General features: G+C 63.5%; 201 protein-coding genes, 1 tRNA gene and 2 pseudogenes (1 of these 204 only partly in view). 98 read left to right on the forward strand and 106 right to left on the reverse strand.

The window, feature by feature from the left end; translation table 11 throughout:
- Positions 1-192 (reverse strand): hypothetical protein (locus LU493_RS01525; RefSeq protein WP_275286021.1); only part of this gene is annotated, 192 nt, incomplete at its 3' end.
- 193 nt (positions 193-385) lie between these two features.
- Here LU493_RS01525 and serS point away from each other — a divergent pair.
- Entirely contained in the window at positions 386-1,666 is a 1,281-nt protein-coding gene (gene serS / locus LU493_RS01530) for a serine--tRNA ligase (RefSeq protein ID WP_275286022.1), read from the forward strand.
- A 4-nt stretch (positions 1,667-1,670) separates the two neighbouring features.
- Here serS and queG read toward each other — a convergent pair whose 3' ends face one another.
- Positions 1,671-2,780, reverse strand: a complete 1,110-nt coding sequence (gene queG, locus LU493_RS01535; protein ID WP_275286255.1) for a tRNA epoxyqueuosine(34) reductase QueG — start codon at positions 2,778-2,780, stop codon at positions 1,671-1,673.
- Between the two features lie 103 nt (positions 2,781-2,883).
- Between queG and LU493_RS01540 the strand changes: the two genes are divergently transcribed.
- The 12 genes from LU493_RS01540 to LU493_RS01595 all read left to right on the forward strand — a co-directional run bounded on the left by LU493_RS01540 (position 2,884) and on the right by LU493_RS01595 (position 16,126).
- Positions 2,884-4,395, forward strand: a complete 1,512-nt coding sequence (locus tag LU493_RS01540; RefSeq protein ID WP_275286023.1) for an NAD(P)H-hydrate dehydratase — start codon at positions 2,884-2,886, stop codon at positions 4,393-4,395.
- Positions 4,396-4,397: 2 nt separating this feature from the next.
- Positions 4,398-4,901, forward strand: coding sequence for a tRNA (adenosine(37)-N6)-threonylcarbamoyltransferase complex ATPase subunit type 1 TsaE (tsaE, locus tag LU493_RS01545; protein WP_275286256.1), 504 nt, complete (start codon positions 4,398-4,400; stop codon positions 4,899-4,901).
- A 23-nt stretch (positions 4,902-4,924) separates the two neighbouring features.
- On the forward strand, positions 4,925-6,349 hold the full coding sequence (locus LU493_RS01550) for an N-acetylmuramoyl-L-alanine amidase (protein ID WP_275286257.1): 1,425 nt from the start codon (positions 4,925-4,927) through the stop codon (positions 6,347-6,349).
- 123 nt (positions 6,350-6,472) lie between these two features.
- Positions 6,473-8,458, forward strand: a complete 1,986-nt coding sequence (gene mutL / locus LU493_RS01555) for a DNA mismatch repair endonuclease MutL (RefSeq protein WP_275286024.1) — start codon at positions 6,473-6,475, stop codon at positions 8,456-8,458.
- A 15-nt stretch (positions 8,459-8,473) separates the two neighbouring features.
- Positions 8,474-9,412, forward strand: a complete 939-nt coding sequence (miaA, locus tag LU493_RS01560; protein WP_275286025.1) for a tRNA (adenosine(37)-N6)-dimethylallyltransferase MiaA — start codon at positions 8,474-8,476, stop codon at positions 9,410-9,412.
- A gap of 125 nt (positions 9,413-9,537) precedes the next feature.
- Entirely contained in the window at positions 9,538-9,789 is a 252-nt protein-coding gene (gene hfq / locus LU493_RS01565) for an RNA chaperone Hfq (RefSeq protein ID WP_275286026.1), read from the forward strand.
- Between the two features lie 8 nt (positions 9,790-9,797).
- Positions 9,798-11,114, forward strand: coding sequence for a ribosome rescue GTPase HflX (gene hflX / locus LU493_RS01570; RefSeq protein WP_275286027.1), 1,317 nt, complete (start codon positions 9,798-9,800; stop codon positions 11,112-11,114).
- A complete protein-coding gene (locus LU493_RS01575; protein WP_275286028.1) occupies positions 11,102-11,245 on the forward strand; it encodes a hypothetical protein in 144 nt (47 codons plus the stop codon). The genes hflX and LU493_RS01575 overlap by 13 nt, the downstream gene beginning before the upstream one ends.
- On the forward strand, positions 11,232-12,452 hold the full coding sequence (hflK, locus tag LU493_RS01580) for an FtsH protease activity modulator HflK (protein ID WP_275286029.1): 1,221 nt from the start codon (positions 11,232-11,234) through the stop codon (positions 12,450-12,452). Before LU493_RS01575 ends, hflK begins: the two co-directional genes overlap by 14 nt.
- Position 12,453: 1 nt before the next feature.
- Positions 12,454-13,335 (forward strand): protease modulator HflC, encoded by an 882-nt coding sequence (hflC, locus tag LU493_RS01585; protein ID WP_275286030.1) that lies wholly within the window; start codon positions 12,454-12,456, stop codon positions 13,333-13,335.
- A gap of 232 nt (positions 13,336-13,567) precedes the next feature.
- Entirely contained in the window at positions 13,568-14,764 is a 1,197-nt protein-coding gene (locus tag LU493_RS01590) for an ATP phosphoribosyltransferase regulatory subunit (protein WP_275286031.1), read from the forward strand.
- 66 nt (positions 14,765-14,830) lie between these two features.
- Positions 14,831-16,126, forward strand: coding sequence for an adenylosuccinate synthase (locus tag LU493_RS01595; RefSeq protein ID WP_275286032.1), 1,296 nt, complete (start codon positions 14,831-14,833; stop codon positions 16,124-16,126).
- A 185-nt stretch (positions 16,127-16,311) separates the two neighbouring features.
- Here LU493_RS01595 and LU493_RS01600 read toward each other — a convergent pair whose 3' ends face one another.
- The 5 genes from LU493_RS01600 to LU493_RS01620 all read right to left on the reverse strand — a co-directional run bounded on the left by LU493_RS01600 (position 16,312) and on the right by LU493_RS01620 (position 21,575).
- On the reverse strand, positions 16,312-17,973 hold the full coding sequence (locus LU493_RS01600) for a BCCT family transporter (protein ID WP_275286033.1): 1,662 nt from the start codon (positions 17,971-17,973) through the stop codon (positions 16,312-16,314).
- Between the two features lie 45 nt (positions 17,974-18,018).
- Positions 18,019-18,198, reverse strand: a complete 180-nt coding sequence (locus LU493_RS01605) for a hypothetical protein (protein ID WP_275286034.1) — start codon at positions 18,196-18,198, stop codon at positions 18,019-18,021.
- Between the two features lie 376 nt (positions 18,199-18,574).
- On the reverse strand, positions 18,575-19,447 hold the full coding sequence (locus LU493_RS01610) for a glycine betaine ABC transporter substrate-binding protein (protein WP_275286035.1): 873 nt from the start codon (positions 19,445-19,447) through the stop codon (positions 18,575-18,577).
- 86 nt (positions 19,448-19,533) lie between these two features.
- The gene (locus LU493_RS01615; RefSeq protein ID WP_275286258.1) at positions 19,534-20,367 is read right to left on the reverse strand and encodes an ABC transporter permease; all 834 of its coding nucleotides are present in this window, start codon (positions 20,365-20,367) and stop codon (positions 19,534-19,536) included.
- A 5-nt stretch (positions 20,368-20,372) separates the two neighbouring features.
- Positions 20,373-21,575, reverse strand: a complete 1,203-nt coding sequence (locus tag LU493_RS01620; protein WP_275286036.1) for a quaternary amine ABC transporter ATP-binding protein — start codon at positions 21,573-21,575, stop codon at positions 20,373-20,375.
- 657 nt (positions 21,576-22,232) lie between these two features.
- On the opposite strand from LU493_RS01620, the gene LU493_RS01625 reads away from it, so the two are divergent.
- Complete coding sequence (locus LU493_RS01625; protein WP_275286037.1) at positions 22,233-22,451, forward strand: hypothetical protein; 219 nt, start codon at positions 22,233-22,235, stop codon at positions 22,449-22,451.
- 79 nt (positions 22,452-22,530) lie between these two features.
- A complete protein-coding gene (locus LU493_RS01630; protein WP_275286038.1) occupies positions 22,531-22,893 on the forward strand; it encodes a hypothetical protein in 363 nt (120 codons plus the stop codon).
- Positions 22,894-23,025: 132 nt separating this feature from the next.
- On the opposite strand, the gene LU493_RS01635 is transcribed toward LU493_RS01630, so the two are convergent.
- The 8 genes from LU493_RS01635 to LU493_RS01670 all read right to left on the reverse strand — a co-directional run bounded on the left by LU493_RS01635 (position 23,026) and on the right by LU493_RS01670 (position 32,296).
- Positions 23,026-24,435 carry a sigma-54-dependent transcriptional regulator gene (locus LU493_RS01635; RefSeq protein WP_275286039.1) on the reverse strand — a complete coding sequence of 470 codons (1,410 nt, stop codon included), beginning with the start codon at positions 24,433-24,435 and terminating at the stop codon, positions 23,026-23,028.
- Complete coding sequence (locus tag LU493_RS01640) at positions 24,432-25,874, reverse strand: sensor histidine kinase (RefSeq protein ID WP_275286040.1); 1,443 nt, start codon at positions 25,872-25,874, stop codon at positions 24,432-24,434. Before LU493_RS01640 ends, LU493_RS01635 begins: the two co-directional genes overlap by 4 nt.
- A 42-nt stretch (positions 25,875-25,916) precedes the next feature.
- Entirely contained in the window at positions 25,917-27,074 is a 1,158-nt protein-coding gene (locus LU493_RS01645; protein ID WP_275286041.1) for a PQQ-dependent sugar dehydrogenase, read from the reverse strand.
- Between the two features lie 65 nt (positions 27,075-27,139).
- The gene (locus LU493_RS01650; protein ID WP_275286042.1) at positions 27,140-28,015 is read right to left on the reverse strand and encodes an AEC family transporter; all 876 of its coding nucleotides are present in this window, start codon (positions 28,013-28,015) and stop codon (positions 27,140-27,142) included.
- 62 nt (positions 28,016-28,077) lie between these two features.
- Positions 28,078-30,129, reverse strand: a complete 2,052-nt coding sequence (locus LU493_RS01655; protein ID WP_275286043.1) for an FUSC family protein — start codon at positions 30,127-30,129, stop codon at positions 28,078-28,080.
- A 6-nt stretch (positions 30,130-30,135) separates the two neighbouring features.
- Positions 30,136-30,999, reverse strand: coding sequence for an efflux RND transporter periplasmic adaptor subunit (locus LU493_RS01660; RefSeq protein WP_275286259.1), 864 nt, complete (start codon positions 30,997-30,999; stop codon positions 30,136-30,138).
- Positions 31,000-31,003: 4 nt separating this feature from the next.
- A complete protein-coding gene (locus LU493_RS01665; RefSeq protein WP_275286044.1) occupies positions 31,004-31,222 on the reverse strand; it encodes a DUF1656 domain-containing protein in 219 nt (72 codons plus the stop codon).
- Positions 31,223-31,312: 90 nt separating this feature from the next.
- On the reverse strand, positions 31,313-32,296 hold the full coding sequence (locus LU493_RS01670; protein ID WP_343076071.1) for a LysR family transcriptional regulator: 984 nt from the start codon (positions 32,294-32,296) through the stop codon (positions 31,313-31,315).
- Positions 32,297-32,434: 138 nt separating this feature from the next.
- Here LU493_RS01670 and LU493_RS01675 point away from each other — a divergent pair, with 138 nt between their 5' ends.
- The 6 genes from LU493_RS01675 (at position 32,435) to LU493_RS01700 (ending at position 38,768) form a co-directional block, all read left to right on the forward strand.
- Complete coding sequence (locus tag LU493_RS01675) at positions 32,435-34,396, forward strand: ligand-gated channel protein (protein WP_275286045.1); 1,962 nt, start codon at positions 32,435-32,437, stop codon at positions 34,394-34,396.
- A gap of 92 nt (positions 34,397-34,488) precedes the next feature.
- A complete protein-coding gene (locus LU493_RS01680) occupies positions 34,489-34,770 on the forward strand; it encodes a hypothetical protein (RefSeq protein WP_275286046.1) in 282 nt (93 codons plus the stop codon).
- A 145-nt stretch (positions 34,771-34,915) separates the two neighbouring features.
- Positions 34,916-35,845 carry an ABC transporter substrate-binding protein gene (locus LU493_RS01685; protein WP_275286047.1) on the forward strand — a complete coding sequence of 310 codons (930 nt, stop codon included), beginning with the start codon at positions 34,916-34,918 and terminating at the stop codon, positions 35,843-35,845.
- Complete coding sequence (locus LU493_RS01690; protein ID WP_275286048.1) at positions 35,842-36,849, forward strand: FecCD family ABC transporter permease; 1,008 nt, start codon at positions 35,842-35,844, stop codon at positions 36,847-36,849. Before LU493_RS01685 ends, LU493_RS01690 begins: the two co-directional genes overlap by 4 nt.
- 22 nt (positions 36,850-36,871) lie before the next feature.
- Entirely contained in the window at positions 36,872-37,972 is a 1,101-nt protein-coding gene (locus tag LU493_RS01695) for a FecCD family ABC transporter permease (RefSeq protein ID WP_275286049.1), read from the forward strand.
- Between the two features lies 1 nt (position 37,973).
- Positions 37,974-38,768 (forward strand): ABC transporter ATP-binding protein, encoded by a 795-nt coding sequence (locus LU493_RS01700; RefSeq protein WP_275286050.1) that lies wholly within the window; start codon positions 37,974-37,976, stop codon positions 38,766-38,768.
- 99 nt (positions 38,769-38,867) lie between these two features.
- Here LU493_RS01700 and LU493_RS01705 read toward each other — a convergent pair whose 3' ends face one another.
- Positions 38,868-39,425, reverse strand: a complete 558-nt coding sequence (locus LU493_RS01705) for a PRC-barrel domain-containing protein (protein WP_275286051.1) — start codon at positions 39,423-39,425, stop codon at positions 38,868-38,870.
- A 185-nt stretch (positions 39,426-39,610) separates the two neighbouring features.
- Here LU493_RS01705 and LU493_RS01710 point away from each other — a divergent pair, with 185 nt between their 5' ends.
- The 4 genes from LU493_RS01710 to LU493_RS01725 are packed head-to-tail and all read left to right on the forward strand — an operon-like array spanning position 39,611 to position 43,727.
- Entirely contained in the window at positions 39,611-40,591 is a 981-nt protein-coding gene (locus tag LU493_RS01710) for a metal ABC transporter solute-binding protein, Zn/Mn family (protein ID WP_275286052.1), read from the forward strand.
- Positions 40,592-40,633: 42 nt separating this feature from the next.
- Positions 40,634-41,419, forward strand: coding sequence for a metal ABC transporter ATP-binding protein (locus LU493_RS01715; protein WP_275286053.1), 786 nt, complete (start codon positions 40,634-40,636; stop codon positions 41,417-41,419).
- Between the two features lie 2 nt (positions 41,420-41,421).
- Positions 41,422-42,567 carry a metal ABC transporter permease gene (locus tag LU493_RS01720; protein ID WP_275286054.1) on the forward strand — a complete coding sequence of 382 codons (1,146 nt, stop codon included), beginning with the start codon at positions 41,422-41,424 and terminating at the stop codon, positions 42,565-42,567.
- Positions 42,567-43,727 (forward strand): metal ABC transporter permease, encoded by a 1,161-nt coding sequence (locus tag LU493_RS01725; protein WP_275286055.1) that lies wholly within the window; start codon positions 42,567-42,569, stop codon positions 43,725-43,727. Before LU493_RS01720 ends, LU493_RS01725 begins: the two co-directional genes overlap by 1 nt.
- A gap of 13 nt (positions 43,728-43,740) precedes the next feature.
- On the opposite strand, the gene LU493_RS01730 is transcribed toward LU493_RS01725, so the two are convergent.
- From LU493_RS01730 to LU493_RS01755, 6 genes are all read right to left on the reverse strand, one after another.
- Positions 43,741-44,673, reverse strand: coding sequence for a sucrase ferredoxin (locus LU493_RS01730; protein ID WP_275286056.1), 933 nt, complete (start codon positions 44,671-44,673; stop codon positions 43,741-43,743).
- The gene (locus LU493_RS01735) at positions 44,670-45,518 is read right to left on the reverse strand and encodes an ABC transporter ATP-binding protein (protein WP_275286057.1); all 849 of its coding nucleotides are present in this window, start codon (positions 45,516-45,518) and stop codon (positions 44,670-44,672) included. The genes LU493_RS01730 and LU493_RS01735 overlap by 4 nt, the downstream gene beginning before the upstream one ends.
- 329 nt (positions 45,519-45,847) lie before the next feature.
- Positions 45,848-46,897: a FecCD family ABC transporter permease gene (locus tag LU493_RS01740; protein ID WP_275286058.1), complete on the reverse strand. Its 1,050-nt coding sequence runs from the start codon at positions 46,895-46,897 to the stop codon at positions 45,848-45,850.
- 2 nt (positions 46,898-46,899) lie between these two features.
- The gene (locus LU493_RS01745) at positions 46,900-47,898 is read right to left on the reverse strand and encodes a FecCD family ABC transporter permease (protein WP_275286059.1); all 999 of its coding nucleotides are present in this window, start codon (positions 47,896-47,898) and stop codon (positions 46,900-46,902) included.
- The gene (locus LU493_RS01750) at positions 47,892-48,953 is read right to left on the reverse strand and encodes an ABC transporter substrate-binding protein (RefSeq protein WP_428994514.1); all 1,062 of its coding nucleotides are present in this window, start codon (positions 48,951-48,953) and stop codon (positions 47,892-47,894) included. The genes LU493_RS01745 and LU493_RS01750 overlap by 7 nt, the downstream gene beginning before the upstream one ends.
- Before the next feature lie 136 nt (positions 48,954-49,089).
- Entirely contained in the window at positions 49,090-51,249 is a 2,160-nt protein-coding gene (locus tag LU493_RS01755) for a TonB-dependent receptor (RefSeq protein ID WP_275286060.1), read from the reverse strand.
- A 232-nt stretch (positions 51,250-51,481) separates the two neighbouring features.
- On the opposite strand from LU493_RS01755, the gene LU493_RS01760 reads away from it, so the two are divergent.
- The gene (locus LU493_RS01760) at positions 51,482-53,143 is read left to right on the forward strand and encodes a multidrug ABC transporter permease/ATP-binding protein (protein ID WP_275286061.1); all 1,662 of its coding nucleotides are present in this window, start codon (positions 51,482-51,484) and stop codon (positions 53,141-53,143) included.
- 116 nt (positions 53,144-53,259) lie between these two features.
- Here LU493_RS01760 and LU493_RS01765 read toward each other — a convergent pair whose 3' ends face one another.
- Positions 53,260-53,847: a SagB/ThcOx family dehydrogenase gene (locus LU493_RS01765; protein WP_275286062.1), complete on the reverse strand. Its 588-nt coding sequence runs from the start codon at positions 53,845-53,847 to the stop codon at positions 53,260-53,262.
- Between the two features lie 347 nt (positions 53,848-54,194).
- On the opposite strand from LU493_RS01765, the gene LU493_RS01770 reads away from it, so the two are divergent.
- Positions 54,195-56,273: a TonB-dependent siderophore receptor gene (locus LU493_RS01770; RefSeq protein ID WP_275286063.1), complete on the forward strand. Its 2,079-nt coding sequence runs from the start codon at positions 54,195-54,197 to the stop codon at positions 56,271-56,273.
- Positions 56,274-56,639: 366 nt separating this feature from the next.
- Here LU493_RS01770 and fhuB read toward each other — a convergent pair whose 3' ends face one another.
- The 3 genes from fhuB to LU493_RS01785 all read right to left on the reverse strand — a co-directional run bounded on the left by fhuB (position 56,640) and on the right by LU493_RS01785 (position 60,306).
- On the reverse strand, positions 56,640-58,625 hold the full coding sequence (gene fhuB / locus LU493_RS01775) for a Fe(3+)-hydroxamate ABC transporter permease FhuB (protein WP_275286064.1): 1,986 nt from the start codon (positions 58,623-58,625) through the stop codon (positions 56,640-56,642).
- Positions 58,615-59,451 carry an ABC transporter substrate-binding protein gene (locus tag LU493_RS01780; RefSeq protein WP_275286065.1) on the reverse strand — a complete coding sequence of 279 codons (837 nt, stop codon included), beginning with the start codon at positions 59,449-59,451 and terminating at the stop codon, positions 58,615-58,617. The genes fhuB and LU493_RS01780 overlap by 11 nt, the downstream gene beginning before the upstream one ends.
- Before the next feature lie 87 nt (positions 59,452-59,538).
- Positions 59,539-60,306 carry an ATP-binding cassette domain-containing protein gene (locus LU493_RS01785; RefSeq protein WP_275286066.1) on the reverse strand — a complete coding sequence of 256 codons (768 nt, stop codon included), beginning with the start codon at positions 60,304-60,306 and terminating at the stop codon, positions 59,539-59,541.
- 233 nt (positions 60,307-60,539) lie between these two features.
- On the opposite strand from LU493_RS01785, the gene LU493_RS01790 reads away from it, so the two are divergent.
- Both LU493_RS01790 and LU493_RS01795 read left to right on the forward strand, forming a co-directional pair.
- The gene (locus LU493_RS01790; protein WP_275286067.1) at positions 60,540-61,151 is read left to right on the forward strand and encodes a superoxide dismutase; all 612 of its coding nucleotides are present in this window, start codon (positions 60,540-60,542) and stop codon (positions 61,149-61,151) included.
- A 292-nt stretch (positions 61,152-61,443) separates the two neighbouring features.
- Positions 61,444-63,237, forward strand: coding sequence for an ABC transporter ATP-binding protein (locus tag LU493_RS01795; protein ID WP_275286068.1), 1,794 nt, complete (start codon positions 61,444-61,446; stop codon positions 63,235-63,237).
- Between the two features lie 34 nt (positions 63,238-63,271).
- Here the strand turns inward: LU493_RS01795 and LU493_RS01800 are convergent, their stop codons facing one another.
- The 10 genes from LU493_RS01800 to LU493_RS01845 form a co-directional block, all read right to left on the reverse strand.
- On the reverse strand, positions 63,272-64,111 hold the full coding sequence (locus LU493_RS01800; RefSeq protein ID WP_275286069.1) for a sterol desaturase family protein: 840 nt from the start codon (positions 64,109-64,111) through the stop codon (positions 63,272-63,274).
- 139 nt (positions 64,112-64,250) lie between these two features.
- Positions 64,251-66,332, reverse strand: coding sequence for a TonB-dependent siderophore receptor (locus LU493_RS01805; RefSeq protein ID WP_275286070.1), 2,082 nt, complete (start codon positions 66,330-66,332; stop codon positions 64,251-64,253).
- Between the two features lie 118 nt (positions 66,333-66,450).
- Positions 66,451-67,392, reverse strand: a complete 942-nt coding sequence (locus LU493_RS01810; RefSeq protein WP_275286071.1) for a helix-turn-helix transcriptional regulator — start codon at positions 67,390-67,392, stop codon at positions 66,451-66,453.
- Positions 67,389-68,147 carry a siderophore-iron reductase FhuF gene (gene fhuF / locus LU493_RS01815; RefSeq protein ID WP_275286072.1) on the reverse strand — a complete coding sequence of 253 codons (759 nt, stop codon included), beginning with the start codon at positions 68,145-68,147 and terminating at the stop codon, positions 67,389-67,391. The genes LU493_RS01810 and fhuF overlap by 4 nt, the downstream gene beginning before the upstream one ends.
- Positions 68,148-68,215: 68 nt before the next feature.
- On the reverse strand, positions 68,216-68,725 hold the full coding sequence (locus LU493_RS01820) for an RNA polymerase sigma factor (RefSeq protein ID WP_275286073.1): 510 nt from the start codon (positions 68,723-68,725) through the stop codon (positions 68,216-68,218).
- An 82-nt stretch (positions 68,726-68,807) separates the two neighbouring features.
- Entirely contained in the window at positions 68,808-71,255 is a 2,448-nt protein-coding gene (locus LU493_RS01825) for a GNAT family N-acetyltransferase (protein WP_275286074.1), read from the reverse strand.
- Positions 71,256-71,258: 3 nt separating this feature from the next.
- Positions 71,259-72,428 carry an MFS transporter gene (locus LU493_RS01830; RefSeq protein ID WP_275286075.1) on the reverse strand — a complete coding sequence of 390 codons (1,170 nt, stop codon included), beginning with the start codon at positions 72,426-72,428 and terminating at the stop codon, positions 71,259-71,261.
- Positions 72,425-73,753, reverse strand: a complete 1,329-nt coding sequence (locus tag LU493_RS01835) for a lysine N(6)-hydroxylase/L-ornithine N(5)-oxygenase family protein (protein WP_275286076.1) — start codon at positions 73,751-73,753, stop codon at positions 72,425-72,427. The genes LU493_RS01830 and LU493_RS01835 overlap by 4 nt, the downstream gene beginning before the upstream one ends.
- Positions 73,754-73,768: 15 nt before the next feature.
- Entirely contained in the window at positions 73,769-75,310 is a 1,542-nt protein-coding gene (locus tag LU493_RS01840) for a pyridoxal phosphate-dependent decarboxylase family protein (RefSeq protein WP_275286077.1), read from the reverse strand.
- A 298-nt stretch (positions 75,311-75,608) separates the two neighbouring features.
- Positions 75,609-77,720, reverse strand: coding sequence for a TonB-dependent receptor (locus LU493_RS01845; protein WP_275286078.1), 2,112 nt, complete (start codon positions 77,718-77,720; stop codon positions 75,609-75,611).
- Between the two features lie 247 nt (positions 77,721-77,967).
- Here LU493_RS01845 and LU493_RS01850 point away from each other — a divergent pair.
- The 3 genes from LU493_RS01850 to LU493_RS01860 all read left to right on the forward strand — a co-directional run bounded on the left by LU493_RS01850 (position 77,968) and on the right by LU493_RS01860 (position 79,603).
- Positions 77,968-78,044: transfer RNA gene (locus LU493_RS01850), tRNA-Ile, on the forward strand.
- 97 nt (positions 78,045-78,141) lie between these two features.
- Entirely contained in the window at positions 78,142-79,203 is a 1,062-nt protein-coding gene (locus tag LU493_RS01855; protein ID WP_275286079.1) for a tyrosine-type recombinase/integrase, read from the forward strand.
- A gap of 70 nt (positions 79,204-79,273) precedes the next feature.
- Positions 79,274-79,603, forward strand: a complete 330-nt coding sequence (locus LU493_RS01860) for a hypothetical protein (protein WP_275286080.1) — start codon at positions 79,274-79,276, stop codon at positions 79,601-79,603.
- Between the two features lie 37 nt (positions 79,604-79,640).
- On the opposite strand, the gene LU493_RS01865 is transcribed toward LU493_RS01860, so the two are convergent.
- Positions 79,641-80,543, reverse strand: coding sequence for a hypothetical protein (locus LU493_RS01865; RefSeq protein WP_275286081.1), 903 nt, complete (start codon positions 80,541-80,543; stop codon positions 79,641-79,643).
- Positions 80,544-80,664: 121 nt separating this feature from the next.
- Here LU493_RS01865 and LU493_RS01870 point away from each other — a divergent pair, with 121 nt between their 5' ends.
- Genes LU493_RS01870 through LU493_RS01880 form a run of 3 tightly spaced genes read left to right on the forward strand, consistent with a single transcriptional unit; the run spans position 80,665 to position 82,172 of the window.
- On the forward strand, positions 80,665-80,895 hold the full coding sequence (locus tag LU493_RS01870; protein WP_275286082.1) for a DNA-binding protein: 231 nt from the start codon (positions 80,665-80,667) through the stop codon (positions 80,893-80,895).
- Positions 80,896-80,899: 4 nt separating this feature from the next.
- Positions 80,900-81,697 (forward strand): helix-turn-helix domain-containing protein, encoded by a 798-nt coding sequence (locus LU493_RS01875; RefSeq protein ID WP_275286083.1) that lies wholly within the window; start codon positions 80,900-80,902, stop codon positions 81,695-81,697.
- The gene (locus LU493_RS01880; protein WP_275286084.1) at positions 81,687-82,172 is read left to right on the forward strand and encodes a DUF7673 family protein; all 486 of its coding nucleotides are present in this window, start codon (positions 81,687-81,689) and stop codon (positions 82,170-82,172) included. Before LU493_RS01875 ends, LU493_RS01880 begins: the two co-directional genes overlap by 11 nt.
- Positions 82,173-82,674: 502 nt before the next feature.
- On the opposite strand, the gene LU493_RS01885 is transcribed toward LU493_RS01880, so the two are convergent.
- Positions 82,675-85,206, reverse strand: a complete 2,532-nt coding sequence (locus LU493_RS01885) for a DEAD/DEAH box helicase (protein WP_275286085.1) — start codon at positions 85,204-85,206, stop codon at positions 82,675-82,677.
- Positions 85,206-86,843 (reverse strand): site-specific DNA-methyltransferase, encoded by a 1,638-nt coding sequence (locus LU493_RS01890; RefSeq protein WP_275286086.1) that lies wholly within the window; start codon positions 86,841-86,843, stop codon positions 85,206-85,208. The genes LU493_RS01885 and LU493_RS01890 overlap by 1 nt, the downstream gene beginning before the upstream one ends.
- Positions 86,844-86,991: 148 nt before the next feature.
- On the opposite strand from LU493_RS01890, the gene LU493_RS20000 reads away from it, so the two are divergent.
- The 3 genes from LU493_RS20000 to LU493_RS01900 all read left to right on the forward strand — a co-directional run bounded on the left by LU493_RS20000 (position 86,992) and on the right by LU493_RS01900 (position 88,851).
- Positions 86,992-87,234, forward strand: coding sequence for a FitA-like ribbon-helix-helix domain-containing protein (locus tag LU493_RS20000; RefSeq protein WP_428994509.1), 243 nt, complete (start codon positions 86,992-86,994; stop codon positions 87,232-87,234).
- Positions 87,231-87,653, forward strand: a complete 423-nt coding sequence (locus tag LU493_RS01895; protein WP_275286087.1) for a type II toxin-antitoxin system VapC family toxin — start codon at positions 87,231-87,233, stop codon at positions 87,651-87,653. The genes LU493_RS20000 and LU493_RS01895 overlap by 4 nt, the downstream gene beginning before the upstream one ends.
- Positions 87,654-88,617: 964 nt before the next feature.
- Positions 88,618-88,851, forward strand: coding sequence for a hypothetical protein (locus LU493_RS01900; RefSeq protein WP_275286088.1), 234 nt, complete (start codon positions 88,618-88,620; stop codon positions 88,849-88,851).
- Between the two features lie 241 nt (positions 88,852-89,092).
- Here LU493_RS01900 and LU493_RS01905 read toward each other — a convergent pair whose 3' ends face one another.
- Together LU493_RS01905 and LU493_RS01910 are read right to left on the reverse strand one after the other, a co-directional pair.
- Positions 89,093-90,214 (reverse strand): endonuclease NucS domain-containing protein, encoded by a 1,122-nt coding sequence (locus LU493_RS01905; protein WP_275286089.1) that lies wholly within the window; start codon positions 90,212-90,214, stop codon positions 89,093-89,095.
- 87 nt (positions 90,215-90,301) lie between these two features.
- Positions 90,302-90,648 (reverse strand): annotated as a pseudogene (locus tag LU493_RS01910) (Abi family protein).
- 415 nt (positions 90,649-91,063) lie between these two features.
- On the opposite strand from LU493_RS01910, the gene LU493_RS01915 reads away from it, so the two are divergent.
- Complete coding sequence (locus tag LU493_RS01915; protein ID WP_275286090.1) at positions 91,064-91,840, forward strand: type IV toxin-antitoxin system AbiEi family antitoxin domain-containing protein; 777 nt, start codon at positions 91,064-91,066, stop codon at positions 91,838-91,840.
- Between the two features lie 328 nt (positions 91,841-92,168).
- On the opposite strand, the pseudogene LU493_RS01920 reads toward LU493_RS01915, so the two are convergent.
- A pseudogene (locus tag LU493_RS01920) lies at positions 92,169-92,417 on the reverse strand (AbiEi antitoxin N-terminal domain-containing protein); the annotation flags it as partial.
- A 164-nt stretch (positions 92,418-92,581) separates the two neighbouring features.
- Here LU493_RS01920 and LU493_RS01925 point away from each other — a divergent pair.
- Positions 92,582-93,478 (forward strand): LysR family transcriptional regulator, encoded by an 897-nt coding sequence (locus LU493_RS01925; protein ID WP_275286091.1) that lies wholly within the window; start codon positions 92,582-92,584, stop codon positions 93,476-93,478.
- On the opposite strand, the gene LU493_RS01930 is transcribed toward LU493_RS01925, so the two are convergent.
- The 3 genes from LU493_RS01930 to LU493_RS01940 all read right to left on the reverse strand — a co-directional run bounded on the left by LU493_RS01930 (position 93,479) and on the right by LU493_RS01940 (position 96,974).
- Positions 93,479-94,984, reverse strand: a complete 1,506-nt coding sequence (locus LU493_RS01930; protein ID WP_275286092.1) for an AbgT family transporter — start codon at positions 94,982-94,984, stop codon at positions 93,479-93,481.
- Positions 94,985-95,087: 103 nt separating this feature from the next.
- A complete protein-coding gene (locus LU493_RS01935; RefSeq protein ID WP_275286093.1) occupies positions 95,088-96,242 on the reverse strand; it encodes a M20 metallopeptidase family protein in 1,155 nt (384 codons plus the stop codon).
- A 204-nt stretch (positions 96,243-96,446) separates the two neighbouring features.
- A complete protein-coding gene (locus LU493_RS01940; protein WP_275286094.1) occupies positions 96,447-96,974 on the reverse strand; it encodes a hypothetical protein in 528 nt (175 codons plus the stop codon).
- A gap of 399 nt (positions 96,975-97,373) precedes the next feature.
- Between LU493_RS01940 and LU493_RS01945 the strand changes: the two genes are divergently transcribed.
- Together LU493_RS01945 and LU493_RS01950 are read left to right on the forward strand one after the other, a co-directional pair.
- On the forward strand, positions 97,374-97,781 hold the full coding sequence (locus LU493_RS01945) for a hypothetical protein (protein WP_275286095.1): 408 nt from the start codon (positions 97,374-97,376) through the stop codon (positions 97,779-97,781).
- Between the two features lie 812 nt (positions 97,782-98,593).
- Positions 98,594-101,611 (forward strand): amino acid adenylation domain-containing protein, encoded by a 3,018-nt coding sequence (locus LU493_RS01950; protein WP_275286096.1) that lies wholly within the window; start codon positions 98,594-98,596, stop codon positions 101,609-101,611.
- A 149-nt stretch (positions 101,612-101,760) separates the two neighbouring features.
- Here the strand turns inward: LU493_RS01950 and LU493_RS01955 are convergent, their stop codons facing one another.
- The 5 genes from LU493_RS01955 to LU493_RS01975 all read right to left on the reverse strand — a co-directional run bounded on the left by LU493_RS01955 (position 101,761) and on the right by LU493_RS01975 (position 106,341).
- Positions 101,761-102,420: a 4'-phosphopantetheinyl transferase family protein gene (locus tag LU493_RS01955; protein ID WP_275286097.1), complete on the reverse strand. Its 660-nt coding sequence runs from the start codon at positions 102,418-102,420 to the stop codon at positions 101,761-101,763.
- A 295-nt stretch (positions 102,421-102,715) separates the two neighbouring features.
- Complete coding sequence (locus LU493_RS01960) at positions 102,716-104,608, reverse strand: methyl-accepting chemotaxis protein (RefSeq protein WP_275286098.1); 1,893 nt, start codon at positions 104,606-104,608, stop codon at positions 102,716-102,718.
- A gap of 140 nt (positions 104,609-104,748) precedes the next feature.
- Positions 104,749-105,090, reverse strand: a complete 342-nt coding sequence (locus LU493_RS01965) for an AzlD domain-containing protein (protein ID WP_275286099.1) — start codon at positions 105,088-105,090, stop codon at positions 104,749-104,751.
- A complete protein-coding gene (locus LU493_RS01970) occupies positions 105,083-105,814 on the reverse strand; it encodes an AzlC family ABC transporter permease (protein ID WP_275286100.1) in 732 nt (243 codons plus the stop codon). The genes LU493_RS01965 and LU493_RS01970 overlap by 8 nt, the downstream gene beginning before the upstream one ends.
- Positions 105,811-106,341 (reverse strand): helix-turn-helix domain-containing protein, encoded by a 531-nt coding sequence (locus LU493_RS01975; protein ID WP_275286262.1) that lies wholly within the window; start codon positions 106,339-106,341, stop codon positions 105,811-105,813. Before LU493_RS01975 ends, LU493_RS01970 begins: the two co-directional genes overlap by 4 nt.
- Before the next feature lie 202 nt (positions 106,342-106,543).
- Between LU493_RS01975 and mgrA the strand changes: the two genes are divergently transcribed.
- Entirely contained in the window at positions 106,544-107,572 is a 1,029-nt protein-coding gene (gene mgrA, locus LU493_RS01980) for an L-glyceraldehyde 3-phosphate reductase (protein WP_275286101.1), read from the forward strand.
- A 63-nt stretch (positions 107,573-107,635) separates the two neighbouring features.
- Here mgrA and sstT read toward each other — a convergent pair whose 3' ends face one another.
- Together sstT and LU493_RS01990 are read right to left on the reverse strand one after the other, a co-directional pair.
- Positions 107,636-108,865, reverse strand: a complete 1,230-nt coding sequence (gene sstT / locus LU493_RS01985; protein WP_275286102.1) for a serine/threonine transporter SstT — start codon at positions 108,863-108,865, stop codon at positions 107,636-107,638.
- 282 nt (positions 108,866-109,147) lie between these two features.
- Positions 109,148-110,659, reverse strand: coding sequence for an MFS transporter (locus LU493_RS01990; RefSeq protein WP_275286103.1), 1,512 nt, complete (start codon positions 110,657-110,659; stop codon positions 109,148-109,150).
- 271 nt (positions 110,660-110,930) lie between these two features.
- Between LU493_RS01990 and LU493_RS01995 the strand changes: the two genes are divergently transcribed.
- The 8 genes from LU493_RS01995 to LU493_RS02030 all read left to right on the forward strand — a co-directional run bounded on the left by LU493_RS01995 (position 110,931) and on the right by LU493_RS02030 (position 120,340).
- On the forward strand, positions 110,931-112,304 hold the full coding sequence (locus tag LU493_RS01995; RefSeq protein ID WP_275286104.1) for a DHA2 family efflux MFS transporter permease subunit: 1,374 nt from the start codon (positions 110,931-110,933) through the stop codon (positions 112,302-112,304).
- A gap of 116 nt (positions 112,305-112,420) precedes the next feature.
- Positions 112,421-112,828, forward strand: coding sequence for a DUF2946 domain-containing protein (locus tag LU493_RS02000; protein ID WP_275286105.1), 408 nt, complete (start codon positions 112,421-112,423; stop codon positions 112,826-112,828).
- 129 nt (positions 112,829-112,957) lie between these two features.
- Positions 112,958-114,283: a PepSY-associated TM helix domain-containing protein gene (locus LU493_RS02005; protein WP_275286106.1), complete on the forward strand. Its 1,326-nt coding sequence runs from the start codon at positions 112,958-112,960 to the stop codon at positions 114,281-114,283.
- Positions 114,284-114,420: 137 nt separating this feature from the next.
- Positions 114,421-115,680, forward strand: coding sequence for a M20 family metallo-hydrolase (locus LU493_RS02010; RefSeq protein ID WP_275286107.1), 1,260 nt, complete (start codon positions 114,421-114,423; stop codon positions 115,678-115,680).
- A gap of 50 nt (positions 115,681-115,730) precedes the next feature.
- Positions 115,731-116,993, forward strand: a complete 1,263-nt coding sequence (locus tag LU493_RS02015) for a peptidase (RefSeq protein ID WP_275286108.1) — start codon at positions 115,731-115,733, stop codon at positions 116,991-116,993.
- A gap of 60 nt (positions 116,994-117,053) precedes the next feature.
- Entirely contained in the window at positions 117,054-117,248 is a 195-nt protein-coding gene (locus tag LU493_RS02020; RefSeq protein WP_275286109.1) for a hypothetical protein, read from the forward strand.
- 30 nt (positions 117,249-117,278) lie between these two features.
- Positions 117,279-118,871, forward strand: coding sequence for a sodium:solute symporter family protein (locus LU493_RS02025; protein ID WP_275286110.1), 1,593 nt, complete (start codon positions 117,279-117,281; stop codon positions 118,869-118,871).
- A gap of 92 nt (positions 118,872-118,963) precedes the next feature.
- A complete protein-coding gene (locus tag LU493_RS02030) occupies positions 118,964-120,340 on the forward strand; it encodes a sigma-54 interaction domain-containing protein (RefSeq protein WP_275286111.1) in 1,377 nt (458 codons plus the stop codon).
- A 54-nt stretch (positions 120,341-120,394) separates the two neighbouring features.
- On the opposite strand, the gene LU493_RS02035 is transcribed toward LU493_RS02030, so the two are convergent.
- The 4 genes from LU493_RS02035 to LU493_RS02050 form a co-directional block, all read right to left on the reverse strand.
- Positions 120,395-120,721, reverse strand: coding sequence for a YnfA family protein (locus LU493_RS02035; RefSeq protein WP_275286112.1), 327 nt, complete (start codon positions 120,719-120,721; stop codon positions 120,395-120,397).
- A gap of 54 nt (positions 120,722-120,775) precedes the next feature.
- Entirely contained in the window at positions 120,776-122,515 is a 1,740-nt protein-coding gene (locus LU493_RS02040) for an isocitrate/isopropylmalate family dehydrogenase (RefSeq protein WP_275286113.1), read from the reverse strand.
- Between the two features lie 211 nt (positions 122,516-122,726).
- Positions 122,727-124,001: a threonine ammonia-lyase gene (locus tag LU493_RS02045; protein ID WP_275286114.1), complete on the reverse strand. Its 1,275-nt coding sequence runs from the start codon at positions 123,999-124,001 to the stop codon at positions 122,727-122,729.
- Positions 124,002-124,056: 55 nt separating this feature from the next.
- Positions 124,057-124,641: a gamma-glutamylcyclotransferase gene (locus tag LU493_RS02050; RefSeq protein WP_275286115.1), complete on the reverse strand. Its 585-nt coding sequence runs from the start codon at positions 124,639-124,641 to the stop codon at positions 124,057-124,059.
- A gap of 213 nt (positions 124,642-124,854) precedes the next feature.
- Between LU493_RS02050 and LU493_RS02055 the strand changes: the two genes are divergently transcribed.
- The gene (locus LU493_RS02055; protein WP_275286116.1) at positions 124,855-125,298 is read left to right on the forward strand and encodes a YtoQ family protein; all 444 of its coding nucleotides are present in this window, start codon (positions 124,855-124,857) and stop codon (positions 125,296-125,298) included.
- A 22-nt stretch (positions 125,299-125,320) separates the two neighbouring features.
- On the opposite strand, the gene LU493_RS02060 is transcribed toward LU493_RS02055, so the two are convergent.
- The 4 genes from LU493_RS02060 to LU493_RS02075 all read right to left on the reverse strand — a co-directional run bounded on the left by LU493_RS02060 (position 125,321) and on the right by LU493_RS02075 (position 130,497).
- Positions 125,321-127,249, reverse strand: a complete 1,929-nt coding sequence (locus tag LU493_RS02060; protein WP_275286117.1) for an alkaline phosphatase family protein — start codon at positions 127,247-127,249, stop codon at positions 125,321-125,323.
- A gap of 119 nt (positions 127,250-127,368) precedes the next feature.
- Positions 127,369-127,896 carry an HPP family protein gene (locus LU493_RS02065; protein WP_275286118.1) on the reverse strand — a complete coding sequence of 176 codons (528 nt, stop codon included), beginning with the start codon at positions 127,894-127,896 and terminating at the stop codon, positions 127,369-127,371.
- 354 nt (positions 127,897-128,250) lie between these two features.
- On the reverse strand, positions 128,251-128,574 hold the full coding sequence (locus tag LU493_RS20005; RefSeq protein WP_428994510.1) for a PepSY domain-containing protein: 324 nt from the start codon (positions 128,572-128,574) through the stop codon (positions 128,251-128,253).
- Positions 128,575-128,856: 282 nt separating this feature from the next.
- Positions 128,857-130,497 (reverse strand): FMN-binding glutamate synthase family protein, encoded by a 1,641-nt coding sequence (locus LU493_RS02075; protein ID WP_275286119.1) that lies wholly within the window; start codon positions 130,495-130,497, stop codon positions 128,857-128,859.
- Between the two features lie 122 nt (positions 130,498-130,619).
- On the opposite strand from LU493_RS02075, the gene LU493_RS02080 reads away from it, so the two are divergent.
- The 4 genes from LU493_RS02080 to LU493_RS02095 all read left to right on the forward strand — a co-directional run bounded on the left by LU493_RS02080 (position 130,620) and on the right by LU493_RS02095 (position 134,043).
- Entirely contained in the window at positions 130,620-132,275 is a 1,656-nt protein-coding gene (locus LU493_RS02080; protein WP_275286120.1) for a GMC family oxidoreductase, read from the forward strand.
- A 198-nt stretch (positions 132,276-132,473) separates the two neighbouring features.
- Positions 132,474-132,680 carry a cold-shock protein gene (locus LU493_RS02085; protein ID WP_013332996.1) on the forward strand — a complete coding sequence of 69 codons (207 nt, stop codon included), beginning with the start codon at positions 132,474-132,476 and terminating at the stop codon, positions 132,678-132,680.
- Between the two features lie 340 nt (positions 132,681-133,020).
- On the forward strand, positions 133,021-133,689 hold the full coding sequence (locus tag LU493_RS02090; protein ID WP_275286121.1) for an alpha/beta hydrolase: 669 nt from the start codon (positions 133,021-133,023) through the stop codon (positions 133,687-133,689).
- Between the two features lie 135 nt (positions 133,690-133,824).
- Positions 133,825-134,043, forward strand: coding sequence for a hypothetical protein (locus LU493_RS02095; protein WP_275286122.1), 219 nt, complete (start codon positions 133,825-133,827; stop codon positions 134,041-134,043).
- A gap of 158 nt (positions 134,044-134,201) precedes the next feature.
- Here the strand turns inward: LU493_RS02095 and LU493_RS02100 are convergent, their stop codons facing one another.
- The 6 genes from LU493_RS02100 to LU493_RS02125 all read right to left on the reverse strand — a co-directional run bounded on the left by LU493_RS02100 (position 134,202) and on the right by LU493_RS02125 (position 142,016).
- Positions 134,202-135,614, reverse strand: coding sequence for a PhoH family protein (locus LU493_RS02100; protein WP_275286123.1), 1,413 nt, complete (start codon positions 135,612-135,614; stop codon positions 134,202-134,204).
- A 283-nt stretch (positions 135,615-135,897) separates the two neighbouring features.
- Positions 135,898-136,272: a nitrite reductase small subunit NirD gene (nirD, locus tag LU493_RS02105; protein WP_275286124.1), complete on the reverse strand. Its 375-nt coding sequence runs from the start codon at positions 136,270-136,272 to the stop codon at positions 135,898-135,900.
- Positions 136,273-136,327: 55 nt separating this feature from the next.
- A complete protein-coding gene (gene nirB, locus LU493_RS02110; RefSeq protein WP_275286125.1) occupies positions 136,328-138,832 on the reverse strand; it encodes a nitrite reductase large subunit NirB in 2,505 nt (834 codons plus the stop codon).
- On the reverse strand, positions 138,829-140,151 hold the full coding sequence (locus LU493_RS02115; protein ID WP_275286126.1) for an NAD(P)/FAD-dependent oxidoreductase: 1,323 nt from the start codon (positions 140,149-140,151) through the stop codon (positions 138,829-138,831). The genes nirB and LU493_RS02115 overlap by 4 nt, the downstream gene beginning before the upstream one ends.
- A 252-nt stretch (positions 140,152-140,403) precedes the next feature.
- Positions 140,404-141,426 carry a CmpA/NrtA family ABC transporter substrate-binding protein gene (locus LU493_RS02120; RefSeq protein WP_275286127.1) on the reverse strand — a complete coding sequence of 341 codons (1,023 nt, stop codon included), beginning with the start codon at positions 141,424-141,426 and terminating at the stop codon, positions 140,404-140,406.
- Positions 141,423-142,016: an ANTAR domain-containing response regulator gene (locus LU493_RS02125; RefSeq protein ID WP_064697988.1), complete on the reverse strand. Its 594-nt coding sequence runs from the start codon at positions 142,014-142,016 to the stop codon at positions 141,423-141,425. The genes LU493_RS02120 and LU493_RS02125 overlap by 4 nt, the downstream gene beginning before the upstream one ends.
- A gap of 530 nt (positions 142,017-142,546) precedes the next feature.
- Between LU493_RS02125 and LU493_RS02130 the strand changes: the two genes are divergently transcribed.
- On the forward strand, positions 142,547-145,288 hold the full coding sequence (locus LU493_RS02130; RefSeq protein ID WP_275286128.1) for a nitrate reductase: 2,742 nt from the start codon (positions 142,547-142,549) through the stop codon (positions 145,286-145,288).
- A complete protein-coding gene (cobA, locus tag LU493_RS02135) occupies positions 145,251-146,201 on the forward strand; it encodes a uroporphyrinogen-III C-methyltransferase (RefSeq protein WP_275286129.1) in 951 nt (316 codons plus the stop codon). Before LU493_RS02130 ends, cobA begins: the two co-directional genes overlap by 38 nt.
- Here cobA and LU493_RS02140 read toward each other — a convergent pair.
- The 13 genes from LU493_RS02140 to LU493_RS02200 are packed head-to-tail and all read right to left on the reverse strand — an operon-like array spanning position 146,192 to position 158,758.
- Positions 146,192-146,920, reverse strand: a complete 729-nt coding sequence (locus tag LU493_RS02140; protein ID WP_275286130.1) for a hypothetical protein — start codon at positions 146,918-146,920, stop codon at positions 146,192-146,194. The two genes, cobA and LU493_RS02140, sit on opposite strands and share 10 nt — an antisense overlap.
- Positions 146,917-147,390, reverse strand: a complete 474-nt coding sequence (locus tag LU493_RS02145) for a hypothetical protein (protein ID WP_275286131.1) — start codon at positions 147,388-147,390, stop codon at positions 146,917-146,919. The genes LU493_RS02140 and LU493_RS02145 overlap by 4 nt, the downstream gene beginning before the upstream one ends.
- The gene (locus LU493_RS02150) at positions 147,387-148,613 is read right to left on the reverse strand and encodes a hypothetical protein (RefSeq protein WP_275286132.1); all 1,227 of its coding nucleotides are present in this window, start codon (positions 148,611-148,613) and stop codon (positions 147,387-147,389) included. The genes LU493_RS02145 and LU493_RS02150 overlap by 4 nt, the downstream gene beginning before the upstream one ends.
- Positions 148,610-149,665: a type II secretion system minor pseudopilin GspK gene (gene gspK / locus LU493_RS02155; protein WP_275286133.1), complete on the reverse strand. Its 1,056-nt coding sequence runs from the start codon at positions 149,663-149,665 to the stop codon at positions 148,610-148,612. Before gspK ends, LU493_RS02150 begins: the two co-directional genes overlap by 4 nt.
- Complete coding sequence (locus LU493_RS02160; RefSeq protein WP_275286134.1) at positions 149,662-150,273, reverse strand: type II secretion system protein GspJ; 612 nt, start codon at positions 150,271-150,273, stop codon at positions 149,662-149,664. Before LU493_RS02160 ends, gspK begins: the two co-directional genes overlap by 4 nt.
- 26 nt (positions 150,274-150,299) lie before the next feature.
- On the reverse strand, positions 150,300-150,671 hold the full coding sequence (gene gspI, locus LU493_RS02165) for a type II secretion system minor pseudopilin GspI (RefSeq protein WP_275286135.1): 372 nt from the start codon (positions 150,669-150,671) through the stop codon (positions 150,300-150,302).
- On the reverse strand, positions 150,664-151,185 hold the full coding sequence (locus tag LU493_RS02170; RefSeq protein WP_275286136.1) for a prepilin-type N-terminal cleavage/methylation domain-containing protein: 522 nt from the start codon (positions 151,183-151,185) through the stop codon (positions 150,664-150,666). Before LU493_RS02170 ends, gspI begins: the two co-directional genes overlap by 8 nt.
- 35 nt (positions 151,186-151,220) lie before the next feature.
- Positions 151,221-151,664 (reverse strand): type II secretion system major pseudopilin GspG, encoded by a 444-nt coding sequence (gene gspG / locus LU493_RS02175; protein WP_275286137.1) that lies wholly within the window; start codon positions 151,662-151,664, stop codon positions 151,221-151,223.
- A gap of 37 nt (positions 151,665-151,701) precedes the next feature.
- Complete coding sequence (gene gspF, locus LU493_RS02180) at positions 151,702-152,904, reverse strand: type II secretion system inner membrane protein GspF (protein WP_275286138.1); 1,203 nt, start codon at positions 152,902-152,904, stop codon at positions 151,702-151,704.
- Positions 152,905-152,937: 33 nt separating this feature from the next.
- The gene (locus LU493_RS02185) at positions 152,938-154,422 is read right to left on the reverse strand and encodes a GspE/PulE family protein (protein WP_275286139.1); all 1,485 of its coding nucleotides are present in this window, start codon (positions 154,420-154,422) and stop codon (positions 152,938-152,940) included.
- Positions 154,419-156,506 (reverse strand): type II secretion system secretin GspD, encoded by a 2,088-nt coding sequence (gene gspD / locus LU493_RS02190; protein ID WP_275286140.1) that lies wholly within the window; start codon positions 156,504-156,506, stop codon positions 154,419-154,421. The genes LU493_RS02185 and gspD overlap by 4 nt, the downstream gene beginning before the upstream one ends.
- Positions 156,507-156,527: 21 nt before the next feature.
- Positions 156,528-156,974: a type II secretion system protein N gene (locus LU493_RS02195; RefSeq protein WP_275286141.1), complete on the reverse strand. Its 447-nt coding sequence runs from the start codon at positions 156,972-156,974 to the stop codon at positions 156,528-156,530.
- Positions 156,975-156,997: 23 nt separating this feature from the next.
- On the reverse strand, positions 156,998-158,758 hold the full coding sequence (locus LU493_RS02200) for a hypothetical protein (protein WP_275286142.1): 1,761 nt from the start codon (positions 158,756-158,758) through the stop codon (positions 156,998-157,000).
- A 265-nt stretch (positions 158,759-159,023) separates the two neighbouring features.
- On the opposite strand from LU493_RS02200, the gene LU493_RS02205 reads away from it, so the two are divergent.
- On the forward strand, positions 159,024-161,168 hold the full coding sequence (locus LU493_RS02205; protein ID WP_275286143.1) for a PhoX family protein: 2,145 nt from the start codon (positions 159,024-159,026) through the stop codon (positions 161,166-161,168).
- A gap of 65 nt (positions 161,169-161,233) precedes the next feature.
- On the opposite strand, the gene LU493_RS02210 is transcribed toward LU493_RS02205, so the two are convergent.
- A complete protein-coding gene (locus tag LU493_RS02210; protein WP_275286144.1) occupies positions 161,234-161,647 on the reverse strand; it encodes a GNAT family N-acetyltransferase in 414 nt (137 codons plus the stop codon).
- Positions 161,648-161,852: 205 nt separating this feature from the next.
- Between LU493_RS02210 and LU493_RS02215 the strand changes: the two genes are divergently transcribed.
- The 4 genes from LU493_RS02215 to LU493_RS02230 all read left to right on the forward strand — a co-directional run bounded on the left by LU493_RS02215 (position 161,853) and on the right by LU493_RS02230 (position 165,502).
- Complete coding sequence (locus LU493_RS02215; RefSeq protein WP_275286145.1) at positions 161,853-162,221, forward strand: hypothetical protein; 369 nt, start codon at positions 161,853-161,855, stop codon at positions 162,219-162,221.
- A gap of 230 nt (positions 162,222-162,451) precedes the next feature.
- Entirely contained in the window at positions 162,452-163,576 is a 1,125-nt protein-coding gene (locus LU493_RS02220; RefSeq protein WP_275286146.1) for a trypsin-like serine peptidase, read from the forward strand.
- 264 nt (positions 163,577-163,840) lie between these two features.
- Positions 163,841-164,929 (forward strand): helix-turn-helix transcriptional regulator, encoded by a 1,089-nt coding sequence (locus tag LU493_RS02225; RefSeq protein ID WP_275286147.1) that lies wholly within the window; start codon positions 163,841-163,843, stop codon positions 164,927-164,929.
- A gap of 27 nt (positions 164,930-164,956) precedes the next feature.
- Positions 164,957-165,502, forward strand: coding sequence for a hypothetical protein (locus tag LU493_RS02230; protein ID WP_275286148.1), 546 nt, complete (start codon positions 164,957-164,959; stop codon positions 165,500-165,502).
- An 87-nt stretch (positions 165,503-165,589) separates the two neighbouring features.
- Here LU493_RS02230 and LU493_RS02235 read toward each other — a convergent pair whose 3' ends face one another.
- The 5 genes from LU493_RS02235 to LU493_RS02255 all read right to left on the reverse strand — a co-directional run bounded on the left by LU493_RS02235 (position 165,590) and on the right by LU493_RS02255 (position 170,644).
- Positions 165,590-166,642 (reverse strand): IS481 family transposase, encoded by a 1,053-nt coding sequence (locus LU493_RS02235; protein ID WP_275286149.1) that lies wholly within the window; start codon positions 166,640-166,642, stop codon positions 165,590-165,592.
- Between the two features lie 247 nt (positions 166,643-166,889).
- Positions 166,890-167,318, reverse strand: coding sequence for a GFA family protein (locus LU493_RS02240; RefSeq protein ID WP_275286150.1), 429 nt, complete (start codon positions 167,316-167,318; stop codon positions 166,890-166,892).
- 93 nt (positions 167,319-167,411) lie between these two features.
- Complete coding sequence (locus LU493_RS02245) at positions 167,412-167,885, reverse strand: peroxiredoxin (RefSeq protein WP_275286151.1); 474 nt, start codon at positions 167,883-167,885, stop codon at positions 167,412-167,414.
- 398 nt (positions 167,886-168,283) lie between these two features.
- Positions 168,284-169,633: an MFS transporter gene (locus LU493_RS02250; protein ID WP_275286152.1), complete on the reverse strand. Its 1,350-nt coding sequence runs from the start codon at positions 169,631-169,633 to the stop codon at positions 168,284-168,286.
- Positions 169,634-169,915: 282 nt separating this feature from the next.
- Positions 169,916-170,644, reverse strand: a complete 729-nt coding sequence (locus LU493_RS02255; protein WP_428994512.1) for a murein L,D-transpeptidase catalytic domain family protein — start codon at positions 170,642-170,644, stop codon at positions 169,916-169,918.
- 170 nt (positions 170,645-170,814) lie between these two features.
- On the opposite strand from LU493_RS02255, the gene LU493_RS02260 reads away from it, so the two are divergent.
- On the forward strand, positions 170,815-172,455 hold the full coding sequence (locus LU493_RS02260; protein ID WP_275286154.1) for a L,D-transpeptidase family protein: 1,641 nt from the start codon (positions 170,815-170,817) through the stop codon (positions 172,453-172,455).
- Positions 172,456-172,550: 95 nt separating this feature from the next.
- Positions 172,551-172,775 carry a hypothetical protein gene (locus LU493_RS02265; protein WP_275286155.1) on the forward strand — a complete coding sequence of 75 codons (225 nt, stop codon included), beginning with the start codon at positions 172,551-172,553 and terminating at the stop codon, positions 172,773-172,775.
- An 11-nt stretch (positions 172,776-172,786) separates the two neighbouring features.
- Here the strand turns inward: LU493_RS02265 and LU493_RS02270 are convergent, their stop codons facing one another.
- Genes LU493_RS02270 through LU493_RS02280 form a run of 3 tightly spaced genes read right to left on the reverse strand, consistent with a single transcriptional unit; the run spans position 172,787 to position 176,315 of the window.
- Positions 172,787-174,019: a nucleoside permease gene (locus LU493_RS02270; protein WP_275286156.1), complete on the reverse strand. Its 1,233-nt coding sequence runs from the start codon at positions 174,017-174,019 to the stop codon at positions 172,787-172,789.
- A gap of 29 nt (positions 174,020-174,048) precedes the next feature.
- Entirely contained in the window at positions 174,049-175,128 is a 1,080-nt protein-coding gene (locus LU493_RS02275; RefSeq protein ID WP_275286157.1) for a sugar phosphate isomerase/epimerase family protein, read from the reverse strand.
- Positions 175,125-176,315, reverse strand: coding sequence for a Gfo/Idh/MocA family protein (locus LU493_RS02280; RefSeq protein ID WP_275286158.1), 1,191 nt, complete (start codon positions 176,313-176,315; stop codon positions 175,125-175,127). The genes LU493_RS02275 and LU493_RS02280 overlap by 4 nt, the downstream gene beginning before the upstream one ends.
- A 277-nt stretch (positions 176,316-176,592) precedes the next feature.
- Here LU493_RS02280 and LU493_RS02285 point away from each other — a divergent pair, with 277 nt between their 5' ends.
- Positions 176,593-177,591, forward strand: a complete 999-nt coding sequence (locus LU493_RS02285) for a LacI family DNA-binding transcriptional regulator (protein ID WP_275286159.1) — start codon at positions 176,593-176,595, stop codon at positions 177,589-177,591.
- Between the two features lie 61 nt (positions 177,592-177,652).
- Here the strand turns inward: LU493_RS02285 and LU493_RS02290 are convergent, their stop codons facing one another.
- The gene (locus LU493_RS02290; RefSeq protein ID WP_275286160.1) at positions 177,653-178,033 is read right to left on the reverse strand and encodes a DUF1127 domain-containing protein; all 381 of its coding nucleotides are present in this window, start codon (positions 178,031-178,033) and stop codon (positions 177,653-177,655) included.
- Positions 178,034-178,189: 156 nt separating this feature from the next.
- On the opposite strand from LU493_RS02290, the gene LU493_RS02295 reads away from it, so the two are divergent.
- The 4 genes from LU493_RS02295 (at position 178,190) to LU493_RS02310 (ending at position 181,526) form a co-directional block, all read left to right on the forward strand.
- Positions 178,190-179,089, forward strand: a complete 900-nt coding sequence (locus LU493_RS02295; protein WP_275286161.1) for a LysR family transcriptional regulator — start codon at positions 178,190-178,192, stop codon at positions 179,087-179,089.
- A gap of 311 nt (positions 179,090-179,400) precedes the next feature.
- Entirely contained in the window at positions 179,401-179,778 is a 378-nt protein-coding gene (locus LU493_RS02300) for a YciI family protein (RefSeq protein ID WP_275286162.1), read from the forward strand.
- Positions 179,779-179,785: 7 nt separating this feature from the next.
- Entirely contained in the window at positions 179,786-180,202 is a 417-nt protein-coding gene (locus tag LU493_RS02305; RefSeq protein WP_275286163.1) for a VOC family protein, read from the forward strand.
- Between the two features lie 19 nt (positions 180,203-180,221).
- Entirely contained in the window at positions 180,222-181,526 is a 1,305-nt protein-coding gene (locus LU493_RS02310) for an RNA polymerase sigma factor (RefSeq protein WP_275286164.1), read from the forward strand.
- 22 nt (positions 181,527-181,548) lie between these two features.
- Here the strand turns inward: LU493_RS02310 and LU493_RS02315 are convergent, their stop codons facing one another.
- Both LU493_RS02315 and LU493_RS02320 read right to left on the reverse strand, forming a co-directional pair.
- Positions 181,549-183,252, reverse strand: coding sequence for a peptidoglycan DD-metalloendopeptidase family protein (locus tag LU493_RS02315; RefSeq protein ID WP_275286165.1), 1,704 nt, complete (start codon positions 183,250-183,252; stop codon positions 181,549-181,551).
- A 228-nt stretch (positions 183,253-183,480) separates the two neighbouring features.
- Positions 183,481-184,329 (reverse strand): pirin family protein, encoded by an 849-nt coding sequence (locus LU493_RS02320; RefSeq protein ID WP_275286166.1) that lies wholly within the window; start codon positions 184,327-184,329, stop codon positions 183,481-183,483.
- Between the two features lie 102 nt (positions 184,330-184,431).
- Here LU493_RS02320 and LU493_RS02325 point away from each other — a divergent pair, with 102 nt between their 5' ends.
- The gene (locus LU493_RS02325) at positions 184,432-185,337 is read left to right on the forward strand and encodes a LysR family transcriptional regulator (RefSeq protein ID WP_275286167.1); all 906 of its coding nucleotides are present in this window, start codon (positions 184,432-184,434) and stop codon (positions 185,335-185,337) included.
- A 116-nt stretch (positions 185,338-185,453) separates the two neighbouring features.
- Positions 185,454-186,458, forward strand: a complete 1,005-nt coding sequence (locus LU493_RS02330; protein ID WP_275286168.1) for a glutathione S-transferase family protein — start codon at positions 185,454-185,456, stop codon at positions 186,456-186,458.
- Between the two features lie 56 nt (positions 186,459-186,514).
- On the opposite strand, the gene LU493_RS02335 is transcribed toward LU493_RS02330, so the two are convergent.
- Complete coding sequence (locus tag LU493_RS02335) at positions 186,515-186,967, reverse strand: YaiI/YqxD family protein (RefSeq protein WP_275286169.1); 453 nt, start codon at positions 186,965-186,967, stop codon at positions 186,515-186,517.
- A 389-nt stretch (positions 186,968-187,356) separates the two neighbouring features.
- Here LU493_RS02335 and LU493_RS02340 point away from each other — a divergent pair, with 389 nt between their 5' ends.
- A complete protein-coding gene (locus LU493_RS02340; protein ID WP_275286170.1) occupies positions 187,357-189,039 on the forward strand; it encodes a DEAD/DEAH box helicase in 1,683 nt (560 codons plus the stop codon).
- 124 nt (positions 189,040-189,163) lie between these two features.
- Entirely contained in the window at positions 189,164-190,120 is a 957-nt protein-coding gene (locus LU493_RS02345) for a DMT family transporter (protein ID WP_275286171.1), read from the forward strand.
- Here LU493_RS02345 and LU493_RS02350 read toward each other — a convergent pair.
- Entirely contained in the window at positions 190,117-190,866 is a 750-nt protein-coding gene (locus LU493_RS02350; protein WP_343076073.1) for a glutamine amidotransferase, read from the reverse strand. The genes LU493_RS02345 and LU493_RS02350 overlap by 4 nt on opposite strands.
- Entirely contained in the window at positions 190,863-192,029 is a 1,167-nt protein-coding gene (argE, locus tag LU493_RS02355) for an acetylornithine deacetylase (protein WP_275286172.1), read from the reverse strand. Before argE ends, LU493_RS02350 begins: the two co-directional genes overlap by 4 nt.
- 193 nt (positions 192,030-192,222) lie before the next feature.
- Between argE and LU493_RS02360 the strand changes: the two genes are divergently transcribed.
- The 4 genes from LU493_RS02360 (at position 192,223) to fic (ending at position 195,882) form a co-directional block, all read left to right on the forward strand.
- Positions 192,223-193,341, forward strand: coding sequence for an alkene reductase (locus tag LU493_RS02360; protein WP_275286173.1), 1,119 nt, complete (start codon positions 192,223-192,225; stop codon positions 193,339-193,341).
- A gap of 154 nt (positions 193,342-193,495) precedes the next feature.
- Positions 193,496-193,999, forward strand: coding sequence for a hypothetical protein (locus tag LU493_RS02365; protein WP_275286174.1), 504 nt, complete (start codon positions 193,496-193,498; stop codon positions 193,997-193,999).
- Between the two features lie 57 nt (positions 194,000-194,056).
- Complete coding sequence (locus tag LU493_RS02370; protein WP_275286175.1) at positions 194,057-194,560, forward strand: GFA family protein; 504 nt, start codon at positions 194,057-194,059, stop codon at positions 194,558-194,560.
- 212 nt (positions 194,561-194,772) lie between these two features.
- A complete protein-coding gene (fic, locus tag LU493_RS02375; RefSeq protein ID WP_275286176.1) occupies positions 194,773-195,882 on the forward strand; it encodes a protein adenylyltransferase Fic in 1,110 nt (369 codons plus the stop codon).
- A 26-nt stretch (positions 195,883-195,908) separates the two neighbouring features.
- On the opposite strand, the gene LU493_RS02380 is transcribed toward fic, so the two are convergent.
- Positions 195,909-196,238 carry a hypothetical protein gene (locus LU493_RS02380; protein ID WP_275286177.1) on the reverse strand — a complete coding sequence of 110 codons (330 nt, stop codon included), beginning with the start codon at positions 196,236-196,238 and terminating at the stop codon, positions 195,909-195,911.
- Positions 196,239-196,343: 105 nt separating this feature from the next.
- On the opposite strand from LU493_RS02380, the gene LU493_RS02385 reads away from it, so the two are divergent.
- Positions 196,344-196,691 (forward strand): DUF3024 domain-containing protein, encoded by a 348-nt coding sequence (locus LU493_RS02385; RefSeq protein ID WP_275286178.1) that lies wholly within the window; start codon positions 196,344-196,346, stop codon positions 196,689-196,691.
- 234 nt (positions 196,692-196,925) lie between these two features.
- On the opposite strand, the gene LU493_RS02390 is transcribed toward LU493_RS02385, so the two are convergent.
- The gene (locus LU493_RS02390; RefSeq protein ID WP_275286179.1) at positions 196,926-197,789 is read right to left on the reverse strand and encodes an SDR family NAD(P)-dependent oxidoreductase; all 864 of its coding nucleotides are present in this window, start codon (positions 197,787-197,789) and stop codon (positions 196,926-196,928) included.
- A gap of 249 nt (positions 197,790-198,038) precedes the next feature.
- Here LU493_RS02390 and LU493_RS02395 point away from each other — a divergent pair, with 249 nt between their 5' ends.
- The 4 genes from LU493_RS02395 to LU493_RS02410 all read left to right on the forward strand — a co-directional run bounded on the left by LU493_RS02395 (position 198,039) and on the right by LU493_RS02410 (position 202,475).
- Positions 198,039-199,466 (forward strand): Glu/Leu/Phe/Val family dehydrogenase, encoded by a 1,428-nt coding sequence (locus LU493_RS02395; RefSeq protein WP_275286180.1) that lies wholly within the window; start codon positions 198,039-198,041, stop codon positions 199,464-199,466.
- 218 nt (positions 199,467-199,684) lie between these two features.
- Positions 199,685-201,085, forward strand: a complete 1,401-nt coding sequence (locus tag LU493_RS02400; protein ID WP_275286181.1) for a PAAR domain-containing protein — start codon at positions 199,685-199,687, stop codon at positions 201,083-201,085.
- 419 nt (positions 201,086-201,504) lie between these two features.
- Positions 201,505-201,705 carry a hypothetical protein gene (locus LU493_RS02405; RefSeq protein ID WP_275286182.1) on the forward strand — a complete coding sequence of 67 codons (201 nt, stop codon included), beginning with the start codon at positions 201,505-201,507 and terminating at the stop codon, positions 201,703-201,705.
- A 68-nt stretch (positions 201,706-201,773) separates the two neighbouring features.
- On the forward strand, positions 201,774-202,475 hold the full coding sequence (locus LU493_RS02410; RefSeq protein ID WP_275286183.1) for a hypothetical protein: 702 nt from the start codon (positions 201,774-201,776) through the stop codon (positions 202,473-202,475).
- A 189-nt stretch (positions 202,476-202,664) separates the two neighbouring features.
- On the opposite strand, the gene LU493_RS02415 is transcribed toward LU493_RS02410, so the two are convergent.
- The 3 genes from LU493_RS02415 to LU493_RS02425 are packed head-to-tail and all read right to left on the reverse strand — an operon-like array spanning position 202,665 to position 208,210.
- A complete protein-coding gene (locus LU493_RS02415; protein WP_275286184.1) occupies positions 202,665-203,651 on the reverse strand; it encodes an alpha/beta hydrolase in 987 nt (328 codons plus the stop codon).
- A gap of 27 nt (positions 203,652-203,678) precedes the next feature.
- Positions 203,679-206,984: an AAA family ATPase gene (locus tag LU493_RS02420; protein ID WP_275286185.1), complete on the reverse strand. Its 3,306-nt coding sequence runs from the start codon at positions 206,982-206,984 to the stop codon at positions 203,679-203,681.
- Positions 206,981-208,210 (reverse strand): exonuclease SbcCD subunit D, encoded by a 1,230-nt coding sequence (locus LU493_RS02425; protein ID WP_275286186.1) that lies wholly within the window; start codon positions 208,208-208,210, stop codon positions 206,981-206,983. The genes LU493_RS02420 and LU493_RS02425 overlap by 4 nt, the downstream gene beginning before the upstream one ends.
- Before the next feature lie 75 nt (positions 208,211-208,285).
- On the opposite strand from LU493_RS02425, the gene nfi reads away from it, so the two are divergent.
- The gene (nfi, locus tag LU493_RS02430; protein WP_275286187.1) at positions 208,286-208,966 is read left to right on the forward strand and encodes a deoxyribonuclease V; all 681 of its coding nucleotides are present in this window, start codon (positions 208,286-208,288) and stop codon (positions 208,964-208,966) included.
- Between the two features lie 18 nt (positions 208,967-208,984).
- Here nfi and LU493_RS02435 read toward each other — a convergent pair whose 3' ends face one another.
- Positions 208,985-209,725, reverse strand: a complete 741-nt coding sequence (locus tag LU493_RS02435; protein WP_275286188.1) for an SDR family oxidoreductase — start codon at positions 209,723-209,725, stop codon at positions 208,985-208,987.
- Between the two features lie 101 nt (positions 209,726-209,826).
- Here LU493_RS02435 and LU493_RS02440 point away from each other — a divergent pair, with 101 nt between their 5' ends.
- Positions 209,827-210,741, forward strand: coding sequence for a LysR family transcriptional regulator (locus LU493_RS02440; RefSeq protein WP_275286189.1), 915 nt, complete (start codon positions 209,827-209,829; stop codon positions 210,739-210,741).
- A gap of 201 nt (positions 210,742-210,942) precedes the next feature.
- Here LU493_RS02440 and LU493_RS02445 read toward each other — a convergent pair whose 3' ends face one another.
- Together LU493_RS02445 and LU493_RS02450 are read right to left on the reverse strand one after the other, a co-directional pair.
- The gene (locus LU493_RS02445; RefSeq protein WP_275286190.1) at positions 210,943-211,674 is read right to left on the reverse strand and encodes a DUF2182 domain-containing protein; all 732 of its coding nucleotides are present in this window, start codon (positions 211,672-211,674) and stop codon (positions 210,943-210,945) included.
- A 21-nt stretch (positions 211,675-211,695) separates the two neighbouring features.
- A complete protein-coding gene (locus tag LU493_RS02450; protein WP_275286191.1) occupies positions 211,696-212,301 on the reverse strand; it encodes a DUF1326 domain-containing protein in 606 nt (201 codons plus the stop codon).
- Positions 212,302-212,501: 200 nt separating this feature from the next.
- On the opposite strand from LU493_RS02450, the gene LU493_RS02455 reads away from it, so the two are divergent.
- Positions 212,502-214,493, forward strand: a complete 1,992-nt coding sequence (locus LU493_RS02455) for a winged helix-turn-helix domain-containing protein (protein WP_275286192.1) — start codon at positions 212,502-212,504, stop codon at positions 214,491-214,493.
- Between the two features lie 81 nt (positions 214,494-214,574).
- Entirely contained in the window at positions 214,575-215,129 is a 555-nt protein-coding gene (locus LU493_RS02460) for a DUF1415 domain-containing protein (RefSeq protein ID WP_275286193.1), read from the forward strand.
- A gap of 235 nt (positions 215,130-215,364) precedes the next feature.
- Here LU493_RS02460 and LU493_RS02465 read toward each other — a convergent pair whose 3' ends face one another.
- A complete protein-coding gene (locus LU493_RS02465; RefSeq protein ID WP_428994513.1) occupies positions 215,365-216,885 on the reverse strand; it encodes a PLP-dependent aminotransferase family protein in 1,521 nt (506 codons plus the stop codon).
- 47 nt (positions 216,886-216,932) lie between these two features.
- On the opposite strand from LU493_RS02465, the gene LU493_RS02470 reads away from it, so the two are divergent.
- Genes LU493_RS02470 through LU493_RS02480 form a run of 3 tightly spaced genes read left to right on the forward strand, consistent with a single transcriptional unit; the run spans position 216,933 to position 218,822 of the window.
- Positions 216,933-217,379 (forward strand): GNAT family N-acetyltransferase, encoded by a 447-nt coding sequence (locus LU493_RS02470; RefSeq protein ID WP_275286195.1) that lies wholly within the window; start codon positions 216,933-216,935, stop codon positions 217,377-217,379.
- A 12-nt stretch (positions 217,380-217,391) separates the two neighbouring features.
- Positions 217,392-218,147, forward strand: coding sequence for a GNAT family N-acetyltransferase (locus tag LU493_RS02475; RefSeq protein WP_275286196.1), 756 nt, complete (start codon positions 217,392-217,394; stop codon positions 218,145-218,147).
- A 9-nt stretch (positions 218,148-218,156) separates the two neighbouring features.
- On the forward strand, positions 218,157-218,822 hold the full coding sequence (locus LU493_RS02480; protein ID WP_275286197.1) for an FMN-binding negative transcriptional regulator: 666 nt from the start codon (positions 218,157-218,159) through the stop codon (positions 218,820-218,822).
- A 38-nt stretch (positions 218,823-218,860) separates the two neighbouring features.
- On the opposite strand, the gene LU493_RS02485 is transcribed toward LU493_RS02480, so the two are convergent.
- Positions 218,861-219,745, reverse strand: coding sequence for an aldo/keto reductase (locus LU493_RS02485; RefSeq protein WP_275286198.1), 885 nt, complete (start codon positions 219,743-219,745; stop codon positions 218,861-218,863).
- A 169-nt stretch (positions 219,746-219,914) separates the two neighbouring features.
- On the opposite strand from LU493_RS02485, the gene LU493_RS02490 reads away from it, so the two are divergent.
- Positions 219,915-220,346 carry an OsmC family protein gene (locus LU493_RS02490; protein WP_275286199.1) on the forward strand — a complete coding sequence of 144 codons (432 nt, stop codon included), beginning with the start codon at positions 219,915-219,917 and terminating at the stop codon, positions 220,344-220,346.
- A 74-nt stretch (positions 220,347-220,420) separates the two neighbouring features.
- Here the strand turns inward: LU493_RS02490 and LU493_RS02495 are convergent, their stop codons facing one another.
- Positions 220,421-221,089: a gamma-glutamyl-gamma-aminobutyrate hydrolase family protein gene (locus LU493_RS02495; RefSeq protein ID WP_275286200.1), complete on the reverse strand. Its 669-nt coding sequence runs from the start codon at positions 221,087-221,089 to the stop codon at positions 220,421-220,423.
- Positions 221,089-222,081 (reverse strand): amidoligase family protein, encoded by a 993-nt coding sequence (locus tag LU493_RS02500; protein WP_275286201.1) that lies wholly within the window; start codon positions 222,079-222,081, stop codon positions 221,089-221,091. The genes LU493_RS02495 and LU493_RS02500 overlap by 1 nt, the downstream gene beginning before the upstream one ends.
- A 127-nt stretch (positions 222,082-222,208) precedes the next feature.
- On the opposite strand from LU493_RS02500, the gene LU493_RS02505 reads away from it, so the two are divergent.
- From LU493_RS02505 to LU493_RS02535, 7 genes are all read left to right on the forward strand, one after another.
- Positions 222,209-224,494 (forward strand): mechanosensitive ion channel domain-containing protein, encoded by a 2,286-nt coding sequence (locus LU493_RS02505; RefSeq protein WP_428994515.1) that lies wholly within the window; start codon positions 222,209-222,211, stop codon positions 224,492-224,494.
- 299 nt (positions 224,495-224,793) lie between these two features.
- Positions 224,794-225,573: a ThuA domain-containing protein gene (locus LU493_RS02510; RefSeq protein WP_275286203.1), complete on the forward strand. Its 780-nt coding sequence runs from the start codon at positions 224,794-224,796 to the stop codon at positions 225,571-225,573.
- Entirely contained in the window at positions 225,573-226,628 is a 1,056-nt protein-coding gene (locus tag LU493_RS02515; RefSeq protein WP_275286264.1) for a Gfo/Idh/MocA family protein, read from the forward strand. Before LU493_RS02510 ends, LU493_RS02515 begins: the two co-directional genes overlap by 1 nt.
- 109 nt (positions 226,629-226,737) lie before the next feature.
- A complete protein-coding gene (locus LU493_RS02520; protein WP_275286204.1) occupies positions 226,738-227,709 on the forward strand; it encodes a LacI family DNA-binding transcriptional regulator in 972 nt (323 codons plus the stop codon).
- A gap of 60 nt (positions 227,710-227,769) precedes the next feature.
- Positions 227,770-228,135 carry a glutaredoxin family protein gene (locus tag LU493_RS02525; RefSeq protein ID WP_275286205.1) on the forward strand — a complete coding sequence of 122 codons (366 nt, stop codon included), beginning with the start codon at positions 227,770-227,772 and terminating at the stop codon, positions 228,133-228,135.
- 103 nt (positions 228,136-228,238) lie between these two features.
- Positions 228,239-228,481, forward strand: coding sequence for a type II toxin-antitoxin system Phd/YefM family antitoxin (locus LU493_RS02530; RefSeq protein WP_275286206.1), 243 nt, complete (start codon positions 228,239-228,241; stop codon positions 228,479-228,481).
- A protein-coding gene (locus LU493_RS02535; protein WP_275286207.1) for a Txe/YoeB family addiction module toxin crosses the window boundary here: on the forward strand, positions 228,478-228,654 show its 5' portion. 87 nt of this gene lie beyond the right edge of the window; the window shows 177 of its 264 coding nt (coding positions 1-177); the start codon lies at positions 228,478-228,480; the stop codon falls past the right edge of the window. Before LU493_RS02530 ends, LU493_RS02535 begins: the two co-directional genes overlap by 4 nt.

Consider the following 228,654-nt stretch of genomic DNA (forward strand, 5'->3'; position numbering starts at 1 on the left):
ATCGCGGGGATAGAGCACTGCCTGGGGCAGGCGCTGATAGATCGAGTTGTCGGTGGCCAGTACCGTGCGGTTGGCGTAGTCCGGGGCGATCTCGCCGGCGAAGCCGGTCTCGCGCAAAGCCTCGAGAAAGGCCCGGTAGTGGTCGGCCTGCTGACCGAGAGAGGCATCACTGGTGTCCAGTCGTGCGATCATGATGTGGGTATCGATATTGGCGCCACCCTGTCGTGTCGTTTCACGTATCGGCAGGGCCGGCGGGAGATAAGGTGATCTCTACTGTACCGCGACAGGGCCATGGCGCGCATCTAGGGCCGTGGCGCGAGGCCGGGCTTTTGCCTACAATGGGCGCCTTGCGTTTGCCGCTTTCTTCATCGACGGACAGGATTCCATGCTCGATCCCAAACTGCTGCGCAGCGACCTCGAGGACGTCGCCCGACGACTGGCCAAGCGAGGTTTCGCTCTCGATACCGAACGACTGGCCGCGCTGGAGTCCCGGCGCCGGGAACTGCAGGCCGAGACCGAACGGCTGCAGAACGAGCGCAACACGCGCTCGAAGTCGATCGGCAAGGCCAAGGCCAATGGCGAGGATATTCAGCCGCTGCTTGACGAGGTGAGTGACCTCGGCGATCGCCTCGACGCGGCCAAGGCCCGTCTCGCCGAGGTGCAGGCCGAGTGGGACGAACAGGTCAGCGGCCTGCCCAACTTGCCCCACGAGAGCGTGCCGGAGGGGCAGAGCGAGGACGACAACGTCGAGCTGCATCGCTGGGGCACGCCGCGCGCGCTCGATTTCACGGCTCGTGACCATGTCGATCTCGGCGCCCTGCAGGGGGGGCTGGACTTCGACCTGGCGGCCAAGCTCACCGGGGCGCGTTTCGCGGTGATGCGCGGGGCCATTGCGCGGCTGCACCGGGCGCTGGTCCAGTTCATGCTCGACAAGCAGACCCTCGAGCATGGCTACGAGGAATGCTATGTCCCCTATATGGTCAATCGCGATTCGCTCTACGGCACCGGGCAGTTGCCGAAGTTCGGCGAGGACCTTTTTCGGCTGGAGGATGAGCGCGGCTATTATCTCATTCCCACCGCCGAGGTGCCGCTGACCAACTTCGCGCGCGATGAGATCATCGAGCACAAGTCGCTGCCGGTGCGCCTGACCGCCCACACGCCGTGTTTCCGCAGCGAGGCGGGATCCCATGGTCGTGACACCCGGGGCATGATCCGCCAGCACCAGTTCGACAAGGTCGAGATGGTGCAACTGGTCGAGCCGTCGACTAGCTACGACACCCTCGAGGAGATGCGCGGCCACGCCGAGGCGATCCTCCAGGCGCTCGATCTGCCGTATCGCGTCGTCACTCTGTGTACCGGCGACATGGGCGCCGGTGCCGCCAAGACCTATGACCTGGAAGTCTGGCTCCCGAGCCAGGAGACCTACCGGGAGATTTCCTCGGTGTCCAACTGCGAAGACTTCCAGGCTCGCCGCATGCAGGCACGTTATCGTCACCCGGACGAGAAGAAACCGCAGTTGCTGCACACCCTGAACGGTTCCGGCCTGGCAGTGGGGCGCTGCCTGATTGCGGTGATGGAAAACCACCAGAATGCCGATGGCTCGATCACCGTGCCTGAAGCGCTGCGCGGCTACATGGGCGGCATGGAAACGATCAACGTTTCCTGAGGCGTCAGGCCTCCACGGCAATCATGCTGGCGCGCCGCTGTCGTTGTTGCGCCAGCGCCCAGCGGACATGCTCGCGAACCAGGTCGGAAGGATAGGGCAGGCGCGCCCGCAAGGCGGATTCGACGCTCTCGCTCCAGGGCGCGTTGCCCAGCCCCACGGCCAGGTTGCGTAGCCAGCGTTCGTAGCCGATGCGCCGGATAGGGCTGCCGGCGGTCTTGTCGAGAAACTCCTCCTCGCTCCAGGCGAAAAGGGTGACCAGGTCGACCCGATCGAGATCGTGTCGGGGGGCGAAGTCCCGCTCGCGACTGGCCCGGGTAAAGCGAGTGAAGGGGCATACCAGCTGACAGTCGTCGCAGCCGAAGACGCGATTGCCCATGGCGACGCGGAACTCCTCGGGAATTGCCCCATGCAGCTCGATGGTGAGATAGGAGATGCAGCGGCGCGAGTCGACGACGCGGTCCTCGACGATGGCATCGGTGGGGCAGCCCGTCCGGCAGGCGCTGCAGCTGCCGCAATGGGCGCCTTCGTAAGGGGGATCCACCGGCAGGGGCAGGTCGGTGTAGAGTTCGCCGAGAAAGAACAGTGATCCCGCCCTGGGATTGAGAATCATGGCATTCTTGCCGACCCAGCCGAGGCCCGCCTTGCGGGCCAGGGCGCGTTCCATTACCGGGGCCGAGTCGACGAAGGCGCGGTAGCCGAAGGGGCCGATCTCGTCCTGGATCTGCTTGGCCAGCGTGGCCAGGCGCTTGCGCATCAGCTTGTGATAGTCGCGTCCCACGGCGTAGCGCGAGATATAGGCCTTCTCCGGTCGGGCCAGCATCCGGGTGGTCTCGACCTCGGGGGGAAGATAGTCGAGGCGCACGCTGATCACCCGCACCGTGCCGGGCACCAGCTCTTCCGGGCGGGTGCGCTTGGTGCCGTGCTTGGCCATGAAGTGCATATCGCCGTGGTGTCCCTTGTCCAGCCAGCGCTGCAGTCGGGCCTCGTCCTCGGCCAGGTCGACATCGGTGATCCCGACTTGCTGGAAGCCGAGTTCACGGCCCCAGGTCTTGATCGAGTCGGCCAGGGCCTCGAGGTCGGGGGATGCGTCGCCTTGAGCAGACGGCTGGGTCATGATCGAGCAAACACCACGCAGAATGGCGCCGCGACGCTTGGCGTCGGGCGGGGGACAAGACACACTCCACATGGTAAAGCATCGTGTGCTGGGGGAATAGCGAATGACACAAGCGCCACCGCTGAATCACAAGGGCCATGCACTGTATCGCGCCGACCAGGTGCGCGAGCTCGACCGGCGCGTCATCGCTTCCGGCGTGGCAGGATTCGCCTTGATGCAGCGCGCCGCGGCGTCGGCCTGGCGATACCTGCGAGCCACCTGGCCGGAGGTGCGTCACCTGAGCGTGCTGTGCGGCGGCGGGAACAACGGTGGCGATGGCCATGTACTGGCTGCCCTGGCAGCCGCCGAGGGGCTGTCGGTGCAGCGACTTCTCGTCAAGCCCGTGGAGGCGCTCGAGGGTGATGCGCGCCGGGCCGCCGAGATGGCCGATGCTGCCGGCGTCGGGCGCGAAGCCTGGCACGACGGCATGAGGCTGACCGGCGAGCTGGTGGTTGATGCCCTGCTCGGTACCGGACTTTCCGGCGAGGTACGCGGGGCATCCCGGTCGGCCATCGCGGCTATCAATGCCAGTGGCCGGCCGGTGCTGGCCATCGACATCCCCTCCGGCCTGCATGCCGATACCGGGACCGAACTGGGCGAGGCGGTGCGCGCCACCCGTACCGTCACCTTCATCGGCGACAAGCTGGGCTTGCACACCGGGCGCGGGCCGGCCCGGGTCGGCACCCTTGCCGTGGAGGAACTGTCGGCGCCCCGGGAGGTCTTCGACGACATGGTGCCGGCGGCGTGGCGGCTTGACCGGTCGCTGATCGCGATGCTGTTGCCGCCCCGCGAGCGCGATGCCCACAAGGGAGCGGCGGGGCATGCGCTGATACTGGGGGGCGCTCCGGGCATGGGCGGCGCCGGCCTGCTGGCCGCCGAGGCCTGCGCTCGGCTCGGCGCCGGCAAGGTGAGCCTGGCTACCGATCCCGCTCACGTCGCCGCCAGTCTGATACGTCGGCCCGAGGTGATGGCTCATGGCGTGCGAGGCCTCGCCGATCTCGGCGATCTGCTGGAAGCGGCGGAGGTTCTGGTCGTCGGCCCGGGGCTCGGGCGAGGCAGCTGGGGGCAGGCCATGTTGCAGGGTGCCCTGGCCGCCGAAAAGCCCCTGGTCGTGGACGCCGACGGCCTCAACCTGCTTGCCGGTCGCTTCGTCGGACATCGGCGTGATGACTGGATTCTCACGCCGCATCCCGGCGAGGCGGCGCGCCTGCTGGGTATCACGGCCGCCGAGGTGGAGGCGGATCGACCGGCGGCGGCACTGGCACTGCAACAGCGCTTCGGTGGCGTGGTGGTGTTCAAGGGAGCCGGCAGCCTGGTGGCCGGCCCGGATGGACTGGCGGTGTGCCCCTACGGAAATCCGGGCATGGCCAGTGGCGGCATGGGCGATGCGCTCTCCGGGATGCTCGGGGCGTTGGTGGCCCAGGGGTTGTCGCTGGAGATCGCCGCTCGCCTCGGCGTTATGGTGCATGCCCTGGCCGCCGACATGGCGGCCGGGCAGGGCGGTGAGCGTGGCTTGCTGGCCAGCGATCTGGCATCCTGTGCGCGAATTTTGGTCAATCCGACGATGGACGAATGACGATGCGGTTGCGACTCGCTGATGAAGACCGACAGGTCGCGCTGGGGGAATGCCTCGGTCGGGCACTGGCCGGCCGGGGGCGGGTCTACCTGGAAGGCGAACTCGGTGCCGGCAAGACGACACTGACCCGGGGGATCCTGCGTGCCTACGGTCACCAGGGAGCGGTGAAGAGTCCTACCTACACGCTGGTGGAGCCCTATGAACTGGCGCAGGCGCGAGTGCATCACTTCGATCTCTATCGTCTCGGTGACCCCGAGGAGCTGGAATTCATCGGTGGGCGCGATCTGCTCGGCGAAGACGCGCTTTGCGTGATCGAGTGGCCCGGCAGGGGAGAGGGCTGGCTACCCGCGCCCGACCTGTGGGTGCGCCTGACGCTGGAGGGGGATGGACGCCTGGTCACCCTGTCGGCCGAGACCGAGCGGGGCCGCGGTGTTCTTGAGCGACTGGCCGCGGATGTGGCCCGGATGGATGGTTATCTCGCCAGCACGGACGAAGACGTTTCATGAGGAAAAGGATATTGCGCCGTAACATGGCTCGCTGGTTGTTGCCGTTGGCGCTGTTGGTGCCATTCTGTGCCGAGGCCGCCAGCGTCGACAACCTGCGTCTATGGGCGGCGCCCGACCACTCGCGACTGGTCTTCGATCTGTCGTCGCCGGCTTCGGCGGAGGTGTTCACACTGGAGGACCCCCGCCGGCTGGTCATCGATCTCCAGGACAGTCGCTTCAACGCCGATGTCGATCGCCTGGACTTGTCCGGCAGTGCCATCAGCGAAGTGCGTACCGGGGTGCGTAATGGCGATGACCTGAGGGTGGTGCTGGAGTTGTCACGGGCGATCGAGCCGCGCCATTTCACCCTGCAGCCCAACGAGCAGTATGGCCATCGCCTGGTGGTGGATCTGGAGTACCCCGGCGAGAGCGCCGTGGAGGATCCCATCGATCCCATCGAGGCCAAGATCCGTGAACAGGAAATCGCTGTCGAACGCGCCCAGACCGAAGCGGTGGCCGAGGGGCGCGACCCGGACACCGTGACGCCGGCGGTCAAGCAGGCACAGCCGCACCCCAGGCGCGATATCATCGTCGCCGTGGATGCCGGCCATGGTGGCGAGGATCCAGGTGCCACCGGGCCGAGTGGTACCCGTGAGAAGGATGTGGTGCTGGAAATGGCCAAGCGCCTGTCGAGGTTGATCAATGCCACCGAAGGCTTCAAGGCAGTGATGATCCGTGATGGCGACTATTATGTCGGGTTGCGTCAGCGCACACGCATCGCCAGGGAGCAGAAAGCCGACTTCTTCGTCTCGATCCACGCCGACGCCTTCAACAGCCCTCGACCGCATGGCAGTTCGGTGTTCGCCCTGTCCCAGAGTGGCGCGACCTCGGAGACCGCCAAGTGGCTTGCCGCCTCGGAGAACCGTTCGGACCTGGTCGGCGGCGTGGACGGCAACCTGTCGCTGGATGACAAGGACGAGGTACTGCGCGGTGTGTTGCTCGACCTGACCATGACCGCGACGCTCAACGATTCCCTGACCATCGGGGGCCGGGTGCTGGATCGCATGGGACGCGTCAATGACCTGCACAAGTCCCGGGTCGAGCAGGCCGGCTTCGTGGTGCTCAAGTCGCCGGATATTCCCTCGCTGCTGGTGGAAACCGGGTTCATCTCCAACCCGCAGGAGGAGCGGCGACTGCGCGACGGCAGTTATCAGCAGCGCATGGTACAGGCGATCTTCGGTGGCATCCGCTCGCATTTCGAACGCAATCCGCCGCCGGCCAGCCTGCTGGCCTGGCAGCGAGATCAAGGCCGGGGTGGTAGCGGCGACGAGTACCGGATTCAGCCCGGTGATACCCTGTCCGAGATCGCCGCCCGCCATGATGTGCCGGTCGGCCAGCTCCGACAGGCCAATGAGCTCAACGGCGACATCATCCGGGTCGGGCAGGTGCTGAGGATACCGAGTTCTTAAGCCGGAAGCTTGAAGAGCGGCGCTTGGCGCCTGGCGCCTGGCGCCTGGAAGCTGGAAGTTTCCCTTTGCGATTTATGGGGCTTCCAGCTTCAGGCTTCCGACTTCCAGCTTCAGGGGGGGGGCATGACAGACAGGCAGCATATCCAGGTTCTCGATCCGCGGTTGGCCAACCAGATCGCCGCGGGTGAGGTGGTCGAGCGGCCGTCCTCGGTGGTCAAGGAGCTGGTCGAGAACGCCATCGACGCGGGTAGCCGGCGCATCGAGGTGGAGCTGGAGTCCGGCGGGGCGCGGTTGATCCGGGTGCGCGATGACGGCGTCGGCATCGGCGAAGGGGATCTGCCGCTGGCCCTGTCGCGTCATGCCACCAGCAAGATCGCCTCCCTGGATGATCTCGAGGGCGTGGCGAGCCTGGGGTTTCGTGGCGAGGCGCTGGCCTCGATCAGTTCGGTATCACGCCTGGAATTGATGTCCAACGTCGAGGACGACCCGACGAGCGGCTGGCGCGTGGTAGTGGAAGGGCGCCGAATGGAGCCTCGGGTCACCCCCTCGCCGCACCCGCGTGGCACCTCGGTGACGGTGCGCGACCTGTTCTTCAACACGCCGGCACGTCGCAAGTTCCTGCGCACCGAGAAGACCGAGTTCGGCCACGTGGAAGAAGCCTTTCGCCGTCAGGCCCTGTCGCGTCTGGATCTCGGCTGGGTATTACGCCACAACCAGAAGACCATCCATCAGTTGAGCCCCGGCGGCGATCTGGTCGGCCACGAGCGTCGCCTGCAGGCGTTGCTTGGCAAGGCCTTCCTGGAAAACGCCCTGCATCTGGATATCGAGACCGGCGGGCTGCGCCTGTGGGGCTGGGTCGGTCTGCCGACCCATTCCCGGGCCCAGGCCGATCAGCAGTATTTCTTCGTCAATGGGCGGGTGGTGCGCGACCGGCTGGTGGCCCATGCCATCCGCCAGGCGTATCGGGACGTGCTCTTTCATGGTCGCCATCCCGTGTTCGTCCTGTATCTGGAGGTCGATCCCACGGTGGTGGATGTCAACGTGCATCCGACCAAGCATGAAGTGCGCTTCCGCGATGGACGCATGGTCCACGATTTCCTGTTTTCCAGCCTGCACCGGGCACTCGGTGAGGCACGCGCCGGTCAACCGGGCGAAGGAACGGTGACGGAAGCGTCGCCTGCCGGGGAGGGGGCGTCGGAAGAGGCGCCGTCGGCGGCCAATGGCGTGGCCGAGTCCGCCGGACGCTGGCAGCAGCAACCCATGGCGCTGCACGGGCGCGACGAGAGTAGCGGACAGAAGGTGACTCCGGATCGTGTACGCGCCTTCATGGAGGGCTATCGTGCCCTTCACCCGGAGCACGAAGAGAGCCTGCTGACGCCTCAGCCGTCCGCGCCGGGGGCGGGCGGAAATGCCGCCGAGATGGCGCTCGCCGAGCGCGAGGCCTCTCCCGATGCCGCGACATCCGCTCCGCCTGCGGCGCCGACGATGCCGGAGGAAGACGCCACGCGTGCGCCGCCCCTGGGCTATGCCATCGCGCAGTTGCATGGCATCTACATTCTCTCCCAGACCGAGCGTGGCCTGGTGGTGGTGGATATGCACGCCGCCCATGAACGTATCGTCTACGAACGCATGAAATCGCAGGTACATGGCGACGCCGGGGACGGGACAGGCCTGCAGGCCCAGCCGTTGCTGGTGCCGGTGTCCCTGGCGGCCAGCGCCGCCGAGGTGGCGACCGCCGAGGCCGAGCGCGACGCTTTCTCTCGACTGGGCGTGGAGCTCGACGTGGCCGGTCCGGAGACGCTGCTGGTGCGCCAGGTGCCGGCCTTGCTGGTCGACGCCGATGTCGAGCCGCTGGTGCGCGACATGCTCGGCGATCTCGAGCGTTACGGGCGTTCCGATCGGCTCGAGGCCCATATCAATGAATTGCTGTCGACCATGGCCTGTCATGGTAGCGTACGGGCCAACCGCCAACTGACGACAGCGGAAATGAACGCGCTGCTGCGTGACATGGAGCGCACCGAGCGCAGCGGCCAGTGCAACCATGGTCGTCCCACCTGGACCGAGATGAGCCTCAAGGAACTGGATCGACTGTTCCTGCGAGGTCAATGACCCTACGGAGTTTTCATGAGCGACACGCGCCCGCCGGCCATCTTCCTGATGGGGCCGACTGCCGTGGGCAAGACCGACATGGCCATCGCTCTGCATGAGCGACTGGGGTGCGAGTTGATCAGCGTCGATTCGGCGATGGTCTACCGTGGCATGGACATCGGCAGTGCCAAGCCGACCTCGACGGAGCTGGCCAGGGCGCCGCATCGCCTGATCGATATCCGTGATCCGGCCGATCCCTATTCGGCGGCGGCGTTTCGCGAGGATGCGCGCCGCGAGATGCGCCGCATCACCGACGCCGGTCGCGTTCCCCTGCTGGTCGGCGGGACCATGATGTACTACCAGCGGCTCTGGGTGGGCGAGCCCAACCTGCCATCGGGAGATCCGGCGATCCGGGCCGAACTGGATCGGGAAGTCGACCAACGTGGGCTGACCGAGCTGCATGAGGAACTGGCGCGGATCGATCCGCGTGCGGCCCGACGCATTCATCCCAATGATCCCCAGCGCCTGACACGGGCGCTGGAGGTCTATCGGATCAGTGGGCGCTCGCTCACCGAGCACTGGGATGAGCAGCGACCAGAAACCTTCCCCTGGCGTACGTTGTCGATAGGGCTCGCTCCGGCCGATCGAAGTGTGCTGCACTCACGGATAGCGGCGCGATTCGATGCCATGCTCGAGGCAGGGTTTCTCGATGAGGTGGCCGGCCTGAAGGCGCGGGACGACCTGCATGCGAGACTACCGGCGATGAAGAGCGTGGGCTATCGTCAGGCTTGGGAGTACCTGGAAGGGCAGGGCGACCGAGAGACGCTACGGCGCAGGGGGATCGTCGCCACGCGGCAGCTGGCCAAGCGTCAACTGACCTGGATGCGTGGTTGGCCCGAACTGCATTGGGTCGACATTCTGGCCGGTGAACCACTCGATCGTGTCTTGAAATTGGTGCGCGAATTCAGCAGTTAGCGTAAGATGAGCGTTCCATGAGACCGGCTGATCGGGCTTAACCGGGCAAGAGTGCCACCTCGGGAAATGAGGTGGGCACCCAATAACACTATCAACCCCATAAGAGATAATTTAGGGAGAGCAACATGTCCAAAGGACAGTCCCTTCAAGATCCATACCTGAACGTACTGCGCAAGGAGCGCATTCCGGTGTCGATCTTCCTGGTCAACGGCATCAAGCTGCAGGGCCAGATCGAGTCCTTCGACCAATTTGTCATTCTGCTGCGCAATACGGTCAGCCAGATGGTCTACAAGCATGCCATCTCCACGGTGGTGCCGTCGCGCAATGTGCGTCTGCCGGCAGCCGATGTGCCCGCGCAGCCGGACAGCGACGCGTGAGGTATTGATTGTTTTTTGAACGTCCCGACGCCGGTGAGACGGCGGTACTCGTCCATGTGGACTTCCAGGACGAAAGAGAGCGTGAGGACTCCGGGGAGTTTCTCGAGCTCGTACGCTCGGCCGGCGCGGAGCCGGCCACGCTGCTGACCGGCAGTCGAGGCCGGCCCGACCCGCGTTTCTTCATCGGAGCGGGCAAGGTCGAGGAAGTCCGCGAAGCCCTGGCGGTCCACAAGGCCGAGCTGGTGATCTTCAACCATGCCCTCAGTCCCTCCCAGGAACGCAATGTCGAGCAATCGCTCAAGTGCCGCGTGCTGGATCGCACCGGGCTGATTCTCGACATCTTCGCGCAGCGGGCGCGGACTCATGAGGGCAAGCTGCAGGTGGAACTGGCACAGCTGGAGTACATGTCGACTCGGCTGGTGCGTGGCTGGACCCACCTGGAACGGCAGAAGGGCGGCATCGGCCTGCGGGGGCCGGGGGAAACCCAGCTGGAGACCGACCGCCGCTTGCTGCGCGGCCGTATCAAGGCTATTCACAAGCGCCTGGACAAGGTGCGCAGCCAGCGCGGCCAGAATCGCCGTGCCCGCTCGCGTGCCGAGATCCCCAGTGTGTCGCTGGTCGGCTATACCAATGCCGGCAAGTCGACGTTGTTCAACGCACTGACCGAGTCGAGGGTCTATGCGGCGGACCAGCTGTTCGCTACCCTCGACCCCACCTTGAGGCGTCTCGAGGTCGAAGACGTGGGACCGGTCGTGCTGGCCGATACCGTGGGATTCATACGGCATCTGCCTCACAAGCTGGTGGAAGCTTTCCAGGCGACGCTCCAGGAAGCCGCCGAGGCGAGCCTGCTGGTTCATGTGATCGATGCCGCGGATCCGGACCGCGACCTCAATGTGAGCCAGGTGGACGAGGTGCTGGACGAGATCGGTGCGCTGGACGTGCCGACGCTCAAGGTGATGAACAAGGTCGACCTGTTCGACAGCGCGCCGCGCATCGAACGCAACGCCGAAGGGCGGCCCGAGTCGGTGTGGTTGTCGGCCAAGGATGGACGAGGGCTGGCGCTGTTCGAACAGGCGCTGTCGGAATGCCTGGCCGACGATATCATCGACTTCGATATCACCCTGGCACCTGCTCAGGGCAAGCTGCGAGCGGGCCTGCACGACCTGGGAGCGGTACGTGAAGAGCGCTTCGATGAGCAGGGGCGCACCTTGCTCGAGGTGCGGCTGCCGCGACGTGACTTCCTGCAATTGATGGCGCGTCTGGGCGAGAGCGCTAACGATTACCTGCCGGAGGAATTGCAGGAGGGTCCCGTTTGGGAGCAGTGAGTCGCCTTCGGGCGTCGATCGGTATCGCCAATGCCGGTCGACGCCACAAGGATCGCAACGATGCCCGTCGCGACACTCCGGTGCGCGGCGGTACGCAACGCATAGTGGAGACGACGTATGGCCTGGAATGAGCCCGGTGGCGGCAACCAGCATGACCCCTGGAGTGGTGGGGGCCGCCGAGGTGGCAACGGCGGTGGAGGTAAAGGGGGCGGCAATCAGGGCCCCCCGGACCTCGACGAGGCCCTGAAGAAATTTCAGAACAAGCTCAACAGCATGTTGGGTGGCCGCGGCAAGCGCGGCGGCAATGGTGGCGGCTCGGGTGGCGGCGGCAAGCCGCGCAATGTCTTCGCGTTGCCGGGCCTGCTGCTGATCGTGGCATTGGCCATCTGGGCCGCCTCGGGGTTCTATCTGGTCGATCAGGCCGAGCGGGGCGTGGTACTGCGTTTCGGCAAGTACCAGGAAACCGTGACGCCGGGCCTGCAGTGGAACCCGCCGTTGATCGATGACGTGCGCATGGTCAATGTGACCCGGGTGCGCTCCCTTACTCAGACTCAGTCGATGCTGACCCAGGACGAGAACATCGTCTCCGTCGAGATATCGGCTCAGTACCAGGTCGCCGACCCGCGCGGTTACGTGCTCAATGTGCGTGATCCCGAGCTCAGCCTGGAGAATGCCCTGAACTCCGCCCTGCGTCATGTGGTGGGTGGCACCGACATGATCGATATCCTGACCTCGGGTCGCGAGATTCTCGGCAGCTCGGTCAACAGTCGCCTGCAGTCCTACCTGGATAGCTATGGCACCGGCATCATGCTGCAGACCTTGAACATCGAATCCACCTCGCCGCCCGATGCCGTGCAGGATGCCTTCGATGACGTCATTCGCGCCCGCGAGGATCGCCAGCGAACCATCAACGAGGCCATGGCCTATGCCAACGCGGTGATTCCCGCCGCTCAGGGTCAGGCACAGCGCGTCGTCGAGCAGGGTCAGGGGTATCGCGAATCGGTGGTGGCCGAGGCACGTGGTCAGGCCAACCGCTTCAATTCTCTCCTGACTCAGTACCAGGGGGCCCCGGCCATCATGCGTGAGCGCCTCTATCTGGATACGCTGTCCGAGGTCTATAGCGGTACGCCGAAGGTGATGGTCGATGTCACCGAGCAGAGTCCGCTGATGGTCCTGCCGATGGATCGCCTCAAGCGCAGTGGCACCGGCAGCCAGTCGGGCGACGCCGAGCTCCAGGTGGATCAGCAGCTGCTCGAACGCTTGCGTACTTCCCAGTCCTCATCCAGCTCGAGCAACAGCAGCACCAGCAGCAACGGAATTCGCAGGGAGGGTCGCTGAAATGATCAATAATCGTTCCCTGCTCATCGTCGGTGGCCTGGCCGCCGCCGCCTGGCTGGCCAGCAGCAGCCTGTATGTGGTCGACGAAACCGAGCGCGCGGTCAAACTTCGCTTCGGTGAGATCGTCGAGGAGAACATTCAGCCGGGCCTGCACTTCAAGGTCCCGATCACCCAGACGATCCGCAAGTTCGATACCCGGGTGTTGACCCTGGATACCGATGCCAGCCGTTATCTGACGCTGGAACAGAAGGCGGTGATCGTCGACTCCTACGTCAAGTGGCAGGTGGTCGATCCGACCCGCTATTACGAGGCTACCGCCGGTGACGAGATGCAGGCCGTGCGCCTGATTCATCCGCGTGTCGACGAGAGCCTGCGTAACGAGTTCGGTCGCCTGAATCTACAGCAGATCATTTCCGAGCAACGCGACGAGCTGATGACCGGACCCACCCAGAATCTCGACGAGCTGATGCGCGACGAGCTGGGGGTGGCCATCCTCGACATTCGCGTCAAGCGCATCGACCTGCCCGAGGATGTCTCCTCGGCGGTATACGATCGCATGCGCTCGGAACGCGAGCGTGAGGCCCGTGAATGGCGTGCCCAGGGGCAGGAGGAAGCCGAGCGCATTCGTGCCAATGCCGACCGTCGCCGTCAGGTGCTGCTGGCCCAGGCCCAGGAGCGTTCCGAGACCCTGCGTGGTGAAGGCGATGCCGAAGCGGCGGCGATCTTCTCGCAGGCCTACGGCAAGGACGAGGAGTTCTTCTCCTTCTGGCGCAGTCTCGAGGCTTATCGCGACAGCTTCCAGGGAGATGGCGACATGCTGGTACTGGATCCGTCCAGCGATTTCTTCCAGTATCTCAAGACCCCGACGCCGACCGACGAATGACCCGGTTGGCCGGTTGAAGTCATGAACCCGGGAAGGCGCCGGTGCCGAGCCGGCATCGGCGCCAGGGTTCATCCTGACGCCAAACGTGATAGAATCGGTAAACCGGGCGTGGCCCGGTTTTTTTGTGGCCTATCCACTCCCGGCGAGCTTTCTCCGGCATCCCGCCATGCTTGTGTTCCGCCATGCCGCGAGGCTCGCGCAGGCCAAACCACTGTCTTGCAGGAAGAACGACATGACCATCGCTGACCGCTGGCTCTTGCCCGACGGCATGGACGAAGTGCTGCCGCCCCAGGCCAGCCGCATGGAGGAATTGCGCCGGGCGCTGCTCGATCTCTACCACGGCTGGGGCTATGACCAGGTCATGCCGCCTCCCGTGGAATTCCTCGACTCTCTGCTTACCGGGACCGGCACCGAGCTGGATCTGCAGACCTTCAAGCTTACCGATCAGATGACCGGCCGTATGATGGGGGCCAGCGCCGATGTCACCCCGCAGGTGGCACGCATGGACGCTCACTCCCTCAAGCGGCAGGGACCCGTACGGCTGTGCTATTGCGCCAATGTGCTGCGTGCCAAGGCCGATCAGTATCAAGGCGGACGAAGCCCGGTCCAGGTGGGGCTGGAGCTCTTCGGTCATGCCGGTCTGGAGGCCGATCTCGAGATTCTGCGCCTGGCGTTGACGAGCCTTTCCGTCGCCGGTGCCGGCGAGGTTCACCTGGCGCTCGGTCATATCGGCATCTATCGTAGCCTGGTGGAGGCCGCCGAGCTTTCATCGGAGCAGGAGCGTGCGGTGTTCGAGGCCCTCGAGCTGAAGTCGCCGGGCGCCCTGTCGAGCCGAGTCGAGGAATGTGTCGCCGATCCGGTGCTGGCGGAGATGTTCCGTGCCCTGGTGGCGTTGCATGGCGGCCCCGAGGTGCTCGACGAGGCCCGGGAGGCGTTTGCCGAAGCGCCCCAGGCGGTGGGCGCCGCCCTCGACCAGTTGCGGGCACTGCATCGTGGCGTGACCGCCGAGCATCCGGAGGTCGAGCTTTATTTCGATCTGGCCGAGCTGCGAGGGTATCAGTACCACACCGGCATGATGTTCTCTGCCTATGTGCCCGGTTACGGCCAGGCCCTGGCCAAGGGCGGACGCTACGATGATACCGGACGCGCCTTCGGGCGTGCCCGGCCGGCTACCGGCTTTTCCCTGGAACTCAAGCTGTTGGCGACCCTGACGCCGAAAGAGTCCCGGGGTGACGGTATCTGGGCGCCGGCCGAAGGCGAGGGGCTGGCCGAGACCGTCAAGGACCTGCGCCAGCGAGGGGAACGAGTCGTCCAGGCACTGCCGGGACAACGAACCGGTCCTGATCAACATCATTGCCAGCGACACCTGGTACCGGCCGATGACGGCTGGCGGGTGGAAGCGCTGCCATCTTCCGATGACCCGGCCTGATGCCAGGCGAACCGTTTTATTCGACTCCGGCCGATGCCGGTGCGCAGCAACGAGAGACGAGACACTATGGGCAAGAACGTAGTCGTACTGGGCACCCAGTGGGGTGACGAGGGCAAGGGCAAGGTGGTCGATCTACTGACCGAATCCGCCGATGCCGTGGTGCGCTTCCAGGGCGGGCACAACGCCGGTCATACCCTGGTCATCGATGGCGAGAAGACGGTGCTGCACCTGATCCCCTCCGGCATCCTGCGAGAGGACAAGACGTGCGTGATCGGCAATGGCGTGGTGCTGTCGCCGGAAGCGCTGATCGAGGAGATCCGCGAACTGGAGGCCAAGGGCGTGCCGGTCCGCGATCGCCTGCGTCTGTCGCCGGCCTGTCCCTTGATCCTGCCTTACCATGTGCGTCTCGACCAGGCACGCGAGAAGGCGCGTGGCGTGGCCAAGATCGGCACCACCGGGCGGGGAATCGGTCCGGCCTACGAGGACAAGGTGGCACGTCGGGGCTTGCGCCTCGGCGACATGCTGCACCGCGAGCGTTTTGCCTCCAAGCTCGGCGAGGTACTGGATTACCACAACTTCGTGTTGACCAAGTATCACGGCGAGCCGGCGGTGGACTTCCAGCAGGTGCTCGACGATGCCATGCGCATGGCCGACGACCTGCGCGACATGGTCTGCGATACCGTGAGCCTGGTGCACGATGTACGCAAGGCCGGCGAAAATATCCTCTTCGAGGGCGCCCAGGGCTCGTTGCTGGATATCGACCACGGCACCTACCCCTTCGTGACCAGTTCCAACACCACTGCCGGCGGTACCGCGACCGGTTCCGGCGTGGGGCCGCTGTATCTCGACTATGTGCTGGGCATCACCAAGGCCTACACGACGCGGGTCGGCTCCGGTCCCTTCCCCACCGAGCTGTTCGACGAGCATGGCCGTCACCTGGCCGAGAAAGGCCACGAATTCGGTGCCACCACCGGTCGTGCGCGTCGTTGTGGCTGGTTCGATGCCGTGGCCTTGCGCCACGCCGTGCAGATCAACTCGGTATCGGGACTCTGTCTCACCAAGCTGGATGTGCTCGACGGCCTGGAGAACATCCGCGTCTGTGTCGGCTATCGCAGCAAGGATGGCGACGTCCTCGATGCCCCGGTGGATTCCGAGGGTTATGAGGCCATCGAGCCGGTCTACGAGGACCTGCCGGGCTGGAACGAGTCGACCATCGGGGTGAAAAGCGTCGATGACCTGCCCGCCAATGCTCGAGGCTACATCCGTTTCCTCGAGGAGCAGGTGGGCACGCCCATCGATATCATCTCGACCGGGCCGGACCGTAACGAGACCATCGTGCTGCGCAATCCTTTCGCCGAGTGAGATAGTCAGGCCACCTGAGCTGCGCAACCGCGCCGCCCATCGGAACCTTCCGGTGGGCGGCGTTTTCGTTGGTGACGCTGATGCGTGGAGGGCCCTGAATGCGCTGGGGGGCCTGAATGAAATTGCCCCGCACGAGGCGGGGCAATTTCGGGTCTTGACGAGCAGGCTCCAGGGCCCGGCATCGATCAGACGCTCTTGGGCTCACTCATCAGGCCCTTGATGATGGCGTAGCAGGCCGCCAGAAGCACCAGGGTGAAGGGCAGGCCGGTGGTGATCACCGCGGTCTGCAGGGCCGTCAGGCCGCCACCCAGCAGCAGGGCGATGGCGATGGCACCCTCGATGACGCACCAGAACACGCGCTGCGAGGTGGGGGCGTCGACTTTGCCGCCGGCGGTGATGGAGTCGATCACCAGCGAACCGGAGTCCGAGGAGGTGATGAAGAACACCATGACCAGCACGATACCGACGAAGGACGTGATGGCGGTCAGCGGCAACTGGCCGAGCATTTCGAACAACTGCAGCTCCAGTGCCGCGTTCTGTACGCCCTCGAAGCCGTCGGTGACGTACTGGTCGATGGCGGTGCCGCCGAAGGCGGTCATCCACAGCACCGAGACCACGGACGGCACCAGCAGCACGGCGATCAGGAACTCACGCACGGTGCGGCCACGGCTGACCCGCGCGATGAACATGCCGACGAAGGGCGACCAGGAGATCCACCAGGCCCAGTAGAAGGCGGTCCAGCCCTGGCTGAAGTTGGCATCCTCGCGCCCGAAGGGCATGGACAGTGCCGGCAGGTTGACGACGTAGGCGACCAGGTTCTCGAAGAAGCCCGTGGCGATCATCAGGGTCGGCCCGACGGCGATCACGAACACCAGCAGGATGAAGGCCAATGCCATGTTGAGCTGAGAGAGGCGCTGCACGCCCTTGTCGACGCCCAGCACGACGGAACCCAGTGCCACGACCGTGATACCCATGATCAGCAGTACCATGGTGGCATCCGTATCGGGTGTCCCGAACAGGTAACCGAGACCCGCCGACGCCTGGGACGCACCGAGCCCCAGCGAGGTGGCCAGCCCGAACAGGGTCGCGAATACCGCCAGGATGTCGATGACATGGCCGGCCCAGCCCCAGACGCGCTCACCCAGGATCGGGTAGAAGATGGAGCGCATGGTCAGCGGAAGGCCCTTGTTGTAGGAAAAGATCGCCAGCGCCAGGGCGACGACGGCGTAGATCCCCCAGGGATGCAGGCCCCAGTGGAAGATGGTCGCGGCCATGCCCAGGGTGATGGCGCCCTGCTGGTCACCGGCGGCGGCGCCCAACGGGGCCCAGTCGGTCCGTACGCCGTTCTCCACCGTGGTGCCGCCCATGGCGGTACCGAAGTGGGTCATCGGCTCGGAGACGCCGTAGAACATCAGGCCGATGCCCATCCCGGCGGCGAACAGCATCGCGAACCAGCCCGCGTAGCTGAAGTCCGGAGTGGCGTGGGCCCCACCGATTCGTACCTTGCCCATGGGCGTGAAGATCAGCACCACGGCGAGGATCACGAAGATATTGGCGGCCAGCAGGAAGAACCAGGAGAGGTTGCCGGTCAACACACCGAAGATGGCGTTGAAGAGCGGTTCGATCTGGTTCTGCATGGCCAGGGTGATGATCACGAAGAACAGGATCACCAGCGACGAGATGGTGAAGACCTTACCATGAAGGTCCATGTCCACCCCGAACTTGGAGGCGGTGATGTTGTCCTGCCCGATCACGTAATCGGTATCGATGAGGTTGGCGGGTCCATCCGGGGCGGGGATGCCCTCGGATCCCGCTTTGGCCTCTTGGGCTTTATCGTCGTTCGTCACGGGACTTCTCCTTGTTGACGTCGATGAACGGTGGGAAGCGAGGCGTCAGTCGCGCGAGAGAGGCGCGAGGACTCCCGACACCTCGGCATGTGTGGCGACCTTGCCGCCAGGCGAGAAGCCGGCATTGGCCCGATGGTGGGAGGGCTTCGCCACCCGCTCGGTACCGACCTCGTCGATGGGTTCCACAAATGCCGGATCCATGGGCACCATGATCCGCTTGAACATGTTCCGTGCTCCTCCCTGGTATCTCGCATGTTGATGACACGACAAGTGTGGCCGTTTGACGATGATCGTGCGGGTCGTCACTTTCAACGGCCTGTTTCGCCACGAATCGTTGCATACCGTACATCATCTCATGTGAATCGTCTGCGCTTGGCGACACATCCAGGCGGGAATGGCTATGTCATGTCGCGATCATGATCGTCCGAACGATTGTTTTGATGAGAAATCCTGCTCTCGAGCTCCTATGTATTGAATTTCTTCATCGTTGATGTCGCCCTCATGAAAAGGGGAAGCACCGACCGGTGCCTCCCCTCTGCGACATGCGAGCCATTGCGTACCAGCTCGCTTATCGGGAACCCTTACTGGCTCCGGTTCGAACTCACGACTCGGGCAGCCATTCCTGCACGACGTCCTGGTTGTCCTCGACCCACTGCTTGGCATTCTCGTACGGGTCGGAACCTTCTTCCTGGTTCATCAACATGACTTCGCCCATCTGCTCGGGCGTCCACTCGAAGGCGTCGAGGATGGCGTAGGCCTCCGGCATGTCCTCTTCCAGCCCCTGACGCGCGATGGTGTTGATGTGCTCGGCGCCACCATAGACGTTCTTGGGATCGTCCAGGTACTTGAGGTCCCAGCGGGCGAACATCCAGTGCGGCGTCCAGCCGGTCACCACGATGTCGCGCTCGTTCTGGATGGCCGATTGCAGGGCGGCGGTCATGGTGGCACCGCTGCCGCTGCGCAGGCTGAGGTCCAGGCCATACTCGTCGACGACGTCCTCGCTCAGGCCCATCAGGCCGGCGCCCGGATCGATGCCGATGATCTCGTTGTCGAAGGTTTCGGCGTTGGCGTTGAGCTCATCGATGGAGTCGACGTCCGTGTATTCGGGCACGACCAGCCCGAGCTTGGTGCCTTCCAGGTTCGGGCCGAGGTTCTCGATCTTGTCGCCGACACGTTCCAGATAGTCGGCGTGGGTCGAGGGCAGCCAGGCGGCGACGATGGCGTCGGAGTCGCCGGTGGACACCGCCTGCCACATGGCGGCGGCGGACAACGAGGTCAGCTCGACGTCGTAACCGGCCTGCTCCAGCACGGCGCGAACCACGTTGGTGGAGGCGACTTCCGAAGACCACTCGACATATCCCAGCTCGACAGTTCCCTTGTCCTGAGCCTGGGCGGTACCGGCGGCGAGGGCGGTGCCGGCGGCCAGGGCGATGCCAGCGATGCGAAGACTATGGCGCATAGGTTGCTTGGTCATCTGGTTTGCCTTTATTGAAGATGTGTCTAAAGGATGCAGACGCGGGCAGAAGTATGCAACCTTGTGCCCGCGACGGCGCCGAGACATCAGGACTTGCGTTGCTTGCGCAGCGACTGGGTGACGCGGTCGAGGATCATGGCCAGGATGACCACGGCGATACCGGCTTCGAAGCCGTCACCCGGGCGAAGGCGCTGGATGGCGCGCCAGACTTCGCTGCCCAGGCCATCGGCGCCGATCATGGCGGCGATCACCACCATGGAGAGGGCCAGCATGATCGTCTGGTTGATGCCGGCCATGACCGTGGGCAACGACATCGGCAACTGGACCTTGATCAGCTTCTGACTGCGGGTGGCGCCGTAGGCGTCGGCGGCTTCGACCAGCTCCACCGGTACCTGTCGGATACCCAGGGTGGTGAAACGGATGGCGGGCGGCATGGAGAAGATCACGGTGGCGAAGATCGCCGATACCGAGCCGATGCCGAAGAACGGGATTGCCGGAATCAGGTAGACGAAGGCCGGCATGGTCTGCATGAAGTCCAGCACCGGCATGATGGTCTTGTAGAGTCGCTCGGAGAGCGCGGCGGCGATGCCCACCGGCAGGGCGATGACCACTGCCACCAGGGTGGCGATCACCACCAGGGTCAGGGTCTCGATCATAGGGTCCCACAGGCCCAGGTTCCAGATCAGCGCCAGGCCGATGGCGGCGCCGATGGCCAGGCGAGAATTGGCCAGCCACCAGCACAGAGCGACGATGATCGCCAGCAGTGACCAGTCGGGTAGCCACATCAGTGCATCGTTGAGGCCATCGATACCGGTCTGTGTCACTCGGGAGATGCCGCGGGTCACGATGGAATATTCACTGGTCAGCCAGTTCAGGCCACCTTCGATCCAGTCACCCAGCGGAATGCGCGGAATGTCGATAGCCATCATTCTTCTCCTGCCTGTGCGAGTTCATCCAGGACGGCGCCTTTGATCACCACGCCCTGAAGCACCTTTTCGTCGTCCACGACGGCGATGGGGAAACGGTTCTCGCTGAACATGGCGAACAGGTTGTGCAGCGGCTCTTCCCGCGTCACGCTGCGAAAGTCCTGCGTCATGGCCTCGGTCACCTTTTCCTTGCCCTGCTCCAGTGCTTCGCTCGCGGCATCGGCGTCGATCAGCCCGATCAGACGGCGTTCGCGGTCGAGGATGTAGATGGAGTCGAGGCTGTGCTCGCGCATCTTGCGCAGTGCAGTACGCGGTCCGTCACTGTCACGCACCGTGGAACGCACCTTGCGCATGGCACTCTCGGCGGTGAGGATGCGGGCTTTGTCGACCCCCTCGATGAAGCGCCGTACATAGTCATCCGCCGGCTTGGTGAGGATCTCTTCGGGCGTGCCGATCTGTACCACTTCACCGTCCTTGAGCAGCACGATGCGATCACCGATGGTCAGTGCCTCATCGAGATCGTGGGTGATGAAGACGGTGGTCTTCTTCATGCGATGCTGCAGGGCCAGCAGTTCCTGCTGCATGTCGCCGCGGATCAACGGGTCGAGGGCCGAGAAGGCCTCGTCCATCAGCAGCACGGTGGCGTCGTTGGCCAGTGCACGGGCCAGGCCGACACGCTGTTGCATGCCGCCGGAGAGCTGATTGGGGTAGGCGTCCTCCCAGCCGTCCAGACCGACCTGCTTGAGGGAGTTGTCCGCGGCTTCCCGCCGCGTTGCCGCGTCGATACCCCGCACTTCGAGGCCGAATTCAGCGTTCTGGCGCACGGTACGATTGGGGAAGAGGGCGAAGTTCTGGAACACCATGGAGAAGTGGCGTCGGCGGCATTCCAGGAGTTCCTTCTCCTTGAGATCGGGAATGTTCTCGCCGTCGATGACGATGTCGCCCTCGGTGGGCTCGATCAGTCGGTTGAGGCAGCGGATCAGGGTCGACTTCCCCGACCCGGAGAGCCCCATGATCACCAGAAGTTCACCCTCGTGAACATCGAAGTCGATGTTGGAGAGGCCCAGGGTCTGGCCGGTCTTGTCGAGGATCTCGGGCCGTTTCAGGCCCTGGTCGCGCAACTCGAGCGCCTTCTTCGGCTGGTTGCCGAAGACCTTGCTGAGATTGCGGACCCGAATCTTGACGTTTCGGTTGTCACTCATTGCTGTGCCTTAGTGGCCCCTGGTCGTGGCGCGGACGCCCTGACCGGTGCCTGGTTGGGATGAGGGATCGCATCAGGATGCCGGGCGGCAGTGTTGACGCGCACGAGGCGGCATACCCTAGCGTTGGTTGAATGGTGATTCAAACACGCCGGGTGGCCATGAACGCCCGGAAAGCGCAGGATGCGGCGCCTTCCGTTGCCTGTGCCGTCGGCAACAGCCGAAAGAGGCTACCGCTGGAGGCGTCATTGAGCAAGTACGGGACGCCATCGGCCGTCCGACAGGCAAAGAGATCGAGGCTGGGTGGTCTCGGTGCCCGTGAGGGCCCGCACGGGACGATACGGCTTGCAGTGGCCGGTGATGTCGAGGGGGCATGGGGCGTTCTGTGGTGTGGTTCTCGTTCATTGATCGAATCCTGATCGGTTGCTGAGCATCGAGGAGGTGGCAACCCGGAAAAGGATAGTCGATGACGTGAAAGGGAGGGTCAGGTTGACCCATGTGCCGGAATTAACCACTCCACGGTCGACTTGAAAGCATTGTTCATGCCTGGTTCTGTTTTTTTATATTATTGATTTTAATCGTTTATTTTATTTATTGGCCGTGATTGGCATGTGCGTCGCTTGGGTTTGGGTGCGCATCCATCAACGAGGAGCCGCATCGATGACATTCAATTTCCATGAACAGCGGAACACCAGGCGATCACGCCGCCTGACCGCGCTGGCCACCCTGGTGGCATTGACCCTCGGCACCTTGACAATGACCGGGTGCAGCGATGGCGGAAATGCGCCAGCGGAAGAGCCGCCATCCATGGAACAGGAGTCCGGCAACACCGGTAACCAGGACCAGATGAACGGTGATCAGGAACAGAGCGGTTTCTGACACACCCTTTGTCCGTCCTGGTCGCGAAGACCGGTGCAGCAGTCAATCACGGGATTTGGTTCTCTCAAGGAGACATGAAATGTTGAATCAGGATCTTATCAAGAAGTTCGGTATTCTCGGCATCACATTCGGATTGGTCGCCAGCCCCCTGGTGGTCGCCGATGGGTATGAGGAGCCGGCCGATCCGGCAACCGAGAATAGCGCGCCGGCGGAGTCGGGCAGCGCCACGACGTCGGGGAGCGATCCGGCGACATCCGGCACGACCCAACAAGGTTCCGCTCAGCAGGAAGACCCCTATGCCACAGGCAATGGCACGACGGGTAGCGGCAGTGCCGGTGGTGAACCAACGTCCGGCGAGCAATACGAGCAGGACGGAGGACAGGAAGGCACCGGTACCATGAGCGGAGACGGTCAGGGCGAGACAGAAGAAGGTGGCTGGTAAGTCCAGCGGGATCACCGGCCAATGCCGGTGATCTCGTTCAAGATATTCCAGACACGATGGCATCGTCGCCGTCGCCGACCCTGAAAGCATGTGAAGGGCTTCCACGGATTCGTGGAAGCCTTTTTTCTTGCTTTATCGGGGGTCGTCGCTGGTTTCCTCGAGGCGACGATAAAGGGTGCGGCGGGCTATGCCCAGCAGGTCGGCAGTGCGCCGCTTGTTGCCGCCCGTGGCGTCAAGCACCTTGTGGATATAGCGTCGTTCCACTTCTTCAAGGCTTGGCCAATTGTTGCGGTTGGCGTGAGTCGACATGTCGGCGGTATCTGCCGTTCCGGAGGAAGATTCCGCCGCCTGCCTGCGAATGCGTTCGGGGAGGTCGTCATGATGGAGCTGGCCATCCTCGGTCAGTGTGACGGCCCGGATAATGGCGTTTTCCAGTTCCCGTACATTGCCCGGATAGTCATAGTCGAGCAGGGCCTGAAGCGCCATGGGTTCGATATGTGAAATCGACTTTCCCTGCTGCTCGGTGTGCTTGTCCAGCAGGGACATGATCAGTTTCTCGACATCGCCTGGGCGTTCGCGTAGTGGAGGAATGCGCAAGGAGAAGGTTTCCAGTCGATAGAAAAGGTCGCTGCGAAAGCCTCCCGTCTGAATCTCGTGCTCGAGGTCGCGATGCGTGGCGGCAATGATGCGCACATCGATGGGTTCCTCCCGTTCAGCGCCTACCGGGCGGATCTTTCTCTCCTGAAGGGCACGCAGTAGCTTGGCCTGCAGTGCCATTGGCATTTCACCGATTTCATCGAGGAAAAGACTGCCGTTTCGGGCGCTCTGGAAGAGTCCCTGTCGGGCTTCCTGTGCGCCGGTGAAGGCACCTTTGACATGCCCGAAACACTCGCTCTCCATCAGTTCGGCAGGAATGCTGGCGCAGTTCACCGCAACGAAGGGACCGTCGTGACGCGTGCTCTCGGCATGCAGGGCACGTGCCATCAATTCCTTGCCAGTGCCACTTTCTCCGAGAATCAGCAGGGGCGCGTCGCTGTCGGCAAGGCGTGCGGCATTGTGGAACAGCAAGCGCATGGACTCGCTGTTCCCGGTCAGGCCGTGGAAATTCTCCGCAGGGGCGGCCTGTCGCAAGCGATTGGCCAGACGTCGATGTTCGAGTACCCGGAAGACGGCAGTACGCAGATTTTCCAGGTCCAGGGGTTTGGTCAGGAAGTCATTGGCGCCGAGCTTCAAGGCATCCACGGCCTGGTCGATGGTTCCAAAGGCCGTGATCACGATGAAACCGATGGGATTGTCATCCTGCCTCAACTGTTCGAGCAGGGACATGCCATCCATGCCAGGCAGGCGAATATCACAGATGATCAGTGCGATATCGCTGTGGCTGAGCTGGGCCAGGGCTTGTTCGGCACTGTCGACGCCCAGGGTTGGATAGCCGGCATCCTGCAGCTCTTCGCACAGCAGTTCCAGAATGGCGGTGTCATCCTCGACGACCATGATGGGTCGTGCGTCGTCGGTCAGTCCCTCGGCATCGTATTGGTTCATGTAGCGGTATCCTCGCGCGGCAGGGTGATTTCGAAACCGGCGCCACCGAGCGGACTATCATAGGCCCCGATGGTGCCACCGTGATCATTGACGATACGGTGCACCATGGAGAGCCCCAGGCCGCTTCCCTGGCCTACCGGCTTGGTCGTGAAGAATGGATCGAATACGCGGGTCTTGTCCGCCTCGGTGATGCCGTTGCCATCATCCTCTATCCATAGCGTGAGTTCCTTCTCCCCGGCGCCGACGTTCAGGCAGACTCGGGATACACCTTCGGCCTGGGCGGCATTACACAGCAGGTTGGTGAAGACCTGGACCAATTGCTGTCCATTGGCCAGCAGCGTGGGCGCCGGTGAAGGAAGGTTGATATCCAGGTGGATATGACGGGCGGCGAGTTCTTCCTCGGTCAATGCCTGGGCTTCCTCGAACGTCTCGTTCAGTGCGACGATCTCTTTCTCGACGTTGTGGCGACGGCCCAGGTCCATCAACTGGCGAACGATGACCACGATACGCGAGACTTCGTCGCGAATGCGTTCGATCCGATCATGCTCTTGCGCACCGAGACTCTCGCGACGAGACAGGCGCTGGGCCTGACCCTCGATCACAGTGAGTGGCGTACCGATCTCGTGGGCGACCCCGGCAGCCAGGACCCCCAGCTCGGCGAGCTTGCGCGACTTGCGAAGACGTTTTTCCAGCTCGATCTCCTTGTGGCGTCGCGATTCGATGTCGGCATCCTTCTCTGCCATGGCATCGAGCATGTCGTTGAGGGCCAGGCCGAGGCGCTGGTATTCATCGGAGCCATGAACCGCGACGCGTTGGTGCCGATCACCGGCGGCGACGCGCTCCATGACCGTCAGGACTCTTTCCAGGGGGCGCTCGATATGACGTCGGAACCCCCACCAGATACTCAGCACGATGCCGCCCACGCCGACCGCGAAGATGCCCAGCGCAACCAGGCCGATGAAGTCGGCGTAGTTCTCGATGCCGGTGTTGAGGCGATTGACCTGAAGTACACCGACGATCTCACCGGACGGGGTGGTCAATGGCTTGAGGGCCGAGAAGTAATTCCAGTCGCCATCGCTCCGGTAGGCGGTCTGTAATTGTCCATTTTCTGCGACCTCGCGGATGTCTTCGTTGGAGAACAGGGCCTCACCGAGCCCCAGGCCATAGAGTGACTGGCCCTCGGTATCGAAGACATGGGCGCCGTAGATGCGATGGAAGGAGAAGGCTGACTGCAAGGCATCCTCCAGGGCATTGGGCTCGGCACGATCGATGGCATAACCGAGAGAAGCCCCGGTTGCCTGAGTGATGATCTGTACCTCGGTTTCCAGCTTGGAACGCAGGTTGTCTTCAAGGGAGTGGATCGCGACCAGGCTGAATACCATCAGGATGGCGAACAACGGCACGATGACGGTGATGAGTATCAGGTTACGTAAGCGCATCCTGTATCCGGGGCCATATCGTCAGCAAAGGGGGAGGTGTGGCTAGTCGTTGCGCGTCAACCGATAAAGACCGGCGTCGGAGGCGTCGTTGAGCAAGTACAGGGCACCGTCGGATCCCTGTCGCACATCGCGGATTCGACCGATCTCGCCGTCGAGAATCACCTCGCGCTCCACGACGGTATCGTTTTCCAGCGAGAGTCGAACCAGCTGCTCGCTGGCGAGCCCGCCGGCCAGCAGGTCGCCGGTCCAGCCGGGGAAGGCATCGCCGGTGATGTCGGTCAGCCCGGAGGGGGCGAAACGTCCCTCGAAGACATGTATCGGGTCGCGCATGCCCGGCGCGCTGTCCTTGCCGAGGGGGAGGTTGGTGACGTAGTCACGGCCCCGGGTGACCTCTGGCCAGCCATAGTTCTCGCCGGCGACGAGCCGATTGAGCTCATCGCCGGTGCGTGGGCCATGTTCCGTCGACCAGGGCGTGCCATCCTCGGCCACGACGAGCCCCTGGGGGTTGCGATGCCCCATGCTGAAGATGGCGTCATCGACATCGGGATCGCCGACGAAGGGGTTGTCATCGGGAATCGTCCCCCGGGCCGTGAGGCGCAGGAAGCTGCCGGCATGGTCGTTGCCGTTCTGGGCGCGCTCGGCGTCGACGCCGCGATCCCCGACACTCATCAGCAGGGTGCCGTCGTCGAGCCAGGCCAGTCGCGAGCCGTAGTGGCGTCCTGGTTCGGAGAAACGGTCCTGGGTGAAAAGATGCTCGAGATCCTCGAGACGCCCATCCGCCAATCGGGCTCGGGAAAGCGCGGTGGCGGTGCCGCCATCGCCGGCTCGGCTCCAGGTGAAGTAGAGCCAGTCGTGCTCGCCGTCGCCGGACACTTCGCTGCCGGACCGGGGGTGCAGCACGATATCGAGCAGGCCGCCCTGGCCTCGGGTCGAGACGTCGGGAAGTCCCTCGAGCCGCGAGATGTCGCCGTCGGCGCCAATCAGTGCCAACTGGCCGTCGCGCTCGCTGACCAGATAACGACCGTCCGGCAGCTCGGTCAGTGCCCAGGGATGCTCCAGGCCCGTGGCGAGGCGTTCCAGGCGTAGCTCGTGGTGTTCGGTCGTCAGCCGGTCAGTGCGGGCATCGTCGGCTTGGGCCGGACCGAGAGCCAATGTCGTCGTACCCAACAGCATGGCGGGTAACCAGGGTGTGCGGCGCATCCGATCCTCCTTGGCATGAGGGCTCGCTCGGCATAGAGACTGTCGAGAAGGCCCCGTGTTCCCTCCTACATCAATATCGCGAGCAGTATGGGTAGATAGATCAGCGACAGCAGGGTCGAACAGAACACCAGGCTGGCCACATACTCCGGTTCACGCTGGGCGCGTTGGGCGAACAGGTAGTTGAACACCGCCACCGGCATGCTCATCTGCAGGATCAGGATGCCGTGAGCCATGGGCGGCAGCGCCAACAGGCTGCCGATGCCCCAGGCGGCCAGGGCGGCCAACGGGATGCGCAGCAGGCTGAAGCCGATGCCCGAGCGCAGGCTGCGAACCTGAATGCTGGCCAGCGAGACGCCAAGGGTGATCAGCATCAAGGGGACGGTGAAACCGGAAATCAGATCGACGCTGTTGGCTACCCAGAGCGGTAGCTCCGTGTCGGTCAGCAGCAGGCTCAGGGAGATCAGAATGGCATAGACCGTCGGCGTCTTGGCCAGGGATTTCAACGGGTTGCCGCGGCTGGCGAGCATCGTGCCGAGGGTGAACTGGAATAACGACACGGTCACCATCACGGTGATGCCGAAGGCGAAACCCGCTTCGCCGAAGGCGTAGAGCACCACCGGCAGCCCCATGTTGCCGGTGTTGGGATACATCGATGGCGCCAGCATGACGCGCCAGTCCTTGCGCAGCAGGCGCGCCAGCACGAAAGAGGCGCCGGCCATGGTGGTGATCACCAGGGCAGCAGCCAGCATGGTGCGACCGAAGCTGCCGGCGTCGATCTCGGCGCCGGAAAGCGAGGCGAGCACTAGGGCCGGCGTGCCGATGTTGAAGACCAGCCGGGTCACGAAGGCGACAGGATAGTCGTGACCGAGCCGGATCCAGGTGAAGCCGAGGCCGGCGCCGGCCAGTACGGGGGCCATTACGGCGAAGAGTTGAGCGAACATGGCAATCCTTCATGAAGCGGAATGTCGAGTGACAGTGCTGGTGTCTGGCCCCGGGGCCGCTGTCAGGCGGGGCCGGCCTGCAACGAACTCGGCGCGTGCGAATCTCGGGCTCTCTCGGCCTGTCGCCGCAGCGACAGATCCAGCCGTTCCACCAGCCCGGCGAGCAGGGCGCGACGCCGGTCATCGAGCGAGGGTTGATCATGCAGTGCCTCGATCAGCGCATCGCCCGTTCGGCGGACCTCGTCGGCAGCATGCCCCCTGGCGCTTTCGGCATAGGCCCGGGCCAGCGCCGCGAAGAAGTCCCGTTGCGCATGGCGAAGGGCTGTTCCGGGCAGGTCGTCGAGCCGGCGACGCAGCTGCAGGCAGGCATAGCCGATGTCCAGGCCGGTCAGCCCCAGGGTGAAGAGATGTCGTTGATCCTCGGGCAGCATGTCGTCGTGCTTGGCCAGATGCAGCAGTCGGTCGGCCATGCCGCCGATGAATCGGGTTTCCGCCTCATGAATGGGGCGGTTCGGCAAGTGACGAAGATCGCGGACGATGGCCCCGACCAGGCGCCGTTTGCGCAGGGTGGGGCCGAAACCGGGAATCAACCGGAAGCCCGTCACCACGGTGGCGAGTCCGATCATCACGGCGATGGCCCGGTTGATGAAGCTGTCGAAGGAGAAATCCATGCCGTTGCCGGGCATGGTCAGCAGGATGTTGCCGATGGTGAAGGCCAGGCAGTAGCCCATCAGGCGTGGATTGGCGGCTCCCAGCAGGCCGAGGAACAGGGGAGGCAGGAAGATCATCGCCAGCATCGGAAAACTGTTGGCCTGGGCGAGCAGTACATGACCGAACAGGAAGGCGCTGGGGATCGCCGCCAGCATGCCCTTGGCGAACATCATGCAGATCATGGCGGGGTTGTCGCGACTGGCGAAGAAGGCCGAGAACAAGGTGCCCAGCAGCATGGCCACCTGGCCGCTGTTCCAGGCGGTGGCGATCCAGAAGCTGGCGAGGGTGGCGAAGATGATCCCGGCGCGGACGGCATTCAATCCCGCGGCCAGGTGATCGCGGTGCCAGGCCAGGGCCACACCGCGCAGGCGCTTTCGCCCCGGGCGTGAAATGGCGTCGCGGGCGTCGAGCATGACCAGGGCGTGGCCGAGTGCCTCGCGTAGCCCGATGATGACCCGCAACTGCAGCGGCGAGGCGTTTTCGTCGGGACACCCCAGGACCCGATGACGCTGGTCATGCAGGCGGCGGTGGGCTTGCCCTGTGCCGCGGGTTTCCGCGGACAGACGAAACCCCTCGGCGATCTCATCGGCCAGATCGTGGATGGCGGGGTCGAGCCGATTGCCATGGTGGTGCAGGAGCTGCTGGAGGGCGTGCAGGGTCGCCATCAGGCGCAAGGTGTGTCGCGTCAGTACGTGACTGGCGCGAATGCGCCCCGCCCCTTCGGGACCCTCGTAGCGTGCCGCCTGGCTGTCGATCTCGAGCTGCGTGAGCGGCTCCAGGCTGCCGGTTAGGGTGGCCTGCAATTCACCGAGATCGGTGGAGTCCGTCAGTCGACGAGTGGCGTGCTGGAAAGCCTGGTTGACGACCTCGTCGGCCTGCTGGCCGAGGTGATCGCGAACCTTTATCGGCCACAGCAGTGAACTGACCAGGGTGGCACAGATGGCGCCCAGCGCCAGCTCGGAGAGCCTCGCCACGGCGATAGCGAAGATGCCGTCAGGCTGGGAGGCCCCGATGACCACGATCAGCATGGCCGTGACGGCACCCATGATACAGCCGTAGGAGGCATTGTTGCGCAGCAGGGAACTGCCGTAGGTACACAGCATGATCCATAGCGTCAGGACAGCCAGGGCAGGCACCGGGGCCTGGACGAACAGCCCCATGATGGCAATGCCGGCGACGCAGCCGACGACCGTGCCGGCGATCTGGCTCAAGCCCTTCTCGACCACCATGCCGCTCATCGGGCGAATCTGCAGGAAGGCCGCCGAGATCAACGCCCAATAGGGACGCTCCAGGTCGCACCACAGGGCCACGTATAGCGCCAGCAGCATCGCCAGGGTCGCCTTGATGGCGAACTGCACGGCCTGGGTGCTGGGCGTCAGGTAGGCTTGCAGCCAGGGCGACATGCGCCGTTACTCCGCGTTGTCGAGGATGCGTACGGTAGCCGTCATGCCGGCACTGAGGGTGACATCGTCGGGTATCTCGTCGAGCGCGATGCGCACCGGGATACGCTGGGCGAGCCTGACCCAACTGAAGGTGGGCTGTACTTGCGGCAGCAACTGGCTGTCGGTCGAGGTGTTGCTGTCGGCAATGCCGCGCCCGATGCTGGCGACATGACCCTCCAGCTCGGTATCGCCGCTCATCAGGATGACCCGGGCCGGGTCGCCGACCTGGATGTGCGGTGTCTTGGTTTCCTCGAAGTAACCGGTGACGTAGAAGGAATCCGCCTTGACCAGTGCCATCACCGGCGTGCCGGCGTTGACGTAATTGCCCTCGGCCAGCTGCAGATTGAGGACGTGGCCGGTAGCGGGAGCCTGGACGGTGGTGCGCTCCAGATCGATTCGCGCGCTGGTCAACGCGCTTTGCGCCTGTCCCAGCTGGGCGGCGGCGACCTGGCTGTTGATCTGCGCCGTTTCCTGATTCTCGGCGCTGATCGCCTGACGGCTCAGGCGGTTGCGCCGCGAGGCCTCGTGCTGACTCAGCTCCAGCTCGGCCTGGCGTTGCTGAACCACGGCCTGAGCCTTTTCCCGGGCGGCCTGATAGCGAGTGTCGTCGATGCGGAACAGGGTCTCGCCCTTGGCGACGCCTTGATTGTCGGTAATCGGCAGGGCAACGACGCGCCCCGAAACGTCCGGGGCGATGGTGACGACATCGGCCCGGACCCGGCCGTCCCGGGTCCAGGGGGTATGGAGGTAGTAGTGCCAGAGCCAGAGACCGGCGGCGATGGCAAGGGCCACGATGACCAGGGTGACGAGGCTGCGTAGAAGGGTGCGCATCATTTCAGAGAATCCCTGCGGACGCGGAGGCCAGGAAGGCGATGGTAGCGGTACAGATGACAAACAGAGCGGTGTCGAACCAGGCTTCGAACCATAATCGTGTCGAGCCGACCAGGCGGTGCAGGACGGCGCGAATCAGCAATGCGAAGACCAGCCCGAGCAGGGCGTAAAGCAGCATGGGGGAGAGGTAGATCCCGCCGAAGGCGATTTCACGAAGGCCCATGGTCGCCCCTGTTCAGTCGCTAGGAAGCGTCCCATGGTAGCAATTTACGACGGCATGGGCACGGCGGCCATTGTGCAGGACGCGCCGGCCTCAGGACGCGCGCCGTCGAGTACCCAGCTGCCATTCGGCAGGGCAGGCACTGCGCAGGAACTCGAGCAAGGCCGAGACCTTGCGCGGCTGGTGCCCATGGGCATAGAGCAGGCTGACCGGGCTGGGAGAGACCTGCCAGTCGTCGAGACAGCGTTCGAGCTGGCCCGGATGAGCCGCTTCGCGGCGTTCGGCCATCCAGTTCGGCATGACGCCGAGCCCTTGCCCTCGGGCGATGGCATCGGATTGCAGCACCAGGCGATTGACTCGCAGCCGTGATCCCGGCGGGCGCACATCGACCTGCCCCTGACGTGGATGACGCAGCACCAGTCCATGCTCGGCCTCGCCGAGCAGGTCGATCCAGTCGTGACTCTCGAGCTCATGGGGATGAGCGGGATGGCCGTGACGGGCCAGGTAATCGGGATGCGCGTACAGCCCACGCGACAGCAGCGCCAGCGTCTCCTGACGCAGTCCCGTCTCGCCGGTATCGCCGAACCAGATCACCACCGACTGGGGGGCGAAGTGTTCTGGCAGGTTCTCGCGAATCATCAGGCTGACATGCACGCCGGGATGTCGCTGCATGAAGTCGTCGATGGCGCCGGCGATCCAGGAACGTCCCAGGGCATCGTGAACCTGGAGGGTCAATTCCCCGCTGATCTCTTCCCGCAACTCCTCCAGGGCTCGCTGGCCCTGATCGGCCAGGTCGAGGATGCGCAGGCAGTAATCGTGGAAGACGCTGCCCGCCTCGGTGGGCAGCAGCCGGTTCGACTGACGGCGCATCAGCGGCTGGCCGAGCCGGGTCTCCAGCTGCTGGATGCGGCGACTCAGGGTCGACTTCGACACGCCGAGATGCCGGGCACTGTGGGTCAGGCTGCCGGAGGTCATGACGGCGGCGAAGGCATGCATTTCATCGAGGTCGGACATGATGCTGGCTCGGGCCTGGGAGAAGCGCAGTATCGCATAGGTGTGATTGGTGGTGAAAATCATTCTCTAATGCTGTTGCGAACCATGCAACGCAACGTGCGAAGACATCGAGGAACAAGTTTGAAAGAATCTAAATGATAAAAATTCGCATTACATAAGGTTCGGTTTTTCCGGCCCAGGATCATCAGGAGAACGATCGATATGCCCCTTCCCTTCACTCGGACACTGCTGGCGGGCTCCATCGCGGCACTGACGACACCCGTCGCCATGGCGCAGGAAGCCCAGGAGCAGGATCTCGATGACATCGTCGTCACCGCTTCGGGCTATGAGCAGCAGGTCAAGAATGCCCCGGCCTCGATCAGCGTGATCACTCGCGAAGATCTCGAAGGCCATGCCTATCGTGACATCACCGATGCGTTGCGCAACGTGCCGGGCGTGACCGTTACTGGCGGCGGATCGTCACAGGACATCAGCATTCGCGGCATGGGGGCCAAGTACACTCTGATGCTGGTCGACGGCAAGCGCCAGGGCTCGCGGGAAACCCGGCCCAACAGCGATGGCCCGGGCATCGAACAGGGCTGGATGCCGCCGCTGTCGGCCATCGAACGCATCGAGGTGATCCGCGGGCCCATGTCGTCGCTTTACGGGTCCGACGCGCTGGGCGGCGTGATCAACGTCATCACCCGCAAGGTGCCTCAGGAGTGGGGGGGCGACGTCTCGACCAGCATGACGATTCAGGAAGACTCCGCCTCCGGCGATGAGCACAACAGCCGCTTTCACGTCGCCGGCCCGCTGGTCGCAGACCGGCTCGGCCTGCAGGTCTACGGCCAGTACGACCAGCGCGACGAGGACGCGATCATCGGCGGCTATGCCGATCAGCGCCTGGCCAGCGGTACCGCGAAACTTTCCTGGACGCCCGACGAGATCAACGAGATCGGCCTGGAAGCGGGCTACAGCGAGCAGCGTCGGATCACCAACCCTGGCGAGTCCGTTGCGCTGGAAGGTCGTCGGGGGCCGAACGAGCGCTCCGAGCAGACCTACGATCGCCGTCACTTCGCGCTGAGTCACGACGGCTACTTCGATTTCGGCAGCACTACCAGCTACGTGCAGCATGAAGAGGTCGATAACCCCTCACGCGACATGAACTACCAGAGCAGCGTGGCGGACACCAAGGCGGTTCTGCCACTGGGCGCCCACATCCTGACCCTGGGTGGCCAGTTCGAGAATCAGCGCTTGGAGGACGGCGGCAACCAGTCCAGCACCTCCAACCTGAGCGAGCTGGAACGCTATCGCTGGGCGCTGTACGCCGAGGACGAGTGGATGCTGACCGAGGACGTCTCGCTGACCGGCGGCGTGCGTCTCAACGAGGACGAGAAATACGGCAGCCACTGGTCCCCGCGTCTCTACGGCGTCTGGCACCTGGACGAACGCTGGACCCTGAAGGGCGGCGTCTCCTCCGGCTTCCGGGCTCCGGATCTGCGCGCCACCAATGCGAATTGGGTCCAGGTCAGCCGCGGCGGCAATATCTACGGCAACCCGGACCTGGAGGCGGAAACTTCGCTCAGCCAGGAACTGGGGCTGCACTATGCCGACGACAACGGCCTGATGGCCGGCCTGACGGTCTTCCATACCGATTTCGACGACAAGATTAACCGTGTCGGTTGCCCGGCCTCGGTGTGCACCGAGGGGGCCAACCAATTCGGCTCCGATCCCACCTACCGGCTCAACGTCGACGAGGCGATCACCCAGGGCGTCGAATTCTCCCTGTCCACGCCGCTGGCCGACAACCTGGATCTCAGTACCAGCTACACCTATACCGATTCCGAGCAGAAAAGCGGCGAGTACGAGGGCGAGCCGCTCAACCAGCTGCCCAAGCACCAGGTCTCGGCGTCGCTGGACTGGCAGGCCACCGAGCGCCTGAGCCAGTGGACCCGCCTGACCTATCGCGGCGAGGAGAGCCAGCCCACCACCGGTCCGTCCCAGGGCACCACGGTGGCGCCGTCCTACACCTTCGTGAATGCCGGCCTCGGCTATCAGTTGACCCCGCAGACCACCCTCAACGCCGGCCTCTACAACCTGTTCGACGAGGACATTACCGAGGAAGAGTACGGCTACGTCGACGACGGCCGTCGCCTGTGGTTGGGCATCAACGTCGAATTCTGATCGCCGCCATCGAGCGGGTGACAACCCCACGGCCGGGCCCTCTGCCCGGCCGTGGTCAAGGATGAACAACGGGAGAACAAGGTGACGAACGGATGGCTTCGTACCGCCGTGATGGTGGGGCCCCGATGATGGCCCAGGCCCACGAGGTCGAGGGTGAGACGCACGGCCCCGCCGTGGTCAGTTTCGACTGGGGCGCCGCGGATACGCTGGCGGCGCTGGACGTCACGGTGCTCGAAGAGGCGCTGGCGGCCGAAGGCGACGAAGCGATCGCGGTGACGGTACTGTCCCCGGCGCTGTGGTATCTCTCCGGCGATGGCCTGCAGAGCGTTCGCACCCAGGTGGAGGAGGTCGTCGGCAGCCTGTCGGCCCGGTAAGTCGGTCCTGCCCGCTGCGGCAACGTTGCACGAGATCGAACGCAGCGTTGTCGGATCGTGGGGCTGAGAATTTTTTTGAGATTCATTATCATCGGCGGTCCTCGTCCCATCGGATGTGGTGCCGCCAGCGAGTCAAGGAGACTTCATGTCGTTTTCTCTGCCCAAGACCCCCTTTCTGGTCGGCACCTGCCTGGTGATGGCGTTCGCCATCGGCCCGGCCCAGGCCAGGACGCTGGATACCGCCCATGGCGAGATTGACGTCGACGGCCAGCCGTCGCGTGTCGTCACGCTGTATGAAGGCGCGCTCGATACTGCCCTGGCGGCTGGCGTCACGCCGCTGGCCGCCGTGGCCACACGGGGCGGCGAGGGGGTCGCCGGCTATCTGAGTGATCGGGTGCCGGATATCGCCATGGTGGGGACCAGTCGAGAGTTCAATCTCGAGGCGATCGCCACTCAGAACCCGGACCTGATCCTGGCTTCGCCGTATCTGACCGACGAGCAGTACGAGCTGATGTCACGGCTGGCCCCCACCGTGGTGCCCGAGAGCGAAGGGTTCTCGCCGAACGGCTGGAAAGACGAGGCGCGGCTCTACGGTGAAGCGCTCGGGCATGCCGAGGAGGTGGCGGACGCCATCGAGGCCGTGGAAACTCGCGCTGCCGATCTCGCCGAGCGGCTGGACGCCGAAGGCTCGACAGCGACGCTGGTGCGCTGGATGCCGCAAGGGCCCCTGGTGATGTCGGCCGAGCTGTTTTCCACCGGCATGCTCGACGCCACCGGTTTCGATGTCACCGATGCCGACCTGGTCAAGGAGGGACGTCCCCATAGCGACCCGCTGAGCCTGGAAAACCTGGGCAAGGTCGACGAGGATCTGCTGGTCATGGCCACGCTCAACGAGGATGGCCGTGAGGCACTGGGTGCGGCGCGCCAGTCGCCGGCCTTCGCTCGACTCGACGTGGTCAAGCGCGATCGGGTGATGCCGGTGGATGGCCAGCTCTGGACTAGCGCTACCGGCCCCCTGGCCGCCCAGGCCATCCTCGACGACATCGAGGCGGCGCTGTTGTCCGACGCGCAATGACCGCGCGCGTCACCCGCAGGCGTCTGGCCGGCCAGGGAGCGACCCTGGCCGGCCTGCTGTTGCTGGTCTGCGTGGCCAGCCTGCTGTGGGGCGCGGGAGATGTGGGGGCAGGGCGTGCCCTGGCGGTGCTGACGGGACACGGTGACGACGAGGCGCGTTTCGTGGTCGGCACCCTGCGCGGTTCGCGCACTCTGGTCGGTCTGGCCGTGGGGATGGCGCTGGGGGTCGCCGGCGCCCTGTTACAGGCGGTGTCGCGTAACCCGTTGGCCGAGCCGGGGTTGCTCGGCGTCAGTGCCGGCAGTGCCTTCGCCGTCGCCATTGCCTTGCTGCTGGGAACGTCGGCGGCCACGCTGAGAGTCGGCGTGGCGCAGATCGGGGCTCTGCTCGGCTGTCTCTGCGTGCTGGGCGTGGCGCGGTTCCGTGGTCTCGGGCATGACCCGGTTCGCCTGGTTCTGGCCGGGGCGGCCTTCTCGGGGCTGCTGTCGGCGCTGACCACCTTGCTGCTGCTGTTCGATCAACGTGCCGCCGACGAGATACGCTTCTGGGTGGTCGGCAGCCTGTCCGGCCGGCGGCTGGACGATCTGCTGGCGATACTGCCGAGCCTCGCCGTGGCCACTGCCATTACCCTGTTCATCGCTCGCCCTCTGGCCGCCCTGGCCCTGGGCGAGCGGCTCGCCGCCGGGCTCGGCCATCATCCCGGTCGGGTTCGCCTGCTGGCGATCCTGGTGGTGGCGCTGCTGGTGGGCGGCGCTACCGCCATTGCCGGTCCCATCGCCTTCGTAGGCCTGGTGGTGCCTTTCGCCGCCCGAGCCCTGGCGGGGCCGGATATTCGCCGTAGCCTCTGGTTGTGCCTGTTGCTGGGGCCTCTGATGGTGCTCGTCGCCGATGTCATCTCGCGGCGAGTGGTGGCGCCCTCGGAACTGCCGCTCGGCGTGTTGACCGCGCTGTGCGGCGCGCCGGTGCTGGTCGCCGTGGTCCGGCGCCGTCGACTGCCGATGCTGTAACTACCGATGCTATAGGGAACGCATGAGTCTGCTGGTGCAATCGTCATCGCTCCAACCGGGGCGGACCGGGTCCGAGGATGTCGTCGTGCCGCCGCGGGGCACCCGACGGCTGGCCTGGGGCAATGCCAGCGTGCTGCTGGATCGGCGTACCCTGGGGGCCAACCTGCTGCTGCTGGCCCTGGTGCTGGCCGCGTCGCTGGCCTATCTGTGCTTCGGCGAGCGGACGCTGTCGCCCGCCGAGGTGCTGGCGGCATTGAACGGCTCGGGTGACACGCTGGCGACCTTCGTGGTCTCCGCGCTGCGTCTGCCACGGCTCGGGGCGGCACTTGCCACCGGTGCCGCCTTCGCCCTGGCGGGGTGCCTGATGCAGACCCTGGCCGCCAATCGCCTGGCCACGCCGGGCATCATCGGCATCGACAATGGCGCCACGGCGTTCGCCGTGGCATCGGTGGTGGGACTCGGCGTCGGCCTGGCGCCGCCGGCCATGGCGCTGGTCGGCGCGACCACGGCTACCATCCTGACCTTCGGGCTAGCGCTCGGGGGCGGCACGCGGGGGTATCGCTTCATCGTCGCCGGCATCGGGGTGGGGGCGGTGTTCGGTGCCCTCACCAATCTGCTGCTGGCAAGGGTCGCCATCGATGTGGCCAATGCGGCCTATCCCTGGACGGTAGGCTCGTTGAGCGCCCGACCCGAGGGGGCGGTATGGACGTTGACCGCCGGGCTGGCGCTCGGCTTGCCGGTGGCGCTGGCCCTGGGGCGTTCCCTGAGCCTGATGGGCTTTTCCGAATCCGTGGCCCGAAGCCTGGGAACTCGCCTGGGACGACGTCGTGTCCAGGTCCTGAGCACCTCGGTGGTGTTGACCGCGCTGGCCGTGGCCGTGGCCGGCCCGGTGGGGATGGTGGGGCTGCTCGGTCCGGAGCTGGCCCGGCACCTGGCCTCGAGGCGCAGCGTGCCGGTACTGGCCTCGTCGCTGGCCGGTGCCCTGATCATGGTGCTGGCCGACCTCGCCGGGCGCCTGATGCTGTCGCCGCTCGAGGTCCCGGTGGGCATCGTCACCGCAGTGGTCGGCGGCCCCTGGCTGTTGTGGATCCTGATCCGTCCTCGTTCACATGGAGTCGCTTGAGATGAATGCCGTCGCTTGTTCCCTGGAAGCACGGGGACTGACGCTCGCCCACGACCGCTCGCCGGTCGTCGTCGACCTGGACCTGCGCCTGCCCGCCGGCCAGGTGACCGCCATCGTCGGCCCCAATGGATGCGGCAAGTCGACCCTGCTGGCGGGGCTGGCGCGCTTGCACTCGCCGCAGGGCGGCCATGTGCTGCTCGACGGTGCCGACATCGTTCGGCTGCCGGCCCGGGAACTGGCGCAGCGGCTGGCATTGTTGCCGCAGGAGGCGAGGGCGCCGGAGGGGCTGACCGTCGCCGAGCTGATCGGCTTCGGTCGCCAGCCGCACCAGAGCTGGTTGCGGCAGTGGTCGGCCGAGGACCGCCGGGTAGTGGACGAGGCTCTGGCGGCGGCAGACTTGCATTCACTGGCCGATCGCCCGCTGGAATCGCTTTCCGGTGGGCAGCGCCAGCGCGCCTGGATCGCCATGATCATCGCCCAGCAGACGTCGTTGCTGTTGCTCGACGAACCGACCTCGGCCCTCGACCTTGGGCATCAACTGGAAGTCTTCGAGCTGGTGCGGCAATTGGCCGGGGATGGTCGAACCCTGGCGATGGTACTGCACGATCTGCCCATTGCCTGTCGCTATGCCGACCACCTGGTGGCGATGCGCGAGGGCAGGGTCGTGGCGGCGGGGCCGCCCGGTGAGGTCGTGACGCGGGAACTGGTACGGGAACTCTACGGTGTCGACTGCACCCTGATGCATGACCCCGATAGCGGGGCGCCGATGTTGACGGGGCTGCGTCGGATTCGCTAGGCCGTGTCCATGCGTGTCGAGTCGCCGGCGAGTGGCATGCTGGCGGTGTCGGGACCAGGGGCCCGGCCAGCGGCCGGGCCCGGACGATGAGCGCGTGAGTTACTGAGCGTCGTCGGCGGCCTGTTGGGTCTTTTCGCCGACGGATTCCAGGACATTGCCGGCCTTGTCGAGGGCGTTGCTGGTCGCCGAGCGGGTGGTTTCCCAGGCGCTGGCGGCGCCTTCCTTGGTATCGCTCCAGGCCTGCTGCAGGTTCTGCTTGGCCTGGTTCCACCAGGTATCGGTGTATTCGGGTTGCTCGCCGACGGCCTGGGCATCGAGATCCAGGTGGACGCTGTATTCGATGGCATCGAGGCTATCGCCGTTGCGGGTCTCGACGGTAAAGTGCTCGGCACCGACCACGTACTGCTTTTCGCCCAGGTCGAGCAGGTTGCCGGTGTCGATGACCAAGGCATGGACGCGCATGTCGTTGTCGAGCAGCACGTCCTCCACGTCGCCGATGGCCTGACTGCTGTCGGACTTGGCATAGACATCGGCGTCGAGCAGCTCATCGGTGGAGTAGAGGCCCTGTGGCGCCGCCATCGCGCTGGCCGAGAGCAGCAGGCCGGCGCCGAGCAGGACGGGGCGAAGGGTCGTGTCGAGGGTGTTGTGCAAGGTCATTCGGGTCTCTCCTTGATCCTGAGTGTCGAAAGGTCGACGTTCCATTAGTGTGGCACGGTCGGGAGTAAGTTCCTCCCTTGTGGTGCGCATCATCCTGTATATCGTGTCGATTGATGAAACCGCTTTTACTCGAGTGCATGGCCAATGCTATACCTGCGTGCTCTCGATCACGCATGGAGGACAGGATGGCAGCTCGGCTGATGGCGACAGGACTTTCGATGGCGTTGGCATGCATTGCCGTGCCGGCCATGGCGCAACAACCGGCGCCGCTGAAGGCGGTGGCCACTACCGGCATGGTCGGGGATGTGGTCGGCCGTGTCGGCGGTGAATGCGCCGAGGTCACGACCCTGATGGGCCCCGGGGTCGATCCGCACCTCTATCAGGCCAGTGCCCGTGACGTCTCGACCTTCCAGCAGGCCGAGATGATCTTCTATTCCGGCTACTCCCTGGAAGGGCAGCTCGGCGATGTGCTGGAGCGCTTTGCCGAGATCAAGCCGACGATCGCGGTGGCCCCGTCGTCCATCGACACCGGTAGCCTGATTACCGTCCAGGATGTCTATGGCATCGATCCTCACCTGTGGATGGATGTCTCCCTCTGGTCGCAGATCGTTCCGACCATCGCCGACTCGCTGAGCGAGGCTCGTCCGGCGTGCGAAGCGCAGATCCGGGACAACGCGTCGCGTTATGTCGCGCAGCTCGAGGCCCTGCACCGATGGGTCGAGGAGAGCATTGCGTCGATTCCCGAGCAGCAGCGCATTCTGGTCACCGCCCATGACGCCTTCAACTACTTCGGCCGTGCCTACGACATCGAGGTGGCCGGAATCCAGGGCATCAGTACCTCGACCGAAACCGGCGTGGCGGATATCCGCGAGATGGCACAGGTGGTCGTGGATCGCGAGGTGCCCTCGGTGTTCGTCGAGAGCACCATCAATCCCCGCACCGTTCAGGCCGTCATCGAGGCCGCGCGCGAGAAGGGCCAGGAGGTGTCCGTCGGGGGGCAGCTCTATTCGGATGCCATGGGCGAGACGGGCACCGCCGATGGCACCTACATCGGGATGCTGTATCGTAATACCCGGCACATCGTCGAGGCGCTCGGCGGCGAGACACCGGCGCTGCCCGAGGCCCTCGAGGAATGGGTGGCCCGTTGGGACATTGCCGCCTCGTGATTCCTCACATTCAACCGCTTGGCTCGAGAGTTCGCTGCACCCATGACGACGCCGTTACATGAACCGGATCTCGCCCTCCACGTCGAGGATCTGACCGTCAGTTACCATAGCAAGCCGGTGCTGTGGGATATCGACTTCGACGTGCCGCCCGGCGTGATGGCGGCCATCGTCGGTCCGAACGGTGCCGGCAAGAGCACCCTGATCAAGAGCGTGCTGGGCCTGGTGCCCTCGGTGGCGGGACACGTCACCCTGTTCGGTCGGCCTTATCGGGCGCATCGTCGCCGGGTGGGGTATGTGCCGCAACGCTCCAGTGTCGACTGGGACTTCCCGACCACCGCCCTGGATGTGGTCACCATGGGGCTCTACGGCCGGCTGGGCTGGCTCCGGCGACCGGGACGGGGCGAGCGCCGGGAGGCCATGCAGGCGTTGGAGATGGTCGGCATGCAGGCATTCGCCGATCGCCAGATCAGCCAGCTCTCGGGCGGGCAGCAGCAGCGGGTCTTCTTGGCCCGGGCCCTCGTGCAGCAGGCCGACGTCTATTTCCTCGACGAGCCCATGGCGGGCGTCGATGCCACCACCGAACGGGCCATCGTGGATATCCTCCGACGCCTTCGCGATGACGGCAAGACGGTGATCGTCGTGCACCATGACCTGCAGACGGTGCGCAGCTACTTCGACTGGCTGCTGATCCTCAACGTGCGGGTCATCGCCCAGGGACGCGTGGAAGACGTCTATACCGCCGATAACCTGCGTCGCGCCTACGGTGGCCAGATTGCCCTGCTCGACGAGGCGGCCTTCATGCCCGACGACAAGACCGCGGAGACGTGACGATGTCGCCGCTCGACCTGCTGCACGATTATACCATTCAGAACGTGGCCATCGGCGCGGCGCTGCTGGGGCTGATCAGCGGCGTGCTGGGCAGTTTCGCCGTGTTGCGCAAGCAGAGCCTGCTCGGCGATACCATGTCCCACGCGGCCCTGCCCGGTGTCTGCATCGGCTTCATCATCGCCGGTGCCCGGGAGATGGGGATCATCCTGCTGGGCGCGCTGACCACCGGGGCGCTCGCCGCGTTGGTGATGCTGATGCTGACGCGCAACAGCCGGCTCAAGACCGATGCCGGGCTGGGCATTACCCTGAGCACGTCCTTCGCCCTGGGGGTGGTGCTGCTGACACACATCCAGAACATGAACAATGCCGCCCAGGGAGGCCTCGATTCTTTCCTGTTCGGTCAGGCCGCGGCGACCCTGCGCAGCGATCTGTGGATCATGGGCGGGATCACCGTTGCTGCCCTGGCGCTGGTGGTCGCGCTCTGGAAGGAATTCAAGCTGGTGTCCTTCGACCCCGAGTTCGCCGCCTCACTCGGCATGCCAGTCATGTGGCTCGAGGTGGTGCTGACGGTGATGGTCGCCCTGGCCGTGGTGGTCGGGTTGCAGATGGTCGGCGTGGTACTGATGGCGGCGATGATCATCGCCCCGGCGGTGGCCGCCAGGCAGTGGAGTCATCGGCTCGAGGGGATGGTGGTGCTCGCCGCCGTGATCGGCGTGTCGGGCGGAGTGTTCGGAGCCCTGTTGAGCGCCCTGTCGCGAGGACTGGCCACCGGCCCTCTGATCATTCTCAGTGTTTCCAGCGTGGTGATGGTGTCCTTGTTGCTGGCGCCGGGCCGCGGATTCGTCTGGGAATGGGTACGGCTGTGGCGCGGCCGGCGCCGACTTCGCTACCAGCAGGTATTGACCACCCTCTACCGCCTCGCCATGCACCATGCCGACCCGGTGTTCCGTTCCGAGCAGGGCATGCTGGACACCTACCACGGACACCGCACCCGGGCGGCGTTGCATCAGTTGCAGAAACGCGGCCTGGTCGAGTGGCGATCGGCGCCCCCCGATGAACCCGGCGGGGCCAAGCACTGGGTGTTGACGACGTCGGGCTTCGAGGAGGCCAGACGCATCCTCGATTCCCTCGGCCAGGAGGAACGCTGATGCTGGCCACGCTGTTCGACAATGCCCCCCTGATGATCATGCTGGTCGGTGCCCTGGTGGGCATTGCTTCCTCGCTGGTGGGCACCTTCCTGGTGCTGCGCGGCGTCAGCATGCTGTCCGATGCCATCGGGCACTCCATCGTGTTCGGCATCGTCGTCGTCTGGTTGCTGACCCACCAGCAGAGCGGACCGGTGCAGATCGTCGGTGCCGCCCTGACGGGGCTGCTCACCGTCTTCCTCACCGAGTTGCTGGTCAGCACCCGGCGGGTCAAGAAGGACGCCGCCATCGGCCTGGTGTTTCCGGTGTTGTTCTCCGCGGGGGTGCTGCTGCTGAATCTCTATGCGCGGGACGTGCATATCGACACCCACACGGTGCTGCTCGGCGAGATCGGTTTCGTATGGCTCGATACCTTGACCATCGGCGACTACCGCGTGCCCCAGGCGCTGGTGTGGATGGGGGTGATGACGCTGATCAACGGTGCCTTCGTCGCGCTCTTCTACAAGGAGCTCAAGATCGCCACCTTTGACGAGGCCCTGGCCAAGGCGCTGGGGCTGGCGCCCGGCGTGCTGTTCTACCTGTTGCTGCTGTTGACCAGCGGCACCGCCGTGGCGGCCTTCGACGCGGTGGGGGCGGTACTCTTCGTGGCTTTCGTCATCGTGCCGCCCTCGACGGCCTATCTGCTGACGGACCGACTGTGGATGATGTTCATCCATGGCGCCCTGGTTTCGATCGCCTCCAGCGTCTCGGGCTATTTCCTGGCCGTGGCCTGGAACGTCTCCATCGGTGGCATGATGGCCGTGATGACCGGCGTCTTCCTGCTGCTGGCCTTCCTGCTCGGTCCGCGCTATGGAATGGTCGCCCAGGTGCTGCGACGTCGCGGCCAGCGTCGGGTCAACGAGATCCGCACCCTGACGGTACACCTCTACAACCATGAGGACGGGCCGGAGCAGTGGGTGGAGAACGTCACCCAGGCGTTGCGCGAACACCTGTTGTGGGATGGCGCCAAGGCGAGCCGGGTGGTCGAGCGCAGTTGCAACGAGGGCCTGATCGAGCGCCGGGGCGAGATACTCATGCTGACCGCCACGGGGCGCGAGATGGCCAGGGAGATTCTCGAGCCGACGCGCAACGGCACCGGGTCGCTGACGACGACGGCGTATTGAGCCGTCAGGCGGATCAGGCCGAGATCGGCGTGCCCTCGCGGACCGAGACGGCGCGCCATACCCGGCTCGGCGAGGGGCCATCCGGCAGGTCGGAACAGGTGTCGTAACGCAGCAGCTCGAGGGCGTGACAGGTGACGGTCAGCCAGCCCTGTTGGTGCGCGGTGCGCCATGCCACCGCGAGTTCGTGCTGGGCATCGTCCGGAGCGTCGGCCTCGTCGGTGTCATCCACGACCTCGACGTCCGCCTCCTTCCCCCGGGCCGCCAGCCATTCCAGGGCGGCGACCTGTGCGCACTGGCGACGCGGCGTGAGGCGCGAGTCGCCACGGTAGCAAGGCAGGTAAGGGCGGCCCCGGGCCTCGCTTTCCAGCAGCGGCAGGATGTCGTCGTCGCCGATGCGGCCATACTTGCGGCGTTGCGGCAACAGCAGGGCGCTGGCCGCCAGTCGGCAGCCACCCAGGTGAGTGCTTTCCCAGACATCGAAGGGCAGGTCGTGGCGGTGTACCGCATCGGCCATGGCCTTGTAGGTGGCAAAACCGAACTTGGCACAGCACTTGTCCTTCTTGCCATGGGTGCAGCACAGCAGCAGGGAACGCTCGACCGTCTCGGGTCGCCAGGGCGTCAGGTCCTCGCCGCGCCGCAGCGCGGCGAGGAAGTCGCCGAGTGCCTCGCGAGAGATATCGAATGCCAGGCATTCGGGCATCAGGAACACGCGATGATGTCGCTCGGGCTGCTCCCGTCGGTGGATCAGGTTGACGCGACGCCCCTCGTCGGGGAGGGCGTGCAGGGCTGCCGAGAGCGCCTCGGGCATGTCGCTGGCCTGGCGCAGGTTGCGTTGCCACCTGGGACGGGGCCAACTGAGCAGCAGGTTGCGCTCGAGGTGGGCTCCGCTGCCGACCAGCGGGTCGTCGATGGCGCGACTTTCCACGGCACAGAAGCGTTGGTTCATGGCGCGTCCTCCTTGCTGCGTTCAGGGGACGGGGCTGTCGTGCGAATGCCCGGCACGGGCACGCACACCAGGCGTCGGGAATGCGGATCGTGGATGACGTTGGCATCGAGATCGAAGACCGCCTTGAGATTGGCGGCGGTAAAGACATCCCGAGGAGCGCCCTGGCGGTGGATCTCACCTTCGCGCATCATCACCAGCACATCGGCATAGGCGGCCGCCAGGTTGAGGTCGTGCAGCACCACCAGCAGGGTGCGGCCGTGCGCGTGAGCCAGTCGAGCGAGCAGTTCGAGCAGGTCGACCTGTACCTTGAGATCGAGAAAGGTGGTGGGCTCATCGAGCAGGATCAGATCGGTTTCCTGGGCCAGCACCATGGCGATCCAGCAGCGCTGGCGCTGGCCGCCGGAGAGGGTGTCGACGCTGCGCTCGGCGAAGTCCGTCACATCGGCATGAGCCATCGCCTCGCGGACGGCGCGGGTATCCTGTTCGGCATCCTGCCGCCACAGCCGCTGGTGGGGAAAACGGCCCATGCCGACCAGTTGCCTGACCGTGAGGCCCTCCGGAACGGAAGGACCCTGGGGCAGGATGCCCAGGCGTTGCGCCACTTCCCGCGTGTGGCGGCGGTGGATGTCCTCGCCGTCGAGACAGACCCGGCCGGCGCTGGGGGTCAGGGTGCGGGCCAGCGTCTTCAGCAGTGTCGACTTGCCGCTGCCGTTGGGGCCGAGCAGTACCGTCAGCTTGCCTTCGGCCACCGCCAGGTCGACGCCGTCGAGCACGCGTCGGGACTCGTACCCGGCGCACAGGGCTTCGCCCGTCAATCGCGGTGGCTTGGCAGGGATCGAGGGCATGGGGCGACTCGTCGGTGTGGTAGCGGGGCCGAAGACCGTAAGATAAAAAGTTCTCATTTTCAATGCTGGCCGGAAATCCACGCAGGGCTGTTGCAGCTAGCGTTGTTGCTCGGGACTGATCCGTCGACAGGTCTGCGAGGGGGCGCTGTGAACCCCTCCCTGGGCGCTACCGACGCCCAGCGGCGCTCTCGCATCCTGCTCCGCTTGCAGGACCGGTGCTGGCCATCCATGGCCAGCCCGTTCGGAGCAGTGCTCCTCACCCCTGGCGTAGGACCCCCTCTTCGACCTGTCCCCGGCGCCCCTCGCCAGCCTCTGCTACTCCCTGCCCTTCAATGACGCTGGTAACGGGTGCGGTGCAGCAGATAGACGAAGAAGGGCGCGCCCACCCCCGAGACGAAGATGCCGGCGGGCAGGTCCTTGGGCAGGAAGGCCACGCGGCCGAGCAGGTCGGCGTGGAGCACGATCAGGGCACCGACCAGGGCCGCGACGGGCACCAGGCGGGCGAAGCCCCGACCCACCAGACGGGCGGCGATGTGCGGCGCGATCAGGCCCACGAAGCTGAGCCCCCCGGCGAAGGCCACGGCCGCGCCCGCCAGCACCACGCTGCTGCCCATCAGCACCAGCCGGCTGCGCAGCACGTGCACGCCGAGTCCCTGGGCCACGTGATCGCCCAGCGCCATGGCATCCAGGTGCCGCGCCCGGGTCAGGCACAGCGGAACGGCGAGCAGCAGCCAGGGCAGCAGGCCCAGCACGTCCTGCCACTGGGCGGCATAGAGGCTACCGGTCAGCCACACATAGGCGGTCATGGCGGCGGCATCGTCGCTGATCACGATCAGCAGGGTGGTCACGGCGCCCATGGCGGCGGAGAGCCCGATGCCGACCAGTACCATGCGCGAGGGCGCGATGCCGCGGCGCCAGGCCAGCAGGAACACCAGAAGGGCGGAGAGCAGCGCGCCGAGCAGCGCGGCGCCCGGCAGCCAATGGATGCTCAAGGTGGTGCCGAACAGTGCCAGGAAGGCCACGGCGGCCAGGGCGGCACCGCTGGTGATGCCGATCACGTCCGGGGAGGCCAGCGGGTTGCGCACGATGCCCTGGAGGATGGCGCCGGCCACCGCCAGGGCCGCTCCCACCAGCACGGCCAGCACGATGCGTGGCAGGCGCAGCTCCCAGACGATGAAGGCGATGTCGCTGTCCCCGGGCGCGGCCAGGGCGTGCAGGACTTCCCCGAACGAGGTGGGGAAGCTGCCGAGGGAGAGCGACAGGCCCATGCTGGCCACCAGCAGCAGTCCGAGCAGGCTCGCCAGTCCCAGGTCCTGCCACCGCCGGGTGTCGCCGCCGGCGGCGTCTTCACGGGGCAGGGTCGTGGAGCGCGTCGTCATGGTCAGGTCGGGTTCCTGCGTGCCAGGTAGATGAAGAAGGGCGTGCCGAGCAGCGCGGTCATCACCCCCACCGGGACGTCCTGAGGGGCCATCAGGAAGCGCGAGGCCACATCGGCCAGCAGCAGCAGGCTCGCGCCCAGCAGGGCGCAGGCCGGCAGTAGCCAGCGGTGGTCGACGCCGAAGAGCCCCCGCGCCATGTGCGGCACGATCAGTCCGACGAAACCGATCATGCCGGCCAGCGCGACCGAGCTGCCGGCCAGCAGGATCACCGCCAGACCGAGCAGCAGCTTGATGGTGCCGGCTCGCATGCCAAGCCCCTTGACCATGTCGTCGCCCAGCAGCAGGGCGTTGGCGTGGCGGACGAGCAGGGCACACAGCAGCAGGGCGCCGCCGAACAGCGGCAGCAGCGGTACCACCAGCGACAGTTCGCGCCCGGACACGGAACCGGCCAGCCAGTAAAGCACGCTCTCGAAGCTCTGCCGGTCGATGATCAGCAGGCCCTGGCTGAACGACACGAACATGGCGGTGATGGCCACGCCGGCCAGCACGACCCTCAGCGGCGACAGCTCCCCCTGGCGACCGCGACTCAGCATCGCCACCAGGCCGGCCGCGACCAGAGCGCCCAGCAGCGCCGCCCAGACGATCTCGGCCGGGGCATGGAGGGGCAGCAGCGAGACCGCGATCACTACGAAGAACATGGCCCCCGCGTTGATGCCGAGCAGGCTCGGCGAGGCCAGGGGGTTGCGGGTCAGGGTCTGCATCAGGGCGCCGGCGATGGCCAGGCTGGCGCCGACCAGGGCGGCGATCACCGCCCGCGGCAGGCGCTCGGTGAGAATGATGATATGCGCGACCCGGGCGGGATCGTAGTGCAGCAGCGCCTGGGCGAAGGTCGGCGCGGCGATCTCGGTGGTGCCCAGCATGACGCTCGCCGCGAAGGCCGCCGCGGCCAGCGCCAGACCCAGCAGCAGGCCCAGGCCCCGGGTGACGCCGCGGTTCAGCATGCCGCGCCCTCCACATCATGGGCGCGTGACCCGTCACCGGCCTCGGCGCGGCAGCCGGCCGCCGATGTCGACTCAGCCGACAGGGGCGATCCGGGCGCCTCGTGCGCGCTGGGAGCCGCCAACCCGTAGTGGCGGTAGAGGTCGTCGAGCATGGCATTGGCGGCCAGGATGCCGCCGCCCATGATCCAGTTGACGGCATCCACCTCGTAGACGCGATCGGCCGCCACGGCGTCCAGCCGCTGCCAGAGGGGGTGAGAGCGCCAGTGCCGGTAGTTGCGGGCGATGGCGGGATCGTCCGGCTCCAGCAGCACGAAGATCACATCGGCATTGAGGACCGGGATGTTCTCCTCGCTGGTCAGCTTCATGCCCCAGCCCTGGTCCTGCACGGTATCGGGCTGTTCGAAGCCCAGCTCCTCGAGGATCGAGCCGGCGAAGCCCGTGGAATACAGGCGCACATGGTCGCTCTTGAAACGCACCACGGCGGCCTTCTGCGGCCAGTCGTCGCCCAGCGTCCCGGCGATTCGGCGACGAAAGTCCGCCACGCGCGCGTCCCAGGCCCGCAACAGTTCCCTGGCGCGGGCCTCGCGGCCGGTGGCCTCGGCCAGAAGCGCCAGGCTGGCCTTGAAGTCGAAGACGGTGCCGGTGGCCACCGTCGGTGCGACCTGTTCCAGCAGCGGCCGGACCCGCTCGTGGCGAAAGCGCGTGGCCACGATCAGGTCCGGGTCCAGCCAGGCGACCTTCTCCAGGTTGGGCTGGGTCTCCAGGCCGACGTGTTCCACGCCGGACAGCGCCTCGCGCAGGTAGAGATACATGGGCTTTTCCAGCCAGGCGTCGACCACGCCCACCGGCGTGAGACCGAGCGCCACCGCGCTGTCCGTCGCCCCCTGGTAGAGGGTGACGACGCGCTCTGGCGTGGCGGGAACGCGAGTATCGCCGAAGGCGTTGGCGACGGTGATGGCATCACGGGCGTCGCCCGCGGCCAGGGCGGGGGACGCCAATGGCATCAGGCAGGCCAGCAGCGCCGCCAGCCAGCGGGGGAAAGGCCTGCTGGCCATGGCCGTCGGTGCCTGTGCTCCTCGCGATAGGGTGTCGGGCATTGTATGTCGGTCTTTGCAGGTCGGGCAGGCAAGTGGAGAAGAAGCGGCACCCGAGGGTGCCGCGCGACAAGCCAGATCAATCGAAGGTATCGCCTCAGAAGTCGAGCTGATAGCTCAGAGTGAGGGTGCGTCCCCGACCCTTGAAGTACAGATCGTCTTCAAGCACGGGCGACTGCGGGAACGATTGCGAGTAGTAGGTGAAGTAGTCCTCGTCGGTGAGGTTCTCGATACCCAGGCTGGCACGCCCCACCGGCAGGCGATAGGCCAGCGAGGCATCGAGCAGGCCGTAGCCGTCGAACTCGATCGCCGGATCATCGAAGCTGCGGTCGACGTAGTGGCTGTATTGCAGGTGAGTCGACAGCTTGTCGTTCCAGGCTGCGCTCCAGGCCAGCTTGAGGGTGTCCGGGGCCAGGTCGCGGCCCGTCAGCTTGGTGTCGACGCTGCCATCGCCATCGGTGTCGGATTCGCCCTCGGCATGGGTATAGGTGAGGCGTAGCTTGTGGGCGTCATTCAGGCGCGCTTCGCCGGTGACCTCGATACCCTGGATCTCGGTCTTCTCTCGCTGGACACGGTAGTTGCCCTGGGCATCGGGCTGGATGCGCTGGCCGAGATCGGAATTCGACTCGTAGTAGCTCAGCTCGAGCCCGTAGCGATCCCAGTCGAAGCGTGCTCCGACCTCGCGATTGTCGGTGACGATGGGAGAGAGGTCGATCAGGTCGTCGACGCCCTGCCCAGGCGTGCTGACGCCTCGCAGCACACGGCCCACGTCGGGCATGCCGAAGCCCTCGGAGTAGTTGGCATAGAGCTGGGCCCAGTCGGTGGCCTGATAGACGATGCCGGCGTTGAACAGCGTCTCGTCGAACTCGGGGGTACCGCCGTTCACCGAGACCAGGTCGTTCTCGACGCTCGTGCTGCGATCCACGGTCGAGTAGTCGTCGACGTTCAGTTCGGCATGCTCCTGGCGGACCCCGGCATGCAGGCTCAGCGACTTGGTCAGGTCGACGTCACCCTGCAGGAAGGCCGCCACGTTGCGAAACTGGCTTTCCGGGACATAGTTGCGGTCGGTGTTCACCAGCACTTGCTGGGTCTCGTCCTGCAGCAGGTCGAGGCCGGTGGTCAGGCTCAGTCGATCATCGAGCAGGCCGTCGCGGCTCAGAGTGAACTTGGCACCGACCTTGTCGGACTCGTTGCGCGTGTGGTCATAAAGGGTATTGCCCGCATCGTCCTGGTAAGGGAAGGAACCGAGGCCGGTGGCACCGAACTGGGCGCGGAAGCGCTGGGTATAGAGCTGGGCGTCGACGTTATTGCCCAACCAGTCGGCGTGGGAGTACGACAGCCGGGCGGAGGTAACCTCGTTGTAGCCTGGGTCGCTATCGGGCTTGCCCTTGCGCGCGGTGGTCGGGATACCCGCGTCGCGGTCGCCGCTGACCGGCACATAGTCGTCGTCGACTTCGAGGTCGAAATGGTTGATTGACGCCTCGATATTCTGGTCGTCGTCGATCCAGTAGCCCGCTTTGGCCATCAGGTCGTAGCTGGCGGAATTCTGGATCTCGCCATGGTAAGCCATGCCGACGACCTCGTCGTTGCCGTCGTAGAAGACACCGCGTTCCTGGCGGCTGGCGGCCACCAGATAGTCCCAGTCGCCGGTCTGGCCGCTGAGTCGGTAATCCAGCTTGTAGCCGAAGCCATCCGACTTGACGTCATCATCGCTGGTCAGACTGATGCCGGCATGCTGGCGGACCCCGGCGCCGTCGGGACGCTTGGTCACGTAGTTGATGATACCGCCGGTGGCGCCCAGACCGTGTTCGGCGCTGGCGCCGTGGATGACCTCGATGCGCTCGACCATGGAGAGGTCGATGGTATAACCGTCCCTGCCGCCGTCGCGCAGCGGGTTGGACTGGGGGACGCCATCGATCATGAACAGAGCCGAGCGGCCGCGGAAGGTCTCACCGGTATTATTGAGCTTCTGGCGACTGGGCGAGTAGGAAGGAATCAGGTTGCTGAGTACCTGACTGGGGTCCTGGGTGATCGCCAGTTGCTGCTCGATCTGCTCGCGGGTGATGATGGTGACCTTCTGCGGCGTCTCGCCTTCGCTGCTGCGGTTGCGGGTCGCGGTGACGACCACCGGGGAGAGGTCATCGGCATCCGACGAGGCGGCATCGACGGTCGTGGCAGTCTGGGCGAACGCCGTGACGGGCAGGGCGGCACACAGCAGAACGGGGCGCAGTCGCGTCGGGCGCGGGGTGGTGAGCATACGGCAAGAGTTCCTTGATTCGATCCAGGGAAAAATTTGTCGATCGTTGTTGTGTCTGGCGATACGCAGCGTTGCGCTATTCGATATCGGGCCATGGATGATAATGTTTTGCATTTGCTGATGCAAATGGTTAGCCACCGCAATAGTGCCGCCCCAAGCCGCCCCGGAGCGTCGTTGACTTGCCGACATAATGCGCCACAATGCCCCGCCATTGTCTCGACGAGGATCGCCCGTGGAACTCTTGCGCGTCGTCTTTCGCCACTACCGCTGGCCGTTCATTGCCGTCATGGCGCTCAGTCTGGCGAGTGCCGGCCTGGGCATCGGGGTCATCGCCTTCATCAACCGACGGTTGATCGAGGCCCATGGCGACCCGCTGGTGGTGTTACCGCAGTTCATCGGGCTGATCGTGCTGCTGCTGGCCATCACGCTCGGGGCACAACTGGCGTTGACTACCCTGGGGCACCATTTCGTCTACCGACTGCGCGGGCGGTTGATCAAGCGGATCCTCGACACCGACATCGAACGTGTCGAGCACCTGGGCAGTGCCAACCTCATGGCGAGTCTCTCCAGTGATGTGCGCCAGATCACCATTGCCTTCGTGCGACTCCCCGAGCTGGTTCAGGGCGTGATCCTGACGGTGGGGTCGGCGTTGTACCTGGCCTGGCTATCGCCCGGCATGCTGGCGGTCACCGCCGTCTGGGTGGCGGTGACCGTGGTCGTCGGCTGGCTGCTGGTCTCGCGGGTCTATCGGCACCTCGGCCGGGTGCGTGCAACCGAGGATCGCCTCTACCAGGACTACGCGGCGGTGATCGAGGGACGCAAGGAACTCGCGCTCAACCGCGATCGCGCGCGCCGCCTGTTCGACGAGGTCTACACCCGCAACGCCCGGGAATATCGCCATCACATCATCCGCTCCGACACCTTTCACCTGAGTGCCGTCAACTGGTCCAACATCATGATGCTGGGGGCCATCGGCCTGGCGTTCTTCCTGGCCAATGGCCTGGGCTGGGCCAACACCAACGTGGCGGCGACCTATTCCCTGACCCTGCTGTTCCTGCGCACACCGTTGATCCAGGCGGTGGGCGCGCTGCCGACGCTGCTCGGCGCCCAGGTCGCCTTCGACAAGCTCGAAAGCCTGCAACTGGCCGATTATCGTGAGGCGTTCACCAGCGGCGATGCCCTGACGGACTGGCAGACCCTGGAGCTGCGCGGCGTGACCTTCCGCTATGCCGACGGCGAGCAGGGGCGGGGCTTCGAGGTCGGCCCCATCGACCTGACCCTGAAACGCGGCGAACAGGTGTTCCTGATCGGCGGCAACGGCAGCGGCAAGTCGACCCTGGCCCGACTGTTGACCGGCCTCTATCAGCCACATGACGGCGAGATCCTGCTCGATGGGCGTGCGCTCGAGCCGGCCGAGCGGGAGGCCTATCGGCGTGGCTGCTCGGCGGTCTTCACCGACTTCCACCTCTTCGATCGGCTGATGGGGCAGGAGGGCGCCTCGCCCGACCCCGCGCTGGTGGAGGATTGGCTGGACCGGCTGGACATGGAAGAGAAACTGCATTTCGACGGCGATCGTGTCACCAATCCGCAACTCTCCCAGGGACAGCGCAAGCGACTGGCGTTGTTGCTGGCCATTGCCGAACAGCGTGACTTCCTGCTGCTGGACGAATGGGCCGCCGACCAGGACCCACAGTTCCGACGGACCTTCTACCAGGCCTTGCTGCCCCGGTTGCGCGAGCTGGGCAAGACGGTGCTGGCCGTCAGTCACGACGACGCCTACTTCGATCACGCCGACCGTCTGCTCGAGATGCGTGATGGCCGGCTTCGCGAATTGACCGGCAGGCAACGGGAACGGGCCAGCCAGGATGCGGTGGGGAGCCTCGATGGCGTCTGACCCTTTGGGTCGCTTGAATGCCATCCGCTTGATCGGCCACGAACATCCCATCAGGCGATTCGTGGCCGATCTTTGAACTCGCCGGTCGCCTTGTCACATGGCGCTCGGCGAGCCCCCTATGCCGGATATCCGACACACAACAGGATGATCGGGGTCAGTGGCGTCTGCAGGTCAAGAAGATTAGCGGTTTCTTCATCATTGAAACCACCAACCCAGACACTTCCCAAGCCTTCGGCCACAGCTTGTAACTGAAGGTTCTGTGCCGCCGCTCCAGCTTCCATGTACACATATCGCACCCCACGCTCCCCATAAGGCTTCTGCTCGGCGAAGGCGCGGCTCGGGGTTACCATATCGGCACAGATGGCCACGATGAATGCGGCATCCGCGATCCATTGAGGGGCCCCGATAGCGGCTCTTCTCAATGCAGGGCGCACATCCGCACGGTTGACCATCCTCAGGCCGGAGTCGAGGGAGTCGACCTCATATACGCCCTGGTCGAGGCCATCGACGCGGTTCGCCACGACGAATAACTGGAGCGGGTGAATGGCGTGGGCGGAAGGTGCCGTTCTTTTCCCTTCCGTATCGGTAATGCCCTGTGCCGCCCAAGCGAGTCTTTTCAGCACCTCAGGGGAAACGGCGGCGTTGGTGAACTCCCGAATCGTTCGGCGTCGTGACAGGGCTTGGGTAAGCGTGATGTCTGCCAACGTAGTGGTTCCTCCTTGAACGCAAGGTTGCATGTCAACGTATAGCACCATGTTTCGACGCTCCGGGCCAGGCTTGACAAGGCCCCGGAGCGGACCGACACCTTCCTTCGGAACCCCTCCGGGGGCTGCAACTTCTGGGGCGACCATGTCATGAGGGGACGGTGTGTGAGCATCTGCCGGGAACGCCCCGGACTTCCGGGCATGCGACGGAGTGGTGTCGCGAGCGTGTTGCGCGCGTGGAATTGTTAATCTAGGTGCCAACAATTATCATCCACGTTTGCGTGCCGGGGTCGTCGATGTCGGCACGATGTCATTTATCCGTGTCATTCTCATCGCCGAGGCTCCCGATGCCACATTCATGTCCTCCCGCCCCGTCCCGTTCGCCGATGGCGCTCGCCGTTCGTCGTGCGCTGGGACTTTCGCTGTCCGGCGCTCTGCTGGGCGCGCCGCTGCTCGCCCTGGCTCAGGACGAGGTCGCTGAATCCGATACCGTCGTCGTGGTTGGTACGGCCCTCAAGGTCGCCGCGCCACTGGTCGAGACGCCGCGTCCGGTGTCGACCGTCCAGCGGGAGGAGCTGGAGGAGCGCAACGTTCAGAGCCTCGACGAGACCTTCCGTTATCGAGCCGGCGTGCTGGCGGGTCATTATGGCGCGGATAACGATACCGACTGGTTCAAGGTGCGAGGCTTCGATCAGTCCACCTACCAGGATGGTCTGCGTATCTATCGGACGGGGTACTACCAGTGGTTGCCCGAGCCTTATGGTCTGGAAAGCGTCGATGTGTTCAAGGGGCCGTCGTCGATTCTCTACGGTGAAGCACCGGCTGGCGGCCTGATCAACGCCGTCAGCAAGCGGCCGACGAGCGAGCCGCGGGGCGAGGTCAACATCCAGGCCGGCAATCGTCAGCATCGGCAACTCGGCATCGATACCTCGGGGCCATTGACCGAGAGCGGCGACGTTCGCTACCGCATGGTCGGCATGGTCAAGCAGCGCGATGGCGATCTCGACAACACCGAGAACGAGCGCTATTACTTCGCGCCGAGCCTCGAAGTGGATTTCAGTGACGACACCAGCATGACCTTCCTGGCCAGTGTCCAGAAGGATGATGCGGTCCCGACCAACCCCTTCAAGCTGACCTATGGCACGGTCGAGGACACGCCCTTCGGCAAGGTCGATCCGCAGACCAGTTATGGCGAGCCGGGCTATGACACCAATGAACGCACTCAGGCGTCCCTCGGTTACGAGCTGCGCCATCAGTTCAATGATACCTGGCGCTTCGAGCAGAACCTGCGCTACAGCTACCTGGACATGGATCTGCGAAGTACCTATATCTCCGCTCGTCAGCCCGGGTCCGATCGACTGGCCACTCGCGGGCTGGCCTATCGGGATGGCGAGATCGAAAGCTGGACGATGGACAACCGGCTGATCGGCAACTGGTACACCGATCGGACCGAGAACACCCTGATGATCGGTCTGGGTTACCAGGATCTTGGCCTCGAGGGCAAGGAGGCCGACCTCTTTACCTTTGGCGATCCCATCGACATCTTCGACCCTCGGTACGGCAACTATACGCCGGTGACCGAGGATCAGTTGACCGATCGCGAGATCGACAAGCAGCAGACCGGCCTGTACCTCCAGGATCAGCTGCGCATCGACGACCGCTGGGTACTGCTCGGCAGCGTGCGTTATGACCAGGCGGAGACCGATAACGTCAACCGCACAGCCGGTACCACGCAACGTGCCGACGACGATCAGGTCTCCTGGTCCGGCGGAGTCATGTACCTCGGCGAGCATGGCATCAATCCCTATCTGAGCTACACCGAGTCCTTCGAGCCGCAGGCCAGCGTCGACGACGATGGACGCCTCTACGAGCCTCTCGAAGGCGAACAATGGGAAGCCGGCGTCAAGGTCGCGCCGCCGGACTGGGATGGCTACGTCACCGCGGCCGTCTTCGATCTCGAACAGCGCAACAGCCTGGTCACGACCGGGGGCGGACGTCAGGAACAGGTGGGCAAGCAGACGTCACAGGGCGTCGAACTGGAAGGCGTCGGCTACCTGACGGATCAGTTGCAGCTCACCGCTGCCTATACCTATACCGATGCCGAGCGCGAGGGGGACGAGCGCAAGAGCCTGATTCCGCGGCATCAAGCCTCGGCCTGGCTGGACTACGCCTTCCAGGAAGGCGCCCTGCAGGGGCTCAAGCTCGGTGGCGGCGTGCGTTACGTCGGCGAGAGCACCTACAACGACATCACGGTGTCGGATGTCACCCTGGTCGATGCTATGGCCAGCTACGACTTCGCCGACAACTGGCGGGCTCAGGTCAACGTCAACAACCTGACCGACAAGGAATACGTCGCCAGCTGTGACTACTGGTGCTACTACGGCGAATCGCGGAGTGTGATCGGTAGCTTGAGCTACCAGTGGTGAAGGGGAAACACTGATTTATTGCTGCGCCCGATATCCTGGCCGCCGGCGGTGCTCGGAATCCTCATGTAGCACAGGCTACACTCCGGTTGACTCGGAACCTTCGGTTCCTCGCCCCTTCGGGACCATCCTCCGGATGTTTGTCGCTTCGCTCGGTTCTGCGCTCCGGCGGCAACCAGCCTCTCTTCGCTCGCGACATAAATCAGTGCATCCCCTGAGGTGGGAATTGAATAATCCCTATTAATCAAAAAGGCCCGAGGCTCTGGAGAGTGCCTCGGGCCTTTTTGCTGGCAACACCGCCGATCGTGAGCCGATACTGATCGCTTCCAGCTTCCAGCTTCCAGCTTCCAGCTTCCAGCTTCCAGCGGCTCAGAGCCTTCGGAGCCCCCACATGAAGTAGGCGCCGCCCAGCAGGGAGGCGACGATGCCGGCGGGAATCTCTTGTGGAAACAGCAGCTGACGGCCTACCCAGTCGGCCAGCACCATCAGCAGGGCGCCGGTCAGGGCTGCGCCCAGCAGGTGCATGCTCGCCCGGGAAAAGCCCAGCAGACGGGCCAGGTGGGGCGCGAGCAGGCCGACGAAGGAGAGCGGGCCGACCACCAGGGTGGCGGCGGCGGTGAGCAGGGCGACCAGTAGCAACAGCAGCAGGCGCGAGCGCTTCAGGCCGATGCCGAGTGCCCTGGACGTGGCGGCCCCCAGCGGCAGGATATCCAGCCAGCGGGCGAGCGGGCCGGTCAGCAGGCCGAGTGCCAGGGCGAGCGCGATGACGACCAGGGCACTGGTCAGGTCGACATAGTAGGTGGATCCCGAGAGCCAGGCGATGACCTGCTGGCCACGCGGGTCGCCGCCGGCCAGCACGATGGCGCGTACGGCATCGAAGGCGGCGGTGATCGCCACCCCGGTCAACAGCAGACGCTCGGGCAGCAGGCCGCTGCGACCGTTGAGCAGGATCAGCACGCCGAGACTGGCGAGTGCCCCCAGGGTGCCGACGCCGACCAGGGTCAGGTTGTCGGGCGAGGGCAGCAGGAAGATGGCCAGGATCAGTGCGATGGCGCTGCCGCCGCTGATGCCCAGCACCTCGGGGCTGGCCATGGGATTGGCGGTGACGCGCTGGATCAGGGTGCCGGCGATGGCCAGCATCACGCCACAGCCGGCCGAGGCCAGGACCCGAGGCAATCGCCACTGCAGGACCGCCCAGTCATCGGGCGAGAGCCAGGACCAGCCGCCGGCGGTCTGTCCGACGAGCAATGCCACTACCGTCACGACCGCCAGGCCGATGACCAGTCCAGCCGCCAGGCGACCGGGGGCAGGGTGTCGTCCGGCCGGCGCGGTGGTCGTGCCGGGAGGTTGGTCGCCGCGCAGGCGCAGCCGGGGGATCAGCCAGATCAACAGGGGCGCGCCCAGGGCAGCGGTGACGGCGCCGGTGGGGATCAGGCCCGATACCTGGCCGGTGAACTGCTGAAGTAGCTGGTCGGTGGTGGCCAGCAAGAGGGCGCCGAGCAGCGTCGACCAGAGCAGTCGCGGACCGAGGCGGCGAGCCCCGGCCAGGCGCACGATGTTCGGTGCGGCCAGGCCGATGAAGCCGATCACGCCGACCACGCTGACCACGCAGCCAGTGAGGAAGACCGCCAGGCCGAGGCCGGCCAGGCGCAGGGCGCGCAACGAGACGCCGAGGCTCCGGGCGCTGGCATCATCGAGCTCGAGCACCGCCAGCGGGCGCAGCAGCAACCAGGCGGCCAGGGCGCCGAGGACCAGGCGGGGAGCGAGAAAGGCCACGCCGTCCCAGTCGTTCTGGGCCAGCGAGCCGGCGCCCCAGATCAGCAGCCCCTTGAGTTCCTCCTGATGGAAGAGCAGCAACACGATGCCCAGCGCCCCCAGGTAGAGGTTGACCACCAGGCCGCCGAGTACCACGACCACCGGGGCCAGGCCTCGACGCCAGGCCAGGGCGAATACCAGCGCCATGGACAGGCCGCCGCCGACCAGCGCGACCCATTCTCGCCCCAGTCCCAGCAGTCCGGGGGCCGCCAGGGTGGCGACCATCAGCGCCAGGTTGGCGCCGCTGGCTACGCCCAGGGTGGTGGGGGCCGCCAGGGGGTTGCGCAGTACCTGCTGCATCAGGACCCCGGCCAGGGCCAGGCCGCCGCCGGCCAGCAGCGACATGGTCAGCCGCGGCCACCAGCTGAAGTGCAGGACCAGGGTGTCCATCGTGGGATTGGTGCTGCCGAACAGGGCCTGAAGGCCAGCGGCGAGTCCCGCCCCGGCATTCAGGCTCGTCGAGGCCAGCGCCACCAGGGCCAGGCAGAGCAGGGCGCAGGCGATGCCCGGTGTCAATCGGAAGGACGTCCTAGCGAGCATGGGGCGCCTCCAGCGCGGCGGTGAGTTGCTCGGCAAAGCGCTGTGCCGAGGGCAGGGCGCCGAAGCTCCAGACCGGCGGCAGCACCAGGGGTTCGCCTCGGCTGTCGCGTACCAGCCCTTGCCAGAGTCCGCTCCGGTCGAGCGTCTCGCGGACGCCGGCGGGGTACGGCTCGACCACCACCAGGCGAGCGTCGAGATTCGCCAGCGCCTCGATGCCGACCAGCGAGAAGCCCCATGCGTTCGTCTCGCCGGACCAGGCGTTGTCGAGGCCGAGGCGTTCCAGCACCGCCTGGTACAGGCCGTTGTCGCCGAAGACGCGGACGTGACGCGCATCCATGAACTGGACGACCAGCAACGGCGGGGTGTCATCGGACAGTTGTTGACGCAGTTCGGCGATGCGTGACTCGGCATCCTCGATCAGTTGCTCGGCCGCCGCGGGGCGGCCGATGACGTCGGCGACGCCACGGGTCAGCTCGCGCATTTCCTGCCAGGTGTCGCGCCCGGGGGTATAGAGCGTGAAGTTCTTTACCGGGGCGATGCGCGACAGGCGCGGCGTCAGATTGGCGAACATCGGTGAAATCAGGATCCGGTCGGGATCGAGGTCCGACAGCAACTCGAGATTGGGCTGGGTGCGCAGGCCGAGGTCGGCCACGGTATCAGGCAGGTGTGGCTCGCCGACCCAATCGTGATAGGCATCGATCTGGGCAACCGCCATGGGCGGCGTATCGAGTGCCTGGAGGGTTTCGGCCAGGGTCCAGTCCAGGGTCGCGATACGTGGCGGATCGGCGAGGGCGGTTGGTGTGCTGATGAGACAGCAGAGGGTCATCAGGATGGTCAGCCAGCGCGTGGTGGCGCGGACGGTAATACGGAGAGCTGGGCCGAAACTCAGGAGCATGACGTCATGGCTTGAGGGTCAATGAACGACGGCGATGGGATGTTCCCCACCGGGATGGGACATGACGCGCATGGGAATGCCGTAGATGGCCTCCAGGGTGGCATCCTGCATCATCTCCCCGGGGCTGCCCTGGGCGAGGATTCGGCCGCTGTGCAAGGCTACCAGGTGATCGCAGTAACGGGCGGCCATGTTGACATCGTGCAGCACGATGACCACGCCCAGGCCGAGCTCGCGGCACAGCTGGCGCACCAGCGCCAGGACCTCGACCTGGTGGGCGATATCCAGCGCCGCCAGGGGTTCGTCGAGGAGCAGAAAGCGACTGCCCTGGGCCAGCAGCATGGCCAGCCAGACGCGCTGGCGCTCGCCGCCGGAGAGCGTATCGACGAGGCGGTCGGCGAAGGCTTCGGTGTGCGTCAGTTCGATGGCGCGCTCGACCTGCTCGCGGTCCTCCCGTGTATGGCGCCCGAGCAGGCCGTGCCAGGGATAACGGCCGAAGCCGATCAACTCGCGGCCGGTCAGGTTCTCGGCACTGGGCAGGTGCTGCGGCAGGTAGGCGACCTGGCGGGCGAACTCACGGTTACCCCAGTCGGCCAGGGGGCGTTCGTCGAAGCGTACCTCGCCGCGGCTGGCGGGTTGCTGCTGGGCCAGCAACTTGAGCAGTGTCGATTTTCCGGAGCCGTTATGGCCGATCAAGCCGTAGACACGACCCTCGCGAAAGCTCAGGTCGGTAGGATGCAACAGCCGGCTGCCGTTGACCTCGAACGTCGCGGCCTTGACTTCGAACATGATGGACTCCACATCTCTTGGGGAGCGTGAGAGCGTTATCGACCGCCTCGCGCCCGGCTAGCCTAAAGCAGATAAGAATGGTTATCAATATTCGCTCGATGAGGGCGATGAAGAAATTCTATGGAAAATTGATAATCATTTTGCGTTAGTGTCTAGGGTCCTGATTTGCCATACTCTTGTATGCGCCGAGTCGCGGATCCGCGACCATTCATCAACGAGGAGGATGCTTCATCATGCCGCATTCACTGCCCGAGATTGCGTACCAGTACGATGCCCTGGAACCCCATATCGATGCCCTGACCATGGAGATCCACCACACGCGGCACCATCAGACTTATGTGAATAATCTGAATGCCGCGCTCGAGGGCACAGGCCTCGAGGAAGTGCCGGTGGACGAGCTGGTCGCCAATCTCGATCGCGTGCCCGACGACAAGCGTCAGCCCGTGATCAACAACGGCGGCGGCCACTCCAACCACTCCATGTTCTGGAAGATGATGTCGCCGCAGGGCGGCGGTCAGCCGAAGGGCAAGGTAGCCGAGGCCATCGACAGCGAACTGGGCGGCTTCGACGCCTTCAAGGAAGCCTTCACCAAGGCAGCCCTGACGCGCTTCGGCAGCGGCTGGGCCTGGCTGAGCGTGACACCGCAGGGTGGCCTGGTGGTCGAGAACACCCTGAACCAGGATAGCCCGCTGATGCACGGCAACACTCCGGTGCTGGGTCTGGACGTGTGGGAGCACGCTTACTACCTGAAGTACCAGAACAAGCGTCCCGACTACATCGCGGCCTTCTTCAACGTGGTCGACTGGGACGAAGTCGAGCGTCGCTACCAGGCTGCCACTGCCTGAGGTGTCGCTTGGGAAATACTGAATAAATCGCCGAGCATCGTGAAGCGCGAGGCGCACGGAGCACAGAAAGCGAGGCATAACGCGAGGTTAGGCGAGCTTTCGAGCACCGCGTAACGACGCGATTTACATGCGCAGGCATTTAAGCAGTGTTTCCCTTGAATCGCGCTTGTAGCGGGCGCGGTGATACCAGATTCGCCAGGGTCGGCTGACACGCCGGCCCTGGCGTTTTTCGTTGGTTCATGTCGTCACGGTGCCGTGCCGGTGCGTCGCATGCCATCAAGGAGAGTCAAGCATGTCGAGTACGAGTAGTTTCCAGGCCCTGGGGCGCCTGTTGCGTTATGCCCGAGGGCACCGACGGCATATCGTCGCCGCCACGATCTGCTCGGTGATCAACAAGCTGTTCGATATCGCGCCGGAGATCCTCATCGGGGTGGCCATCGATGTGGTGGTCAACCAGGAGGACAGTTTCGTCGCCGGGCTGGGCTTCACCTCGGCCCGTGAGCAGATCCTGGTACTCGGTGTGCTGACCTTCCTGATCTGGGCCGGCGAGTCGCTGTTCGAGTATCTCTACCAGATCCTGTGGCGCAACCTGGCCCAGCGGTTGCAGGCCGAACTGCGCCAGGATGCCTATGAGCACGTGCAGCGTCTCGATATGGGCTTCTTCGAGTCGCAGAGTTCGGGTCGCCTGGTGGCGATCATGAACGACGACGTCAACCAGCTCGAGCGTTTCCTCGATGGCGGCGCCAATTCCATGATCCAGGTCGGGGTCACCGTGGTGGCGGTGGGGGCGGTGTTCTTCGTGCTGTCGCCGTTGATCGCACTGCTGGCCTTCACGCCGATTCCGTTGATCGTGTGGGGGGCCTTCTTCTTCCAGCGCAAGGCCGGGCCGCTGTACGCCGAGGTGCGTGAGCGCGTCGGCGAACTGGCCAGCCGGCTGTCCAACAACCTGGCGGGCATCGCGACGATCAAGAGCTTCACCGCCGAGACGCGCGAGGCCGAGCGCCTGCGCGAGACCAGCGAGGCCTATGTGGAGGCCAACCGCCGGGCGATTCGCATCAGCTCGGCCTTTATTCCGGTGATCCGCATGGCGATCCTTACCGGCTTCCTGGCGACCTTCACGGTGGGCGGCATGATGGCCTTGCGCGGCGATCTCAATGTCGGCGCCTACGGTGTGCTGGTGTTCCTGACGCAGCGACTGCTGTGGCCGCTGACCGGTCTGGCCCAGGTGATCGACCTGTTCGAGCGGGCCATGGCCAGTACCCGGCGCATTCTCGATCTGCTGGCCACGCCGATCCAGGTGCATGACGCCGGTGGTACCGAACTTGCGCGTCCGGTGCGTGGCGCGGTGTGCTTCGAAGGCGTGGGGTTTCGTTACGCCGAGTCCGCTGCCGGTGTCGAGGGTATCGATCTCGAGGTGCCGTCCGGCCATACCCTGGCCCTGGTGGGGGCTACCGGGTCGGGCAAGTCGACACTGATCAAGCTGCTGCTGCGCTTCCACGATCCGGCCGCGGGGCGGGTACTCATCGACGACCAGCCGACCGAGACGCTCACCCTTTCCTCGTTGCGCGAGGCCATCGGCCTGGTCAGCCAGGATGTCTATCTCTTCGAGGGCACGGTGCGCGACAACATCGCCTATGGCCGCCCCGAGGCCGACGAGGACGAGGTGATCGAGGCGGCGCGCACCGCCGAGGCCTGGGGCTTCATCCAGACGTTGCCGCAAGGACTCGACACACCGGTCGGCGAGCGCGGCGTGCGTCTTTCCGGGGGCCAGCGCCAGCGGTTGTCGCTGGCCCGGGCCTTGCTCAAGGACCCGCCGATCCTGGTGCTGGACGAGGCCACCAGCGCCGTGGACAACGAGACCGAGGCGGCGATCCAGCGCTCGTTGTCGCGTATCGGTCATGGCCGCACGGTGATCATGATCGCCCACCGGCTTTCGACCATCGTGCATGCCGACGAGATCGCGGTCGTGGAGGCCGGCCGGGTCGTCGAGCGTGGATGTCATGACGAGCTGCTGGCGCAGGACGGGCGCTATGCCACCCAGTGGCGGGTGCAGACCGGCGAGGCCGGGGCGGTGCTGTCGGTTTGAAGCGGGATCGATCCGTCCCCAGGCGGCGTGATGGTCAGACACGCGGCGTCTTGTCGCTCGGGCCACGAGGACTGTCATCGAGAAACGGCTGGAGCAACAGGCGATCCAGCCTGAGGGCGCGGGCGTTCCGGAACGCCTCGAGGCCGATCGTCATGCCGAGGTGGCCGGCACTGGGCTGAGCGCGGTAGGTGCCGAAGAGGTGATCCCACCAGGGTAGGTTGAAACCGAAGTTGCTGTCGGTCTCCCGGGGGATGATCGAGTGATGCACGCGGTGCATCTCCGGCGTCACCACGAACCGCCGCAGGCGTCGATCGAGCCAGGCAGGCAAGCGCACATTGCCATGGTTGAACATCGAGGTGGCATTGAGCACGACTTCGAAGATCAGCACCGCGAGCACCGGGGCGCCCAGCGCCATCACCGCGGCAAGCTTGATGCCCATCGAGAGCAGGATCTCCAGGGGGTGGAAGCGCAGTCCCGTGGTCACGTCGAATTCGAGATCGGCATGATGCATGCGGTGCAGTCGCCAGCACCAGGGCACGGCATGGAACAGCCTGTGCTGAAAGTAGATGGCCATGTCCAGTGCCACGAACGACACCAGAACCGCCAGCCAGCCCGGTGAGGCCAGCACGTTGAACAGGCCCCAGCCATGCTCGGCCGCGACATGGGCGGCCCCGACCGCGGCCAGCGGAAAGACCAGGCGCAGCGCCAGGGTGTCGACTACCACGATCATCAGGTTGTGCGGCCAGCGCTGCCAGCGGCGGTAGCGCTGGGGGCGGCGCGGTGCGGCGATTTCCCAGAGCGCCATCGCCACCAGAACCCCGGTGAAGATACCGAGCCGTATCGTCGGTTCATGCGAAAGCAGCGTGTCGACCATGGCGTTCACCGGTTGCCGTGAAACAGGGCGGAGCCCGTGGCTCCAGTGTCGCCAGGGACGGGAAGAGGTCAAGCCCGATGCGGCAGGGCCGCATCGGGGGATCGGGGCAGAGTTTCTAGTGCAGTAATGTGTAAACGCCCTAGAAGTCGTAGCTGACGGTGGCCTTCACGCTGCGTTCGGCGCCGAAGTAGCAGTACTGCAGCGAGTTGCAGGAGGCCACGTACTCCTTGTCCATCAGGTTGTTGACGTTGAGACGTGCGGTGACGCCGTCCAGGCCGGCATTGGCGAAGTCGTAGCTCAGGGCGGCATCGACCAGGGTGTAGTCAGGCACCTGCTCGGTGTTGGCGCGGTCGGCCTGGATATCGGCGCGGTAGCGGATCCCCAGGCCGGCGCCGAGACCGGCGAACGCCCCGTCGTCGAACCGGTAATGCCCCCAGACCGATGCCTGATGACGCGGTGCGTAGATGGCGTGGTTGCCTTCGTTGCCGTCGTCGCTCTTGGCGTAGGTGATGTCGGTGAAGCTGTAGCTGGCCTGCAGGCGCAGGTTGTCGGTCAACTGGGTGTGAGCTTCGAGCTCGACCCCCTGGGACTCGATCTCGCCGATGGCTTCATAGGGATCGGTAGGCTGCTCCTTGGTGGCGACGTTCTCCTGGTCGATATGGAACAGCGCCAGACTGTAGCGGTCCTGGGTGCCTCGGGGCTGGAACTTCACCCCGGTCTCGAGCTGTTGGCCCTCCATGGGCTCGAGCAGGTCGCCGTTGACATCGACGAAGCTGGTCGGCGTGAAGGCGGTCGAGTAGCTGACGTAGGGCGATACACCGTTGTCGAACCTGTAGAGCAGGCCGGCGCGGCCGCTGAACTGGGTGTCATCGAGCTCGCTGGTAGCGCCGGTGCCCTTGGTGGTGTTCTCGATATCGACCCAGTCGTAGCGGCCGCCGAGGGAGAAACGCCAGTTGCCGATGGCCATCTGATCCTGGACATAGGCCCCGACCTGGCTGAGTTCGTGTTTCTCGCGAGTCGGCGCGTACATGGCCGTTGGCTCGGCGCCGTATTCGGGGTCGAAGGCATCCAGCGGCGGGAAGGCGCCGGACGGCCAGCTGATGTCGTTCTCGCGTTGCTGGTAGTCGGCGCCGAACAGCAGCGTATGCTCGACGGCACCGGTCTCGAGCTCGGCCTGCAACTGGTTGTCGAGTGTCCAGGCTTCCATGGACTCCTCGCCGCCGGAATAGTAGCGGTTGAGTTCGGTGTCGTTGGCCCAGCCGAAGCCATAGACCTGATTGAGGGTCACGTCGGTGTTGAGATAGAGCAGCTTCTGGCGGGCCGTCCAGTCGTCGTTGAAGCGGTGTTCCAGGTCGTAGCCGATCAGGCGCTGGGTGCGCTCGAACTTGTCGTAGTCATCCTCGCCATCGAAGAAGGTGTTGTCGATCTTCTGGCCGTTGCGGCTTTCCACCGCCCCCTCATAGGGCACGCCGGAGTGATAGCCGCCTTCGGGGTCTTCTTGCAGATAGGCGTGCAGAGTCAGGCTGGTGGCATCGGTGATGTCCCAGGTCAACTGCGGGGCGAAGGCATAACGCTTCTCCTCGACCGGGCCGAACTGGGTATCGGCGGCGCTGGCCTTGCCGGTCAGGCGGAAGGCGACGCGGCGTTCCTCGTCCAGCGGACCGGTGAGGTCGAAAGCGGCGCTGCGCTGGGCATTGTTGCCCACGCCGACGCGGACCTCGCCGCTATCCTCGAACTCGGGGCGCTTGCTGGTCATCGAGACCAGGCCCCCGGGAGAGGCCCGGCCATAGAGCACCGACGCCGGCCCCTTGACCACCTCGACACTTTCCAGGAAGTAGGGGTCGACGACCAGCGAGCTGTAGGAGTTGGCATCGCCCATCAGCTTGAGGCCATCGAGGAAGGTGTTGCTCAGGCTGCCGTCCGAGAAACCGCGCATCACGATGTAATCATACCGGTTGGAGGCGCCGACCTGGTTGGCGTAGACCCCCGCCGTGTAGTTCAGGGCACGCTGCACCGTCTCGGCGCCTTTCTCCTCCCAGTCCTCGCGCTCGACCCGGGAGATGGCCTGCGGCGTTTCGTTGAAGGGCGTTTCGGTCTTGGTCGCCGCCGTGCCGGTGACGGTCACGGTATCGAGCTGTTCGGTCTGCTGGGCCTGGGTGGCCAGGGAGCTACCGGAAGCCGCCAGGGCGACGGCAAGCGCCAGGGGGGTGGGTCGGAACATGCAGGGTATCCTGTCGGGTTGTGCTTATCAGACCAAGCGGTATTGAATGTAATGAGAATTATTGCCTTTAATGCGCCGTCGTGAGTATGCGTGGCGATCACGCGCCTATGCGCAGTGATCAGATCTGTTCGGTGAGGGAACTCGGCGAGACGCCGTAATGACGGCGGAAGGCGGTGGCGAAGTTGCTGGCGTGGCGATACCCGCAGAAGTGCGCGGCCTGCTGCACGCTGAAACCGCGCGTCAGGTAGTCCCGAGCGAGGGTGAGGCGGCACTCGCGTAGATCGTCGAAGACACTTCGGCCGAAGGCGGCGCGGTACTTGCGTCTGAGGCTGGCGGGACTCATGGCGGCGAGCTCGGCCAGGGACTCGAGGCGATGCTCCCGGGCGGGATCGGCGCGCAAGGCCTCGCGGACCCGTGCGAGACGCTGTCGCTCGCCCGGGGGCGGGATGGCAGGCGCTTCCCGGCGGGGTTCCGGCAAGCCATGGGCCAGCAACTGCAGGCTCAGGCCTTCGAATTGCAGGCGTTGCGCGGTGCCATCCAGGGGAGCCGCAATGGCCTCTTCGAGGGCATGGTGCAGTGCGTTCGGCAGGTGCCAGGCGCGCATGCGCGAGCCCTGGTGGCGGGCCGGCTCGCCGACCAGGGCGGTCAGTCGGGATTCATCGAGCCCCAGGGTCAGGGCGCGGATGCGCTGCCCGGCGGGTTGTACGGCGTCCAGGCCATGACGCTCGTCGAGCTGAACGCTGAGCGCCATGCCGGGGCGCAGGATCAGGCGCTGCTGCGCCAGGCTGACTTCGGCCTCGCCATCCAGCATGACGATGATCGACAACGGTGCCGGGGCCCGGGAACGGGAGTCGTAGCGCTCCAGCACCTCGATGTCGGAAGCCACCAGTTGCATGCCCGGCCCGGGAGACAGTTCCTGCACCCGGCCGCGCACCACGGTACGCGGCCGTGCGCCCAGGTCGGGGAAGTGGTAGTCGATGCCGTAGCGCTGCCCGTAGGCCTTGAGGTCCCGCGAGGTATGAGCCCGGACGCGCTGGCGTTCGACGGCGAGGCGTGTCATGTTGCCTCCGCCTGGCGACGCCCCCGGCACTCCAGGGGACAGTTCCCGCAGTAACCGAGCTCGTCGATCAGGTAACGGATGCAGCACAGGCGGCGTACCCGCTTGGGCGCACTGGCACCGGAATCGTCGTTGGCTGCTGCATCGACGTAGCGAACGGGCTGATACAGGGGGTTGCGGCGTCCGTCGGCCAGCTTTCGAGAGGCCAGCAGTTGTTGAGCGGGGTCGGCAGTCGTCGCGGAAGCCATGGGGTGCATCGGCACCGCCTGGGTGAAGTGCTCGAAATAGTTGCCGGCATTGCTCCAGAACACCTTGGGCGAGGCCCCGGAATAGGCCGCGAGGCCCTCGATCAGCGGTGTCAGGTGACCATCGATCAGGGTGGTGAAGCGTGCGGTGCCGTCCAGCTCGGCCAGGGGGCGGCCCTCGTCCTTGAGACAGAGGCCGGTGACATGGCCCTCCGGCGCCAGGAGCAACCGCAGGTCGTCCAGCGCCAGGGGCAGGTCGCGCTCGAGGAGCAGGTTGGCGGCCAGGGTCGTGGACGCCACGGTGGCGAAGTGCCACTTCGTCCATAGCGAGACCAGGGCGCGGCGGTCGCCGCCGGGATAGCGGGCACTGAAGTCGGCCATCAAGGCGTCGAGACGCGCCGGGTCCAGCAACTCGGTGGCCGCGATGGTATCGGACGCGGCATGGGTCGATACACGCGGTGGCGTCAACTGCTCCATGGGACCGATGTACAGCGATGACAGCGCGAAGGACATGGGACACCGTCGAAGGTGGATGTGTCGGAATAGTAAAACAAATGGGAATCGTTATCAAAATAACATCCCTAGGCGGCCGGTTCGAGCAACCGACATCGGCAGCCCTCGATGGCCTGGGTGATGTAGCGACCCGCCATGCGTTCCGATACGCCGAGGCGTCGGCCAATCTCGGCCTGGGTGAGTCCTTCCAGCCGGTGCCAGGTCAGCGCCTGGCGCTGGCGCGTCGGCAATCCCGCCAGGGCCGTCTGGAGGCCTTTTCGGCACAGGCTGAGGTCGGTGGCGGCCTCGGGGTCGGCATAGGGGCAAGCCAGGCATGTTTCGGGGGCCTCCACCGGTGGCCCCTCGGGGCGGGCACGGCAGCGGCGGTGGTGATCGATGAGCAGGTTGCGGGCGATGCGAAACAGATAGGCCCTGGGCTGTTCGAGGACATCGGGGGCTGGGTGCTGGCCGAGACGCAGGAAGACGTCCTGGCACAGATCCTCGGCCAGATCGGGCGGGGACAGGCGACGCTGAAGATAGCCGGCAATATCCTGGGCATAACGACGGAAGAGGGCGTCGAGATCGGGAGAAGACGTCATGGAGCGTTCCATCCTGGCAAGCGGATTAATGCCCGGATCCCATGGGGATCCGGGGGACATTCTTCTGATGCGGGTGCGGGGACTAGGCCGGCACCTCCCGAGGGGCGTCCTCCGTTTCGCTGACAGGTCGATAGGCGGCGATCGGGTTGGTCAGGGTGCCGGCGAACTGCAGGTTGGCGGCCGGGTCGGCCAGGTCGATCATCTGCTGGTGATCCTTGAGCTGTAGCCGGTTCAGGCAGGAAAGGGTGAACTCCGGCGCGAAGAGATCATGACGAGCGAACTTCTCGGCGAATTCGGGATGCGACCGCTGATAACCGATCACGCACCGGGCCACGCGCTCCCAGAAACGCTCCTCGGTGATATCGCCCTGCTCGATGAGGATCGCCGCCATGAACCGCAGGAAGCAGTCGAAGACATCGGTGAAGATCGACAGCACCTTGAGCGGTTCGGGGACCTCCACGCTGATGCGGGCTATCGCCTCGGGCAGCTCCACGTCGGTATTCATGATGCCGATCTCCTCGGCGATATCCTTCATGATGGCGCGTACCGGCACGCCGTCCTCGAGCTGCAGGATCAGGTTCTCGCCATGGGGCATGAACACCAGATCATGGGCATAGAAGCAGTGCAGCAGCGGGCGTAAATAGACCCGAAAATAACGATCCAGCCAGTCGGAGGTCGTGAGCCCCGATGAGGCGATCAGTCGTGGCAGCAACGCCTGTCCTCCGGCGTCCACGTGCAGCAGGGCGGCCATGGTCATCAGGCGCTTCCCATCCTGCTGGTAGCGCACCGGACTCTCCCGCCACAGGCAGGCCAGCATCTTCTTGTAGGCGCTGTAGCGATCGAAGGACGCTTCGATGGCATCGCGGCGATAGCCGATGGCGGCCTGCTCGCGTAGCACCGTGAAGCCCTGGGCGCACAGTTCGGGATCGCCATCGACCAGCCGCTTGATCCAGTCGTTGATGGCCGGGGTGGCGCGCATGTAGTTCGGCGAGAGGCCACGCATGAAGCCCATGTTGAGGACCGACAGCGCCGTCTTCACGTAACGCCGGTGGGGTTGGCTCAGGTTGAACCAGGTGCGGATCGACTGCTGGGCCTGGTACTGGTCGTGACCGTAACCCAGGCAGATGATGCGTTGGCGAGCCACTTCGGCGGCGAAGGTGATGGCCAGCTTGTGGAACCACTGCCAGGGGTGAGCCGGCATCAGCAGATAGTCGTCCGGCGCAAGGCCGAGCGCCTCGAGCCGGCGGTGAAAGTCGGCCAGGCCGGCCTCGCCGATCTCCTCGTGAAGCAGGCGTTCGTAGTCCAGGCCCTCGATGGCGCTGTAATGGGCATCTTCGCGGTGTACCGCCAGCCATACCAGGGTGATGGGGGCGGCGGCTTCCGGTGCATAGGCGTGGTAGTCCACGGCATCGAAGCCCATGCGACCGTTGTTGGCGACGAAGACCGGATGACCCTCGGTCATGGCGGCCTCCAGGGTCTGGAAGTCGGCCTGGACCAGGCCGTCGGTATCCGGGCGGGTGCCGTCGAGCTTGTAGGCGCTGCCGAACAGGGTACTGGCGACCTCTTCGAGGTAGACCGGCAACATGGCCTCGCCGATCCCCAGCGGTTGGCGGAACTCGAGAATGAACCACTGGGCATCGAGCTCGGTGGGCGCGCCGTCGACACGCCTTTCCAGGGAGTCGAGGTCGATGGCCCAGTGATCCAGCGCCAGGCGGCGGGCGCGGAAGTGGTAGGCGATCTTGCCCTCGGGAGCGACGAGTCGGTAGTCGCCGTGGCCCGATGCGTCGACGGCGAGCGGCTCGGGAGCTATCAGCCGCTCATGGCTGAATTCGGCGATGGCCTTGCGGATCAGCCAGCGGTTGGCGCGGGTCCAGAGCTCGGGCTTGAGGTGGGCGGCGGCACGGGCTGGTTCGGCGACCAGCGAGGGCTCGAGGCGCGGGTCCTGGCGGCTCACCGCCGCGGCGAAAGCCTCGCGGTTACAGAACGCCAGGTGCGCGGTCTTCTCCTCGAGCGCTATCTGGCGGTCGTAGACGAAGCCGACGCGTCGGTTGAGCGGGTGAATCCCGGTGTTGTTCACGTCGGGCTCCACCACCACGCGCCGCGTCCCCGGGTCGTCAAACATGAAGGCGAGAATGGTGGTGATTACCTGGGTCGTGAAACCGGACAGGGGTGTCTCGGCCGGGGCGACCAGGAAGTGCATGCCGCGATCCCCCTCGGCTACCTCATAATGCTCGCCGACGGGGTCGTGTCGTGGGTCGTAGCATTCCACCAGGAAGGCAGGTTCGCCGTCGAACAGCCCCAGGTAGCCCTGGGCGTGGTCGCTCGCCTGAAGGTCGCGATAGAAATCCAGGACACGTTCCGGCGAATGCCCTTGCATGCCCCAGAAGCGGGCTCGCGGGACACTGACCCAGGCATGGACCAGCGCCAGGTCGTCGGGCAGGTGCAGCGGGCGCAGGCTGAAGGTGCCCAGTCCTTGAGCGTGGCGAGAATAAACGCTACGGGTGGTCGGTGTCGGTTGAAAGAGGTTCATCAATCAAATCCTTGCAGAAGCGGAGTCGATGGACCGGGCGGATGTCGTATCCCCGGTCAGCAGCAGGCGGTGAGCCAGGGCGCAGAGGCCGAAGCCCAGCGCGCCGACGATGAAGGGACTGACCAGGCCGTGGGCATCGACCAGTCGGCCGGCGCCCCAGGAAGCGATGAGCACACCGAGTCCCTGGAAGATGTGGATCTTGCTGAAGTCGCTGGCGTAGCGATCGGGCGTGCTGAGACGAAACAGATGCAGCTCGAGGCGTATGGTGACGCGGAACAGGGTCCAGCCGAACAACACTCGCCCGACCAGGATGGCGGCGGTACTGCCGCTGGCCTGAAGCAGCAGGCCGACCAGGCCAATGGCCAGGGGCAGGATGATGGCGTGGCCGGCGGAGCGGCGTCCCAGCAGGTCGAAGGCCAGTAACGCCACGGCCACGCCACCGGGAACGGCGAAGACGGCGCCGGCCAGCAATTCGCCTGGGAGCCCCGAGGCGACCTCCCAGTAGCGGGCGAAGAAGGGCCGTGCCAGATGGGCGCTGAAATAGAACAGCAGCATCACCAGGCCCAGGCGCAGCAGGGCAGTGCCGGTGCCAGGAGCCGGCGGGGTGTCGGGGGTGGAGTGGGGTACCCGGCCGCGCCGGAGCAGCAGCAGGCAGACGACGACCTGCAGGGCGTCGCTGACCGCCATCGCCCGGAATACCTGGGCCGCCTGCCAGTGTTCCAGTACTAGACCGCCGATCATGGCGCCGAGGATGCCGCCGGCGTGCACCACCACCGAGAGCGTGCCGATGAGAATGGCGTGGCGAGTTCGGGGTTCGACATGCATCAGGTAGGGATAGACCAGCAGGTAGCTGGCCTTGGCCACCAGCATGGTCAGCGACAAGCCCCAGAACAACGGCAGCGAGGTGACTTCTGCGCATGACAGGCTCAGGCCGCCGGCCAGTAGCTGGGTGCCGAGCAGCAGCCGCAGGGTACCGACGCGTCGGGCCAGGCGTGCCCAGACGGGCAGTGCCACCATGACCACGAGGCAGCTCATTGCCAGGTAGAGGCCGACGTGGGAGGAATCGGTCACACCGAAGCGTGCGGCGAAGAACTGTGGGTAGAAGGGCAGCAGCATGGCGTCGCTGACCACCGCCACCGCGGTCACGGCCACCAGCCAGGGCGTCGGGCTCATGCAAGCTCCGGACGCTGGGGCTCGAAGACCGCCTCGCTGGGGGCGCCGAAGCGCTGATAGGCGATACGGCGCTCCACGGGATAGATTTCCCGGCCGGTCAGCGCACGGATGAGGCAGGCGTTGCGGTAGGGCCCCATGCCCAGGTCCGGGGCCACCAGGCTGTGGGTGTGCAGTTCGGCATTCTGCACGAACAGCTCGCCGCGGCCGCCGTCGATGTCGTAGAAGCGCCCCACCGCATAGCGCCCGGCTCCGTCGAAGGCGATGCGCGACGCGATAGGCGCCAGGAAGTCCGGCATGTGGTAGCGGTAGCCGGTGGCCATGATCAGGGCCGGCGTGCGGTGGCGATAATGGCGCTGTTGTTCGGTATGCCACAGGGTCAGGTCATACTCGCCGTGTTCGGTGTCGTAGTGACAGCTCTCGAGGCTGGTGCTGGTGAGCAGCTCGCTGTGGACCTCGCTGTTCAATTCCTTGGCGTAGCGCAGGTCGTAGATGGCGTTGATCAGCTCCAGGTCGATGCCCTTGTAAAGCCCTTTCTGGCGCTGCATCAGCGTGTTGCGGGTGGCTTCGGGCAGGGCATGGAAATAGTCGATGTAGTCCGGCGAGGTCATCTCCAGGGTCAGCTTGCCGTACTCCAGCGGAAAGAAACGCGGCGAGCGGGTGACCCAATCGAGCCGGTAGCCGAAGTGGTCGATGTCGGCGAGCAGGTCGTGGTAGATCTCGGCGGCACTCTGGCCGCTGCCGATCAGGGTGATGGCTCGCTGACGCTGCAGCTCGGCCTTGTGGTCGAGATATTCGCTGGAATGCAGTGGACGTGGTTCGACATCGCGACAGCCTTCCGGCAGGAAGGGAGTCGTGCCGGTGCCGAGTACCAGTCGACGGGCGAGGTGCTCGAACGTCTCGCCGCTGGCGGTGTCGCGGCAGCCGACCCGGTAGAGATCCTGGGTGTCGTCATGCTCGACCCGAAGGACCTCGGTGCTGAAACGGATGCTGTCGAGCTGAGCCGCCGCCCACTGACAATAGCGGTTGTATTCGGCACGCAGGAGGAAGAAGTCCTCGCGGATATAGAAGTTGTAGAGCCGGCCCTGCTGTTTCAGGTAGTTGAGCACGCTGAAGCGGCTGGTGGGGTCGGCCATGGTGACCAGATCGGCCAGGAAAGGCGTCTGCAGGGTAGCGTCCTCCAGCAGCATGCCAGGGTGCCAGTCAAAGCCGTCGCGGCGTTCCAGGAAGAGGCCGTCGAGGTTGTCGATGGGATCGGCCAGGCAGGCCAATCCCAGGTTGAAGGGGCCAAGGCCGATGGCGATGAAGTCATGGACGTGCTGGGTCATGGGGTCCTCTCGGGATCAGGAAGCGGCGGTGCTGGCCTGGGCCTCGCGCCAGGCGTGGCCGTGATGGGCGATGCGTTCGGCGATGGCGATGAGGTCGTCGAGGCGAGTGTCCGGATTGAGCAGCGTGAACTTGAGGTAGTGACGTCCCTCGACGCGCGTGGCGGCGATCACCGCCTCGCCGCCACGCGACAGCGCCTCCCGGATCCAGGAATTCATGGCGTCGAGTCCGGCCTCGTCGAGATCCGTCGGGCGGTAGCGAAAGACCAGGGTGCTCATCGGTGGGTCGAGCAGTACCTCGAAGTCAGGCCGGGCGGCCAGATGGGCGTATGCCTCGCCGGCCAGGTCGATGACGCGCTCGAACATCTCGCCCAGGGCCTCCGCGCCCATGACGCGCAGGGTCAGCCACAGCTTGAGGGCGTCGAATCGCTTGGTGGTCTGCAGGCTCTTGTTGACCTGGTCCGGGGTGCCCGCCAGGGCCTGGCTCTCCGGGTTCAGGTAGTCGGCATGGTGGGTGACATGACGAAGGTCGGCGCTTCGTCGCACCAGGAAGGCGCTGCAACTCACCGGCTGGAAGAAGGTCTTGTGGTAGTCGATGGTCACCGAGTCGGCGTGTTCGATACCGGCCAGGCGATGGCGCTCACGCCGTGAGCACAGCAGGCCGCCCCCGTAGGCGGCGTCGACGTGCAGCCAGATGCCATGTTCCCGGCACAGCGCGGCGATCTCCTCGAGCGGATCGATGCTGCCGAAGTCGGTGGTCCCGGCGGTAGCCACCACGGCGATGGGCGTCAGGCCCGTGGACAGGCATTCCTCGAGGCGCTCGCGGAGGGCATGTGGGTCCAGGCGGTAGTCGGCATCGCAGGCCACCGGCATCACCGCCCGATAGCCGAGGCCGAGGATCGCCGCCGACTTCTGCAGGCTGAAGTGGCTGACCTCCGAGCCGAGGATGCGTAACTGGCGGTAGTCCGCCGGCAAGCCCTGTTGCTTGTTGCCGCCCGGATGATCGAGCGAAGCACCGTGGTGGTCACGGGCGATCATCAGGGCCATCAGGTTCGACTGGGTCCCGCCGCTGGTGAAGACGCCGTCGGCCTCCTCGCCCAGGCCGATGCACGCGGCCGTCCAGTCGATCAGCGACTGTTCGATAAAGGTGCCGCCAGCGCTCTGGTCCCAGGTATCCAGGGAGGAATTGATCGGCGACAGGATCGTCTCGGCAAGAATGCCGGGTAGCACGATGGGGCAGTTGAGATGGGCCACGTAGCGTGGATGGTGGAAGTAGACGGCATCGTCCAGGTAGAGGCGCTCCAGTTCATCCAGAGCCGGACGTAGTTCGCCGAGCGGCATGTTCAGGTCGATGGCATCGAAGTGACCACGGAGTTCCTCGGGTCTGGCGCCGGAGAAGGGGCGCTCCACATCGGCCACCTTGCGGCGTACCAGGTCGATGCAGCGCGTCGCCTGTTGCCAGTACGCCTCGGCGTGCCGGGCATTGAATAGCTGATTGACCGCCAGGGGAGCGGGCTCGGTGCCGAGCCCTCTCGCTCTGTCCTCTAGCCGTGATGTCATGAGATCACCTCGTTCGTTCCTCTTCGCCGAGCCGGTGCGGGCTCGACGCCGGATGCCTCTAGCGGATGAGGCGGGTCCTGCTTGATGCGAATGCCTATCATTGTTTTTCAGGCAAGAAGAAGACGCACGAGGCGGAGGGTTCTGAACCGGGATGAGAAATTTTTTTCGCGGAGGGGGAGTGGGGCGGTGAAGACGGAGAGAGCGGTGTGGCGCGAGAAAAAAACGGGGACGACTGGCGTCGCCCCCGGGTATGTCCGCCAGGCAGTGCGCCGGGCGGCTGGCGCATGCGGGCCGTGGCTCAGTAGGCCATCGACCAGCCGAGCGTATAGGTGCGTCCGCGTCCCTGGTAGTCGTAGAGGTACTCCGGGCCATAGTAGGGCGAGTAGAACATCGCCGCGCGCTGGCCCCAGACGGTGGAGTACTGCTCGTCGAGCAGGTTGGAGACGCCGAGGCTGAGCTCGCCCACCGGCAGGCGCTGGCTCAAGGACAGGTCCAGGGTGGTGTAGCCATCGATCTCGCGGTCATCGGCATCTTCCAGGTCGAAGGCATGGCTGGCCTGGAGACGCGCGGAACGCTCGCCGTTCGGGTCATGCCAGCTGACATGGGCGGTGGCGGAGGAGAGCGAGGCATAGCGGGCGTCGCGCTTTTCCCAGTCGCCAGCGTCGTTTTCCTGCTCGGAACGGACCATGTGCAGGGTGCTGCCGACCTCGAAGCCGTTGTCGAAATAACGGGTCACCGAGCCCTCGAAGCCGTAGTCGCGCTTCTTCTGCTCGACCACGCTGACGCTGAGGTCCTCGGCGTTCTCCACGGCCTTGTCGGACCAGGCGTAGTAGAGGGCCGCCTGGGTCATCCAGTCGGCACCGCGATAACGCCAGCCGATCTCGACCTGATCGGTCTTGATGGCGGAGAGCGGGTTCTCGGCGACGCTCACCTCGGCGCTCTTGCCGTAGTACTTGGCCGGGTCGGGCAGCTCGAAGCCCTGGCTGAACTGCAGCCAGTTCTGGTGGCCGTTGCCGTAGTCGTAGAGGGCGCTGGCGTTGAGCAGGGTGGCGTCATAGTCGTTCTCGCCGCCGGGAATGCCCTGGAAGTCCTCGACCTCGACGTCCATGTGCTGCTGGCGCACGCCGGCGGCGAGCTGCAGCCCCTCGGTGACCTGCCACTCGCTCTGGGCGAAGGCGGAGATGCCGTCGACCTGATAGCTCGGGTAGCGCGGCTCGGTCTCGGTACCCTGTTGCACCAGGCCGCCACTGGCGTCGGAAACCGCCTCGTCGAAGGGCATCTGGTTGGCATCGAAGGACTCGCGGTCAAGGTCCAGCCCATAGGTCAACGACAGGCTGTCGGTCAGGTCGGCATCGAACAGTGCCTTGAGCCCGGAAAGGTCGGTGTCCTGCTTGGAGGCATTGAACTGGTAGCCGCCGGCGACCGGATAGGGGAAGGCCTGGAAACTGGCTTCTTCCTCGCGGTGGTAGGCCTGGAGGTAGAAATCCTGGCCCAGCAGGTCGCCATGGTGGTACTGCAGGTTGACCATCTTGCGGTCGGTGGCCGGATCGCGGTCGGAGTCATAGCCGTCGCGGATCTCGGCATCGTCGAGGTTCGGTGTGGCGGCATCCAGGTTGGGGAAGTAGACGCCGCGATCTCCCTCGTAGCCGGATTCGTAGATCTGTGCGGCGACTTTCAGGGTCTGCTGCTCGGCCAGCCGGACATCGAGACTGCCCATGACATCAATGCTGCGGTTGTCCTGCAGGTCGGTCTGGGCGATGTCGGGGAAGATTTCCCGGCCGCTGGCATCGTAGTGGCGACCATTGTCCTCGTAGGCGGCGGCGATGCGGCCCTTGACGTCCTCGTTGCCGCCACTGATCGACTGGGCGAGGCGGTAGCTCAGGTCGTCATCGTCGTTGAAGCCGGAGGTCACGCTGGTCTCGGTGGCCAGGTGGAAGCCTTCGCGCTCGCCCTTCTTGGTGATGATGTTGATCAAGCCGCCGGTAGCCCCGCCGCCATACAGGCTGCTGGCGCCGGAAAGCACCTCGATGCGCTCGATGTTGAAGGGATCGATGGAATCGAACTGCCGAGAAATGCCGCGCGAACTGTTCAGCGAGACGCCGTCGATCAGGACCTGGGCGGTGCGTCCGCGCATGTTCTGGCCGTAGTTGGTGCGCCCCTGGGGGGCCAGATCCAGCCCCGGCACCAGCTTGCCGAGCGCGGTCTTCAGATCGGCGCCGGCGCGCACCTGATCCTGCAGCTCCTGCTGGCCGATCACCCAGACGGCGCCGGGAATCTGGCTGATCTCGGAAGGCGTGCGGGAGCCGACCACCACCATGGTGTCTTGTTCGGTTGTATCCTGGGCCAGCGCCAGGCCGGGCAGGGCGCCGACCAGTGCCGTGAGTCCGACCGTCAAGCGTATGGAATGCATGTCGTGCCTTGTGAATTGTGTTGATCTGAACGGAACATGAGGTTTCGGGACGAGCGGGATTATAGAGAATAAATATGCCATTGATAAGCATTATCAACGGTGAGGGAGAGTCAACGGTGGAGGGGGCTCGTCGCACGCCACGGGATACGAGCACGAGATCGCGCCCCACGTTATCCCTGGTCGCACCGGAGCGAATCGCCACTGGCCTCGGCCGGCGGCTTTCGATATCATACGCAGCCGCTGATACGGGCCTATAGCTCAGTTGGTTAGAGCAGGGGACTCATAATCCCTTGGTCGCTGGTTCGAGTCCAGCTGGGCCCACCAATGAAATCAATAGCTTACGTTCATGGCTTGGTGAGTCCCATAGTCCAAGGGTACAGTTTCGGTACAGTGCCGATCCTTCAGCCCCCTGGAGACTTTCATGGCCACCATCGTCAAGACCCCTGCCGGTAGCTGGAAAGCCGTCATCCGCAAGACCGGCTGGCCCACTACCGCCAAGACCTTCCGAACCAAGCGCGATGCTCAGGATTGGTCACGCCGCACCGAAGACGAAATGGTGCGTGGTGTGTATATCCAGCGCAGTGCCTCGGAGCGCATGACGCTCGAAGCCGCAATCCGGCGCTACCTGGCCGATGTCACCCCTACCAAGAAGCCCAGCACGCAGAAGAGCGAGCACCACAAGGCGCGCACCCTGATCGAGCACCTGGGCAAATACTCCCTTGCGGCGCTGACGCCGGATCTGGTCGCCAACTACCGCGACACACGGCTCAACAGCCTGGGGAGTCGAGGCCAGCCTATCAGCCCCAACACCGTGCGCCTGGAGCTCGCCTTGCTCGGCCACCTCTTCACCGTGGCTATCCAGGAGTGGGGCTTGGGACTGACCTACAATCCCGTCCAGAACATCCGCAAGCCCAGCCCGGGAGAGGGGCGTGACCGACGCCTGAGTCCTGACGAGGAGAAGCGCCTGTTCGCCGTCCTGCGGCAACACAGCAACCCAATGTTGGCCTGGATCGCCAGAATCGCCCTGGAGACCGGCATGCGCTCCTCGGAGATCCTGACCCTCACTCGCTCTCAGGTCGACGTGAAACGCCGCGTGGTGCGCCTCACGGACACCAAGAACAACGAAGCCCGCCTTGTGCCATTGACCCAGGCTGCCACGGAGGTGTTCAAGCAGGCGCTGAACAACCCAGTGCGGCCCCTCGACTGCGACCTGGTGTTCTTTGGTGAGCCCGGTCGGGACGGGAAGCGCGGTCCCTATTCCTACAGCAAGCTCTGGAATCTGGCGAAGAAACAGGCCGGACTCGATGATTTCCGGTTTCACGACCTGCGCCATGAGGCCGTCAGCCGGTTGGTTGAGGCCGGTCTGTCCGACCAGGAAGTGGCGGCGATAAGTGGGCACAAGTCGATGCAGATGCTGAGGCGGTATACCCACCTTCGGGCCGAGGACCTGGTCTTGAAGCTGGACAGGCTTGCGGAAGGGTAAGACGCGACTACCTGCGAAATCAGACAAATATCTATCTTCCAGCACGTTTTGAGCGAGAGGAGAGACGGTGATGCCGTTTTTGAAAATCAAGAAACTGGATTATGGAAAGATCTACAGCGCCTATAAATTGGCACCATATTCCGACAAGCAGGCTCTGCTTAGAGAAGCGGATGAGAAGTTTGGTCTTGACTTTGATCCGGAAGAGATTCTGGAAATGATCATCGATGAGATAAACGAACAACTATCTGATGACGATGAGCTTTTGGAAGTGACGAAGAGCCTCTATCTCAAGTGGCATGAAATTGCCGGGAAGCTGAAAAAGGCTGGATTTTCTGAGCAAGCTAAATTAATGGTCCCGGCGATCAAGGAGTGTGGCTATGACACTGGTGGGCTGGGGTAGAGCTTGCTGTTGATGGAAACTTCTATAGTAAAAATGGCTAGTCTGGGTCGGCTTGGTCGAAGTTTTCCCAAACAGCCAGGTCCTCTGGGTCAATGGGGAAGCTGGAAGTCCTTATTTCCCTCCAGTATTGAATAAACCCTTCGGTCTTCATCTTTATCTTTGAAATGCCCTGCCTGGAAGTGTCTAGCTTCCGGGCTATCTCTGATTGCGAGCACCCCTCTATTAGCAGATCCATCACAGTAATATCCTTGTCCCGTATGTGAAGCCGGGTCATCCTGTAGGCGACCCATCGTGAATGCTGGCGTTGTTCAAAATCCGTGATGTTGAAGTAATAGCCTGTCCTGGTGATGGTGCGAAGGTTGTCATAGAAGGCATCCCTGTTGTTGTGGTCGGTCCTGTACATTGAATCAGGGTTTCGTGGATCATGGTCTGCGCAGAATCTCTCGGTTTTAAGGCTGAATTCATCCCCTTCGTAGAGTTCCTGGTGAGCTTGGCTTCTTTTCCAACAAAGTTCACAAAAGGGTGGTCTGCCACCCTTCCTATAATATGGTGCTCTTGCTTTAGAGAAGTAATATGAAGATATCTTCATAGGCCGCCGGCCATGGCAGAATGAGATCGCATTTCTAATTATGTCGATGTCAGCGGCCCGTAGGTGGTTGTTATATTCCTTGAATCTTGAAGTTATATATAAGTCGGCCTCTGCGAGGCTGGATCTTTTGCAGAAAGCCGAAAACCGCTCCCCATGGAAGAAATCTTCTGCTCCATTGGCGTTAAGCAATAATTCCAGCGGCTGGTCGAAGTGATCACCTAGAAGTGACCAGATAGACCAGCGCCTGGAACCAGTGGTGTATGACTCCGTGACATTGTCACGAAATCCCTGGAGAGCTCCCTTGAGCTCCTCCGAGCAGCCGTCGACCGGGTCCAACTCTTCCAGCTCCATATACCACCCCCTGCGGATGTTTTACTGCACCTTGTCAACCAAATTTACATATATTGTTCCTTTCATTCAAGTGTCTTGGGGCTAGATTACGCAAACACCCACAAGAGATGGAGTTTGAAAAATGGAAGATCCCAAGGCTGCTATTGAGCGTTCTCTTATGGACAAGTATGGCCCTTTAATCAGCTTGGTGCAGTTGGCAGAACTTCTGCACCGGAGTCCGAATGGCCTACGTGTTTCGATGAATCAGTCAAATGGCTACGGGAATGAAATCAGGAGGGCGCGGGTAAGAATCGGGCGCAGGGTGTATTTCCGCACACCACAAATTGCTGAGTTCATCGCTACAGGCGAGTGATCCCATGAGTTACCACGCTCTCGAATGGGCCGTAGAAATGAATATGACACCCGCAGATAAAGTGGTTTTGTTGGTTTTAGCCTGGCATGCCAACTTTGAAAACGTTGGCTTTCCAAGCGTGAGAACCATTGCCGAGGAAACTGGCTACTCAACGCGAACGATCAGAAGGGCAATTAAAAGATTTATAGATCAAGGACTTATGGAGACAAGATCGACGTATGGGGTGCGTGGTAGGCAGACAGTGAATGAATATCGCCTCTTTGTGGGCCAGGCCCCTGTCTGCTTGTTACCTCTCGGGGTGACAACAGGGTGTCAAGGGGAGGGTGACACGGGTGTCACCCCTAGGGGTGACATAACTGTGTCACCCCTTGAACTGACAGAGGAAGTAAAAAAGGAAGTAAGGGACGGGGCTGTGGATAACTCCGGTGGTGAGGCAGGCATGTGGCGTCGCCGAGCAGAGCTGTGGCCCAAGACTCCTGCATCGCTTCGTCGGGGCGAGCGCGCTTCCGTGGTTCGGTTGCTGGATGAGGTGCCCAGGGATGATGCCGCTCTGCTGATTGACGAATTGCACGGTGCATTAAGGGCGAAGGCAATTACTGGCTCACCTGTCAGGTGGTTTGAAGGACTTTTGCGAAAATACCGTCAAGATAATTTTAGAGTGCATTATGCCTACTTTGAATTTTCGAACTCCAAAGGGAAAAGGTTGGATAAGCCGACGTCTCATCCCGTGGAAGGGAGGGAAGGTTTTTTGAGAGTTAAAAAGCAACTGTTGTCTAGAAGGGGTGAGGTAAATGGAGAATAAAGAAACTGGGGGTTTAGAAAACTGGGCTGATTATGATGATGCGCCAGAGCTTGGTGATGAATGGCTAGAAGGGGCACACCACTATCGAGGTAAGGTTATGACAAAGAAAGGACGCGGCCATCCACCTCTTGATAATCCTGATGAGGCTCTGAGTGTGGTGATTAGTGGCGGCCCTCGTTATGAAGACGAGCTTGTCGATCATGGGATTCCAGCGCTTTTGAAATTGATAAGTGTGGCTCAAGGGCATAGCGGGCAGTCTCATCACCTTCGTAGGTTACTTCTTGGCGTTTATAACGGCTATGAGTGGCCATTCGAGTTGCAGCGTCTTCGAGCATTAGACAGGGATCTTCAAGTTGACAGTCTGTTGGTTGTTGCGCTTGCCACTTTCAGCCCCTATGAAGTGCATACGCTTGTGAAAGATGGGGACTCAGTGATGAAGGCGTTTTGGCTGCGTGAAAGTGAGCAAGGTGAGTGAGCCACCAACTGCTAGGAACCGGGGACTCCACCGGCAAAGGCGGGCTGCATCGTTTGGGACCTTCCCTCTGCGGCTTGTGAGGGGGTGTAGGGCGAAATAAAGAGCCAGGCAGGGGGTGGGCATAGGGTCGCTAGTAAAAATCCCTCAGAGGGGCCTGTGAGGCGATTTGATGCAAGCAAGTCTTCTCGCGTGGCGTTCGAAAAGCTGCGAAGCGCTAGCAGTGTGGGGATTGCAGCGAAGCCGGACAGCATTTTAGTTCATTTTGAGTGATTTTATTTCATTTTAATTCATTCTAGTTCATTTGCATGCTCTGAGCCCGAAATGAACCAAAGTGAAGCAAAATGTGTGATGAGCCAATGGCAGGATGTGCATTGTACAGGTACGCCGCATGCGGCTACTGTACAATGCAAGCTGCTTACTCGCCCGTTGGGCTCAACGCTGTCCTGCTCTGCGAGGCTGAGCGGCTACCGCCTTACCAATACACCACCTGTCCCATACATGTTCATGAGCGCCAAGCCATGCGGGGGATCTCGAAGGTGGATTCTTCTTCGAGTCTGCCACTGAGATTTCTTAGAAACTTGTAATTGGACTCTCCACGGCGGCGGCCCACCATGTACACACGGCCATAATCAAGATGCTCGGCTGCTGCCTTTTCAGCTTCCTTGCCCGCACCCCATAGATGTGCACCTTTGATTTCTAGCAATGCGACCTGGTCCGGGGTTTCCCGACCTTCGAGAGCGACGATGAAGTCGGGGAAAAAACCATCTCCCTCATCCCAACGATACAGGCCCAGGGCATCAGCTCTATGAGCGCCGACAGGGTTGCGGTGCCACCATAATACTCGCGTATCTTGGTCCAGAAGCTGCGCTACACGTCGCTCGTCCTCGTTCATGCCGATTGGAAAAACGCCATAAACGCTGCGCTCGGCTGTCTCCAGTGGAACTTCGCTTTCTAGTACAGGCGGGATCGACACTTCGATATCGTGAACCTGGTCCAGCCGTGCCCTGCGACAGGCTTCGCGTAACAATGTTGGGTGGCTAATCAGCACTCGATCGAGTTGTTGTTCTAGAATTTCTTCGTCCTCCGGCGGCATGGCGCCACTAGCTTCGATTGCGTGCCTAAAGCGATCAAGTAGTCGCTCACGAATTTCACGCTCGTTTACGCCTTCTAGCCTTAATACGACCTGCCGCGCCTTTTCGGCGATTGCCGCTACCGATAGTTGGGCCCATACATCGCTACCGTCCTCAGCGATATGGTCACTTTTGAAGATATCGGTTTCACCCCGGCGTACTTGGGTGCGTACGCGTTCCCGGCTAGCCAACACTTGAGCGGTAAAATCTACGAATTCGACCAGGCGGATTTCTAAATCGAGCGGCGCGGGAGGCAAGCGCTCACCACGAAGTACGGCAGGAACATCCTTCCGCCGTGGATATTGACGATTTGATTCTTGCACCGACAGGGTCAATCCAGCTAATGACTGCTTTTGATTGCCTTCAAGAGGTGGTTTCTTTTCGCCCTGTCGATGCTGCTCAGCCTGAGTCAATGCGGCTTGACCGAATTCCAGCATCCCCTGCCAGGATTTATCTGTACCAGGCGGGTTGTTGCTATCGGATTGCTGCTCGTCAGCGCTGTCGTCGGCGTCTTCCCGGGTGATGTTACCATCTGGATTTATCGACAGCGCGAAAGACTCTCCGGTACGCGTAAGCTGCACGCAGCGCTGAGTTCCGCTATAAGTGATAGTCGTAGAAGTACCCACTTCCGGTGCCTGAGTGCGCAAGCTGTTGATCTGTGCACCAGCGCTCAGCAAGCCTTCCTGTGATTCGGCGTTGGCTAGGAACACATAGCCATAGCCGAGAGCTTCTGGAAGGTCATCGCGCCCTTGCAACAGTGCATGTACGCGCATGAGTCGGCCTACCACCTGCACTCCGAAGGAGGGATCGCGCGCGCCACGCAGCGCCGCGAGAGTGAAAGCACGAGGCGCATCGAAACCTAACGCTACTGCCATTTTGAAGATCAGCACTTCAACCTTTGGATCATTGGCCAGCGATATCAAATCGGCGTCGGGCTCGTCACTGGTATGGATACGTATCGCATCTTCGGCGAAGCCTAGATTATCGATTAGATGGCGCCTTGCGGTTTCCTGTGCAGCCTTGCCATTGGGTACTTGTACCAGCATGAGCGGTGTCAGATTCGTGCCGCTGTTGGCTAGCATCTTTTTGATTAGCCGATGTGTCTCTGTACATTCGCGCAACGCCAATTGCTCGAAGTCGATCAACTGTTCAGTGTCGTCGTCTTTGGCAAGGAAGCGCACTACACGCACGCCCCGTTTAAGTAGCCCGGCATTGACCGCATCGATGCGTGCCACTGAGGCCCAATCAGCCTCATCGCCCAGGCGATAACCGGTATCACGTTGGAAAGGAGCGATATCGGTATCGCGTGGGGTCGCTGTCATTAGTAGCGCATAGTCGGGTTTCAGCACGTCACGAAAGAAAACCTGTGCCTGACGTGCGCGCTGGAAACCGTGGTGTGCTTCGTCAACAACGCAGCCGATACGAACACCCTGTTGCCGAGCTAACTCGATCAACGCATCGACGGACAGGCCAGTATCGCTGGTGTTGCGCGCACGGCGCCCAGAGGCATTGCTGGTCGCTACGGCACTCCAGGTTGTGACGAACACCCCACCTTCGTTGGCGAGATCCGGTCGACGATCGGATATCAAGTCAAGCACGCGTAAATTTGGCGCCTGCGCATGTAGAGTTTTGCGGGCCTGTTCGACTAGGCCAGCAAAGGGGGCGAACCAGAACCAGAGAACCTGCTCCTGCGATGAGAATCGCGCCATTGCTTCGATGGCGATAGCAGTCTTGCCGGACCCTGTTGGTGCCTGTAGGACCACCGCCGCATCTTGTTCGCGTACGGTTTTTAGCTCGGCTTCGCTGGCATTACTGAGATGCCGATATTGTTCCGCCAAATTATTGAAGCGAGCAACCAGTCCATCGCAGAGCGTTTCCTGGAATGGCTTGAGAACGAGCGGCATTATCGCTTCCTTTTGCTGAAACGGGCTTGTAAGGCATCGGGGATTCGTGGCCAGTCGAGTGATGGTGCCTGCGCCTCGAAGCGCTCGGGCGACCAGCTATAAACTCGTCCACGGATTGGCTCGGCCTTATCCAGCCAAGCCTGTAGACGCTCGATGCTGTCTGTTTTCTGATCCGCCAAATAGGCAACCCAGCCATCATGGGCTTCGATGGCTTGAAAACCGTAGTCCCCCCAAGGCTGAAGAGGCGCTTCATGCAGCAATTGCAGGGCATACCAAACTTCACCGTGAGCGATTTTTGTCGGCAGCCGGTGCATTGGCACTTGGCGGGTACGCAGATAGGCAAAGCTGCCACCCAATCCCTCGATATCTTCGCCCTTGGCATTGGTATAGCCGCCCATAATCCGTCGTACCCGCTCGGCGCAAACATCGCGGCACAGGTTCTTTCCTGGCGCTTCTTCGGTGGCTTCGCTATTGCTTACCAGAATAAAGCGACGTTCGCCGTTGTCTTCGGCGTTTAGCTTTGCGACAGCTTGTGCCGTTGTGCCCGATCCAGCGAAGAAGTCCAGCACGATATCGCCAGGGTTACAAGCGATTCGCAAGATGCGTTCCATCAGTTGGACGGGCTTCGGAGTAGAGAATACATCTTGCGACGTGTGGAATTTGAGCACATCCAAAAGCTGTTTTTTGGCATCCTGCGTATGACCGACCTCTTGGTAGGTCCAGAGGGTTTGCGGGACAACGCCCTGTTTCGTCTCGGAGAGAAAACGCTTTACGGCCGGAACGTTGTTGCCATCTTTGCCCCACCAGATACGTCCATCCGCATCCATTTCTTTGAGTTTTTTTTCTGAAACTCGCCAATACATTCCTGATGGAGGGGCAGGTATAACGCGGCCAGATGGACAGGTGATTGAGTAAGTACCTGAGCCATAATAATTACGCGCAGAAAGATCACCAGCTTTCCACGGGCCACGTGGATCATTATCTGGATTTTTATAAGCTTTATTCTGGGCGGCATTCCTGGGCAAAGAGTTTGGCTGCCACTTGGAACGCTCCTTCGCATAGACCAATATGTATTCATGGTCGTCAGAAAAATGCTGGGCCGAGTTTTTGGGTGAGTAAACTTTTTGCCAGATTACATTGGCTAAAAAGTTTCCTTCCCCAAAAATCCGATCCATCAACATGCCAAGCCGAAACAACTCGTTATCGTCGATGCTGACAAAGATAACGCCATTTTCCGCCAATAGCTCTTTCGCAAGCAATAGGCGTTGATGCATAAACTCTAGCCACAGTGAATGGCGAAAGCGGTGTGTTTTATCGATAAAATGGTCGTTGTAAACAAAGTCCTTGTTGCCGGTGTTGTAAGGGGGATCGATGTAGATGCAACGGATTCGTCCGGCATGAGTCATGCGAAGGGCACGAAGGGCATCATAGTTATCACCTTCGATAATAAGGTTATTCCAAGGCGACTCGCCATGAGAGAGCGAGGCATCTAGGCTCAAACCGACGAAATCATCGTTGATCGCCCGATCGGCCTCTATCTCGTCACGCTCCCACACCAGTCCTAGCTGGCGTCCACGGTCGCGCTGCTCCAGCAAACGGATCAGCGTTTCGCGATCTAGCCCTTCGTACTTGCTCATCAGTTCCTTATGCTCCACTGGCGAGCACAGGTCTCCCTGCCCTCGAAGCCTCTATTACGTTCGGCATGATACCTATCGCCATGCATGGGTGCATTCGCTAGGCTTTATGCTATCATTGATGTCATTGAAAGCATATGGTGAGGCTGTCATGGCATCGATTACAATTCGTAATTTGGACGAACAGTTAAAGGCTCAGCTTCGCATGGAGGCGGCTAGGCATGGCCACTCGATGGAAGAGGAGGTTCGGATCATCCTGCGCAATGCGCTGAACCGACCTCAAACAAAGGGGTTGGGGACTCGCATACGCGAACGCTTCGCAGGGGAGGGTGGCATTGAGATCGAACTGCCGCCCAGGTGTGATAAGCCTCGTGAGCCGGGGTTCGGCTCATGATTGTTCTTGATACCAATGTGCTGTCAGAGCTTATGAAGCCTGTGCCTGACGCTCGGGTTGTCGACTGGCTGGACAGGCAGGATGCTATTTCCGTGACAATTTCCGCTATTACAGTCGCTGAAATTCTCTATGGCATCGAGCGCCTGCCCGACGGTAGGCGCAAACGTGGTTTCGCAGCCATAGCGGCGGCAATGTTTGAGGAAGATTTCTCTGGCCGCATACTATCGTTCGATAGCGGGGCTGCGATTCACTACGCAGAGCAGGTCGCTGCCAGCGAGAGTGCAGGAAGGCAGGTTCACATGGCCGATGCCCAAATTGCTGCTATCTGCATCCAGCATGGAGCGGTGTTGGCGACACGCAATATAAAGGATTTCGAGACGTTGAGCGTCGAGACGACCAATCCTTGGGAAATGGGCTGATATCGGTACACTGACGGTACAGTGGTTGGTTCGGGCGGGTTACGCTAACTTTCGCTAAGCTGCTGATATTCCTATTCTTTAATCCTTGTTAGGTTGCGGTAGATTTCGTAGAATTTTTAGTATCTTATTGATTTAAAAGCCAACTCATAATCCCTTGGTCGGCGGTTCGAGTCCGCCTGGGCCCGCCATAGAACAAGCAATTACGTTTTCCCTCCTTCCTCACTTTCTGTACCTGCCATCCTGCCCATATTCTGTCCAGCATGGGCCATGGCCTCCCGGCTTCCGAGCGCCACCAGCTTCAACAGCCCAATGTCCTGACTTTTCATCTGGTCATCGAGCTGAGCTGTCCCGTGTCCTGGGACAGGCGATTCTTTTCTTGTTACGTGCACATTGTGTCTCCACTGTCCTACATCCTATGCAGATCTGCCGGTGTTACTCTGCGACGTGCTGTATCCCACAGCACCCCCGCAGCTTGGGCGCCACGGATGGCAAATGCTGCATCCAAGGAGGAACGCGTGGCCAGGGACGGCCTCTTTGCTATCCAGAGATCAGTCGCGCGCCGGGCGGAACCTGATAGCGAAGCTCGTGGCATGGGCCGGGTGGCGGTTGCTGGCCAGCAGGTCGATCCGAATACCAGATCCGGCATTCTCCGGGCGGCGGCATGTGGCCTTGGGGGACTGACGAGCTTGAGCGATGATGACCGCCGCCATGCCCGCCATAGTCTCCACCGTATGCCACGCATCCAGACAGTGTGCCAAGCAGTCCGACGACTGCTGTCAGTCTTCCCATCTTCATCATTGCTACCTCTCCAAAGGTGTTTTCTCGCACCATAGCAAGAGATCTTGTGCTGTCTCGGGCAGAGGGCGACATGCCTGGAGATTGCACCGGGTGTCGCTGCCATGCCACAGGGCAGCAGTGCACAGGCTTGCTAGCATGAGAGCTCATTCTTCACTGGAGAGCCATCATGCGTGTACTGAAAACGGGTCTACTGGTTGGGCTGTTGGCCCTCGGGCTTTCTGCTTGCGGCACATCGACAGGTGAGCGCGCGCTCAGCGGAGCGGGTGTGGGAGCGGCTGTGGGCGGTGCAGCGGCTGCCGTAACAGGCGGCGATGTCTCCCAGGGGGCTGTCATTGGCGCCGGTGCAGGCGCAGCTACAGGGGCGGCAACAGACGAGGGTGATATCGACCTGGACGATTGAGATTCCCGCGCCGGCGTCGGGTGATGCCCGACGCCCTCGAGAAATGCCCAGCACAGCGCGTGCGACACGCGATGTGTCATCGATGATGCCGAACTGTGCCGATGGTTCGATTCCAACTGAGCCATCTCTTTAGCGTTTTGGCATCAACCTGCATTCCTTTTTGGCTGCTTGTCCCGTCTTTTCTGGTTCTTTGGTGTGTGCAGCGATTTGTAGCCATTCCTCTCAGGTATCTACTCATCTCTCAATATGATGAGTCGCTGATGCGCCACGCCTGCTTCAAGCGCGTCACGGTATGTTCCCATTTCGGTGTCGTGGGTTTGCAGACAGTGTTCTGATTGCCGAACAGGCCGACTTCGCTGAATGCCTGCGAGGCAGGAAATGAGGTGATCCAGCGGACCGGTACGAGATATTCCGCCGCGTCTTCGTCATCTTCATCGATAGCTTGGTGAAGATGCGGGTACTCGTCGGCCGTCGTGAGGTCCTGAAGTCGCGTGCTGCCTTGATCGGTCTGCACCGTGAAATGGTCGCCTCGGCAGCGCTCCCCGGTTACCTCGGCCACACCCACATAGCCGGTCTTGGGGATATTGATCCAGACTCTGTCACCTTCTGACAGCATGGCGAGGGTCTTCGAGTACCAGGCTGCTCCACCGCCGGCGATGAAGCCGTAGCGACGTGCCAGCTCCCAGGGGCGGTTATCGCCGAAGGAGGCGTAGAACTCACCGTTCCAGGGCTCCTTGTGTGCCTTGCGGGCGGCCGACTGGGCCGGCTCGTCCGGATCGATCATCCAGGCGCGGCTCAGGTAATGGTTGCCCTGGTCCTCGAAGGCGGCGAAGAACATGGCATTGATCGAGAGCTGGGCATGCTCGTTGAGGTAATTGATGATCCGCTCGCTGCTGGCGTCGAGCTGGGTGGCCACGACCACCAGCTGGTGATTCTCGTTGAGGGTGACCCTGTCCAGGGTGATACCGAACTTGGCCTCGAAGGCATCCTCGAGAGACGCATGAGGGCGCTGATAGCGTTCGGCGAAGGCCTGGTAGATCTCAATCAGCTGGTAGTCGGCCAGGGTGACGACCCAGGAGGCATAGTCGATGGCCTGAGCCACCACGTCTCGAGGCGTCTTGTCGCGCTTGAGTTCGATGATGATGACCGTGCCGTTGGCGTCGATCGCCAGCAGGTCGATCAGCTTGTCAAAGCCGGTGCGAACTTGGCGGCCGATCAGCAGCCAATCCCGGTTGAGGATCGAGACATCCTGCATGATCTGTTCTTCCAGTTGCCCCTCGTCGGCGAGCCCCGTAGGCCGCAGCTTCTGCGGCCGTTCACCTGTATTACCTGCCAGCTTCCAGATACCTTGCTCGATGGCCATACTGAATCTCTTATGCAATTCGGCGCTATAAAACCCTTTGTGCCTCGCAAGGGTAATCACTATAGTTGTTTGGCAACACGGCCCCGATCAGTAGATCCGCTTTGCGGTGAAGCTGCTGAGGGGTTTTTTTAATGCCTGTTGCCAGACTGTGCGGGCCACTCCCAGTTTTCCCAGCCTTCGATGATGCTCACGCCCTCGCTGCCAGGCGAACTTGAAATGCGCTACATCGCCTGCAGTTGATTTGGCCGGCTGATCCACCATATTGCGATTCCATAGGCAGTGATGATGGGCGCAGACATTGCGCAGATAGTTGAGGCTGCACAGCCAGGAGGCGAGCACTTGGCCGTCACGAATGCCATAGCAGCCGGCGTTCGATCCTGGTCATCCTGACGCATTTCGTCGTAGAGCGTGGAAAGCGTGTCGAAGTCCCACACCTCGCAGGCGATCCAGATCGGAAGATCAGCCCGTACTTCTCCTTGTGATGTACTTGGTGCAGATATCTCGTCCGCTGAAAGCCTGCCTGGTCATAGCCGCTTCCCTGCTGCGTTCATAGATTAGTTATCATGCTAGGTTACGTGAAACCGCGCTTAAACGCACCGATGGGACCTGAGCCGCCATACGTGCGCGTCCATGTCGGCGATTGGGCTCACGCAAGCCTCATGATCCCGTGAAAAAGCGGCTTCCATGGCAATGAAGTTAGCGACGATGACGAGCTGTGTTTCGAGGTCAAGAAACTTATGGTTTAAGGAATATACTAAAAGCGGCCTTAAATGACGATTTTGTGCTTGAAGATAAACCGTTGTGTTTTATCTTTTCCACTGAAAACGGAAATAAAGGCCGCTATGGAGCGTGAAAATAAACCAGCTGTTGCACAAGATCCCGTATGGCGCCGTCGTGACGACCGCCTGGCTTGCGTCACACGGCGTCACCTCGGATCAGGCACGTAAGCTGGCCAGCAGTGGCTGGCTGCAGCGCGTGGGGTACGGTGCCTACTGCCAAGCGGGGGAGCCTCTTACCTGGGAGAGCGCTGTTTTCGCCTTACAGGCGAGCGACGACACGGGCTTACCACCGCTTTGGCCGGGTGGCCAGACGGCCCTGGCATTGCATGGCTTTGCCCACTATCTGCCCATGGGGGAAAGCACGACACACCTGTATGGCAATGAGGCCGTTCGGCTGCCCCGGTGGTTGAGTGATGCCGAGTGGGCAGGGCGGATGGTCCTCCACTCTGAAAAGGGCCTGCCAGTACAGCTTCCCGGTAGCTTCACTGACTACGCGCCGGATGGCAGGGCCTTCAGCTTGCAGGTATCGACCCCCGAGCGAGCGGTGTTGGAATGGATTGCCGTGACGCCGAATGCGCTGCTGTTCAACAGTGGGCTGGTCGACACCTTCGGTGGCCTCAATACGCTGCGCCCGCGCCGGCTTCAGGCATTGCTGGAGGGGTGCCGTTCGGTGAGAACCAAGCGGGCCTTCCTGGTGCTGGCTCGCCACGCCGGGCATGCCTGGTACGGTCGTCTGGAACCACGCCGACTGGACCTCGGCAAAGGCAAGCGGCAGCTCTGCCAGGGTGGCAAGTTGGATAGGGAATATCACGTGACGGTGCCGGAGACGTTCCTGCATGCCGATTGAATCGAGATCCATCCCCTGCTGGGCGATATGCTTTCGAAGTTTTGTTCGTTCTCTGCGAACGATGATTGCCACATAGGTAATGACAACCGTCAGGCCGGCGCCTCCTCCCATGAATATTCCCGCGCCCCCGCTGGTTAGGGATGCCATGACAGCGAAAGCGAGAAACGCCAGAAACGGTATGATGATCAGTATCTGAAAAACGACCCATAAAGCTTGCATACGATAGAGTGATGTCCTGTCTGTCTGAGCTATCTGGAGCGTTCCCGCCCAGGGGGACATAATGGCGATAGCCTTGCAGCGTGAGTGCCGTCATGCCGCCGACATGGACATCGTAGTCCATGATGTGCTGCATCGAGAGGAGGCTGGCCTTGCAGTCGATCATGTCGGTTTGTTTGGCGCCTGGCGCTGGGCGCAGGAAAACGCCGCGCGTCACACGCTCCAGCCAGCCGCGGTCCACATATTTGCGCGCGAGGAAGCGGCTGACCTCATGTCGTTCCAGCCAACCTGAATCGACCATGAAACCAGGAGGGGCGGCTTCGAGGATACGCTTTAGCTTCCCTTCTTCATGTGTACTCATCGGGCACTTATTATCATGTTTTCAAAGAATTGACTATATGGTTCTTTGTTTATCAAGATTTCTGTGCATCTTAAGGGTACAAACTTACCACAAAGCAAAGCCAGGAAGAGTCTGTCAGCCAACTACGCGATGGCGCCCTTGCTTCGTCAACCTTCGGGTCACATATGGATATTCTCGATAAACGGGCATTTTACCTTCATGAGGTCTGCAATTGCGGCGGGATTCGCGCTGCTTCAGAGCACCTCCATATCAACCCTTCGGTGATCAGCCGTCAGGTGCGTAGCCTGGAGCGTGAGCTCGGCATGGCGCTGCTGGAAAAGCAGGGACGCCATGTCGTCCCTACCGAAGCAGGAAAGCTGGTGGAGGACAGTTTTCTGGCTCAGCGACGGCTGAATTCGGAGTTGAGCGACACATTGTCGCGGCTCAATAATCTGCAACTTGGCAAGGTCGTGGTATCGGTTGGAGATGGCTTCGTTGATAGTTTTATCCATGATGTCATGCAGAAGGTCGCCGAACAGTATCCAGATGTTCTGATCGACATTCGTACCGGCATCTACTATCCACAAGAGCCCCATGAGATGGTAGCCAACGATGAGGTCGACATCGCGGTCACCTATGGGCCGGTATCGGACCCGCGCCTGGTAGTGCATTCCTTTGAACGTGGTCCGCTGTGTGCGCTGGTCGCACCGGGACATCCATTGGCTCACGCTCAGAGTGTCAGTATTGCCGAGTTGGCGCGTCACAAATTGATTTTCTTGCCGGACGTGTCTGGCACCCAGCGCTTTGTGAACGACGTTTTCCGTGCCGGAGGACAGTTGGTGACACCTGCATATCGTTGCAACCTGCATTCGATCTCGCGGCGTATGGCCTGTGCAGGCATCGGGGTGGCGTTCATGACGGCGGCGGCGGCCGGGAAGGAGGTGGCCGCGGGGGAGCTCGAGGCTATTCCCATCGCCCATCCCATGGCCGAGGCAAGCCAGGGAAACCTGGTGCGCAGGGCCGGCAGGCGGTTGTCCCCGGCTGCCGGCTATTTGTGGAAGGTAATGCTATCGATGCAGTGATCAGCTGGCCATCATGTAGATGCCAGGGCCGATCGGCCAGCCCATGCTGAGCCAGAACATCAGGAAGGCGCTCCAGGCCAGCAGGAAGGTAACAGCCATGGGCAGCATGGTGGCGATTAGCGTTCCCAGCCCCATGTCCGGCTTGTAACGCTGCATGTACACCAGTGCGACAGAGAAGTACGGACTCATGGGCGAGATGATGTTGGTACTCGAGTCGCCGATGCGGAACATGGCGAGCACGAAGGCCGGATCGAAGTCGATCATCATGAGCATGGGGACGAACACCGGGGCCATGAGCGCCCATTGTGCCGAGCCGCTGGTCATGAAGACGTTGAGTACCGTGCTCATGAGGATGAAGGCGAATACCAGAGGGAGTCCGGTGAAACCGGTGCTCTGCAGGATGTTCGAGCCTTCGATGGCGATGAACTGCCCGAGCTCGGACCATTTGAAGTAGGCAATGAACTGCGAGATGGCAAAGAAGAGCACCAATGTCGGTGCCAGCTCGCTGGCGGCCTCCGACATGTGCTGGGGGACATCTTTGCTGTTCTTGATCTTGCCAGTGGTGATTCCGTAGACCAGGCCGATCACCACAAAGTAGCCGAACATCAGCGGTACCAGTGAGCGCAGGAAGGGCGACGGAATCAGGCCACCATCCTCGTTGCGCAGTGGTGAGGCTTCCGGCAGCACCGTCAGCAGAATCAGGGCGAGATAGACCAGGGTGGCCAGCCCCACACGCTTGAGTCCGCGTTTCTCGTCAGTGGTGAGCTCGTGGTGGTCGACGGTGGTGGTGAAGTCCTTGTCCAGGGGAAGAGTACGCTGCAGACGTGGCTCTACCACCTTGTCGATCACCAGGGTACCGGCGGTGGCCAGTACGAACACCGAGCAAGCGACGAAGTAGTAGTTGTCCACTGGCGAGATATAGGCATCGGGATCGACCAGACGCGCCGCATCGGTGGTGATGCCGGCAAACAGCGCATCGCCCACGGTGATGAACAGGCTGGCGTCGAAGCCGGCGCCCGCCGCAGCATAGGCCGCTGCGGCTCCGGCAATGGGGTGGCGGCCTACCGAGTAGTAGACCATGGCCGCCAGTGGAATAAGGATCAGATAGTTTGCATCGGAGGCGATACTGCCGCAGATGCCCGCCAGGAAGACGCAGAAGGTCAGCAGTGAAGATGGCGCTTTAGCCACACTGACTTGCATCAGTGTTGACATCAGCCCCACCTTGTCGGCGAGGCCGATGCCGAACATGACGACCAGGATGAGCCCCAGGGGAGGGAAGTTGACAAAGTTTCTGACCACACTGGTCAACATGAACTCCAGCCCCTCCGGAGAGATAAGGCTTCGGACATGGACCTCGGCTTCGGTCTGCGGGTTGACTGCCGATACGCCTAAAAAGGCCAATAGGGCGGAAAGCACTATTACCACGGCGGCCAGAATAGAAAAAAGAATGAAAGGGTGAGGCAGTTTATTGCCCACGCGTTCGATAGAACTGAGTACGGCTTGCATGATGATTGACCTTGTTGTGTATCACGTGGTGAGTGGAGTCAGGCAGCGTCAATCGGCATTACCTATCACTCGGTTTGTTATTTCCCGTGGATTGTTACCCCAGTTATTCAGGCTTCATGAGGCCTTTGGCCAGGGCAACGAAAACGCCCCCTGCGATCGGCAGGATGTGGTCGTTGAAGTCGTAGTGTTCGTTGTGCAGATAGGCGCTGTCGCCGTTGCCAACGAAGAAGAAACATCCCGGTACTTCCTGCAGGTAGAAGGCGAAATCCTCCGCCCCCATGGTCGGCATGTAGTCCAACTGCTGAATGTCATTGCTCACTTCGCATGCGCGGGAAAGCTCCAGTACCCGTTCTGCCCAGAATACGTCGTTGACCAACGGGGGAATCTGGTGCTCATGCTCCAGGCTGAAAGTGGCCCCATGGGCGGCGCAGACACCGTTGACAAGCGCCTCCAGCTTTCCGACCAAGGCGTCACGCGAGGAGGGACGATCACTGCGGATATTGACCACGAGTTCTGCATCACCGGGTATGACGTTGGCCGCGTCACCGGCATGGAAAGCCGCCACAGTGATTACCCCTGCTTCGAGAGGAGACTTGTGTCGTCCAACCAGCCCTTGCAGCTGCTGGACGATACTGGCGCCGACGTAGATGGGATCGACGGCGAGATGGGGCATGGCGGCGTGGCCGGAACGCCCGCTGATCTTGAGCCGGAAGGTATCGTTGCCACCCATGGCTGGGCCGGGTTTGACGAACACCTGGCCGGCGGGAAAGCCGGGGCGGTTGTGGTAGCCAAAGATGGCGGAAACGCGGGGGTTGTCCAGCACACCTTCTTCGATCATGCGTGCGGCGCCGTTGCCGCCTTCTTCCGCTGGCTGGAAGATCAGCTTCAGATGCCCGCTGAGCGAGTCTCGCTGGGCCATGATCGTTTCCGCTGCCAATAACAACGCAGCAGTGTGGCCATCATGGCCACAGGCGTGCATCAACCCGGCATTGCGAGATCCGTGGGCAAAGGTATTGGCTTCATGGATGGGCAAGGCGTCCATATCGGCCCGAAAGGCGATGACGGGACCGTCACGTCCCGTGTCGAGTTCACCCATGACGCCTGTTTGAGCGATATTTTTCGTCACCTTGTAGCCCAACTTCTGCAGGTGTTCAGCAACGATATCGGCGGTTCGAGTTTCCTCGAACTTGAGCTCGGGATGACGATGCAGGTCCCGTCGTAGCTCGGTGATGGTTTCCAACTGTCGATCGTTGAACATCATTGTTCCTTGTCGATTCATCAAACATGTTGCTAGTCCGCTAACAGTAGGCGAATGACCGGGGACGAAAGAGTGCGGGTAATAGTCATCTTTGTTGCCTTGAAGGCAACAGTCCTTTGAAGAACCGGTTTCGGTGGAGTGCCGGGACTGGATATGGGGCCCTGAGCAAGGATCTGTGGCCGCATGCTCGCTTTTGCGACGAAGTCAACTGAAGCCGTGTAAGACTGACGTTGTGTCGTTGATTACGGGCTGTGATTTTCGAGAAAGTAGCTGAACGAGTTTATGACAAAGTGTGTAATGCCCCCGGGTTTCCGCACACCCTACGTGGCTAATCCCGGATGCTCTTGGGGCCACATAGTCCAGAGACTGATGTGACTGTTCTTCGTTGTGGTACCGGATTCCGCGATCGATCACGATCCTGACTTGGCCCAGCGACTCGAAGCGATGGAGCCTGATACGCTCCTTGTGCCCGTATAGTGGCGACTGCTTGTTGTCGGACCGCAGCGCCAGAAGCTGAGGAATCCGGCCCAGGAGGCCGATAGGAGGGGAACCGTTCTTCTTGGTCTCCCGGAGCTCGGACTCATACTGCTCACGAATGTCCTTGGGACGAGTCTTGACCCCGTTCTTCATGCTGCGCTGGGCCTCATCGATCCAGCCCTCGCCTCCAGAGACAGTGAGATCGTACTGGCGAGCCACCCCAGCCGTCGTTGTCTTGCCCTTGAAGATGTCCATGACCACGGCGGTCCTTCGCTTCGCGGCCCATTGTTTATGGGATTGCCGTCGCTCATTCTCTCTTCCTGATGGCTGCACTATACCTGTGCAGCTCTGGAGGGGGCTCTTCAGGGGCGGCCTGGCCCGCTCCGCATCGATGCCTCCTGGCGCTCCTCGTAGCCCCAACGGGCAGGCGGCATACCTGATTCGAGCCCCGTATTCTCGGCCCGGGGCAGTAGTTGGATGTCGTTCTTTTAGATGGTTTTCGAATACCTATAAGCCATTCCTGGTTAATTTCATATTAATTAGAGTGTTGTTCTCTAGTCTGTGATTTTTCATTGGTTATTTGTTTGTGGGATTTGTATCCAGGCTCTAGTGCATGGCGTATAATTATTTCGATGGTTTGGTTTGGAGAAACCCATGAAAAAATTAACTTTGTTTACAGGTCAGGAGCTGATGAGTATTGCTTCTGTTGTTAAGTGCAAGTTTTTCTATGTTCCCATCCCGATTTCCGTGGTGGAAGGCGGAGGTAGTACTCTCCAAGTAAACAAAACGAGGGAAAAGGTTTTCGATAAGGACGCGATTGATACTGCTGAAAATGAAGGGTGGCCGACTTCCTTCGGAATCTGTGGAGACCGAAGCAAAGCTGGTCTAAATAAAGAGAAAGCTTCTTCAAGCTCCACTTTTTCCAGGATAAAGAAGGCTTTCGGGAAATTCAAGGGTTCCTTTTCTGGGGTTAAAGAAAGCAGTCCTGAAAAGAAAATTGAGAAATATTATATTCCAAAGGATAAAGCGGCTGGGTTTAGTCGCCCCCCTTACATAGATTGAAAATAGGGGCTTGCAGTCCTCTCTGGCTGGTACGGGGTCGCCTTGGGCGGCCCTGTGTTCGTTTATGCTCGCCAGGTACTCGCAGTATTCCTGGATTGCAGAGTTCAGAATAGAGCAGGGACACAGCACCTTATCGAATCGGTCAGGTGTTGCACCAATAATTTGCAACCAACGGCCTCGTGCGTGAGTCCGATCAACAAGCTCATTGACTCCTTGTGAACTTCGCTTTTGGCTCACGACATCGCTGTTGCTCGCTTTATGAGCAGAAGAGGTTCCCCATTGTTCCATCCTGACGATTTTTCGACCGATTTCGACTCGTGATCCGCAAGGATGTAGAAAATGCGTTGGCCCGCCCTGGCCCTGACCATCGCTCGACGGCTTTTCAGACAGGGGATGGTTGAGGTTATACGCCCTCCTGAGAGGGACGTAATAGTGCCCATATATTAGTAGTTTGTTAACTATTTTCGGGTTCTGTTTTTTATGTCCATGATTTTTTTGATTTTATTTAATGTTTTTTCGTTGTTACAAATAAATACTTTTTTAGTGGGTGAAAGATTAGAATTTCATTATGGTTGGTCTAGGCTTGTGTGTGGACTTGCAATGGATGGAGGGGAAAGACTTATGGCGTTACACGCCTGTTGGTAGGTTGGATCTGTGTCTTTGGCGACTATAGCGGCCAGAGCGGAGACCATGTACATAAAGCGGAAGTTCTTTCCGAATCGCTATCTCATTCATGCTGAGTATTGAAGTATAGAAATCTCGGTGTTGTGGGAAAGCGCGTTAGATCGCTCACTAATTTCAAGGAAAGCTGCATGATGGCACATTACGATACCGTACTTCATTATTTTCTAAACTATGCCGAGCGTTTCCCGGAGAGGGAAGCGGTGACTGATGCAACTACCCGGCTCACGTACAGCGAACTGGATAGGCGCAGCAGTGCCGTGGCCGCTTTTCTGCGTGCGCAGGGGATAGGCAAGGGGGACCTGGTCCCTTTGCTGTGTGATCGTACCCACCGTTACGTGGTGGCCATTCTGGGTGTCATGAAAAGTGGCGCTGCCTATATTCCGGTGGACGTTCGTTATCCGTCGGAGCGGCAACGGCGTATCTTGACGCAAAGCGGCGCATCCTTTGCGCTGGCGGCCTGTGCCGATACTCCTGCTGATGCTCCCTTCCGGGTACATTCCATCGATGACATGACGGACAGTGATGATACGCCGGCCACCTTGCCGTCTTCCCAGGACCTGGCCTACGTCATCTTCACCTCGGGAACCACCGGCAACCCCAAGGGCGTCATGGTAGAACACCATGCCTTTGAACGGGTGGTGTCCTCGCACAACGACAACTTGGAAGTGGCTCAAGGAAGCCGCTCTACGCTGATGGCTGGCACCGGGTTCGATGTCGCCCAGCTGGAAATTGCGTCGATGTTGATGGCGGGGGGCACGTTGATCCTGCCTGACGAGGAAACGCGGCTGGACCCTGATCGGTTGCTGGCGTTCTTTGCCCGCCAAGGTCTCACCCATGCTTTTGTGCCCACGGCTCTGGTTCCGGGCATTACGGCGCTTGCTCAGCCGCCGGAACTGGCGTTGACCCATCTCTTCACCGCCGGGGAAAAGCTGATCCCGCCAGCCACTGAACATCTGCCGTACGAGCTGGTGGATTGCTATGGACCGGCCGAGGCCACGATTTTTGCCACGCGTCACCGCGTTCCCGGTATCGAGGTGGACGAGCGGCCCTCCATCGGCTACCCCATGGCCGGTAGCGAAATCTTCTTGCTGGATGAACGACTGGCGCAGGTGCCTGATGGAGAGACGGGGGAGATTTTCATTGGCGGTGACAACCTGGCTCGGGGGTATCTGCACAACGAGCCGCTGACACGGGAAAAATTTATCATTCACCCTCAATGGCGACAGCGCCTGTATCGAACGGGCGACTTGGCGCGATGGCTTCCGGACGGTCGTCTCCAGTTCCTGGGACGCCTGGACGATCAGGTGAAGATTCGAGGCAATCGGGTGGAACTGGCCGAGGTGGAAGAAGCGCTCCATGCCCAGGCGGGGGTGAGCGAGGCGGTGGTGCTGGTTTCCGCAGCGGAGACCGATGGTGAAGAATTGAATCTTCTGGCCTTTATCGTGCCCGATCAGCAACAGCCCTCGACAGAGACCGAAATGCGGCGGGAGATGCTGAAAACCCTGCCGGACTACATGGCACCGTCGGCCATCTTGCGCCTCGACTCCCTGCCGCTCAACGCCAATGGTAAAACGGACAAGCAGGCGTTGCTGCAGATGTACCGGCGGTTGACAGGCAGCACCGACAATGGCGTTCGAGAACATGCATCGGAAGCGGTGTATATCAGCCAGATGGAACGCGACATTGCGGACGCCTGGGCGAGCGTACTCGGGCATCGTCGCTTCGACCGCACCGATCGCTTTTTCGATGTCGGTGGCCATTCATTGCTGGCCGCTCGCCTGATGCAGGATGTGCGCGAACGGTTGTCCATTCAGGTCTGGATTCGCGACCTTTTCGAGCATGATACCGTTGCGTCATTGGCCTCGCTGCTGGAAGAGCGTCGTCGTGACGATCAGCCACGACCCTTGCTGGACCGCGAGCGTATCCACCCACTTCGTGAAGATGCCAGTCTGCCCGATGATCTTGTGTTCCAGCCTTGGCAGGCGACGGATTCCCTGGCGCGGCCGCGTCACATCCTGCTCACTGGCGTCACTGGCTTCGTCGGCGCCCACTTGCTGGTCGATCTGCTTGCGACCACCGACGCTTGCCTCCACTGCCCGATACGAGCCCGATCTGGATCGGATCCTTGGCGACGCCTGGATGACACCCTGGCCCGTTACGGTATGACGCTTTCCGACGCAGATCGGGAACGCATCGAGGTATATCGAGCCGACTTGTCAGATCCGCGCCTCGGGCTGACGAAGATGCATTATGACGAGCTCGCTGAGGCGGTAGACGTCATTTATCATTCTGCCAGTGCGGTCAATTTCATCCAGCCCTATTCGTACATGAAGCGTGACAACGTCCAGGGGCTGATGGAGTTGTTGCGCTTTGCTGCCGCCAAGCGCACCAAGCCTTTGATGCTATTGTCTACCATCTCCGTTTACAGCTGGGGGCACCTGCACACCCGCAAGCGCGTGATGCGCGAGGACGATGACATCGACCAGAACCTGGATGCGGTGATCACGGACATCGGCTATGTCCGAAGCAAGTGGGTCATGGAGAAAATCGCTGATCAAGCGGCTCAGCGCGGCCTGCCGCTGATGACCTTCCGTCTGGGCTATGCCACCTACCATAGTACCCGCGGGGTGTGTGCGGACTATCAGTGGTGGGGCCGCCTGGTACAAACCTGCGTGGAGCATCAGAGTATCCCGGATCTGGAAGCCCTGCGTGAGGGGCTTACCAGCGTCGACTACATGACCGCAGCGATCGCACACATCTCTCGAAACCCGGAAGGCCTGGATCACAAGTTCAACCTGATTCACGAGGGCGACAACAATCTGACGTTCAAGGAGTTCTTCAGTCGGCTGGAGGAGCAGTTTGGTTTCCGCTTCAAGGTGTTGCCCTATGCACAATGGAAGGCTCAGTGGGAACATGATCCCAGGGCTCCCCTTTATCCTCTGTTGAGCCTCTTCACCGATACCATGTATGACGGCAAGTCCACGGTGGAGCTGTACCAGAACACCTACCTCTGGGATTGTCGAAATACCAAGAACTTCCTCAGAGGCAGTGGTATCGAGGAGCCGGTATTTTCCCATGAGGAACTGACGAGTTACCTGTCGTACCTGGATGTGCCGATTCCCCAGGGCACATCGCATATTGTCTAGCCGTGACAGGGTGTCCATGGTCGAGTTGCGTTCGCTTTTCGGTCACCGTTTGCGATTTTGGATGGGCGAGGGGCGGATGGTGATGTCGCACCACCTTGACCATGGACACCTCCCCGGATCCGGTTGTGAAACTTGCCGGAGTGCCCGCGTCAGGTGGGCCTCCTTTTCAGCACGCATAACGATAGGCACATACTCGACCCGGTCCATTGCTGGACGGGCAGTATGGTGCCTTTGGCAAAGGGAGGTACGGTGTGATTAAAGCACAGGCCATCAGGCGTGACTTTTAGCGTATCGAAATCGATAAACGTTTGGCTAAGCGGATACTGTGCCTTGTAGGCGGCTTCCTTCATTGAAAATATCTGCAGGGCTGCCAGGCCCGGAGGGCTATCAATACAAGCGAGTTCCTCGGGGTCGGTAATGTAGGGGGGAAGCTTGCTTTCAAGGGGGGCCAGGTTTTCGACATCGATGCCGATGGCCTGCACATGCTGTGACAGGGCAGCGACCCCTATGCAGACATCGGCCGTATGGGAGAGGCTACCGATGGTTCCTGCCGGCCAGATCGGTGCACGGTTTTGATCCATCGGGATCACCCCGTGAGGAAAACCGAGCTTTTTCAGAACAGCGCGTGCGGCGGAGCGACCCGCCGCGAATTCCAGCCGTCGTCTTGTGTTCGCGCCAACGATGGCGGCTTCTTCGGTCGGGTAAAGCGAGAGATGTTTTTCTTTAGGGTCGCGGGTGGCATGGACCACGTCTTCCGGCCAGTCCCCCCGGCTTCCTGCAATCAAGCGGTCAAGTGACGCTACATCCATGTAGATCTTCCTTCTTCTGCTTTAGCCCCTGTGCGTTGATCCTGCTTGATATGGGGGGATGTGGAAAGGCTGGATGCAGCCGAAGAGGATTCGGCTGCAGTTAGGCGAGCTTTCGACCGGGCTGGCGCACCAGCACCGCGCACAAATTTGCCAGGAGCGAATCTGAACCGTCTTTAAAGGGCCGGCAGGGTAGCCGCCATGGATGGCGGCTATAGCGACGCGATTGGCATGCGCAGGTATTTAAGCAGCGCTTCCTTAAAGGCAGTGTTTCCCTAACCTTTGCGTTCGACTGCCATCACGTACTGTGCTGCACGACGTGTGCTGGCGACGCCTGCCGGTCGTCGTTGAGCTTGAAGCTGCCGACCAGTTCCGCCAGGCGGTCGGCCTGTTCGCGCAGCTGCTCGGCGGCGGAGGTGGATTCTTCCGCCAGGGCGGCGTTCTGCTGGGTCATGCGATCGAGCTCGGCGACGGCGATGTTGACCTGGCCGATGCCGTCGCTCTGTTCGGTGGTGGCGTGGCTGATTTCCCCGAGCATGCCGGCGACGCGGTTCACCACCTCGACGAGTTCGTGCATGGCGCTGCCGGCGTCGCGCACCAGCCGGGTGCCGCCCTGGACCTTCTCGCCGGAGGCCTCGATCAGGCCGCGAATGTCCCGCGAGGCCTCGGCGCTGCGGGTGGCCAGCTGGCGTACCTCATTGGCCACCACGGCGAAGCCCTTGCCGCTCTCGCCGGCGCGGGCGGCTTCCACCGAGGCGTTGAGCGCCAGCAGGTTGGTCTGGAAGGCGATGTCGTCCATGACCTTGATGATGTTGCCGATGCGCTCGGAGGCCTGCTGGATGTCGCCCATCGTGGTGACCACGTCGGTGACGGTGTCGCCGGTGCCCTGAGCCAGCCTGGCGGCGGACTGCGAGAGGTTGTTGGCCTCGAGGGAGGACGCCGAGGTGTTTTCCACCGTGCCGGTGATCTGTTCCATGGAGGCCGAGGTTTGCTGCAGGCTGGAGGCCGCCTGGTCGGTGCGCCGCGACATGTCCTGGCCGCCGCTGGCGATTTCCTGGGCGGCGTGGCGAACGGCGTCGCTGCTGCGCCTGACGTGGGCGAGCACGTCGTGCATCTTGTCGGCGAAGGCGTTGAACTGGATGGCGAGTTCGCTGGCCTCGTCCTTGCCCTGGACGGGCAGCCTCAGGGTCAGGTCGCCATCGCCGTCGGCGATCTCGCCCATGGCCTCGGCGGTGCGCCGTATCGGGCGGAACAGCGCGCGCTGCAGTAGTGCCAGCACCACCAGGCTCGCCAGCAGGATCGCGGCCACCAGCAGCATGACCAGCAGCACCGCGCGATTGAGATCGGCAAACAATTCGCTGCGTGGTATCTGGGCGAAGGCGACCCAGTCGGTGCCGGGCACTTCGATGGCGGCGACCAGCTGCTCGGCGCCGTCCTGGTCGGTGAGGGTGGTGTAGCGATAGCCGTCGCCTGCCAGCAGTTCGTCGGCCTGGGTCTCCCAGCCGGGCAGCTCGGCGATCGGCTGGCCGGCCATGGCGGCGCCCTCGGGGTGCACGCTGATGGTGCCGTCCTGGCTTGCCAGGAACACCGAGCCGGTGTCGCCGAGCTGGTAGGTGCTGATCGTCTCCGCCATGGCGTCCAGGGTATAGCCGACCCCGGCGATACCGACGCGCTCGCCGTCGATCTCGACCACGTGGTTGATGAAGACCTTCAGCTCGCCGCCCTCGGAATCGACGTCCAGGGTGTACTCGGGCGCGTCGGCGTCGTCGACCACGTCGTAGAACCAGGCATCTTCTTCGCGGTCCAGCGTCCGCTCGACGCCTGCCTCCGTGTAGTAGTGGCCGCTGAGGGCCGAGACGAAGAACACGGTATTGGCCCCGGTGCGTTGCTGGAGGCGGTCCAGGTAGGTCACGGCGCGCTCGCTGTCTGCTTGTGTCTCTCCCCGGCGAATCCAGTCCTGCAGGTAGCCGTTGTTGGCCAGGTCCTGGGCGGTGGTGATTGGTCCGGTCAGGGTGGCCGTGATGTCGTTGCTGATGCTCTCGAGCGTGGTCGGCAGTTCGGCGTCGGTGACCCGGTCGGTGATCAGCTCGCTGAACAGCCGATACTGGATGGCCGTGGCCCCGCCGACGATCAGGACCATGCAGAGGCTGATGCTGATCATCAGCTTTTGGGCAATGGTGAGATGCTTCACTGTCTTTCCCCCGGCTCGCGCTCCGTTCGGGCGCATGCATTTTTGTTGACTACTTGGTCAACATGTATCGGCGGGGCGGGGAAAATCTGTAGGCGGCAGCGGATAATTCGTGTCGACCAGGCCCGAGTGTGGGCCTGGCGTCAACGCATTCCCGCCAGGATTACCACCATGCCATAGGCTGCCACGCCGGCGGCGACGGGCCAGCCGAGCGAGCGTTTGCGGTACCAGACGAGCAGGGTGATGGCGACGCCGATGGCCGTGGCGAGCCAGGCCGTGGCATCGGGGTGGCGGGGCACCAGCGAGACGCCGAGCAGGGCGGCGATCATCAATGGGCCCAGGATGCCGAGCCACTGGGGCATGGCGTCCATGTCGTCGTCACCGAAGCGCCGCAGGCGCCGTCGCATCCAGAGCAGCGGCAGTACGCGTATCAGGTAGGTGCCGAGGGCGGAGGCCAGTACGGCCAGCCAGAGGGCGTTACTCATGGGCGCCTCCTGTGTGTCGCGAGTCGAACTTCACCAGGTAGAAGCAGAGGGCACCACACAGGGCGGCCAGCGGGATGCCGAGGTTGGTGAGGCCGGCCAGGGTGCAGGCCATGGCCGTGGCGATGGTGAGGCACAGGGCCAGCGACCAGCGCCGCGAGGTGAAGCGGGGCATGACCAGCACGAGGAACAAGGCCGGCAGCGCGAATGGCATGACCTCGCCGAGCAGTGGCCACTGTGCCATCAGCCAGTCCCCGGCGATGGCGCCGAGCGCCGTGCCGGCGATCCAGCTGGCCCAGGCCAGCATGGCGGCACCGGTGTACCAGCTGAGGCGCTGGTGCTCCGGCAACTGTGGCAGGCGGCTGTGGGCCAGGGCGAAGACCTGATCGGTCAGGCCGTGCATCAGCCAGGGCCAGTGCCGGCTCGCGGTGAGCCAGGGGGCCAGGTTCGGCGCATAGACCAGGTGGCGCACGTTGATCAGCAGGGTCATGGCGACGACGAGCCACAGCGGTGCGCCGGCGGCGGCCATGCCGATGAACAGGAACTGGGAGGCGCCGGCATAGATCAGCACCGAGATGAGCGTGGCCTCCCAGGTGGTGAAGCCGGCCTGGATGGCGATCAAGCCGAAGGAGATGGCCACCGGGACGTAGCCGCCCAGCAGAGGGATCGCCTCGCGCATCCCGGTCAGCCAGGGTGTGGTGCGTAGCGGATGGGTCCGTGTCGTCATGGTACGGCCTCGGTGTCGGTGTACACGATGGTCATGAGCAAGGTCGCCCAGGTGTCATGCGTGCGGTAGAGATGGGGCCGGTCGGCGTCGAAACTCAGGGTGTCACCCGCCGAGAGCGCTCGCACCGATTCTTCGGGGCCGGCCTCGAGCCGGCCGCTGACGACGGTGAGCGATTCCCGCGTGCCCGGCGAGTGAGCCTCGGCGTGACGCGTGATGTGCGGTGCGCAGCGCATCCAGTAAGCATCGACGCGGGGGGCGTCCTGGCCCTGGTCGAGCAGGCGGACTTCCACGCCGTCTTCGCCCAGGGGCACCTGGATCGGTGCCACCAGGGTGCCGAAGGGGACGTGCAGCTGTACCGCCAGGCGCCAGATCGTATCCAGCGTCGGGTTGCCGTCGCCCTGTTCGAGGCGCGACAGGTTCGACTTGGCGATGCCGGCGGCGGTGGCCAGTTGCGATAGCGACCAGCCCCGGGCGCGCCGCAGCGTCTGCAGATGCTGTCCCAGGGTGCTGAGTGAGAGCTTGTCCATGTCGCTCATGACGTCTTCTCATATCGTTCGTTATATCGAACGTTCTATATAACGAACAGCGGCCTGTCAATGATGCGGTATCTCGCGTGCCGCTTTCTTCTGTGCGAGGAGATCGCATAATGGAGAGCGGCTGAATCGTCATGCTCGGGGTGGAGGCCGATGCCGCCGCGAGCCTGTCTTCTCTCAACGTGATGGAGCCACCATGAGTTATCTGCCCTCGGAGCATCGCTATGAGCGCATGTCGTATCACCGCTGCGGACGCAGTGGCCTGAAGCTGCCGGCCATATCGCTTGGCCTGTGGCAGAATTTCGGCGAGAACGCCAATCCCGACAATGCCCGGGCAATCTGCCGCACCGCCTTCGATCACGGCATCACCCATTTCGATCTGGCCAACAACTACGGGCCGCCGCCGGGCAGTGCCGAGGAACTGTTCGGCCGCATCCTCAAGCGGGATTTCGCCGGCTATCGTGATGAGCTGGTGATCTCGACCAAGGCGGGATACCGAATGCACCCCGGGCCCTATGGCGAGTGGGGGAGTCGCAAGTACTTGCTCTCCAGCCTCGACCGGAGCCTCGAACGGCTGGGCATCGACTGCGTCGACATCTTCTATTCGCACCGTTTCGACCCGGAGACGCCGCTCGAGGAGACCATGATGGCCCTCGACCAGGCGGTGCGTCAGGGCAAGGCGCTGTATGCGGGCATTTCTTCCTACAACGCCCAACGTACCCGCGAGGCCATCGAGATCCTGGACTCCCTGGGCACCCCCTGCCTGATCCACCAGCCCAGCTATTCGATGCTCAATCGCTGGGTCGAGGACGACGGTCTGCTGGATACCCTCGATGAACTCGGTACCGGCTCGATCGTCTTTTCCCCGCTGGCCCAGGGGCTGCTGACCGACAAGTACCTGGCGGGCGTGCCCGACGACAGCCGAGCCTCGCGGGGCGCGACCCTCAAGGATTCGCACCTGTCCGAGGAGAACCTGGCGCATGTGCGGGCCCTGAACGAGATCGCCCGGCAACGCGGCCAGAGCCTGGCGCAGATGGCCATTGCCTGGGTGCTGAGGGGCGGTCGGGTGACCTCGGCATTGATCGGTGCCAGCCGTCCGGAGCAGGTCGTCGACTGCCTGGGGGCCCTGGAGCGGCGGGACTTCACCGACGAGGAGCTGCGCGAGATCGATCGCCACGCCGTGGAAGGCGGCATCAATCTGTGGGCCGCCTCGGCGGAGCGCTGATCAAGCGAAAAACGCGGGAGGGATGCCATGGCCCGAGCGCGCGGGCCATGGCAGTGCGTGTGCTCAGTCGCCGTCGAGATCGGCGTCCTTGGCGCGGCAGGCCGCCGCGGTGAACAGCACGTCGGTGGAGGAGTTGAGGGCCGTCTCGGTGGAGTCCTGCACCACGCTGATCACGAAGCCGATCGCTACCACCTGCATGGCCACGTCGGTGGAGATGCCGAACAGGCTCGCGGCCATGGGAATCAGCAGCAACGAGCCGCCGGCCACCCCGGAGACCCCACAGGCCGCCAGGGCGGAGACGATGCACAGCAGCAGCGCAGTCAAAAAGTCGACGCCGATGCCCAGGGTATGAGCGGCGGAGAGCGTGATCACCGTGATGGTGATGGCGGCGCCGCACATGTTGATGGTCGCGCCTAGCGGGATCGAGATGGAGTAGGTGTCGGCGTGCAGCTTGAGGCGTCGGCATAGCTCCAGATTGATCGGAATGTTGGCCGCCGAACTGCGCGTGAAGAAGGCGGTGATGGCACTGCCGCGCAGGCAGGCGAAGACCAGCGGGTAGGGATTGCGGCCCGTCTTCCAGAAGACGATCAACGGGTTGGTGACCAGGGCGACGAACAGCATGCAGCCGATGATCACCAGCAGCAGATGGGCGTAGTCGAGCAGGGCGCCCATGCCGGCCTCGGCCAGGGTGCCGGCGACCAGCCCGAAGATGCCCAGCGGGGCGAAGCGAATCACGACCTTGACGATCCGCGACACGGCATCGGAGAGATCGCCCATCAGGGTCCGCGTGGTGTCGCTGGCGTGGCGCAGCATGACGCCAAGGCCGATGGCCCAGGCCAGGATGGCGATGAAGTTGGCCTCCATCAGCGCACTGACCGGGTTGGCGACCGCGTTCATCAGCAGGTTCCGGAGAATCTCCACGACGCCCCCCGGCGGATTGCCGCTGACCTCGGGGGCGTCCAGGGCCAGTGTCGTGGGGAAGGCGAAGCTTGCCACCACGGCGACCAGGGCGGCCACCAGGGTGCCGATCAGATAGAGCACCAGCACCGAACGGGTATGGGTCGGCTGGCCTCGCTGGTGGCCGGCGATGGCGGCCGCCACGAGGATGAATACCAGGATCGGGGCGACTGCTTTCAGCGCGGAAATGAACAGCTGGCCAAGCAGCGAGACCGACTGGGCCGTTTCCGGTGACAGGGTGGCGAGCAGGATGCCGCAGGCGATGCCGATGGCGATCTGGGGAATCAGGCCCAGTCGCCGTATGGGACGGCTCAGGGCATTGACGGTTGCGATCATGAAAGGTCTCTCGGGCGCTTCGGGCTGGATTGAATGGGCAGAAACCACGATGGCGGGCTGGCCGGGTCGGCACGGGCGCGACATTGGAGAGGAGACCAGTAACACGTGCCGTGCCGGAGCCGATGATCGGGCTTCTGCAAAGTGCGCGGGAGTCTAACATTCTCTGCTCTGGCAGGTGGTGCGACTTTCGTTTGTCATGGAGGCAGAAAAAAACGCTGTCTTTGTGTCGTTTGAGAGACCGTCCGCTAGAGGTGTGCCGGGTGGTGAGAGGATGGGCGGCCATCAGCACTGTTGTGGTCGAGAGTCCCGTAACCACAAGGCCGAGAGCAGGGCTAGCGTCAGGATGCCGGCGCCGGCGACTATGGCCGAGAGGTTCATGCCGGCGATGAAGGCCTGTCTGGCCTGGATGAGCACCTCTGGCGGTAAACGCGAGGCAATGGAGGACGCCCCCCAGAGGCCATCTTCCAGCTTGAGAATCAGGTCGGGGGACAGGCCACTCGGGAGATGGGGAATGAGCTGCAGCCGATACACCAGGGTGGTCAGGCTTCCCAGGATGGCGACCCCAAGGGCGACGCCCAGTTCCTGTACCGTTTCCGACATCGCCGAGGCTGCCCCGGCCATTTCCGCTGGCGCCGAGCCCACGACCAGGTCCGTGCCGAGTGCGGCGATGGCACCGAGTCCCAGATAGACCAGCGAAAAGCCGGCCACCACCGTCATGACCTCGGTGGGGCCGTCGACGCTGGCGAGCAGCAGGTAACCCAGGGTGGAAACGGTCAGCGTGCCGGCGACGACCAGGCCGGGAGGGAAGCGGCGCACCAGGAGGGGAGCCGTGATGGCGGCGACGAACATCGCCAGGGCGGGAGGCGCCATCCACATCCCCGCTGCCAGTGGGGGAAGACCGGCGACCAGCTGCAGGTATTGGGTGACCAGCAGCATGATGCCACCGACGCTGATGAGCCCGATGAGCAGGATGCCCAGTGCCGCATTGAAGGCCGGGCTGTGAAACAGGCGCATGTCGAGCAGTGGCGTGGTGAGCCTGTGCTGGCGACGGACGAAGCGGAAGCCGAACGTCACGCCCGCCAGCAGCGCGACTACCCCACCGAATGTGACGCCCTGGTCGGCCAGGTGCTTGAGGGCATAGATGGTCGGCAGGATGGCGGCCAGCGACAGGGCGACGCTGCCGAGATCGAACCGGCCACTATGTGGCGCCTTGAACTCCGGGAGGCAGAAGGGAGCGGCCAGCAGCAGAATGCCGACCACCGGTAGCGCGACCAGGAAGGCGGCTCCCCACCAGAACTGGGCCAGCAGCGCTCCACCCACCAGTGGCCCGGCGACCATTCCCGATGAGAAGGCCGTGGCCCAGACACCGATGGCCAGCGCACGCTGCTGGGCATCGACGAACATGTTGGTGATCAGCGCGAGGGTCGAAGGCATCAGGGTGGCGCCGGCGATGCCCAGCAAGGCACGGGCGGCGATGAGCATGCCCGGGCTGGTAGCGTAGGCGGCGAGCACGGACACGATGCCGAATGCGGTGGCGCCTATCATCAAAAGCCTGCGTCGACCGATGCGGTCTCCCAGCGTTCCCATGGTGATCAGGAAACCGGCAATGAGGAAACCATAGGCATCCATGATCCACAGCGCCTGGGTATTGGTGGGCTGGAGGTCCGCGGCCAGGGCGGGAAGCACCAGATAGAGCAGGGTAACGTCCAGGCCAAGCAGCGCCGTCGGCAGTGCGAGTACGGCAAGCCCGATCCACTCCTGTAGACGGGCCCTGGGAGATGCGATGGTCTTCATCGAATGCCTCCTGCCCGGCGCGGGCCGGACATGTTGAGATGTTGGCATGCTGGCGCTTTCCCGGCAGGCCCTGGTCGAGGGAAGCCGTCGCCGCAGGACAAGAGTCTCGAGGCATTTTTATAGGGTTACAATTTAAGTGTTTATGCTGTTACTAAAAGTGATGGCCTGATCGGCGGAAGCACGCTGCGAGAACCAAGGCACGAGGCCGTCATCGGGGGCACAGGACCGGGATCGAACTGGATAGACGAGGCCCGGAACGCGAGGAGACACCATGGAGGCAGGCGGCCTGCCCAGCATTTCGATGCGAACCTGGAAGATCGCTGCCGTGACCGGAGCCGGGGCCTTCATGGCGATGCTCGATACCACGGTGGCCAATCTTGCCATCGCGGCCATCCGACGCGACTTCGCTGTGTCGCTGGCCATGGTGCAGTGGGTGGCGACCGGGTATCTGGTCGCTCTGGCGGTCTCGCTACCGGTGGCCGGCTGGCTGGGGAGTCGACATGGTTACGGGCGTCTCTGGGGAGCCGCCATGATCCTGTTCCTCCTCAGCTCCGTGGGTTGTGCCCTGGCGCCCGATATCTGGAGCCTGATCGGGGCCCGGCTCATGCAAGGGCTGGCGGCCGGTGTGATGGTACCCGCCGGGCAAGCCGTTGTCGGTTCGGTCGCCAGTGCTCGGCAACTCGGCCGACTGATGGGGACCCTGGGGCTGGTCGTCGCCTTGGGGCCCGCCATTGGCCCTGGACTCGGCGGCCTGATGCTCGAAGTGGTCTCGTGGCGCTGGCTGTTCTGGATCAACGTGCCCGTGGGTTTCCTGGCGTTGGTGGCCGCTCGGCACCTGGTGCCCCGAGGGGATACGACACATGCCCGCCCCCTGGATGGTGCCGGACTGCTGCTGATCGGGGCCGGCCTGCCGACGATGCTTTATGGCGCGGCACGGCTGGGCACGCAAGGTGCCGGGCTGGTGTCACTCTGCATCGTGTTGCTGGGGGGCGTCATGGTGGCGACTTTCGGCTGGCGCGCCGGATATCTGCGCCATCCTCTGATCGATGTGCGCCTGCTGCATGCCAGGCGCTTCGCCGCCGCGACGCTGACCACTGGCCTGGCCGGCGCCAACCTGTATGCCGGCCTGTTGGTGCTGCCGTTGTACCTGCAAGTCGCTGCCGCCCAGGGGGCAGCCGGCACTGGCGTGCAACTCTTGGCGATGGGGCTGGGGAGTGCCCTGATGCTGCCCCTGGCCGGTGCGCTCACCGATCGCCTTGATGCGCCGCGTGTGGCGATGGGAGGTGCCGCGCTGCTGGCGCTGTCGACCTTGCCGCTGGCGCTGGGGGTGTCGCTCGAGGGGGGAGGTCTGGCAATGTTACTGGCCGTTCGTGGTGCCGGACTGGCGCTGGCCCAGATGCCCGCGATGACGGCCGCTTACGCCTCGGCAACCCAGGCGCAGATGGGGGATGCCACGACGATCGTCAACGTCGTCCAGCGTGTCGGTGGCGCCCTGGGCGCCATTGCCGTCGTGATTATCCTGTCCCGGGGAAGCGGCCGATCAGGCGATGATGCCCACGATGTGGCCTTCGCGATGCTCACCTTGCTGGCGGTCGCCACACTCGCCTCGGCGGCACTGATGCGTGATCGCTCACGACGCCACTGAGCATCGGCGGTCGCGGGACATGATGCGACAAGGCACCGCGTCAGATAGCGCCCCTCGCTCTCGCTGGCTGCGCTATCATGTCGCGTCGCTCCAGCCCGCTTTCATGTGTATCGCCCATGTTGCATCGTTTCCAGCACCATCGCTCCCGTCTGGCTGCGCGTTTCGCGCTGCTGGCGATGCTGTTGCTGGTCACCGGCCCACTGATCGGGCAGGTGAGTGCGGCCAGCAGTGAGGTTCATGCCGGGCACACCACGGAGACCTCGCCACGCACGGCGATGGCGGCGTCGAGCGAGACCGGCCATCATGACGCGGAGCCCCACGCGGCGGTGTTCTGCTGGCAGGCTCAATGCGGCTACTGCTCGCTCTTCCAGCAGATGCCCGTGCTCATGGCGATGCTGCCGCATGTCGTTCCGGTGGCGTCGCATGCCATCATGGCCCCCGTGGTCGCCACGCGCACGGCGCATGGCGGGCCGGCCGTCTTTCCCCAGGCATTGACCCGGGCCCCTCCGATCTTTCCTCTCTGATCGACCGACACCATACCGCGCGCCGCACCGTCGTCCGATGGTGAGGTGCCCGTGCATCAAGCCTGTCGCGAGGCGTTATTCGAACATTGCCCCGGCAGGCGACAAGGTTTTCCGTCTTTCGAGGGACCCATGAGTCATAAATCCAACGACGTCTATCGTGCCGTCTGGCGCTGGCATTTCTATGCGGGCCTTATCGCCATTCCCTTCCTGATAACCCTGGCGGTGACCGGTGCGCTTTACCTGTTCAAGGATGAGATCGACCACTGGCTGCATGCCGACCTGATGCGGGTCCAGGCGCAGGAGAGTGTCATGGTTTCGCCGCAGGCGCAGCGAGACGCGGCCCTGGCATCGGTCGAAGGCGAGGCGTTCCGCTATGTGCCGTCGTCCGGTGCGGAACGGGCCAGCGAGATCGACGTACGCCGCCCGGATGGCGCCAGGGTCGCCGTGTTCGTCGATCCCTACAGCGGTGAGGTGACAGGCGACATGCCCTATCAGGGCAGCGTGATGTGGACGATTCGCCAACTGCACAGCCTCAATTTCTTCGGCGCCAATGCCAGCATGATCATCGAGATCGTCGCCGGCTGGTCGATCCTGCTGGTACTGACCGGCCTTTACCTGTGGTGGCCGAGGGGACGTCGCGGGGGCGTGATGTCGGTGCGTGGACGGCCGCGCAAGCGAGTGTTCTGGCGCGACCTGCATGCCGTGACCGGGCTCTTCGTCGGTGGCTTCCTCCTGTTTCTGGCCGTCACCGGGATGCCCTGGTCGACGGTGTGGGGCAGCAAGGTCAACGAGCTGGCCAATGGGCACAACTTCGGCTATCCCGACGGGGTACGCGTCAATGTGCCGATGTCCGAGGAGCGCCTGGCGGAGAATACCGAGACCTCATGGTCGCTGGAGCAGGCGCAACTGCCGGCCTCGGCCGATTCTCCGGCACCTTCCATCGGGCTCGACCGGGCCGTGGCCGCCTTCGACGCCCTCGGGCTGGCACCGGGATACGCGGTCAGCCTGCCCAGCGGGCCGAATGGCGTCTATACCGGCTCCATCTATCCAGACGACCTGAGCCATCAGCGAGTCGTGCATCTCGACCAGTACAGCGGCGAGCCGCTGCTGGACATGAGTTATGCCGACTATGGCCCCCTGGGACGAGGTCTCGAATGGGGCGTCAACGTACACCTGGGCCAACAGTACGGCCTGGCCAACCAGCTCATCCTGGCCCTGGCCTGCGCCGGCATCGTGCTGCTGTGCGTGTCCTCGGGCGTGATGTGGTGGAAGCGTCGCCCCACCGGGCGTCTTGGTGTGCCGCCGGAACCCGACGATCCGAAGCGACTGCGCGGCGTGCTGGCGCTGCTCGCCATCGGCGGGGTGATCTTCCCGCTGGTCGGCGCCTCGATGATCGTCATGGCCGTAGTGGACGGCCTGGTCAGGCAGCGAAAGAGGCAGCGGGTGCCGATTTGAGTCGATTTCGACTCGAAAAGCCGTCAAGAGCGTCATTTCTCTTGGCGGATTTTTTGTAACTTATTGACATTAAAGAACTTTATTTAAGTGGCATGGAGTGTGCTTGATGATCCACCGGCATACGACCGGAGATCATGATGCAACCAACGACAACCACATCGACACGGATCGATATCAACGCCGAGCGACTCTGGCGCTCGTTGATGGACATGGCGGCGATTGGCCCCTCGCCGAACGGAGGGAGCCGTCGTCTCGCCCTTACCGAGGAAGACGTGGCCGGGCGACGTCAGTTTCGGCAGTGGGCCGAGGATCTGGACTGTCATTGTCGTCTCGATGAAGCGGGCAACCTGTTCGTGCGACGCGAGGGGCAGGACGCGAGTCTTGCGCCGGTCGCCTTCGGCAGCCATCTAGATACTCAACCCCTGGGCGGTCGTTTCGACGGTGTGCTGGGGGTTCTGGCCGGGCTGGAGGTCCTGCGCAGTCTGCACGAGCACGACATCCAGACGCGACGCCCCCTGGAGCTGGTGGTCTGGACCAACGAGGAGGGCAGTCGTTTCGCGCCAGCCATGGGCGGAAGCGGCGTCTATGCCGGGCGGCTCGAGTCCTCCGCCTTCTTCGGAGCGACGGATGCCGATGGCACGAGTCTGGCAGACGCGCTCGAGGAGAGCGGCCAGCGTGGCGACCTGCCACTCGGCACGCCGGCGTTGGATGCCTACTTCGAACTGCATATCGAGCAGGGTCCCGTGCTCGAACAGAGTGGCGAGTCCCTGGGCGTGGTGACCGGAGTACAGGGCATTCGCTGGTATGACGTGTGCTTCACGGGGCAGTCGGCCCATGCCGGGCCAACCCCGATGTCCCACCGGCGTGATCCGTTGCTGGCAGCGGCCGATGGTCTCGTGGCGATGCGTGATGACGTCGAAGCCGATCCATCCGGTAACGCTCGCCTGACGATCGGCGAGCTGAATGTGGTGGAGCCTTCCCGCAACGTGATACCCGGCGAGATCCATCTGGCGGTCGACCTGCGCCACGTCGACGACGCCAGGCTCGATGACCTCGAGTCAGCCTTGCACCGACGGCTCGGTGCAGCCGCCGCCAAGGCCGGCGTATCGGTCGACATCGAGCGACGCTGGCGGTCCCCGGTGACGCCTTTCGACCCAGACCTGATCGCCTCGCTGGATGCCGCCGCTCGAGAGCGGGGCATGATGGTTCCCCTCATGATGAGCGGTGCCGGGCATGATGCCGTAAATGTTTCTCATGTTGCGCCCACGGTCATGCTGTTCATTCCCTGCCGCGACGGCATCAGTCACAACGAGGCCGAATACGCCGAGCCCGAGCACTGTGCCTTGGGGGCTCAGGTACTTTGCGATGCAATCCTCGATCGGGCGAATCACGGCTGAATCGAAAGGGAATCACTAGTGAATCGATAACGACTCGGGAGACGATGAGCATGTCCTTGCCAGATGAAATTCGCGCCTTTATTCGAGCGCATCGCGATGATTACACGGGCCTGCTTCAGGATTGGGTGCGTGATGCCACCTTGTCCGGACAGGAGGCGACGCATCAGGCCAAGATACGCGATCTCTACCAGTCGCTGGGCCTCGATACGGACTACTGGGAAGTGGATGTCGAGGCGTTGCGCGATAACCCATTGTTCAATAGCCATCGTGACGATTTTTCCGGAAGCCCCAATGTGGTGGGGACGTGGAAAGGGAGCGGGGGCGGACGTTCGCTGATTCTCAATGGGCACGTGGATGTCGTGCCCGAGGGCGACCATGCGCAATGGGAACAACATCCTTATTCGGGCGAGATCATCGACGGCTGTCTATATGGTCGCGGCGTGACCGATATGAAGGGCGGTAATCTGGCGTCCTTCATCGCGGTGGCCACGCTCAAGTCACTTGGCGTGAGGCTCAAGGGCGACGTCATTCTGCAGAGCGTGATCGAAGAGGAGGCCGGAGGCGCTGGCACCCTGGCGGCGCTGGAGCGTGGCTATCGAGCCGACGCGGCGCTGATTCCTGAGCCCAGCGAGCAGATGATCTTTCCTCGTCAGCAGGGATCCCGCTGGTTTCGACTCAAGGTTGTCGGCATCAAGGCGCACGGCGGAACACGCTACGAGGGCGTCAGCGCCCTTGAAAAGGCGATGACGGTACTCAAGGCACTGCAGGCGCTCGAAAAACGACGTAACGATGAACTGGAGGACCCGCTCTACGATGGGGTGCCGATTCCGTTGCCGATCAATGTCGGTCGCATTGCCGGTGGAGACTGGCCCTCCAGCGTTCCCGACGAGATCACCCTGGAAGGGCGGGTCGGCGTTGGCCCCGGCGAGACCGTGGCCGACGCCCAGCGTGATGTCGAGTCGACCCTGGCCGCCTTGGCGGAATGCGATCCCTGGTTTGGCGAGCACCCGGTGGACATCGAGTGGTTCGGCGCCTGTTGGCAGCCCGGGGGAATTGCGACGGACGATCCACTCCTGGACATGCTGTCCACGTCCTATCGCGAGGTTCATGGCGAAGCGCCACGCATTCAGGCTTCGCCATGGGGGACAGACGGAGGACTGATGACGCAGTACGGCATCCCGGCACTGGTGTTCGGCCCCGGCATCACCCGTCTGGCGCATTTTCCCAATGAGCACATACGTCTGGACGATGTCTTCGATGTCGCCGAGATCATCGCTCTGACCGTGCTGCATTGGTGCGGGCACGACGATTGACGTTAGCAGCATGCCCCGACAACAAGCCACCCATGAAGACAAACGACAAAAGGTGAAAGCGTGAATTTCAATCCTCATCTGCTGCTGCTGTTCGGCAACGCCTTTCTGACCACGGCGCTGTCGGTTGCCATCGTGGCCTGGATACTGATCCGAGAATACCGGCCGACGGTCAAGCGGTTGTCCCGGGAAAACGAGGCATCGAGGGAATCGGCGTCGCATGACCGGGATGTCGATGCCTTGCCGCATCGCGAATGACCAAGACTTCCAATAATAGGATACATCGCTATGACACTGTGGATCTTTTGCCTGGTGCTGACTGCCTACGTGGTGGTGGCGGCATCCCTGGCACGTTTCATCAAGAACAAGGATGACTTCTACGTCATGGGCCAGCAGGGCTCGACCCTGTTGATTGTCGGTACCCTGGCGGCCACTTTCCTGAGCGCCGTGACCCTGATGGGCATTGCCGGAATCTCATACAGCGAAGGGCCGCTGGTGATCGGCGCCCTGGGGTCGTTCGGTGCCTGGATCGGCACCTTGATCGCGGTGGTGTTCATCGGCCGCAAGCTCAAGGCCATGGGCTGCCGCACAATGATGGATTTCTTCGACAACCGCTTCGACAACAAATGGGTCAGTGTGGTGGCTCTGGTGCTGATGGTCATCGGCCTGCTGGGCTACGGCATCATCCAGTTGATCGGCGCCGGTCTGGTGCTGGCCGAGATCATCGATATTCCCTTTCCGGTGATCATCGTTGCCTTCACCCTGGCATTGCTGGTGTTCTGCAGCCTGTCGGGAATGTATGGCGTCGTCTATACCGACACCATGATGTTCTTCACCATGCTGGCGATCGCCTTTCTGATTGCTCCCATGCTGATCGATGATGCCGGTTTCGAGACAATGCGGGGTCTCAGCGAGAAGTTGCCCGGTTTCTGGACGCTGGGAGGGGCGAACGACCGCCCTCTGGGCTGGTCAATCTCCCAGTTTCTGGTGTGGATCCTGTTCTTCGCCTGTACGCCGGCGCTGGTGTCGCGTGTCTTTCCCGCCAAGAATGACTTCGTGATTCTCAAGGTTGCAGTCATCGGGGTCTTCTTCGCGCCGGCCATGCAATTGCTGGTCTTCCTGGCAGCAGGGGCGATGCAGGTGCTGGACCCGGGAATCGAACCGGCGGACCGTGCCATGGTGGTCGGTTTCATGGAACACACCAACCCGGCCCTTGCGGGCGTCGGACTGGCAGGGCTGATGGCTTCCATCATGTCGACGGCCTCGACGCTGTTCGTGTTGACCGGGTTTGCTCTGGCGCGGGATCTGTACGAGAAGCTGTTCGATCGCCAGGTGAGCGAACGCCGAGGCGTCATGCTGGGGAGGATCTCCCAGGCGCTGGTCGCAATCGTCGTCTGCGTGGTGGCGATCTCGCGCCCGGCGGGCATCTACTGGATCTCCATCTATGCCGGGGCGATCTTTGCCGTTGCCTGGCTGCCGACTATCGTCGCGGCCCTGAAGTGGCGTCGAATGAGCGCTCAGGCGGCACTGGCCTGCATGCTGGTCGGATCGATCAGTTTCATCGTCGTCGGTGAGCTGCAGCGCCATGACTGGATCAGCCTGCCCGCGCACGTCGACAACCTGATGATTGCTATCGTGCTCGGTACCCTTGCGTTGATCGTCGTGGGCCTGTGGTGCCGTCCCTCCGAGCACGAGGTTGCAAGCTTCGATGCCTTGCGCGCCCAGCGTCTCTCCGACTCCACTATGCGTGACTTCCTCGCCCGTGAAGGTGGTGCACGACAATTGGTGCGCGAGTATCGGCGGGTATGGGGCATCATGGTGTTGTTCGTGCTGATCGCCCTTGCCCTGTGGGGCTATCTGTTCGTCAAGTTGGGGCTCTGAGAGCGCTGGACAGGGTAGGAAGGCCGACGGAAGATGGGCGCCACGCCCATTTTCCGTCCCGGAACACCACGATGCCCGCCGAGCGATTTCCCATGCAGGATCAGTTACTGTCGATTCTCAATGCTCTGGAGGACGGGATCTTCATCACCGACCTCATGGGGCGACCGTTGTGGGTGAACCGGGCCAGTCTCGATCAACTGGAATGCAGCGAGCAGCACCTTTTCGCGAGCGATGTGTATCGCCTGGAAGAAGAAGGCGTCTTCTCGCCCTCGGTTACCCGCTTCGTCATCGATGAGCGTCGGCCAGTGAGCGTCGTGCATCGCTATCGCGGCAAGGATTATCTGGTCAATGGTCGGCTCTTCTCGCTCTATGGGAAAGAGCCGGACGCCGTGCTGGTGCAGACTCGAAATCTCGGGGAGGATGTGCTCACCACGCGTGCGCCGGATGAGACGCAGGCCCTGCTGGATTACGCGCTGCGTCAACTGCGAAAGGCTCGTCAGGAGCAGGTGCGTCCCCTCGACAAGGATGCAAGGCTCAGTCGGAGCCCCGCTTATCGGCGTTGTCTCGATCTGATCGAGCGGGCCGCCGCTACCGATACCACGGTGCTGTTGACCGGTGAGACCGGGGTGGGCAAGAGCTGGCTTGTCAGTCGTCTGCATCAGTTGAGTGCGCGGCACGAACATCCGCTGATCCACGTCAATTGCGCGGCCATTCCCGAGGCGTTGCTCGAGGCCGAGCTCTTCGGACACGTGAAGGGAGCCTTCACCGGCGCGAGTCGAGAGGGGCGGGAGGGTTACGTGGCGCTGGCAGAGGGAGGCACCCTGTTTCTCGACGAGATCGGTGATCTTCCGGCTATCCTGCAGCCCAAACTGCTGCAGTTGTTGCAGGAGCGTGTCTACCATCCCTTGGGTGGCAAGCCCACTCAGGCCGAAGTCCGGATTGTGGCCGCCACCAATGCCGACCTGGCTGAGAAAGTTCGCGAGGGCAGCTTTCGCTCCGACCTCTACTATCGGCTCAACATCATTCCCGTTCGGGTCCCACCGTTACGTGAGCGGCGCGAAGATATTCTGGCGCTGGCGCGTCATCTCATGGTGCGTGTCGGGGAGCGTCAGCAGCGGCCGATGCAACTGGATCGCAGTGCTCTGCGAGCCCTGTTGAAGTATTCCTGGCCGGGCAACGTGCGCGAGTTGGAGAACCTGCTGGAGCGCATGACGGTGGTGTGTGATGCGACGCTGATTACCGCCGACGATCTGGACCTCGAGGAATCGAACGAGCAGCCGTCGTCACCCGTGCCGGACAAGGGGCTGCCCGATGGCGAGACCTTGCCCGAACGGCTGGCTGCGCTGGAGCGACGCCTCGTTATCGAGACGCTGGAGCAAGAGGGCAGCACGCGTCGTACCGCCCGGACGCTCGGTGTTTCCCAGTCGTGGTTGATGCGGCGTATCAGACGCTATGGCATTGAACGTTAGCCGGTTTGGAGCATGACGTATCGGCCGACGGCTGCGCGCGCCGGCCGTCTCGTCTTACCCGCCCCGTGGGGCGAGCAGGATGACACCGGCGCCGGCCAGGCAGAGCGCGGCGCCGAACAGGTCCCAGCGATCGGGGAGGCGCTGTTCGACCAGCCATAGCCAGCCCAGCGAGGCGACGATGTAGATGCCGCCGTAAGCCGCGTAGGCGCGGCCGGCATAGTCGGCGTCGCTCAGGCTGAGCAGCCAGGCGAACAGGATCAGGCTGGCCACGCCGGGCAGCAACCAGAGGATGGACTTGTCGAGCCGCCACCAGGCCCAGACGCTGAAGCAACCGGCGATCTCGGCCAGGGCGGCGGCGAGGTAGATGGCCAGGGTCGTCATGGGCCTAGCTGCCTGTCGCCGTGTCCTGGCCGCAGGACATGCACTCCATGGCGATCACGAGGCGAGGCGAACCGCCACGGCGTCGAGGAAGCCCTGCATGTCGACCACGGTTTCCTTGTCCGGCTCGGTGGTCTTGCCCTTGAGGTCGCCGGTGACGATGCCGTCGCCGATGGTGTCGATCAGCGCCGCCTTGAGGCGGGTGGCGTAATCGCCGAGTTCGGCGTTGCTCTCGCGTTCCGCCAGGGTCTCCAGGGCGTTGCCCACGGCGTAGATCAGCGCGGAGGAGTTGAAGTGTGCCTCCTTGCCGTCACTCTCGAGGTACTTGAGGTAGAGGTCGTGGGCGGTGCCGTGGGGCGCCTCGAACAGCATGGTGCCGTTCTTGCTCTCGATGATCGAGCTGGCGGTGGCCAGGCTACCGCCGAGCGCGGCGGAGATGTCCGAGAAGATATCGCCGTCCAGGTTCTGCGCCGGGTAGAGGGCGTTTCTGGGCGGGTCGGTGATCATCTTGATCAGCTGGCTGGAGGGCCGCATGATCATGAACGACGGCGGCGGGGTATCGGCCTTGGCGAGTTCACGACGCGCCTCGGTGATGACGTCGCTGAACACTTCGTCGTAATCCATGTACTCGCGCTTGAGGCCGAAATAGACCTCCTTGTCCTTGCGCGAGGCGTCGCGGAACACTTGCAGCACCCAGTCCTTGATCGCCGCGCGGTCGTTGGACATCAGCAGGATGGGATCGCCCTTGTTCACGCGACGGGCGTGCTTCTCCTCGCCGTCGACCACTACCTTGAGGATGCCGTCCTCATTGGCCGGGGCGTTGTAGCTGCCGTACTGGTCTCCGCCGCCGGCGCTCATCCGCGAGATTGACACCTGGGCCTTGCGCTCGGGGATGCCGTAGCGTTTGAGTTGCTCGACCAGCTTGTAGAGCTTGCGTCCGGTGTTGTTGTCCGGCACGCCCCACAGCGCCCGTTCGGGTGGGTTGGCGACCAGCCGCGCAGCCTGGGCGTCGATCAGCTCGTAATGGTACTCGAGCCCCAGTTCCTCGGCCCTGGCCTGGTAATCGGCCCGGAAGATGTCTTCGATGGCGGCGCGCATCACGCCGTCATAGCCGGCGATCACGGTGTCCTTGAGGCCCAGGTAGATGTCGCGCTTCTCGTCGAGGGCACGCTGGAAGAAGCGGTGGGCCCAGGCCTCGACGTCCTCCAGGTCATTGGTGGCCAGCAGCCAGGGATCGCCCTTGTTGACCTCGCGGCGGTGCAGCTCGATCGGGTCGCCGCTCTGTCCGACGAACAGCAGTTTGACCACCCCGGTGGCATCGGACAGGGCGTTGTAGCTGTCCTTGGTGCCGCCGTGCTCCATGGTCTCGACCTCGATGTCGCGGCCGATCCACGCCGGCCGCTCGACCTGAAGGTTGCGGAACTCGATGTCCTCGCGGGTGATGTTGCCGCCGATGCCCTTACGGATGGCACCGTTGGGCGACTTGGTGGCCAGCGGATGGAGGCTGGCGCGATCCAGTGTCGAATGCTCGGCCAGCAGGGCATCGAGCTGTTCGCGGTTGACCGTCATGCCGGCGTTCTTGACACCCACACCATGGCGATTGAGGGCCTCGATGGCATCGGTCACCGCCTGGCCGTTGGTGGAAAGGCGGTTTTCCGCGGTCAGGTCGATCTCGACCAGATCGATGTCCAGCGGGGTGGTCACGAAGGTCTCGAGGATGCGTTCGAAGGCTACCTGGGCCATCTCGTCGCCGTGCAGGATGACAAGCGGGGAGGCCACGTTGATCTTTCTGCTCATTGCGCGTCTCGTATTGCGATGGGGGTTGGCGTCTTGCGTCAGCCGATCGGCGTGTGGGCCGGGACTTTCGTCATCCCGGCCTGGTCGTCGCGAAGCGGCGGTTCATCCACTCGGTGACGCGCCGTCGATGACAGGGCCTGGCCTGGGCCGGTGACGCCAAGTGCATTACAGGGTAGGGCGTCGGTGGCCCGCGGGCAAAGCGCGCCTCGCTTCAGTCACCCCCATTATACTCGCCATGGCCCTCGGGGTCGTCGGCCCAACGCTCATCGGGGTGCACTTCATTGGCCGGCAAGACGGGATCGTAGCCTTCGGCTCGTAACGCTTCGATGACATCCCGGGTGTGCTCGCGGCCGAGGGTCTCCAGGGTGGCCTCGACCTCGGTGGCGCGCAGCGAGAGATCGGTGAAGGTACGCTGGTGGGCGATGGTGATGACATTGGCGCGTTGCTCGGCGAGCAGGTTGGTGAGTTCGGAAAGGGCGCCGGGGACATCGGAGATGCCGACCCGCACCCGCACGATGCGGCCGGTGCGCACCAGGCCACGCTGGATCACCGACGACAGGGCCAGCATGTCGATGTTGCCACCGCACAGCACCAGCCCCACCTTGCGACCCCGGTAGCGCTCGGGTTCGGTGAGCAGGGCGGCGAGACCTGCGGCGCCGGCACCTTCGGCGACGGTCTTCTCGATTTCCAGCAGCATCAGGATGGCGCGCTCGATCTCCGGTTCGTCCACCAGGGTGATGTCGCTGACCAGCTCGCGCACCAGCTCCCGGGTCAGCTCGCCCGGCTGCTTGACGGCGATGCCTTCGGCCAGGGTGGCCAGGCCGCAATGGACCGGCTCGCCGGCCAGGGCCTGCTTCATGGCCGGAAAGCGCTGGGTCTGAACCCCCACCACCTCGATGTCGGGGCGCAGTGCCTTGGCGGCCACGGCATTGCCGCTGATCAGGCCGCCGCCACCGATCGGGACCACCAGGCTGTCCAGGTCGGGCACGTCCTCGAGCATTTCCAGGGCGATGGTGCCCTGGCCGGCGATGATGTGTTCGTCATCGTAGGGGTGGACGAAGACCAGGTCGCGTTCTGTGGCCAGGCGTTGCGCATAAGCGCCGGCGTCGTCGACGCCATTGCCTTCCAGATGGACTTCGGCACCGAAGTTGCGGGTATTGCGGACCTTGAGGTTGGGCGTGTGGCGCGGCATGACGATGGTGGCGTGGATGCCCAGTCGAGCGGCGTGATAGGCCACCGCCTGGGCGTGATTACCCGCCGACATCGCAATGACGCCCCGGCGACGCTCGTCCTCGGAGAGCTGCAGCAGGCGATTCAGGGCGCCGCGTTCCTTGAAGGCGGCGGTGAACTGGTGATTCTCGAACTTGATGTAGAGCTCGCAGCCGGTCAGCTTCGAGAGAGTGGCCGAGTGCAGGCAGGGCGTGCGTACGAGGTGCTCCTGGGTGCGCTCGGCGGCGCGTTGGACGTCATCCAGATTGACGGTCATGCGGTGGGTTCTCCAGATAGTCGGTCATGGCGTCGGGGTTTCATCAGGCATCCTTTCAGCGGGCATCGGGGGCCTCGCTGTCGAGGTGGCGCACATGGTGGGCCAGTTCGGCGACATGCGCGTCTTTTACGTCGAGCGCGCGCAGGGCCTCGTCCAGATTCAGCAGGTAGTCGCGATTGGGGCCGCTGGGCCCGCGTGCCGCGGCGATCTGCCGGGCGATCGCTTCCGCCGGCGCCTCGCCGAGATAGGCGGCGTTGTCCTCGGTGGCGATATAGACCAGCCCCTGGGCCGTGTCGCCGTCCGCGAAGCGCAGGGTGACGACCTCACGCAGATAGCCGTTCTTCTCGCGGACATCGAGAGGACCGAGGATGTCCGGCGTGATGCGGTAGGCCATGCCATGACAGATGGCGCCGGAGGCGGGCAGCAGGGTCGCGACCCGACCCGGTGCCGTCGGCGTGCCACGATGATCGTGGGAGCCCTGCCAGAAACGTCGCGTCCAGCCCCGAATGTGGGCCGGGCGGCGTTCCAGGTAGTCGAAGCCGGCCTTCCAGATCAACGAGCCGTAGCCGAACAGCCAGATGGATTCGTGATCGTTGAAGTGGGTCATGCGTCGGTTCTGCTGGGTGGTGTCGAGAGCCATGTCGAGTGTCGCGTCGATGCCGGAGAGGCGTGCCCAACATGTTGGACACGATGGGAGTCCATCATGCGATGTTCATGAGCACTTGTCGAAAGAGAAACATAAGGTATTCAATAAACCGGATTTATTGTATACAAAAATGGAAAGCGTAGAATGAAGAAGGTTCGGTGATGATACCGACCACGACATGACAATCATGACAATGGGGGAGAGACGATGAGCTTTCAGGTTTACTTGTCCGGCGAGATTCATACCGACTGGCGTGACGAGATTCGTCGCGGTGTCGAGGCGGCCGGGCTGGATGTGGTGCTGACCTCGCCGGTGACCAACCATGACGCCAGCGATGCTGCCGGCGACCATCTCGGCGAGGAGCGCGAGGGGTTCTGGCGCGATCACCGCTCCTCCAAGGTCAACGCCATTCGTACCCGCACGTTGATCGCCGCCAGCGACCTGGTCGTGGTGCGCTTCGGTGACAAGTACAAGCAGTGGAACGCCGCCTTCGATGCCGGCTACTGCGCGGCACTGGGCAAGCCCTATGTGACCCTGCACAGCGAAGAGATCGTTCACCCGCTCAAGGAAGTCGACGCCGAGGCCATGGCCTGGGCCCGCTCGACGGACCAGGTGGTGAAGATCCTCGAGCACGTGCTGCGCCAGGCCTGAGCGATCGGCATCGGGGCCGGCGCTATGCGTCGTTCCGGGGGGCCGGGAAGCGTACATCGAAGCCCCGGGCATCGAGTTGTCGGATCTCCTCGGGACGTCCCTGCTCGTCCAGCACGACCAGGCCGATGCCGGTGCCGTTCCACAGGCGTTCGCCGGCCTCGGCGCGATCCGGGTCGCGAGGTCGGATACGCATGGGCCGCCGCTTGGTGAACCAGTTGAGCGGCGAACGTGGTGCGTAGAGCCAGCGGTTGGCCCGGTCGAAGACGTCCAGCAGGGTATCGGGGAAGGTGTTCTTCACGCCGCTGGAGGTGATCTGCCAGATCTTCGAGCCCTGCCGGCGATGGCGAAGCTCGATATCATAGGCGAAGGAGTAGTGCACATCGCCCGAGAGAACCACGTAGTGGCCGGGAGTGCGCGAGTGGCGGAAGATGTTGAGCATCACGCTGGCCGCGCCGCGATGGGCCATCCAGTTCTCGGCGTCCACCAGTAGCGGTTTGCCGGCCAGGGTGAAGAGTTTCTGGACGACCTCGATGAGCTTGACGCCGAACATCGGTGTCGGCGAGACGATCACCACCGAGGGGGCGTCGAGCATCTGCTGTTGCAGCTCGGAGAGCGCCTCCCAGTCCATGAGCCCGGAGGGGCGTCCGAGTTTTCGCTCGCTGCGCCAACGGCGGGTACGGGTATCCAGCACCAACAGCGTCGGGGTGCCGGGGACCTGGTATTCCCAGCCCTCGAAGCGTTTCAGGTCGTGCAGGAAGGCGTCGTGGAGCTCGGCGGGCAGCCAGCCATCTTCTCGTGCGGCGGTCTCGAGCAGTGTCGCGGCGGCTTCCATGGGCTCGGCCAGACGGTCCGAGTCATTGCCCCAGCCCTGGCAGAGCAGATAGCCCATCAAGGCGTTGCCAATGATGCGTCGCGAGAAGGGATGCCCGTAGGCGGTCTCTTCCCAGGCGGCGGTCAGGTTCCAGTCGTCGGTGACGTCATGATCGTCGAAGATCATCAGGCTCGGCAGGTGGGCCATCAGGCGTGCCACGGCAGGCAAGTCGTCGACGAACCCTTCGATGATGCCCCGCTCTGCCTCGAACGTCTCGACATTGGCCTCGTCGAGGGAGGGGCGCGTCATCTCCACCAGGCGCCAGGGCGTGGGCGACCAGGCCAGCAGGTACATGGCGATGATCTCGCCGAAGCTGATCAGATGGTTGTAGGCATTGGCCGAGGTGAAGATCGGCTTTTTCGCGCCGCCGAAGAAGCGCTTGCGCAGCTCGTTGCTTTCGGTGATATCCGGCAGCAGGGCGTCGCGATGGTAATAGGAGGCCTCGCTGGTATAGAGGGCCCGACTATCGGCCACGGTGGCGCCTTCGAGGGGTTCGTCGAACAACCCCAGGCGCTGGATCAACTGGTGAATCGCCACGAGCATGGGGCCGGCCACATCGTCGGCATAGACCTGGTCGCCGGTCATCAGCAACCAGGCGGGCCATTGCCGGGTGTCATCACGTCGTTCGGCGAGCCAGGCGTCGGCGCGGGCCAAGCCGTCCGGGCCATCGTGATGCGGGCGGCGACAGGAGCCGTGGAGCAGCCGGCGCTGGGTGGAGGCGAGCACGAAGCCGGGGCGCCGGGCGCCTTCGTGGAGCAGGTGGGGCGCCCAGTCGGCGATGCCGCCCTCGTCGGCGAGGCGCAGATCGTAATCGATGCGCACGTCCTGTGGCAGCGGGGTGCCCAGTGAGACGTCGATCAGATGCAGATAGGCATGGCGCCCCAGCGGCAGACAGCGCACTCGCTTGTCGTTGAGGGCGAGGCGACGCGGGGGCTGGCCCTCGGGCTGCAGGATCAACTGCAGCTCGAGAGGACGGCTGCCGACCAGCCAGAACAGCAGTCGCTCGCTCGACAGGCGTCTCAGCAGAGGGCCGGCCAGTACGGAAGGCAGGGGCTGGGATGCGTCTCCCGCTGTGGTCATGTCGATTCCCTTCTTGCCATGGGCGCCGCTCGGTCGTGACCGGGGCCTGTTGATCCATGACAAGCATACCACTCCGGCAAGGTATCGCGAGGGGCACGCTCGCCGGGAGGCGTCGCTGACTACCAGTAGCGGGGATAGCGTCGGTGGCGAGCCAGATTGTTGACCAGAATGGCGACGATCAACATGATCGCGCAGCCCAGGCCCACCGGCATCAGCGGAAACCACCAGCTCAGGGCATGGATGTCCGGGCCACCGATGACCGCGATCAAGGCCGCGGCGGCACCGGGTGGATGCACGGTATGGGTGAGTTGCATCACCAGGACCGACAGCGAGACGGCCAGCGCCACGGCCAGGGCCGTGGCGCCGAGCCACTCGAAGCAGGCGACGCCGACCATCGCGGAGAGAAGGCTGCCGAGCAAGACGTTGCGGGGCTGAGCAAAGGGGCTCTCCGGTGCGGCATATATCAGGACGGAGGTCGCACCAAACGAGCCGACGACGAGCAACTGGTCGGTCAGCCAGCGTTCCCCCAGCAGGGTGACGGCGCTCATGCCGATGAAGGCCCCAAGCCAGGACCAGGCGGCATCCTGCCAGTCGATATCATGTCGGGACGCGCGGGAACCACGCATCTTGGTCAGATACGATTTCATTATGCAAAAAAAGGTTTCACGATCGAGGGCGGGTGATTCTGCCAGGCAGGGTATCCTGTGGCAACGCATGTTGGGTCATGTGCTTAGGAAACACTGCTTAAATGCCTGCGCATGCAAATCGCTTCGCTATAGCCGCCATCCCTGGCGGCTACCCTGCGGGCCCGCCTAAAGGCGGTTCAAATTCGCTCCCGGCGAATTTGTACGCGGTGCTCGGAAGCTCGCCTAACCTCTCGTTATGTCTCGCTTTCTGTGCTCCGGGCGCCTCGCGTGACCCACATGGATGTGGGAAATGCGATGGCCCGTCGGGAACGGGCCTAGCCTTCACTATGCTCGGCGATTTATTCAGCGCTTCCCTTATGCAACGGGTTCCGAGCATTCACCAGGGGCGATCGGACAGCCAGACCCTGACCGCCAGGCCGCCCAGGTCGGCGTGTTCGAGTGCCAGGGTGCCATCATGCAGGGTGACCAGGTCGTTGACGATGGCCAGCCCAAGCCCGCTGCCTTCCTCATGGCATTGATGTTCATGCCTTCCATACCGATCAGTTCTCCATCGCCGGCATCGAACTCGAATTTCACTACCTGACCCTGGGGACCCAGCATCTCGATTTCGTAGAGCGGCGGGCCGTCGTCACGTTCGAGCTTGACTTCCGGCAGCTCGACCAGCTCGTCGCGACGCACGTCGTCGTGGAGGTCTCGCCAGTGCTTGTCGCCCAGTCCCGGCGGCGAGAGCGCGACGAGCAGCAGGACGCCGCATGCCGTGCAGCAGAGGTGGTGCCACGGTCACATCGAGATCGAGGGTCGCGGGCAGAACGGTCGCGAACTCGAGATCACCACACGCCTGGGGCAGGACGGTGTCGTCGCGGTGGAGCGCGACTGAACCTCTGCTTTACCTCACGCTCTCTCGCTCTCGACGGCAGGCTTCCAGCCTGCCGTTATTCCGTGCGATGGCCCATTGTCCTGCTATACCAGCTTGCTCTGACGAAGCTGCCATTCGACAAGCGGCGGAGCGAAGCTGTCGGGGTCGGCCTGGTCCCAGTAATCGCGAAAGACCGGGTGAAGCGATGCACCGCCCGTGAGCAAGGCGTTCGGTGGCACAAAGTCGAACAAGGTGGCAAGGCTGCGCACCTCGTGGCGGGAGATGCGTCGAATCACGTGCTCCGGACCGAGTTCTCCAGGATGGTCGAGACCGGCGGCAGCCAGCATCTCGGCCAGTGCCTTCAGGGTGTTGGCGTGGAAACGATGCACCCGCTCGGCCTTGAGGGGCACGTCCAGTCGGCTGCCGCGCCGGGGATTCTGGGTCGCCACGCCGCTTGGGCAGCGGTCGGTGTGGCAGCTCTGGGCCTGAATGCACCCCAGGGCAAACATATAGCCTCGCGCGGCGTTGCACCAGTCGGCGCCGAGCGCCATGGTGCGGGCGATGTCGAAGGCGCTGGTGACCTTGCCGGCGGCCCCCACGCGAACCACGTCGCGCAAGCCGGCGCCGACCAGGGTGTTGTGGACCAGCAGCAGCGCCTCGGTGAGCGGCATGCCGAGGCGGTTGACGAATTCCAGCGGTGCCGCGCCGGTGCCGCCCTGGCCGCCATCCACCACCACGAAATCCGGATGGTCGCCTTCCTCGCGCATGGCCTTGACCATGGCAAACCACTCCCAGGGGTGGCCGATGGCCAGCTTGATGCCGACCGGTTTGCCGCCGGACAGGTCGCGCAACTGCCGGATGAAAGCAATCATCTCGCGTGGTGTGGCGAAAGCGCTGTGGGCCGCCGGTGATATCACGTCCTGGCCTGCCGGCACGCCACGAGCTGCAGCGATCTCGGGCGTCACCTTGGGACCGGGCAATACGCCTCCATGGCCGGGCTTGGCGCCCTGGGAAAGCTTGATCTCGATCATCTTCACCGCCTCGAGACTGGCGGTTTCGGCGAATGGCTCGGGATCGAAGCGGCCCTCGGCGTCGCGGCACCCGAAGTAGCCGGAACCGAGCTCCCAGACGAGATCGCCGCCCTGGCGATGATAGGACGATAGACCGCCTTCGCCGGTGTCGTGGTAGAAACCACCTTCCCTGGCCCCTTCATTCAAGGCGCGAATGGCGTTGGCCGACAGTGCGCCGAAGCTCATCGCCGAGATATTGAAGACACTGGCCGAGTAGGGACGGGGTCGACCGGCACCGATGACGACCCGGAAATCATGATTCTCGATGCGTTTCGGCGCCAGGGAATGGTTCATCCATTCGTAGCCGGGGGCCTGCATGTCGCGTTGTGATCCGAACGGCTGCTTGTCGATGGTGTCCTTGGCGCGGCAGTAGACCAGGCTGCGTTGTTCCCGGGAAAAAGGGCGTTCCTCGGTGTCCGACTGAATGAAGTACTGGCGGATCTCGGGGCCGATGGATTCCAGCAGGTAACGCAGATGGGCCAGGATGGGATAATTGCGGCTGACGGTGTGGTGGTGCTGTAGCAGGTCGTATGTGCCCAGGGCGACCAGCAGGCCGAAGGCCAGAATGCCCAGGATCCAGGACCAGGCGGGAACAAGGGCCAGGCCCAGCAGGCAGGCGATGAGGCCGGCAAGGCTGATGGCATAAGCGCCGTAGCGGCTCGGTAGGCGGTACATGGGCAGGCTCTTCTTGCGATGAGGATTCGGCCATTGCATGTCGCGGAAGGTCGACTGTCAATTCGCGCTGGCGGACGCTAGCGTGTCAGGCATCGTCTTGTCAGATGTGCTGGAGGCAGGCCATGACGCAGCGCCACCGTTTCGACACCATCATCGTCGGCGCCGGCACCGCCGGCTGCTTGCTCGCCAAGCGCCTGACGGAGGATGGCGAGAGACGCGTGCTGCTGATCGAGGCAGGAGGGCGCGACCTGCATCCCTGGATTCACATTCCCGTCGGTTATCTTTACTGCATCGACAACCCTCGCACCGACTGGTGCTTTCGAACCGAACCCTCGCCGGGTCTCAACGGTCGGCGGCTGGTCTATCCGCGTGGCAAGACGCTCGGTGGCTGCTCCAGCATCAATGGCATGATCTACATGCGTGGCCAGGCACGGGATTACGACCACTGGGCAGATGTGACCGGCGATGATGCCTGGCGCTGGGCGAACTGCCTGCCCGATTTCATGCGTCACGAGGATCACCACCGTCTCGATGACGAGACCGGCGTCGATGCCGCGCATCGTGACTTTCATGGCCATGGCGGCGAATGGCGGGTGGAGCGTCAGCGGCTTCGCTGGGAGGTACTCGAGGACTTTGCCCTGGCCGCCGAGCAGGCGGGTATCCCCCGGGTCGATGACTTCAATCGCGGCGACAACGAGGGGGTGGATTATTTCGAGGTCAACCAGCGTGGTGGTTGGCGATGGAACACTGCCAAGGCGTTCCTGCGTGGCATCGAAGGGCGCGACAACCTGACCCTCTGGCACTCGAGCCAGGTGCAGTGCCTGGGCTTCGACGAGGAGGCGTCGGGGCGACCCCGTTGCGCCGGCGTGCGGGTGAAGCGGGGCGGTGAAATCGTCGAGGTGCAGGCCGCCCGGGATGTGGTGCTGTGCGCCGGCGCCATCGGCTCGCCGCAGTTGCTTCAGTTGTCCGGTATCGGCCCGGCCGGGCTGCTCGCCGAGCACGACATTCCCCTGGTCGCCGACCTGCCGGGCGTGGGCGAAAACCTGCAGGATCACTTGCAACTACGCTCGATATATCGCGTCGACGGCGCCGATACCCTGAATACCCGCGCCGGTTCCTGGTTCGGCAAGACACGCATCGGCCTGGAATACCTGTTGCGGCGCTCCGGCCCCATGAGCATGGCACCCTCCCAGCTCGGTGCCTTCACGCGCAGCGACCCGGACCGGCCTCATGCCAATCTCGAATACCATGTGCAGCCGTTGAGCCTGGAGGCGTTCGGGCAACCGTTGCACGACTTCCCGGCGATTACCGCCAGCGTGTGCAACCTCAATCCGACCAGCCGGGGCAGGGTGCGGATTGCCGGTCGGGACCCGTCCCTGGCACCGCTCATCTCGCCCAATTACCTGGATACCGAGGAGGACCGACGGGTCGCGGCAGACTCGCTGCGGGTCACCCGGCGCATCATCGCCCAACCGGCCCTTGCCGGGTATCGGCCGGAGGAGGTCAAGCCGGGCGCGCGCTACCAGACCGATGAGGAACTGGCGCGCCTGGCCGGCGATATCGGCACTACCATCTTCCACCCCGTGGGGACGGCCGCCATGGGCGCTGCCGATGACCCTCTGGCGGTGGTCGACTCGCGCCTCAGAGTGCGTGGTGTCTCGGGGCTGAGGGTGGTGGATGCCAGCGTGATGCCGACCATCACCAGCGGCAACACCAATTCGCCGACCCTGATGATCGCCGAGAAAGCGGCCAGCTGGATGCTGGCCGAAACGTCATGATCTCGTCATATATGACAAATAGTGTTTGACCTGCGCCTCTCGCTGGCGCATGCTAGCTCGCAGTAGGTTGGCAAGTCGAACATCGCAAGTGGTCATCGAAACGCTCAGGCATCGATTTCCCGGTGAAACGTTTCTTGTTTTACCCACTGCTACTCGGGTATTTCCCGGCAAATCAATGCTATTCGAGGAATTCGAAAAATGGCTACCGGTACTGTCAAGTGGTTCAACGACACCAAGGGCTTTGGCTTCATCTCTCCGGACGACAACGGTGACGACCTGTTCGCTCACTTCTCCGAGATTCAAGCCGAAGGCTTCAAGTCTCTGCAGGATGGCCAGAAGGTCTCCTTCGACGTCACTCAGGGCAAGAAAGGCCTGCAGGCGTCCAACATCAAGGTCGTCGACTGATCGTCGATTGTCCTGATGCAGGATAGACCACCGATCGGGTGGTCGATTGGCGGGGCCCGCGAAAGCGGGCCCCGCTTGCGTTGTGCGGGAAGAAATGTTGCCCGGCGCTAGTGTCCTGTTTCGGAGGTTCGTTGAAGAGGTGGCGAGCGCATTGGGTCGCCAGGCAAGGCGCCGCGACGAGGCATAGCAGCGCTATGGCGAGGAGTGGCAACACGGCATGGCGGCTCAAGGGGCCGCCAGAATTCTACAGTCAACCTCTGATACAGGACACTAGGCCGCGATTTCTTCGGCGCCGCCGTTGCGCTAGGGTGTGGCTTTTGTCTGTGGAGATGATGTCGCCATGAGCGCACCCGACGAGTTGATCATCGAACCGGCCAACGGCAAGGTCGCCGATGCCTGCGTGTTCATCCTGCATGGCCTGGGCGCCGACGGCCACGACTTCGAGCCCCTGGTGCCGGCCCTGGCACTGCCTGCCGATGCCGGCGTGCGCTTCATTCTGCCCCATGCGCCGCGTCTGCCGGTGACCGTCAATGGCGGCATGGTGATGCCCGCCTGGTATGACATCACCGAAATGAGCCTGGACCGCAAGGTCGACGAGGCGCAGCTCAAGGCCTCGGCCGAACGCCTCCAGGGCTTGATTCAGGAGCAGATCGACCACGGCATCGCCCCCGAGCGTATCATCATCGCCGGCTTCTCCCAGGGGGGCGCCGTGGCCTATGAAGCTGCCTTGAGCTTCCCTCGACGCCTGGGCGGGTTGCTGGCCATGTCGACCTATCTCGCCACCGCCGACAGCCTCGAGTACGCCGAGGCCAACCGAGACCTGCCCATCGAGGTGCATCACGGCAACGTCGACCCCGTGGTACCCGAGTCGCTGGGGCGTGCCGCCCACGACCGCCTGCAGAACATGGGCTACCCGATCGAGTATCGGCAATACCCCATGGCCCACGCCGTCTGCCCTCAACAGGTCGCCGATATCGGCCGCTGGTTGTCCGCCCGGCTCGGAGGGTGAGGGTGGACCGGTTGTTGGCGATCACCTCCCGGCCGGGTATGGTCCATGAAGGGTAGTGGTCGCTGCACGCCAGGGTTGGCATGCAGGGTCAGCGTGAGCTGGAAATTGGTGAAAACCGGCAAAGAGGAGACGCCCATGGCGTTATCGGAAGATTTACGGTTACCCGTGGCCTGCCCGAATTGCGGCAGTCATCTGATGCGAGCCCCCGGCACCAGGAATCCTGATGACAAGGTGCATTGTGCGTCCTGTCAGCGTTTCGTCTGCCTCTATCACGAGGCCTGCAAGGTATTGAGGCAGGGGCCGGGCAGCGACAGCGAGGCGTTGATCGAGAAGGCGGTGAACCGCGGTGCCTGAGGGCTCCCTCGGGTTTTCCTTGAAGATAATGAAGGACCGGCGACATTGAACTGACCCCCCAATAGTTGGACGGTTCATTCAGCCGGCGCTCAAGGCCTGAGCCCTGTATTTTACGGGACTCAGGCCTTTTTAGTTTCAGCTCGATGGCCGTATCGCGCTTAGAGCAGTTCCTCGCCGGCGAGAGCCAGGCGCGAGCGTTCGACGCTCATCAGGGTCACGTGGCCTGCGTGGGCCCAGTCTCGGAAGTGTTGCACCACGGCGGCCATGCCGCAGGTGTTGGCGGTGAGATAGGGCGTATCGATCTGCCCCACGTTGCCCAGGCAGACGATCTTGGTGTTGCGTCCGGCGCGGGTGATCAGTGACTTGAGCTGTTTGGGCGTGAAGTTCTGGGCCTCGTCGATGATCAGGAAGGTGTCGTTGAGGGTTCGGCCACGCATGAACCCCGGGGCGCGGATCTGTACCCGAGAGCCGAGCAGCTGGCGGGTGGCTTCCTGGTTCCAGGTGGTGCTGCCGTCGTGCTCATCGCGCAGCAGGTTGTCCATGTTGTCGTGAAAGGCACCCATCCAGGGTGACATCTTCTCTTCCTCTGTACCGGGCAGGTAACCAATGTCCTCGCTCATCGAGATGGGGGCCCGGGTGAAGACCACCCGCTCGAAGCGCTTGGTGTCCAGCGTCTGCTGGAAGGCGGCGGCGAGCGTCATGAAGGTCTTGCCGGTGCCGGCGCTGCCGGCGATGGTGACCAGGTCGATATCGTCGTCCATCAACAGGTTGAGCGTGAAGTTCTGGCGACTGTCGTGAGCGTGGACGCCCCATACGCTGGCGCCGTGACGATAGTCGGTGAGCAGCTCGAGCTGGGCGTGTCGAGGGCTCACCTCGCGCACCACGGCTTCGAAGCTGGCGCCGTTGTCGTTGTCCGACACCAGCATGCCCAGGTGCCAGTCTTCCGGTATCTCGCCGTTGAGGCGATAGACCACCCGGTCGTCCTCGCGGTCTACCTTGACGTCGGCACGCAGGCCTTCCCACAGGCCGCTGCCGTCGTGACCGGCGTCGGGATAGATGCGGGCGCCGCCGATCATGGCGTCGCTGTCGTCGAAGGCGCGATCGGTGAGGTAATCCTCCACGGGCACGCCGAGTGCCGCCGCCTTGACCCTCAGGTTGATGTCCTTGGTCACCAGCACGACCGAGGCATCGGGGCGTTCGTCACGCAGCCGGCAGGTCTCGGTGAGCAAGCGATTGTCGGGGCTGTCCTCGAGCGGGTCGAGGGGCTTGAGGTCGTTGTAGCAGAGCAGGCGCAGGCGGCCTTCGGTGCCGGTGAGGCGGGGAATGGGAATGCCGTCGCGAATCTGGCCGATATCGACGTTGGCGGTGAGGTCGGACAGGGTACGGCTGACTTGCCGGGCGGTGCGAGCGATCTCGCGGATGCCGTTCTTGTGCTTGTCGAGTTCCTCGAGCACGGTCATCGGGATCACCACTTCGTGCTCATCGAACTGGTAGAGGGCGGCGGGGTCGTGGATCAGGACATTGGTGTCCAGCACGTAAAGCCGGGTGGCTTTCTTGTCGATGCGTACCATCGCGCAGCTCTCCTGATTGTCACCGGATCGGCGTCACCATCATGACGCCTCGATGTCGACACTGTCAGCGCGAAATGTCAGGTCTGTGACAGGGCGCGACGTGTCTCCCTGATGGCGTGGCGTTTCCTCCTGTCGAATTGGACATTGAATGATGCCGAGGGTGCGATGTCGGCATTGTCGTCAGTGCTTTCTCAGCATGGACCATATCGTCAAGTCTGCAAGTAGACGAGCCTCACGGCCGCGTCAACGAAACGGGCCCCGCCTGCCGGCGGGGCCCGTGGTGTCAGCCTTGCACCATGACGCGTCCGTCGTGCAGGACGATCCGCCAGGTACGCAGTTTGACCTGCTCGTCTTCCACGCATTGTCCATCGCTCAACCTGAAATGCTGCTTGTAGAGCGGCGAGGCCACGACAGGCTCGCCCGCCACGTCGCCGACGATGCCCCGGGCGATGACATTGGCGCCGGAGAAGGGGTCGTGATGGTCGATGGCATAGAGCGCCGGTTCGTGGCCGGGCAGGTAGAAGATCGCTATCTGGACGGGGCCATCGTCGGTCTCGAGCCGGGCGGCGATGCCGGAGTGGGCGACCAGGTCCTCACTGGTGCACAGGGGCTGCCAGGTGTCGGGCATGGTCAGGTCTTCTGCGGTGGCGGTGGTCATGGGAAAGTTCCTCTTGTTTAGCGTTCACCAGGGAGCTTGATTGGGGCCATTTCCTTTATGCAGGCCTGAGTTGGCCGCGCTCCTCGGTCACGATAATGTCCGGATCCGGCCGCTCGTCGTTGACGAAGCTGCGGAAGCGCTTGAGCTTGTCGGGATCGGAGAGGACGCCGGCCCACTCGCACTCGTAGTTGTCGATCACCGTCTGCATCTGGCGCTCGAGCTCGTCGCCGAGTCCCAGGCTGTCGTCGATCACGACCTCCTTGAGATAGTCGAGCCCACCCTCCAGGTTCTCGCGCCACACCGAGGTGCGTTGCAGCCGGTCGGCGGTGCGCACGTAGAACATCAGGAAGCGGTCGATATAACGGATCAGGGTGTCGTCATCGAGATCGGTGGCGAACAGCTCGGCATGGCGAGGACGCATGCCGCCGTTGCCGCAGACGTAGAGATTCCAGCCGTGCTCGGTGGCGATCACACCGACATCCTTGCTCTGTGCCTCGGCGCACTCCCGGGTGCAGCCGGAGACGGCGAACTTGAGCTTGTGCGGCGAGCGCAGCCCCTTGTAGCGATTCTCGAGATGGATCGCCATGCCCACGCTGTCCTGTACGCCGTAGCGGCACCAGGTGCTGCCGACGCAGGATTTCACCGTGCGGGTGGCCTTGCCGTAGGCATGGCCGGTCTCGAAGCCGGCCTCGATCAGCTCGGCCCAGATGTCGGGCAACTGTTCGAGACGGGCGCCGAAGAGGTCGACGCGCTGGCCGCCGGTGATCTTGGTGTAGAGGCCATATTTCTCGCCGACCTCGCCCAGCACGCGCAGCCGGGTCGGGGTGATCTCGCCGCCGGGAATGCGCGGCACCACCGAATAGGTGCCGTTCTTCTGCATGTTGGCCATGAAGGTGTCATTGGTGTCCTGCAAGGGCACGTGGGCGGCATCGGTGATCGGCTCGTTGAAGCAGGAGGCCAGGATCGAGGCCACGGCCGGCTTGCAGATATCACAGCCCAGGCCATGGCCGTGTTTTTCGATCAGCTCGCCGAAGGTCTTGATCCCCTCGACCCGCACGATCGAATACAGCGCCTGGCGAGTATGGGCGAAGTGTTCGCAGATCGATTGATCGACCTCGACACCGCGCGCCTCCAGCTCGCTGTCGACCACGCTCTTGAGCAGTGCCGCACAGCCGCCGCACCCGGTACTCGCCCTGGTGGCGCCCTTGACCGCGCCGAGATCGTCGCATCCGGCGTCGATGGCCTCGCAGATTGCGCCCTTGGTGACGTTATGGCAGGAACAGATCGAGGCCGTCTCGGGCAGGGCGTCGGGCCCCAGGGTCGGGGCGCCCTCGACGCCGGGCAGGATCAGCGAGGCCGGATCCTCCGGCAGTTCCAGGCCATTGGCGTAGTACTGCATCAGGGTGTCGTAGGTGGCGTTGTCGCCCACCAGCATGGCGCCGAGCAGCTTCCTGCCATCGCTGGAGACGACCATCTTGCGGTATTCCTGCTTGAGCTGGTCGAAGTATCGGAACTGGCGGGCGCCCGGCGAGCGGTCGCCATGGGCGTCGCCGATGGCCCCGACGTCGACGCCGAGCAGCTTCAGCTTGGTGCTCATGTCGGCGCCTTCGAAGGTCAGGCCGCCGCCGCACAGGGTGTCGGCGGCGGCCTTGGCCATCTGGTAGCCCGGCGCCACCAGGCCGAAGATACTGCCTTGCCAGAGCGCGACCTCGCCGACGGCGAGAATCGCCGGATCACTGGTCAGGCAGCGGTCATCGATGACCACGCCGCCGCGTTCGCCCATCTCCAGGTCGGCATCGCGGGCCAGTTCGTCCCTCGGCCGGATGCCCGCCGAGAAGACGATCAGGTCGGTCTCCAGCAGTTTGTCGTCCTGGAAGACCATGCGGTGGCGGCCGGTGTCGCCATCCTCGATGTACTGGGTCGCCCGGTCGGTCAGGACCTGCACGCCCAGTGCCTCGATCTTCTCGCGCAGCAGCTCGCCGCCTTCGGTATCGACCTGCATCGGCATCAGGCGCGGGGCGAACTCCACCACGGCGGTGTCCAGCTCGAGCCCGCGCAGGGCGTTGGCTGCTTCCAGGCCCAGCAGGCCGCCGCCGACCACCACCCCGGTGGTGGCCGAACGGGCCACCTCACGGATGGCGTCGAGATCGTCCAGGGTACGGTAGACTAGGCAGCCGTCCCGGTCGCCGCCGGGGATCGGCGGCACGAAGGGGTAGGAGCCGGTGGCCAGGACCAGGCGATCGAAGGCATAACGCCCCCGGGGCGTGATCAGCTCGCGGGCGTCGCGGTCGATGGCGGTGACCGCCTCGTTCAGATGCAGTTCGATCCCGTGTGCCTCGTAGTAGTCGGCGGTCGAAAGCGCGAGGTCATCGGCGTCGCGACCACTGAAGTACTCGGAGAGGTGCACTCGGTCGTAGGCCAGGTGACGTTCTTCGCCGAACACGCGGATGCGGTAGTGCCGATGGGCGTCGCGTTCGACGAGTTGCTCGACGAGGTGATGGCCGACCATGCCGTTGCCGACGATGATCAGGTCCTGGGGAGCGGAGTTCGATGCCTTCATGCGGCCTCCTGGTCGATAGTGTCGGTGGCTGAGGTAGTGGCCGGGGCGGCGTCTGAGGCGTCGTCGAGCAGGGTCTCGGTATCGGCCTGGCCGAGCAGCAGTGCGCGACGCGCGGCGCCGAAGCGTGTGCCATCCCGGGACTGGTCGAACAGCCAGGGTCCCATGGCGGTATCGCCATAGAGCACGGCACTGTCGACACGGCCGTCACGCAGCAACAGGCGGCGATATTCGCCCTGCTCGGGATCGTGATAGGTGAGGACGTCGTGGTCCGGCGTCGCCTCGATGGGACCGAAGGCGTACAGCGACACGCCGCTGATCTTGAGCTTGGTGGCGGTCGGATGGTCCCGGTAGCCGGGCGTGTCCTCGCCGGTCAGCCGGGCGGCGAGCACCTCGACCTGCTGCCATATCGGTTCCACCAGTCCGAAGGTGCTCGACCCGAACTGGCAACACTCGCCCAGGGCATGGATGGCGGGATCCGAGGTGGTCAGCCGTTCGTCGACGCGAATGGCACGATCGCAGTCGAGGCCGGCGGCGCGGCCCGGTTCGACGTTGGGCGTGATGCCGGTGGCGATCACCACATGATCGGCGGCCAATCGGCTGCCGTCGGCGAGATGCACCGCGCACACCCGCCCATGACCGTTATCTTCCAGCTCGCTCAAGTGGCCGTCGGTGATGATCTCCAGGCCTCTCGCCTCGAGCTCGCCGCGCAGCAGTCCGGCAGCGGTGACGTCGAGCTGGCGGTTCATCAGACAAGTACTGCGCTGGATCACCCGGACCCGCATGCCTCGCTTGCGGAGTCCCTCGGCGGCTTCCAGGCCGAGTAGGCCACCGCCGATCACCACGGCGCGCCCGCCGTGTCGAGTGGCCCGGGTCAGAGTCTCGGCGTCGCCCAGATCACGGAAGCCATGCACACCTTCGAGGGCTACGCCGGGGACCGGCGGCATTGCGGAACGCGAGCCGGTGGCCAGCACCAGGCGATCGTAGCCGAGGGTCGCGCCCCGGTCGGTGGTGACCCGGCGTGCATCGCGGTCGATGCTGGTGACGCGTTCGCCGAGCCGGGTCTCGATGTGCGTGTCGGTCGGGGTATACCCGGGCAATCGCAGGGCGTCGCGTTCCATCTCGCCGGCCAGCCAGGGCGACAGCAGAATACGGTTGTAGGCGGCGCTGGTTTCCTCGCCGATGACGGTGATTCGGCGCGGTGGTCGAGGCTTGCTGCACAGTGTCGCGACCAGGCGATGGGCGGCCATGCCGTTGCCGACGATCACCAGGTGATCGATGGGGGCCCGGTCGTCGGGGCGTGTGAGGGCATCGGGTCGCATATCGCAACCTCCTGAAAACGCAAAAGACGTCCCTACGCTCCCGGCATCGGGGGCGCTGAGACGTCTTTGTCCGAAAGCATGAGGCGATCGCCGTTGACCGCCGGGGCCGGTGCGGGTCGGGACCCGCGTATCGGCGCTGTTCACCCGGAAAGGTTCAAGTTCTACGCCATCTTCATGGTGGATATTTAAAAATCAGTAAGTTACAGATCTTTTCGTGGGTCACGGTCTGCGCCATGTCCTGCTGCGTGCACGTCATTGGTGCGTGGCGGCATCGAAATGCGCGGGGCTGTAGCAGGTCGACAGGGTGCGCATGTCCAGTACGCGACCGCTCTCGCGCATGTGCTGGTCGAGGTGCTCGGCGACATGGGACATGATCTCGGCGGTCGGGCGTGGATCGCCGACCAGACACTGCCAGGCCGGTGGAGCATCGGGCGCCAGGCTTTCGAGATGCTCGATGCTGCGATCCAGGTAGGGGGGCAGCTCCAGCCAGCCCAGTGCGCGTCGCGCATGGTCCGGCGAGGCACCGAGCCACTGTCCGGCCTTGTGAAGGGCACGGATCAGGGCCGCCAGGGTGGCGGGATAGCGCAGGGCCCAGGAGGCCGTCACGCCGAGAACCTTCTCGGGGTGCGCGGGCCATAGTTGGGCACCGCTGGCGACGACGCGCCCGACATCGCGATATCGGGCGAGGCTGCCCCAGGGCTCGCCGACGCAGAAGCCGTCGATCTCGTCGTTTTCCAGCGCCTCGACCATGCGGGGCGGGGGCAGGGCACCCAGCACCACCTGATGCTCGATGTTGATGTCGGCACTGGCCAGCCATTCGCGCAGTTGGTAGTGCTGGCAGGAGTAGGGATAGACCATCGCCAGCCGAGGTGGTCTGCCGCGATGGTCGTGGAGGCGAGCGGCGAAGCGTCGGGCATTGTCGCGGGGATCGCGATCTTCGACGATGTCGTCCATGCCCTCGGACCAGCGTCGCGACAGCACGATGGTGTTGCCGCCACGGCCGAGGATGAAAGGGGCCAGGGTTTCGCAGGGCGCACGCGACAGGCCGAGACTCATGGCCAATGGCAGGGGGGATAGCATGTGGGCGCCGTCGAGCAGGCCGGAGGCGACCTTGTCACGCAGCGTCGACCAGGCGTTTTCCCGCGAGAGTGCCACCTCGAGGCCTTCGTCGGTGAAGAAGCCGGCCTCCCTGGCGATGATCGGCAGGGCGGCGTCGAGCAGGGGGATGAATCCCAGCGTCAGTCGTTCGAGTTCGGGGGTGCGCGGCGCGCTCATCGTCCCTTCTCCAGTTGTTCGAGGATGTCGATCACGTTGTTCGCCACATCGCCGATACGCTGCCCACGGTCCATGGCCAGCTTGCGTAACATGCGGTAGGCCTGGGGCTCGTCGCAGTCCTGATGCTTCATCAACAGGCCCTTGGCGCGCTCGATGCGCTTGCGTTCGGCCAGTTGGGTTCGGGCCTGATCCAGTTCACGGCGCATCGACTGGAAGGATTCGAAGCGGGCGATGGCAACTTCCATGACCGCCTTGACCCGACCCGGTACCAGGCCGTCCACCACATAGGCGCTGACGCCGGACTTGAGCGCGGCCTGCATGGTCTCGGGATCATGCTGGTCGGCGAAGAACACCACCGGACGGGGGTTCTCGCGGTTGAGCAGCGACATGCTGTCGAGGGTGTCGCGATCGGGGGACTCCATGTCGATGATCACCACATCGGGCTGATGTCGGGCGACCATCTCGTTGAGGCTCGTCGGGGCCTGCAGGCGACAGATGACCTCGTGGCCCTCGTTGGCGAGGGCTTCCTCGACCATGGCGGCCCGCACGATCTCGTCGTCGACCAGAAGGACTTTCAAGGGCTGAGGCATGGTGGCGTGGCTCGTTGCATAGGGTCTTTGGAGATATGCAATGCAAGACCCATTCCAGATCGGGTGACGCCGATGAATGCCTGCGCGGCTCGGCCATGGTGTCACGTAGGGCCCCGATATGGCGTGCAGGCTCCGAGATTCCCGTATCGTGCGCCTCGAGCTTGATACCGCTCGTCGGGTGCTCGGCGCGTCTCCCGGCCGGAATAAGGGAGGGTGATGGAGGGCCCTGGCCGAAGCGGGGACGGACCGGAGCCGGGGGGCATTGCACCGAAGCGGTGCGAGTGGGGTGGCGAGATGCGCCCGACATGTGCGGCGACATCGCGTCCGTCGGCGCCGATGTCGGTACGGAACGCGCCACGCCGGGGCTCGACGTACTTGGCATGGCACTTGCTATCCAAATGGGTGACCAGGATGAACCAAGGGTGGTTCATTCATCGGCAAAGACGCCCACCGCTTCTCCGCAGCCTCGGCTGCCGTGAGGCGGTGGGCGTCGTCGTTTCGGCAGTCGTCCACGACGGGAGGAAAGCGTCATGTCCAGTGCCCCAACGCAAGACGCACGCACCACATGCCCTTATTGCGGCGTCGGTTGCGGCGTGCGCGCCGAGATGCAGGAGGGCCGGGTCGTTGCCGTCGAGGGCGACACCGAGCATCCGGCCAATTACGGTCGCCTGTGCGTCAAGGGATCGGCTCTGCATGAGACGCTCGGCGATCGGGGGCGGCTCATGCGTCCTCGGCTGGACGGCGCCGAGGTCGACTGGGACACCGCCCTGGATGCCGTGGCCGACCGCCTTGCCGAGACACGGCGCGAGCACGGTCCGGACGCTCTTGCCGGCTATCTCTCCGGGCAATTGCTCACCGAGGACTATTACGTCGCCAACAAGCTGTTCAAGGGCTTTCTCGGCACGCCGCATCTGGATACCAATTCGCGACTCTGCATGGCCTCGGCGGTGGCCGCCTACAAGCGCTCGCTGGGAGCCGACGTCGTACCCTGCAACTATGAAGACCTGGAGGACGCCGAACTGGTGGTGCTGGTGGGCTCGAACCTGGCCTGGAATCACCCGGTGCTGTTCCAGCGCCTGCGCGTCGCCAAGACGCGCAATCCCCTGCTGCGGGTGGTGGTGATCGATCCGCGCATCACCGATACCTGTGAGCTGGCCGATCTCTACCTGGGCGTCCGCCCCGGCAGCGATGCTCGCCTGTTCACGGGGCTGCTGGCCTGGATGGCCGAGCGGGGCAAGCTCGATCGTGTCTATCTGGCGCGTCACACTCGAGGGCTGGAGGACGCCCTGGAGGCGGCACGACAGGACGATGTCTCGATCGAGGCCATCGCCGCCGACTGCGATGTCGATCCCGAGCGCCTGGAAACCTTTTTCTACTGGTTCGCCAGCCAGTTGCACGTGGTCACGCTCTACTCCCAGGGGATCAATCAGTCGAGCAGCGGTACCGACAAGTGCCAGGCGATCATCAATTGCCACCTGGCCGGTGGCAAGATCGGCCTGCCCGGTGCCGGTCCCTTTTCCATCACCGGCCAGCCCAACGCCATGGGCGGGCGCGAGGTGGGCGGACTGGCCAACCAGCTGGCCGCTCACATGGACTACGACAGCCCGGGGGTTGTGGAGCGGGTGACACGCTTCTGGACCACCGAGTCGCTCGTCCCGTGTCCCCCGGCCGCGCCCGGGCACAAGGCGGTATCCCTGTTCGAGGCCATCGAACGCGGCGAGGTTCGGGCCCTGTGGATCATGGCCACCAATCCCGCCGTCAGTCTGCCCGATACCCACCGGGTGCGTGCGGCGCTGGCCAGGTGTCCGCTGGTGATTGTCTCGGAATGCATGGCCGATACCGACCTTCTGGAGGTTGCCGACATCGTGCTGCCGGCCTCCGGCTGGTCCGAAAAGGATGGCACCGTGACCAATTCCGAGCGTCGCATCTCGCGTCAGCGCGGCCTGATGACGCCGCCGGGCGAGGCTCGCCACGATTGGTGGATCATCAGCGAGGTGGCGTGGCGCCTGGGGTTCGGCGAGGCCTTCGACTATGCCCATCCGGCCGACATCTTCGTCGAGCATGCACGCCTGTCCGGCTTCGAGAACGAGGGAGAAGGGCGGCGCTGTTTCGATATCTCCGCCCTGGCCGAGCTGGACCGTTCGGGCTATGACGCCCTGGCACCGATCCAGTGGCCGGTGACGCGCCAGGCGCCACGGGGCACGCCCCGGTTGTTCGAGGATGGACACTTCGCCACCCCCGATGGCCGGGCTCGACTCTTGCCGGTGAGGCCGCGAGGCCCGGTCCAGGTCCTCGGCGAACATCGACGCTTCCGCCTCAATACCGGTCGGGTCCGTGACCAGTGGCATACCATGACGCGTACGGCCCGGGCGTCGAGGCTGATGAACCACCGCACCGAGCCCTTCATCGAGGTGCATCCTGAGGATGCCCGGGCGTTGGGTCTGGCCGATCAGGGGCTGGCGCGGCTCGAGGGCGAGGGCGGCGACTACCGGGGCCGGGTCCGGATCTCGCCGGCTCAGCGGCGCGGCGAACTGTTCGTGCCGATCCACTGGAGCGACCGCTTCAGTGCCTCGGCGCTGGCCGGCGCGCTGCTGGCGTCGCATGTCGATCCCTTGTCCGGCCAGCCCGAGTCCAAGCATGGTGCCGTGGCCTTGACGAGACTGCCCTGCGCCTGGGAAGCCACTCTGGTGGTCGCCGAAGACCTCACCGTGGGGGAGCGGGTGCGCCAGGCGACCGCTTATTGGGCGCGAATTCCCATGGCCCATGCCGAACGCTGGCAACTGGCGGGCGATCCCGCCGCCACCGGGCGTGACTGGTTGGCCTGGCTGGCCGATGTCCTGCCGGTGTCGGCCTCGCTGTGGTGCGACGATCCGGCCGATGGTCGGCTGCGTGCCGCGGGGATCGAGGCCGGCCGACTGCGCTGGTGGCTGATGGTCGGTCCGCCGGCCGAGTTGCCCGGACTGGCCTGGCTCGACGAACGGTTCGCCGAGGCGGCCGAGGGCATCGGCCTGGAGGCGGGCCAGCGGCGTCGGATACTGGCCGCCTGCGAGGACGGGGCCGCCGACGACGGACCCCTGGTGTGCAGTTGTCACCAGGTCGGACGGGGCGCCATCGCGTCGGCCATCCGCGAGGGCGATACCAGTGTCGAGGCGCTGGGCGCCCGGCTGGCCTGCGGCACCCAGTGCGGCAGCTGCATCCCCGAATTGAAATCACTCATCGAAGAGGAGAGGGCCCATGCGTCGCATCCCGTCCCTGATGTCGAGCCGGCTTGAGGCTGTCCTGCGCCCATGGCGTGGCCGTCCCTTGCATTCGCTGGCGCGCGTCGCCTTCTCCTGGTGGGCATCGCAGTGTCCACCGAGCGATGAGCCGGCCGCCGCGAGCCGGCACGGCGACCGGGACGGGCGGGTGTTTCTGGTTGGTGCCGGCAGCGGCGACGTCGAGTTGTTGACCCTCAAGGCTGCCCGGCTGCTGAGGGAGGCCGACGCCGTGGTCTATGATCGTCTGGTGGGTGACGAGATCCTGGCCTTGATCCCTGCCGGGCGGGAGCGTTACTACGTGGGCAAGTCGCGAGGGCACCACAGTGTCGCCCAGGCCGAGATCGGCGCGCTGCTGGTGCGCCTGGCCGGCGAGGGCAAGCGGGTCGTCAGGTTGAAGGGCGGCGACCCCGGCGTCTTCGGGCGCATGGGCGAGGAACTGGCCACACTGGATGGTGCCGGTATCGGCCGCGAGATCGTGCCCGGTATCACGGCCGCTTCGGCAGCCTGTGCGAGCATGGGGATTCCGCTGACCGATCGTGGTCACGCCCAGCAACTTCGTCTGATTACCGCCCAGCAGTGTCGCGAGGGTGGCGAGCCGGACTGGCCCGCCCTGGCGCGTCGTGACGAGACCCTGGTGTTCTATATGGGTCTCTCCAGGGTTGCGCCGATCTGTCGCGGCCTGCGCGGTGCCGGACTGCCCGACGATTGGCCGATCATGCTGGTCGCCAATGCCAGCCTGCCGGAGCAGGAGGCGCTCGTCGGTACCCTGGCCGACATGCCCGAGCGGCTTGCCGCCCATCCGCTGCCGTCACCCTGCCTGATCATCGTGGGCAGCGTGGTGCGTCTCGCCGAGGTTCGTCGGCTCGTCGACTCGGAGGTGATGCACGCGATCGAAGCGCACCGCGAGGATGCCGACATCTACCACTGACGCTGCTGCTCGCCGGGCGTCACGCTCGGGTCGAGCAAGCGCCAGTAGGTGAGCAAGGGATGATCGGCCGTCAGCCGGGCGTTCAGTTCGCCATGGCCGCCGAGCAGCGAATGATCGAGACGCAGTAGCGCATCAGTTGGCTCGCCGAGCGTGAATTGCCACGCATCATGGCCCTGGGCGCAATCGAGCCTCAAGGCTGCCCGTTCCAGGGGAACGATCTCGGGGGCTTTCAATTGCAGTGACGGGCTCGTGAGCCGTCCCTCGGCCGTCAGGCAACCGCCAGGCCTCATCCGGCCCTCCAGGTGCCCCTCCAGCCTGCCGTCGATGCCGATGCCACTGCCCATGGGCAACGCCGAGGTGTCGAGGGCCGCAAGGTTCCCGCCTGCGAGCTGCCAGGCCACGGTCAGGCCCTCCAGTCGTGCGTTGAATACCCAGCCATCGCCGATGTCCAGGTGCAGCTCGGGGCGCCAGCCATCCAGGCCGAGGTGCCAGTTCAGCGGTTCGAATTTCAGGGGCCAGCCGGGCCGGGGCTCGATGATCAGTGCGGCGGCCTGGCCATCCAGCAGTCGACCGCGAGGCTCTTCCAGGCTGACTGGCCCGGGCAGGTTGGCCACGATGAGGCCCGACAGGGCACCAAGCGGAAGGGTGAACAGCAGGGTGAGACCGAAGATGCCGCCGATGAGGATGGTCTGGGCCGCCCGGCCGATGGCGCGCCTCATGGCGAGGCCTCGTCATGTCCGTCGATGGGCCGGTGCTCGAGTTCCGCCACCAGGGTCATCTCCAGCGCCAGGTCGTCGTCCGACGTTCCTGTCAGCGACCATTCGGTGGCCCACCAACCGCGCCGAGCCGCCCAGCGAGCGAAGTCCGTGACGGTTTCCGGTCGTTGAACCTGCCCTTGAAGGTGCAGGCCATGGGGCTGTGACGCCAGGCGCGGCGCGACGATGCCGTTTCGCTCGGCGACGGCCAGCCAGCGGTCCTGCGCCAGTGGCTGGATGGCCGGCAGACGAGAGGCGGCAGCCGGTGGTGGTGCGGCCTCGATGACGTCGATATCACCGAGCCGCGAGATGGCCAGGTAGCCGAGCAGGAGGACGATGATGCCGGCACCGAGCCCCAGGGTGCGGCGCTCCCTGGGCTCGCGAGACTGCCAGGCCCGCTGCAGCGGCGAGCGCAAGGACGTCAACGAGATCATGGTGAGTGTCCTTCATGGGGAGCGGAGGAAAGGTCGATCTCCAGAGTGAGTGTCGTCGGCGTGTCGGTGAGTCGGCCGAGGGCGGCGAGCCGAGGGCGCAGGGCGTCCATTTCGGCTTCGCTCGACCCCTCCAGGGCCCAGCTCAGATGCAGCCGCTGTCCCGAGACCGCCAGGCGTTGCAGCCTGGCGCGATCGGGCATGTCGCTCATGGCGGCCAACTGTTCCTCGATGCGCGTGCGGCGTTGGGCGAGGTCGGCCAGGGCCGAGGTGCGTTCTGCCAGGCGTTGTCTGGCGTCGTCCGCGTTGTCGGGCGTGGCAATGAAGCGGGCGGCTACTTGTTGTTCGGTCGTCTGTCGGGTGGATTGATGGCCTTCCCAGGCGACGAGCCCGGTATGCAGCAGGAGGCACATCACGATCAGCCCGGTACGGCGCCAGGGCAGCCAGGCCTTGGCGCCTTCCAGCGAGATCGGCAAGCGAGGATGTGGTCTGGCCTGGCCCGGCAGGGGGGCGGGCCGAGGCAGGTGGTGAGGCAGGTGGCGTCCGAGAAAATTCAGGCGTGCCAGCGTGCTTTCGTCGTCGAGGGGCTGGTGCCACTCACGATCGGCCAGGATCGGAGGCAGGGAGGCATGGCGTGGCCAGACCAGCCAATGACAGCGCCCCGGCGCCTTGTCTTGATCGGTGTCGTGCCAGCGCAACATCCAGTCGTCATCGGCGGGCAGGGCACAGAGGGCACGTTCGGGGGGATCGGGTTGCCCCAGGAAGGCCGGTGCCCAGGCCGTCGGGGAGAGCCCGGCCCGGGCCAGCGTGGCCTGCCAGTCTTGAAGTCGCGAACGCGCAGCCCCGACCAGCACCAGGCGGCCTTGAGTGTGGTCGAGCCGTGCCAGTTCCAGCGGCTCCCGGTGGCCCTCGTCGCAGCGGTGTTGGTCGACGAGCAGTGGCCACTCATCGCGCTTGAGTCCCTTGGGGGCAGCGAGTTCGAAGCGGGTGACCGAGGCTGGCGGCAGCACGAGAATCGGGTCGTGGCCCGTCGACTGTAGCGCCCTGGGCAAGGGATTGCCCGGTGTCCAGTAGCCGCCCGGCGGTGTCGTCGTGTCGTCGAGCAGCGTCCAGTACCAGGGGTCCGAATGATACCGAGGAGTGGCTGGCGGCATCAGAAGCAGCCGGGCTCGAGGGGGCTTGTGGCCGCGTTGAACGCGAGGGAGTCGGTTCAGCATCGATCTCATGAAGACTCCTCGGTGGAAGGTGTGGGGTAAGGGGAGCGGGGCGCTTCACCGCGATAGCGCTGCAGGATCCGGACCCGGGCGGCGGGTACCCTGGGTTGCCAGGGGCTCACCCCCTCGGCTTGAAGCAGGCGTACATAGCGGTATTGGCGGTCGCCGATCTCGATTCGGATATGCAGACGCAACAGGTCTGGCGTCAGGGTCAGGCGACGGGCGAGCTCGTCGAAATCATCGGGGTCGCCCAGGGCGCTGCGCACGGCGTCGACATCCGGGTAGCCGGCGGCGGGACGCGATCCGAGCAAGCGTTCGAGCTGCCCGCGCGGAATCCGGCCCTCGAGCAGGGCATCGAGCAGTTCGACCCGTTCGACGGCCAGGCTGTTGAGGTTGAGCATCAGCGGCCCGGTGTCGGGGTAGGCGCACAGCCCCTCGGGCAGGCGCCGGGAACGCCGACTGTTCAGCGGAGCCAGCCAGTTGACCTCACTGATGTCGGCAAGGGGGGTGTTGGCCGTGGTGCGTGGTCCAAGGCCGGTGCGGACATCGTTGGCATAGTCGGGACCGTCGAGACTGCCGGAGCGGGCCACGCCGTCGGGGTCCATCCAGTCCATCAGCCGGGAAAGAATGGCATTGGTCGAGAGGCCTGACACGGGACGTCCCTGGAGATGATGGTCGATGTAATGGGTCAACTGGCGCCTGGTGAGGGGAGCGTCGGGGCCTGCCAGGGCATTGAGGTTGAGGCAGCCACGCAGGTCCTCGACGTTGAGGTGGATGTGGCCATGGTCGGTGGGGTAGGACAGCGAACGTCCACGCAGGCTCTGCCACCAGAGTCCCGCCTGGCGGACGGCGGCGTCGGTCAGGGCACGGCGTGCGATGACCTCGGCGCCTTGCGCATAGAAGTCGGCCTGGGTCTGCGCCTGGAGCTCGCTCAGGCGGGCCAGGTCCCGGCGGCCCTGTTCGCTCAGGCTCGTCAGGGTCAGGCTGACCAGTGCCAGGCACAGCAGCACCATCAGCAGGGCGGCGCCGTCCTGACGCGTGCCGGGGGGCAACGGGCGGTTCATGGTTGAACCTCCGGCAGTCGCACGACGATGTCGTGTTCCCGACCATGACGCTGCCAGCGCAGACGTAGCCCACGTACCGTCCGGGCGTCGGCCGTGGCTGGCGTCTGGCGCCACTGGCCGTGCTCATGGAAGGCGATCTCGAGGGTCTCGATGCCGGTCAGCCGGGCATCCTGCTGCCACTCAGGCGTGTCCACGGCATCGAGCAGGCCGGTGGAGGCCAGTTGCAGTTCGCCTTGTTCGAGATTCCAGCTCAGGCGCTGGCGGCGCAGGCGACTGACCCGGTCGCCCAGCGCGACGGGGTCACCGACCAGCGCGACCCACTCCAGCATGCCCGGTTCGGGGCGGTAGTCCAGGCGATGGTTGAGCAGCGGTTGTCCCTGCTCATGCAGGGAACGGCGCACCAGGGCCTGGAGACGATCTTCCAGGCGGCGGGTGAAACGCATGTCCTGGCGCTCGTCCGGCGGTGTGGCAAAGCGCTCCTGGGTGGCCGCCAGGCCGTTGACCAGCCCCGCCACGGCGACGCCGATCAAGGCCGTCAGCGCGATGGCGATGACCACTTCGAGCAGGGTGAAGCCGGCCTCGCGCGGCATTCCCGCGGGTTGGTTCAAGGTCCGTCTCAAGGGCTGGTGCAAGCTCATGGCGCCAGAAACACCGTGAAGTCGAGACTGCGCGGCGCCGGCAAGGGGGTGTCGGCCACGCTCAGGGTGCCGCGGCGCAACTGCTTGACCGGCGTGGCCACGACGTCCAGGCGCCAATGGCAGTCGTACCCGGTCAGGTGGCGTTGACCTTCGTGTCGGCCGACACTCGGCCAGTAACCGCCGAGACTGAACTCGCTGTTCAGGGCGCGGGCACACATCACCAGCGGTAGTCGCTCGTGTTCCAGCTGGGCCGTTCGGGTTCGCTGATGCACCGCCTGGCTGACCAGGGCGGCGATCACGGCCAGGATGAACAGTGCCACCATGACCTCGAGCAGCGTGAAGCCGTCGGTATTTCGGGGCTCAGGCATCATCTCTCTCCGTGGCATCCTGCACCATTGTTTCCCGTACCCCCAGGGCATCGATGACCAGGCGACGTCGTCGGTCGCCGCTCACCAGGTCCAAGTGCCCGCCCAGCACCTCGCCATCGGGCCACCAGACCAGCCAGGGCACCATGCTGTCCTCGGGGGCGGACGGATCGCGCTGGAGGTGGATATCGAGTTGCCATTGCCGGGCGGGAAGGGCCTTCGCTTCAAGCGTCTGCCATTCGGCGCTGCCGGCGTCCCGGGTCACGAACGTGTATCCCGTCGCGCCGGGGAGCAGCCCGATGACCCGCTGCTGCTCCATGGCCTGGATGGCGGCTCGTTCGAGATCGATACGCAATCGCTCCCGAGCACTGTCGAGCGTCGGGCCGGCATCGCCGTCGAGCCATGCCACGCTGAGTCCGGCAAGGGCTGCGATGATCGTCAGTACGATCAACAGCTCCAGCAGGCTGAAGCCTGACTGGGCACCGGCCTGGCGATGTCGTGAAGGGGGCTGACGCATGGCAGCCGGGTTCGAGAGTGACGCCATTGTCGGGCCTACAGCATCCAGTTGCCGATGTCGGCATCGTTGCCTTCGCCGCCGGGTTGCCGGTCGGCGCCCAGGCTGAAGACATCGAAGCGGCCGTGTTCGCCGGGGCTTCGGTAGTCGTAGGGATTGCCCCAGGGATCATCCGGCAGGCGACGCACATAGCCTTCCTGGCGGTAGTTGGCGGCCAGCGGTTCCTGGCGAGGAGCCTCGACCAGTGCCTGGAGCCCCTGGTCGGTCGTGGGGTAGCGGTGATTGTCGAGCCGATACATGTCGAGGGCCTGTTCCAGGGTGGCGATATCGGCCCGGGCCTTCTGTTGCATGGCCTTGTCCTGATTGCTGAGCACATTGGGCGCGACGATGGCGACCAGTAGCCCGAGGATGAAGATCACGACCATGACCTCGAGCAGGGTGAAGCCGGCCTGTGTGCTGGGGGAAGGGCGTGACGGTGTCATGGAAGGTCTCCGGGTGGGGGGGTGGAACGATGTCTGGCTAGATCGCCATGGCGCTGTTGAGGCTCATGATCGGCAGCAGGATGGCCAGGACGATGGTGAGAACGACGCCGCCCATGACCAGAATGATCAGGGGTTCGAAGAGCGCCAGCGCCATGTCGACGCGTCGCGAAAAGGCGCTTTCCTGGGTGGCGGCGACGCGCTCCAGCATCTCGCCGAGGCGGCCGCTGGATTCGCCGCTGGCGACCATGTGCAGCAGGGTCGGGGAAAAGCGACCGGTATCGGCCAGGGCGCGGTGCAGGCTGATGCCGCTGGTGACGGCCTCTTCGACCTCGCCGAGATGGTGGCGCAGGCAGGCATTGGCCAGGGTGTCGCGACTGACGCGCAGGGCATCGACCAGCGGAATGCCGCTCAAGGTGAGAATCGCCAGGGTGCGCGTGAGGCGGGCGCTGTCGAGCAGCAGGAGGAGCTCGCCCAGGCGCGGAAGCGACAACAGGCGGCGGTCGACCCTCAGTCGGATGCCGGGGCGACGCAGTGAGCGGGTGGCGGCGATTCCCAGCAGCAGCAAGGTGGCGAGCAGCCAGGGTCCCAGGTGCTGCATGCCATCGGCCAGGGCGATCAGGCTCCGCGTCAGCCAGGGCAGGGTCATGTCGGAGCGTTCGAACTGGGTGGCGAGGCGCGGCACGACATAGGTCATCAGGCCGCTGACCACGCCGACCGAGACCAGTATCAGCACCAGCGGGTAGGCCAGCGCGCCCTTGGCCTTCTGGCGTTGCCGTTGGCTGCGTTCGAGATGGTCGGCCAGGCGTTCGAGTACCTGGGGCAGTTGACCGGCACGCTCGCCGGCGGCGACCAGCGCCACATAGAGATGATCGAAGCTGGCGGGGTGTGTCTTGAGGCTGTCGGCCAGGCTGTAACCCTCGCGAACCCGGTTGACCAGCGACAGCAGGAGTACCCGCGCGGTTTCCCGGTCGGCCTGGCTGGCCAGAGCTTCCAGGGCCTGGCCGATGGGAATGCCGGCGTCGATCAGGGTCGCCAACTGACGGGTCAACAGCGTCAGGCGTTCGGCGTCGAGGCGCTGGCCGCGGCGTCGTTGCCGCGCGCCCCGCGCTTCCTCCAGGCGGCGGGCGAAGAGGCCGCGGTCGCTGAGCAGCTCGCGGGCATGGCGCTCGTTCTCGGCCTGGATGACATCGCGGCGGCGGCGGCCTTCGAGATCCAGCGCCAGGTAGCGGTAGGTCGGCATCAGCAGGCGGCTCCCGGGTCACGGGGACGTGGGTCACTGGTGAATGGCACGCAGCACCTCTTCGAGGCTGGTGTCGCCATCGGCGAGTCGTTCCAGGGCCGCATCGGTCAGCGAGCCGTTGTGCTGAAAGGCCTGGCTGGCCAGTTCGGCCTCGCTGGCGCCGTCGTGGATCATGGCGGCCAGGGTGTCGTCGATGGTGATGAACTCGTAGAGCCCCAGACGCCCTCGGTAGCCGGTCCGGTCACAGGTGTCGCAGCCAACCGGTTCGGCAATGCGGGAGAGGGCGTCCAGGCCCTGGAACTGTCGGCATTCGGCGTCGCTGGGGACGCACCAGCGGTGGCAGTCGGGGCACAGGCGACGCACCAGGCGCTGGGCCATGACGCCCTTGAGGCTGGTGGCCAGCAGGAAGGGCTCGATGCCCATGTCGCGCAGCCGGGCGATGGCGCCCAGGGCGCTGTTGGTATGCAGTGTCGAGAGCACGAGGTGGCCCGTCAGGCTCGACTGCACGGCGGTGGCCGCGGTTTCCAGGTCGCGGATCTCGCCGATCATGATGACGTCGGGATCCTGGCGCAGGATGGCGCGCAAGCCGCGGGCGAAGGTGACACCGGCATTCGGGTTGACCGGCGTCTGACCGATGCCGGGCAGGGCGTATTCCACCGGGTCTTCGACGGTGAGGATGTTGCGCCGACGATCGTTGAGTGCGGTCAGGCTGGCGTAGAGGGTGGTGGTCTTGCCCGAGCCGGTGGGGCCGGTATTGAGCAGGATGCCGTTGGGACGCGCGAGGGCGCGCCGGTAGGCCGTGAGGGTATGGGACGGCATGCCGATGGCGTCGAGCGTCAATTGTGCGGCCTGCTTGTCGAGCAGGCGCATCACGACTCGCTCGCCGTGGATGCCGGGCAGGGTCGAGACGCGGATGTCCACGGGGCGGCCGGCGGCCCGAACGGTGATCCGGCCGTCCTGAGGCTGGCGCTTCTCGGCGATGTCCAGCCCGGCCATGACCTTGATGCGCGAGATCAGCATCGGGGCCAGTACGCGTGGCGGGTCGAGAATCTCGCGCATGGCGCCGTCGACCCTCAGGCGCACGATCAACTCGCGCTCGAAGGGTTCGACATGGATGTCCGAGGCACTCAGGCGCAACGCCTCGGAAAAGATGCCGTTGATTAGTCGGATCACCGGCGCCTCGTTTTCGGCATCCATCAGGTCCTCGGTGCGCGGCAGCTCCTGCATCAGGCCGTCGAGGTCGACGTGTTCGGCGAGTCCCTCGATCAGGCGGCTGTTGGTCTCGCGCTGGGCGTCGTAGAGGCGTCCCAGGCGGTTGGCATAGGACTCGCTGTCGAGCCATTCGATCGTTGCCGGGGCGCCATGACGGCGCCGCAATTCCTGGAGAATCAAGGGGTCGGCGTCGAGACGGGCCAGCAGGTGATAGCCCTCGTCCTGCCAGTCGATGGCCACACCGCTGCGCTGAGCCAGTCGATACGGCATGAGACTGGCGGTGGTCTCGGACAGTGAGGCGTTCATTGCGCCAGACTCCCCAGGCGACTGCGTGCCGAAGGATAAAGCGCCTGCAGGCCATTGCCGGACGCTGATGCCTCTGAGACCGACGCGGTCGGGCTGGTGGGCGCCGAAGGCAGTTCCGGCAGCGCCCGGTCGCTCGGCACGTCCGCCTTGAGCATGTGTTGTCGCATGCGGGTGTAGCGCTGGCGGGCCATCTGCTGGGTCTGTGGCGCATCGCGCAGCACCCGGGCGCGGATGAAGACCATCAGGTTACGCTTGTCCTGGGTATCCCGATCGTAACGAAAGAGGCGGCCGACGCCGGGGATATCGCCCAACAGCGGCACTTTCTGTTCGGCATTGGCATTCTCGTCGCTGATCAGTCCCCCCAGGACGATGATGCCGCCGTTCTGGGTCAGTACCGTGGTCTCGATCTCGCGCTTGTTGGTGACCACGTCGCTGGCCTCGACGCCTTCGTCGATGGAGGAGACTTCCTGGACGATTTCCAGGCGGATGCTGCCGTCGGCGCCGATGGTGGGGCGGATGTTCAGCTTGACGCCGACATCCTCGCGCTGGATGGTCTGGAAAGGGTTGCTGTTGTCGACGGTGGTGGAGCCCGTGACGAAGGGGACCTCCTGGCCGACCAGGATCGAGGCCTCCTCGTTGTCCAGGGTCGTCAGCGAGGGGGTCGACAACAGGTTGGTCTGGGTATCGCTGCGCAAGGCGTTGAGCAGCATGGCAAAACTCACGCCCCCCGAGGAAAGTTGCCCCACGCCGGTGGTGATGCCGTTGAGGTTGCCGAGCAGGGACCCCAGGGCAGATGTGTCCTGACTGGCCGCGGCGGCGGCGATCTGGTTGATGCCCGGCGACGAGGAAGACGAGAAGTTGACCCCGCCTGCCGGGACCGTGCCCTCGCCGCTGATGTCGCCGAACAGCCACTGTACGCCGAGCTCCTTGGCGCGGCTTTCGGTGATTTCGGCAATGATCGCCTCGACCGCCACCTGGGCGCGGCGCGTGTCGAGGCGGGAGACGAGTTCTCGATAGCCCCCCAGGGCGCTTGGTGGACCGCTCAGGACCAGGGCGTTGCTCGAGGGGTGAACGGCGAAGGCGACGCCATCGAGCCCGTTGCCCGATGACGTGGCTGGCAGGGTCTGGGCGCTGGCCTGGCCTTCGGCACTGTCGGCGCCTTCGCTCGCGCTCCGGGTCGGGCTCGCCCGGGAGCCGGTGGCACTATTGGCAAGATTGCCCAGGACCTTGGCGACGTCGGCAGCATCGGCATGACTGAGGGGGATGACCGCCGTGGTGGTGTCGTGATCCTGGGGGGCATCCAGACGCTCGATCAGCGTCGAGACCTGGCGACGCTGCGCCTGGGTGCCGAACGCCACCACCGCATTGGCGCGAGCATCGGCGACGACGGTGGCCGAGCTGCCATCCTCGCCCAGCGCATCATTGAGTGTCTGGACCAGGTGCTTGGCATTGGCATGAATGACCGGAAAGACCTCGGTGTCGGCCTGGCGGTAACCGTCGAGGCGTTCGGTGAGCCGTTTCAGACGCCCGAGATTGGCCCGCCAGTCGGTCACGACGACGGAATGGCTGCCGGGGTTGGGTGTCAGGGTGCCGACGTTGGCATCGATGAGCGGCTCGAGGATGCCGGCAAGCTCCGATGCTTCAAGGTTCTCGGTGTGCAGGACGTCGGTGGCGATCTCGTTGCCCTGGGCATCGTCCAGGCCGACTGGCAGTGGCTGGGTGCGAGCCACCTGCTCCGGCACGATGCGCACGCGATCGTCGGGCAGCCGTACGGTGGCGTAGCCGTGGTTCTGCATGGTGTCTTGCAAGAGCCCGTAGAGTTCCTCGGCGGTGACCGGCCGGGGACTTTCCACCGAAAGCGTGCCGCGTACCCGCGGGTCGATCACGAAATCGGTGCCCGTAATGTCGCCGACCCCGGCCGCGAACTCGGCAACGCTGACATCCTTGAAACTGACGCCATAGACCGCAGCCGGGTCGGCCTGGGCCCGCAGGAGAGCCGAGGGCAACGCCGTGCACAGCAGCAGGGCCAGGCACATGGCCCGGTTGGCAAAAGGGCTGCGTCGGAAGGGCGTCCTGGCGGTCATGGAAAAGCTCCGAATGAGGCATCAAGGCGTATTCAACCGCCGGATGCCGGTGGTCTTGGTGTCGTCGCCGGATGCCCGCAGGCGTTCGCGACGGCCGTCGTTGTCGAGGATCAGTCCCTGTTCGTCGATGCTCGCGAGCTTGACCGTTTCCATGATGACGTCGCCGGGACGAACGACGACCTGCCCTTGTGGGGTGGCAACCACGACCAGGCTGTGGCCGAGCGGGGTGGTGCGAAAGCTGCCGACGAGACTCAGGGGTAGCTGGGTATCGTCGAGCCCGCTGGCGGGACGGTGGTCGGCTTGCCAGAGTCGCGAGGCGACGATCGGCAGCGGTGCCGACGACGAGAGTGGCGTGTCGTTGTCACGGGCGCTCGGCACGGGCTGGTTCAACGCGACCACGTCGGCGATGACCAGCGCGGCGAGCCAGGCCAGCAGCATGTTGCTCAGCCATCCGAGCCAACGTCGCAAGCGTCCCGGTCTGCTGGCGTCGCTCATGAGTCAGGGCGTTGCTCGGGGTGCCAGCCGGGATGACCCTCGACGAAACTGAGCTTGGCGCCGGGGCGCGGTGGCAAGCCGGCAAGGTCCGAGCTCGACAGGTAATCCTCCAATAATTGCCAGAGTGGCGGACCGGACCGAGACGTGACATCGGGACTCCAGGTCACGACCTTGCCCTGGACGCTGCCCTTGAGGTCGATGCGCTGTCCGGTCTCGCGGCTGTAGCGGCAGCGCCAGCCGATGCCGGCCAGGCGTGGCAGGTCCTGACTGGCATCGAGCAGCATGGGGGTGCCGAAGCAGGCGTCGGTTGCCCGTTCGAGCAGGCCGCGCAGCGCATCGTTGTCGGCGTCTCGCCGCGTGATGGCGCCCGTGTGTCCACCACTCAGGGTCAGCAGGTGATCGCGAGTGATGGCTTCGCCCGGCGCCAAACGGCGGTCGTGCCGCAGGCCCGGTGCCAGCGCGATGGCCTGTTCGCCGGCGCTTTCGCGCAGCGCCGAGACGATCAAGGCGTCCCAGCTGCCGCCGGTGGTATCGCGCCGCCATAACCAGCCGGGGGTCATGGCCAGAGGACGGTCCAGCCAGTCGCTGTAAGGCGCGCGCAGGGTGCTCAACTGGTGTTGCTGTTCGGCAAGCCGGTCGGCGACGTCGGCATCGCGCGGCGCCGGGTCGGCGAGCACGAACCGGGACTCGAAACGCCACTTGCCGCGCCGGGCATGGCAGGCGATCTGAAAAACACCGGTCGCTCTGCTGCCGGGAAAGCAGAGCGGCACGGTGTCACCATGGCGTCTTTCCACGTCGACCAGGGTCGGCCAGAAGTCCTGGCCGCGGGCGGCGACGATCAGGTCGGCGTCATCGAGCCGTTCGGCGAGCCAGCGGGCTGGACCACTGCCGGTGTCGGCCAGGATGATCACCAGGTCGGCCTGATCCCGTGCCGACTGGCTGGCGGTCTGGATGGCGTGGAACCAGTCGTCCAGGTTTCGCGGTTCGTCCGTGGCATGCGGATCGCTGGCGCCGACTACGGCCAGCCGTGCACCGCCGCGTTCGAAAAGCGTGAAGTCGGCCACCAGGCCCTCGGGGTTGCGCCGGTCATCCAGGCAGCCGACGACCGGTCGCGCGAAGCGGCGATAGAGGCTCGCGACGCGCTCCGGCCAGAGGTGGCGCTCGTCGCTGCTGACCCGCACGTCGGCGTCCAGCCATTGGCTCAGGGTGACGCCCGAGTCGCCCCGGGTCAGGTAGCCCAGGCCGCCGCCATTCCAGCATTGCCCGTTTTCCAGCGTCAGGGTGCTGTCCGCCGAAAGGCGGCGACGCAAGTCCCAGAGCGTGGCGGCCAGGGCGCTGCTGCCCCCGATGGGCCGCCGATCGAGTGCAGGGCCGCTCAAGGCGCGCGTGGCATCGGTGGTGACGCCCGACAAGGCCTCCAGGCTCCGTCCCGTGGCCCAGGGCGCTTTCCCCAGGGCCGCGGCGGGACCCAGGCGGGTTGCGGGCGTGGCCGGATATTCCGGTTGATGGGCATCGAGCACATCGGCATAGAGCAGCAGGGTGGGACCACGTTGGTCCGGCAACCCATGGCGGGTTGTCCCGGCATCGGATCGGGAAAATCCCGTGGCACAACCGCTCAATCCGGCGGCGGCAAGAACCCCGCCGAGTCCCAGGAAATGCCGTCGAAATCGGCCGTATTCGCTCAGTGTCGTGGCGTCGGTATTGACCGGGGCCGGTTGATGGGAGGACGAACGATGTTCCGGAGAAGAGTCGGTCATAGTGGTGATCAATCAAAGCCTTGGCCGATGTGGCGGCCTGGCATGCATATCCATTGCCAGCGTTGGTCGACGTATATTGCGGAATTGTTATTGCAGTATTGTGAAATAAAGCGGCTCGATAAAAACCACACCAGCTGTCCATTTTTTCGTCATCCTCTTGTCATTTGTAGCCATCAGTCTACTTCGGCCTGATTAAATTCGTTGTTGTTAAAGATTTGCAATTTAAAGCGAATTCATCGAAAAAAATGACGAGGAGGAGACCTGGATGAGCAAGGAAATCGAAGATCATCGCCTGTTGAACCCGAGTAATAACGAGCCATTTTCCTCGGTACTCGAGAAGCATGTATCACGTCGTCGTGTCATGCAGGGTGGGCTCGGTCTGGCGGCCATGACGGTGCTGGGCGGATTCGGCCTGGCCGGCTGCGACTCCAGCGACGGAGATACCTCTACCCCGGGTTCCGAGAAGACACCGCTGTCGCTGGCCTTCGATGCCATTCGCGGTTCACTGACGGATGCCGTGGCCGTGCCGGCGGGTTATACCGCTCAGGTACTGATTCCCTGGGGGACCCCGCTGAACAGCCAGGCACCGTCATGGAGCGAAGACCTGAGCTTCACCCCGGATATCCAGGCCAACAGTGTCGGCATGCACCACGACGGCATGCACAATTTCGCCCTCGACGAGAACAATGCCTCCAGAAACTTCCTGCTGGCGATGAACAACGAATACATCGACCAGGGGGCGCTCTGGGCGCCGCAGGGAGGTCCGACAAATGCCGCGGAAGGGGCTCGCCCGGCCGATGAAGTGCGCACCGAGATCAATGCCCATGGTGTCACCATCGTCGAGGTGAAGAAGAATGGCGATGGTCGCTGGCGTCACCTGTCCAACTCGTCATACAACCGCCGCTTCACCAGCGCCACCGAGATGGAGCTGAGCGGTCCGGTGGCCGGCAGCGACTACGTCAAGACCAAGTACTCGCCGGACGGCACCATGACCCGTGGCACCAACAACAATTGTGCCAATGGATATACGCCCTGGGGCACGTACTTGACCTGCGAGGAGAACTGGCCGGGTTATTTCATCAAGGATGCCGGGCGCGAACTGGATGACAACCGTCTCGGCATTTCCGAGGGGCGCGGCCGCTACGGCTGGGAAACCGCCGCCGGCGACGCCAGCGAAGTGAACGATGAGTTCACCCGGTTCAATGCCACGCCGACGGGGAACTCGGCCACCGATGACTATCGCAATGAGCCGCGTACCTTCGGCTACATCGTCGAGATCGATCCCTATACCGGGGCGCGTGCCGTCAAGCGTACCGCGCTGGGTCGCTTCCGCCACGAGGGCTGCTGGCCGGGCAAGCTGGTAGAGGGCGAGCCGGTCGTGTTCTATTCCGGCCACGACTCGCGCAACGAATACATCTACAAGTTCGTCTCGGATGCCGTCTGGGATCCGGCGGATGCCAACCGTCCCGGGGCCAACTATGACCGCCTGGCGATCGGCGCCAAGTACATGGACAAGGGCACCCTCTACGTGGCCCGCTTCGATGCCGATGGCACCGGCGAGTGGCTGCCGTTGACCCCGGATGCGAAGACACGGGATGGCCGCACCCTGGCTCAGGCCCTGAACCTGGCGGCCAACGATCTGGCCGGTGTCATCATCAACACCTGCGATGCCGCCGACATGATGGGCGCCACGCCCATGGACCGCCCGGAGTGGGGCGCCGTTGACCCGGCTTCCGGCGATGTCTACATGGCCCTGACCAACAACTCCCAACGGACCGAAGACGGAAGCGCGGCGACTTACACCAACGATGGCAGCGATGTTGAAGAACTCGGGGTAGGGTTTGCCACGGCGCCGACCAATGGCCCCAACCCGCGCGCCGATAACAGTGGTGGTCAGGTGATTCGCTGGCGTGAAGGCAGCAGCGACGCCACTCGTTTCGATTGGGGAGTGTTCGTGTTCGGCGCCGCCGTCAACGATGCCGACAACTACTCCGGCCTGACCGAGCTCAACCAGTTCGCCAGCCCCGATGGCCTGCACTACGATGACCGCGGTGATGAGCAGGGCATCCTGTGGATCCAGACCGACAATGGCTATGACAACGTGACGGACTACACCAACGACCAGGTGCTGGCGGTGGTGCCGCAGAATGTCAGCCAGGCCGAGGGTGACGCCGCCGTGATCGGCGGGGCTGACCAGGCGCAGCTCAAGCGCTTCGCGGTCGGCCCCAATGGCTGTGAGGTGACCGGCATCTTCTTCACGCCGGACAAGACGGCGATGTTCATCAACATCCAGCACCCGGGTAACTGGCCTTCCACGGAGGATGCCAGCGCCGAGACCGAGGGAACCGTGCGTCCACGAGCCTCGACGGTCGTGATCCAGCGTGAGGATGGGGGCAAGATCGGGGTATAAGATCCCGGCTGGCCGTCTGTGATGTACTGGCCATGCCCCCGGCTTCATCAGCCGGGGGCATGGCGTCAGCGTGTCAGGGGGCGTCCCATGCTGACCCGGTCCTCGGTATCGAAACCGAGAGCGCGATAGAAGTCCACCACGGCTTCGTTGCCACCTCGTATCTGCAGGTTGACCTTGACGCAACCGAGGTCGCGCAGTCGTTCGATGGCGAACTCGACCATGCATCTGCCGAGTCCCTCCCCCTGGCGTGAAGCCGCCACAGCGACGGAATACAACCAGCCACGATGGCCATCATAGCCGGCCATGCAGGTGGCGATGATCTCGCCGTCGTCCTCGATCACATAGATATGCTCATCCACCAGGCGCTTGGCGCGCAAAACCGCTTCGGGAGCATTGTAGCCGTTGTAGTCGGGAAAGCTGGCCCGCCATAGGGCCGCGACCCGGGCTTCATCGTCTTCGGTGTACTGGCGTGGGGTCATATATCGAGTCGCTTCCATTGGAATTCACCCGTAGGGGTGATTGTGAAAAGTTGGATTGGATACATTCTTAAAGAAAAATAAACAATGCTAATGGTTGCCATGTGATGTCAATTTTTTCTTCAATCAGCTGGGGTGTGTGAAAGGAATAATTTTTAGGTTTTGGCGATGATGAAAATGGCTTTAATGAGAGTTAGGGAGGTTTGAGATGAAATCGCATGCTGTGGTTTTTATGGTTGTAATGTCAGCTATGCTTCTTGTTGATTTTCCTGCTAAAGCTTCGTCGGACCTAGGTGTATCTTGCGATGAGATAACACGAATCGCACAAGGATATGCCGACGGTAGTATCACAGAGCCTGGGAATCTTATGGGGGTTTCAACCACTTGTGCGGCGACTGCTGGGCTTGTCAAGCTTGAGGCTTGCCGCTCGCGAATCATCGCAGAAGGAGTTACCCCAAGAGAAATTGACCATTATCATAAGGAGTTTTTCAATGTTATCGCCTCCTTTTCGGGCGATGCAAGCGATATACGCTGCCCGAGGCTTCCTCCTTTACGAGCTGAAATGCTTAAGCAATAAGTTTATAAAGTTGGTGATAAGGTTAAGCTGTCTTTATGGTGTGCGTTACTCCGTAGTGCGACAAATCGATGGTGATGGGGTTTGATGATATGTCTGTAACCATTTTGTCGTCATAAAGAATAATAGGTTCACCAGAACGATATAATCAATGTGGCTAAGATATGCGAAATAAGTTTGTTGTTCCCGCTATGTTGGGCCCCCTGCTGCTGTCATCCTGTACAACTTCGACCATGACTTCGATGATGCAGGGGGGAGAGGAAGAGTATTCCTATGTGCTGGAGGCAAAAGAGTTAGGGAATCAAGCTTTTGATAAAATAGAATCCGGCCAAGGTGAGCAGGCGCGTGAGCTTTTCGAGCAATCTACCGCCGCCTTGACTAATGGCGTCAAGGCTCATAGTCGTAGAATGCAGGAGCGCGCCGATAACATGCACACGGCAAATGCGGTCGGCACGTTGGGGCTCGGGATAGCATCCACTATCTGGAGTTTTGGTGAAATTGGAGATACTGCATCCAGTAGTGCCTCCCAGGCAATTGTTGATGCTAATGCAAGATTGCTGGAGACGCTTGGTAATATATCCATGTCTATGAGCGGCGAGATCAGTACAGCATGGCGAGGTGCCTATGATAGTCAGGAGCAGGCAGTAGACCAGGACCAATGGCGTTCCGTCGTGGTTTCGGATGATAATATGGCCCGCAGCATCGTTAGAATTCGCAACCGTTCATCGGGTATGTACTGTACTGGGGCCTTCATTGCTCCAAAAGTCATTATGACGGCCGCTCACTGCTTCGATATAGGTGATACCCTTGGCGCCTTTCGTCAGAATACCGATAGTGGAAAGTCGTTCATGACGGGAGACGATGAATTCATTGAAATTACTCACCAGTACCAGCACAGTCGCTGGGATCCCTATGCGGAGTACGGCGACTCCGCAGTAGCTTTTGATATCGCTTTTCTTATAACGAGTCAATCAAGTCAATATTTTCTTCCTGTCTCCACTCGAACCCTTGAACACGGGGAGAAACTGATGGCTCTAGGTTACTCCGGTGATCTAGATGATGGAGATTTCCTTCGGATTGATTATGGGTGTCAGGTAACTGATATTGGAGATCATGCACTCTTCAGGAATAGCTGTGTTGTCTATAAGGGGAATAGTGGGGGACCAGTGCTTACGACTGATGGCCAGGTCGCAGTGGTTGGAGTTACTTCAGGTGGCCACTTCGATGTGAATGGTAGAGAAAACGATAGAACTGACGCTGCATCCGTGAAACGTGGTGCTGCCATCTTTGGGCAGATAATGGAACATCCATGGGCGAAGGGTGTGGTGACGGTCAACCCATTTATAAATGAAAGTTGATATATAGTCAGAGTTTGTCTTTGTTATATATGGGAATAGTGCTTTCAGGGTGAGGTTAAAAAGTGAAACTTTGTGAATGAAGACTTTTGGGGTCTGGGGCGAAGATGGTGAGGTTTTTTCATCACTGCACGATGCTATCGCCGTCTATTATGTTTGTAATAGAGAAATGATGGCGAGAGGAATAGGTTGTTTTGTTCTGTAAAGATGTCACTTTCTTGGGGTTGTTCTAAGAGTAGGTGTTGAGTCTATGTGTGGGAAGTGATCATGGAAGATTTTGAAGAAGGGAAGGCTATAGAACTGATCTATGCGGCCATGCTGGGTGAGGTCCCCTGGCAGAATTTCATGAGGTACTTGGCGGCGAGCTCCCCCAATGGCAAAGCCGTCCTGGTCCTGCATGATGAAGAAAAGGAGAAAGGATTTATTCCCATTGCGTCGGGTGTCGAGTTATCCACCTTGAAAGCTTATTCTGATTATTATGCCAGTGTTAACCCGTTCATGTCCCCGGCTGCGGCTCTTCCTCATGGAGTGGGTGTGCCTGATATCGAGCTAGTCCCTCAGGACGATCTAAATAAAACAGAGTTTTACAATGACTTCCTGAAGCCTCATGGGATGCCGTCTCGTGTGTCGATGACGATAGGGAAGAGTGGAAGATTGATGTTTGTTCTGGCGCTTTTGTCAGACTCGATGGATCCTGATGATAAGTATGTCATTGCCAAGAAGATGACGGCTCTGTCTCCTCACCTTCAACGTGCTTCGAGGTTTTATCAAAAGGGAGCGTCGGAGCGTTTGGCAAACAATGTGGGGTGTACTCTATTCGATGCCATTGATAAAGGGTTGGTCGTCGTTGGTCAAGGTGCGCGTGTCAAGACCACTTCGCAGAAGGCCGATGAGATGTTGTCCAGAGGTGTTGGAGTAAAAGTTTCTCCGGTCGGAAAGTTGAGGTTCGATGATGTCGAGATTCAGAGTGTTCTAGAGCAGAAATTAGACCGATGGTATATGGGACCCAAGGTTGTCAGTTGTTACGTGGAAGGTATGAAGTTATGCCTTGTACGCATTGAATGTGATGATATATCTTTCTATCTTGAAGGCCCCACAGTTGTCGTGATCCTCGAAGAAATGCGTTCCAGTATTGGAAATATTGATCTCAAAGGGGTGTCCTACCGAAAAAATCTGACAAGAGCTGAATTTCGTGCGCTGCTTGGTATCGTGGAGGGTAAGTCGATCTATCAGATTTCCAGGGAAGCATCCAGGTCGGTAGAAACCATCCGTAGTCAAACAAAGAGTCTGTATAAAAAATTAGGTGTGGGTTGTCGGGAAGAGGTTTTGAGGTTGCTTCTTTCGGCGAATTTTTGACGAATGGGCTTATGATTGGGGTGAGAGATGTCCGAGTTATCCTTTAGTGCTGTCGGAGGTATGGTGGGGATAGGATTTGGTTGGCTCGTTGCCATTTTTTGTATTCTGAAAAAATTTGACAAGGATAAAGATGGCTATCCATGTCTGGCAAACGACCTGGTAAAAATAACTTTCTCGAGTATTACGCTGGTAGCGGTTGCTGGATTATACTTTAGTATTAATATCTATTCAAGAGAAATGGCTGGCGTGATTGGTAGTCAAGAAGATGTAGCTGAAGTGCAAAGTAAGGTGGCTGAGGATCAAGGTAAGGTGGCTGGGAAGGTTGGTGAACTGGTGTCGTCAGTTGAAGATTTGATGGAAAGAAAAGAAGATATTCGTAACGACCCTGTTTTGTTGATGGATGAGATTGAGAGGTTGGAGGGGAGGTACGGTGGTGGTATGAGTGGGGATGATGTTTTTGAGGTGGTTCGCCGGCACTTTGGTTTTTTTGAGGGCATAGATGGGTTTGGTATCAGTTTTCACTGGGGAGACAGGTCGGTGGAATGTAATGCCGATGGATGCGAGTTATCGTAAGGCTGGCAACGTCGGCCGTTTGATGGGAAGTACAGGGTGTACAATGACGGTAATCACCTGACACATGCCCCCGTGGGCCCCCTATAGTTAAGCAGTGTTTTCCGTCGTTTTCCTGGGCTCCTTCTTCGCTGATTTGGGGAGCCCTTTCTTGAACGCGGCATAGGGCGTCATCCCCTTCATGTTGCGCCCTTGGTGGGGACGCTTCGTGTTGTAGGTGATGAGGTAGTCATCCAGGTCCTGCTGCATCTCCTCCACGGCTTCGTACCACTTGGTGCGCCCCTGGATTCGGAAGTGCTCGTCCAGCAGGGTGCGGTGCAGCCGCTCGACGAAGCCGTTGCTCTGCGGTCGCCGAACCTTGGTAGTGCGGTGCTCGATCTCTTCGAGCTGAAGGAACAGTTCATACGGATGCTGGTCCTTGCGCCCACAGAATTCCCGGCCGTTGTCGCTGAGCACCGTGCTGACCTTGGCGTTGTGAGCCTCGAAGAAGGGCAGCACGTCGTTGTTGAGCACGTGGACTGCCGTGACAGGCAGTTTATTGGTGTACAGGCGGCCCCAGGCATAGCGGCTGAAGCAATCGATGACAGACTGCAGATAGACCTTGCCGACCCCCTTGAGCGTGCCGACGAAGAAGGTGTCGACGGCGACCAGCTCGCCGGTGTGATGGACCTCGATATGGCGTTCGCGGAACTCCGGACTGAAACGCTCCAGGTGACGTACCTGATCATCGGTCAGCTCGATCTTCTGCTCGCGTGTGGCCCGCTCGAGCCGCAGGAGGCGCTCATGGCGCGTCAGCAGGTCATGGCGTCCCCACACACCCCTGACACCGGTAGAGCTGACCTGAATGCCACGTAAGGCCAGCTCTTGTGCGACGCGCACAGGGCCGTGGGTGGGGAAAGCCAGGCTGTGTTCAAGAATAGCGGCTTCGATTTCTTCGCTGACGCGATTGGGGTGCGGTCCCCGCGGCCCTGGGAGCTTGTCGATCAGCCCCTCGGATCCGAAGGTTTGATAGTTGCGGCGGATCTCGTAGAACTGTTGTCGTGAGTAGCCCATCACCTTGCAGGCCTTGCTGACGTTCTGCAGATCCTTGGCCAGTTCTAGGAGACTGAGCTTGCGTCGTGCTACCTTTTCTTCGGTGGTCATAGTCGTTTCCTCATGGTGTTACAGCCGAGCGTTAGACACTCGTTCTATAACCCACAGGGAGCACTATGGCCACCTTGCTTTCGGCAGCCGACTGTCAGGTGAATACCGTCACATCACATACAGGGCCTTGTCGATGATCAAGGTTTGGCCGCTCACGTCGATCGGCGAAGGCAAAAGCGCCCAATGAGTCGGAAATAACTGGCGAGATCAAGCGGGAGGCGTTCCTCCCGCTCGGATGGCGAAATCCTTATTCCTCACCGGCTTGAAAGGCCTCGAAGACTTGCTGGCCGGTGAGGTCCTCGGTGGCGTTGCCGAAGTGGTACCAGCCCGGTTTCTCGTCGATGAAGATCTGCGAGTCGAAGGTCCAGGCTTCTCCGGCATCGACCAGGCCCACCGGTACGGCATAGTGCTCGCCGGTCTTGAGGCGGTAGAACAGGTGGGTGCCGCAGTGACGGCAGAAACCCCGTTCTGCCCAGTCCGAGGAGGCGTAGATGCTGACCTGTGCCTCACCTTCGAGGGTCACGCGGCGGACCGACTCCATGGCAAGCAAGGGGCCTCCGCCCCAGGTGCGACACATCTGGCAATGGCAGGCGCCGACATTCTGGCGCTCGGCCTCGACGGAGAGCGTCACGGCGCCGCACAGACAGCTGCCGCGCAGGGTCATGGCATCGTTCATGGTCATCTCCTTGCTGGCCGAGAGTCGGCCATACGGTTTCGCTATGTTCGCGCATGCGCGAATCACCGGGTCGGCATGTCGGTGCCCGGGGGCTCAGAGCTGTGCCAGGACCGTGTCGGCACTGCTCTGTTCCACCCCCTTGGTGTCAACGCCGAGGTATTCCACCACGCCATCATTGGCGATCAGTGCAAAGCGCTTGCTGCGTGTGCCCATGCCACCCGCGCTGGCGTCCATGTCCAGCCCCAGGGCGCGGGCGAACTCGGCGTTGCCGTCGGCCAGCATGGTGATGCGCTCGGCGTTCTGGTCCTTCTGCCAGGCATCCATCACGAACGCATCGTTGACGGCCATGCAGGCCACGACGTCAACCTTGTCGAGCAGCTTGTCGGCGTTGACCACGAACCCCGGCATATGGGTGTTGGAACAGCCGGGGGTAAAGGCGCCCGGTACCGCGAACAGCACCACGCGCTTGCCGGCGAACAGCTCGCCGGTGGCGATGTCCTCCGGTCCCTGGTTGCCGTTGGTCTTGAGGGTGATGTCGGGGATGCGGTCACCGATGGCGATCGTCATTTCAGGCTCCTTTCACATGGGATAGAGACGGCGAGACGCCGTCGCACTGTGCAGGTTCCAGCATGGCCATATATGAGGGGCTCTGCAACGTGAGGGGAAACACTGCACAAATGACTGCGCGGGCAAATCACTATGTTGCGTGGTGCTCGGAATCCTCACCTATACCCTATAGGCTCCGGTTGACTCGAAACCTCCGGTTTCTCGCCCCTTCGGGGCCATCCTTCGGATGTTTGTCGCTCCGCTCGGTGCTGCGCTCCATGCGCCTTGTGCTTTGCCCTGCTCGCCGATTTGTGCAGCGCTTCCCAGATAGTGGTGACGTTGCATGGGGGGCATAGGGGGAAAGCGTAAAACGCCCCCGGCGCGTTGCCGCACCGAGGGCGCTTCCAGGGAGGTCGCGCTCAGCGCAGCGAGAGGGCGCCGGAGCCGTTGTCGCCGGCGGCGTCGCGGTAGGCGGCGGTCTCCTCAGCCTCGACTTCGGGGGAGAAGCGCACTACCAGGGTGCAGAGGGCAGCGATCACCACGGCAACACCGAGATAGAAGAGCCCCTGCTGGTAGCTGAGCGATTCGGAGCGGAACAGGAAGCCGGCCGCCACGGCGCCGGCGTTGCCGCCCGCACCGACGATACCGGCCACGGCGCCCAGCGCCTTCTTGTTGACGAAGGGGACGATGCCGAAGGTGGCGCCCTCGGCCATCTGCACGAAGAGGCTGAAGACCAGCATGATGGCGATGGCCAGCGCCAGGACCTGCATCTGCGAGAAGAACATCAGGGCCACGCCTTCACAGAGCATGGCGATGAACAGCCAGCGAACCCGGCCTTTCAGGCCCCCGTTGCGGGCGAACAGGTCGGAGAAGATGCCGCCCAGGGTGCGGGCGAAGAGATTCATCAGGCCGAACAGCCCGGCGATCAGACCGGCGGTGGCCAGGGTCAGGTCGAAGTTGTCGAAGTAATAGATGGCGGCGATGTTGTTGATGGTCAGCTCGACACCGAAGCAGGCAGCATAGACCACGAACAATGCCCAGACGCGAATGTCCTTGGCGGCGGTAGCGAAACTCCGACCCATGCCGTGATCCCCGCTGGCCGGTGGCAGCTCGCCACGTTCGCGCAGCTCGGCGAAATCGCCGTCGGGGGCGTCCTGGGTGAACATGTAATATGCGATACCGCAGAGGAAAAGCACCACGCCGGGCACCACCATGGCCAGGCGCCAGCCGAGGGCCTCGTTGACGCCGAGCATCAGCAGGCCGGAGAAGATCAGCGGCATCAGGATCTGGGTGGTGCCACCGCCCAGATTGCCCCAGCCCGCCGAGGTGGCATTGGCGGTGCCGACCACATTGGGGGCGAACATGATCGAGGTGTGGTACTGGGTGATCACGAAGGAGGCACCGATGGCGCCGATGGCCAGCCGAGCCAGGAAGAAGGCTTCGAAACTGTCGGCCAGGGCGATGCTCATCACCGGCAACGAGCCCAGGCACAGCAACCAGGTATAAGCACGACGCGGGCCGATGCGGTCGCAGAGCACGCCGATGGCCAGTCGCACGATCACGGTAATGGCCACCGAGGCGATGATGGTGTTGCCGATCTGGGTCTTGGTCAGACCGAGATCATCGCGGACTACCGCCATCAGAGGGGCGATGCCGAACCAGCCGAAGAAGCAGATGTGAAAGGCGAACCACGAGAAGTGGAAGGCGCGCATCTGCGGTGTCTTGAGGGTGAACAGGCGAATCCTGTTGGCCTTGTTGCGGATTTCCATGGAGTGCCTCGTCGGGTGATTGTCGAACAACACGAGCCGGGCCTTCGCCGTTGAAGGTCGGGTTCGACGCACTCGTACCGCGAGGGGCCTGGTCCACGTCCACCTTTTCTTTGGTATGGGTCAAGCACATGGTTTGCCAATATTTAATATGGCCTTTGTTTTCATGTGTTTGGGATTTTATAGGGGCTCAAGAGCGCGGCGTTGGCGGGCCCTGACGATGCATGGAGGTGCGAGACGCGGTGGCAGCGCCCCGCCTTGGTGCCAGCGGGCGGGGCGATCGAGTCACTGCATGGCGAGGCGGGAGTCGTTGCCGGGGCAGCGCAGGTAGGTGGATTGGCTGAGCCATTCCTGGTCGGGATAGTAGGTGAAAAGGTACTGATGATCCTTGAGGCTGTTGATCAGCGGCACGGCGACTTCCTCGCGCACGGCCGGGCAGCCATGACTGCGACCGAGCCGGCCGGCCTTCTCGATGAAGGCTTCACTGACATAGTCGGCGCCGTGCATCACGATGGCGCGCTGGTAGGCGAGGTCGTTGACGCCCGGCTCCAGCCCTTTCAAGCGAAGCGAATAGCCATTGCTGCCTTCATAGCTGTTGAGAGTGCGAAACAGCCCGATACTGGACTGATGGCTCTCGGGAACATTGGAGAAGGCCGTGGCCATGTTGTCGCCGGATCCCTGGCCGTGCGAGACCAGTTCGCGGAACATCAGTCGATCGCGGCGCAGGTCGAAGACCCAGAGTCTGGGTTTGGTGGAGGGCAGCGAGAAGTCGATCACCGCCAGGCGGTCGGCACCGGGATCGGCGCAGCTCAGGGCCCGGGCCGCCAGATGGAGAACGCCGGGATTGGCGCGGGGCGCCATGCGTGTCAATTGCTGTGCCAGGGGCGGTTGGTCGAGTTGTTGAGGCGTGAAGGCCCGGACCATGAAATCTCCCGCCTGCAGCGGGGAAGCGAGTAACATCAAGGCGCCGGTCAGTAAGAAGCCGACCAATCGGCGGAGCTTGCAATGTGGCATCCTGCGAGTTCCCGTCGATGATATTCAGGACCGGTATCGATCCATTGTGATCGTTCGGAGTCCAGTTCGTATTTCCTGTGGCGCTTTCCCATCGTGCGCCATCTGGCATTATTATGACGATACTGGCCTGGATGGCCAATTTTGTCGACGATTCGCAGGGAGGTCACGTCATGTTCGCCACCGAGATTCGGTATACAGGTTTTCATCGCGGCGCCTGGGTCCTGGGGATCTGGCTGGCACTGGCCGGACCCGCCATGGCCCAGGCGGAAGCCCCCGCGTCGCCGCAAAGCGGTCAGCCATTGAGCGAACGTCTGGCCGAGGCTTCCTCCCAATTGCGCAATCTCTATGCGGTGCGTGACGACCGCCCGATCTGGCGCGACGGTGATACCGTGGACGCCCTGATCGAGTCGCTGAAGGGGCTGGATGCCGATGGCCTCTCGCCGAGCGATTATCGCCCCGACGAGCTTCAGGCGGCCTCCCGGTCGGCGCTCATGGAGGGTGCCAGCAGGGACGCAAGGGCTCGCTTCGAGGTACGGGCCAGCCGTACTCTGCTGGCGGCCCTGACGCATCTGCAGCGCGGCAAGGTCGACCCGCATCGCATCGATGATGACTGGGACCTGTCCATCGAGCCACCCTCGCTTGATCTGGCCGCCATCTCGCAAGCACTGGATGCAGGCAAGGTATCCGCGGCGATCGACCTGGCACGTCCGCCCTACGAGCCCTATGACCAGTTGCGCGAGGGTCTGGCCCGCTATCGGGATATCGAGCGCCAGGGGGGCTGGCCGGCGCTGATGAGCCTCGAGGAGCCGTTGCGCCCCGGTGATACCAGCGAGGGCGTGACCGCTTTGCGCGAGCGACTGGCGGCGATCGGCAACACCCAGGTCGTGGCAGCCGACGAGGGCTATTATCCGGCCGTCGAGCTGCGCGCGCCCGAGCCGCGGGTCTATGACCAGGCTCTGGTCGATGCCGTGAAGCGTTTTCAGCGTCATCACCTCCTGGCCGACGATGGGGTGGTGGGGCCACGCACACTCGATGCCCTGAACATGAGTGTCGACCGCCGCATCGATCAGATTCGCGCCAACATGGAGCGTGCCCGCTGGCTGTTGCACGGGCTGCCGGAGTCCTTCGTGCTGGTCGACATCGCCGGCTATGACCTGCGCTACTTCCGCCCCAACGGCGATACCTGGCGGTCAAGAATCGTGGTCGGACAGCCTTACCGGCGGACCCCGTCGCTGCGCTCCGAAATAACCCATCTGACCGTCAACCCGACCTGGACGGTGCCACCGACCATCATGCGTGAAGATGTGTTGCCCGAGGTGCGGCGCAATCTCGATTATCTGGAGCGCAAGAACCTCTCGGTATTGAGTCCTTCAGGGGAGGGACTGGATCCGGAGAACGTCGACTGGTCGAACCCCGGCGGGGTGATGCTGCGTCAGCAGGCCGGGCCGAACAATCCCCTCGGGCAACTGGTGGTGCGCTTCCCCAATGATCACATGGTCTATCTGCATGACACGCCGTCGCGGGGCCTCTTCAACCGTTCGCAACGGGCGCTCAGCTCCGGCTGTATCCGCGTGGAGGGCGTGCTGGAACTGGCGCAACTGTTGTTCGACGATACGGGGACCGAGGCCGATGCCCGACGCCTGATCGCCGATGGCAAGACCCGCAATGTGCTGTTGAAGCGCCACGTGCCGGTGGTACTGCACTACTGGACCGTGCAGCCGGAACCGGATGGCGAACTGGCCTTCCGGCCGGATATCTATGATCGCGATGATGCGCTGATCGACGCGCTGGATCGTTCCGTGGCGCTTTGAGGCATCGACTGCCTGCCATCGCCGTCCTGCGTCAGGGCCGATACGAGCCAGTCCTTGATCTGAGCGGCAGCGGGACTGATCGGCGGATGGCGGCGATGTTCGGCACGCGTTACATGGCCACGCTGTATGGCGTGGTGTTTCTCGGCCATCAGTTCGGCAGTTTCTGGGGGGTGTGGCTGGGAGGATGGCTGTTCGAGGCCACCGGCAGCTACGCCGGCCTCTGGTGGACCGGCGTGGTACTTGGTGTGGTGGCAGTGGTGCTGCACTGGCCGATTCGTGAAGCCCCGGTCGAGTCCGCCGGCATGGCGCCGGCGAACTGACCGAGACTCTCTCAGGTACGTTTCGCCTCGGCAGCCTCCTTGGCGCGATCCTTGTCCTTGAAGGCCACCAGGAAGAGCAGCAGGACGGCGAGGGCGAAGAGCGCAGGGAACAGCCAGATGCCTTGCCAGTCATGACCGCTGGCGGTGGCGTAGTGGTCGGTGACCAGGCCGGCGACCCAGAAGCCGATCAGCATGCCGACCCCGTAGGTGGCCAGCGTGATCATGCCCTGGGCGGCACTCTGGAAGCGTTCGCCGGCGCGTGCATCGGTATAGATCTGTCCCGAGACGAAGAAGAAGTCGTAGCAGACGCCGTGCAGGGCGATGCCGATCAGCAGCAGGTAGACGCCTTCACCGGCATCGCCGACCGCGAAGAGGGCATAACGCACCGCCCAGGCCAGCATGCCGACGATCAGCGTGATCTTGATGCCGAAGCGGTGGATGAAGATCGGCAGCAGCAGCATGAACAGGACTTCCGAGACCTGTCCCAGGGTCATCTTGCCGGTGGGGTTGGCCACGCCGATCTCCGCCAGGAAGGGGTTGGCGTTCTGGTAGTAGAAGGCCAGCGGAATGCAGATCAGCACCGAGGCGATAAAGAAGATCGCGTAGTTGCGGTCATTGAGCAATTGAAGGGCATCGAGTCCGAGGATTTCCTTCAGGCCGCCCTTGCGGGTGTCCGCTCGGGGTGGTGTGGCCGGCAGGGTAAAGCAGTAGATGCCCAGAGCCAGCGAGGCGATGGCGCACATCAGGAAGGTGTTGCGCAGGGCGCCGCCGGCGATGGCCTCGGCGCCGTCCCAGGAGAACAGGTAGCTGATTGCCAGGCCGGCGAGAATCCAGCCGATGGTACCCCAGACCCGAATCCTGGCGAATTCCTGCGAGGGGTCGCGCATCTGGCGGAAGGAGACCGAGTTCACCAACGCCAGGGTGGGCATGTAGAGGATCATGTAGACCAGGACCAGCGGGTAGAAGGACGCGAAGTCCTGTGAGCGGTACAGGGCGAACATCAGGGCGGCACCGGCCAGGTGCAGCACGCCGAGGATGCGCTCGGCGTTGAAGTAGCGATCGGCGATCAGGCCGATGATGAAGGGCGCGATGATCGCGCCCCATGACTGGGTGGAGAAGGCCATGCCGATCTGGCCTCCACTGGCGTCCAGGTTCTGGGAGAGAAAGGTGCCCAGGGTGACGAACCAGCCGCCCCAGATGAAGAACTGCAGAAACATCATGATGCCGAGCCGTGTGCGTAGCATGGCGAACCCTCGTTATTGTGTGGTGGGTGTCAGTGCGTTTCGTCGAGCCCCAGCAGGCGTCGGTTGCGCCCCGGGTCCGAGCCGGTATCGGCGAAGTCGTCGAAGGCCTTGTCGGCACGCTGGATCAGGTGACGGGCGATGAAGGGCGCGCCCTCGGCGGCCCCCTGGGCGGCGTCCTTGAGACAGCATTCCCATTCGAGTACTGCCCAGCCGTCGTAGCCGTACTGAGTGAGCCGGGAGAAGATGCCCTTGAAGTCGACCTGGCCATCGCCCAGTGAACGGAAACGGCCGGGGCGGTCGACCCATCCCTGATATCCGCCATAGACCCCGCTGCGGGCGCTGGGCGTGAACTCTGCATCCTTGACGTGGAACATGCCGATCCGCTCGTGGTAGCGATCGATGAAGCCCAGGTAGTCGAGTTGCTGCAGCACCATGTGGCTGGGGTCGAAGAGGATCTTCGCCCGGGGATGACCGTCCACGGCATCGAGGAATCGCTCGAAGGTGGCGCCGTCGTGCAGGTCTTCGCCCGGGTGAATCTCGAAGCACAGGTCGACGCCTTGCTCGTCGAAGACATCGAGGATCGGCCGCCAACGACGGGCCAGTTCGGCGAAACCGTCCTCGATCAGCCCCGACGGCCGTTGCGGCCAGGGATAGAAGTAGGGCCACAGCAGGGCGCCGGAGAAGGTGCCGTGTGCGTTCAGCCCCAGGCGACGGCTGGCGCGGGCGGCGAGCTTGAGTTGCGCCTCGGCCCAGTGCCGGCGTGCGTCGGGTCGCCCATGCAGGTGCGCGGGTGCGAAACCGTCGAAGAGTTCATCGAAGGCGGGATGCACGGCCACCAGCTGTCCCTGGAGATGGGTGGAGAGCTCGCTGATCGCCACACCGGCCTCGGCGCAGCGTCCGATCAGCTCGTCGCAGTAATCCTGACTGTCGGCGGCGAGTTCGAGGTCGATCAGGCGTGGGTCGACCGTCGGCATCTGGACGCCGCGATAGCCGAGTGAGGCGGCCCAGCGGGTGATCGTGTCGAGATCATCGAAAGGCGGGTGATCGTCGAGGAACTGGGCGAGAAAGAGTGCCGGCCCCTTGATGCCGTCGTCGTGTGTGCGCGTCATGTCGTTGTCTCCGCGTCATCCCGCTGGGGGGCGTCATCGAGCGATGTCCACTTGGCAGTGCTGGCCTGGCTTTTCAGCAGGGCCTCGATGAAGGCCATGCCACGCAGGCCCTCGGCCATGCCGGGGACGCCCGCGGCGGCACCGTGCTCGCCACGCCGGACGGCGTCGGCGAAGTCGCGATAGAGGTTGGCCAGGGCTTCCAGATAGCCCTCGGGATGGCCACCGGGCAGGCGCAGGCGCTCCAGGGCCTCCGGTGCCAGGCCGGGCTGGTCGATCCCCGCGCGCAGCACGCGCATGGGCTCGTCGAGGCGCCGGTGGACCAGGGTGTTGGGCTCCATCTGTTGCCATTCCAGCGCGCCGCGATCGCCATACAGGCGAATCTTCAGGGCATTCTCCTCGCCGGTGCAGACCTGGCTGGCCATCAGGGTGCCGCTGGCGCCTTCGGCGGTGCGGAACAGGGCGTCGCCGTCATCGTCCAGGCGCCGTTGTTCGCCGTGAGTGCCGAGGGCGGCGCAGAGCTCGGTGACGTGGTGTCCCGAGATGAACTCGGCGAGACCGAAGGCGTGAGTGCCGATGTCGGCCATGCATCCGCTGGCACCGGCGATGTCGGGATCGGTGCGCCATCCCGCCTGCTTGTTGCCGGTGCCCTCGAGGTTGGTGCCGAGCCAGCCCTGGGGATATTCGACGTGAATCTTGCGCAGGCGGCCGAGCTCGCCATCGCGCACCAGGCGGCGTGCCTGCCAGACCATGGGGTAGCCGAGATAGGTGTGGGCGAGGCCGTAGAGGCCCGCGCCCGCATCGAGCGTGGTGGCGAGCTGGCGTGCTTCCGCCAGGGTGGTCGCTGCCGGCTTCTCGCAGAAGACATGGAAGCCCGCCTCGAGCGCGGCCTGGCTGATGGGCACGTGCAGGTGATTGGGCGTGACCACGACCAGCATGTCCATGCGCTGGTCATCGGGGAGCCGGTGTTCGCCGTCGATCAGTGCTTGCCAATCGGGGTAGAGGCGTCGTGTCGACAGGCCGCAGGCCTCGCCGGTGCGGGCGTTGTTGTCGGGGTCGCGGCTGAAGCTGGCGCAGACCAGTTCCAGCTCGCCATCCAGAGCGGCGGCCAGGCGATGCACTCGTCCGATGAAGGCGCCTTCGCCGCCACCGATCATGCCCATGCGCACGCGTCGTTTCGTCGTTGCCATTCGTCCTCCACAGGAATGCGGCCGAACTCGTGTCGAGTCGGTTCGATGCATGAATGTAACCGGTTACATTTTGCTGAAAACTAGCCCGTGAATCGTATGGGTTCAATGAGACTTAGGTCTTGTACGAAAAGTCGGCGAGGGCAGACACTTTTCGTAAAGACCCTCGGTCGCAAGGGCGAGAGCGGGCACAACGGTGAGCCCGGTGCAACGATGCAGTAGACTGGCTGCATGGCGACGCCGAGTTGTCCGATGAGATCGAGGAGGTTCACAGCCAGGCATGACCAATATACGCAAGGTGGCCGAACTGGCCGGGGTTTCGGTGGCGACGGTGTCGCGTACCTTGAAGACGCCCGACATCGTGTCGCCGGGAACCCGCGACAGGGTGCTGGCCGCCGTCGAGCAGGCCGGTTACCGGCCGAATCTCATGGCGGTGCAATTCCGGTCACAACGGACCCGTAACCTGGTGGTGCTGGTGCCGACCATCGCCAATACCTTCTTTGCCCGGGTGATCGGTGGCATCCAGGAAATGGCGCAGCGGCGGGGATACGGGATCCTGCTGTGCAACACCCTCGGCGACGAACGTGCCGAGCGAGCCTATGCCGGCATGGTGTCGACCCGTCAGGCTGATGGCCTCATCCAGTTGCGTGCCTATGACCCCTTCACGGCATCGAACGGCAAGACGCGACCGCCGATGGTCAACGCCTGTGAAGTGCTCGACGAGGCGCCGTGTCCCACCGTCAAGCTCGACAACCGAGCCGCTGCCCGGGCGGTGACCGAGCATCTGCTGGCACTGGGGCATCGCCGTATCGGCATGATCAAGGGGCCACGCAACAGCCCCTTGACCCGGGATCGTCTACTGGGCTTTCAGGATGCCCTGGCGGCCGCCGGCCTGACGCCGGACGAAAGCCTGTGGTGTCCCGGCGACTTCACTCCACCTTCGGGCCATCGGGCGGCCGGCGATCTGCTGTCGCGAGCGGATCCGCCCACGGCAATCTTCTGCGAGAACGATGAAATGGCCATGGGCGCCATGCGGCGCATCAGGGAGGCAGGATTGCGGGTGCCCGAAGATATCTCGGTGGCAGGGTTCGACGATATCGCCTTCGCTTCCTTCTGTGATCCCTCCCTGACGACCATCGCCCAGCCCGCCGAGGAATTCGGCCGCGAGGCCGTGTCCCTGTTGCTCGATATCATCGATGACCGGGATGACGCCGCGGACCAGCATCGCATCATGCCCTTCGAACTGGTGGTGCGTGAGAGTACGGGGCCGGCCAGCTGACCCGGGGAACACGTCGCCGCGGGACCGATGGAGGATATCGGTCCCGCTTGATCATGCTCCTTCATGCCGAGTCGGCGTGGTGGCGCGCCTGGCGCTCGGTCAGAGCACGGCCAGCATCTTCCTTGAGCGGAAGGTGCGAGGCCCGCTCGAGCTCTCTCCGATCGAGGCCGATATCGGCCAGTATCCGGTCATCGTGGACCAGCAGGTTGGCGATCTGGCGACGGAAACGCCGACGGCGTTGCCACTGGCGTACGCGGCCGACGATCCAGCCTTCCAGCGCGTCGATCAGCCCCAGCGGCGGCATGGCCGGCATGTAGAACGTCGGCAACGGGTTGCGCGGCCGCTCGTCGCCGTCTTCGACATGCGGTGGAACTTCGCTGCCGGACGCATGACGTGTGTCGCGGCATTGCGGTGTTGGATGCAGTGTGTGGAAAGCGTTCATGACAGCACCTCTCGTGTGTGCCCCTTTTACGGGACATGGGCCGATGGAAAGATTCCAGGAGTCGCGACCTCGGTGCTCAGGATGGTATGAAGAGTTTGTTCAATCCAACGAAAAGGTCTACATTCACGATTCAGAAATTCTGAAAGGTGATATGCCATGGACACCGCACCCGCTACCTCGCGTCCCACGGCCTTGCCGCTGCTCGACAGCGATGTCCTGCGTTCCTTCGTCGCCATTGCCGAGAGCGGCAGCTTCACGCGGGCGGCCAATCATGTCTTCCGTACGCCGTCCGCGCTCAGCATGCAGATCAAGCGCCTCGAGGGGACGCTGGGACAGGCCTTGTTCGTCCGAGAAGCACGTCATGTGCGATTGACGCCCGAGGGAGAGATGTTGCTGGGCTACAGTCGCCGGCTGCTGCGGCTCAACGAAGAGGCCGTGACGCAGTTCCTGACGCCTGCTCTGGAAGGCACCGTGTGCTTCGGTACCCCCGACGATGTGGGGTCGCGCATCCTGCCCCGGGTACTGTCGCAGTTTGCGCGTTCGCATCCCGCCGTGCAGGTGGACGTCGTGGTCGGTCGCAGCGTCGATCTGCTGGAACGCCTGGACAAGGGCGAGCTCGACCTGGTGCTGGTCACGGCAGGAAGCGAAGGACTTCCCGCCGACCGTGGCGAAGTCGTGCACACCGAGCCCCTGGTCTGGGCGGGACGCGACGGCGGCGTGGCGATAGATCGCTCGCCGCTACCGCTGGCGATGGCCAACCACGGTTGTGCCTGGCGACGCATGGCCCTGTCGGTGCTGGACGATGCCGGCCTGGCGTATCGCATTGCCTATATCAGCGAGAACTGTGCCGGTCAGGAGGCCGCGCTACTGGCGGATCTTGCCGTGGCGCCCCTGCCGCGCAATCTGGTTCGGGCGCCGTTGAACATTCTCGGCGACGAGTCGGGCCTGCCGCCGCTGGGCGACTACCGCATTCTGTTGTTGCGTTCCGGCCGGGCCGGCGAAGCCTCGGAGGTGCTGGCCGGGCATGTGGTCGATACGTTCCGGGGTATGCGTTAGGGAAACACTGCTTAAATGTCTGCGCGTGCAAATCGCTGTGTTGCGCGGTGCTCGAAAGCTCGCCTAACTGACTGTTATGTCTCGCTTTCTGTGCTCCGTGCGCCTTGCGATTCACTACGCTCGCCAATTTATGCAGCGTTTCCTTGGTCGTCTACATGAAATACGAGCCAGAATGCAGCTCGAAGCTCGAAGCTCGAAGCTCGAAGCTCGAAGCTCGAAGCTCGAAGCTCGAAGCTCGCCGCGGCATCTGTCGAATCCGGGGCCCGCCAGACGACTCAAGGCTGAATGACCACAAGAAAGGAGAGGGCATCATGAAATATCTATGTCTGGTCTACAGTGACGAGGAGCTGCTTCACAGTCTGCCGGAGAGTCCCAGGGATGAGGAGTGTCTGGCCTATGCCGAGAGCGTCCAGAGTAGCGGTCGCCTGATCGCCGGCGAAGCCCTGGCCCCGGTGCAGACCGCGACCACCGTGCGCGTGCGTACCGGCAAGACGACTGTCACCGATGGTCCCTTCGCCGAGACCAAGGAGCAGCTGGCGGGCTTCTACATGGTGGAAGCGCGGGACCTGAACGAGGCGTTGAACATCGCGGCCGGCATTCCGGCGGCTCGGGTGGGCAGCATTGAAGTGCGCCCGGTGCGTGAGCTGGATGTGCCGGCAAGGCCGGCGGCCGCCGGCGATCCTCGATGAGGAGGTCATGACCATGCGCATGAATGCCTATCTGATGTTCGATGGCGACTGCGAGGCCGCCTTTACCTTCTATGCCGAGTGCTTCGGGGGCCGCATCGAGGCGATGGAGCGTTATGGCAACGGCCCGCAGTGCGATGGCGAGATGTCCTTCGACCCCGACAAGATCATGCATGCCCGGCTGGTGGCGGATGACTGGGTGTTGATGGGTTCGGATTGTCCTCCCGCTTATATGCAGATGCCACAGGGGTTCTCGGTGGCCGTGCATGTCGATGACGTCGAGGAGGCCGAGCGCCTTTTCAATGTCCTGTCCGCCGGGGGCGAGGTCGGCATGCCGCTGCAACAGACTCACTGGGCCCTATCCTTTGGCATGCTGGTCGACCGCTTCGGCACGCCCTGGATGATCAATTGCGAGGCGAATGCCTGAAAAGAGGGCGGAGGTGGACATGAGCGCCCGGGTGCATGCACTGGTCGAGCGGACTTACCGGCATGAATCGCGTCGTGTGCTGGCTACCCTGATCCGGCGGCTGGGAGATTTCGACCTTGCCGAGGAGGCCCTGCACGATGCCTTCATGGCGGCAGTGGATCAGTGGCCGCGGGAGGGCATTCCTGACAATCCGCGTGCCTGGCTGGTCACCGCTGGGCGTTTCAAGGCCATCGACCGCTTGCGTCGACGGGCCCGCTTCGATACGTCGCTGGAGAAACTGGCGGAGCGGCTCGACGAGGCGCCTCCGGGCAGGGGGGATCCCGCCGATGTCGATGCCGTGGAGGACGACCGGTTACGGCTGATCTTTACCTGCTGTCATCCCGCCTTGACGGCATCCGCTCGGGTGGCACTCACCCTTCGCGAAGTCTGTGGCTTGACCACCGAACAGATCGCCCACGCCTTTCTGACTCGGCCCGCCACCGTGGCGCAGCGTATCGTGCGGGCCAAGGCCAAGATCCGGGATGCCGGTATTCCCTATCAAGTGCCCGAGGCCTCCGAGCTGTCGGAACGCCTGGAAAGCGTGCTGAGCGTGATCTATCTGGTGTTCAATGAAGGCTATACCGCGTCGGTGGGGGACCGGATGACATGCGGCGAGCTTGCCGAGGAGAGCATACGGCTGGGCCGCCTGCTGCTGGACTTGCTGCCGGACCCCGAAGTCATGGGGTTGCTGGCGCTGATGCTGCTGCACGAAGCGCGACGCGTGTCGCGCACCAGCGTGGCCGGTGAGCCAGTGTTGCTGGCCGATCAGGATCGATGTCTCTGGGACCGAGCCATGATCGACGAGGGGCAGACACTGATCGAGCGAGCCTTCGCTACCGGGGAGGTGGGGCCCTATACCCTTCAGGCGGCCATCGTCGCCGAGCATGCCGGCGCGGCCAGTGCCGAGCAGACCGACTGGTCGCGTATCGTCGGGCTCTATGATGTGCTGCTCCAGGCCTCGCCGTCGCCCATCGTCGAACTCAACCGCGCCGTGGCCGTCGCCATGCGCGATGGGCCTGAAGCGGGACTGGCGCTGGTCGACGCGCTATTGGCCAGCGGCGAGCTGGCCGACTATCGACTGGCCCATGCTGCGCGCGCCGACCTGTGCCACCGGCTCGGCGACGACGAGCGCGCACGGATTGCCTATCGGCAGGCACTGCATCTCAGCGAACAGTTGCCGGAACGAGCCTTCCTCGAGCGGCGACTGGCGGAGTTGGGCGACATCACTGTCCCGGAAACGACGACGCCCCACCCTGAGGAAGAGGGTGGGGCGTCGCGGTCATAGGGCGTCGTGGGAGGGCGGCGCGTCAGCCTTCGTCGTCCTCGTCGTCATTTTCGCCATCGGTTTGTGCACTGGCCACCACCGTGCCGGTCTGGCCGCTCTCGAGGGCGGCGAGTACCGGCTCGGCTTGGCGCTTGAAGCTTGCCAGGGCCTCACCGCTCAAGCTGCCGCCTTCAGGCAGCGCGACCTTCATGGCATTGACCTGGCTGTTGTCGACCAGGATCTCGTAGTGCAGGTGCGGCCCCGTGCTGCGCCCGGTATTGCCGGACAAGGCGATACGATCGCCCATGGTGACACGGTCCCCGCGACTGACCAGGGGCCGCGAGAGATGCAGGTAGCGCGTCTTGTAGCCATTATCGTGACGAATGACGATGTAGCGACCCGCCGCCGGGTGATTGCCGACCTTCTCGACGCGACCATTGGCCGGTGCCTGAACCTCCGTGCCGGTGGGCATGGCGAAATCGGTTCCCTTGTGGGGACTGATGCGACCGGTCACCGGATGATGGCGCTGGGGATTGAAGGGCGAACTGATGCGATACTGGCCGTCGAACGGGTAACGGTTGAACGAGGGATTGAGACTGACACCGTCGGGCGTGTAGAACTGGTTGTCCTGGGCGTTTCGGAGCAGCGTCAGGTCCATGCGAGAACCGTCATACTTGACCGCCAGGATACGCGGATCGAGGCTCTGGCCGTCGATGGTGTCGGATTCCACCAGTACCTCGAAACGATCGCCGCGACGAGTGTCGCGGCGAAAGTCGAGTTTCTTTTCCAGCACATGGGAGAGTTCGGCCACCTCGGCGCTGGTCAGACCGGTGGCCTGTGCCGAGCGGGCGAAGCTGCCGCTGATGGTGCCGGCGTAGAGGCGTTGGGTCGATTCTCCGGCACGCTCGATGGTCGATACGTCGGTGCCGTCGTCGCCGCGTTTGACCAGGTAACCGTCGCGCGGGTTGCTCATGATGCGTAGCGCGGAGAGCGTGCCCTCGGCATCGAGTTGATACTCGAAGCGACTACCGACATTCCAGCGAGTCAGCAGTTCAGGCTCCGGCATTTCATCCAGCAGGGCCATGACGTCGCTGTAACCCATGCCGAAACGGTCCTGCGCCAGGACGGTGAACGTATCGCCGGACTGGACCGTATAGGTACGCCATTCGGGCACGAAGGGCTCGTTGGCGGCAATTTCTTCCTCGAGGATGATCGGGCCTTCATCGAACAGCTCGAGTTCGGCCTCGCTGACATCTTCGTAGGAGGTGGCATCCGCCATCAGGCGCTTGTCGGATGCCAGCATGCCACTGGCGATCGTGCCGAGCACGACGGCGATATGACGAGCGGCCTCGTCGATATGCGGCATCGGCTCGGTGTCGGGGGTATCGGTCGTCGAAGCGAGGGCATCGCGGCTGGCCTGGGCGGCGTCGATGACGTCGATGTCGACGACTTCGCTGGCGGTCAACTGCGAGAGCGGCACGTGTTCGCGAGTGGCGTCCACGGCACGTGAGGCGACATCGATTGCCTTGGAAACGGGGGCGCGATCCAGGGTCAGAGAAGGGACACCGGGGCTCGTGTCGGGTTCGAGAGGGACGAGCAGGGTGTCGGTCCGTGTCGTGTCATGCTCGTATCGGGTGTCTTCCAGGGTGGAGACGATCTTGTGAGCGCCCAGCACGGTAACCATGGTGGCAACGGGTAACAACAGCAACTTGTGCGTGCGGGGCAGCGAATGGAGGATTCGCATCATGAATTTGGGCCGTCGTGACTGAATGAATAAACGTAAATGACATATAAAAAGGCACAGGAACCATAACGCATGAGGCGGGGAGTGCCTAGTCTATACATTTATACAGTACACGGCCGTCTCGCCCCGCCGTCAGGCGGGGCGAGCAGCTTGAGCGAAGTCGAACGCTGTTTGCTAAACGCGACAGTGCCATGCCTAAGTGGCCTTTGGCAACCCCCTGTTCGGCAAACCCTAACCGGCCGGCATATCGGCCAGCGTTCCGTCGCGATAGTCCCGCATGGCTTGTTCAAGCTCATGTTGGTGATTCATGACGAAGGGGCCGTGGTGTGCTATCGGCTCATGATGAGGTTCCCCGGCAAGCAATAGCACCTGGGCATCGCGGGAGCCTTGCAGCACCAGCGTGTCGCCCGGGCCGAAGCTGGCCAGTTCGCCACGCGTCAGGTCGTCGCCGTTTGCCGTCAGGCTGCCGTCGAAGACGAACACCAGCAACCGGGTGGCCTGGCTCATCAGCGACAGTGATGCGCCGGCACCGAGGCGAAGATGCGCCACCGCGCCCTGGCCGGCCAGGGCATCGAGCGGGCCCTGGAGAGTGTCGCCATCCGCCGTTTGCCAGATGCCACCCAGCGCGATCATCTCCGCACCGGGGGCCTCGAAGCGAGACATTTGTTCGGCGCTCACGTCGCGATAGGTCGGGGCGCTCAGCTTGTCCCGAGCCGGCAGGTTGATCCACAGCTGGAAGGCGTGGAGCCCGTCGGCATCGGTAAAGGGCGTTTCGCCGTGGATGATGCCGCGTCCGGTATGCATCCACTGGGCGCCGCCGGCACCGATACTGCTGTGGTGGCCGAGATGGTCTTCGTGACGCAGGCCACCATGAATCACGTAGGTGAGCGTCTGGATACCCCGGTGCGGATGGGGCGGGAAGCCACCGATGGCATCGTCACCCGGCGCGGCGATCAACTCGTCGAGCATCAGGAAGGGGTCGAGGCCACCACCGAAATTGTGCAGGCGCAGGATATCGACGCCATCGCCATCACGGCTGGGCTGGCTGCGCTGGCGATGTGTCACGTGTCGTGGAGTCATGCAGGAATCTCCTCGGTAATGGAGGGTATGACTGGCATTCTAGTCCGATATTTTCGAAAATTAAGCGCATAGTTTTGGGTCTTGTATTCGAGGAAATCGAAAATGTCGCGTGTCACGCTTGCGCAATGGCAGATGCTTGCCGCGGTGGTCGATCACGGGGGCTTCGCCCGTGCTGCCGAGGCCATTCACAAGAGTCCCTCCACGCTCAACCATGCGGTGCACAAGCTCGAGGAGCAGTTGGGTGTCGAGGTGCTCGAGCCGGTAGGACGACAGGTGCGTCTGACCGAGGCAGGCGAGTTGTTGCTGCGCCGAGCCCGTCAGCTACTGGAAGGTGCCGAGGCCCTGGAGGATGTTGCCGAACGGCTTGGTGAAGGGCTGGAGGCCGAGATCGTGCTCAGTGTCGATCAGATATTCCCCCCCGATGTCCTGGCGCGGGCCATGGAGGCCTTCTCTCGTGACTATCCTCATGTGCGTGTGCAGCTTCATGAATCGGTGCTCAACGGTGGCGTCGAGATGCTGTATGACGGCTCTGCCGACCTGGTCATCTCGGGGCTTGCCGCTCAGGGGTTCCTGGGCGAGCCGCTGGTCTCGGTGCGTTTCATCGCCGTGGCGCATCCCGAACATCCTCTGCACAAGCTGGAGCGTGTGCTGGACCTGCGTGACCTGGAGCAACATCGTCAACTGGTAGTGAGGGACTCCGCGCAACGCCAGTCACTGGACGCGGGCTGGTTGAAGGCCGAGCAGCGCTGGACGGTCAGCCACCTCAGCACGTCCATCGACATGCTGGAGCGCAACCTGGGGTTCGCCTGGGTGCCGGAGACGCTGATCGAATCATCACTGACGAATGGTCGCCTCAAGCCATTGCCGCTGTCGGCCGGCGGCGTGCGCGAAGCGCCGATGCAGTTGATTCATCGAGATCGTGATCGGGCCGGTCCGGCGACCCATGCCATGGCGCAGCATCTGCGGGATGAAGTGGCGGTCTGCCCCGATGCAAGAAGGAAACTCTGATTCATGCTGCCTTGATGATCGATAAAATCGAATGAATGTCGCCAAAAACTGCGCTTGAGCGCCAAGTTTTTCGGATTAAGCTGACATTAAATCGGTTATGAGAAAGGAGCGGTGACATGGGCCTTCTGATCGAGGGACGCTGGCACGACCAGTGGTACGACACCAAGCGGCATGGCGGAGAGTTCGTCCGTGAGTCCGCCAAGCTGCGCGACTGGGTGACCGCCGACGGCAGTCCAGGACCGGACGGGCAGCCCGGCTTGCCCGCCGAAGCGGGGCGCTACCACCTTTATGTATCGCTGGCGTGTCCCTGGGCGCATCGCACCCTGATCATGCGGCGCCTCAAGGGGCTGACGTCGCTGGTCGACGTGTCCGTGACCAGCCCGCTGATGCTGGATCAGGGCTGGAGCTATCATCGCGACGAGGGCTCGAGTGGCGACCCGCTCAATGATGTCGAATTTCATCATCAGCTCTATACCCTGACCGATCCGCATTACACCGGGCGCGTTACCGTGCCGGCGCTGTGGGACAAGCACGAGGGACGGATCGTCAACAATGAGTCGGCGGAACTGGTGCGCATGTTCAATGGCGCTTTCGATGGCCTGACCGGCAACCGTCTGGACCTCTATCCCGCGGACCTGCGCGAGACCATCGATGCGGTCAACGCCGAGGTCTATGACCACGTCAACAATGGGGTCTACAAGGCAGGTTTCGCCACCGAACAGTCGGTCTACGAGAAGCACGTCGTCGCGCTTTTTCAGTCACTGGATCGTCTCGAAGCGCGTCTCGGTGAACAACGCTACCTGGCCGGTGAATGGCTGACCGAGGCGGACATTCGACTGTTCACCACGCTGGTGCGCTTCGATGCGGTCTACCACGGGCACTTCAAGTGCAACCTTCGCCGCCTGGAGGATTATCCGAACCTCTCCCACTACCTGCGTGAACTCTATCAGTGGCCGGGTATTGCCGAGACGGTCGACCTGGATCATATCAAGCGCCACTATTATGTCAGCCACGGCAATATCAACCCGACGGGCATCGTCCCGGCCGGGCCGCGACTCGAGCTCGACCGGCCCCATGACCGCGAACGGCTGCCGGGGCAGGGGATACGCGAGCGCGGCTGATCCGCGCTACGAGCTACGAGATACGAGCTGCGCGCTGCCAATATACTGCTCGCCGCTTATTTCGCGTTCTTCGCCAACCACCGGTCCAGGGCGTTGGCGAATTCCCGCCGGTCCACGTCGGAATAGCCCTTGGGCCCACCGGTATGTTCCCCGCTGGCTCTCAAGGTTTCCATGAAGTCCCGCATCTGGACCCTGGCGCGGATGTTGCTCTCGTTCAGTGCCTCGCCCCGGCTGGTCATCACCTTGGCGCCGCGCTCGATGGCCGTCATGGCCAGCGGCAGGTCGGAGGTGATGACCAGGTCGCCGTCTTGCAGGCGGGTGACGATCTCGTCGTCGGCGGCGTCGAAACCGTGGCTCACCGCCAGCCCCTTGACCCACTTCGAGGGCGGTAAAGGCACTTGATGATTGGCCACGAAGGTGGCCTGTGTGGCGGTACGTTCGGCGGCGCGCACGATGATGTCACGGGCGATTCGAGGGCAGGCATCGGCATCGACCCACAGGCTGGGCATATAGGGCTCCTTGAAAGGACTGGCCAGGACGGCGCGACGATGGTAGCATGCGCGCTCCTCGCATGTGCTGACCCCACCATCATGACGACGCGACCCGTTCACCGACGTGAACGCGGTGGTCGACAACGCCGGGCCGAGGCCCCAAGCGTTCGAACTGTGTAGATGGAGCGCCGACGAGAGTTCGCCACCAGGGCGAATTCGGCGCAGACGGTCGCCACGACGATGTGCTCGCCTAACCGGCGGGCAAGCATCGGATGCTAGGTGCGACCGGCGTCCCCGACTCCGCTTAAGACTCCCGCCGTATGCGGGACCTTGACTGTATGCCAGGTGTAAGGGACGCCTTGACTGACGTTTTTTGCCGGTGATCCCGGCCTACCAAGGTGTGATTCATGACCTCGACTTCCGTCGCCTCGCCGAGTTTCGGCGATCTGGCCCTGCTGCCCTCCGTTCTCTCCGCTATCGAGACGCTCGGTTACGAAACGCCGTCACCGATTCAGGCACAGACCATTCCGGCTCTGCTGGAAGGCCGCGACATGCTGGGCCAGGCCCAGACCGGTACCGGCAAGACCGCCGCTTTTGCCTTGCCGATTCTCTCGCGTCTCGAACTCGGGCGTCGCGAGCCCCAGGTGCTGGTGCTGGCTCCGACCCGTGAGCTGGCGCAGCAGGTCGCCGCGTCCTTCTCCAAGTATGGCCAGAACCTCAAGGGCCTGGAAGTGGCGACCCTGTGTGGCGGCATGGAATACCGTGATCAACTGCAGGCACTGCGTCGTGGTGCACAGGTCGTGGTCGGCACCCCCGGTCGGGTCATCGATCACCTGGATCGCGGCAGCCTCAAGCTCGGCGGGCTCTCCGCCCTGGTGCTGGACGAGGCCGACGAGATGCTGCGCATGGGCTTCATCGATGACGTCAAGCGCGTGGTTGCCGATACGCCGACAGACGCTCAGCGCGTGTTCTTCTCCGCGACCCTGCCCACCGAGATCGAGCGCATCGTCAACCAGTACCTGGTGGATCCGGTCAAGGTGGCCATCGAATCGCGTGCCTCCAGCGGCGACAACATCGAGCAGCGCCGGGTGCGCATCGACGGCGGCGCCAAGCTCGAGGCCCTGTCACGCATCCTCGAAGTGGAGCCCGTCGATGCGGCGATCGTCTTCGTTCGCACCCGGGCGGCCTGCACCACCTTGATGGAGCAGCTCTCGGCGCGTGGCCTGAGTGTGGCGAGCCTATCCGGTGATCTGGACCAGAGCCTGCGCGAGCGCACCATCACGCGTCTCAAGCGCAGCAAGATCGATGTGCTGATCGCCACCGACGTGGCCGCACGCGGCCTGGACGTGCCGCGTATCACGCACGTCATCAACTATGACCTGCCCCAGGATGCCGAGGCCTATACTCACCGCATCGGCCGGACCGGTCGCGCCGGTCGTCCCGGGGTGGCCATTACCTTCGCCGGCAACCGCGAGGGTCGCAAGGTCGGCTGGCTCGAGCGTGCCACCGGCCGCAAGATGGAAGACATGGAGTTGCCCGACGAGGCGGCCATTCGCGCCCATCGTGACGAGGTCTTCCACCAGCGTGTGATCGGTTCGCTGACCAAGGATGCCGATACCCAGCGTGGCCTGGTCGAGCGACTGATCGCGGAAGGCTATGATGCGGCCGAGCTGGCTTGCGCCTTCGCCGCCCTGGCGCGTGCCGATGAAGCGCCCATCGGTCGCTTGCAGGCGCCGCGCAAGGAGCGTGCACCACGCGAAGGCAAGGCACCGCGTCGCGCTGATCGTGACAACCGGGGGCCCAGTGAGGGCATGACGCGTTATCGCGTTGCCGTGGGCCACAAGGATGGCATCAAGCCGGGTCAACTGGTCGGCGCCCTGGCCAACGAAGGCGGTATCGAGGGTAATCGGATTGGTCGGATCGACATTCGCAATGCATTTTCCGTCGTCGAGTTGCCGAGCGGCTTGCCGTCCAGCATCCTGACCAAGATGTCGCGAGCCCGAGTCGGTGGTCGTCCGCTGGAAATCAGCGAGGACCGTGCACCGCGTCGCCAACGCGACGATGAGGCGGGCCGTCGCGAACGGGCCTGATCACGGCACCGCCCGGTAGGCGGTTGTCGAGTCGCATCATGGCAGGCCGGGGAGATTCCCCGGCCTGCTTGCTTTTATAAGCATCCTTTGATGATGTCTGGCAAGAACCGGTGAGGTACCAGCCATGTGGAAGCGATTGCCGTTCCGCCTGCGGGGCTATCTGATCACCATGACCGGCGTACTCCTGCTGTCGCCGGATGCCCTGTTGATCAAGGATACCCAGGCCGAGGTGGCGACCTTCATGTTCTGGCGCGGCCTGCTGCTGGGTGCCGTGCTGTTGACGATCGCCACCCTGCGTTATCGCGCCCGGTTGCCGGAGGCCATCCGTGCCTGTGGCGCCGCCGCCTGGTGGTGTCCGCTGGCATTCGCCGGCAGTGCCTGGGCGTTCGTCTGCGCCGCGCGCCTGACCGCCGCCGGCAATGTCCTGGTGATGATGAACCTGGCACCGCTGGTGGCGGGGATGATCGGCATGGTGGTCTTCGGCCAGCGATTGCGCCGTCAGACCTGGGTGGTGATTGCCGTGTGCGTGACAGGGGCCTGCCTGATGGCGGCGGGCGAGATCGGCCAGGGGAGCCCGTTGGGACTGGCGATCGCCTTGTTCGTGCCGATCTCGATTGCCGTCAATACCACGGTGGCGAGCGTTCAGCGCGGCGACCGCCAACGCGGCGTGGACACCACGGTCGTGCTGCCGCTGGGATGTCTGGCGATGCTGGTACCGGCGGTGTTGCTGGGCGGGATGCAACTACCGCCACCCGAGGACGTGCAGCGCCTGGCGCTGCTGGCACTGTTCCTGCCGGCCGCCTACTTCCTGATCCAGACCGGCCCGCGTTACTTGCCCGGTGCCGAGGTCAGCCTGGTGATGCTGCTGGAGACCCTGGTCGGTGCTTTGCTGGTGTGGTGGTGGCTGGGCGAGGTGCCGCCGCCGCTGGCCTTCGTGGGCGGCGGCATGATCGTCGCCGCCATGCTGGTCAGCGGGCTCCGCGATCTCCATCGACAACGCCGCAAGGCCGCCGCCGGCGCTCCCGACGAGCGACTCCTGCAGGAACAGGCCATGCAGCAGGAGACGGGGGATAGCGCTTAGGGTGTCGCTGAAAGGTCGGCGTGTGACCTCACCAGATCGGCAAAACGGGCCAGCAGCCCGGAGGCATCGGGCGTCTCGACGACGCTTTCGATCAAGCGTTCCGGGGCCTGCCCTTGGGAGGCGAGGGCCTCGTGCTGATGCGCCAGGTAGGCCCGCATCACCGGGGCGGTGAACTCGGGGTGGAACTGTACGCTCCATTGCCGCGGTCCGTAACGCAGTGCCTGATAGCCGTCGTGGACGTTGCGTGCCAGCACCTCGGCGTCCGGTGGGGCGGTGAGTACCGACTGGGCGTGGGTCAGTTGGGCCGGAAAGCGTTGCGGTAGCGTGCCGAGCAGGGCGTCGCCGCTGGCGGCCTCGGTCAGGTCCACCATGCAGGTACCCGATTCGCGTCCCGCCGGATGATAGCCGCTCTCGCCGCCGAGTGCGGCAGCCATCAACTGGTGCCCGTAGCAGACGCCGAACATGGGCAGGTTGCGCTGCCAGGCCTCGTGAAGCCAGGGCTTGAGTGCCTCGCTCCAGGGTTCGGCATCGCTGACCATGGCATGGGAGCCGGTGATTACCAGGCCATCGCTGTCGCCCAGTGCCGGGGGCGGGCCGTCGTGCCGGGCATCATGCACCGCCAGGGCAAGGTCGGCATGGGCTTCGGCCATCGGGGTCAGGGCGGCGAGGAAGAGATCCTCGAAATCCCCGTGTTCATGTGCGACATCGGCGAAGGTGTCGCCCGTCTTGATGATCCAGAGCGTCATGATGTTCCCTTTGCCGACAGGCGTTCGCCTAGTGTCGCCATGAAGCGCTCCCCCGCCGCCAGCTGTTTGCTTTCGATGTATTCGTCCGGCTGATGGGCCTGGCTGATGCTGCCGGGACCACAGATGATGGTGGAGAGTCCCTGGCGCTGGAACTGGCCTGCCTCGGTGGCATAGGCCACCGCCGATGCTTCGATATCGCTGCCCAGCAGGGAACGGCAGAGGCCCAGCACCTCGTCGTTGTCGCGGTCGGCCAGTGCGGGCACCGTGACGTTCAGCGCCTCGGTGGCAATGCCGGTTTCCGGGGCGGTACGTTGCATCTCGGCTTCCAGCTCGGCGGCATAGGCATCGACGCGGCCGCGCAGAGCCTCGAAATCATCGCTCGGCAGGTGGCGGACCTCCCACTCGAAGGTACATTGGCGCGCCATGATATTGATCGCCGTTCCGCCCTCGATCCGGCCCACATGCAGGCTGGAATGGGCCACGTTGAAGGCCTCGTCGATGCGCCCCTCGGCCTTGAGCTCGTGCATGACATCTTCGATCTTCGTCACCAGCCGGGCCGCCACATGGATGGCCGAAACGCCTTGATAGACCTGGCTCGAGTGGGCCTCGCGGCCGGTGACCGTGGTGCGCAGATTGGTCGCTCCCTTCTGTGCCACCACGGGTTGCATCAGCGTCGGCTCGCCGACGATCACCGTCGAGGGGCGAGGGTGGTCGGCCATCAGCCGCTCGATCATGCGAGGTGCCCCGACACAGCCGACTTCCTCGTCGTAGGAGAAGGCCAGCCACAATGGCCTTTCCAACGTCATCGTCACCCACCTGGGCACCTCCGCCAGGGCACAGGCGATGAAGCCTTTCATGTCGCAGGTGCCGCGCCCGTAGAGGCGGCCATCGTCGCCGTCGCGCAGCACGAAGGGGTCGCTCGACCACGGTTGACCGTCCACCGGCACCACATCGGTATGCCCGGAAAGCACCACGCCACCTTCCACTGCCGGTCCGATACGCGCCAACAGGTTGGCCTTGCTGCCATCGTCGCTCTCGATGCGCCAATGCTCGACACCATGATCGTCGAGCCAGGCTTCGATCCATTCGATCAGTGCCAGGTTGGAATCTCGCGACACGGTGGCAAAACCCACCAGTCGCTGTAGTATTTCGGCGGCGGTCATGACGGCTCCAGGCTCAAGAGTTCGGGGGGAGATTAGCATGCGGGCGAGGCTGATCGCAGCTGGCGCGGCTCCACAGGCTATAGGCCCCGTCTATCGTGTCGATCGGCTTGCGGGCTTTGCGTGAAATAATTAACACGCTTATTGTGTGCCTCACTTTATCATCTGCACGATTTTCGCCACAGGAGGCGACGCAATGGCCGATACCTCACTATTCACTCCGCTTCAGCTTGGCAGCCTGAGTCTCCCCAACCGTGTGATCATGGCGCCACTGACTCGGGCACGCACCCCTGACAGTGTTCCCGGCAAGTTGCAGCAGGTCTATTACGGCCAGCGTGCCGGCGCCGGCCTTATCATCAGCGAGGCCACCAACATTTCGCCGACTGCCCGAGGCTATGTCTACACCCCGGGGATCTGGACGGACGAGCAGGAAGCCGGCTGGCAGCAAGTGGTCGACGCGGTGCATGCCAAGGGTGGACGCATTGCCCTGCAGCTCTGGCACGTCGGGCGCGTCTCCCATGAAATGGTGCAGCCCGATGGCCGACAGCCCGTGGCGCCCAGCGCATTGAAAGGCGAGGGCGCCCAGTGTTTCGTCGAGTTCGAGGATGGTTCCGCCGGACGGTATCCCACCAGTACGCCTCGCGCGCTGGAGACCGACGAGATCCCGGGAATCGTCGAGGACTATCGTCAGGCCGCCGTGCGGGCCAGGCGAGCCGGCTTCGACATGGTGGAAATACATGCCGCCAATGCCTACCTGCTCAACCAGTTTCTTGCTACCGGCACCAATCAGCGTACCGATCGCTATGGTGGCTCCATCGAGAATCGCGCGCGTTTCCCGCTGGAAGTGGTCGATGCCGTGGCCGAGGTGTTCGGGGCCGATCGCGTGGGGATCCGTCTCACGCCCTTCATCGAGATCTTCGGTCTCACCGATGATGAACCCGAAGCGATGGCCTTCTATCTGGCCGATCAATTGAACCAACGTGGCCTGGCCTACCTCCACTTCAACGAGCCTAACTGGGCCGGCGGCGACATCACCTTCCCCGATGGTTTCCGCGAGCAGATTCGTGAGCGCTTCAGCGGCGGCCTGATCTATTGCGGTCACTACGACGTCGAGCGCGCCCGGCAACGTTTCGAGGAAAGGGCCGCCGACGCCGTGGCTTTCGGTCGCCCGTTCATCGCCAATCCGGACCTTCCCGAGCGCTTCCGGCTGGGGGCCGCGCTCAATGAGCCGAACCCGGATACCTTCTACGGTGGCGATGCGGCGGGCTATACCGACTACCCTTTCCTCGATAACGGCCACGATCGCAAGGCCTGATAGCGGCAGCGCCGCTCACGATCCGCCTGATACAGCAGCCCGGCCAGCGCGCCGGGCTTTGTGCATCAAGAGGGTATGGCATGATGAGCGCAACAGCTGTCGGGGAGGCATTTCCTGGACGGAGGATTTTCTTCAAACCACTCGAGGACGTTATATGCCCCGTTATCATCCCCGTCAGTTGGCCGAGGTGCTGCTGGCCATCGCCGGTATCTGGCTGATGGTCAGCCGCATGCCGGATTATGCGGTCTCGTTGTACATAGTGTGGTCTAGCCCGAGCACGGTACCGGAAGCTGGTGGCCCGAACATGCTGGTTCTGCAGAGCGTGTACTTTCTGGGCAACGTGCTGCTGGGACTGACGCTGATCCTGGCGCGCAAACGGATCGCTTGCTGGCTGACACCCGATTCATCGTCGCAGCCATCCGACACGGCAGTTTCCACTGAGTCGCTGTTAGCCGTGGGAGCGGCATTGGTCGGCATCCAGCACCTGGCTGATGGTGCCATCAACTTGGCCAGCCATTACTTTGCCTTGCGATCGATGGAACCGATCGATCCGAGCGTACTTTGGCAGGGCGGCCTGTCGGTAGCCATCGGTATAGGGCTGTTCGCTGTATCGGTGGATCTCGGTCGTTTATGGGGGCAGTTGCGCGGCCGGGTCTAGCGCTGTGCTTAAAGCCCCGGTAGGTTGCATCTTGAACACTGAACGGACGGGGGGCTTGTGACCCGATCAACTGCCATATCGCGTTGCGCATGCGGAGACGTCGAACTCGAAGTGACCGGCAGCCCCATCCTGGGCGCGGCCTGTCATTGTGATGATTGCCAGGCGGGTTCGGAACAGATCGAGCGGCTGGACGAAGCACCACCCATCCTCGACGAGGCAGGCGGAACCGCCTATCTGCTCTACCGCAAGGACCGCGTCAGATGCCCCAAAGGGGACGAGTACCTGCGCGATGTCAAGCTCAAGAGCACATCACCCACCAGCCGCATCGTGGCAAGCTGCTGTAATACCTTCATGTACCTCGACTTTCAGAGAGGCCATTGGCTTTCCATGAATAGGGCGCAGTTCGTCGAGCATGACTGGCCTGTGCAGGTGCGCATTCAAACTCGCTTCAAGCCTGAAGGCAGTACGATCCCCGACGACGCACCGAGTTACTCGGCCTACCCGTTCAAGCTGATCGGCAAACTCGTCGTGGCAAGGATCGCCATGCTGTTTCATCGTTAGACGGTGCAAGGCCCCTCAATGGCGAGCTACGGGGAGCCAACTGACATGTTCACGACATCGACATGCCGCTGGAACATGTATACGAAACGCGATGTTTTCGACATGTCTTGAGAATATGTTTAAGAAAATTTCTTTCTTCGACATGTCCCCTGGATATGTCGATGCCATCGACATAAGCTGGTGACGTGTCGATTTTTGATGGAAAAATGAACATGAGCTGGCGCCCCGACCAACCTCACAATGACTTGCCGCCGCTGCCACCGGCCGCAGAACTCGAGACACCGGCCGTGCTGAAAGCCTGTATTCCGGCCCGCGCAGCGCTGGCGGAGCTCAAGCAGGCAGGGGAACTGCTGCCTAACCAGGGGCTACTGATCAACTTGCTCCCCCTGCTGGAAGCCCGTGACAGTTCCGAGATCGAGAACATCGTTACCACCACCGACAGGCTCTTCCAGTTCGCCGAGGAAGATACCCACGCCGATCTTGCCACCAAGGAGGCGCTGCGCTATCGCACCGCCCTGAGCAGTGGATACCGCGAACTGGCAAGGCGGCCGCTGTGTACCAACACGGCGGTGGAAATCTGCAGCACTATCAAGGGCGTCGACATGGAGATTCGCCGGGTGCCGGGCACCACCCTGGCCAATCAGACCACCGGCGAGGTGATTTATACCCCGCCGATGGGAGAGGACACTCTGAGAGAGATGCTGGGCAATTGGGAACGCTACTTGCATGCAGAAGATGGCGTCGACCCCCTGATCAAGATGGCCGTGGCCCATTACCAGTTCGAGGCGATCCATCCTTTCACCGACGGCAACGGGCGTGCGGGCCGGGTGCTGAACATCCTCTACCTGATCGAGCAACAACTGCTGTCACTGCCGATTCTCTACCTCAGCCGTTACATCGTGCTCCACAAGCCTGACTACTATCGCCTGTTATTGGCAGTGACTCGGGAAGGCCAGTGGCAGGAATGGCTGCTCTACATGCTGAAGGCGGTGGAGTACACGGCTCGTTGGACTACCGATAAGATCGCGGCGACCCGGGCATTGATCGAGAAGACGACGGCCTACATTCAGTTGGCCCTGCCTCGGGCCTACAGCCACGAACTGGTGCAAGTGATCTTCGAGCAGCCTTATTGCCGCATCGGCAATCTGGTGGAGCGCGATATCGCCCGGCGTCAGACGGCGTCGAGCTACCTGCAGCAGCTGTGCGAGATCGGTGTGCTCAAGGAGGTGCGTGCTGGACGCGAGAAGCTCTTCGTTCACTCCAAGCTGGTCAGGTTGATGACCGAAGACAGTAACGAGATCACTCCGTATCAGACCGCATGATGTATCTCATGAAATAACGACACTGCCTATTTTAATTTCGGCCTCAAATTGAAATAAGGCCGGCCGCAATAGGGAAGGGGGCTATCCGATAGCACATCGTCCAGGCTCTGTTGCACCTCTGCGACGTGCTGCGTGACGACGGCATCCTGCGGCGATCTGACCGCCGACTGGCGCGCCGCCCTCACCGAACTGATCAGTGGTGGACATCCTGCCGAGGCGTTGCTGGCGCGGATCGAGGCCGAGCGGGCAAGGTCGATGCCGGCGAAGAAACGGCGAGGCAGAAAAGCGGCAACGGAAACCATATCCTGAGGCTGGTAGAGAGAGCGGGCGCTCAAGACGACAGCAGAGGTCGGCATGGATGATCTCGGGAGGATGTGTGGAGTCGATCTCTTTCGAGGGCTTTTGTGAAGCCGTTTTGAGTCTGGCCTTGTTTCAGTAAAACATGAGAGTGCGAGCTATTTATGGCATTGGGCGAATTGGAGCGGAAGAGAATCGAGCGTGCTGTTGACGACTTCATGAGTCGTAACCGCCCGCCGGTGCATATCCGGCCGCAGCTGGATTTCAGCTTCCGTATCGATGGTCAGAACCTTGAACTGTTTGAAGTCCGTCCGCGCTGGGACGATCCATCGGATACCATGGAAAATTCGATAGCGAAGGCTTCCTATGTAAAAAACCGTGATGAGTGGAAGGTGTACTGGCAGCGTGCGGATTTGAAGTGGCATCGGTATGAGCCGACACCCGTGGTCATGTCGGTGGAAGCCTTCCTGGCGCTTGTCGAGCAGGATGAGTATGCCTGCTTTTTTGGGTAGAGCACCTGCATAGGTGCTCGACATCGGGCGAGTGGTGAGGGCCTTTCGCCGCAGGGGCCGTGAGGAGTGATGCCTCCATGGCAGCCGTTGCGGGTTGCCGATCATCAGGCTTTCGCGTCGCTACTCGGGGTAAGTACGTGCGGCATATACGCAGTACCGCGGTTTCATTCAGTGGTTGAGCGACGCTTTCCCGAATGAGGCCAGACCGTCATGCTTGAGCGGCAAGCAGCTTTATCACTCCCGCTCATTCTTCGTCGCACGCAACAGCACCCGGTCCATGCCGCGTGTGCTCAGCACTCGCTTGAGCGCGGCGAACAGGTGGGTGGGGAGGGTGACCGCGTAGCGTGGCCTGGGCCGCGGATGTTCCAGGGCATGGATCAACTTGGCGACCACCGCGTCGGCCTCCAGCGCGAAGGGCGTCTTGCCGTCGGGGTTGGCGAGCCGTGCCTCGACCTTTTCGTAGGTCCTGGCGTGGGCGCTGTTGACCGTGTCGATATTGGCCTTGAAGGCGGCGTGGGCGTTCTCGCGAAAGCGGCTGGCGATGGGGCCGGGCTGGATCAGGCTGACATGGATGCCGCTGCCGTTGAGCTCCTGGCGCAGGGTGTCGGTGAGGCCCTCGAGGGCGAACTTGGAACACACGTAGGCGCCTCGGTAGGGCAGGGCGGCGAAACCGAGTACCGAGCTGTTCTGCACGATGCGGCCATGGCCCTGAGAGCGCATCATCGGCAGCACGCGGGTAGTGAGCTCATGGGTGCCCAGCAAATTCGTTTCGAGCTGTTCGCGCAGTACGTCCCGGGTCAGATCCTCGACGGCACCGGGCTGGCCGTAGGCGCCATTGTTGAACAGTCCCGTCAGTTCCCCGCCGATGCGTTTCCGCACCTCCGCTACCGTGGCCTCGATCGAGGCGCTGTCGGCGAGGTCCAGTGGCAGAGCCTCCAGGCCTTCCTTCTCGAGACGCGCGACGTCAGCCTCGGCCCGCGCGGTGGCAAAGACCCGCCAGCCGCGCGCCGACATGGCATGTGCGGCGGCATGGCCAATGCCACTTGAACAGCCTGTGATCAGCAGGTTGCGTGTCGAATTCGTCGGGGCTTGCGCCATCTCTGTCTCCTTTCCAACGCCTGAAGGACAAGTGTGAGGCGTTGTCCACTCGAACGATATGGCCCGTCGGTGGATTCGGCAACGGAAAACGCACGGGATCTGGCAGTGTGAACAATGGAAGAAATGGCTCGCCCATGGCGTTGGTTCAACGTCTAGCCGACGCTGGAGTTGCTAGAGTGATGAGGGAGTGCGCTGGCAAGCCTGCCGCGTGTCTAGAGGCAAGGACAATAATGACCATGGAGGCATCTGATGAGCGATAGCAAGTACGCGCAGCAAGGCATGTCATTCCGCGAGAGCGTGGAACATATGGTGGATCATGCCATCGAGATCATGGAACTGGACGAGGGTATCGGCAATGCCCTGAAGATCTGTCAGAGCGTGGTGCAGGTTTCCTTCCCGGTGGAGGTCAACGGCAAGGCGGAGATCTTCACCGGCTGGCGGGCCACCCACAGCGATCACCGCTTGCCCTCCAAGGGCGGGATTCGCTTCGCGCCGATCGTCGACCAGGATGAAGTGGAAGCCCTGGCGGCGCTGATGACCTACAAGTGCGCCATCGTGGACGTGCCGTTCGGCGGCTCCAAGGGCGGCCTGGTGATCGATCCGCGCCAATACGAGCCGCATCAACTGGAAGCCATTACCCGGCGCTTTGCCCGGGAGTTGATCAACAAGGGGTATCTCAGCCCGGCCCAGAACGTCCCGGCGCCGGACATGGGCACCGGTCCTCGCGAGATGGGCTGGATGGTGGATACCTACCGGCAGATGTTTCCCAACGACATCAACTACATGGGCGCGCTGACCGGCAAGCCGGTGGAGCATGGTGGGGTACGCGGCCGCAACGAGGCCACCGGCCGCGGCGTGCAGTATGCGCTGCGCGAGCTGTTCCGCCACCCGGAAGAACTCGAGCGTTGCGGCTTGTCCGGATCGCTCGCCGGCAAGCGCGTCGTCGTTCAGGGCCTGGGGAATGTGGGCTACCATGCCGCACACTTCCTGCAGACCGAGGATGACAGCCTGATCACCGCCATCATCGAGCGGGATGGGGCGGTCGTGAATCCCGACGGGTTGGATGTAGACGCGGTTCGAGAACACGTCGCCGCGCACGGCGGGGTCAAGGGCTATGCCGGAGGCGAGTACCGCGAAGATGGCATGGCAGTGCTGGAGATGGATTGCGACATCCTGATTCCGGCCGCCCTGGAAGGCGTGATCACCGTCGACAATGCTGAGCGCATCCAAGCGTCGCTGATCGCCGAGGCGGCCAATGGCCCGGTGACCTTCCTGGCCGACAAGATTCTCCAGGAGCGCGGTGTCGAGATCCTCCCCGATGCCTACTGCAACGCCGGCGGTGTCGTGGTCTCCTACTTCGAGTGGATCCGCAACCTCAACCATGTGCGCTTCGGCCGCCTGGAGCGTCGCTTCCACGAGGCGCGTGGCGAGCATATCCTCGACGCCATCGAGCATGCCACCGGCGTCGAAGTGCCCGAGCATCTGCGAGAGAGGATCGGGCGCGGGGCCGACGAGTTCGACCTGGTGCGTTCCGGTCTGGATGACTCCATGCGTCTGGCACTGCAGTCGATCATCCGCCTGCGCCGCGAAAATCCGAAGATTCACGATTACCGCATGGCCGCCTATGCCCTGGCCATCGAGAAGGTCTCGCGTCACTACAAGGATATCGGCTTTTAAAGCTTATACGTAAAAGGCGCCCCGGCGGGGGCGTCATCCACTCCGTCAACGTATCTCATTGTCTTGACTCTATAACAGAAGATACTTTTTATCAGCCAAACTAAGATTTGATGATGGATGGCTGAATTCATCACCAATTGTCGTCATTCTCCTATACCGGTTGCGGGTAGGGCTTGATAGCGTGGCCCTTTACATGGATGTAGTGCAGGGCATGTCACATGGAAGTGGGCAAGGTCGGCGATAAGGTGGTCTGTAGCTGCAATGGCGGACCACACTCTATTGTTTCGGGTGCCATGACGGTGTTCGTGGATAACGTACCGGTAGCGCGTGTCGGCGACCGCACATCCTGTGGCGCCACCATCACGACCGGGCTGGCCTGGTACCTGGTCGAGGACTCTCCCGTCGCCATCAACGGTAGCGCCACGTCCTGCGGGGGCCATATCATCACAGGCTCAACGGCAATCACCGGCGCGCCTTCCACGATCTCGCTGGGAGATGGGCTCCGATTCCGCCAGGTGGATGACCCGGAAGCCGAATTACAGGCCGAGATGGACAGGATCAACGACGAAACGTCGCGCGCTCGTGAAGAAGGACAGCAAGTCATCAAGGAGAGCGGCATCGAACCGGGCTTTCATGTCGTGCGTTCGCCGGGAACTCGGGAGGAGATCAAACGACGCCTGTTCGGCACGCCTCGTCCGGACGTTGAGGCCATGTTCGAGCGTCTCAATCGTCACCTAGGGGACTATGTACTGCCAGGCTCGCTGGTTGTCCTCAGCGATCCTGAAAATCGGCAGTGCTCCGCCGAAGAAGCCGCGCTACAGGATCAAGCCCATCTGGCGCAGGCTGTAATCCAGCAGCTCGAACCGGCCCAAGCTCAGGCCATGATCAACAGTTGGGGAGCGATTGCCGAGCTGAAGCAGGCCAGTGAGGCCGCGGGAAGCGCTTCCACCTCGTTAGGGGTCGGCTCGAGTGGCCTGGGTCAGTTGAAGCATGCCACCGAGGCAGCCCTGGATGAAATGGCCCAGCTTGCCGAAGTAGGGAGCGAGCGCATCTCCGGGCAAGGCAAGGCCACACTTCGTCGTCTTGGCGATCAGGCAACCAACTGGGTCGACCAGCCTTTCGAGATGCCTGAAATGGCCAAGGATTTGAAGAACGCCATCGGCGTAAAAGCCGAACAGGCTGTTCATTCTGTACGACAAGCCATGGAGGGCTTGCACGCTTTCCGCGTGCCGACGATCTCGGATGCCATCCGCAGTGCGGGCCGAATCGTCAAGCCGCTCAGCTATGCCAATTATTTCGCCATCGGTCTCGACTACACCTCGACCAGCCTGAAGGTCGAAAGCGCCTGCCGCCAGGCGGCAACCAGCGAGGAATGTCGAAAGGTAAAATTCGTGGAGTATGGCGGATTTGCATTAAGAACCGTCGGTGGTGGAATGGGAGCATCCTTGGGTAACATTTGTCTCATTACGGGGGTTACTCCTACTACGTTGGCTTGTGCCCTTGCTGTTGGCGGCGCAGGAGCTCTTGGCGGAATGGAAGCAGGAGACGAAGTGGGTCAGAACTTCGGAGAGTTTATCTATAACCTCACTGAAGAAGATTCGGTGAAACATGACCGTTGATCGGCTAGATGCTCTAGGACCTTTGGCTATCATAGGTGCAACGTTCGGTGGGATAGCCTTTATATTATTATTCATCGCGATTGGGTTAACTCCATTTATCGTGGATAAGGCCGACCGGCAGCTTGGAGTAATGAATCATCAGGATGCTCCATACCCTAAAATATGGCCTGGGTGTAGCCTGAGGCTTGCCTGGTATGGTTTAGCCATCCTGATCCGAAAGAGGCGCGAGGAGAAGTGGCCCTTTGCTAATCGGCCCGATCGATTACAAAGGATAGATGAGGCATCGGTGTGGATAAAACACACTCTTGTCTGGGTCTATCTAGGATTTCCCTTCTCAACAATACTCGCTTTCTTCTTCGGAGGATTAATGAAGCTAGCTAATAGCTTATGGTTCTCACCGTAAAAATGCTCGTCACTCCATGAGTATTCTGTCTATGCTTCTCTTCCCAACGATACCGGACACCATCCGCAGTGCGGGCCGGATCGTCAAGCCGCTCAGCTATGCCAATTATTTCGCCATCGGTCTCGACTACACCTCGACCAGCCTGAAGGTCGAAAGCGCCTGCCGCCAGGCGGCAACCAGCGAGGAATGTCGGAAGGTCCTTTTTTGGTCAAATTAAAGAGTGAAGCGGGGTAGGTGGAAGGAATTAGTTCATAGTTTTTTTAAAAGTTATGATGGTGGTCCTTTATGATTGATTTGTTAGAGAAGGTTATGCCGTTGGTCGCTGGGGCTGGAGCGTTCTGGGGTTTTCCGAAATTGTTTCTTGTCGTGCTTCCTGGGTGGCAGGAGAGGCGTTGGCATTTCAATAAGGAGCGATTTTGTTATTTTAGATCTAGCGGTTTTTTATATATTGAAAAGGGGGTAGGTTCGCACGAAGAAAGGGTTGATTTTGAGTACGCAATCAAAGGCTTTACAAAAAAACAAATTCAGGCGGAGTTGGTTGCAAGAGCGTTGATGGTTCCCGACTTCCTCGGCTATGTACGATGCCTTGCCAAGGAGAGTAGAAATGTTCGTTTTCATGAAGGGAATGTCAAGCGGTATGTTGGAAAAAATAAGTATATAGATTTGCCCACCAAGAATCGAGCGGACTCTCTTTGGCGACGTTGCGCATTTAGCTATGGGGTCGCGGCGGTCCTGGGGATGGTGATATATCTACTTTGGGTTTTTCGGTCACGTTTCGAAGGCTATGATCTGGTTGCGGGTGTTGTAGCCATTTGTTTGATAATTTTCATTTTCGCACTTTGGGTTACTGTAGAGCTGGCAAGGGTAGCTATCAAAACGGATCGCCTCATCAAGCTGAATGATCTGAACAGTGTAGATTGGCCATGCCCTACAATTTCTGAGCCTGATGTTGAATCTCCCTCCTCCAGCATTGGAGAGGGGATGTGATGACAGACATCACCATATTTTAAGAATGTGAAAGTTAATGTAGGCGAAGTGGTTGTGGTCGATATTTCGATACCTGAAGCGTGATACGAGCCAGAAATCACAGGAAACTATCTACGCGGTCAGATAGAGTACGAGGTAAAGCTGAATGTAAAGGCTGTCCAGCCGCTACTCTCCGAGCGCCTGAGCCGGTCATTCCTTGTCGGGGGCCAAGAACGCCTGCGTCTCGGCGATGATGGCGTCGATGGCGCCGGGGTCTAGGATCAGGCCGATGTGGTCGATGCCGGGCAGGAGCTTGACCGGTACCTCGTGACCAGCGTGCTGGAACACGGGCGCGAAGTGTTCGGTACGGAAGATCTGATCGTCCCGGCCTGCCAGTACGCGCATGGGGCGATCGACCGCTTCCAGGGTGGCGAGGTAATCGGGCCGGGGGCGGTAGTTCTGTGCGAGCGTGAACGAATAGGCCGGGGTCAGCGAAGGGGCGGCTTCATCGTCGACGGCATATCGCATCACGGGCAGATGGTTGAAGGTGTCGATGCCGAGTCGATCGAGCAGCGCGAGGCTGATGTAGCGGGGCAGTCCGACACTCGTCCAGCCACCGCTGTCGGGCCGATACGTCGGTGCTTCCTGGCTGATGAAGGGGGCGAGCAGCAGGTAGTGGGCAAACCGTTGCGGGTGTTGACTACCGGCGACCCGTAGCGCGAAGCCCCCGCCCGAGGAAAAGCCGACGAGGGTGCGTGGCGTGGCGGGCCCGACGGCGTCAATGAAGTCCTGCAGGTCATCCTCGAGCTGGCCGATGTAGGCGATGTCGCCGCGATCCCTTGAGGCACCGTGGCCGCGTACATCCAGTGAGTAGGCGCTGAACCCGGCATCGGCATAGGCCCTGGCGAGCGTGTGCAGGCTGCGGCTGTTGCCGGCGGAGCCGTGCAGCAGGACGACACTGCCGCGTGGCGACGCGTCGTTGGACGAGGCCGGGTAGTGTCGGTAGGCAAGCCGGCTGCCGTCACGCGCCGGGTAGTGGCTGAGTTCCGGCAGGTCGCGATTGTCGAGCGTCTTGAACGGACCATTGATGCCGGTCATGGCAGGCGGCTGTGAAGGGCCGCCGAAAATGAGCGACAGGGCGATGGTGCCCAGTAATCCGATGATGACCAGCAGCAATAGACCCACGGCGATTTTCATCAGCCCCTCTTTTCAGCGTCGCATGGCTCACGCATTGTCCAGTGTGGTACGACTGGTGCCGTTGCCGACGGGCGCCACCCGAATCTGCACCGGAATGCGCTCATGCATTTCCTGGACGTGGGAGATCACGCCGACGCGTCGGCCCAGGGCCTGGAGGCCGTCGAGGGCATCCATGGCCAGTGCCAGGGATTCGGGGTCGAGGCTACCGAAGCCCTCATCGATGAACAGCGATTCGATGGTCAGCTCGCCGGATGCCATCGAGGCCAGGCCCAGTGCGAGAGCCAGCGAGACCAGGAAGGTCTCGCCGCCGGAAAGCGAGTGCACCGAGCGGCGTTCGTCGCCCATGTCGCGGTCGACGACCAGCAGGCCGAGTTCGCTGCCGCCGCGTACCAGGCGATAGCGACGGCTGAGGCCGGTCAAGTGAGTATTGGCGTGTTCCAGTAGCTGTTCGAGGTTGTAGGCCTGGGCGATACGCCGGAAGGTCTTGCCGTCGGCGGAGCCGATCAACTCGCTGATCCGGCCCCAGCGGCGATATTCGGTACGGGCCGCTTCCAGCTCGGCCTGGCCCTGCTGCTGGCGCTTTCGCTTGCGGTCGTCATCGCGCAGGGCGTGCTGGGTCTCGTCGCGGCGCCGTTGGGCGGTCTCTAGTTCCGGCGCGAGGGCCTCGCGTTCGTCGGCCAGCGCTTCACGGCGCTCACGGATCGTTTCGGTAGCGCGTTCTCCCAGCAGTGTCTCGTCGTCTTCTACGCCTTCGATCAATGCCGGGTCGCGGCGATGGTCCAGCAGCGCCTGGCGGCGTTCGGCAAGGGTGGCGGTCGCCTTGTGGCGTGCCTGCTCGGCGGTATCCAGTCGCTGATCCTGCTGCCGGGCTTCCGTCTCGGTCTGTTCCAGCAGCCGCGTCAGTGTGGCGTCGTCCAGCGCTGGGTGGGACTGCCGCCATGTGGCCAGTTCGTTGTTCAGGGTGTCGCGTTCCTGGTGCAAGGCGTCGAGACGTTGACGCTCATGGTCGCGCTGCTGGGCAAGGCGCTGGGCTTCCTGCCTGGCCTCGTGCAAGCGGTTCAGCGCCGCATCCCGGGCTTGATGGGCTCGTGACTGTCGGTCATCGAGGGATTGCTGCCAGGCGTCCGCCGTCGCGTGTTCGCCGAGCCGTGCCTTGAGTCGGGTGGCCAGGTCGTCGCGTTGCGCGCGCAGGGGCGGGAGGCGTTTGGCGAGCTCGGCCAGTTCCTCGTCGAGCGATGCTCGCTGGGTCTCGAACCGGGCGATGACGAGTTCGTCCTGCTGCAGGGCGCGATCCAACGGGGCCAGCTCGGCTTCGGCCTTGGCCAGGTCGTCCAGTATCTGCTGGTGATGCGTTCGCCGTGCTTCGCTGTCAGCGCCTTGCTCGGCAAGCCAGGTGTCTCGTTCGGCCTCATCGATGGCCGACAATTCGGCGTTGAGGGGATGGTCGTGCAGGGCCTGGCGGGCATCGCCGAGCCGCTGTTCGGCCGATCGAGCGTCTTGCCGGTGCTGCTTGAGGGCGGCCTCGAGGGCGCTGTACTCACCGAATAGGGTGTCGCGTTGCTGTTGTGCCTGGTCGCGCTCTTCCTGTGCCTCGCTCAGCTGGCGTTCTTCCTCTGTCTGCTGGGCGGCGAGCTGGGTGGCTTCCGGCGTCGGCGGTGGCTGATGGCGCCAGGGGTGATCGAGACCACCGCAGACAGGACAGGGCTGGTCCTCTCGCAGGCCCTCGCGCAGCGTGGTCACGCTCTCGCTGCGTACGGCGCGGTTGCGTTCGATGACGGCGGTGACGCTGGCGTAGTGACGGTGCGCTTCATCGAGACGTCGGCGAGCAAGTTGGCCCTGCTCCAGCAGCGTCGTCAGGCGGCGTTCGTCGTCACGGATCTGGTCGGTCAGCCAGCGATGGGTCGCGGCGGCTCGGCTGGCCTGTTGCCAGCGGCTGGCTAGTTCATCCAGGGCCAGACGACGCTGGACGGCCTGATCGAGCTGGCGTTGAGTCGCCTGGCGAGCGTCCTCCAGTCGCGGGTGATCGCCCATCCGTTGCTTGAGTGTCGCCTGCCGGGCATCACGTTGCTGGCGTCGCTCGTGTTGCTCGGTCCTGGCCTTCCGGTGACGGGCGTCGAGGTCGGCGAGTTGTTTCTGGCGCTCGGCCTGGGTGGCTTCCCGCTCGGCCAATTGCTGCTGGATGCCGGCGAGTTGCTGCGCCTGGTCGCGGGCCTCGCGTAGCGCGGGGTCGGCGTGCCGGCGTGCCTCGATGGCCTCGTGCAGGGCGTGTTCGGCTTCGGTGTGGGCCTGGCTGGCCTGCTGGTGCGTCGTTTCGCTGGCCTCGAGCGCTTCGAGTGTCGCGGCGTGGGTGGCTTCCAGGGTAGCGATCTCGCCGGGCAGGACGGCCTGACGTGTCAGTCGGTGGCGCTGAGGGAGGATCAGCCGGCGCCACTCGCGGTCGGCGCGGGCATCCGCCAATGCCTGCCAGTCGGCGTCGGCCCGTTGTCGCTGCTGCTCGCCTTCGATGACGGCATGGTTCAGTCGGTCGTCGGTGTTGTGCCAGCGCTGACGGGCGTCCAGTTGGTCTTGCCGTTGCTGGAGATCGGTCAGGGCCAGACGGGCCGATTCGGCCTGCTGCTCGAGTTCGGCACGAGCCTCCGGTTCGGCGGGCAGGTCATCGGCGAGCCTGGCTTCCAGGGCGTCGACGCCTTTCTTCGCCTCGCTGGCGCGGCGGTAGGCGGCGCGCGAGATAGCGGAGTATTCCGCGGTTCCGGTGAGGCGTTCGAGCAGGTCGCTGCGCTCGTTGTCATCGGCCTTGAGAAAGGCGGAAAATTCGCTCTGGGCCAGCAGCACGGCACGGGTGAACTGTTCGAAGGTCAGGCCCAGGCGTTCGGGCAGCAGACGGTCGAACTCGCGCTTCTGGGTGGTCAGCAGGCGATCGTCGTCCAGATCGCGCAGCGACTGCTCGGCGCTCTGCAGGCGCCCGTCGGCCTTGTCGCGGGCACGGCGCACCAACCAGCGGGCGCGGTAGCGATGGCCGTCGCGGCCCAGAAAGTCGACCTCGGCATGACCGCTGGCGGTCCCCCGGCGCAATAGGGTGCGGGGATCGCTGGTGGTGAGCGATTGTCCGGCGGGGTCGTCGACCTGGCTGTCGCGGTTGGGGGCCTGGCGCAGGCGCGGTGTGTTGCCGTAGAGGGCCAGGCACAGGGCATCGAGCAGGGTGCTCTTGCCGGCGCCGGTGGGGCCGGTAATGGCGAACAGGCCGGCATGAGCCAGAGGGTCGGCGGTGAAGTCGAGTTCCAGGGGGCCGGGCAGCGAGGCCAGGTTGGCCAGGCGCAGGGCGAGAATCTTCATGCGTCGGCCTCCGGGTCGTCGAGCACGTCCTGATGCAGGCGGTCGAAGTCGGCCAGGACGTCGTCGCCGGGCGGGGTGTCCCATCGCTCTTGCCAGGTGCGTTCGAAGAGCTTGCGCGGGCCCAGCGTCTGCAGATCGATGCGTGCCGAAGCGGTGCCGCTGTCGGTTTCGGGCAGGCGGCGGGAAAGTCGCAGCAGGCGCAGTGCCTTGCCTTCCAGGGCCGACTCCACTCGTGCGCGAAGGTCGGGTACCGGGGCGTCGAGTGCCACGCTGACCTCCAGCCATGGCCAACGCTCACGCGGCAGGTCAGGGTCGTCGTCCAGGGCTTCGAGGCTGGCCAGCACGTCATCCAATGGTGCCGGGCCGAGGCGATGCATGGCCACCGGGCGCGGTACGGGAAGGGCTTCGCTGCCGGTCAGTCGCTCGCCGTCGAGGCTGACTTCCACCACCTGATGGGGATAATCGACCTCGCTGAAGTCCAGCGGCAGGGGACTGCCACTGTAGCGAATGCGTGCCTCGCCGACCTGCTGGGCGCGGTGCAGGTGACCGAGCGCCACGTAGGCGATGTCGTCCGGGAAGAGGGCGGCGGAAATCGACTCTTCGCCGCCGATCACGATGGGGCGTTCGCTGGCCTCGGAGACAGTGGCACCATGCAGATGAGCGTGGCTCATGGCGACCAGTGCCTGGCCGGGTTCGCGTCGCTGCCGGGCGGCGTCGATCAGCCGCTCATGAACGCCGGTGATGCCGCTGACATAGTCCTCGGCGTCGCGCCCGGTGACCTCGACGGGCCGCAGGAACGGCAGCGCCAGGCACCAGGCCTGCGTCTCGCCGGCCGCATCGGTGAGCGGCACCAGCAGATGGTCGGCGTCGAGTTCTCCGTCCTCCCGCCAGACGACGCGACCCAGGGCATGGGTGCGCAGGCGGCGCATCAGGGGCGCGGGGAGTTCGATGCGGTTGCCGCTGTCGTGGTTGCCGGCAATCAGCACGATATCCAGTTGCGGCAGCCGCTCATGGGTGGTGACGATGAAGTCGTACAGGAGTTCCTGGGCGCGCAATGAGGGATTGACCACATCGAAGATATCGCCGGCGACCAGCAGGGCGTCGGCGTCGCGCTCGATCAGGGTCTCGAGCAGCCAGTCGAGAAAGGCACGGTGCTCCGTGTGGCGCTCCTGGCCATGGAAGCTCTGGCCCAGATGCCAGTCGGCGGTGTGGATCAGTCTCAGCATTGGCTCCCCGGTGGCTCGTCATGCGGCAAAGGCCGTAGTCTAACCCGAGTGACCGCCATGAATCAGGAAGTCTGAATGTCCCGACCTCCCTTGCATGACTGGAATCTCGCACCGAAAGCGGCCATCGAGCTACAGAAGCGGCTGGCGAGCCGAGTGGAATGTCAGGATCGACTCGAGCCGGTCGGTCATATCGCCGGCGTGGATATCGGTTTCGAGGCCGGGGGCGAGGTCACCCGTGCGGCGGTGGTGGTGGTGGCCTGGCCGCCGGTCGCCAAAGGCGAGTTCGAGGTGGTGGAGCAGGTGGTGCATCGCGAGCCGACGCGCATGCCCTATATCCCCGGTCTATTGTCGTTTCGCGAGGTACCGGCGGCCCTGGCCGCCTTCGACAAGCTGACGACGAAGCCGCAACTGGCCATGGTCGACGGCCAGGGCATTGCCCACCCTCGGCGACTGGGAGTCGCGAGTCATCTGGGCCTGTGGCTTGACCTGCCGGCCATCGGCATTGCCAAGTCGCGGTTGTGTGGTCGTCACGCCGAGCCGGGAAGCGAGAAGGGCGACTGGACACCGCTCATGGACGGCGAGGACACCATCGGTGCCGTACTGCGCTCTCGAACTCGTGTGAAGCCGGTGTTCGTGTCGCCTGGTCACCGATTGTGCCTGGATTCCGCCCTGGCGTGGGTGAGGGCCTGCCTGGGGCGCACCAAGCTGCCGGAGCCGACCCGGCTGGCGGATCGGCTGGCGTCGCGGAGAGATTGAAGACGTACGTTGGCTGCTTCAGGCGAAACCGCCGTTGGCGCGCAGGATCTGGGCGTTGATCCAGCTACCCTGTGGGCCGGCCAGGAAGGCGACGGCGTCGGCGATTTCTTCCGGTTGGCCCAGGCGTTCAAGCGGTGCCATGGCGGCGATCGATTCGACCTGCTCGTCGCTCTTGCCCTGGAAGAACAGGTCGGTCGCTACAGGACCGGGTGCCACGCCGTTGACCGTAATATCACGCCCACGCAGCTCGTTGGCCAGCACCTTCACCAGCCCCTCGACACCCGCCTTGCTGGCGATGTAGGCGCCATAGCCGGGAAAGGATTTCGCCAGCACACTGGAGGAGAGGACGATGATACGGCCACCTTCTCTCAGGGTTTCGGCGGCCTTGGCCATCACCAGCCAGCTACCGCGTAGATTGGTGGCGAGCGTGCGGTCGAGGATCTCGATATTGTCGGTGGTGATGCCGGCCATCTGCATGATGCCGGCGTTGTTGACGACCGCGTCGAGGCGACCGAAGGTCTCGAGCATCGTGTCGAAGAGCCGGGCCACGGATTCGGCGTCGCCGATATCGGCTTGCAACGCCACTGCGCGTCCCCCGTTTGCCTCGATATCGGCCACGACCCGGTCGGCCAGTTCTGCGTTGCCGGCATAATTCACGCCCACGGCAAAGCCGTCCTCGGCGAGCTTGAGGGCAATGGCGCGCCCGATGCCGCGAGAGGCGCCGGTCACCAGGGCGACTTTGTGCGTCGTATTCGTCATGAAATGTATCCTCTCTTGGTGAGTGGGCAGTATTGCTGTTCGAGTACACTGGATAAATCAACTAATCTGAGAACTCTGTTCAGCAGAGATAAACAATTCGCATGGACCGATTCGAAGCGATGACCCTCTTCGTGCGTATCGTCGAGAGCGGCAGCTTCACGAAGGCGGCCAATGGGCTCGATATGCCGAGAGCGACCGCCACGCTGGCCATCCAGAAACTGGAGCGCCGGCTGGGCGTACGCCTGCTGGAGCGCACGACGCGTCAGGTACGGCCCACGTTCGAGGGCGAAGTATTTCATGAGCGCTGTGTCCATCTGCTGGCGGAGATGGAAGACGCCGAGGCGTCGCTCAAGCCGGTGGCCAGTAATCCTGCTGGCGTATTGCGTGTCGAGATGCACGGGGCTCATGCCCGATTGATCGCGCTGCCGCATATCCAGGCCTTTCATCGCCGTTATCCCGAGCTGAATCTGGTGCTTACCAGTGGCGATCGCCGTGTGGACCTGGTGGGAGAGGGGGTGGATTGCGCACTGCGCGCCGGCGTCCCCGAGGACTCCAGCCTGGTCGCCCGCAAGTTGGCCGAACTGCCCCAGGTGATCTGTGCCAGTCCGGGGTATCTCGAGGCCGCCGGTTTTCCGAGCCATCCGGACGAGATCCACGAGCATCAAGTGATCGGTTTTTTCTCCGGCAGCAAGGCGACGGATAGTACGCTGGACGTGGTCGTGGATGGGCGGACTCGATCATTTGAAGCCAATGGCTGGATGACGGTCAATGATGCATCGAGCTATGTGGAAGGTGCCCGTCAGGGCTGCGGAATGATTCAACTGCCGCGCTTTTCCGTGGCGCCGATGCTCGAACGGGGAGAGCTCACTGAGGTGTTGCCCGAGTGGCGCAAGCCGGCCCTGCCGCTGTACGCGGTCTACCCGCAGCGGCGGCAGTTATCGCCTCGGGTGCGAGTCTTTCTTGACTGGGTCACCTCGATCTATGGAGAACATTTTGGCGACGCTTCCCTGCCTTGAGATCGGTGCGGACTCTCTCGATTCGGCGCTGTCTCGTCTCGGGTTTCTTGGATTGCGTGCGATGGGCGTAATATCTTCCCGGAACGTCAGTGCCGCGCCGTCATCGACGAGGCATTGCCCGAGGTCCTCGGGAACGTCATGTACGACACCGGCGGAGATGGTTTCTCTGGTCATGAGATGCCCTGTCTGCATGGGTGTCTGTCAGGTGAACAGTAGCCAGCCGCCGTAGGCCACCAGCGCCAGGCCGAGCATGCTGGCCAGGTGTTGCCAGGGGGCGATGATCTTCTCCAGCAGGATGACCAGCGTAAGCAGGGCCATCCAGGCCAGGCTCATCACGCCACCCACGAACATCAAGGCCATCAATGCCCAGCAGCAGCCCGCACAGTAGAGGCCAAGCCGGATGCCGGCGCCCAGAGCGCGGTGTCGCCGAGTCGGGAAACCCTCGGCGACCATGCCCAGTGGGCTGCGGCAGTAGCGCAGGCAGGCGCGCTTCCAGGGCATCCACTGAAAGGCGCCTGCGGTTATCAGTAGCAGCCCGGCCAGCAGGTTGCCACTCAATGCCTGGGAGGGGGTCAGCAGTCCCGAGGCATGAAGCCCCCATTGGGTGGCCGTCGCCAGCGCCGAGTATCCTGCCCAGGCGAGCAGGTAGCCGAGCGTGAACAGGTAGGGCAGTGCGCCATCCTCGCTGGCTTTCGGTCGAGCCGCGGCAAACATCAGAATGCCCGGTGCGGCACCGGGCAACATCATCCCGACCATCATCACCATCCACATGGTGAAGGTAGCCCAGGGCCGGAAGGGCATGGGGGCATCCATGGCCGGCATGCCGCCGGCCATCCGGAACAGGTACCACCAGCTCAACATGACCGCCAGGGCCAGGCAGGCGAGAAGCAGGGCGCGGCTGTGGCGAAGCGCCTGCAGCGAAATGGCTTGCATCTCGAGCAACTCCCGGCCGCATTATGCCGCCTGGTACTGGAACGCGGAATAGAGGGCGGTGCGCCCGCTGAAGTGCCAGTCGAGCCCGTAGCCGCGGTGCGAGACGTGATCCGATTGCGCCACCGTGCCGGTGTTGCCCGGCGCCACCGCGACAGGATGGCCGCTGATGGTGACCGCTTCGCCGTCTTGTCCCTCGATGGCCTTCAGCGACGCGCCGGCGAGCTCGCCCACGTCGAGCTGGTGATGTCGGCCGTCGATGTCATAGCGCATCGGCACCGATTCGACGCCCAGTATCTCGCCGACGAAACCTGCCAGGGTGGCCGGATGTCCACCGACGGATCCGCCGAAGATCTGCACCAGGGCATCATGCTGTTGCTGGCTGGCTCTCGAATCGATATACACCACTATCTTCCAGTCGCCGGCGGTCATGTTGCCCGGGGTATGCAGGGCCATGGCCAGGTTCAAGCCATCGAGAGCAAGGTCATCCATGTTGCCCTGGTCGATGTGCCAGGCCACCAGGGCATCGCAGGTGCCTTCCGTGGGGTCGCCGCCGAACAGGCAGGGGCAGGCACCCTTGCAGGTGCAGGCTTCGAAGAACGTGCCCTCGACTCGCCATTGTGTGGTCATGATCGTGTCTCCTCTTCCTCTGTCTGGTCTGTGCCGAAATGACATCACGCGATGTCGTGCTTTTCGGATCGTGTTGCTCAGGTATAGCGCCTTGGCGGGAGGCCTTCCCGAGAAGTCGATGAGAATTCCATGAGAAATGCCATGAGTGGTGGCGCTGATGCCTTGCTAGGCTGACAGGACACGGCACACGGGATGAAACGATGGCAGGCCTGACACGATCCACCCCGGGGCCTTCGGATGCGTTGGTCGGCCGGGAAGTGGAGTCAGAGCGATTGATGACTCTGCTCGACGCGACGGGGCCCACGATGATGTGGGTGCATGGCGTTGCGGGCATCGGCAAGAGCATGCTGCTTAGTCACTTCGCTCACGTCGCCAGGCGCGTCGGTGCCCGCTGCCTGTGCCTGGATGGCCGGGAAATCGAACCCACGCCGGAGGGGTTCCTGACGGCTTTGGGCGAGGCGGCACAGATCGAGCTCGATGCGCCGAGCCACCTGGCCCACCTGACGCGAGGGCAGGAAGGCACACCACTGATCATCAGCGTGGATGCCATCGAATCGCTTCGCCTGTTGGAAACATGGCTGCGCACCACGCTGATGCCGCAGTTGCCCGAGGGCGTGCGGTTGCTGTTCAGCGGGCGTCATCGGCTGGCAACGGGGTGGTTCGGTGGCCCTTCGGGGCGCGAGCTGCGATCGATGCCACTGGGTCCCCTGACGATGTCCGAGGCGGTTCGATGGCTGGAATGCCTGGGATTCTCCGAGCCGCAGGCGAGGGGGCTGAACAGGCGGTTGCACGGTCATCCGCTGGCGATCCAGCTGGCTGCCGCCACCTTGCCTGCGCATCCGGACTTCCGGCTTCCCGATGCCTCCCTGCAGCACATCATGGATGAGCTCTCCGATCTTTACCTGGCGGATCACCCGGATCCGTTCCAGCGACAGTTACTGGAGGCGACCAGTGTGGTTCGCCGCGTTACCGAACCGCTGCTGCAGGCGATGTTTCCCGAGGCCTCACCCGCCGATGCCTATGTTCGATTGCGCGCACTCGATTTTGTCGAGGCCCTGCCGGATGGGCTGAGTCTGCATGAGATGGTTCGCGAGGCACTCGGCAGGAGCCTGCTCGCACGTGATCCGCAGCGACACGCCGACTATCGTCGTCGGGCATGGCAGGCGCTGGTGGCGCAGACGAGCGGTTCCGGGCGTCGCGAACTCTGGCGTTGCACCGCCGATCTGCTCTACCTGGTCGAGAATCCCGTCGTGCGGGAGGCCTTCTTTCCGACCGATCATCCCGAGCTGGTGGTGGAGCCGGTCCAGCCTTCGGATACCGCCAGCGTGCGGGATATCGTCGATCGGTATGAGGGCCCCGAAGGCGCGCACGCCTTGTGGCGGTGGTGGCAGACCATGCCCGAGGCCTTCTGGGTGGTGCGCGATGCCAGTGGCGAGTGCCAGGGCGTATGTTGTCGCTTCGACCCGCGGCAGGCACCCCCCGAATGCCTGGCCGAAGATCCTGTCACGGCCGCCTGGTGCGATGCGCTGAAGGAATGTCCGGTACCCGAAGGGCAGCGGGTGCTGTTTATTCGTCGCTGGCTGGGGCGCGACGACGGTGAACGGCCCGGCGAGGTCCAGGCCGCCTGCTGGCTGGCCCTAAAGGGGGATTACATGGCAATGCGACCGGCGCTGCGTCGCGTCTATCTGGTGCTCGCCGATCTATCCCCCTATGCGGCGGTTGCCGAAACGCTGGGCTTTCAGCCACTGCCGCACCATCGCGTGACCCTGGATGGACGCGAGCACACCACCGCGGTGCTCGATTTCGGGCCGCGTTCGGTGGATGGCTGGCTGGCGCGGTTGGCGGCCGCGGAACTGGGATTGCAGGGCGGTGATGATTGGCTGGATCGACAGGCGCACGAACTGGTCCGTCAGGATCGACGCATCGCCCTGACGCCCCTGGAGTTCGGGGTCCTTGCTTACCTCGTGGATCGCGCAGGCGAGGCGGTAGACCGCGAGCAACTGCTGAAAGAGGTCTGGGGGAGTCGTTACATGGGCTGGAGCAACAAGGTGGATGCCGTGGTGGTGGGGCTGCGACGCAAGCTGGGCGAGGAGGCGGGGTGTATCGAGACGGTGGCCGGAGTCGGTTATCGTTATCGGCGACGTGCCGACAACGCATCATCGCAAGGGCCCATCCAGGGAGATGCCGATTGAACTTCAGCGTATGACGACGACTCGCGACACGGATAGCCCCCAGTCGTATACTACGTCCCCCATTTCCCCGACGAGCCGCCCATGACCCACCGTGCCGATCCCCTAGCCGCTACCCGTTCCTGGGTCGAGTCCTTCGTGGTCGGCCGCGAGGTCTGTCCCTTCGCGGGACGTGAAGTCGCCCGCGACAGCATTCGCTATGTGACGGTAGCTACCGTGGAACTGCAGGACGCCCTGCTGCGGCTGATGGAAGAATGCTGGCATCTCGATGCGCACCCGGAAACCGAGACGACCCTGCTGATACTGAGTGAAGGGCTGTCGGACTTCGATGATTACCTGGATGCACTGGGCCTGGCCGAGGCGCTGCTGGTGGAGCAGGGATACGAGGGGACCTATCAGCTGGCGAGCTTTCATCCGGAGTATCAGTTCGAGGGCGAGGTCGAGGATGCGCCGCGCAACTTCACCAATCGGTCGCCCTGGCCGATGTGGCATCTGATCCGCGAGGCCGGGCTCGAGCGTGCCCTGGCCCATTACCCTGATCCCGAGGCCATTCCCGCGCGTAACGCGGTCCGAATGCAGGCGCTGGGCGCCGAGCGGTTGGCCGCCTCCCTGGCGGCGTTACGCGGTATCGGGCGATAAGGAAACACTGCACAAATGACTGCGCGAACAAAGCACTATGTTGCGTGGTGCTCGGAATCCTCACCTATATCCTATAGGCTCCGGTTGACTCGAAACCCCCGGTTTCTCGCCCCTTCGGGGCCATCCTTCGGATGTTTGTCGCTCCGCTCGGTGCTGCGCTCCATGCGCCTTGTGCTTTGCCCCGCTCGCCGATTTGTGCAGCGCTTCCATAATCTCACGAGAGTGAGCAGGTTGCTTATGCCAGAGCCAGCCAGGTGTCGCTGAGCCAGCGTCCGCCGTGTGCGATCTCGGCCTCCGTGGCGCCGGCATAGCCGAGTACCAGCCCCGGCTGGCCGGGGGCGCGCAGGTAATAGCCGGAAAGTGGCGATAGCCGCAGATTCGCCTCCTTTCCCCGCCGGAGGATCTCGCGTTCCAGTTCATGGCTTGCCAGGTAGGCAACCAGATGCATCCCCGCGTGGCCGGACGAGAGTTCGAGCCCGCGGGCAACCGCCGGGGCCAGGGCGCGGCGCAGAGCCGCCTGTCGATGACGATAGCATTTGCGCATGCGCGCCACGTGGCGCGAGAAATGGCCTTCGTCGATGAAGTCGGCCAGCGCCGACTGGGTCACGTACTGTCCTTCCCGGTGCAGGCGAGCATTGACGCGCTGGAAGGCCGCCACCAGCGACGGCGGCAAGACCAGGTAGCCCAGTCGTAGCCCCGGGTAGAGGACCTTGCTGAAGGTGCCGACATAGATCACCGGGGCGTTGTCCATCAGCCCCTGGAGCGAGGCGATCGGTGCGCTGGTGTAGCGAAACTCGCTGTCGTAGTCGTCCTCGATGATCCAGGCGCCATGTCGCCGGGCGAGTGCCAGCAGTGCCGTGCGGCGTGACAGTGACAGGGTCGTGCCACTGGGGTACTGGTGTGATGGCGTCACGTAGATCAGCCTGGGTGACGGCGTTCCGGCGGGAAGCGACGCGACGTTCAGGCCTTCATCGTCTACCGCTACCGGCCGCAGTGCCAGCCCCGCCGAGGCGAAGCAGGCCTGCGCGCCGCCGTAACCCGGCTCTTCCAGCCAGACCTCATCTCCGACATCGGCGAGCAGCCGTGCGATCAGTTCGAAACCCTGCTGCGCGCCCTGGGTGATCAATATCTGCTCGGGTTGGCAGCGCACCGAACGCGATAGCCGCAGGTAGTCGCACAGCGCCTCGCGCAGTGCACTCACGCCGCCTTCATTCCGGTAATCGAACCAGTCGACGGGGGCCCGCTGCTGGTGGCGGCGCAGCAAGCGTTGCCAGCGCTCGCGGGGGAAGCGATCCAGCGCCGGTACGCCCGGTGCGAAGGCGGTATGACGGGCGCTCGGAGGCGTCGTGAAATCGAGAAGGCGTTCGCCGCGACGCGAGAGCGTTACGGGCGACATCGCCTGGACGTCGAGGCGCTCCCGGGGCCCCCACTGCCAGTCGGCAACGAAGACGCCGGCACCGGGACGCGATACCAGGAACCCCTCGGCGATGAGCCGGTCGACCGCGCCCAGCACGGTGTTGCGCCCGATACCCAGTTCGCTTGCCAGCTGCCGGGACGAGGGCAGGGCGCTTCCCGAGGTGAGCTGGCCCTGCTGGATGCCGTCGCGCAGGGTGTCGTAAAGGCGCTGGCCGAGGGTGCGGGCGTCCGGCTCGGCCAGTTGAAGGTTCAGCGCCTCCTGAATCCAGAGTCGATGGGCATTCGGATCAGCCACTGGTTCCTCGTATATCGGCAGAATTGGTTCTTCTTGGGGGACCATTATGTCGACAGACTGGCGATTCGTCACATCCAAAGGTGAGCCTTGTCATGATCTCGATTGTCCGTGCCACTCATGAACGACTCGACGACCTCATCCCCCTGGTCGACGGCTATCGCCGGTTCTATCGTCAGCCCAGCGACCCCGATGGCGCTCGACGTTTCATGGAAGCGCGTTTCGATAAGGGCGATGCCTACGTGCTGCTGGCTCTCGATGATGACCGCCAGGCCGTCGGTTTCGCGCAACTCTTTCCGGTACCTTCCACGACCAGCCTGGCATCGCGCTGGATCCTCAACGACCTGTTCGTCATGCCCGACGCACGCCGTCAGGGCGCCGGAAGCGCCTTGCTGGAAGCGGCCCGGGAACTGGCCCGTACGCGAGGCGTTCCGCAACTGATGCTGCGTACCCAGGTCGAGAACGCGACGGCCAAGGCCCGCTACCATGCGCTTGGCTGGCAGCGCGACGAGGCGTTCGATACCTACCTGATGGCGGTGTGAGGGGAATGTCTCATGACCCAAGTCTATAACGCATACGGTCAGCCGGTCGGCCCCGATATCGGTCACTGGCAACCCCCGTCAGGGCTCGATGCCGAGGACCTGGAGGGGCGATTCTGTCGGCTGACGCCGCTGGATGCCAAGCGCCATGCCGACGCCCTGTGGCAGGCGTGGCAGGAGCCGGATCCCGAGATCGAGAACGATGCCGAAGGACGTGCCCGCTGGACCTATCTCGGTGGTCGCCCCTTCGACGACGAGGCCGGCTGCCGAGCCTGGCTGGCGTACATGAGCGCGGAGCGGGACCTGCTGTGTTACGCCGTGGTCGATCCCGTCGACGGGCAGGCGGCCGGCATGGCGGCGTATCTCAATATCGTGCCGGCGGATGGACGGATCGAGATCGGCCATCTCAGCTTCTCGCCCCGCATGGCGAGAACTCCGATGTCCAGCGAGGCGTTGATGGTGATGATGGCCCATGCCTTCGACCAGGGTTACCGGCGTCTCGAATGGAAGTGCGATGCCCTGAACGCTCCTTCACGCCGCGCCGCCGAGCGGCTGGGTTTCCGCTTCGAGGGCGTCTTTCGCCAGCATCGGATCGTGGCCGGGCGCAACCGGGATACCGCCTGGTTCTCGATATTGGATGATGAGTGGCCGGCGATTCGCGAGTGTCACCGCCGCTGGCTGGCTCCCGAGAACTTCGATGCGACGGGTCGCCAGTATCGGTCGCTGTCGTCGATGACCGCTGTCCTGCCACCCGACACCTCCCGACCTTGAGAGTGCACCATGTATCAACCGCCCCAGTTCCGCCTCGGTCGTGCCGAATGCCATCGGGCCATCGAGGCCGCCCCCTTCGCGACCCTGGTGACCCGGGAGGCTTCCGGTGCGCCAGATGCGGATCACTTGCCACTCTTGCTGACACCGGCAGCGGATGAGTGCTCGCCTGACAGGCTGCGTGGCCATATCGCGCGTGCCAACCCGCTTGCTCATCGTCTTGAAGGTGGCATGGACGATGTCGAGGCGCTGGCGATCTTTCATGGTCCCCAGGCCTATATCACCCCGAGCTGGTATCCGGCCAAGCAAGCGCATGGCAAGGTGGTGCCGACCTGGAACTATCAGGTGGTGCACGTGCATGGCAGGCTGCGCCTGATCGACGATCCGTACTGGCTCCACGAGATGGTGGTGGCGCTCACCGAGCGCTTCGAAGGCGAGCGGGAGAGTCCCTGGCGGGTCAGCGATGCGCCCGACGATTATATCGCGGCGATGTGCCGTGCCATCGTCGGGGTCGAGATCACCGTCGAGCGTCTGGAGGGCAAGCGCAAGGCCAGTCAGCACAAGTCGCTGGAGGAACGCCGGGCAATTTACCAGGGATTGCGAGATGAGTACGGCCATGATGAACAGGATGCCACCTGCCTCGGTGGCATTCCGACATCATACTCCGCAGGCGATTAGCGATAATCCGCGTAAACCCTCGCTAGGGCGGGGAGCAGTCACACGATATCCAGTGGCTCCTTGCGCCCTGTTGCCGGAAAGGCGGCGTCGAGCCGGTCCAGGGCCTCATTGTCGAGCGTCGTCTCGAGCAGGGCGGCATTGTCGCGCACGTGCTGCGGCTGCACCGCCTTGGGAATGGCGATGACATCGCGTTTGCCATCCAGCGGGCGGATGGCCCAGGCCAGCAGCAACTGGGCCGATGTGAGGCCGCGTTCGTCGGCCAGTGCCGTGACCTCGGGATGATCGAGCAGCCGGCGGCGCAGGCGGCCGGCCTGGGCCAGCGGACAGTAGGCCATCAAGGGCATGCCGTGATCGCGCTGCCAGGGGCGAAGGCTGTGTTCGATGCCTCGCGAACCGAGGTGGTAGAGCACCTGGTTGACGGCGCAGTCGCTACCGCCCGGCGTGGCACTCAGCGCCTGCATGTCGTCGATGTCGAAGTTGGAGACACCGAAACGGCGAATCTTGCCGGCTTCTCGCAACCGTTCGAAGGCGTCCAGGGTCTCGTCCAGCGGAATGCCTCCGGGCCAGTGCAGCAGGTAGAGGTCCAGGTGGTCGGTACCCAGGCGTTGCAGGCTGCGTTCGCAGGCCGCGATGGCGCTGTCGCGCCCGGCGTTCCAGGGATAGACCTTGGAGACCAGGAAGGCATCGTCCCGGCGGCCGTGGAGCGCCTCGCCGACTACTTCCTCGGCACCGCCGTCGCCGTACATTTCGGCGGTGTCGATCAGCGTCTGGCCGAGATCCAGTCCCTGCCGGAGCGCACGCACTTCGTCGGCGCGAGGGGCCAGGCCTTCCCCCATGAACCAGGTGCCTTGTCCGATGGCGGGTAGCTCGATAGCGGGTTCATGGGGAGTAGCGGCGAGGGTGATGCGGGGGGAAGTCGTCATGGCGCATCCTCTTGGCGGTTGTATCCAACTGTAGTTTTGGAAGTATTTTCCATATATTCTGGTTGCAGGCCGTTCGGGATGCAACGGGCCTTGTGTCTCGGGACGGTCATCCCCATGTTCTATGGTGTAGAAGCAATGCTGCGACCAACCTAAATTTCGAGGAGTCGAGATGAGCATCAAGAAGAACGGAAGCGCCGTCTGGCAGGGCGGTATCAAGGATGGCCAGGGTACGGTGTCCACCCAGAGTGGCGTGCTCGATGAGGTGTCCTACAGTTTCGCCAAGCGCTTCGAAGGCGAGAGCGGTTCCAACCCCGAGGAACTGATCGGGGCCGCTCATGCCAGCTGTTATTCGATGGCGTTGTCGCTGATCCTCGGCGAGGCCGGTTATACCCCGGAGCGTATCGCCACGCAGGCGACGGTTTCTCTGGAAGAGGATTCGAGCGGCTTCAGCATCAACAAGATTCATCTGGAGACCCGTGCCAGCATCCCCGGTGCCGATGAGGCGGCCTTCGAGGACGCCGCGAACAAGGCCAAGGAAGGGTGCCCGGTATCCAAGCTGTTCAATGCCGAGATCAGCCTGGACGCCAAACTGGAAGGCTGACGCCGATAATGACGTAGCGCCGTCTTGTTCGAGAGGCCGCCCGACCGGGCGGCCTCTCGACGTTCTGGGCGGCTTCAGGCCCTGCGGGCGGCGTCTACCAGGGCACGGACCAGGCGTTGCTGGGGGCGGTTGAAGATCAACCACTCGGGGTGCCACTGCACGCCGATCAGGAAGTCGTGGTGGCGGGACTCAATGCCCTGTACCAGGCCGTCGCGGTCGCGGGCGACGATCTCGATCCCCTTGCCGGTCCGTTGTACCGCCTGGTGATGGAGGCTGTTGATGCGGCACCAGGTGACCTTGAGGATCCGGTTGAGCTGGCTGTCGCCGACGATGTCCACGGTCTTGCGGGGCAGCACGGTGCGTCGAGGCTTCAATCCCTCGTGGGTCGTGTAGATATCGGGGTCCAGGGTGCCGCCCAGGTGCACGTTGATCAGCTGGGCGCCGCGGCAGATGCCGAGCACCGGGATGCCGCCGGGAATGAAGCGTTCGAGCAGCTGCAGTTCGAGCTCGTCGCGTTCCGGGTCGACACGTACATCGAGGTGCATCTCGGCGCCGTAGAGGTGGGCCTGGATATCGTCGCCGCCGCCGATGATCAGTCCGTCGAGGTGAGTTGGCACGGGGCGTGCGGGCGAGAGTCGCAGCGGTCGTCCACCATGACGTCGGACGGCGAACCAGTCGAACCACCAGGCGATGCGGCTCTTGCGATCCGAGGTAGTGATACCGATCAACGGGCGCTCGGCCATCAGTGACGCAGCCTCCGGCGCAGGGCGTTCCAGCAGCGACGTGGCCAACTGGGCCGATGGCGTGCGAGATACTGGGCGCCACGCTCGGCCAGGGTGTCGGGGGCGGCGGCCAGCACTTCGACCTCCAGCCAGCGGTTCCACTCCATGCTGGCCCCCCAGTCGGCTTCGGAGAGCTGGGCGTTGGGCAGGCGGTAGTGGTAGGTCGGGCGCGGTTGGACCAGGTGGTCGCTCAGCAGCTCGTGGGGATGCTCCGGGGCCAGGTAGGCGAACAGTGGCAGCAGATCGAGTTCCCGGTTGCGGGTCGGGTTGTGCTCCAGGTAATCGTCGATCAGGGTCCGCAGGTCCGGTCGGTAATCCGGGTCCAGCACCTTGAGCGCGTAGGCGCGCGAGAAGGGGTTGGCATGGGGCAGGACCTCCCGGGTGATGTCCACCTGGATCTGTTCGCGCAGCCAGCGCGCAGTGAGCAGGTAGGCGCGCAGGCAGGCCAGAATGTCGTCGATCTCGAGACTCGGGGCCTCAGGATTGAGATGCAGGCCGAAGCCGTAGAGCAGGCTGGCGTCGGTGCCCTTGGCGCCATGTTGGCGCAGGGCATCGAACAGGGCATCGAGTTCGTCGAGTTCGTTCCAGGGCACCGGGGGGCAGACGATCTCGGTGGGGACCAGGCCGGTGACCACGTCGCCGATCAATTCGCGGGTGCGGGAATGAAAATCCTGGCGCATGCGTTCCCACTCGCTGTCGCGATAGGCCTCCGCATCGAGCCGTTCCTGGTCCGGGTGGGCGTACTGGGTGTCCAGCTCAATACCGAAGTCACCCCAACGGGCATTCTTGACCTTGAGGCGATGGGCGCTGATCACGTCGAGCTCGCCGCCGAACAGGGACATCACCAGGTCAGCCGTTTCCCTGGGCGGCAGGCCGGCGAACTCGATCTCGACGCCGACCCGTCGAGCCTGGCCGTCGTCGTTATCGGGGATGGGTGGCGGTTGCGGCGTCATGACGGCATCCTGTTGTCAGGTTTCGGCAGCCTAACACACTGGCAGAGCATCTTTATGTCAGGATATGTCCTTATACCGTGACTCTCTGGATGGAGACCCGACGTTGCTCATCGCGCACCGCTTCTCGATGGTCCTGCGTGGCCTTTTGACGCTGCTCCTGTTGATGTGGCCGCTGCTTGCGGCGGCACAGCCCTCGCCGCTATCGGGCCTGGCGAGCGCCAAGCAATCGGAAGGCACCAATCCCCAGGAACTTCAGGCGTCGCTGGATCAGGTCATTTCCACCCTGGAAGACGATGCCAAACGGCAGGCACTGCTGGAAAACCTGGAGGCGCTGCGTCAGGCCAACCAGCCGGTCGCCGATCAGAATGGCATCACCTCCCAGCAGGGCTTGCTGGGCGCGCTAGCCGATACCTTCAACCAGCTGGGAGAACAGGCCGAGGCGGGCCAATCTCCCGTGGACGGCTGGCGCCTTCAATTGAGCGAGGGCTGGCAGGATCTGACCGAGCTGGTGGTGCAGACCGGGAATGCCGAGCTGGTGCGTTTCGTCATCGAACTGACCGTTCTGGTGGCGATCTGGGCCGGCCTGCTGGTGATTTTCATCGCCCTGGGGCGAATGCTTGCCAGGCGCCGTGACTGGCCGCTGGATCTACCGCGCGAGCCCAGGGCGCACTTGATGGTGATCCATTTCCTGCGACGCATGTTGCCCTGGGCACTGGCCTTTGCCCTGACGATGGGCATTGCGCAACTGGTGCCGAGCAGTGCCGGACGCACGGGCGCTCTGGTGATTGCCTATGTCGCCTTGTGCGGGCGCACCCTGTCGGTGGTGGTGGAGACGGTCATCTCGGTGTTCACCCGTGGGCATCGTTTCGTCGCCGTGCGCATTCTGCAGCATCAGAGCCTGCGGCCGTTGTTCATGATCGGCGCCTTGATTGCCCTGGGCGATGCCCTCAACTCATCGCGGCTAACCGAGCTCATCGGTTTCGACCTGGCCAGCCTTTGCTCGGTGTTGGCCAATACCCTGGCGGCCGTATTGAGCGGTCGCTTCATTCTGCGCTTCAAGCGTCCCATCAAGCATCTGATTCGCAATCGCCCCTATTCCCAGCGGCGCGAGAAGGGGGGGACGTCGGAAGTGGTCCGCGTGGTCGGAGGCCTCTGGCATGTGCCGGCGCTGCTGCTGGTGGGCGGTTCCCTGATGGCGATCTTCGTCACGGGGGGCGATGTCGGCACGGCGCTGGCGCGTTCGATCATTTCCGCCGCCTTGCTGGTACTGACGCTGGTCGTGGCGGGGTTGCTGCGGCGACATGCCGAGAAGCGCTCGACGCGTCGCCGCCAGAGCGAGTATCGGCGTCGACTGGAGCGCTTCGGGTATGCGCTGGCCCATGTCCTGGCCTGGTTTGCCTTCGCCGAGCTCTCGCTGCAGGTATGGGGCGCCTCCTTGATCGGTATCGGCAGTCAAGGGGTGGCCAGCGTGCGTATCGGCCAGGCACTGCTGGGCATTGGCTTCACCATCCTGCTGGCCTGGCTGGCGTGGATCTTCGCCGATACGGCCATCCAGCGTGCCCTGGTGTCGTCGGCCCGTTCCCGTGGGCGTCGGGTCAATCAGGCGCGCGCCCAGACCATCACGCCGATGATCCGCAATGTCATCTTCGCCACCATCGTGATCATCGCGGCGATCGTCGGGCTGGCCAATCTGGGCGTCAATGTCACGCCGCTGCTGGCGGGTGCCGGTGTGATCGGCCTGGCCATCGGCTTCGGTGCCCAGACCCTGGTGCAGGACCTGATTACCGGTATCTTCATCCTCATCGAGGACTCCCTGGCGGTGGATGACTTCGTCAAGATCAACGGCCACATGGGCACCGTCGAGGGCCTGACCCTGCGCACCGTGAGGCTGCGTGACCTGGATGGCATCGTGCACATCATCACCTTCAGTCGCATCGACTCGATCCATAACATGTCGCGTCAGTTCGGCATCGCCCTGATGAAGATCCGGATTCCCTACGACATGAAGATCGACGATGCCATCACCCTGATGCACGAAACCGCCAGGGCGCTGCGACAGGACCCGATGATGCGCCACCACATCTGGTCGCCGCTGGAAATGCAGGGAATTCATGCCTTCGAGGATGGCTGTCCGATCCTGCGCATGCGCTTTCGTACGGCGCCCGAGATGCAGTGGGATGTGGCCCGGGCCTTCAATCTGCTGCTCAAGCAGCGCATGGAAGAGCAGGAGGTCGATCTCGGCGTGCCGCGCCTCAGCGTCAGCATGGAAGGGCGCGGCGGCGGTCGGCTCGATGGCAGCAGCGAGCGGGGCGACGAGCGGGACGCAGCGGGTCGCGATCCCGGCGAAGCGGGTGTCGCCGATCCCCATCACCAGACCAGTGCCAGTGGCGGCTCCCCCGATCCCGGTACCTGACCCTTGGCCCCGCTCGGGGCCCGCCTCCCGCTCTCCTGTTTCCCAACGCGCGCCCGAGCCCGGTGGCCTCGGGCGCTTTTCCGACGCTCTGTCCCCTGTGTCCCGTTCCCTCGCCGCCCCAGCAAGGCGTTCCCCCGTTCGACCACGCCAGTCCCTGCGGCTGCAGGGCGTGAGATACGACCATGGTTGGAATCAGTAAACGTTTACGGTTTGGAAGTAAACGTTTACTTTGACGTCATGTCGCCGGTATCGGCGGCGTTTTCATCGCCCGCCCGGGCAACGCCAGAAGGAGCCAATCCATGACGATCAAGGTCACGGTCTGGGGCGAGAACGTCCACGAGCAGACCAACGACGTGGTAGCGCGCATCTATCCCGAGGGCATGCACGCCTGCATTGCCGCGGGGCTCAACGAGGACCCGCAGATCGAGGCGCGCGCCGTCACGCTGCAGGACCCCGAACAGGGGCTGTCCGAGGCGCTGCTCGACGATACCGACGTGCTGCTGTGGTGGGGGCACGCGGCCCACGGCGATGTCCGCGACGAGATTGTCGACCGTGTCCAGGCCCGGGTGCTGCAGGGCATGGGCCTGCTGGTGCTGCACTCCGGCCACTACGCGAAGATCTTCAAGCGCCTGATGGGCACCACCTGCTCGCTGAAGTGGCGCGAGGCCGGCGAGCGGGAGCGGCTGTGGGTGATCAACCCCGGCCATCCCATCGTTCAGGGGCTGGGCGACTACCTCGAGCTGCCGCACAGCGAGATGTACGGCGAGCCCTTCGCGGTGCCCAACCCCGACGAGGTGATCTTCATCAGCGCCTTCGAGGGCGGCGAGGTGTTCCGCTCCGGCCTCACCTACAAGCGCGGCAATGGCAGGATCTTCTACTTCGGCCCCGGCCACGAGACCTACCCGATCTACTACGACGACCAGGTACGCCGGGTGCTCAAGAACGGCGTCAAGTGGGCCTGCCCCGAGGGCTCGCGGTGGATCGACCGCTGCCCCAACGTGCCGCCCGAGCAGGCGCCGAATCCGGTCGAGGTCAAGGGCGAGGGGTTGCACAAGCCCGGCGAGGAGGGCTTCAAGTGATGCGACTGGCGATCATCGGTGCCGGCGGGATGGCCGGCCAGCACGCTCAGCGGTTCCAGGAGATCGCGGACGTCGAGGTAGTGGCAGTCTGCGACCTGGACGGTGACAAGGCCCGCACCTTCGCCGAGGCCCACGACATCCCCGAGGCCTATGCCGACCTGGCGACCATGCTGGCCCGTGACGACATCCAGGCGGTGAGCAACGCCACCCCGGACGGCGTGCACAAGGCGACGTCGCTGGCCGCCATCGCCGCCGGCAAGCACATCCTCTGCGAGAAGCCGCTGGCCACTAACGCCGCCGATGCCGAGGAAATGGCCGCGGCAGCCCGCGAGGCCGGGGTGATCAACATGGTCAACCTCAGCTATCGCGATGCCCCGGCGATCCAACTGGCCCGCGAACTGGTGGCCGACGGCCGGCTGGGGCGGGTGATGCATGTCGACGCCAGTTACCGCCAGAGCTGGCTGGTGAGCGACGCCTGGGGACGCTGGGACCAGGACAGCCAGTGGCTGTGGCGGCTTTCCGGAGCGCATGGCAGCAAGGGAGTGCTGGGCGACGTGGGGGTGCATATCCTCGACTTCGCCAGCTTTCCGGTGGGCGACATCGCCGCGGTGACCTGCCGGCTCAAGTGCTTCGACAAGGCCCCGGGCAACCGCATCGGCGAGTACACCCTCGACGCCAACGACAGCGCCCTGATGCAGGTGGAGTTCGCCGACGGCGCCCTGGGCAGCGTCCAGGCCACCCGCTGGGCTACCGGCCACCACAACTCGCTGACGCTCTCCGTGCACGGCGACCGCGGCGCGCTGCGCGTCGATCTCGACGCGGCCCGGGACAAGGTGCAGGTGTGCTTCGGCGAGGACGTGCACCCCGCACGCTGGACCGAACTCGCGGCACCGCCCACGCCGAGCATCTACCGGCGCTTCGTCGATGGTATCGCAAGCGGCGTCAACGACTCGCCCGATTTCGCTCGCGGCGCGGCCCTGCAACGGGTGCTGGATGCCTGCTTCGACGCCGACGCCCGGGGCGATGTCCTGCATCTGGAAAGACCGCTCGCCTGAAGTCGCACCGTTCCGTCCGATCGGGCACAATCCCGTGGTCGGCAACCGACGGTATCCGGCAGCAGATGGCGGCCGGCGCGAGGTCGGTCGCCCGGTGACGAGGCAGGCGATGAGCAGAGAACCGTCGAAGACGGCCAACATCCGGGAAATCGCGCGACGGGCGGGGGTCTCCATCGCCTCGGTCAGCCGCGCGCTCAACGACAAGCCGGGCATCAGCGAGGCGCTGCGCGAGCGTATCCTCTCCATCAGCCGCGACGTGGAGTACCGGCCCAGCGCCGCCGCCCGTCAGCTGATCAGCGGCAAGGCCGCGGTGGTGGGCATCTCGCTGGGGCGCCGCGACGTCGAGCTGCGGCCCTACTACATCCTGCTCTACCAGCACCTGACCGTGGCGCTGCACCGACAGGGCATGGTGCCGATCTTCTTCGCCCACGACCGTACGGCGACCCTGCCCGAGCAGGCCGGCGCCGCCATCCTGCTCGGCGAGTTCGCCGACGACCCGCGCCCCGAACTGATGACCTCGCGGGATGTGCCCTTCGTGCGCATCGGCCTGGCCGGAGAGAGCTTCTCGGTGGCGCCGGAAGATCGGCACGGCATCTACCTGGCCACTCGCCACCTGATCGAAAGCGGGCGGCGGCGCATCGCCTTCGTCGGCGACGACCTGCAGAGCCCTCACAGCCAGCATCGCCTGGACGGCTATCGCCAGGCCCTCGACGAGGCCGGCCTCGAGGCCGCGCTGATCGATATCCCGCCCAACCTGGACCCGGCGCTGACCGGCTATCGCTGGCTGAGCCGGCGCCTCGAGCAGGTCCCGCGCGCTCATGACGGCCTGGTCTGCGAGACCGACGAGCTGGCCCGAGGCTGCCTGACGGCCCTGGAGGATCATGGCCTGGACGTGCCCGGCGAGGTCGCGGTTACCGGCTTCGACGATCTGCCGACCCTGGCCGAGGGCCTGACCACGGTGCGCCAGGACATCGCCGCCATCGCCGCCATGAGCGTCGAGCTGCTGGGCGAGGCGCTGGCGGGCAAGCCGCCGCGCCATGTGTCGATGCCGGTGGAACTGGTGGTTCGCGAGACTGGCTGAACGCGTTACAAAGGGAGGATTGGCGGTCCACCCATCTCTTGATGGCAGGAGGAAAACACCATGCGATCGTTGATCCAGACATTGCTGGCGCCGGTGGCCTGGGTGGCCGAGAAGCTCGGTACCCGACGCGAGGCCTCGCGCGACGAGCCCGAGCAGGCCCGGGTCGACGAGGCCTGCGAGAGCCTGGCGCTCTACCAGTTCTGGAGTTGTCCCTACTGTGTGCGGGTACGCCGCGAGATCACTCGTCTCGCCCTGACGATCGAGATCCGCGATATCCGGCTCGATCCCGAGCATCGCCGGGCGCTGATGGAAGGCGGCGGCAAGGCGCAGGTGCCCTGCCTGCGCATCGAGGAGGGCGACGAGGTGAGCTGGTTATACGAATCCAGTGACATTGTCGATTACCTGCGCCGACGCTTCGGCGCATAGAGCGGGGGCTCGATTTATCATGCCTGCCATCTAAAACGTTCGTCTTGACGTACGTTCTGCAAGGCGTACACTGAGGGAAAGTGAAACATTGTAGAGGTGCGTCATGACCGGCATTACAGCGACTGAGGCGCGCAGCAACCTGTATCGGTTGATCGATGAAACGGCCGAGTCCCATCAGCCGGTCGTCATCATGGGTAAGCGGAACAAAGCCGTTCTGGTATCCGAAGAAGACTGGTCGGCGATTCAGGAAACCCTGTACCTGCTCTCCGTGCCGGGGATGCGAGAGTCTATTCGTGAGGGGATGGATGCCCCCGTGGATGAGTGTGATGAGGATCTGGACTGGTGACATGGAAGTTGGTTTACACCAAACAAGCCCAGAAGGACGCAAGGAAGCTGGCTTCCAGCGGCCTCAAGCCAAAAGCCAAGGAATTGTTGGCTCTGATTGCAGAAGATCCCTACCGCAGGCCGCCACCGTTTGAGAAGCTTATTGGTGATCTTGAAGGGGCCTATTCACGCCGT

It is taken from the genome of Halomonas elongata (assembly GCF_029081005.1).
Classification (GTDB): Bacteria; Pseudomonadota; Gammaproteobacteria; order Pseudomonadales; family Halomonadaceae; genus Halomonas; species Halomonas elongata_B.

Excerpts from the sequence above, each read along its gene's own strand:
- serS (WP_275286022.1), top strand. The coding sequence starts at position 386 with ATGCTCGATCCCAAACTGCTGCGCAGCGACCTCGAGGACGTCGCCCGA.
- queG (WP_275286255.1), bottom strand. The coding sequence starts at position 2,780 with ATGACCCAGCCGTCTGCTCAAGGCGACGCATCCCCCGACCTCGAGGCC.
- LU493_RS01540 (WP_275286023.1), top strand. The coding sequence starts at position 2,884 with ATGACACAAGCGCCACCGCTGAATCACAAGGGCCATGCACTGTATCGC.
- tsaE (WP_275286256.1), top strand. The coding sequence starts at position 4,398 with ATGCGGTTGCGACTCGCTGATGAAGACCGACAGGTCGCGCTGGGGGAA.
- LU493_RS01550 (WP_275286257.1), top strand. The coding sequence starts at position 4,925 with ATGGCTCGCTGGTTGTTGCCGTTGGCGCTGTTGGTGCCATTCTGTGCC.
- mutL (WP_275286024.1), top strand. The coding sequence starts at position 6,473 with ATGACAGACAGGCAGCATATCCAGGTTCTCGATCCGCGGTTGGCCAAC.
- miaA (WP_275286025.1), top strand. The coding sequence starts at position 8,474 with ATGAGCGACACGCGCCCGCCGGCCATCTTCCTGATGGGGCCGACTGCC.
- hfq (WP_275286026.1), top strand. The coding sequence starts at position 9,538 with ATGTCCAAAGGACAGTCCCTTCAAGATCCATACCTGAACGTACTGCGC.
- hflK (WP_275286029.1), top strand. The coding sequence starts at position 11,232 with ATGGCCTGGAATGAGCCCGGTGGCGGCAACCAGCATGACCCCTGGAGT.
- hflC (WP_275286030.1), top strand. The coding sequence starts at position 12,454 with ATGATCAATAATCGTTCCCTGCTCATCGTCGGTGGCCTGGCCGCCGCC.
- LU493_RS01590 (WP_275286031.1), top strand. The coding sequence starts at position 13,568 with ATGACCATCGCTGACCGCTGGCTCTTGCCCGACGGCATGGACGAAGTG.
- LU493_RS01595 (WP_275286032.1), top strand. The coding sequence starts at position 14,831 with ATGGGCAAGAACGTAGTCGTACTGGGCACCCAGTGGGGTGACGAGGGC.
- LU493_RS01605 (WP_275286034.1), bottom strand. The coding sequence starts at position 18,198 with ATGTTCAAGCGGATCATGGTGCCCATGGATCCGGCATTTGTGGAACCC.
- LU493_RS01610 (WP_275286035.1), bottom strand. The coding sequence starts at position 19,447 with ATGACCAAGCAACCTATGCGCCATAGTCTTCGCATCGCTGGCATCGCC.
- LU493_RS01620 (WP_275286036.1), bottom strand. The coding sequence starts at position 21,575 with ATGAGTGACAACCGAAACGTCAAGATTCGGGTCCGCAATCTCAGCAAG.
- LU493_RS01625 (WP_275286037.1), top strand. The coding sequence starts at position 22,233 with ATGACATTCAATTTCCATGAACAGCGGAACACCAGGCGATCACGCCGC.
- LU493_RS01630 (WP_275286038.1), top strand. The coding sequence starts at position 22,531 with ATGTTGAATCAGGATCTTATCAAGAAGTTCGGTATTCTCGGCATCACA.
- LU493_RS01635 (WP_275286039.1), bottom strand. The coding sequence starts at position 24,435 with ATGAACCAATACGATGCCGAGGGACTGACCGACGACGCACGACCCATC.
- LU493_RS01640 (WP_275286040.1), bottom strand. The coding sequence starts at position 25,874 with ATGCGCTTACGTAACCTGATACTCATCACCGTCATCGTGCCGTTGTTC.
- LU493_RS01645 (WP_275286041.1), bottom strand. The coding sequence starts at position 27,074 with ATGCGCCGCACACCCTGGTTACCCGCCATGCTGTTGGGTACGACGACA.
- LU493_RS01650 (WP_275286042.1), bottom strand. The coding sequence starts at position 28,015 with ATGTTCGCTCAACTCTTCGCCGTAATGGCCCCCGTACTGGCCGGCGCC.
- LU493_RS01655 (WP_275286043.1), bottom strand. The coding sequence starts at position 30,129 with ATGTCGCCCTGGCTGCAAGCCTACCTGACGCCCAGCACCCAGGCCGTG.
- LU493_RS01660 (WP_275286259.1), bottom strand. The coding sequence starts at position 30,999 with ATGCGCACCCTTCTACGCAGCCTCGTCACCCTGGTCATCGTGGCCCTT.
- LU493_RS01665 (WP_275286044.1), bottom strand. The coding sequence starts at position 31,222 with ATGGGCCTTCGTGAAATCGCCTTCGGCGGGATCTACCTCTCCCCCATG.
- LU493_RS01670 (WP_343076071.1), bottom strand. The coding sequence starts at position 32,296 with ATGATTTTCACCACCAATCACACCTATGCGATACTGCGCTTCTCCCAG.
- LU493_RS01675 (WP_275286045.1), top strand. The coding sequence starts at position 32,435 with ATGCCCCTTCCCTTCACTCGGACACTGCTGGCGGGCTCCATCGCGGCA.
- LU493_RS01680 (WP_275286046.1), top strand. The coding sequence starts at position 34,489 with ATGGCTTCGTACCGCCGTGATGGTGGGGCCCCGATGATGGCCCAGGCC.
- LU493_RS01685 (WP_275286047.1), top strand. The coding sequence starts at position 34,916 with ATGTCGTTTTCTCTGCCCAAGACCCCCTTTCTGGTCGGCACCTGCCTG.
- LU493_RS01690 (WP_275286048.1), top strand. The coding sequence starts at position 35,842 with ATGACCGCGCGCGTCACCCGCAGGCGTCTGGCCGGCCAGGGAGCGACC.
- LU493_RS01695 (WP_275286049.1), top strand. The coding sequence starts at position 36,872 with ATGAGTCTGCTGGTGCAATCGTCATCGCTCCAACCGGGGCGGACCGGG.
- LU493_RS01700 (WP_275286050.1), top strand. The coding sequence starts at position 37,974 with ATGAATGCCGTCGCTTGTTCCCTGGAAGCACGGGGACTGACGCTCGCC.
- LU493_RS01705 (WP_275286051.1), bottom strand. The coding sequence starts at position 39,425 with ATGACCTTGCACAACACCCTCGACACGACCCTTCGCCCCGTCCTGCTC.
- LU493_RS01710 (WP_275286052.1), top strand. The coding sequence starts at position 39,611 with ATGGCAGCTCGGCTGATGGCGACAGGACTTTCGATGGCGTTGGCATGC.
- LU493_RS01715 (WP_275286053.1), top strand. The coding sequence starts at position 40,634 with ATGACGACGCCGTTACATGAACCGGATCTCGCCCTCCACGTCGAGGAT.
- LU493_RS01720 (WP_275286054.1), top strand. The coding sequence starts at position 41,422 with ATGTCGCCGCTCGACCTGCTGCACGATTATACCATTCAGAACGTGGCC.
- LU493_RS01725 (WP_275286055.1), top strand. The coding sequence starts at position 42,567 with ATGCTGGCCACGCTGTTCGACAATGCCCCCCTGATGATCATGCTGGTC.
- LU493_RS01730 (WP_275286056.1), bottom strand. The coding sequence starts at position 44,673 with ATGAACCAACGCTTCTGTGCCGTGGAAAGTCGCGCCATCGACGACCCG.
- LU493_RS01735 (WP_275286057.1), bottom strand. The coding sequence starts at position 45,518 with ATGCCCTCGATCCCTGCCAAGCCACCGCGATTGACGGGCGAAGCCCTG.
- LU493_RS01740 (WP_275286058.1), bottom strand. The coding sequence starts at position 46,897 with ATGACGACGCGCTCCACGACCCTGCCCCGTGAAGACGCCGCCGGCGGC.
- LU493_RS01745 (WP_275286059.1), bottom strand. The coding sequence starts at position 47,898 with ATGCTGAACCGCGGCGTCACCCGGGGCCTGGGCCTGCTGCTGGGTCTG.
- LU493_RS01750 (WP_428994514.1), bottom strand. The coding sequence starts at position 48,953 with ATGGCCAGCAGGCCTTTCCCCCGCTGGCTGGCGGCGCTGCTGGCCTGC.
- LU493_RS01755 (WP_275286060.1), bottom strand. The coding sequence starts at position 51,249 with ATGCTCACCACCCCGCGCCCGACGCGACTGCGCCCCGTTCTGCTGTGT.
- LU493_RS01770 (WP_275286063.1), top strand. The coding sequence starts at position 54,195 with ATGCCACATTCATGTCCTCCCGCCCCGTCCCGTTCGCCGATGGCGCTC.
- fhuB (WP_275286064.1), bottom strand. The coding sequence starts at position 58,625 with ATGCTCGCTAGGACGTCCTTCCGATTGACACCGGGCATCGCCTGCGCC.
- LU493_RS01780 (WP_275286065.1), bottom strand. The coding sequence starts at position 59,451 with ATGACCCTCTGCTGTCTCATCAGCACACCAACCGCCCTCGCCGATCCG.
- LU493_RS01785 (WP_275286066.1), bottom strand. The coding sequence starts at position 60,306 with ATGTTCGAAGTCAAGGCCGCGACGTTCGAGGTCAACGGCAGCCGGCTG.
- LU493_RS01790 (WP_275286067.1), top strand. The coding sequence starts at position 60,540 with ATGCCGCATTCACTGCCCGAGATTGCGTACCAGTACGATGCCCTGGAA.
- LU493_RS01795 (WP_275286068.1), top strand. The coding sequence starts at position 61,444 with ATGTCGAGTACGAGTAGTTTCCAGGCCCTGGGGCGCCTGTTGCGTTAT.
- LU493_RS01800 (WP_275286069.1), bottom strand. The coding sequence starts at position 64,111 with ATGGTCGACACGCTGCTTTCGCATGAACCGACGATACGGCTCGGTATC.
- LU493_RS01805 (WP_275286070.1), bottom strand. The coding sequence starts at position 66,332 with ATGTTCCGACCCACCCCCCTGGCGCTTGCCGTCGCCCTGGCGGCTTCC.
- LU493_RS01810 (WP_275286071.1), bottom strand. The coding sequence starts at position 67,392 with ATGACACGCCTCGCCGTCGAACGCCAGCGCGTCCGGGCTCATACCTCG.
- fhuF (WP_275286072.1), bottom strand. The coding sequence starts at position 68,147 with ATGTCCTTCGCGCTGTCATCGCTGTACATCGGTCCCATGGAGCAGTTG.
- LU493_RS01820 (WP_275286073.1), bottom strand. The coding sequence starts at position 68,725 with ATGACGTCTTCTCCCGATCTCGACGCCCTCTTCCGTCGTTATGCCCAG.
- LU493_RS01825 (WP_275286074.1), bottom strand. The coding sequence starts at position 71,255 with ATGAACCTCTTTCAACCGACACCGACCACCCGTAGCGTTTATTCTCGC.
- LU493_RS01830 (WP_275286075.1), bottom strand. The coding sequence starts at position 72,428 with ATGAGCCCGACGCCCTGGCTGGTGGCCGTGACCGCGGTGGCGGTGGTC.
- LU493_RS01835 (WP_275286076.1), bottom strand. The coding sequence starts at position 73,753 with ATGACCCAGCACGTCCATGACTTCATCGCCATCGGCCTTGGCCCCTTC.
- LU493_RS01840 (WP_275286077.1), bottom strand. The coding sequence starts at position 75,310 with ATGACATCACGGCTAGAGGACAGAGCGAGAGGGCTCGGCACCGAGCCC.
- LU493_RS01845 (WP_275286078.1), bottom strand. The coding sequence starts at position 77,720 with ATGCATTCCATACGCTTGACGGTCGGACTCACGGCACTGGTCGGCGCC.
- LU493_RS01855 (WP_275286079.1), top strand. The coding sequence starts at position 78,142 with ATGGCCACCATCGTCAAGACCCCTGCCGGTAGCTGGAAAGCCGTCATC.
- LU493_RS01860 (WP_275286080.1), top strand. The coding sequence starts at position 79,274 with ATGCCGTTTTTGAAAATCAAGAAACTGGATTATGGAAAGATCTACAGC.
- LU493_RS01865 (WP_275286081.1), bottom strand. The coding sequence starts at position 80,543 with ATGGAGCTGGAAGAGTTGGACCCGGTCGACGGCTGCTCGGAGGAGCTC.
- LU493_RS01870 (WP_275286082.1), top strand. The coding sequence starts at position 80,665 with ATGGAAGATCCCAAGGCTGCTATTGAGCGTTCTCTTATGGACAAGTAT.
- LU493_RS01875 (WP_275286083.1), top strand. The coding sequence starts at position 80,900 with ATGAGTTACCACGCTCTCGAATGGGCCGTAGAAATGAATATGACACCC.
- LU493_RS01880 (WP_275286084.1), top strand. The coding sequence starts at position 81,687 with ATGGAGAATAAAGAAACTGGGGGTTTAGAAAACTGGGCTGATTATGAT.
- LU493_RS01885 (WP_275286085.1), bottom strand. The coding sequence starts at position 85,206 with ATGCCGCTCGTTCTCAAGCCATTCCAGGAAACGCTCTGCGATGGACTG.
- LU493_RS01890 (WP_275286086.1), bottom strand. The coding sequence starts at position 86,843 with ATGAGCAAGTACGAAGGGCTAGATCGCGAAACGCTGATCCGTTTGCTG.
- LU493_RS20000 (WP_428994509.1), top strand. The coding sequence starts at position 86,992 with ATGGCATCGATTACAATTCGTAATTTGGACGAACAGTTAAAGGCTCAG.
- LU493_RS01895 (WP_275286087.1), top strand. The coding sequence starts at position 87,231 with ATGATTGTTCTTGATACCAATGTGCTGTCAGAGCTTATGAAGCCTGTG.
- LU493_RS01900 (WP_275286088.1), top strand. The coding sequence starts at position 88,618 with ATGCGTGTACTGAAAACGGGTCTACTGGTTGGGCTGTTGGCCCTCGGG.
- LU493_RS01905 (WP_275286089.1), bottom strand. The coding sequence starts at position 90,214 with ATGGCCATCGAGCAAGGTATCTGGAAGCTGGCAGGTAATACAGGTGAA.
- LU493_RS01925 (WP_275286091.1), top strand. The coding sequence starts at position 92,582 with ATGGATATTCTCGATAAACGGGCATTTTACCTTCATGAGGTCTGCAAT.
- LU493_RS01930 (WP_275286092.1), bottom strand. The coding sequence starts at position 94,984 with ATGCAAGCCGTACTCAGTTCTATCGAACGCGTGGGCAATAAACTGCCT.
- LU493_RS01935 (WP_275286093.1), bottom strand. The coding sequence starts at position 96,242 with ATGTTCAACGATCGACAGTTGGAAACCATCACCGAGCTACGACGGGAC.
- LU493_RS01940 (WP_275286094.1), bottom strand. The coding sequence starts at position 96,974 with ATGGACATCTTCAAGGGCAAGACAACGACGGCTGGGGTGGCTCGCCAG.
- LU493_RS01945 (WP_275286095.1), top strand. The coding sequence starts at position 97,374 with ATGAAAAAATTAACTTTGTTTACAGGTCAGGAGCTGATGAGTATTGCT.
- LU493_RS01950 (WP_275286096.1), top strand. The coding sequence starts at position 98,594 with ATGATGGCACATTACGATACCGTACTTCATTATTTTCTAAACTATGCC.
- LU493_RS01955 (WP_275286097.1), bottom strand. The coding sequence starts at position 102,420 with ATGGATGTAGCGTCACTTGACCGCTTGATTGCAGGAAGCCGGGGGGAC.
- LU493_RS01965 (WP_275286099.1), bottom strand. The coding sequence starts at position 105,090 with ATGAGTAACGCCCTCTGGCTGGCCGTACTGGCCTCCGCCCTCGGCACC.
- LU493_RS01970 (WP_275286100.1), bottom strand. The coding sequence starts at position 105,814 with ATGACGACACGGACCCATCCGCTACGCACCACACCCTGGCTGACCGGG.
- LU493_RS01975 (WP_275286262.1), bottom strand. The coding sequence starts at position 106,341 with ATGGACAAGCTCTCACTCAGCACCCTGGGACAGCATCTGCAGACGCTG.
- mgrA (WP_275286101.1), top strand. The coding sequence starts at position 106,544 with ATGAGTTATCTGCCCTCGGAGCATCGCTATGAGCGCATGTCGTATCAC.
- sstT (WP_275286102.1), bottom strand. The coding sequence starts at position 108,865 with ATGATCGCAACCGTCAATGCCCTGAGCCGTCCCATACGGCGACTGGGC.
- LU493_RS01990 (WP_275286103.1), bottom strand. The coding sequence starts at position 110,659 with ATGAAGACCATCGCATCTCCCAGGGCCCGTCTACAGGAGTGGATCGGG.
- LU493_RS01995 (WP_275286104.1), top strand. The coding sequence starts at position 110,931 with ATGGAGGCAGGCGGCCTGCCCAGCATTTCGATGCGAACCTGGAAGATC.
- LU493_RS02000 (WP_275286105.1), top strand. The coding sequence starts at position 112,421 with ATGTTGCATCGTTTCCAGCACCATCGCTCCCGTCTGGCTGCGCGTTTC.
- LU493_RS02005 (WP_275286106.1), top strand. The coding sequence starts at position 112,958 with ATGAGTCATAAATCCAACGACGTCTATCGTGCCGTCTGGCGCTGGCAT.
- LU493_RS02010 (WP_275286107.1), top strand. The coding sequence starts at position 114,421 with ATGCAACCAACGACAACCACATCGACACGGATCGATATCAACGCCGAG.
- LU493_RS02015 (WP_275286108.1), top strand. The coding sequence starts at position 115,731 with ATGTCCTTGCCAGATGAAATTCGCGCCTTTATTCGAGCGCATCGCGAT.
- LU493_RS02025 (WP_275286110.1), top strand. The coding sequence starts at position 117,279 with ATGACACTGTGGATCTTTTGCCTGGTGCTGACTGCCTACGTGGTGGTG.
- LU493_RS02030 (WP_275286111.1), top strand. The coding sequence starts at position 118,964 with ATGCAGGATCAGTTACTGTCGATTCTCAATGCTCTGGAGGACGGGATC.
- LU493_RS02035 (WP_275286112.1), bottom strand. The coding sequence starts at position 120,721 with ATGACGACCCTGGCCATCTACCTCGCCGCCGCCCTGGCCGAGATCGCC.
- LU493_RS02040 (WP_275286113.1), bottom strand. The coding sequence starts at position 122,515 with ATGAGCAGAAAGATCAACGTGGCCTCCCCGCTTGTCATCCTGCACGGC.
- LU493_RS02045 (WP_275286114.1), bottom strand. The coding sequence starts at position 124,001 with ATGACCGTCAATCTGGATGACGTCCAACGCGCCGCCGAGCGCACCCAG.
- LU493_RS02050 (WP_275286115.1), bottom strand. The coding sequence starts at position 124,641 with ATGGCTCTCGACACCACCCAGCAGAACCGACGCATGACCCACTTCAAC.
- LU493_RS02055 (WP_275286116.1), top strand. The coding sequence starts at position 124,855 with ATGAGCTTTCAGGTTTACTTGTCCGGCGAGATTCATACCGACTGGCGT.
- LU493_RS02060 (WP_275286117.1), bottom strand. The coding sequence starts at position 127,249 with ATGACCACAGCGGGAGACGCATCCCAGCCCCTGCCTTCCGTACTGGCC.
- LU493_RS02065 (WP_275286118.1), bottom strand. The coding sequence starts at position 127,896 with ATGAAATCGTATCTGACCAAGATGCGTGGTTCCCGCGCGTCCCGACAT.
- LU493_RS02075 (WP_275286119.1), bottom strand. The coding sequence starts at position 130,497 with ATGTACCGCCTACCGAGCCGCTACGGCGCTTATGCCATCAGCCTTGCC.
- LU493_RS02080 (WP_275286120.1), top strand. The coding sequence starts at position 130,620 with ATGACGCAGCGCCACCGTTTCGACACCATCATCGTCGGCGCCGGCACC.
- LU493_RS02085 (WP_013332996.1), top strand. The coding sequence starts at position 132,474 with ATGGCTACCGGTACTGTCAAGTGGTTCAACGACACCAAGGGCTTTGGC.
- LU493_RS02090 (WP_275286121.1), top strand. The coding sequence starts at position 133,021 with ATGAGCGCACCCGACGAGTTGATCATCGAACCGGCCAACGGCAAGGTC.
- LU493_RS02095 (WP_275286122.1), top strand. The coding sequence starts at position 133,825 with ATGGCGTTATCGGAAGATTTACGGTTACCCGTGGCCTGCCCGAATTGC.
- LU493_RS02100 (WP_275286123.1), bottom strand. The coding sequence starts at position 135,614 with ATGGTACGCATCGACAAGAAAGCCACCCGGCTTTACGTGCTGGACACC.
- nirD (WP_275286124.1), bottom strand. The coding sequence starts at position 136,272 with ATGACCACCGCCACCGCAGAAGACCTGACCATGCCCGACACCTGGCAG.
- nirB (WP_275286125.1), bottom strand. The coding sequence starts at position 138,832 with ATGAAGGCATCGAACTCCGCTCCCCAGGACCTGATCATCGTCGGCAAC.
- LU493_RS02115 (WP_275286126.1), bottom strand. The coding sequence starts at position 140,151 with ATGCGACCCGATGCCCTCACACGCCCCGACGACCGGGCCCCCATCGAT.
- LU493_RS02120 (WP_275286127.1), bottom strand. The coding sequence starts at position 141,426 with ATGAGCGCGCCGCGCACCCCCGAACTCGAACGACTGACGCTGGGATTC.
- LU493_RS02125 (WP_064697988.1), bottom strand. The coding sequence starts at position 142,016 with ATGCCTCAGCCCTTGAAAGTCCTTCTGGTCGACGACGAGATCGTGCGG.
- LU493_RS02130 (WP_275286128.1), top strand. The coding sequence starts at position 142,547 with ATGTCCAGTGCCCCAACGCAAGACGCACGCACCACATGCCCTTATTGC.
- cobA (WP_275286129.1), top strand. The coding sequence starts at position 145,251 with ATGCGTCGCATCCCGTCCCTGATGTCGAGCCGGCTTGAGGCTGTCCTG.
- LU493_RS02140 (WP_275286130.1), bottom strand. The coding sequence starts at position 146,920 with ATGAGGCGCGCCATCGGCCGGGCGGCCCAGACCATCCTCATCGGCGGC.
- LU493_RS02145 (WP_275286131.1), bottom strand. The coding sequence starts at position 147,390 with ATGATCTCGTTGACGTCCTTGCGCTCGCCGCTGCAGCGGGCCTGGCAG.
- LU493_RS02150 (WP_275286132.1), bottom strand. The coding sequence starts at position 148,613 with ATGAGATCGATGCTGAACCGACTCCCTCGCGTTCAACGCGGCCACAAG.
- gspK (WP_275286133.1), bottom strand. The coding sequence starts at position 149,665 with ATGAACCGCCCGTTGCCCCCCGGCACGCGTCAGGACGGCGCCGCCCTG.
- gspI (WP_275286135.1), bottom strand. The coding sequence starts at position 150,671 with ATGCCTGAGCCCCGAAATACCGACGGCTTCACGCTGCTCGAGGTCATG.
- LU493_RS02170 (WP_275286136.1), bottom strand. The coding sequence starts at position 151,185 with ATGCGTCAGCCCCCTTCACGACATCGCCAGGCCGGTGCCCAGTCAGGC.
- gspG (WP_275286137.1), bottom strand. The coding sequence starts at position 151,664 with ATGACACCGTCACGCCCTTCCCCCAGCACACAGGCCGGCTTCACCCTG.
- gspF (WP_275286138.1), bottom strand. The coding sequence starts at position 152,904 with ATGCCGACCTACCGCTACCTGGCGCTGGATCTCGAAGGCCGCCGCCGC.
- LU493_RS02185 (WP_275286139.1), bottom strand. The coding sequence starts at position 154,422 with ATGAACGCCTCACTGTCCGAGACCACCGCCAGTCTCATGCCGTATCGA.
- gspD (WP_275286140.1), bottom strand. The coding sequence starts at position 156,506 with ATGACCGCCAGGACGCCCTTCCGACGCAGCCCTTTTGCCAACCGGGCC.
- LU493_RS02200 (WP_275286142.1), bottom strand. The coding sequence starts at position 158,758 with ATGACCGACTCTTCTCCGGAACATCGTTCGTCCTCCCATCAACCGGCC.
- LU493_RS02205 (WP_275286143.1), top strand. The coding sequence starts at position 159,024 with ATGAGCAAGGAAATCGAAGATCATCGCCTGTTGAACCCGAGTAATAAC.
- LU493_RS02210 (WP_275286144.1), bottom strand. The coding sequence starts at position 161,647 with ATGACCCCACGCCAGTACACCGAAGACGATGAAGCCCGGGTCGCGGCC.
- LU493_RS02215 (WP_275286145.1), top strand. The coding sequence starts at position 161,853 with ATGAAATCGCATGCTGTGGTTTTTATGGTTGTAATGTCAGCTATGCTT.
- LU493_RS02220 (WP_275286146.1), top strand. The coding sequence starts at position 162,452 with ATGACTTCGATGATGCAGGGGGGAGAGGAAGAGTATTCCTATGTGCTG.
- LU493_RS02225 (WP_275286147.1), top strand. The coding sequence starts at position 163,841 with ATGGAAGATTTTGAAGAAGGGAAGGCTATAGAACTGATCTATGCGGCC.
- LU493_RS02230 (WP_275286148.1), top strand. The coding sequence starts at position 164,957 with ATGTCCGAGTTATCCTTTAGTGCTGTCGGAGGTATGGTGGGGATAGGA.
- LU493_RS02235 (WP_275286149.1), bottom strand. The coding sequence starts at position 166,642 with ATGACCACCGAAGAAAAGGTAGCACGACGCAAGCTCAGTCTCCTAGAA.
- LU493_RS02240 (WP_275286150.1), bottom strand. The coding sequence starts at position 167,318 with ATGAACGATGCCATGACCCTGCGCGGCAGCTGTCTGTGCGGCGCCGTG.
- LU493_RS02245 (WP_275286151.1), bottom strand. The coding sequence starts at position 167,885 with ATGACGATCGCCATCGGTGACCGCATCCCCGACATCACCCTCAAGACC.
- LU493_RS02250 (WP_275286152.1), bottom strand. The coding sequence starts at position 169,633 with ATGGAAATCCGCAACAAGGCCAACAGGATTCGCCTGTTCACCCTCAAG.
- LU493_RS02255 (WP_428994512.1), bottom strand. The coding sequence starts at position 170,644 with ATGCCACATTGCAAGCTCCGCCGATTGGTCGGCTTCTTACTGACCGGC.
- LU493_RS02260 (WP_275286154.1), top strand. The coding sequence starts at position 170,815 with ATGTTCGCCACCGAGATTCGGTATACAGGTTTTCATCGCGGCGCCTGG.
- LU493_RS02265 (WP_275286155.1), top strand. The coding sequence starts at position 172,551 with ATGTTCGGCACGCGTTACATGGCCACGCTGTATGGCGTGGTGTTTCTC.
- LU493_RS02270 (WP_275286156.1), bottom strand. The coding sequence starts at position 174,019 with ATGCTACGCACACGGCTCGGCATCATGATGTTTCTGCAGTTCTTCATC.
- LU493_RS02275 (WP_275286157.1), bottom strand. The coding sequence starts at position 175,128 with ATGACGCGCACACACGACGACGGCATCAAGGGGCCGGCACTCTTTCTC.
- LU493_RS02280 (WP_275286158.1), bottom strand. The coding sequence starts at position 176,315 with ATGGCAACGACGAAACGACGCGTGCGCATGGGCATGATCGGTGGCGGC.
- LU493_RS02285 (WP_275286159.1), top strand. The coding sequence starts at position 176,593 with ATGACCAATATACGCAAGGTGGCCGAACTGGCCGGGGTTTCGGTGGCG.
- LU493_RS02290 (WP_275286160.1), bottom strand. The coding sequence starts at position 178,033 with ATGAACGCTTTCCACACACTGCATCCAACACCGCAATGCCGCGACACA.
- LU493_RS02295 (WP_275286161.1), top strand. The coding sequence starts at position 178,190 with ATGGACACCGCACCCGCTACCTCGCGTCCCACGGCCTTGCCGCTGCTC.
- LU493_RS02300 (WP_275286162.1), top strand. The coding sequence starts at position 179,401 with ATGAAATATCTATGTCTGGTCTACAGTGACGAGGAGCTGCTTCACAGT.
- LU493_RS02305 (WP_275286163.1), top strand. The coding sequence starts at position 179,786 with ATGACCATGCGCATGAATGCCTATCTGATGTTCGATGGCGACTGCGAG.
- LU493_RS02310 (WP_275286164.1), top strand. The coding sequence starts at position 180,222 with ATGAGCGCCCGGGTGCATGCACTGGTCGAGCGGACTTACCGGCATGAA.
- LU493_RS02315 (WP_275286165.1), bottom strand. The coding sequence starts at position 183,252 with ATGATGCGAATCCTCCATTCGCTGCCCCGCACGCACAAGTTGCTGTTG.
- LU493_RS02320 (WP_275286166.1), bottom strand. The coding sequence starts at position 184,329 with ATGACTCCACGACACGTGACACATCGCCAGCGCAGCCAGCCCAGCCGT.
- LU493_RS02325 (WP_275286167.1), top strand. The coding sequence starts at position 184,432 with ATGTCGCGTGTCACGCTTGCGCAATGGCAGATGCTTGCCGCGGTGGTC.
- LU493_RS02330 (WP_275286168.1), top strand. The coding sequence starts at position 185,454 with ATGGGCCTTCTGATCGAGGGACGCTGGCACGACCAGTGGTACGACACC.
- LU493_RS02335 (WP_275286169.1), bottom strand. The coding sequence starts at position 186,967 with ATGCCCAGCCTGTGGGTCGATGCCGATGCCTGCCCTCGAATCGCCCGT.
- LU493_RS02340 (WP_275286170.1), top strand. The coding sequence starts at position 187,357 with ATGACCTCGACTTCCGTCGCCTCGCCGAGTTTCGGCGATCTGGCCCTG.
- LU493_RS02345 (WP_275286171.1), top strand. The coding sequence starts at position 189,164 with ATGTGGAAGCGATTGCCGTTCCGCCTGCGGGGCTATCTGATCACCATG.
- LU493_RS02350 (WP_343076073.1), bottom strand. The coding sequence starts at position 190,866 with ATGACGCTCTGGATCATCAAGACGGGCGACACCTTCGCCGATGTCGCA.
- argE (WP_275286172.1), bottom strand. The coding sequence starts at position 192,029 with ATGACCGCCGCCGAAATACTACAGCGACTGGTGGGTTTTGCCACCGTG.
- LU493_RS02360 (WP_275286173.1), top strand. The coding sequence starts at position 192,223 with ATGGCCGATACCTCACTATTCACTCCGCTTCAGCTTGGCAGCCTGAGT.
- LU493_RS02365 (WP_275286174.1), top strand. The coding sequence starts at position 193,496 with ATGCCCCGTTATCATCCCCGTCAGTTGGCCGAGGTGCTGCTGGCCATC.
- fic (WP_275286176.1), top strand. The coding sequence starts at position 194,773 with ATGAGCTGGCGCCCCGACCAACCTCACAATGACTTGCCGCCGCTGCCA.
- LU493_RS02380 (WP_275286177.1), bottom strand. The coding sequence starts at position 196,238 with ATGCCGACCTCTGCTGTCGTCTTGAGCGCCCGCTCTCTCTACCAGCCT.
- LU493_RS02385 (WP_275286178.1), top strand. The coding sequence starts at position 196,344 with ATGGCATTGGGCGAATTGGAGCGGAAGAGAATCGAGCGTGCTGTTGAC.
- LU493_RS02390 (WP_275286179.1), bottom strand. The coding sequence starts at position 197,789 with ATGGCGCAAGCCCCGACGAATTCGACACGCAACCTGCTGATCACAGGC.
- LU493_RS02395 (WP_275286180.1), top strand. The coding sequence starts at position 198,039 with ATGAGCGATAGCAAGTACGCGCAGCAAGGCATGTCATTCCGCGAGAGC.
- LU493_RS02400 (WP_275286181.1), top strand. The coding sequence starts at position 199,685 with ATGGAAGTGGGCAAGGTCGGCGATAAGGTGGTCTGTAGCTGCAATGGC.
- LU493_RS02405 (WP_275286182.1), top strand. The coding sequence starts at position 201,505 with ATGAGTATTCTGTCTATGCTTCTCTTCCCAACGATACCGGACACCATC.
- LU493_RS02410 (WP_275286183.1), top strand. The coding sequence starts at position 201,774 with ATGATTGATTTGTTAGAGAAGGTTATGCCGTTGGTCGCTGGGGCTGGA.
- LU493_RS02415 (WP_275286184.1), bottom strand. The coding sequence starts at position 203,651 with ATGAAAATCGCCGTGGGTCTATTGCTGCTGGTCATCATCGGATTACTG.
- LU493_RS02420 (WP_275286185.1), bottom strand. The coding sequence starts at position 206,984 with ATGAAGATTCTCGCCCTGCGCCTGGCCAACCTGGCCTCGCTGCCCGGC.
- LU493_RS02425 (WP_275286186.1), bottom strand. The coding sequence starts at position 208,210 with ATGCTGAGACTGATCCACACCGCCGACTGGCATCTGGGCCAGAGCTTC.
- nfi (WP_275286187.1), top strand. The coding sequence starts at position 208,286 with ATGTCCCGACCTCCCTTGCATGACTGGAATCTCGCACCGAAAGCGGCC.
- LU493_RS02435 (WP_275286188.1), bottom strand. The coding sequence starts at position 209,725 with ATGACGAATACGACGCACAAAGTCGCCCTGGTGACCGGCGCCTCTCGC.
- LU493_RS02440 (WP_275286189.1), top strand. The coding sequence starts at position 209,827 with ATGGACCGATTCGAAGCGATGACCCTCTTCGTGCGTATCGTCGAGAGC.
- LU493_RS02445 (WP_275286190.1), bottom strand. The coding sequence starts at position 211,674 with ATGCAAGCCATTTCGCTGCAGGCGCTTCGCCACAGCCGCGCCCTGCTT.
- LU493_RS02450 (WP_275286191.1), bottom strand. The coding sequence starts at position 212,301 with ATGACCACACAATGGCGAGTCGAGGGCACGTTCTTCGAAGCCTGCACC.
- LU493_RS02455 (WP_275286192.1), top strand. The coding sequence starts at position 212,502 with ATGGCAGGCCTGACACGATCCACCCCGGGGCCTTCGGATGCGTTGGTC.
- LU493_RS02460 (WP_275286193.1), top strand. The coding sequence starts at position 214,575 with ATGACCCACCGTGCCGATCCCCTAGCCGCTACCCGTTCCTGGGTCGAG.
- LU493_RS02465 (WP_428994513.1), bottom strand. The coding sequence starts at position 216,885 with ATGGTCCCCCAAGAAGAACCAATTCTGCCGATATACGAGGAACCAGTG.
- LU493_RS02470 (WP_275286195.1), top strand. The coding sequence starts at position 216,933 with ATGATCTCGATTGTCCGTGCCACTCATGAACGACTCGACGACCTCATC.
- LU493_RS02475 (WP_275286196.1), top strand. The coding sequence starts at position 217,392 with ATGACCCAAGTCTATAACGCATACGGTCAGCCGGTCGGCCCCGATATC.
- LU493_RS02480 (WP_275286197.1), top strand. The coding sequence starts at position 218,157 with ATGTATCAACCGCCCCAGTTCCGCCTCGGTCGTGCCGAATGCCATCGG.
- LU493_RS02485 (WP_275286198.1), bottom strand. The coding sequence starts at position 219,745 with ATGACGACTTCCCCCCGCATCACCCTCGCCGCTACTCCCCATGAACCC.
- LU493_RS02490 (WP_275286199.1), top strand. The coding sequence starts at position 219,915 with ATGAGCATCAAGAAGAACGGAAGCGCCGTCTGGCAGGGCGGTATCAAG.
- LU493_RS02495 (WP_275286200.1), bottom strand. The coding sequence starts at position 221,089 with ATGGCCGAGCGCCCGTTGATCGGTATCACTACCTCGGATCGCAAGAGC.
- LU493_RS02500 (WP_275286201.1), bottom strand. The coding sequence starts at position 222,081 with ATGACGCCGCAACCGCCACCCATCCCCGATAACGACGACGGCCAGGCT.
- LU493_RS02505 (WP_428994515.1), top strand. The coding sequence starts at position 222,209 with ATGGTCCTGCGTGGCCTTTTGACGCTGCTCCTGTTGATGTGGCCGCTG.
- LU493_RS02510 (WP_275286203.1), top strand. The coding sequence starts at position 224,794 with ATGACGATCAAGGTCACGGTCTGGGGCGAGAACGTCCACGAGCAGACC.
- LU493_RS02515 (WP_275286264.1), top strand. The coding sequence starts at position 225,573 with ATGCGACTGGCGATCATCGGTGCCGGCGGGATGGCCGGCCAGCACGCT.
- LU493_RS02520 (WP_275286204.1), top strand. The coding sequence starts at position 226,738 with ATGAGCAGAGAACCGTCGAAGACGGCCAACATCCGGGAAATCGCGCGA.
- LU493_RS02525 (WP_275286205.1), top strand. The coding sequence starts at position 227,770 with ATGCGATCGTTGATCCAGACATTGCTGGCGCCGGTGGCCTGGGTGGCC.
- LU493_RS02530 (WP_275286206.1), top strand. The coding sequence starts at position 228,239 with ATGACCGGCATTACAGCGACTGAGGCGCGCAGCAACCTGTATCGGTTG.